General features: G+C 44.8%; 213 protein-coding genes, 2 tRNA genes and 1 pseudogene (1 of these 216 cut by a window edge). 71 read left to right on the top strand and 145 right to left on the bottom strand.

Annotation, left to right across the window (positions count from 1 at the left end):
- From ACHZBG_RS02750 to ACHZBG_RS02735, 4 genes are all read left to right on the top strand, one after another.
- On the top strand, nt 1–174 hold part of the coding region annotated (locus ACHZBG_RS02750; protein ID WP_320127912.1) for a BMP family ABC transporter substrate-binding protein (this coding region is incomplete at its 5' end). 339 nt of the annotated region lie to the left of the window's left edge; 174 of 513 annotated nt are visible.
- A gap of 101 nt (nt 175–275) precedes the next feature.
- Nucleotides 276–1,817 (top strand): ABC transporter ATP-binding protein, encoded by a 1,542-nt coding sequence (locus tag ACHZBG_RS02745; protein WP_320127911.1) that lies wholly within the window; start codon nt 276–278, stop codon nt 1,815–1,817.
- Complete coding sequence (locus ACHZBG_RS02740) at nt 1,814–2,881, top strand: ABC transporter permease (RefSeq protein WP_320127910.1); 1,068 nt, start codon at nt 1,814–1,816, stop codon at nt 2,879–2,881. The genes ACHZBG_RS02745 and ACHZBG_RS02740 overlap by 4 nt, the downstream gene beginning before the upstream one ends.
- Nucleotides 2,878–3,849, top strand: a complete 972-nt coding sequence (locus ACHZBG_RS02735; RefSeq protein ID WP_320127909.1) for an ABC transporter permease — start codon at nt 2,878–2,880, stop codon at nt 3,847–3,849. Before ACHZBG_RS02740 ends, ACHZBG_RS02735 begins: the two co-directional genes overlap by 4 nt.
- Nucleotides 3,850–3,925: 76 nt before the next feature.
- On the opposite strand, the gene uxaC is transcribed toward ACHZBG_RS02735, so the two are convergent.
- The 10 genes from uxaC to ACHZBG_RS02685 form a co-directional block, all read right to left on the bottom strand.
- Complete coding sequence (gene uxaC, locus ACHZBG_RS02730; protein WP_320127908.1) at nt 3,926–5,338, bottom strand: glucuronate isomerase; 1,413 nt, start codon at nt 5,336–5,338, stop codon at nt 3,926–3,928.
- Between the two features lie 14 nt (nt 5,339–5,352).
- Nucleotides 5,353–6,123, bottom strand: a complete 771-nt coding sequence (locus ACHZBG_RS02725; protein WP_320127907.1) for an SDR family NAD(P)-dependent oxidoreductase — start codon at nt 6,121–6,123, stop codon at nt 5,353–5,355.
- A 33-nt stretch (nt 6,124–6,156) separates the two neighbouring features.
- Nucleotides 6,157–7,380, bottom strand: a complete 1,224-nt coding sequence (locus ACHZBG_RS02720; RefSeq protein WP_320127906.1) for a UxaA family hydrolase — start codon at nt 7,378–7,380, stop codon at nt 6,157–6,159.
- Nucleotides 7,373–7,708, bottom strand: coding sequence for a UxaA family hydrolase (locus tag ACHZBG_RS02715; protein WP_320127905.1), 336 nt, complete (start codon nt 7,706–7,708; stop codon nt 7,373–7,375). Before ACHZBG_RS02715 ends, ACHZBG_RS02720 begins: the two co-directional genes overlap by 8 nt.
- A 10-nt stretch (nt 7,709–7,718) precedes the next feature.
- Nucleotides 7,719–8,384 (bottom strand): RraA family protein, encoded by a 666-nt coding sequence (locus ACHZBG_RS02710; RefSeq protein ID WP_320127904.1) that lies wholly within the window; start codon nt 8,382–8,384, stop codon nt 7,719–7,721.
- Nucleotides 8,385–8,450: 66 nt separating this feature from the next.
- Nucleotides 8,451–9,233 carry an alpha/beta hydrolase gene (locus ACHZBG_RS02705; RefSeq protein ID WP_320127903.1) on the bottom strand — a complete coding sequence of 261 codons (783 nt, stop codon included), beginning with the start codon at nt 9,231–9,233 and terminating at the stop codon, nt 8,451–8,453.
- A gap of 16 nt (nt 9,234–9,249) precedes the next feature.
- Nucleotides 9,250–10,557 (bottom strand): TRAP transporter large permease, encoded by a 1,308-nt coding sequence (locus ACHZBG_RS02700; protein ID WP_320127902.1) that lies wholly within the window; start codon nt 10,555–10,557, stop codon nt 9,250–9,252.
- Entirely contained in the window at nt 10,558–11,145 is a 588-nt protein-coding gene (locus ACHZBG_RS02695) for a TRAP transporter small permease (RefSeq protein ID WP_320127901.1), read from the bottom strand.
- Nucleotides 11,146–11,219: 74 nt separating this feature from the next.
- Nucleotides 11,220–12,293 carry a TRAP transporter substrate-binding protein gene (locus ACHZBG_RS02690; protein WP_320127900.1) on the bottom strand — a complete coding sequence of 358 codons (1,074 nt, stop codon included), beginning with the start codon at nt 12,291–12,293 and terminating at the stop codon, nt 11,220–11,222.
- Between the two features lie 47 nt (nt 12,294–12,340).
- Complete coding sequence (locus ACHZBG_RS02685) at nt 12,341–13,408, bottom strand: LacI family DNA-binding transcriptional regulator (RefSeq protein WP_320127899.1); 1,068 nt, start codon at nt 13,406–13,408, stop codon at nt 12,341–12,343.
- A gap of 268 nt (nt 13,409–13,676) precedes the next feature.
- Here ACHZBG_RS02685 and ACHZBG_RS02680 point away from each other — a divergent pair, with 268 nt between their 5' ends.
- Nucleotides 13,677–14,201: a YcxB family protein gene (locus tag ACHZBG_RS02680; RefSeq protein WP_320127898.1), complete on the top strand. Its 525-nt coding sequence runs from the start codon at nt 13,677–13,679 to the stop codon at nt 14,199–14,201.
- A 9-nt stretch (nt 14,202–14,210) separates the two neighbouring features.
- Here ACHZBG_RS02680 and ACHZBG_RS02675 read toward each other — a convergent pair whose 3' ends face one another.
- Both ACHZBG_RS02675 and ACHZBG_RS02670 read right to left on the bottom strand, forming a co-directional pair.
- Nucleotides 14,211–15,329 carry an enolase C-terminal domain-like protein gene (locus ACHZBG_RS02675; RefSeq protein WP_320127897.1) on the bottom strand — a complete coding sequence of 373 codons (1,119 nt, stop codon included), beginning with the start codon at nt 15,327–15,329 and terminating at the stop codon, nt 14,211–14,213.
- Nucleotides 15,330–15,865: 536 nt separating this feature from the next.
- Nucleotides 15,866–16,564 (bottom strand): GntR family transcriptional regulator, encoded by a 699-nt coding sequence (locus ACHZBG_RS02670; RefSeq protein ID WP_320127896.1) that lies wholly within the window; start codon nt 16,562–16,564, stop codon nt 15,866–15,868.
- 143 nt (nt 16,565–16,707) lie between these two features.
- Between ACHZBG_RS02670 and ybaK the strand changes: the two genes are divergently transcribed.
- Both ybaK and ACHZBG_RS02660 read left to right on the top strand, forming a co-directional pair.
- A complete protein-coding gene (gene ybaK, locus ACHZBG_RS02665) occupies nt 16,708–17,187 on the top strand; it encodes a Cys-tRNA(Pro) deacylase (protein ID WP_320127895.1) in 480 nt (159 codons plus the stop codon).
- A 64-nt stretch (nt 17,188–17,251) separates the two neighbouring features.
- A complete protein-coding gene (locus tag ACHZBG_RS02660; protein WP_320127894.1) occupies nt 17,252–17,743 on the top strand; it encodes a hypothetical protein in 492 nt (163 codons plus the stop codon).
- Between the two features lie 50 nt (nt 17,744–17,793).
- On the opposite strand, the gene ACHZBG_RS02655 is transcribed toward ACHZBG_RS02660, so the two are convergent.
- From ACHZBG_RS02655 to ACHZBG_RS02640, 4 genes are read right to left on the bottom strand one after another with little or no spacing between them, the layout of a single operon-like run.
- Nucleotides 17,794–18,681 (bottom strand): RING finger protein, encoded by an 888-nt coding sequence (locus tag ACHZBG_RS02655; protein WP_320127893.1) that lies wholly within the window; start codon nt 18,679–18,681, stop codon nt 17,794–17,796.
- Between the two features lies 1 nt (nt 18,682).
- Nucleotides 18,683–19,990 carry a hypothetical protein gene (locus ACHZBG_RS02650; protein WP_320127892.1) on the bottom strand — a complete coding sequence of 436 codons (1,308 nt, stop codon included), beginning with the start codon at nt 19,988–19,990 and terminating at the stop codon, nt 18,683–18,685.
- A gap of 3 nt (nt 19,991–19,993) precedes the next feature.
- Nucleotides 19,994–21,112: a glycine cleavage system aminomethyltransferase GcvT gene (gcvT, locus tag ACHZBG_RS02645; RefSeq protein WP_320127891.1), complete on the bottom strand. Its 1,119-nt coding sequence runs from the start codon at nt 21,110–21,112 to the stop codon at nt 19,994–19,996.
- A gap of 29 nt (nt 21,113–21,141) precedes the next feature.
- Nucleotides 21,142–21,549: a RidA family protein gene (locus tag ACHZBG_RS02640; RefSeq protein ID WP_320127890.1), complete on the bottom strand. Its 408-nt coding sequence runs from the start codon at nt 21,547–21,549 to the stop codon at nt 21,142–21,144.
- 77 nt (nt 21,550–21,626) lie between these two features.
- Here ACHZBG_RS02640 and ACHZBG_RS02635 point away from each other — a divergent pair, with 77 nt between their 5' ends.
- Nucleotides 21,627–22,157 carry a flavodoxin family protein gene (locus ACHZBG_RS02635; protein ID WP_320127889.1) on the top strand — a complete coding sequence of 177 codons (531 nt, stop codon included), beginning with the start codon at nt 21,627–21,629 and terminating at the stop codon, nt 22,155–22,157.
- Here ACHZBG_RS02635 and ACHZBG_RS02630 read toward each other — a convergent pair.
- The 7 genes from ACHZBG_RS02630 to ACHZBG_RS02600 form a co-directional block, all read right to left on the bottom strand.
- Nucleotides 22,141–22,788: an HAD hydrolase-like protein gene (locus ACHZBG_RS02630; RefSeq protein ID WP_320127888.1), complete on the bottom strand. Its 648-nt coding sequence runs from the start codon at nt 22,786–22,788 to the stop codon at nt 22,141–22,143. The genes ACHZBG_RS02635 and ACHZBG_RS02630 overlap by 17 nt on opposite strands.
- Complete coding sequence (locus ACHZBG_RS02625) at nt 22,785–23,579, bottom strand: inositol monophosphatase family protein (protein WP_320127887.1); 795 nt, start codon at nt 23,577–23,579, stop codon at nt 22,785–22,787. Before ACHZBG_RS02625 ends, ACHZBG_RS02630 begins: the two co-directional genes overlap by 4 nt.
- Nucleotides 23,579–25,474 (bottom strand): hypothetical protein, encoded by a 1,896-nt coding sequence (locus ACHZBG_RS02620; RefSeq protein ID WP_320127886.1) that lies wholly within the window; start codon nt 25,472–25,474, stop codon nt 23,579–23,581. Before ACHZBG_RS02620 ends, ACHZBG_RS02625 begins: the two co-directional genes overlap by 1 nt.
- A complete protein-coding gene (locus tag ACHZBG_RS02615) occupies nt 25,443–26,819 on the bottom strand; it encodes a hypothetical protein (protein ID WP_320127885.1) in 1,377 nt (458 codons plus the stop codon). Before ACHZBG_RS02615 ends, ACHZBG_RS02620 begins: the two co-directional genes overlap by 32 nt.
- Before the next feature lie 27 nt (nt 26,820–26,846).
- Nucleotides 26,847–27,344, bottom strand: coding sequence for a pyridoxamine 5'-phosphate oxidase family protein (locus ACHZBG_RS02610; protein WP_394699309.1), 498 nt, complete (start codon nt 27,342–27,344; stop codon nt 26,847–26,849).
- 144 nt (nt 27,345–27,488) lie between these two features.
- Nucleotides 27,489–28,676 carry a radical SAM protein gene (locus ACHZBG_RS02605; protein WP_320127883.1) on the bottom strand — a complete coding sequence of 396 codons (1,188 nt, stop codon included), beginning with the start codon at nt 28,674–28,676 and terminating at the stop codon, nt 27,489–27,491.
- A 71-nt stretch (nt 28,677–28,747) separates the two neighbouring features.
- Nucleotides 28,748–29,656 carry a DMT family transporter gene (locus tag ACHZBG_RS02600; RefSeq protein WP_320127882.1) on the bottom strand — a complete coding sequence of 303 codons (909 nt, stop codon included), beginning with the start codon at nt 29,654–29,656 and terminating at the stop codon, nt 28,748–28,750.
- A gap of 77 nt (nt 29,657–29,733) precedes the next feature.
- On the opposite strand from ACHZBG_RS02600, the gene ACHZBG_RS02595 reads away from it, so the two are divergent.
- Nucleotides 29,734–30,153 (top strand): secondary thiamine-phosphate synthase enzyme YjbQ, encoded by a 420-nt coding sequence (locus ACHZBG_RS02595; protein WP_320127881.1) that lies wholly within the window; start codon nt 29,734–29,736, stop codon nt 30,151–30,153.
- Nucleotides 30,154–30,293: 140 nt separating this feature from the next.
- Nucleotides 30,294–31,226 (top strand): toll/interleukin-1 receptor domain-containing protein, encoded by a 933-nt coding sequence (locus tag ACHZBG_RS02590; RefSeq protein WP_320127880.1) that lies wholly within the window; start codon nt 30,294–30,296, stop codon nt 31,224–31,226.
- A 66-nt stretch (nt 31,227–31,292) separates the two neighbouring features.
- Here ACHZBG_RS02590 and ACHZBG_RS02585 read toward each other — a convergent pair whose 3' ends face one another.
- From ACHZBG_RS02585 to ACHZBG_RS02545, 9 genes are all read right to left on the bottom strand, one after another.
- Nucleotides 31,293–31,604 carry a BrnA antitoxin family protein gene (locus tag ACHZBG_RS02585; RefSeq protein ID WP_320127879.1) on the bottom strand — a complete coding sequence of 104 codons (312 nt, stop codon included), beginning with the start codon at nt 31,602–31,604 and terminating at the stop codon, nt 31,293–31,295.
- Nucleotides 31,579–31,773, bottom strand: a complete 195-nt coding sequence (locus ACHZBG_RS02580; protein ID WP_394699308.1) for a BrnT family toxin — start codon at nt 31,771–31,773, stop codon at nt 31,579–31,581. The genes ACHZBG_RS02585 and ACHZBG_RS02580 overlap by 26 nt, the downstream gene beginning before the upstream one ends.
- A gap of 162 nt (nt 31,774–31,935) precedes the next feature.
- Nucleotides 31,936–32,823, bottom strand: coding sequence for an agmatinase (gene speB / locus ACHZBG_RS02575; protein WP_320127877.1), 888 nt, complete (start codon nt 32,821–32,823; stop codon nt 31,936–31,938).
- An 11-nt stretch (nt 32,824–32,834) separates the two neighbouring features.
- Nucleotides 32,835–33,971 carry a carboxynorspermidine decarboxylase gene (gene nspC, locus ACHZBG_RS02570; protein WP_320127876.1) on the bottom strand — a complete coding sequence of 379 codons (1,137 nt, stop codon included), beginning with the start codon at nt 33,969–33,971 and terminating at the stop codon, nt 32,835–32,837.
- On the bottom strand, nt 33,964–35,184 hold the full coding sequence (locus tag ACHZBG_RS02565; protein WP_320127875.1) for a saccharopine dehydrogenase family protein: 1,221 nt from the start codon (nt 35,182–35,184) through the stop codon (nt 33,964–33,966). Before ACHZBG_RS02565 ends, nspC begins: the two co-directional genes overlap by 8 nt.
- A 6-nt stretch (nt 35,185–35,190) precedes the next feature.
- On the bottom strand, nt 35,191–37,122 hold the full coding sequence (gene speA, locus ACHZBG_RS02560) for a biosynthetic arginine decarboxylase (protein ID WP_320127874.1): 1,932 nt from the start codon (nt 37,120–37,122) through the stop codon (nt 35,191–35,193).
- A gap of 262 nt (nt 37,123–37,384) precedes the next feature.
- Nucleotides 37,385–39,193, bottom strand: coding sequence for an NADH-dependent [FeFe] hydrogenase, group A6 (locus ACHZBG_RS02555; RefSeq protein ID WP_320127873.1), 1,809 nt, complete (start codon nt 39,191–39,193; stop codon nt 37,385–37,387).
- On the bottom strand, nt 39,186–42,347 hold the full coding sequence (locus ACHZBG_RS02550; protein ID WP_320127872.1) for an FAD-dependent oxidoreductase: 3,162 nt from the start codon (nt 42,345–42,347) through the stop codon (nt 39,186–39,188). The genes ACHZBG_RS02555 and ACHZBG_RS02550 overlap by 8 nt, the downstream gene beginning before the upstream one ends.
- On the bottom strand, nt 42,344–42,841 hold the full coding sequence (locus ACHZBG_RS02545) for an NAD(P)H-dependent oxidoreductase subunit E (RefSeq protein ID WP_320127871.1): 498 nt from the start codon (nt 42,839–42,841) through the stop codon (nt 42,344–42,346). The genes ACHZBG_RS02550 and ACHZBG_RS02545 overlap by 4 nt, the downstream gene beginning before the upstream one ends.
- A 653-nt stretch (nt 42,842–43,494) precedes the next feature.
- Here ACHZBG_RS02545 and ACHZBG_RS02540 point away from each other — a divergent pair.
- On the top strand, nt 43,495–44,001 hold the full coding sequence (locus ACHZBG_RS02540; protein ID WP_320127870.1) for a hypothetical protein: 507 nt from the start codon (nt 43,495–43,497) through the stop codon (nt 43,999–44,001).
- A 184-nt stretch (nt 44,002–44,185) separates the two neighbouring features.
- On the opposite strand, the gene ACHZBG_RS02535 is transcribed toward ACHZBG_RS02540, so the two are convergent.
- The 10 genes from ACHZBG_RS02535 to ACHZBG_RS02490 form a co-directional block, all read right to left on the bottom strand.
- Complete coding sequence (locus tag ACHZBG_RS02535; RefSeq protein WP_320127869.1) at nt 44,186–44,842, bottom strand: hypothetical protein; 657 nt, start codon at nt 44,840–44,842, stop codon at nt 44,186–44,188.
- A 233-nt stretch (nt 44,843–45,075) separates the two neighbouring features.
- On the bottom strand, nt 45,076–46,284 hold the full coding sequence (locus ACHZBG_RS02530; RefSeq protein ID WP_320127868.1) for a pyridoxal phosphate-dependent aminotransferase: 1,209 nt from the start codon (nt 46,282–46,284) through the stop codon (nt 45,076–45,078).
- A gap of 107 nt (nt 46,285–46,391) precedes the next feature.
- Complete coding sequence (gene prs, locus ACHZBG_RS02525) at nt 46,392–47,684, bottom strand: ribose-phosphate diphosphokinase (RefSeq protein ID WP_320127867.1); 1,293 nt, start codon at nt 47,682–47,684, stop codon at nt 46,392–46,394.
- 243 nt (nt 47,685–47,927) lie between these two features.
- Nucleotides 47,928–49,226 (bottom strand): HAMP domain-containing sensor histidine kinase, encoded by a 1,299-nt coding sequence (locus ACHZBG_RS02520; protein WP_320127866.1) that lies wholly within the window; start codon nt 49,224–49,226, stop codon nt 47,928–47,930.
- Nucleotides 49,223–49,915 carry a response regulator transcription factor gene (locus tag ACHZBG_RS02515; protein ID WP_320127865.1) on the bottom strand — a complete coding sequence of 231 codons (693 nt, stop codon included), beginning with the start codon at nt 49,913–49,915 and terminating at the stop codon, nt 49,223–49,225. The genes ACHZBG_RS02520 and ACHZBG_RS02515 overlap by 4 nt, the downstream gene beginning before the upstream one ends.
- Nucleotide 49,916: 1 nt before the next feature.
- Nucleotides 49,917–51,113, bottom strand: coding sequence for a hypothetical protein (locus ACHZBG_RS02510; RefSeq protein ID WP_320127864.1), 1,197 nt, complete (start codon nt 51,111–51,113; stop codon nt 49,917–49,919).
- 9 nt (nt 51,114–51,122) lie between these two features.
- The gene (locus ACHZBG_RS02505) at nt 51,123–51,887 is read right to left on the bottom strand and encodes an outer membrane lipoprotein-sorting protein (RefSeq protein WP_320127863.1); all 765 of its coding nucleotides are present in this window, start codon (nt 51,885–51,887) and stop codon (nt 51,123–51,125) included.
- Between the two features lie 34 nt (nt 51,888–51,921).
- A complete protein-coding gene (locus tag ACHZBG_RS02500) occupies nt 51,922–53,244 on the bottom strand; it encodes an FtsX-like permease family protein (RefSeq protein WP_320127862.1) in 1,323 nt (440 codons plus the stop codon).
- A 6-nt stretch (nt 53,245–53,250) separates the two neighbouring features.
- Nucleotides 53,251–54,729: an FtsX-like permease family protein gene (locus tag ACHZBG_RS02495; protein ID WP_320127861.1), complete on the bottom strand. Its 1,479-nt coding sequence runs from the start codon at nt 54,727–54,729 to the stop codon at nt 53,251–53,253.
- On the bottom strand, nt 54,726–55,451 hold the full coding sequence (locus tag ACHZBG_RS02490; protein WP_320127860.1) for an ABC transporter ATP-binding protein: 726 nt from the start codon (nt 55,449–55,451) through the stop codon (nt 54,726–54,728). The genes ACHZBG_RS02495 and ACHZBG_RS02490 overlap by 4 nt, the downstream gene beginning before the upstream one ends.
- Nucleotides 55,452–55,855: 404 nt before the next feature.
- On the opposite strand from ACHZBG_RS02490, the gene ACHZBG_RS02485 reads away from it, so the two are divergent.
- Entirely contained in the window at nt 55,856–57,601 is a 1,746-nt protein-coding gene (locus ACHZBG_RS02485) for a Na/Pi cotransporter family protein (protein WP_320127859.1), read from the top strand.
- Nucleotides 57,602–57,680: 79 nt separating this feature from the next.
- On the opposite strand, the gene argH is transcribed toward ACHZBG_RS02485, so the two are convergent.
- Nucleotides 57,681–59,054 carry an argininosuccinate lyase gene (argH, locus tag ACHZBG_RS02480; RefSeq protein WP_320127858.1) on the bottom strand — a complete coding sequence of 458 codons (1,374 nt, stop codon included), beginning with the start codon at nt 59,052–59,054 and terminating at the stop codon, nt 57,681–57,683.
- A 92-nt stretch (nt 59,055–59,146) separates the two neighbouring features.
- Here argH and ACHZBG_RS02475 point away from each other — a divergent pair, with 92 nt between their 5' ends.
- Nucleotides 59,147–60,109 carry a hypothetical protein gene (locus tag ACHZBG_RS02475; protein ID WP_320127857.1) on the top strand — a complete coding sequence of 321 codons (963 nt, stop codon included), beginning with the start codon at nt 59,147–59,149 and terminating at the stop codon, nt 60,107–60,109.
- An 87-nt stretch (nt 60,110–60,196) separates the two neighbouring features.
- Here the strand turns inward: ACHZBG_RS02475 and trxA are convergent, their stop codons facing one another.
- The 14 genes from trxA to ACHZBG_RS02405 form a co-directional block, all read right to left on the bottom strand.
- A complete protein-coding gene (trxA, locus tag ACHZBG_RS02470) occupies nt 60,197–60,517 on the bottom strand; it encodes a thioredoxin (RefSeq protein ID WP_320127856.1) in 321 nt (106 codons plus the stop codon).
- A 205-nt stretch (nt 60,518–60,722) separates the two neighbouring features.
- Nucleotides 60,723–62,363 carry a hypothetical protein gene (locus tag ACHZBG_RS02465; protein ID WP_320127855.1) on the bottom strand — a complete coding sequence of 547 codons (1,641 nt, stop codon included), beginning with the start codon at nt 62,361–62,363 and terminating at the stop codon, nt 60,723–60,725.
- Nucleotides 62,364–62,702: 339 nt separating this feature from the next.
- Nucleotides 62,703–63,146: a single-stranded DNA-binding protein gene (locus tag ACHZBG_RS02460; RefSeq protein WP_320127854.1), complete on the bottom strand. Its 444-nt coding sequence runs from the start codon at nt 63,144–63,146 to the stop codon at nt 62,703–62,705.
- A 126-nt stretch (nt 63,147–63,272) separates the two neighbouring features.
- Entirely contained in the window at nt 63,273–63,983 is a 711-nt protein-coding gene (locus ACHZBG_RS02455) for a methyltransferase domain-containing protein (RefSeq protein ID WP_320127853.1), read from the bottom strand.
- A 124-nt stretch (nt 63,984–64,107) separates the two neighbouring features.
- Nucleotides 64,108–64,380 (bottom strand): CD3324 family protein, encoded by a 273-nt coding sequence (locus ACHZBG_RS02450; RefSeq protein WP_320127852.1) that lies wholly within the window; start codon nt 64,378–64,380, stop codon nt 64,108–64,110.
- Between the two features lie 254 nt (nt 64,381–64,634).
- Entirely contained in the window at nt 64,635–65,291 is a 657-nt protein-coding gene (locus tag ACHZBG_RS02445; protein WP_320127851.1) for an HD domain-containing phosphohydrolase, read from the bottom strand.
- A gap of 59 nt (nt 65,292–65,350) precedes the next feature.
- Nucleotides 65,351–65,743 carry a response regulator gene (locus ACHZBG_RS02440; RefSeq protein WP_320127850.1) on the bottom strand — a complete coding sequence of 131 codons (393 nt, stop codon included), beginning with the start codon at nt 65,741–65,743 and terminating at the stop codon, nt 65,351–65,353.
- Nucleotides 65,740–66,858: a two-component system response regulator gene (locus tag ACHZBG_RS02435; RefSeq protein ID WP_320127849.1), complete on the bottom strand. Its 1,119-nt coding sequence runs from the start codon at nt 66,856–66,858 to the stop codon at nt 65,740–65,742. The genes ACHZBG_RS02440 and ACHZBG_RS02435 overlap by 4 nt, the downstream gene beginning before the upstream one ends.
- 48 nt (nt 66,859–66,906) lie before the next feature.
- On the bottom strand, nt 66,907–68,226 hold the full coding sequence (locus ACHZBG_RS02430) for a response regulator (protein WP_320127916.1): 1,320 nt from the start codon (nt 68,224–68,226) through the stop codon (nt 66,907–66,909).
- 4 nt (nt 68,227–68,230) lie between these two features.
- Complete coding sequence (locus ACHZBG_RS02425; RefSeq protein WP_320127848.1) at nt 68,231–69,739, bottom strand: ATP-binding protein; 1,509 nt, start codon at nt 69,737–69,739, stop codon at nt 68,231–68,233.
- Nucleotides 69,732–69,986, bottom strand: a complete 255-nt coding sequence (locus ACHZBG_RS02420) for a hypothetical protein (protein ID WP_320127847.1) — start codon at nt 69,984–69,986, stop codon at nt 69,732–69,734. Before ACHZBG_RS02420 ends, ACHZBG_RS02425 begins: the two co-directional genes overlap by 8 nt.
- Before the next feature lie 64 nt (nt 69,987–70,050).
- A complete protein-coding gene (locus tag ACHZBG_RS02415) occupies nt 70,051–71,091 on the bottom strand; it encodes an extracellular solute-binding protein (protein WP_320127846.1) in 1,041 nt (346 codons plus the stop codon).
- Nucleotides 71,092–71,322: 231 nt separating this feature from the next.
- Nucleotides 71,323–71,655, bottom strand: a complete 333-nt coding sequence (locus tag ACHZBG_RS02410) for a helix-turn-helix transcriptional regulator (protein WP_320127845.1) — start codon at nt 71,653–71,655, stop codon at nt 71,323–71,325.
- A 241-nt stretch (nt 71,656–71,896) separates the two neighbouring features.
- Nucleotides 71,897–72,217, bottom strand: coding sequence for a hypothetical protein (locus ACHZBG_RS02405; protein ID WP_320127844.1), 321 nt, complete (start codon nt 72,215–72,217; stop codon nt 71,897–71,899).
- A 107-nt stretch (nt 72,218–72,324) separates the two neighbouring features.
- On the opposite strand from ACHZBG_RS02405, the gene ACHZBG_RS02400 reads away from it, so the two are divergent.
- The 5 genes from ACHZBG_RS02400 (at nt 72,325) to ACHZBG_RS02380 (ending at nt 79,676) form a co-directional block, all read left to right on the top strand.
- Nucleotides 72,325–73,674: a sugar ABC transporter substrate-binding protein gene (locus ACHZBG_RS02400; RefSeq protein ID WP_320127843.1), complete on the top strand. Its 1,350-nt coding sequence runs from the start codon at nt 72,325–72,327 to the stop codon at nt 73,672–73,674.
- 56 nt (nt 73,675–73,730) lie between these two features.
- Nucleotides 73,731–74,636 carry a sugar ABC transporter permease gene (locus ACHZBG_RS02395; RefSeq protein WP_320127842.1) on the top strand — a complete coding sequence of 302 codons (906 nt, stop codon included), beginning with the start codon at nt 73,731–73,733 and terminating at the stop codon, nt 74,634–74,636.
- Nucleotides 74,633–75,463: a carbohydrate ABC transporter permease gene (locus tag ACHZBG_RS02390; RefSeq protein WP_320127841.1), complete on the top strand. Its 831-nt coding sequence runs from the start codon at nt 74,633–74,635 to the stop codon at nt 75,461–75,463. The genes ACHZBG_RS02395 and ACHZBG_RS02390 overlap by 4 nt, the downstream gene beginning before the upstream one ends.
- Before the next feature lie 6 nt (nt 75,464–75,469).
- A complete protein-coding gene (locus tag ACHZBG_RS02385) occupies nt 75,470–77,404 on the top strand; it encodes a beta-L-arabinofuranosidase domain-containing protein (RefSeq protein ID WP_320127840.1) in 1,935 nt (644 codons plus the stop codon).
- Nucleotides 77,405–77,816: 412 nt separating this feature from the next.
- Nucleotides 77,817–79,676, top strand: coding sequence for an alpha/beta fold hydrolase (locus ACHZBG_RS02380; RefSeq protein WP_320127839.1), 1,860 nt, complete (start codon nt 77,817–77,819; stop codon nt 79,674–79,676).
- Nucleotides 79,677–79,940: 264 nt separating this feature from the next.
- Here ACHZBG_RS02380 and ACHZBG_RS02375 read toward each other — a convergent pair whose 3' ends face one another.
- Nucleotides 79,941–81,725: an EAL domain-containing protein gene (locus ACHZBG_RS02375; RefSeq protein ID WP_320127838.1), complete on the bottom strand. Its 1,785-nt coding sequence runs from the start codon at nt 81,723–81,725 to the stop codon at nt 79,941–79,943.
- A 793-nt stretch (nt 81,726–82,518) separates the two neighbouring features.
- A complete protein-coding gene (locus ACHZBG_RS02370; protein ID WP_320127837.1) occupies nt 82,519–84,891 on the bottom strand; it encodes an EAL domain-containing protein in 2,373 nt (790 codons plus the stop codon).
- Between the two features lie 243 nt (nt 84,892–85,134).
- Between ACHZBG_RS02370 and ACHZBG_RS02365 the strand changes: the two genes are divergently transcribed.
- On the top strand, nt 85,135–85,656 hold the full coding sequence (locus tag ACHZBG_RS02365; protein ID WP_320127836.1) for a GNAT family N-acetyltransferase: 522 nt from the start codon (nt 85,135–85,137) through the stop codon (nt 85,654–85,656).
- A 54-nt stretch (nt 85,657–85,710) separates the two neighbouring features.
- The gene (locus ACHZBG_RS02360) at nt 85,711–86,460 is read left to right on the top strand and encodes a hypothetical protein (RefSeq protein ID WP_320127835.1); all 750 of its coding nucleotides are present in this window, start codon (nt 85,711–85,713) and stop codon (nt 86,458–86,460) included.
- 497 nt (nt 86,461–86,957) lie between these two features.
- Here the strand turns inward: ACHZBG_RS02360 and ACHZBG_RS02355 are convergent, their stop codons facing one another.
- Nucleotides 86,958–87,398, bottom strand: coding sequence for a hypothetical protein (locus ACHZBG_RS02355; protein ID WP_320127834.1), 441 nt, complete (start codon nt 87,396–87,398; stop codon nt 86,958–86,960).
- 690 nt (nt 87,399–88,088) lie between these two features.
- On the opposite strand from ACHZBG_RS02355, the gene ACHZBG_RS02350 reads away from it, so the two are divergent.
- The 3 genes from ACHZBG_RS02350 (at nt 88,089) to pyrH (ending at nt 89,498) form a co-directional block, all read left to right on the top strand.
- A complete protein-coding gene (locus tag ACHZBG_RS02350) occupies nt 88,089–88,331 on the top strand; it encodes a type II toxin-antitoxin system prevent-host-death family antitoxin (protein ID WP_320127833.1) in 243 nt (80 codons plus the stop codon).
- An 87-nt stretch (nt 88,332–88,418) separates the two neighbouring features.
- Nucleotides 88,419–88,703: a type II toxin-antitoxin system death-on-curing family toxin gene (locus ACHZBG_RS02345; RefSeq protein ID WP_320127832.1), complete on the top strand. Its 285-nt coding sequence runs from the start codon at nt 88,419–88,421 to the stop codon at nt 88,701–88,703.
- A gap of 105 nt (nt 88,704–88,808) precedes the next feature.
- Nucleotides 88,809–89,498, top strand: coding sequence for a UMP kinase (gene pyrH, locus ACHZBG_RS02340; protein WP_320127831.1), 690 nt, complete (start codon nt 88,809–88,811; stop codon nt 89,496–89,498).
- A gap of 271 nt (nt 89,499–89,769) precedes the next feature.
- Here pyrH and ACHZBG_RS02335 read toward each other — a convergent pair whose 3' ends face one another.
- Nucleotides 89,770–90,750, bottom strand: a complete 981-nt coding sequence (locus ACHZBG_RS02335; protein ID WP_320127830.1) for a radical SAM protein — start codon at nt 90,748–90,750, stop codon at nt 89,770–89,772.
- Between the two features lie 263 nt (nt 90,751–91,013).
- Here ACHZBG_RS02335 and ACHZBG_RS02330 point away from each other — a divergent pair, with 263 nt between their 5' ends.
- Nucleotides 91,014–92,315 (top strand): patatin-like phospholipase family protein, encoded by a 1,302-nt coding sequence (locus ACHZBG_RS02330; protein ID WP_320127829.1) that lies wholly within the window; start codon nt 91,014–91,016, stop codon nt 92,313–92,315.
- Nucleotides 92,312–92,713 carry a hypothetical protein gene (locus ACHZBG_RS02325; protein WP_320127828.1) on the top strand — a complete coding sequence of 134 codons (402 nt, stop codon included), beginning with the start codon at nt 92,312–92,314 and terminating at the stop codon, nt 92,711–92,713. The genes ACHZBG_RS02330 and ACHZBG_RS02325 overlap by 4 nt, the downstream gene beginning before the upstream one ends.
- Here ACHZBG_RS02325 and ACHZBG_RS02320 read toward each other — a convergent pair.
- Complete coding sequence (locus tag ACHZBG_RS02320) at nt 92,696–93,343, bottom strand: 5'-methylthioadenosine/S-adenosylhomocysteine nucleosidase (protein WP_320127827.1); 648 nt, start codon at nt 93,341–93,343, stop codon at nt 92,696–92,698. The genes ACHZBG_RS02325 and ACHZBG_RS02320 overlap by 18 nt on opposite strands.
- Nucleotides 93,333–94,175, bottom strand: a complete 843-nt coding sequence (locus ACHZBG_RS02315; protein ID WP_320127826.1) for a pyridoxamine kinase — start codon at nt 94,173–94,175, stop codon at nt 93,333–93,335. Before ACHZBG_RS02315 ends, ACHZBG_RS02320 begins: the two co-directional genes overlap by 11 nt.
- A 66-nt stretch (nt 94,176–94,241) precedes the next feature.
- On the opposite strand from ACHZBG_RS02315, the gene ACHZBG_RS02310 reads away from it, so the two are divergent.
- Nucleotides 94,242–96,164, top strand: a complete 1,923-nt coding sequence (locus tag ACHZBG_RS02310) for a phosphoglucomutase (protein WP_320127825.1) — start codon at nt 94,242–94,244, stop codon at nt 96,162–96,164.
- Here the strand turns inward: ACHZBG_RS02310 and ACHZBG_RS02305 are convergent.
- The 9 genes from ACHZBG_RS02305 to murQ all read right to left on the bottom strand — a co-directional run bounded on the left by ACHZBG_RS02305 (nt 96,161) and on the right by murQ (nt 105,951).
- On the bottom strand, nt 96,161–96,574 hold the full coding sequence (locus tag ACHZBG_RS02305; RefSeq protein WP_320127824.1) for a very short patch repair endonuclease: 414 nt from the start codon (nt 96,572–96,574) through the stop codon (nt 96,161–96,163). The genes ACHZBG_RS02310 and ACHZBG_RS02305 overlap by 4 nt on opposite strands.
- A gap of 50 nt (nt 96,575–96,624) precedes the next feature.
- Nucleotides 96,625–97,182 (bottom strand): thioredoxin family protein, encoded by a 558-nt coding sequence (locus ACHZBG_RS02300; protein ID WP_320127823.1) that lies wholly within the window; start codon nt 97,180–97,182, stop codon nt 96,625–96,627.
- Nucleotides 97,183–97,283: 101 nt separating this feature from the next.
- Nucleotides 97,284–99,275, bottom strand: coding sequence for a beta-galactosidase trimerization domain-containing protein (locus ACHZBG_RS02295; RefSeq protein ID WP_320127822.1), 1,992 nt, complete (start codon nt 99,273–99,275; stop codon nt 97,284–97,286).
- A gap of 69 nt (nt 99,276–99,344) precedes the next feature.
- A complete protein-coding gene (locus ACHZBG_RS02290; protein ID WP_320127821.1) occupies nt 99,345–101,057 on the bottom strand; it encodes an ABC transporter substrate-binding protein in 1,713 nt (570 codons plus the stop codon).
- A gap of 37 nt (nt 101,058–101,094) precedes the next feature.
- On the bottom strand, nt 101,095–101,982 hold the full coding sequence (locus tag ACHZBG_RS02285; protein ID WP_320127820.1) for a carbohydrate ABC transporter permease: 888 nt from the start codon (nt 101,980–101,982) through the stop codon (nt 101,095–101,097).
- A complete protein-coding gene (locus ACHZBG_RS02280) occupies nt 101,976–102,893 on the bottom strand; it encodes an ABC transporter permease subunit (protein WP_320127819.1) in 918 nt (305 codons plus the stop codon). Before ACHZBG_RS02280 ends, ACHZBG_RS02285 begins: the two co-directional genes overlap by 7 nt.
- A gap of 41 nt (nt 102,894–102,934) precedes the next feature.
- A complete protein-coding gene (locus tag ACHZBG_RS02275; protein WP_320127818.1) occupies nt 102,935–103,924 on the bottom strand; it encodes a LacI family DNA-binding transcriptional regulator in 990 nt (329 codons plus the stop codon).
- 200 nt (nt 103,925–104,124) lie between these two features.
- Nucleotides 104,125–105,003: a MurR/RpiR family transcriptional regulator gene (locus tag ACHZBG_RS02270; protein WP_320127817.1), complete on the bottom strand. Its 879-nt coding sequence runs from the start codon at nt 105,001–105,003 to the stop codon at nt 104,125–104,127.
- A gap of 21 nt (nt 105,004–105,024) precedes the next feature.
- Nucleotides 105,025–105,951, bottom strand: a complete 927-nt coding sequence (gene murQ, locus ACHZBG_RS02265; protein WP_320127915.1) for an N-acetylmuramic acid 6-phosphate etherase — start codon at nt 105,949–105,951, stop codon at nt 105,025–105,027.
- A 188-nt stretch (nt 105,952–106,139) separates the two neighbouring features.
- Between murQ and ACHZBG_RS02260 the strand changes: the two genes are divergently transcribed.
- From ACHZBG_RS02260 to ACHZBG_RS02220, 9 genes are all read left to right on the top strand, one after another.
- Nucleotides 106,140–107,375: an anhydro-N-acetylmuramic acid kinase gene (locus tag ACHZBG_RS02260; RefSeq protein WP_320127816.1), complete on the top strand. Its 1,236-nt coding sequence runs from the start codon at nt 106,140–106,142 to the stop codon at nt 107,373–107,375.
- Between the two features lie 42 nt (nt 107,376–107,417).
- Complete coding sequence (locus ACHZBG_RS02255) at nt 107,418–108,965, top strand: ABC transporter substrate-binding protein (protein WP_320127815.1); 1,548 nt, start codon at nt 107,418–107,420, stop codon at nt 108,963–108,965.
- 195 nt (nt 108,966–109,160) lie between these two features.
- Nucleotides 109,161–110,123 carry an ABC transporter permease gene (locus ACHZBG_RS02250; RefSeq protein WP_320127814.1) on the top strand — a complete coding sequence of 321 codons (963 nt, stop codon included), beginning with the start codon at nt 109,161–109,163 and terminating at the stop codon, nt 110,121–110,123.
- Nucleotides 110,124–110,126: 3 nt separating this feature from the next.
- Nucleotides 110,127–110,963, top strand: a complete 837-nt coding sequence (locus ACHZBG_RS02245; RefSeq protein ID WP_320127813.1) for an ABC transporter permease — start codon at nt 110,127–110,129, stop codon at nt 110,961–110,963.
- Between the two features lie 10 nt (nt 110,964–110,973).
- Nucleotides 110,974–111,975, top strand: a complete 1,002-nt coding sequence (locus tag ACHZBG_RS02240; RefSeq protein WP_320127812.1) for an ABC transporter ATP-binding protein — start codon at nt 110,974–110,976, stop codon at nt 111,973–111,975.
- The gene (locus tag ACHZBG_RS02235; RefSeq protein WP_394699305.1) at nt 111,962–112,984 is read left to right on the top strand and encodes an ABC transporter ATP-binding protein; all 1,023 of its coding nucleotides are present in this window, start codon (nt 111,962–111,964) and stop codon (nt 112,982–112,984) included. The genes ACHZBG_RS02240 and ACHZBG_RS02235 overlap by 14 nt, the downstream gene beginning before the upstream one ends.
- Nucleotides 112,985–113,026: 42 nt before the next feature.
- A complete protein-coding gene (locus ACHZBG_RS02230) occupies nt 113,027–114,079 on the top strand; it encodes an enolase C-terminal domain-like protein (protein WP_320127810.1) in 1,053 nt (350 codons plus the stop codon).
- Nucleotides 114,076–114,576 carry a GNAT family N-acetyltransferase gene (locus ACHZBG_RS02225; RefSeq protein WP_320127809.1) on the top strand — a complete coding sequence of 167 codons (501 nt, stop codon included), beginning with the start codon at nt 114,076–114,078 and terminating at the stop codon, nt 114,574–114,576. The genes ACHZBG_RS02230 and ACHZBG_RS02225 overlap by 4 nt, the downstream gene beginning before the upstream one ends.
- Entirely contained in the window at nt 114,542–115,639 is a 1,098-nt protein-coding gene (locus ACHZBG_RS02220) for a serine hydrolase domain-containing protein (protein ID WP_320127808.1), read from the top strand. The genes ACHZBG_RS02225 and ACHZBG_RS02220 overlap by 35 nt, the downstream gene beginning before the upstream one ends.
- Before the next feature lie 13 nt (nt 115,640–115,652).
- Here ACHZBG_RS02220 and ACHZBG_RS02215 read toward each other — a convergent pair whose 3' ends face one another.
- Together ACHZBG_RS02215 and ACHZBG_RS02210 are read right to left on the bottom strand one after the other, a co-directional pair.
- Nucleotides 115,653–116,963: a hexokinase gene (locus tag ACHZBG_RS02215; protein ID WP_320127807.1), complete on the bottom strand. Its 1,311-nt coding sequence runs from the start codon at nt 116,961–116,963 to the stop codon at nt 115,653–115,655.
- A 59-nt stretch (nt 116,964–117,022) separates the two neighbouring features.
- Nucleotides 117,023–117,640, bottom strand: coding sequence for a hypothetical protein (locus ACHZBG_RS02210; RefSeq protein WP_320127806.1), 618 nt, complete (start codon nt 117,638–117,640; stop codon nt 117,023–117,025).
- A 95-nt stretch (nt 117,641–117,735) separates the two neighbouring features.
- On the opposite strand from ACHZBG_RS02210, the gene sbcB reads away from it, so the two are divergent.
- The gene (gene sbcB / locus ACHZBG_RS02205) at nt 117,736–119,151 is read left to right on the top strand and encodes an exodeoxyribonuclease I (RefSeq protein WP_320127805.1); all 1,416 of its coding nucleotides are present in this window, start codon (nt 117,736–117,738) and stop codon (nt 119,149–119,151) included.
- On the opposite strand, the gene ACHZBG_RS02200 is transcribed toward sbcB, so the two are convergent.
- Together ACHZBG_RS02200 and ACHZBG_RS02195 are read right to left on the bottom strand one after the other, a co-directional pair.
- Nucleotides 119,148–120,332, bottom strand: coding sequence for a glycine C-acetyltransferase (locus ACHZBG_RS02200; protein WP_320127804.1), 1,185 nt, complete (start codon nt 120,330–120,332; stop codon nt 119,148–119,150). The genes sbcB and ACHZBG_RS02200 overlap by 4 nt on opposite strands.
- Nucleotides 120,329–121,279 carry an NAD-dependent epimerase/dehydratase family protein gene (locus tag ACHZBG_RS02195; protein WP_320127803.1) on the bottom strand — a complete coding sequence of 317 codons (951 nt, stop codon included), beginning with the start codon at nt 121,277–121,279 and terminating at the stop codon, nt 120,329–120,331. Before ACHZBG_RS02195 ends, ACHZBG_RS02200 begins: the two co-directional genes overlap by 4 nt.
- 114 nt (nt 121,280–121,393) lie before the next feature.
- Here ACHZBG_RS02195 and ACHZBG_RS02190 point away from each other — a divergent pair, with 114 nt between their 5' ends.
- From ACHZBG_RS02190 to ACHZBG_RS02170, 5 genes are all read left to right on the top strand, one after another.
- Nucleotides 121,394–121,966: an XRE family transcriptional regulator gene (locus tag ACHZBG_RS02190; RefSeq protein WP_320127802.1), complete on the top strand. Its 573-nt coding sequence runs from the start codon at nt 121,394–121,396 to the stop codon at nt 121,964–121,966.
- A gap of 166 nt (nt 121,967–122,132) precedes the next feature.
- Nucleotides 122,133–123,503 carry an MFS transporter gene (locus tag ACHZBG_RS02185; protein ID WP_320127801.1) on the top strand — a complete coding sequence of 457 codons (1,371 nt, stop codon included), beginning with the start codon at nt 122,133–122,135 and terminating at the stop codon, nt 123,501–123,503.
- A 60-nt stretch (nt 123,504–123,563) separates the two neighbouring features.
- Nucleotides 123,564–124,628: a peptide chain release factor 1 gene (prfA, locus tag ACHZBG_RS02180; protein WP_320127800.1), complete on the top strand. Its 1,065-nt coding sequence runs from the start codon at nt 123,564–123,566 to the stop codon at nt 124,626–124,628.
- A complete protein-coding gene (gene prmC, locus ACHZBG_RS02175; protein ID WP_320127799.1) occupies nt 124,570–125,496 on the top strand; it encodes a peptide chain release factor N(5)-glutamine methyltransferase in 927 nt (308 codons plus the stop codon). Before prfA ends, prmC begins: the two co-directional genes overlap by 59 nt.
- Entirely contained in the window at nt 125,481–127,505 is a 2,025-nt protein-coding gene (locus tag ACHZBG_RS02170; RefSeq protein ID WP_320127798.1) for a RelA/SpoT family protein, read from the top strand. Before prmC ends, ACHZBG_RS02170 begins: the two co-directional genes overlap by 16 nt.
- On the opposite strand, the gene ACHZBG_RS02165 is transcribed toward ACHZBG_RS02170, so the two are convergent.
- The gene (locus ACHZBG_RS02165) at nt 127,506–129,140 is read right to left on the bottom strand and encodes a putative manganese-dependent inorganic diphosphatase (RefSeq protein WP_320127797.1); all 1,635 of its coding nucleotides are present in this window, start codon (nt 129,138–129,140) and stop codon (nt 127,506–127,508) included. It abuts the gene before it with no gap.
- Between the two features lie 282 nt (nt 129,141–129,422).
- Here ACHZBG_RS02165 and ACHZBG_RS02160 point away from each other — a divergent pair, with 282 nt between their 5' ends.
- Nucleotides 129,423–130,070 (top strand): GntR family transcriptional regulator, encoded by a 648-nt coding sequence (locus ACHZBG_RS02160; protein ID WP_320127796.1) that lies wholly within the window; start codon nt 129,423–129,425, stop codon nt 130,068–130,070.
- 61 nt (nt 130,071–130,131) lie between these two features.
- Here the strand turns inward: ACHZBG_RS02160 and ACHZBG_RS02155 are convergent, their stop codons facing one another.
- From ACHZBG_RS02155 to ACHZBG_RS02120, 8 genes are read right to left on the bottom strand one after another with little or no spacing between them, the layout of a single operon-like run.
- Complete coding sequence (locus tag ACHZBG_RS02155; RefSeq protein WP_320127795.1) at nt 130,132–130,779, bottom strand: GntR family transcriptional regulator; 648 nt, start codon at nt 130,777–130,779, stop codon at nt 130,132–130,134.
- Complete coding sequence (locus ACHZBG_RS02150) at nt 130,761–132,203, bottom strand: Sapep family Mn(2+)-dependent dipeptidase (protein ID WP_320127794.1); 1,443 nt, start codon at nt 132,201–132,203, stop codon at nt 130,761–130,763. Before ACHZBG_RS02150 ends, ACHZBG_RS02155 begins: the two co-directional genes overlap by 19 nt.
- The gene (locus tag ACHZBG_RS02145; RefSeq protein ID WP_320127793.1) at nt 132,193–133,194 is read right to left on the bottom strand and encodes a dipeptide ABC transporter ATP-binding protein; all 1,002 of its coding nucleotides are present in this window, start codon (nt 133,192–133,194) and stop codon (nt 132,193–132,195) included. Before ACHZBG_RS02145 ends, ACHZBG_RS02150 begins: the two co-directional genes overlap by 11 nt.
- Nucleotides 133,191–134,174: an ABC transporter ATP-binding protein gene (locus tag ACHZBG_RS02140; RefSeq protein WP_320127792.1), complete on the bottom strand. Its 984-nt coding sequence runs from the start codon at nt 134,172–134,174 to the stop codon at nt 133,191–133,193. Before ACHZBG_RS02140 ends, ACHZBG_RS02145 begins: the two co-directional genes overlap by 4 nt.
- Before the next feature lie 57 nt (nt 134,175–134,231).
- Nucleotides 134,232–135,887, bottom strand: a complete 1,656-nt coding sequence (locus tag ACHZBG_RS02135; protein WP_320127791.1) for a peptide ABC transporter substrate-binding protein — start codon at nt 135,885–135,887, stop codon at nt 134,232–134,234.
- A gap of 53 nt (nt 135,888–135,940) precedes the next feature.
- Nucleotides 135,941–136,807, bottom strand: coding sequence for an ABC transporter permease (locus ACHZBG_RS02130; RefSeq protein ID WP_320127790.1), 867 nt, complete (start codon nt 136,805–136,807; stop codon nt 135,941–135,943).
- A 10-nt stretch (nt 136,808–136,817) separates the two neighbouring features.
- Nucleotides 136,818–137,771, bottom strand: a complete 954-nt coding sequence (locus ACHZBG_RS02125) for an ABC transporter permease (protein WP_320127789.1) — start codon at nt 137,769–137,771, stop codon at nt 136,818–136,820.
- 25 nt (nt 137,772–137,796) lie between these two features.
- Nucleotides 137,797–138,759 carry a uroporphyrinogen decarboxylase family protein gene (locus ACHZBG_RS02120; RefSeq protein WP_320127788.1) on the bottom strand — a complete coding sequence of 321 codons (963 nt, stop codon included), beginning with the start codon at nt 138,757–138,759 and terminating at the stop codon, nt 137,797–137,799.
- Nucleotides 138,760–139,071: 312 nt separating this feature from the next.
- Here ACHZBG_RS02120 and rpiB point away from each other — a divergent pair, with 312 nt between their 5' ends.
- On the top strand, nt 139,072–139,518 hold the full coding sequence (gene rpiB, locus ACHZBG_RS02115) for a ribose 5-phosphate isomerase B (RefSeq protein ID WP_320127787.1): 447 nt from the start codon (nt 139,072–139,074) through the stop codon (nt 139,516–139,518).
- Nucleotides 139,519–139,520: 2 nt separating this feature from the next.
- Here rpiB and ACHZBG_RS02110 read toward each other — a convergent pair whose 3' ends face one another.
- The 9 genes from ACHZBG_RS02110 to ACHZBG_RS02070 form a co-directional block, all read right to left on the bottom strand.
- The gene (locus ACHZBG_RS02110) at nt 139,521–140,066 is read right to left on the bottom strand and encodes a hypothetical protein (protein ID WP_320127786.1); all 546 of its coding nucleotides are present in this window, start codon (nt 140,064–140,066) and stop codon (nt 139,521–139,523) included.
- A 6-nt stretch (nt 140,067–140,072) separates the two neighbouring features.
- Complete coding sequence (locus ACHZBG_RS02105; RefSeq protein ID WP_320127785.1) at nt 140,073–140,594, bottom strand: hypothetical protein; 522 nt, start codon at nt 140,592–140,594, stop codon at nt 140,073–140,075.
- 2 nt (nt 140,595–140,596) lie between these two features.
- On the bottom strand, nt 140,597–141,874 hold the full coding sequence (locus ACHZBG_RS02100; RefSeq protein ID WP_320127784.1) for a phosphatidylserine/phosphatidylglycerophosphate/cardiolipin synthase family protein: 1,278 nt from the start codon (nt 141,872–141,874) through the stop codon (nt 140,597–140,599).
- Nucleotides 141,874–143,046, bottom strand: a complete 1,173-nt coding sequence (gene cdd, locus ACHZBG_RS02095; protein WP_320127783.1) for a cytidine deaminase — start codon at nt 143,044–143,046, stop codon at nt 141,874–141,876. The genes ACHZBG_RS02100 and cdd overlap by 1 nt, the downstream gene beginning before the upstream one ends.
- Before the next feature lie 163 nt (nt 143,047–143,209).
- Entirely contained in the window at nt 143,210–144,610 is a 1,401-nt protein-coding gene (gene hydA, locus ACHZBG_RS02090; RefSeq protein WP_320127782.1) for a dihydropyrimidinase, read from the bottom strand.
- 53 nt (nt 144,611–144,663) lie between these two features.
- Nucleotides 144,664–146,115, bottom strand: coding sequence for an aminomethyl-transferring glycine dehydrogenase subunit GcvPB (gcvPB, locus tag ACHZBG_RS02085; RefSeq protein ID WP_320127781.1), 1,452 nt, complete (start codon nt 146,113–146,115; stop codon nt 144,664–144,666).
- On the bottom strand, nt 146,112–147,467 hold the full coding sequence (gene gcvPA / locus ACHZBG_RS02080) for an aminomethyl-transferring glycine dehydrogenase subunit GcvPA (RefSeq protein ID WP_320127780.1): 1,356 nt from the start codon (nt 147,465–147,467) through the stop codon (nt 146,112–146,114). The genes gcvPB and gcvPA overlap by 4 nt, the downstream gene beginning before the upstream one ends.
- Nucleotides 147,468–147,530: 63 nt before the next feature.
- Nucleotides 147,531–147,914, bottom strand: a complete 384-nt coding sequence (gene gcvH, locus ACHZBG_RS02075) for a glycine cleavage system protein GcvH (RefSeq protein ID WP_320127779.1) — start codon at nt 147,912–147,914, stop codon at nt 147,531–147,533.
- 57 nt (nt 147,915–147,971) lie between these two features.
- On the bottom strand, nt 147,972–149,495 hold the full coding sequence (locus tag ACHZBG_RS02070; RefSeq protein ID WP_320127778.1) for a glycine hydroxymethyltransferase: 1,524 nt from the start codon (nt 149,493–149,495) through the stop codon (nt 147,972–147,974).
- 176 nt (nt 149,496–149,671) lie between these two features.
- Here ACHZBG_RS02070 and ACHZBG_RS02065 point away from each other — a divergent pair, with 176 nt between their 5' ends.
- A complete protein-coding gene (locus tag ACHZBG_RS02065) occupies nt 149,672–151,048 on the top strand; it encodes a sodium-dependent transporter (protein ID WP_320127777.1) in 1,377 nt (458 codons plus the stop codon).
- 70 nt (nt 151,049–151,118) lie between these two features.
- Nucleotides 151,119–151,337 (top strand): translation initiation factor IF-1, encoded by a 219-nt coding sequence (gene infA, locus ACHZBG_RS02060; RefSeq protein WP_013607767.1) that lies wholly within the window; start codon nt 151,119–151,121, stop codon nt 151,335–151,337.
- Between the two features lie 57 nt (nt 151,338–151,394).
- On the opposite strand, the gene ACHZBG_RS02055 is transcribed toward infA, so the two are convergent.
- The 7 genes from ACHZBG_RS02055 to ACHZBG_RS02025 all read right to left on the bottom strand — a co-directional run bounded on the left by ACHZBG_RS02055 (nt 151,395) and on the right by ACHZBG_RS02025 (nt 157,731).
- On the bottom strand, nt 151,395–152,360 hold the full coding sequence (locus ACHZBG_RS02055) for a Smr/MutS family protein (RefSeq protein ID WP_320127776.1): 966 nt from the start codon (nt 152,358–152,360) through the stop codon (nt 151,395–151,397).
- Complete coding sequence (locus ACHZBG_RS02050; RefSeq protein ID WP_320127775.1) at nt 152,361–153,005, bottom strand: CBS and ACT domain-containing protein; 645 nt, start codon at nt 153,003–153,005, stop codon at nt 152,361–152,363.
- Nucleotides 153,006–153,065: 60 nt separating this feature from the next.
- On the bottom strand, nt 153,066–153,827 hold the full coding sequence (locus ACHZBG_RS02045; RefSeq protein ID WP_320127774.1) for an ABC transporter ATP-binding protein: 762 nt from the start codon (nt 153,825–153,827) through the stop codon (nt 153,066–153,068).
- Entirely contained in the window at nt 153,824–154,603 is a 780-nt protein-coding gene (locus ACHZBG_RS02040) for an ABC transporter ATP-binding protein (protein WP_320127773.1), read from the bottom strand. Before ACHZBG_RS02040 ends, ACHZBG_RS02045 begins: the two co-directional genes overlap by 4 nt.
- Nucleotides 154,600–155,514, bottom strand: coding sequence for a branched-chain amino acid ABC transporter permease (locus ACHZBG_RS02035; RefSeq protein WP_320127772.1), 915 nt, complete (start codon nt 155,512–155,514; stop codon nt 154,600–154,602). The genes ACHZBG_RS02040 and ACHZBG_RS02035 overlap by 4 nt, the downstream gene beginning before the upstream one ends.
- Before the next feature lies 1 nt (nt 155,515).
- The gene (locus ACHZBG_RS02030) at nt 155,516–156,433 is read right to left on the bottom strand and encodes a branched-chain amino acid ABC transporter permease (protein ID WP_320127771.1); all 918 of its coding nucleotides are present in this window, start codon (nt 156,431–156,433) and stop codon (nt 155,516–155,518) included.
- A 110-nt stretch (nt 156,434–156,543) separates the two neighbouring features.
- Nucleotides 156,544–157,731, bottom strand: a complete 1,188-nt coding sequence (locus ACHZBG_RS02025) for an ABC transporter substrate-binding protein (protein WP_320127770.1) — start codon at nt 157,729–157,731, stop codon at nt 156,544–156,546.
- Nucleotides 157,732–158,127: 396 nt separating this feature from the next.
- Between ACHZBG_RS02025 and mscL the strand changes: the two genes are divergently transcribed.
- Together mscL and ACHZBG_RS02015 are read left to right on the top strand one after the other, a co-directional pair.
- Complete coding sequence (mscL, locus tag ACHZBG_RS02020; RefSeq protein WP_320127769.1) at nt 158,128–158,562, top strand: large-conductance mechanosensitive channel protein MscL; 435 nt, start codon at nt 158,128–158,130, stop codon at nt 158,560–158,562.
- 1 nt (nt 158,563) lies between these two features.
- Nucleotides 158,564–159,397, top strand: coding sequence for an SDR family oxidoreductase (locus ACHZBG_RS02015; protein WP_320127768.1), 834 nt, complete (start codon nt 158,564–158,566; stop codon nt 159,395–159,397).
- Between the two features lie 240 nt (nt 159,398–159,637).
- Here the strand turns inward: ACHZBG_RS02015 and ACHZBG_RS02010 are convergent, their stop codons facing one another.
- Nucleotides 159,638–160,933 (bottom strand): DUF4236 domain-containing protein, encoded by a 1,296-nt coding sequence (locus tag ACHZBG_RS02010; protein ID WP_320127767.1) that lies wholly within the window; start codon nt 160,931–160,933, stop codon nt 159,638–159,640.
- Between the two features lie 156 nt (nt 160,934–161,089).
- Here ACHZBG_RS02010 and ACHZBG_RS02005 point away from each other — a divergent pair, with 156 nt between their 5' ends.
- Complete coding sequence (locus tag ACHZBG_RS02005; protein ID WP_320127766.1) at nt 161,090–161,896, top strand: ion transporter; 807 nt, start codon at nt 161,090–161,092, stop codon at nt 161,894–161,896.
- 114 nt (nt 161,897–162,010) lie between these two features.
- Here the strand turns inward: ACHZBG_RS02005 and ACHZBG_RS02000 are convergent, their stop codons facing one another.
- Nucleotides 162,011–163,093 carry a type I restriction endonuclease gene (locus ACHZBG_RS02000; protein WP_320127765.1) on the bottom strand — a complete coding sequence of 361 codons (1,083 nt, stop codon included), beginning with the start codon at nt 163,091–163,093 and terminating at the stop codon, nt 162,011–162,013.
- 161 nt (nt 163,094–163,254) lie between these two features.
- Nucleotides 163,255–163,404: a hypothetical protein gene (locus tag ACHZBG_RS01995; RefSeq protein WP_320127764.1), complete on the bottom strand. Its 150-nt coding sequence runs from the start codon at nt 163,402–163,404 to the stop codon at nt 163,255–163,257.
- Between the two features lie 458 nt (nt 163,405–163,862).
- Between ACHZBG_RS01995 and ACHZBG_RS01990 the strand changes: the two genes are divergently transcribed.
- Nucleotides 163,863–163,936: transfer RNA gene (locus ACHZBG_RS01990), tRNA-Arg, on the top strand.
- 226 nt (nt 163,937–164,162) lie between these two features.
- Here ACHZBG_RS01990 and ACHZBG_RS01985 read toward each other — a convergent pair.
- Both ACHZBG_RS01985 and ACHZBG_RS01980 read right to left on the bottom strand, forming a co-directional pair.
- Nucleotides 164,163–165,749 (bottom strand): Na+/H+ antiporter NhaC family protein, encoded by a 1,587-nt coding sequence (locus ACHZBG_RS01985; RefSeq protein WP_320127763.1) that lies wholly within the window; start codon nt 165,747–165,749, stop codon nt 164,163–164,165.
- A gap of 487 nt (nt 165,750–166,236) precedes the next feature.
- The gene (locus ACHZBG_RS01980; RefSeq protein WP_320127762.1) at nt 166,237–168,561 is read right to left on the bottom strand and encodes a GIY-YIG nuclease family protein; all 2,325 of its coding nucleotides are present in this window, start codon (nt 168,559–168,561) and stop codon (nt 166,237–166,239) included.
- A gap of 327 nt (nt 168,562–168,888) precedes the next feature.
- On the opposite strand from ACHZBG_RS01980, the gene ACHZBG_RS01975 reads away from it, so the two are divergent.
- Complete coding sequence (locus ACHZBG_RS01975) at nt 168,889–169,122, top strand: DUF2188 domain-containing protein (protein WP_320127761.1); 234 nt, start codon at nt 168,889–168,891, stop codon at nt 169,120–169,122.
- A 410-nt stretch (nt 169,123–169,532) separates the two neighbouring features.
- On the opposite strand, the gene ACHZBG_RS01970 is transcribed toward ACHZBG_RS01975, so the two are convergent.
- The 5 genes from ACHZBG_RS01970 to ACHZBG_RS01950 form a co-directional block, all read right to left on the bottom strand.
- Nucleotides 169,533–169,955: a hypothetical protein gene (locus ACHZBG_RS01970; RefSeq protein WP_320127760.1), complete on the bottom strand. Its 423-nt coding sequence runs from the start codon at nt 169,953–169,955 to the stop codon at nt 169,533–169,535.
- A 363-nt stretch (nt 169,956–170,318) separates the two neighbouring features.
- A complete protein-coding gene (locus ACHZBG_RS01965) occupies nt 170,319–170,738 on the bottom strand; it encodes a hypothetical protein (RefSeq protein ID WP_320127759.1) in 420 nt (139 codons plus the stop codon).
- Between the two features lie 106 nt (nt 170,739–170,844).
- Entirely contained in the window at nt 170,845–171,267 is a 423-nt protein-coding gene (locus tag ACHZBG_RS01960; RefSeq protein ID WP_320127758.1) for a hypothetical protein, read from the bottom strand.
- Between the two features lie 250 nt (nt 171,268–171,517).
- Entirely contained in the window at nt 171,518–171,931 is a 414-nt protein-coding gene (locus ACHZBG_RS01955) for a hypothetical protein (protein ID WP_320127757.1), read from the bottom strand.
- A gap of 98 nt (nt 171,932–172,029) precedes the next feature.
- Nucleotides 172,030–172,443 carry a hypothetical protein gene (locus ACHZBG_RS01950; RefSeq protein WP_320127756.1) on the bottom strand — a complete coding sequence of 138 codons (414 nt, stop codon included), beginning with the start codon at nt 172,441–172,443 and terminating at the stop codon, nt 172,030–172,032.
- A 372-nt stretch (nt 172,444–172,815) separates the two neighbouring features.
- Between ACHZBG_RS01950 and ACHZBG_RS01945 the strand changes: the two genes are divergently transcribed.
- From ACHZBG_RS01945 to ACHZBG_RS01930, 4 genes are all read left to right on the top strand, one after another.
- The gene (locus ACHZBG_RS01945; protein WP_320127755.1) at nt 172,816–173,460 is read left to right on the top strand and encodes a hypothetical protein; all 645 of its coding nucleotides are present in this window, start codon (nt 172,816–172,818) and stop codon (nt 173,458–173,460) included.
- A gap of 66 nt (nt 173,461–173,526) precedes the next feature.
- A complete protein-coding gene (locus ACHZBG_RS01940) occupies nt 173,527–174,099 on the top strand; it encodes an HD domain-containing protein (RefSeq protein ID WP_394699303.1) in 573 nt (190 codons plus the stop codon).
- A 120-nt stretch (nt 174,100–174,219) separates the two neighbouring features.
- Nucleotides 174,220–174,858, top strand: coding sequence for a LysE family translocator (locus ACHZBG_RS01935; protein WP_320127753.1), 639 nt, complete (start codon nt 174,220–174,222; stop codon nt 174,856–174,858).
- 98 nt (nt 174,859–174,956) lie between these two features.
- Nucleotides 174,957–176,345 carry an IS3 family transposase gene (locus tag ACHZBG_RS01930; protein WP_320127752.1) on the top strand — a complete coding sequence of 463 codons (1,389 nt, stop codon included), beginning with the start codon at nt 174,957–174,959 and terminating at the stop codon, nt 176,343–176,345.
- Nucleotides 176,346–176,485: 140 nt separating this feature from the next.
- On the opposite strand, the gene ACHZBG_RS01925 is transcribed toward ACHZBG_RS01930, so the two are convergent.
- A complete protein-coding gene (locus ACHZBG_RS01925; RefSeq protein WP_320127751.1) occupies nt 176,486–176,689 on the bottom strand; it encodes a DUF3185 family protein in 204 nt (67 codons plus the stop codon).
- Between the two features lie 518 nt (nt 176,690–177,207).
- Between ACHZBG_RS01925 and ACHZBG_RS01920 the strand changes: the two genes are divergently transcribed.
- Together ACHZBG_RS01920 and ACHZBG_RS01915 are read left to right on the top strand one after the other, a co-directional pair.
- Nucleotides 177,208–177,747, top strand: coding sequence for a dihydrofolate reductase family protein (locus ACHZBG_RS01920; RefSeq protein WP_320127750.1), 540 nt, complete (start codon nt 177,208–177,210; stop codon nt 177,745–177,747).
- A gap of 49 nt (nt 177,748–177,796) precedes the next feature.
- A complete protein-coding gene (locus ACHZBG_RS01915) occupies nt 177,797–178,885 on the top strand; it encodes a Coenzyme F420 hydrogenase/dehydrogenase, beta subunit C-terminal domain (protein ID WP_320127749.1) in 1,089 nt (362 codons plus the stop codon).
- 63 nt (nt 178,886–178,948) lie between these two features.
- Here ACHZBG_RS01915 and ACHZBG_RS01910 read toward each other — a convergent pair whose 3' ends face one another.
- From ACHZBG_RS01910 to ACHZBG_RS01850, 13 genes are all read right to left on the bottom strand, one after another.
- Entirely contained in the window at nt 178,949–180,172 is a 1,224-nt protein-coding gene (locus ACHZBG_RS01910) for a M24 family metallopeptidase (RefSeq protein ID WP_320127748.1), read from the bottom strand.
- A 9-nt stretch (nt 180,173–180,181) separates the two neighbouring features.
- The gene (locus ACHZBG_RS01905) at nt 180,182–180,583 is read right to left on the bottom strand and encodes an SCP2 sterol-binding domain-containing protein (protein ID WP_320127747.1); all 402 of its coding nucleotides are present in this window, start codon (nt 180,581–180,583) and stop codon (nt 180,182–180,184) included.
- A gap of 33 nt (nt 180,584–180,616) precedes the next feature.
- Complete coding sequence (locus tag ACHZBG_RS01900) at nt 180,617–181,222, bottom strand: TetR/AcrR family transcriptional regulator (RefSeq protein WP_320127746.1); 606 nt, start codon at nt 181,220–181,222, stop codon at nt 180,617–180,619.
- Between the two features lie 212 nt (nt 181,223–181,434).
- Complete coding sequence (locus ACHZBG_RS01895) at nt 181,435–182,052, bottom strand: ABC transporter permease (protein ID WP_320127914.1); 618 nt, start codon at nt 182,050–182,052, stop codon at nt 181,435–181,437.
- Nucleotides 181,961–182,437: a hypothetical protein gene (locus ACHZBG_RS01890; RefSeq protein WP_320127745.1), complete on the bottom strand. Its 477-nt coding sequence runs from the start codon at nt 182,435–182,437 to the stop codon at nt 181,961–181,963. The genes ACHZBG_RS01895 and ACHZBG_RS01890 overlap by 92 nt, the downstream gene beginning before the upstream one ends.
- Complete coding sequence (locus tag ACHZBG_RS01885) at nt 182,430–183,932, bottom strand: sugar ABC transporter ATP-binding protein (RefSeq protein WP_320127744.1); 1,503 nt, start codon at nt 183,930–183,932, stop codon at nt 182,430–182,432. Before ACHZBG_RS01885 ends, ACHZBG_RS01890 begins: the two co-directional genes overlap by 8 nt.
- A 155-nt stretch (nt 183,933–184,087) precedes the next feature.
- Nucleotides 184,088–184,957, bottom strand: coding sequence for a sugar ABC transporter substrate-binding protein (locus ACHZBG_RS01880; protein WP_320127743.1), 870 nt, complete (start codon nt 184,955–184,957; stop codon nt 184,088–184,090).
- 114 nt (nt 184,958–185,071) lie between these two features.
- Nucleotides 185,072–186,358 carry a sugar ABC transporter substrate-binding protein gene (locus ACHZBG_RS01875; protein ID WP_320127742.1) on the bottom strand — a complete coding sequence of 429 codons (1,287 nt, stop codon included), beginning with the start codon at nt 186,356–186,358 and terminating at the stop codon, nt 185,072–185,074.
- Nucleotides 186,355–187,026, bottom strand: a complete 672-nt coding sequence (locus ACHZBG_RS01870; RefSeq protein ID WP_320127741.1) for a response regulator transcription factor — start codon at nt 187,024–187,026, stop codon at nt 186,355–186,357. The genes ACHZBG_RS01875 and ACHZBG_RS01870 overlap by 4 nt, the downstream gene beginning before the upstream one ends.
- Nucleotides 187,004–188,410 (bottom strand): sensor histidine kinase, encoded by a 1,407-nt coding sequence (locus tag ACHZBG_RS01865; protein ID WP_394699302.1) that lies wholly within the window; start codon nt 188,408–188,410, stop codon nt 187,004–187,006. Before ACHZBG_RS01865 ends, ACHZBG_RS01870 begins: the two co-directional genes overlap by 23 nt.
- Nucleotides 188,411–188,558: 148 nt before the next feature.
- Nucleotides 188,559–189,668: a hypothetical protein gene (locus tag ACHZBG_RS01860; protein WP_320127739.1), complete on the bottom strand. Its 1,110-nt coding sequence runs from the start codon at nt 189,666–189,668 to the stop codon at nt 188,559–188,561.
- Nucleotides 189,669–189,671: 3 nt separating this feature from the next.
- Nucleotides 189,672–192,239 (bottom strand): type I DNA topoisomerase, encoded by a 2,568-nt coding sequence (gene topA, locus ACHZBG_RS01855; RefSeq protein ID WP_320127738.1) that lies wholly within the window; start codon nt 192,237–192,239, stop codon nt 189,672–189,674.
- 90 nt (nt 192,240–192,329) lie between these two features.
- Nucleotides 192,330–193,151: a hypothetical protein gene (locus ACHZBG_RS01850; RefSeq protein ID WP_320127737.1), complete on the bottom strand. Its 822-nt coding sequence runs from the start codon at nt 193,149–193,151 to the stop codon at nt 192,330–192,332.
- A gap of 73 nt (nt 193,152–193,224) precedes the next feature.
- Between ACHZBG_RS01850 and ACHZBG_RS01845 the strand changes: the two genes are divergently transcribed.
- Nucleotides 193,225–194,871, top strand: a complete 1,647-nt coding sequence (locus ACHZBG_RS01845) for a B12-binding domain-containing radical SAM protein (protein ID WP_320127736.1) — start codon at nt 193,225–193,227, stop codon at nt 194,869–194,871.
- A 69-nt stretch (nt 194,872–194,940) separates the two neighbouring features.
- Entirely contained in the window at nt 194,941–195,663 is a 723-nt protein-coding gene (locus tag ACHZBG_RS01840) for a hypothetical protein (protein ID WP_320127735.1), read from the top strand.
- Nucleotides 195,664–195,787: 124 nt separating this feature from the next.
- Here the strand turns inward: ACHZBG_RS01840 and ychF are convergent, their stop codons facing one another.
- Nucleotides 195,788–196,894, bottom strand: a complete 1,107-nt coding sequence (ychF, locus tag ACHZBG_RS01835; RefSeq protein WP_320127734.1) for a redox-regulated ATPase YchF — start codon at nt 196,892–196,894, stop codon at nt 195,788–195,790.
- A gap of 87 nt (nt 196,895–196,981) precedes the next feature.
- Between ychF and hflX the strand changes: the two genes are divergently transcribed.
- Together hflX and ACHZBG_RS01825 are read left to right on the top strand one after the other, a co-directional pair.
- Entirely contained in the window at nt 196,982–198,334 is a 1,353-nt protein-coding gene (gene hflX, locus ACHZBG_RS01830) for a GTPase HflX (protein WP_320127733.1), read from the top strand.
- A gap of 134 nt (nt 198,335–198,468) precedes the next feature.
- Nucleotides 198,469–199,551, top strand: coding sequence for a radical SAM protein (locus ACHZBG_RS01825; protein WP_320127732.1), 1,083 nt, complete (start codon nt 198,469–198,471; stop codon nt 199,549–199,551).
- Nucleotides 199,552–199,704: 153 nt separating this feature from the next.
- Here the strand turns inward: ACHZBG_RS01825 and ACHZBG_RS01820 are convergent, their stop codons facing one another.
- Complete coding sequence (locus ACHZBG_RS01820) at nt 199,705–200,208, bottom strand: hypothetical protein (RefSeq protein WP_320127731.1); 504 nt, start codon at nt 200,206–200,208, stop codon at nt 199,705–199,707.
- A gap of 171 nt (nt 200,209–200,379) precedes the next feature.
- On the opposite strand from ACHZBG_RS01820, the gene ACHZBG_RS01815 reads away from it, so the two are divergent.
- From ACHZBG_RS01815 to ACHZBG_RS01805, 3 genes are all read left to right on the top strand, one after another.
- Nucleotides 200,380–201,972 (top strand): OPT/YSL family transporter, encoded by a 1,593-nt coding sequence (locus ACHZBG_RS01815; protein ID WP_320127730.1) that lies wholly within the window; start codon nt 200,380–200,382, stop codon nt 201,970–201,972.
- Between the two features lie 15 nt (nt 201,973–201,987).
- A complete protein-coding gene (rlmN, locus tag ACHZBG_RS01810; protein WP_320127729.1) occupies nt 201,988–203,076 on the top strand; it encodes a 23S rRNA (adenine(2503)-C(2))-methyltransferase RlmN in 1,089 nt (362 codons plus the stop codon).
- A gap of 145 nt (nt 203,077–203,221) precedes the next feature.
- Nucleotides 203,222–204,121 (top strand): PhzF family isomerase, encoded by a 900-nt coding sequence (locus ACHZBG_RS01805; RefSeq protein WP_320127728.1) that lies wholly within the window; start codon nt 203,222–203,224, stop codon nt 204,119–204,121.
- A 77-nt stretch (nt 204,122–204,198) separates the two neighbouring features.
- On the opposite strand, the gene ACHZBG_RS01800 is transcribed toward ACHZBG_RS01805, so the two are convergent.
- The 4 genes from ACHZBG_RS01800 to ACHZBG_RS01785 all read right to left on the bottom strand — a co-directional run bounded on the left by ACHZBG_RS01800 (nt 204,199) and on the right by ACHZBG_RS01785 (nt 208,964).
- The gene (locus tag ACHZBG_RS01800; protein WP_320127727.1) at nt 204,199–204,393 is read right to left on the bottom strand and encodes a hypothetical protein; all 195 of its coding nucleotides are present in this window, start codon (nt 204,391–204,393) and stop codon (nt 204,199–204,201) included.
- Nucleotides 204,394–204,799: 406 nt separating this feature from the next.
- A complete protein-coding gene (locus tag ACHZBG_RS01795) occupies nt 204,800–205,966 on the bottom strand; it encodes an MFS transporter (RefSeq protein WP_320127726.1) in 1,167 nt (388 codons plus the stop codon).
- 192 nt (nt 205,967–206,158) lie between these two features.
- Entirely contained in the window at nt 206,159–207,955 is a 1,797-nt protein-coding gene (locus tag ACHZBG_RS01790; RefSeq protein ID WP_320127725.1) for an alanine--tRNA ligase, read from the bottom strand.
- A gap of 52 nt (nt 207,956–208,007) precedes the next feature.
- A complete protein-coding gene (locus ACHZBG_RS01785) occupies nt 208,008–208,964 on the bottom strand; it encodes a DNA-processing protein DprA (RefSeq protein ID WP_320127724.1) in 957 nt (318 codons plus the stop codon).
- Between the two features lie 93 nt (nt 208,965–209,057).
- On the opposite strand from ACHZBG_RS01785, the gene ACHZBG_RS01780 reads away from it, so the two are divergent.
- From ACHZBG_RS01780 to ACHZBG_RS01770, 3 genes are all read left to right on the top strand, one after another.
- Complete coding sequence (locus tag ACHZBG_RS01780; protein WP_320127723.1) at nt 209,058–209,615, top strand: hypothetical protein; 558 nt, start codon at nt 209,058–209,060, stop codon at nt 209,613–209,615.
- A 261-nt stretch (nt 209,616–209,876) separates the two neighbouring features.
- On the top strand, nt 209,877–210,278 hold the full coding sequence (locus ACHZBG_RS01775; RefSeq protein WP_320127722.1) for a hypothetical protein: 402 nt from the start codon (nt 209,877–209,879) through the stop codon (nt 210,276–210,278).
- Nucleotides 210,279–210,411: 133 nt separating this feature from the next.
- On the top strand, nt 210,412–210,957 hold the full coding sequence (locus tag ACHZBG_RS01770) for a CDP-alcohol phosphatidyltransferase family protein (RefSeq protein ID WP_320127721.1): 546 nt from the start codon (nt 210,412–210,414) through the stop codon (nt 210,955–210,957).
- A gap of 57 nt (nt 210,958–211,014) precedes the next feature.
- On the opposite strand, the gene ACHZBG_RS01765 is transcribed toward ACHZBG_RS01770, so the two are convergent.
- On the bottom strand, nt 211,015–212,391 hold the full coding sequence (locus tag ACHZBG_RS01765) for an ISL3 family transposase (RefSeq protein ID WP_320127720.1): 1,377 nt from the start codon (nt 212,389–212,391) through the stop codon (nt 211,015–211,017).
- On the opposite strand from ACHZBG_RS01765, the gene ACHZBG_RS01760 reads away from it, so the two are divergent.
- Complete coding sequence (locus tag ACHZBG_RS01760; protein WP_320127719.1) at nt 212,374–212,526, top strand: hypothetical protein; 153 nt, start codon at nt 212,374–212,376, stop codon at nt 212,524–212,526. The genes ACHZBG_RS01765 and ACHZBG_RS01760 overlap by 18 nt on opposite strands.
- Before the next feature lie 199 nt (nt 212,527–212,725).
- On the opposite strand, the gene ACHZBG_RS01755 is transcribed toward ACHZBG_RS01760, so the two are convergent.
- The 3 genes from ACHZBG_RS01755 to ACHZBG_RS01745 all read right to left on the bottom strand — a co-directional run bounded on the left by ACHZBG_RS01755 (nt 212,726) and on the right by ACHZBG_RS01745 (nt 215,369).
- Nucleotides 212,726–212,798 (bottom strand) — tRNA-Phe (locus ACHZBG_RS01755).
- A 398-nt stretch (nt 212,799–213,196) separates the two neighbouring features.
- The gene (locus ACHZBG_RS01750) at nt 213,197–214,276 is read right to left on the bottom strand and encodes a hypothetical protein (RefSeq protein ID WP_320127718.1); all 1,080 of its coding nucleotides are present in this window, start codon (nt 214,274–214,276) and stop codon (nt 213,197–213,199) included.
- Nucleotides 214,277–214,286: 10 nt separating this feature from the next.
- The gene (locus tag ACHZBG_RS01745; RefSeq protein ID WP_394699301.1) at nt 214,287–215,369 is read right to left on the bottom strand and encodes a hypothetical protein; all 1,083 of its coding nucleotides are present in this window, start codon (nt 215,367–215,369) and stop codon (nt 214,287–214,289) included.
- A 247-nt stretch (nt 215,370–215,616) separates the two neighbouring features.
- Here ACHZBG_RS01745 and ACHZBG_RS01740 point away from each other — a divergent pair, with 247 nt between their 5' ends.
- From ACHZBG_RS01740 to ACHZBG_RS01730, 3 genes are read left to right on the top strand one after another with little or no spacing between them, the layout of a single operon-like run.
- The gene (locus ACHZBG_RS01740) at nt 215,617–216,378 is read left to right on the top strand and encodes an ABC transporter ATP-binding protein (RefSeq protein ID WP_320127913.1); all 762 of its coding nucleotides are present in this window, start codon (nt 215,617–215,619) and stop codon (nt 216,376–216,378) included.
- Nucleotides 216,363–217,070, top strand: coding sequence for an energy-coupling factor transporter transmembrane component T (locus tag ACHZBG_RS01735; protein ID WP_320127716.1), 708 nt, complete (start codon nt 216,363–216,365; stop codon nt 217,068–217,070). Before ACHZBG_RS01740 ends, ACHZBG_RS01735 begins: the two co-directional genes overlap by 16 nt.
- A gap of 8 nt (nt 217,071–217,078) precedes the next feature.
- Nucleotides 217,079–217,633 (top strand): 5-formyltetrahydrofolate cyclo-ligase, encoded by a 555-nt coding sequence (locus tag ACHZBG_RS01730; RefSeq protein ID WP_320127715.1) that lies wholly within the window; start codon nt 217,079–217,081, stop codon nt 217,631–217,633.
- Here the strand turns inward: ACHZBG_RS01730 and ACHZBG_RS01725 are convergent.
- The 3 genes from ACHZBG_RS01725 to ACHZBG_RS01715 all read right to left on the bottom strand — a co-directional run bounded on the left by ACHZBG_RS01725 (nt 217,627) and on the right by ACHZBG_RS01715 (nt 220,548).
- Nucleotides 217,627–218,124 (bottom strand): PTS sugar transporter subunit IIA, encoded by a 498-nt coding sequence (locus ACHZBG_RS01725; protein WP_320127714.1) that lies wholly within the window; start codon nt 218,122–218,124, stop codon nt 217,627–217,629. The two genes, ACHZBG_RS01730 and ACHZBG_RS01725, sit on opposite strands and share 7 nt — an antisense overlap.
- Nucleotides 218,125–218,208: 84 nt before the next feature.
- Nucleotides 218,209–219,696: an NADPH-dependent glutamate synthase gene (gltA, locus tag ACHZBG_RS01720; protein WP_320127713.1), complete on the bottom strand. Its 1,488-nt coding sequence runs from the start codon at nt 219,694–219,696 to the stop codon at nt 218,209–218,211.
- Between the two features lie 3 nt (nt 219,697–219,699).
- Nucleotides 219,700–220,548 (bottom strand): sulfide/dihydroorotate dehydrogenase-like FAD/NAD-binding protein, encoded by an 849-nt coding sequence (locus tag ACHZBG_RS01715; protein ID WP_320127712.1) that lies wholly within the window; start codon nt 220,546–220,548, stop codon nt 219,700–219,702.
- A gap of 283 nt (nt 220,549–220,831) precedes the next feature.
- Between ACHZBG_RS01715 and ACHZBG_RS01710 the strand changes: the two genes are divergently transcribed.
- Nucleotides 220,832–221,176, top strand: coding sequence for a cupin domain-containing protein (locus ACHZBG_RS01710; RefSeq protein WP_320127711.1), 345 nt, complete (start codon nt 220,832–220,834; stop codon nt 221,174–221,176).
- Between the two features lie 80 nt (nt 221,177–221,256).
- Here ACHZBG_RS01710 and ACHZBG_RS01705 read toward each other — a convergent pair whose 3' ends face one another.
- The 7 genes and pseudogenes from ACHZBG_RS01705 to ACHZBG_RS01675 form a co-directional block, all read right to left on the bottom strand.
- Nucleotides 221,257–221,688, bottom strand: coding sequence for an Hsp20/alpha crystallin family protein (locus ACHZBG_RS01705; protein WP_320127710.1), 432 nt, complete (start codon nt 221,686–221,688; stop codon nt 221,257–221,259).
- 261 nt (nt 221,689–221,949) lie between these two features.
- Nucleotides 221,950–225,615 (bottom strand): phosphoribosylformylglycinamidine synthase, encoded by a 3,666-nt coding sequence (locus ACHZBG_RS01700; protein WP_320127709.1) that lies wholly within the window; start codon nt 225,613–225,615, stop codon nt 221,950–221,952.
- A gap of 9 nt (nt 225,616–225,624) precedes the next feature.
- Nucleotides 225,625–226,887: a phosphoribosylamine--glycine ligase gene (gene purD / locus ACHZBG_RS01695; protein WP_320127708.1), complete on the bottom strand. Its 1,263-nt coding sequence runs from the start codon at nt 226,885–226,887 to the stop codon at nt 225,625–225,627.
- A gap of 3 nt (nt 226,888–226,890) precedes the next feature.
- Nucleotides 226,891–228,069 (bottom strand): phosphoribosylaminoimidazolecarboxamide formyltransferase, encoded by a 1,179-nt coding sequence (locus tag ACHZBG_RS01690; RefSeq protein WP_320127707.1) that lies wholly within the window; start codon nt 228,067–228,069, stop codon nt 226,891–226,893.
- 3 nt (nt 228,070–228,072) lie between these two features.
- The gene (gene purN / locus ACHZBG_RS01685) at nt 228,073–229,371 is read right to left on the bottom strand and encodes a phosphoribosylglycinamide formyltransferase (protein ID WP_320127706.1); all 1,299 of its coding nucleotides are present in this window, start codon (nt 229,369–229,371) and stop codon (nt 228,073–228,075) included.
- Nucleotides 229,365–230,399: a phosphoribosylformylglycinamidine cyclo-ligase gene (gene purM, locus ACHZBG_RS01680; protein WP_320127705.1), complete on the bottom strand. Its 1,035-nt coding sequence runs from the start codon at nt 230,397–230,399 to the stop codon at nt 229,365–229,367. Before purM ends, purN begins: the two co-directional genes overlap by 7 nt.
- A pseudogene (locus ACHZBG_RS01675) lies at nt 230,396–230,686 on the bottom strand (amidophosphoribosyltransferase); the annotation flags it as partial. The pseudogene ACHZBG_RS01675 and the gene purM, both read right to left, overlap by 4 nt.

The following is a 230,686-nucleotide window of genomic DNA, read 5'->3' as shown; positions in this document are numbered from 1 at the left end:
AAAGCTGTCCTTGCCAAAGAGGCAGAGATCAAGGCTGATACCTTTGATGTATTCTGGGGTCAGTTGAAGGATCAGACAGGTACCGTCCGACAGAAGGCTGGAGAAAAGATGGCTGACCAGGACATGCTTACCATGGATTGGTTCGTTGAAGGCGTCATTGGATCTGTTAAATAGTTACTGGAAAACCTTAGATATAGGGGCGGGCCATTCGCCCGTCCCTAATTCTTTCTAATGTGCGCCTTCCTTCCAAGGGCACTGACAAGTGGAAAAATAATATGGACATGAACAACACCGGCGAAGAAGTCGTCGTGCGAATGATTGATATATCCAAACACTTCCCCGGGGTTCTTGCCAATGACAAAGTCAACCTGACCCTGCACAGAGGTGAAGTACTCGCCTTACTTGGTGAAAATGGGGCGGGAAAAAGCACCCTGATGAACATGCTTGTCGGACTCTATCGACCTGACAGCGGTCAGATTTACATCAACGGAAAGCTTGCCGAAATACATTCACCCCAGGATTCAATGGCACTTGGCGTTGGCATGATCCATCAGGAATTCATGTTGGTCGGCAATATGACAGTTGCCGAAAACATTATCCTTGGCATGAAAGATCTTCCTATAATCCCACCCATGCCTGAAATCAAGGCAAAGATCATTGAACTGAGCAAGCGATACGGTTTGCAAGTATATCCAGACAGGATTATCCAAAATCTCTCCGTAGGTGAACAACAACGCGTAGAAATTCTCAAGTTACTCTATCGCGGGGCACAAATACTCATTCTTGACGAGCCCACAGCCGTATTGACCCCGGGCGAAGCAAGGGATCTGAACGAGATAATCAAAAAGATGCTCTCCGAAGGTAAGAGTGCTATCTTTATTACCCATAAAATGGACGAAGTAATGGAATTTTCCCATACGGTCCAGGTACTCAGACGCGGAAAAAGCGTCAGCGTATGTGCAACAAATACAATCCAACGGGTACAAGACCTTGCCAATATGATGGTAGGAAGAGATATTCTCTTCTCGCTTGAACGAGGGCCCTATGAACCTGGGGAAATCAAGCTGGAAGCAAAAAATCTGGTAATGGAAGCCCTGGGAGGAGGAAGACCTGTCCTTGATGATATTTCCTTCCAGCTCAGGGGCGGGGAGATTCTGGGAATTGCCGGAGTTGCAGGAAATGGTCAGCAACAGCTGAGTGAAGCCCTCACAGGGCTGGCCCACCTTTCAAAAGGAAAAATACTTATCAATGGCAAGGATATGACCAATAGGACTCCCTTGCAGATAATTAAGAATGGAGTAAGCCACATCCCCGCTGACCGGGGAAGAATGGGAGTTGTCGGGGACATGAGTGTCGGAGACAACCTTTCAATGAAAAAATACCGCACCAAGGAATTGTCGAACCATTCCATCATAAAGAAAGGACTGGTCAGAATATTCGCCAAAAAATTGATCACTGCCTTTATGATCAAGACCCCTTCCCAGGAGACTTCGGTAAAATTTCTTAGTGGCGGAAATATCCAAAAAACAATTCTGGCACGAGAAATCGATTCTTGTGGAGGCATACTCATAGCCGTCTATCCTTCCAGGGGATTGGATGTAGGGGCAACAGAAGCTGTTCGCCAGAATCTCATCAAGCAAAGGGATATGGGAAATGCAGTCTTGCTCGTTTCTGAAGAACTTGAGGAACTTATGATGGTTGCCGATAAAATTGCAGTCATGTTTGAAGGAAAATTCATGGCGATACTTGACGTCAAAGAGGCAAAGACCGAAGAAATCGGATTGCTTATGGCTGGCGTACAGAGGAGGGATGTATGAGACTTGCCCTGGAGAAACGGGACAGCAAGTCCCGAAAAATGACCATCCTGGTCCCAATCTTTTCCTTGTTGATCTCTTTTGCCTTGGGAGCAATCGTCTTGTTGCTTTCACATGCAAATCCGATAAGGACATATTACGAGATGTTTCGCGGAGCTTTTGGAAGCCCTACAAAGCTTCAGTACACGATTACCAAAGCCATTCCCATACTCTTGTGTGGACTTGCAGTAGGAATTGCCTTTCGACTTAAATTCTGGAACATCGGAGCCGAGGGACAATATGTTTCCGGCGTAATTGGCATTACCTGGGTCATGCAATTCTGGACCTTTCTTCCTCATTGGATGGTTCTCCCCGTCGGAATGATCATCGGTGTATTGTTCGGGGCAATCTGGGGAGGAATACCCGGTGGGTTGAAAGCCCAATGGGGTGTTGATGAAACCCTTGTGACCTTGATGATGAACTATATTGCCATTGGGTTTGCCGAATACCTCTATATCAATGCCTGGAAAGCTCCCAGAGGAAATATGGGGACCGTAAAGTATCCTGAGTTTGCATGGCTTCCAAGGGTATGGGGTAAAATTCACAGTGGACTGTTCATTGCCTTGGCCTTGGTTCTGGTCCTTTGGTTTATCCTCTACAAGACACGTTGGGGGTTTGAACTCAATATGATCGGTAAAAATCCCCGGGCTGCCCAATGCCAGGGAGTCTCCATCAAGAAAAACATCATACTTGCCATGTTACTCTCCGGAGGAATTGCGGGATTGGCAGGTGTAATAGACTCAGCTGCAGTAACGCATTGCCTTACCAAGGGAGTTGACTCTGGTTATGGATTTACCGGTATCATCATAGCCTGGATGAGTGGTCTGAATCCCTTTGCCTCCATTATCTTCTCGATTATCATGGCGGCCCTCGATACTGGTGCCGATGCCTTACAGATCAGTCTGAAACTTCCTTCTGCCATGGGAGAGGTCCTGCAAGGACTCGTTCTCATTCCACTGCTGGCCGGGAGTATTTTTACCGAGTACAAGCTTATTGCTGTCGGAAAATCTATGGGAGGCAGTAAATGAACTTCATTGAATTTTTTACAAAACTACTGGCGGTAACACTGGCAATGGGAACTTCCCTCACCTATGCCACCCTAGGTGAAGTCTATACAGAAAAAACGGGCATACTGAACCTTGGAATGGAAGGAGTCATGCTGATGGGAGCTCTTTCCGGTTTTGCAACCACGTTTGCCACAGGCAATCTGTATCTGGCCCTTATGGTCTCCATGCTTGTCGGAGGATCCTTTTCCTTGCTTCATGCGTTTCTGTGTATCACCATGAGAGCCAATCAGGTTGTTTCCGGTTTGGCAATCACAATGCTTGGGACAGGGTTGGCAAATTTTCTGGGTCAAAGGCTGGGACCTGCCTCCAATGGTTTTAACCTTGCAGGAATGAACCTTCCTGCAAAATTTGAGAACATCTCCATTCCGGGACTGAGCAATATCCCTATCCTGGGAGCTCTTTTCAACGTAAGTATCCTTACCTATGCCTTGTATATCATTCTACCCTTGAGTTGGGTACTGATGTACAAGACAAAATTCGGCATGATCGTAAGGGCAGTGGGAGAAAATCCCCGTACCGCGGCAGCCATGGGCATTTCGGTATCCAGGACGCGATACATTTATACTACCATCGGTGGAATGCTTGCAGGATTGGGCGGAGCTTGCCTTTCCTTGAGCTTTACGCCCAGCTGGAACGAGGGTATGACAGGAGGCAAGGGATGGATCGTCATTGCCTTGGTCATCTTTGCTACTTGGAATCCTGGTAAAGTCGTTATAGGCACCTTGATCTTCGGAGGTATCACCAGCCTTCAATTCAGTTTGCAGGCAGCAGGAATCAAGATGGTCATTCCGACTCAGTTCCTCGCCTTCTCGCCCTACTTGATTACCTTGGTGGTATTGGCCGTCATGACAATTGTGAACCAAAAAAAGAAAGGTTCCTTTGCCTCGCCTGCGGCTTTGGGAACTTCCTTTGCCATCGATGACAAGTAACTGATCAAGAATCAATTTAAAAGGTCCCTGTTATAGCAAAAACTATATCAAGGACCTTTTTATCTTTCTAAAAACCTCAGAACGAAAAGAAAGCCTTTGCATTATAATAACAAACATCCCTGATGACAGTGGCAATGTCTGATTCCTTACCAAAGTACTCACCGTTTTCTACCAGACTACCAAGAAAATTACAGAGTACACGCCGATACAATTCATGCCTTGGATAGCTAAGGAAGCTCCTGCTATCGGTGAGCATTCCTACAGAAAGACTCAACGGATACAGATTGGCTACCGCCTCAAACTGTCTTTGTATCCCAAAGGATTGGTCATTGAACCACCAAGGAGCTCCCAGCTGTACTTTTGCACGGATTCCTCCTTCACAAAAACCAGCAGCAAGGACTGCATAGGCCTCTATCTTGGTTCCATCAAGTGGGTAAAGAATTGTCTTGGGCAATTCACCCAAGGTTGACAACTTATCCAAGAGAGTCCCTACACTTTTGATACGGGTACTATCATCAATGCAATCGAATCCCGTAGAGTGTCCGATTATGGCAACCTTACCTGTATTCGTATCAAGATACGTACCTATATGCAATTGCATTACAAAGCCATTACGCTTGTAAATTCTGGCAATTTCGAACAAGAAAGCTGAACGATAGCGATCAATTTCCAAGGAAGAAAGGATTTCTCCTCTGAGGGCTTTTTCAAAAACGGACGCTATCTCTTCATCAGTATAGTCCACCCATGTAAAATCCGGAATGCCATTGTCACTTACCGTCGAACCAATTTCCTTGAAAATCTGGAGTCGTTGCTCCAAGGCTTTGAACAAACCAGAAAACGAATCTATTGGCAGACAGGCAGCCTGAGATAATAATTGTATATAGGATGAAAAATCTTCCTTTTCACAAAACATGGCTCGATCTGGACGATAAGCTGACAATATGCGTGTTTTAGCGGAAGAATTTTCCCTCATCTTATAATGGTAGGATAGGGAATCAATGGGGTCTTCGGTAGTACAGACTACCTCTACCTTTGATTTCTCCATACACCAACGAGGCGTTATATGATTTTGGGCAATCAAGGTCTTTGTCATCGCGTATATCCTTGGTGCATTTTCTGCATCCAAGGGTTCCTCGATATCAAAATACCGCTTCAATTCCAAAGCACACCATATGTATATCGGGTTTCCCACAAGCTTCGGGAAAATGGTGGCAAAAGCTAGATATTTTTCATAGAAACTAGCAGAACCGGTAATGAACTTTTCTTCGATGCCAAAAGTACGCATTGCACGCCATTTATAATGATCATGAGCCAACCACATTTCCCCAAGGTCCTCAAATTCTTTGTTCTCAAAGATTTCCTGGGGAAGCAAATGACAATGATAATCAAGAATAGGCATCTCTTTTGCATACGTTTCATACAGATATTTCCCGGTAGTGTTCTTCAAGAACAAATCTTCGGAAAAGTGACCATTCATTCCTTCAAGCATATGAGGATCTCCTTTTAAAAGCCTATCAAGGCACCACCGTCTACGGGAAGACAGGTACCATTTATATAGGAAGCAGCATCACTGCACAGAAATACCACGGCCATTCCGATATCCATGGGGTCCCCGACTTTTTTCATAGGAATCCTACCGAGGATTTTTTCCAGACGTGGTTGATCGTTGTCAGTAGCCTTATGGAACATGGGAGTATCGATCCACCCCGGGGCAATGGCATTTACCCGTACATTCTCTGGACCGCATTCAGTTGCCAGGGTATGGACAAGCCCAAGATACCCTGCCTTTGCCGTAGCATAACCAGCTACCGCGGGTTGCCCAATATAACTCGTCATACTTGCCTGAAAAAGGATACTTCCTTTTTTGTTGGCTTTCATATGGGGCACGATTGCCTTGGTAAGTGCAAACGCCCCGACCAGATGAACGTTCAAGACACTGACAAAATCTTCAACTGTCATATCCTCGATAAGTTTCTTGCAATGGTTGCCTGCATTATTTACAAGAATACTTATGGGACCATTTTCTGCAATTATACGATCGACCATTTGCTGTACTCTTGCAGTATCTGTAATATCAAATTGATAGAAGATTGCTTTCCCTTCGAATTCAGCAAGAGCTGCCTTTCCTTCTTCAGCACTTTGCCTGCTAAGTACAGCAACCTTGGCTCCCGCGCCGACAAGACATTTGGTAATTGCAAAACCAAGACCTGTAGCGCCACCGGTAACGATGGCAGTCTGGCCTTCAAGAGAAAACAAGTTATTTATTGAAAACATTTCTTACTCCAAAGGATTTATATTTTTTCTGAACTAGCAATGGCATCTGGGCAATACTTCCTTATCTTGGTATTTATAGGGAATGCAGTATTCTTTATGTCCCAACTCTTCGCTCTTGGACCTATGCCCACTAGCCATGGACAATACCATTTTGCAAAGATCGAGTGTCATTTCCTCAAGGGAACAAAGCCCTGAAAGCACACCTCCCCCATCGAAATCCATATCGCCTTCCATACGCTTGTACGTATCACTGTTTCCCGTAATCTTGAGAACTGGAGCAACAGCACTACCAACCACATTTCCTCGGCCGGTAACCAAAAAGACCAGATGACATCCGCAAGAGATTAAATCCATCAAACCTTCATTGTCATTGGGATTCGTAATACCAAACTGCATCCAGTAGGGATCAGGAGTGGAATCAAGCAACCATAAGCCGCTATGAGGAGGTTTCCCACTTACCTTGAGCACACCTTCAATGAGTTTTGTCCCACTTTTCGCTACAGCCCCCATACTCTTTTCCTCAATGGTCGAAAGCCCTCCTGCGAAATTACCGGGACTAACCGAGTATTGCCTGACCGATTTGCAATAGGCAAGAGCTTTGTCATAGGTATATTGCAATTCTTTTTTGGCTTTCTCACTTGCGGCTCGTTTGGTCAACAATTCAACTAATCCAACTGTCTCGACAATCTCTTCAAATATTGCAGTTCCTCCTGCTTCGACAAGCTTATCAAAGAAACGGCCCACCACGACATTACCAGCCAATCCGCTGGTGTAATCGCTTCCTCCGCACTCCCCGCCGATAACAAGGTCCCCAAAACCCATATCAACACGTGGAGTATCCTCCAAGGCAATAAGCATCTCCCTTACCTTTTGAAGCCCGAGCTCAATGGAAGGTTTTGTACCGCCTTCCTCCTGAATAAACATCCAGGAAGTCTCTTTTCCCTCCTCCCTGGCAATATCGGAAAGCCATTGGGGTTGCACGTATTCACACCCCAGCCCTACGACAAGGACTGCCCCGATATTCGGATGCCTAATGAGGGAGATGAGCAACCTTACGGCATATTCATTGTCTGTACACCCACCAAAGCCGATACAGTCAACATCGGAGCTTCCAGACAGTCGGGTAATTTCCTTGGCAACAAAAGACGAACATTCCACGGTATAGATTACGAGTACCTTATTACGAATGCCTTTGCTACCGTTTTTCCGTGCATAGCCTTTCCACGTTTTTGTTCCTGAATAATATTCCCTATTCATACTTAGTGTCCTTGGGGGCTCCCGTTATACTATCCAGGTGACTTGAACGTTCATCGTACAGACTATGCATACAGTGGAGATGCACCCAGGCTCCCTTGGGTATAGCTATGCTGGCCCTTCCAATGACAATTCCATATTTAAGGATATCCTCACCTTCAACAATATCTTTAAGAGCAATTTTATGACCAATAGGTATGGACTCTATTGCTTCTATGGATTTCTCTTGGGCTTCGCCATATAACAAGACAGGCCCAGGGATAACCGGGCACAAGACGGTAGCAACCGAATCGTGCACCTGAATTTGGAATGCAGATTGTTTTTCTTCCATGAAGATACCTTTAGAGAATACCAAATTTGGCAAAAGCCTCAGTGGCGGTCATTCCATTTTCAATGGCATGGCGAACGACCTTCTCTCCTGCCGCTTTTTCCAAGGATTTTTCCAGGACTTCCGAGGCAATTTCCCTGGGTATGACCAACACCCCATCGTCATCACCGAACAACAGATCCCCATCGTTGATTGTTACCTGCCCGATCTCAATCCTACAACGAAAATCGACGACCTTGGTCCTTACACTCGAATCCTGGGCATAGCAACCACAACTGAATACAGGCCAATTTTGTGCAAGGACCTGTGGTGTATCACGATGCCAACCATCGAGAACCGCACCTACCGATCCACGAGTCCTTGCTGTTGCTGTCAGCAACTCTCCCCAATAGGCGCAACGCATTGTTCCACCAGTTGCGATATAGATTTCATTTTCCCTCAGTTGATCAAGAGCCTCGGTTAAATAACCGAAAGGTTTGTCTTGAGGACCATAGACATCAATCATGAGTACCGTCATGGCTTTTCCTGCCAATTTCATACCATACGCGAGAGGTCTTATGTTTTGGGGTAGAAATTGATGATAATATCCCATTCCATCTAGGATGTCCCCGACAACTGGGGTATAGAGTTTTTCTTTCATCAAAGCAAACATTTCATTTTCAGTATTCCAAATTTCCATATAACACACTCCTTGTGCTTCTTGAGAATCATGAGACTAAATGAGAAATAGTTTCCTGAGGTCTTTTTACCTATCAGGAAAAACAATGCGAAGCCAATCCATACACAGGGGAAACCAGGAAGCAACATGTCTATCGGCCATCCGACCCTTCATCAGATCCTCTACCTCTTCAGTTGCCAGCGAGAGTCCATGGGCCCCATACGGAAAAATGTGCATTTCCCAGGGAAGGTTGAAATTGGACAGGGAATTGGCAAATAGCAAGGAATTCTTTACCGAAACTTCAGGATCAGACGCAGTATGCCAAATAAAGGTAGGGGGAGTCTTTTCCCCCACAAACTGTTCCAACGAGAAAAACCTTGTATCCTCTTTTCCCACCAACCGTTCAATACTAGGTTTGTGACAGTATTCACCTGCAGTAATTACCGGATAGCCAAGGATCAAAGCATCAGGACGATGCATTGATCTTTCTTCTGACTGGGAAAATATCTGTTCGTCATCCCAATGCACTCCCAAGCTTGCCGCAATGTGCCCCCCTGCCGAAAAACCACAGATTACAACCGGTTGCCGTACACTGTTTAGAGTTGAATCAGCAAGACTCCTTATTGTCCTCACCGCCCAGGCAGCCTGCCTAAGAGGCAAAGTGCCAAGCACAGGATCATCTATCGAATAGGAGAGGATAAACGGTTGCCACCCTTGATCCAGAAAAGCTTGGCCAACTGGCCAGGCCTCCCGAGGAGATCTCCATAGATACCCTCCTCCAGGACAGACAATGACTGAGCCCTTCGGGTTGGCAATTGGTTCATACTCCATACTTGCCCCCAGCTCCTCGCTACAAATTGTCATTCTCATACTAAGCTCTTTTCATCTATACACCCAAGACAGGCATAAGAAGATTTGGAAGAAACATAACAATACCAGGGATATAGGTAATCAAGAGCAATACTACAATCATGACTATGAAAAAGGGAACCAAAGTCTTGATGAGTTTCTCGATGGGAACCCCAGAAACTGCTGAACCGACAAACAAAGTACCTCCAACAGGAGGGGTAATGAGCCCAATACCCAGGTTTAAAATCATGATGACGCCGAAATGCACTGGGTCAAGTCCACAAGTCATTGCAATAGGAAGGAGTATCGGGGTAGCGACAAGGATGATGGCAGACATATCCATGATGGTACCGAGAAGCAACATGGTAACATTGAGAATCAACATGATTGCATAACGGTTGTCCGTAAGCCCAAGAATCGCAGAGGCAACCATTTCAGGCATTTTCAGATAGGTAAGCAACCATCCAAAGACCTGGGAAGTAGAAATAAGAATCATGACAATTGCAAGAGTACCCAGGGATCGTTCGATTACATGCCACATTTTAACCGGAGTAAGTTCCTTATACACAATAAAGCTTACAAAAATTGCCCAGACTACCGCAATGGCCGCTGATTCGGTTGCCGTAAATATACCACTGACAACGCCAACTACAACGATGATGACGGTAATGAGTCCCCAAATTGAATCCGCAAGAGTAACCAGGACGTTTTTGATATTGAAGGGTTCACCCTTTGGATAATGCCGTTTAACGGCCAGGATATAGCTATAGATCATCAGTGCGATACCGAGCACGATGCCGGGAATGATACCACCAAGAAACAGACGCCCGACAGAGACGCTTCCTGCAACCATGGCATACATGACCATGTTATGGCTGGGTGGGATAAGAAGTCCTTGAACGGAACTGGCCATGGTAACATTGGTAGAAAACTCATCGTCATATCCCTGTTCATGCATCATGGGAATAAGTATGGTTCCCAATGAAGCGGTATCAGCAGTTGAAGAACCTGAAATACCCCCGAAGAACATGGAAGCAACTATGTTTACCATTGCCAAACCACCCCGCAGCCAACCTACCAAGGCATTGGACAAATTGATCAAACGTTTTGAGATTCCACCTGCACCCATCAGTTCGCCGGCGATGATAAAAAAAGGAACTGCCATCAAGGTAAATACATTGACTCCCTTGACCATGAGTTGGGCGATTTGCATCATCGGAAGCCCGAGATAATAAGTCGTAAAGATACTGGCAAGTCCAATTGCAAAGGCTATAGGAAACCTACAAATCAACATGACAAAAAAAGATCCCACCAAAATAAGGACAGCAGTGGTATTCGTATCCATTTATTTAGTCCCCCCAACTGAAAAGAATTCATTCTGTATATTCTGGTCTTCCGCATCTTTGACCAATTCCTTGGCCTCATCCGCGATGGATCTGTCACCAAGTCTCTCACCATGTTTGATCCGTACCCAAAAATTGATGAATCGTTCGATTTCCATAAGACAGAAAGCAATTCCTGCAACGGGACAGGAAAGATATAACCACATAGAGGTAATCCCCACCCCGGTAATGACATTCCGTTTTGCCAACATTGAGAACTTCCATCCGAATACAATGAGAAACACGCCAAAAAGGAAAATAAAAACTTGGGAGACAGCCCGCATGACACAGACAACATTCGGGGGAACAATCATATCAATGACCGCCATCCTTATATGGGTATCCTTTCGGATTGCCAAAGCGGCGCTGATAAGGGACATGTAGACCATAAACATCAATACGACGGGTTCACCCCAGACAAGACTTCCTTTGATGATATAACGGTTGAACACGACAAAAGCAGTGATACCAACCATTCCAATAAAGCAAAGCTTGCATATGGTCATAAACAACCAATATATCCAATCAAAAAACTTAGTTACTTTTTCCAAGGTGATTCCTCCGTTTCCTGAAAAGAGGAGACAACCATGATCGTTGTCTCCTCTTCAGAAGATACTGGTGCTATTTATTTTGCAAGAATGGCTTCGTAATAGTTCTCCAGACCTTTTGCATACTTGATTACTACGTCTTTAGTAGCATTGATATACGGGGTCTTGTCTTTGACTTCGACAACATTGGCACCAGCGTCTTTGATTTTCTGGAGCAACTCAGTGTCGAGCTTCTCAATGCTGGCACGGTTCCACTCAGCAGTCTCGGTAGCTGCTTCACGGATGATTGCCTGGTCATCGGCATCGAGTTTATTGAAAGCATTTTCACTCATGAGGATAATTGAAGGGCTATAGGTATGCCCAGTGAGAATGTAATTTGGGGCTACTTCATAGAACTTGTTCGAATAATAACCGGAATGGGGCTGTTCTGCACCATCTACGGTACCTGCCTGCAAGGCAGAATACAGCTCAGAAAAACTGATCGGTGTTGACTGGACACCAAGAGCTGATACAGTCTCGGTCATCAGGGCTGTAGTAGGAACACGAAGTTTCAAACCTTTGAAATCTGCAATGCTATTGATGGTTATATTCTTTTTCAAGAAAAAGTTACGACTTCCTTCATCTAGATAACTCAATCCTACCATTCCTGTACCGATTTCCTGTGGTTCATTCAGGAATTCTTTCCCGATTTCGCTGTTCAAGACACTCCAAAGGTGTGCCCTATCACGAAAAATAAAGGGAAGGCCAAAAAGGGTCAGTTTCTTTACCCCGAAATCTCCAAGAGAGTTGGTGTTACCACGGCAAATATCGATAGCGCCACCACCCATCTGCAAGGTCTGGTACATGGTTTTTTCATCACCGAGCTGCCCAGCGGGGAACACCTCAATGGTAATTCTTCCATTCGATTTCGCCGCTACAAGTTCGGCAAACTTATCACCGCAAAGGTCCATGATGTGACCATTGGGGTTGAGTTCTGCATACTTGAATGTATAACTTTTCTTGGCAACAGGGGCGGGGGCTGTATTTGCCGTAGTAGCTCCGACAGCAGGGGCAGAGGCCGTTACGGTCTTCTCCACTGCCTTCTTGCTACAGGAAACGAATGCTGTTGCAGCTATTGCGACAGCCAGAACGAGAACAAGTACTTTTTTCATGTGATTCCTCCTAAGAATTTTTCTCACTTTTCAATAACGGCCTATATCTAGATGATGAGCCGATAAGAATCATTTTCATACATGGGCAGACTGCTCTGAAACACAATCTCACTTCCCACATACAAGACCTCCATCGATGGTTGGGTTCCACGAATCAGGTACTCCAATAGAAATTTTGCCGCCATATAGGCTTGTCTATACGGGTTTTTAAGCAAAAGGTTCGTAAACACCCCACTACTAAGGAAATTGATATTCTCATCGAACAAATCACTTCCCACCGCAATTATATGACCGGCCTTTCCTGTTTCGACCAAGGCTTCACCAAGCAAAACGCTACTCCGTGCATTGACACAGCAACAGGCTTTCACATTCTCACGCTTGAGTTCTCGGACAATATGGTCGTATACCTCTTGCTTGATTTTATTTGCATGGACCTTATATACAGGATTATCCAAATGATGTTCATCAAGATAGGCATCAAAGCCCTGGACAATCTGGTTATGGGCTGGGATCAAGAGATCCCCCGCACACAACAAGATCCCGGAGCCCGCAGGAATCTGACGAAGAATCAACTCAGCAAGTGTACGCCCTACAATTTGATAATTTGGTTGTACACAGCATAGGCGCCCGGACTGTGGCAGATCATTGGCAATCAATACTACTGGGATATTCTTGTTCTTGAATTGCTGAAGGGAAATCTTTCCACCCATATCGGTATAACCAACAGTCAGAAGGCCATCAAATTCCCTATGGTTGATCAATTCCGACAATTCATCTGCATGGTTGTTCACACCCTTGTAATAAGGGACCTCGATTAGTTCAATGTTAAAATCGCTGACTTCCCTGATATATTCGCGAACGCCTTCCCAAACATAGGTAAAAAAGAACCTATTGTCTTCAGTAGGGCCTGGAAAGGCTGCGGCAATCCTGACAGTTTTACGTTTTAACGAAGCTGCAACCGAATTCGGGCGATATCCACATTCATTGGCAACTTTGATAATACGAAGACGAGTTTGTTCGCTAACCCCTGGTTTTCCAATCAGTGCACAATGAACACTCCCTATAGAAACCCCTGCCTTTTCGGCAATATCCTTGATTGTTGCTCGTTTTTCCAATTGTAAGCGCCCCTTGATAGATAACCATAACGTTTTAGTAATACCTATTTGATACTACGAGTCTTTTATTATTTTTGTCAAGAAAATTCTTTTTTTTGTATATTTCAGAATTTTTATAGCAAATATTACAATATAAGTACAACATTTTCTAATATTTTCTGTATTTTATGATTAATCAATGCTATCATGAAAAAAATACAGCACTATAACGTTTTTGTAGCAAACAGTACAAAAACATAGTTTTTCTGACTCTTGGGAGCTTTTTATCATGGACAATACAGTAGTACGCATTCAGTCAACGATCGATGCAAAAGTCTTTTCGGATTTTAGCACCTTCAACTTCTTTGTTTTGCACCACCGATGGACCTGGTTCGTATTATTCCCTATCCTGCTCGGGGGATTCGCCTATGCAAACCTCATAACTGGCAGCACGATCCTCTGTATTCTCTTTATAGTCATTGGTTGTCTGGTTCCCCTCGGCTCACTCCTGTCATTTAAAATTAGTTTAAAAAACCAAATCAAAGCCAATTCACTTGATAAAGTCAGTCTTGGCTATACCGTTATATTGGGCAACGAAGGTATTGAAGTCATCACGGAAAAAGAAAAACAGAATCTCGCCTGGAAACAGGTATACCGTCTATACCTAAACAAAGAGTATCTATACCTGTACGTATCCAAAACCAAGGCATTCATTCTCCCTTTTAGGGGAATCGAACAAGGATCCAAGGAAGAGTTGATACACTTGGTCTCAGGATCTCTCCCCCTTGGCAGATTCATCAAAGCCCGGTTTTGACTTGAAGCATTAAATACATTGTTTCTTGTAGGAATGACAATTTTCTGCAATCAAGGCCCAGTCGAGCTCCACACCAACCCCTATTTTATCTGAAACCGAAATATATCCATCAGAATCGATGGGAAGCTTTCCTTTCATTGGAAGCTGGTAATTTTCCTCCGGTACAAAATATTCGAAGTATTCACTATTTCTGATTGCACAACCAACATGGACATTGACCATATCCATGTAATTCATGGTAGTTGTATGGATTTCACAATTCATACCGAAACCTTCTGCCATATGGGCAATTTTCAGCGTCCCGGTTATCCCATCCTTCCAACTGACATCGGCACGGACTATGTCGGCTGCCCTCTGGGAAATAACCTGGGCAACACCCCAGTGACAGCCCCGGGTAGTCTCCGTCGCCGCTACGGGAATATCCAAAACCCTGCATAATTCGGAATATTTATAGAGTTCAAAATCCCTGAACGGCTCCTCAAACCAATGATAGTCAAGTTTCTCAAGCTGTCGTCCTACCTTGATTGCTTGATCAAGGGTATATTCGGCAACAGGATCGCTCATCAATACATAGTCCTTTCCAACAGCCGTACGTAACGCTTCATGAATCTTCAAATCCATCTCAACAGGTCCACAGGGATGGGCCTTGTACCCTTTTATCCCCAAGGCTTTATAATGAAGTGCTTCCTGGACATATTCATCGATTGTTGCGTGGAAATTACCACTGGCATAGACAGGAAGTCTATCCCTGTAGGCTCCAAGGTATTTATATAAGGGAAGAGAAGCTTCCTTTGCACAAAGATCCCAGAGCGCTACATCAATCGGACCTGGAAGAAAGACAGGGAAAAAGGTCAAATGACGGTCGATTGTCCAAAACTCATGCCAGATTTTCTCTCTGTCATGGGGATCCCTACCCAAAATTACAGGAGCAATGGTCTCATGGAGGTAAGCTTCGCTCACGGCACCACTGCGGGCAGCCAGACAAGTGGCAATTCCCTCAAGCCCATTATCACAGGTCAACTTCAACACAAGAACATCCCAATCCATAGCTGCAGCACCTTTGCGCTCTTGATCGAAAAGACAACGATTTCGTTTTACCCACCATGTCTCGAATTGTATGATTTTCAAGAATGCCTCCTCCAAATACTAATATATCTGGTATGTTGTTTTTATAATATAAATGATATTTTCAAACATTATAATCTATCTTTAGCGTATTTTACTACTTAATATATATCACATAACAATATCTTTGGTAATATTGCTAATAATACATAATTAAGTATTTTATAAAAACACTTTAATAGATATATTATCATAGGAACATAGATTTTAAAAGAAGTTTTTTTGCTATTTTTTTGCATGATTTTTTTGTATATATTGATATTTTTAATTATAAATATATCAGTTGAGTGTAAAACTGGAAAAAACAGCACAAGACCTCTATAAAAAGGAACAGAAAGATATTCCAAGAGAGGTCCCATGGATTGTCAGCTAATGGAGATTCTGTTATTTACGGCTAAATTCAAAAGAAACCTATGTAGGTAGTACAGAACAAGGCTACTTGCTGGCCTTTCACTACTCACCGAGGTAATTATGGTACAGGGTAGGATTATGCCATAGCCAAAAGAGCCCTTGCCTATGGTTTCCAGATAATTTCTGCTTCAAATAGGAGTTCCGAAGACCTCTTCATTCTCTTTATTCTCTTTTTTACGGAGGGTTTCCAGTGACGCTATAAGTGAATAGTTGATGTGACTGTATAAAGCATCACCTATTTGTCCATCATTTTCCTCTAGGATTGCATTTATGATCCGGTGATGCTGCTGGTATGTCGATTCCTTCGAATTCCTCTGGGAAAAGAGTGTGCTGTAGATACCAATCCTATACGTATCCTGCATAATGGCTCCAAAAATCTTGGTAAGGCGTTTGTTGTTGGAGCAATCTATGAGATATTGGTGGAACTCGATATCAAGGGAATAGAATCTTCTATCCATTTCTTTTCCCTTCTGGACTGAAAGATCTTTGAAAGCAAGGTCAAAATCATGCAACTTATCAAGGTCTATGTTTCCCTTGTTTCTTATGATCGAAGCTGGTTCGATTAATTTCCTGAGTGCAAACAATTCCATGAGATCTTCCTTGGAGATAACTTTCGCACACGTACCCTTCCTAGGGAAAATTTCGACAAGATTCTCGGATTGCAGTGTTATCAAGGCCTCTCGGATGGGAGTCCTTCCTGCTCCGATGGAGTCGGTAATCTGCTTCTCAAACAAAATTTCCCCCGGCAGATATTCGCAATTAAGAATTCTTTCCTTGATATAGACATATGCCGATTCCTTGAGATTGTTACCTGAAGACATTTCCATGTGTACCCCCATTTCCCTATTCATCCAACTATAGTCTTAAGTGAGGGGAATAGACAAGGTTCAACTCTGCAACTTGGGAAAAAAGAAAACCAGAAAGGCATTTTTCCTTGCATACACTTTTTAAAATGCTTACCATACCGTTTATGAGCATCACTACAAAGAAAACCAATGCAATGAGGATCCTGGAATCCTTGGCAATCGAATATGAGGTCGTGACCTATGAATGGGATGAAGAGCATCTCGATGCCGTCCACGCCAGCCAGGCTGCAGGAATAAACCCCCAACAAGTATTCAAGACCATCGTCATGCAAAATAGCGACAACGAAGTATTTGTCTTTTGTCTTCCAGCTGACTTCTCGATAAGTATGAAAAAAGCAAGGGAGCTTACCCATAGCAAAGATATTGATCTGATAAAAATGGACAGATTGCAAAACACCACAGGGTATATAAGAGGGGGCTGTTCTCCTTTGGGTATGAAAAAACATTTTCCTACCTTCCTTGAAGAACTTGCCCAACTGGAAGAATACATCTATGTCAGTGGAGGTCAGAGAGGCCTTCAGTTGAAAATCAAGCCAGACGACCTGCTCAAGGCCTCAGAAGCGGTCTTTGCCGACTTTACCTAATTGTTCTGTAGTCTCATCTTGGAAGAGGCTACCAGGCACCAGAATAGATTTGGAGGCATTCTCAATGGATCAATTATACGAAGCCCTGATAAGCATGAAAAAAAATCCATCCATTCCTGATGAAGATGATTGGTTTCAAAACCTTCTGGGTGATTGGAACCTGAACTATTCAGAGCCAAGTGGACGAAAAGTCCAAGGCGAATGGTTATTCAGAAGAGCACTTGATGGAATGGCAATAGAAGATTTGTTCATCTGCCCTTCCCGAGCCGAAAGAATCTCAAATCCTCAACCAGATGCAGAATACGGAGTTACCATCAGGATGTATGACAGAAAAAACAGATGGTACGACATGACGTATATCTGTGCAAATTATACAACCCGCTTAAAGTGTACAAAAGAAGATGACAGGATCATCTGTTCGGTTTTGGATTCCGACACAAAGTGGATATTCTCCGCTATCACCGGTGACTCATTTCGTTGGCAGAATACGAATCTCGACAAGAATGGAAATATTCGTATCAGCTGTGAAGTTCATGCGACAAGGAAACCCCTTTGAATATGAGATTCCCTCAAGGCACCTATTCTGTTTAATGGCATCACAGAAGATCAGACATGCTTGTTCTGGCTGGTAAAATAACGTCTTATGCGTCTGCTCATTGTCACTGCAGTGAGGAAAATCACAAGTAGTATCGCCGCCACCAACAGACTTACAGACCAACGCAAACCCCAGATTCCCAAGAGATAATGAGTAGAAAACAAATCAAGGGCGCTCATTGTCAAGGAAATGACGGCCAGTATAAAAAAAACCAGATCTGCAAGAGGTAATCGAGTTGTATTCTTGCGGAAAAAACGCACATACATAAGACCAAGACCTAAAAGAAGAACCAAAGAAGCCGGGATTGCCACAGGGAAAAACCAAGTCAAGGCACCAGAACCAAAGATATTGATAAAAGCTACATAAACCAGGGAAGCAACCAGCGAAATGCATCCAAGCAATACGGGATGCTTGGCCAATTTTGGCATTGTAGGCAATACGAGGATGATCCAAGTAAGAAAGATTGCGCCTACGGTAACCAAGGACCAGGATAAAGACCAATCGGAACCGTCCAAGCCAAGAAGCAAGACCGATACGGCCAGGGAATGGAAGGAAACTTGTATGGCAAACGTATGTTTTGCCGAAAACGCAATAATAATGATGACAGCCGCCATGAACAGGCAAAACAAGGGAATAAAACTATATGCGATATTGCCTGAGAACCACATGGAAAAAAAGACTGTCAATTCGCTGATAAATAATAGGGCAAGGGTCAGTTCCACTACCCCTTTGGAAGTTTTCTTCAATCCGCTTGAGCCTTTCGCAGGCATGGGTTCAGGAAACAGCGGATCTTTTTTTTGTTCAGTCATGGAAGTCGGCAATACCACTTCGGTATGGCAAAGCGGACACTTCTTGGCACCATCTTCCAATTTAACACCACATTGAATGCAATACGCCATGTTATAGCTCCTCGGAATCAGAACGGTTTGTCGAGATTTTCACAGGAATACCTGCCTCAACCAAGAAGGTACAGAACAACCGCTCAAGTTTAGTATCAGAATTATAGAAACTGGAGAAATTTAGGGTTATCGTATCTTTCCAACCTATCACGGCAAGTGCTACTTTGTTCATCTCGCCGGGTGAAAGATAAAAATCCATTCTATCAAGCGTTGGCTGCAATTCCTCTGGGACCTGCACATAACCAAGGTTGGACAGAACCGCAGAATAAAGATCATCACCCAACGAATCGGATAATAGCTTGAATAAAGGGTTCTTGATTACATTGGGGGCCATTCTCATAAGAATATTTCGCTCACCCCCTACGTTTCGTTTGATTTGGCTGAGAATCTTCTTGGTATCTTGCGAAGTCTCCATACCATGTCGCACATTTCTCAGGATTTCATCAAAAGTATATTCACCTAAAGCCGGTTCAATGCCAGGTGTCGCAAACAAGGTAAAGTTGCGCATGGTCTCATAGTTAAATATCTTTCGCAGGTTCATGGGAACAGATATCCTGATAGGTTTGCGCTTCTTCTGCATTGGAATTTCTTCCTTCTGCAAAGCTTGAAGCGACCACAACAAGATGGAACAAAGATACCCCGTAATGGAAACCCCATTCTTTTTGGAAATCGAATGAAGCAAGTCAGCATCGACGAGGCAACTGATGACCTTGACCCTATCATCATAGGATCCCTTGCCTATTCGATGAAAGGAGGAACCGGTAGAAGGGGAACCTGGAAGGTTCTTATCATACAAATGCTGGAAAGGGTCACTGAATTCCTGCCGGGAAGGTCGCACCTGAAAGTCCAAGGCACCCTTGAAGGTAAACTCCTTCAAGGAAGCCAAGGTATAATACTGCTGGACAATCATTTTCAGATAAATCAGTGCACCGGAACCATCGGTCAGTGCATGGAAACACTCCAAGGCAATCCTGTTTTTGCTGTAGAGCACCTTGAACAGGTACCCGTTGCCGTCCTTGAAAGAAAAACGTGTACAAGGATAGGCACCTTCCTCCTGCAAGAGGATAGGCCTGGGATTAGGTGACAGGAAATACCAAAAGAAGCCCTTGTGCAGACTTACCTTTGCATAGGAACAACGTTGCATTACATCGTTTACTGCAAGCTCAAGTATAGCAGGATCTACAGTAATTGTCAGATCAATCGATACCCTATAGGTATTTGCATTGAACCTTGCCTCCGTTGGAGGATAGATCAAAGCTGAGTTATCAAGTGCAATGAAACCTTCCGGTGCATAACTTTCTACTTTCATAATCTATATCTGGTCATTTGAAATACCATGCTTATAAAACGGGGTTTTGACAAGCAGGGCCTTCTTCCGTTGACCATGGATTTCAATTTCCAGTACATCTCCGAATTTAAGTCCGGTGGAACGATCAATCAAGACATAGGCACAGAATTTTTGCAAACTGGGACTTTTGGTGCCACTGGTGACAAATCCAATTTCCCTATCACCCAGAAAGACTTTGCATTGGGCACGAGGTACAGACTTCTCTATCATCTCAACACCTCTGAGGGTGCGAGGAATACCTTCTGTCTTTTGTTTTTCCAAGGCTGCCTTACCACAGAAATCAGTTTTTTCCAAATGGACAAAAACGCCGAGATTTGCTTCCAGCGGTGTAATTGTATCGCTGATCTCGTGGCCATAGAGAGGGAGTTTGGATTCCATTCGCAAGGTATCACGAGCACCCAAACCACAAGGGGCAATGTCAAATTCCTTGCCAGCTTCCAAGAGGATATTCCACAGGCGTGGACCATCCTCCACCTTGCAGTAAAGCTCAAAACCATCCTCTCCGGTATATCCTGTCCTGCTGACCAAGGCTTGCACGCCTCCTACCAAACAGGTATCGCGAAACGTAAAACTTTTGATAGTCTGGCAATCCGGTACCAATTTTTCCAAGGTCTTCACAGCCAAAGGACCTTGAAGGGCCAGTTGAACAGTTTCAGCTGAGCAATCGGTAATTTCGGGTTTTTCCTTTGTCCAGGGATTGCCCTCACGTATCCAGGCAAGATCCTTCTCGGTGTTTGAGGCATTGAGAACAACCAGATAATGGAGAGAATCCTTGCAATAGACAAGCAGGTCATCTACGACCGTTCCGTTTGGATAACACATCATAGTATATTGAATCTGGCCAGGAACCAAGGTGCTGATGGTATTCGTGCAAAGATAATCCAGATATTGTGTGGCGTTTTCGCCAATGACCATACATTCACCCATATGGGAAACATCGAATAACCCTACGCGTTTTCTGACAGCTTCATGTTCCGAAAGAATTCCACCGGCAAAATTGACGGGAAGTTCCCAACCACCAAAATCTATAAGTTTCACTTGCTCATAGGTAGAATAAACAGGATAAAGCGGAGTACGTTTCATTTTATATTATTTCCTCATCTGTAAAGCATTTATTTCAGAAGTGCAATCAGTTCGATTTCAACTGCCACATCCTTGGGCAGTCTGGCGACTTGGACAGCTGAACGAGCAGGAAGGATACCTCCCTCAAAATAACTGGCATAAACACCATTCATTTTGGCAAAATCATTCATATCCTTGAGAAATACGGTTGCCTTTACGACTTTTGAAAAATCACTACCCGCTTCTGATAAGACAGCCTTGAGGTTTTCGAATACTTGTCTTGCCTGAACTTCTACATCACCGACTACCAATTGGCCAGTAGCGGGATCGACAGGAATCTGACCGGAAGTAAACACAAACGGAGCGGCAATTACTGCCTGACTATAAGGCCCGATAGCGGCAGGGGCCATTTTTGTATTGACAAGTTTCTTCTCAACGGGAATAGTATTTTCAATCATTTTTTTTCTCCTACGCGATAGAATACCGCCAGAGAAACTATCTTGCAAGCGTTTACACTTAGTTGTATTTTGAATGTATGAAAATGTTGATAATACATGGAAGTGCCCGGAAAAACGGAAACTCTTCCACGCTGGCAAAAGAATTTGAAAAAGAAGCCTCAACTCGGTATACGGTGGAAAATCTGTACCTGGGAGAAAAAAAGATTTCTGATTGCACAGGTTGCAAGCACTGCAAGAGAACCGGCAGTTGCCGTTATACAGACGATATGCAACCAATATATACACAATTCAAGGAAGCCGATGCGGTATGCTTTGTTTCCCCTGTCTATTGGTGGGGGATATCTTCCCTGCTCAAGACCTGCATCGATCGTTTGTACGCACTGAACCTAAAGGATTTCCATAATAAGGATTTTTACCTTATCGTTACAGGATCAGATTCTGTGGAAGGAATTCAATATATGCTCATACAAGAACAATTCAAGGCAATCTGCGAGTATACAGGGATGGTTTTTGCCGGATATCTTCCCGTTTCCGCCGATGATTCCCATAAAGCAATGGATAATGAAGAAGCCTTGGACTTGGCCAGGCACCTTATACAAAATAACTAAGCAATTCTTTAGGGTGTTTGATTACTGCGAGCATCCCCTCTTCCCGCTTTTGGCCTAGAGGAAATCCGAACCCGTAATCTACTGCAATGAAACCTACACCAGCTCCTTTGGCACCTTCCAAATCATGGATGGTATCCCCGATGAGAATGGCTTCAGAATTCTGAATATGCAAATCCTCCAATACCTTTCTTACGATATCGGCCTTGGAAAGCTTGGATTCAGTATCGGCACCTCGAATGGAGGAAAAATACTTTTCCAACTTGAAGTAATGCATCATATTCGTAGCCAGTTCCTCATGTTTCAATGTTCCCACCGCCAACAGACACCCGCGATCTTGTAACTGGGAAAGAGTCTGTTCAAGTTGTGGATATATGACAGCATTATATTGACCACGCGCGAAGTATTCCTTTCTATAAGCTTCAACGGCCTTGCCAATAAGCGATTCATCAAGATTGTAGGTATTTCTGAAGCATTGATTTATCGGAGGTCCGATAAACTTGCTCAATTGCTTTATATCGTCTTCCGGCTGCAAGCCCAATTCCACCATTGCATGGTTGGCCGAGGCAAAGATACCAGGAGAAGTGTTCATCAAGGTTCCATCAAGATCAAAAATTGCGAGTTTATACTTCATGCCTGAACCATATGTAAAATCCAATCTTGAATCAACCCATTTGAAGCTACAAGATCGCAATGAGTATCAGAAAAAACCTTATCAGGATCAGCACTGGATATTTTTCCGCCAGCCTCTTCGACCAGGACCATTCCTGCGGCCATATCATAATACCCCAAGAAGAGCTCATAATAGCCATCAAGACGACCTGTTGCGATGTAAGCGAGTTCCAGAGCACAAGACCCGAAAGAACGAATATCGCTGATTTGTTCGAGAATACGCTGTTCCTTCTCAAAATATGAAGCAATCGCCTCATGATGCCGGTGAGGAGGGACGCAAACCATCAAGACAAGGGCAGGGTCCGCGATTGAGGAAACCTGAATTTTCTTGCCATTGAGGAAAGCTCCCTTTCCTTTGCTGGCCCAGAACATTTCATTCTGTCGTGGGTTGAAAACAACGCCGACCAAAGGTTTATAAGGCTCCAGTTCCCAGGCAATGCTGATAGTATAGTTTGGCAGAGAACGAAAATAATTGGTGGTACCATCTATGGGATCAATGATCCATCTTCCAGAGGATCCTGAACTGCAGTTCCCGGATTCCTCTCCAAAAATTGCATCATCGGGAAAGGCTTCCTTTATAAGAGAAATGATCAATTTCTCTGAAGCCTTGTCCATATCCGTTACAAAATCATTGGTTTGCTTGGCATGGACTTCAAAAGAACCTGTTTCCCCTGCTTTCAGAACCATTGCGCCCGCTTGTTCGGCTGCAAGCCTGGCAAGCGCCAGACGTTGTTCGATGCTATCGCCTTCCATTATTTATTTTTCCTCTTTTCCAATAATCTATCACCGAGACTAACGACAAATTTCCAATCATTCTGGGAGAAATCCTCAGTCCGAATATTTTTTTCCTCTACATGAAAAAGCTTTCCACCCTTGCTGAAAGCAAGATAGAGTGCAGTCCAAGAGGACTTGTTCTGGGTATACATTATTGCTGCAACATTATTTCGCCGGTCCCAATTGCAAAGCATGTCATTGCGACCGGTTATCAAGACTAGAGTCAACTCATGACCAGGAATAGTAAACATCTTATCCTTTCCATCGGCTAGCTGGGATTCCCGGGCTTGTTCTATCAAGGTATCGATCTTTTGCAACAAGGAACTATCCGCAGTCTTGCAGAAATTGAAAAATATGCTGTTTTCTTCACTCTCCATAGTCTTGAGAATTTCCTGCAAACGAGCAGGAATAACATCCTCCAAGGAGGAGACAATCTCATCAAATACAACAGGAGAATCAGCAACCTCACCTTCTTTCCCCTCACTCCTCTGTTTTGAGATTTCCTCAGCCAGAATAAATCTAGGGAGAGACGGAGTACTGGCAACACTGGAAGAATTTACGGGAACCATTTCAGGTGCACTGCTTTCAGTTGAAGGTAAAGAAGGCTCTTCCTGCTCCACAAGTTCTTCCTGCTCCACAAGTTCTTCCTGCTCTACAGGTTCTTCTTGTTCTACAGGTTCCTCCTGCTCTACAGGTTCTTCCTGCTCTACAGGTTCTTCTTGTTCTACAGGTTCTTCTTGTTCTACAGGTTCTTCTTGTTCTACAGGTTCTTCTTGTTCTACAGGTTCTTCCTGCTCCACAGGTTCTTCCTGCTCCACAGGTTCTTCCTGCTCCACAGGTTCTTCCTGCTCCACAGGTTCTTCCTGCTCTACAGGTTCCTCTAGTTCGACAGGTTCCTCTTGTTCTACAGGTTCCTCCTGCTCTGCAGGTTCCTCTAGTTCGACAGGTTCCTCTAGTTCGACAGGTTCCTCTAGTTCGACAGGTTCCTCTAGTTCGACAGGTTCCTCTAGTTCGACAGGTTCCTCCTGCTCGATAGGTTCCTCCTGCTCGATAGGTTCTTCCTGCTCGATAGGTTCTTCCTGCTCGATAGGTTCTTCCTGCTCGATAGGTTCTTCCTGCTCGACAGGTTCTTCCTGCTCGACAGGTTCTTCCTGCTCGACAGGTTCTTCCTGCTCGACAGGTTCTTCCTGCTCGACAGGTTCTTCCTGCTCGACAGGTTCTTCCTGCTCGATAGGTTCTTCCTGCTCGATAGGTTCCTCTTGCCGGGGAGCCGCTAGTATACTTTGTTCAGGATTCTTTCCCTTTGAAATCGATGACAAAATGGAAAAAAGCGATAAAGGTGCATGATTTTCTTCCATCTCTTCAATTGCTTCATCTTCATCATCAGACGACATGGGTATTGAATACGGATTTTCTTCATTTCCCGACTCTAAATCGTCATCAGCTTCCGATATGCCTTGTTTGTCAGTGAAATAATCCAAATCAACATCCGAGTCTTCCTCATACTCACTGAGCAAATCCTCGGCTTCCTGGTCATACTCATCCTTGTAATCATCACTGTCCTTGTCCAAAGCCCCAAGCAAAGTGCCGTGCTCATAAGGATTTTCCTCATCAAAATCAAACAAGGAGGGTTGCATATCTTCTTTTGCAAGATCATTTGCAGTTTCTTGTTCCTCATCATCGGAATTATCATCTTCCCTCTCTTCATCTTCAACGGAGGGAGCAGCTTCCAATTCAAACGGTTTGGGTATGGACAACCCCAACTTTTCCTTTAATTGCAATACTCCGTTCCAATCGGAAGCAAGATTGGAAAGTTGCAAGAAAGAAAGCCTCATTACATTTTCATGGAACTCCAAGGGGATAGATGCAATCATGCTTCATATCAAGGATAATGCAAGGGTCTGCAAGCTCTTTACCAAACAAGGAAAGCTCGCTCTCATGTTCCAATTCGAGGATAGTTTCCTGGGAAGAGAGGAAAGGATTGCCTGAAGAAGTCGGAAATTGTTCTGAGAGAACCAGAAGATTCAATTTTCGCTTATCATCTTCAAAGACAGCGTCAATGACACGATTGCCCATTTTGACGTTGCAGGTAAAATTCATTGTCCCCAGTAAAGTAGAAAAGAAGGAGACTGGCAACAAAGACTCCTTCTCTTTTTCAATACTCGACCATCGAGCCGAAAGCTCACTTGAAAAATTGCAAACAGATGATCGAATTATCCTATAGGTCTTATCCAGAAGGTACTCGGCATCAAAACAATAGAATTTTGATCCTATTTGCAAGAAGGGTTTACCGCCCAAACCAAAATCCTTGGTCAACCAACCTATCGAATCACCTGAAAGGAAGGTTTCATCTTCACCAGGTCTATTGGAAAGCAGTGCACAAACCTCAAAAGATAACGAAGTGACCTTTTGGACATCAAACAAATCAAAACCATCCCTACGACCAACAATATCGGCAATCCAAGGTTCCCATCCTTGTTGCTTGATAACTTTATCCATCATGGCCTTGACATCTTGCTCACCTTCCCCGTTGCTTTTGAGCAACTCGATTTGCAACATACTTGCCTGTTTGAATACCGTACTATCTTCTTTCAGCTTGTCAATTCCGTCAAAAGCATTTTCACCCAAGGCAACAAAGGCCTTGATCAGGGAGTCCAAACCACAGGGAAAGACTAAGGAGATCAATTCATTGAAAGGCTGTAATCGATAGGAAAGCGCAGCACTCTTCTTTTTATAGAGGGAAGCATCGACACAAGGGGGAATGCAAAAATCATCGGCAAATTGCTGGAAAGCAACCATCAATGATTCATCAGAGAAAAAATTCCCCATATTCAAGGACAGTACATGGTTATCGATATATCGTAAGGTTTTTGCACAGAAATCCTCGAAGAGTTGACCAAGGCGTTTCCAATCCTTTCCTTTAATTTCTCGGTTTTGGGAAAAGGTTCCATCGCTGGAACAAACCAGTTGCTGAAGATAGGAAACCAAACGACCGGCAACAAGATGACTCCATTCATCGTCAAGACGAACGTGATCGATTCTCCGTTGTTCCCAACAAGCCATTTTCAGTAACTCAAGTGGGTTATAGAGGGAAAAAAGCTTTTGGATATTCGTGACATCATTATCGAGAAAATGAGACAATTCCCTAAGGTTCCGTTGGATCTTATCCGGGGAAACGCCACTCATTGTAGGCAAGTCCCAATTCCTGCTATTTTTCACGAATGCACTCTCCCTGACTTGAGCATATCACACCTTTGCCGGCGATTCAAACTTCCTCTGTTTTCCGCTCATTTCCAAAGGCTCCAACCGCCAAACGGCTGTACTGTTACCTCTTGCGAAGACACATGTATCAATCCTCTCTTTCTGGCTTGGAGCAAATTTCTCGCAAATTGCAGCAAGAGCCTTTTGTTTTTCCTTGAGGTCGACAACCTCAAAGGCCAGGGCAAATACCAAAACACTGGTATAGGCAACTGAAAAAGCAGGTTCATCATTGTCGGCTTGACCTACGCAACTGACGCAGACTTTATTGTCATGAGTAAGATTCTCGATCTTATGTCCTTTGAAGGCACAATGGAAATACAGATTTCCATCGAGCAAGACAGGGGAAATCGGGACAGAATAAGGGGCACCTATGCCCAAAGGATAATCTTCACGATAATTTGTCATGGAAAGAACAGCATACTGACAGTCGTTGACGACTTCCAAAATGCTTTTCTCTTCCATCATCCTTTCTTTTCTACGCATCGGCACCATACATGACCTCCCTCTTGGACAACTTTAACAATAAGGCCATATATAAAAGCCACCCAAGGACAGAATCATTGTAATCATTCGCTTCCATAGGCTCAAGGAGTTTCTTTGTTGTATTACTATAAACTTTTGCTACTGTTAGATGTGCAAATATCCTTCCGCCTTCTGCAGACAATGGGAAGGAAGATGCAAATCTTCCAGATTCGACAGAACCGCATGTTTTCTTCCTGCAACAATTCTATCTGCAAAGGCAGGCCCAATTCCGGGAACCCTTAATAATTGCTCTTTGGTGCCTTGCTTCACCGAGATCGGAAAATAATCTTGATGGTGCTCTGCCCATACTAGCTTCGGATCTTTTTCCATGGAAAGATTACCGCTCTTTTCAAAGATCAGATCCTCATAGGAAAAAGAATACTTGCGTAGCAACCAATCAGCTTGATACAGGCGATGCTCCCGTATAAGCGACTCTTTGGCCACTTCATTGGTTACTTGCAATTCCTCTCCAAACAATGAGGGTTGGACCCAAGGCTGCTGAACCAGGGTCTCCCTTCTCTGTTCCCCTGGTATTGAAGGATCACCAAGACCACTTTGATATGCACTGAAGTAGAGCCTACCCATATTCAATTCTGAATACATCCGACTCCCGTAAAAGAGTATTTCCTTGTCGACTTCATCACTTGCCCCTACGATGAACTGACTGGAAGTATGGACTCGCTTGTACCTTCCATTCTTGCTCGTCTGCTTTCCTATATAGACCAAGGGGTCAATGATATCCTTCTGATAATCCTTTCGGTCAGTCAATTTGGAAAAGTGTTTTACCCCGGGCGCTTCTATATTCAACGATACTGCCGAAGCGTAACAAAGGGCTGCATCAATGCTTGCCCTGCTGGCCCCAGGAATAATCTTAAGATGAATATAACCCTTGTAGCGATAATGCTTCCTGAGGATTTCTGCCGTGGCTACCAACATATCCATTGTCTTGTCGGCATTTCCCATTACGGCACTTGAAAGAAAAATTCCGATAAGCGGTCTTTTGAGTTGGAATTCAAAAAAGAAAGAAGCCATTTCATAGGGTGAAAGAGCTACAGGATGAAAATCTTGTTGGGCACGGAGCGGGCAATACTTGCAATCATTGGCACATCGGTTTCCCAAAAGAGTCTTGAGAATTATGCCCGACCCTCCACTTGCAGTGGACATAGGATACAGCCATCCATCTCCCGTGGCATTACGTTTTCGATGTTCCAAGGGGTTCTTCGTACCACAGGCACAAGAAAGATCGTATTGGGCATCAGCACTGAGAATATCAAGTTTTTCCTGTGTATCCATAGTTACTCCTCTTATGTCTGCAATAGAGAGTAACATATGTATAGTACTTTTACAAGAAAGACTGTCGCTTCCTACTCTTTCTTGTTTTTATATTCCGAAACCAACAGACCACCCAAGGTAAGAACCACACCCACCGCTGCAAGCGGAGTAATGACTTCACTCAGAAAGATCACGGAAAAAATAATGGTAATGACAGGGCTCAGATACAAATAGAAGGAACTGACGACCGGACCAATTACTTTCAATCCATAGTTCCAGGTAAGAAAGCATATTGCCGAAGCCAATACCCCAAGAAACAGAAAATGTACAAGGTACCTTGCATCAAAAAGCTGTGAGACAACCCATTTATTCGGCGAAATGAATTCCAGTACAAGCATGCCTAGAAAGCCATAGAAAAACATAGTCCTGGTTGCAAGTATCGTGGAATACCCCTTCTTGACTATAATCCTGAAAAGGACTGTGTAAACAGCCCAGACTGCAATACCGACCACGGCAAGAAAATCACCCAGGGGATTTAGGTGCAGTTCTGTCTTACCACTGTAACTCATCAAAAAGATTCCGATAAAGGCCAGGATAAATCCCAGAAAATATTGTGTCCTTAATTTGTCTTCATGCAAGAACAGATGGGCAGCCATGAATATAAAGAAGGGAGCCACGGCAACGATTACCCCAACATTTGAAGAAGAGGTATAGGTAAGCGCCGTATTTTCCAGATAGTAATACAAGAAGGTTCCGCATAGTCCTGCGGCGACCATCAACAGACGGTCTCCTGGTTGCTTGTATTCCATCTTCTTTGCACTGAAGGCATATAGCACTAAAAGGCCAAGACCGGTACGAACCAGAAGGATCTGCATGGGTGAAAAACCTACCAATAGTTTCTTGGTTGAAATATATGTCGTCGCCCAGACGAGAACTGAAAAAAGTACAGCGAAATGTCCCAAAAGCTGGGTACGGGACAGGAGAACCCTAGTGTTTTGCATGATGGGCGGGAGTTTAGCTCAATTTTTTACCTGTTGCAAGAGGTTGTGATATACTGTTGGTATCAATGGAGGTATCTATGAATAGCTACCGAAAGGAATTATGGTTTCATATTAACAGCAGACGCGGACTCGTCAACATCACCGAGACTGTACAGGAAGCTGTGAACGAGAGCGGAATTCGGGAAGGCCTGGTATTGGTAAATGCCATGAACATTACCTCCAGTGTCTTCATCAATGCCATTGAAAGCGGCCTGCATGAAGATTTTGAGATCTGGCTGGAAAAGCTTGCCCCAGAGAATCCCCATGGCCAATACAAACACAACAAGGGTTTGGAACAAAATGCCGATGGACATCTGAAACGTACCATCATGGGCAGGGAGGCCGTAATAGCCATAACCCTCGGAAGACTGGACTTGGGCTCCTGGGAACAATTATTCTACTATGATTTTGATGGAATGAGAGACAAGCATGCACTTGTAAAGATCATAGGGGAATGAGGAGAAAACCTTCCTTGGTTGCTGGTCATCGGAGCCAATGACACTCCGTTTTCTCTATAATTGTATCTACAAATTACACTATGCCAGCTATTTGACTTATTCCCTCATGCCTATCATGATGGGTATCCAAGAGGTAGGTCGTGTTGCCAGAAAATATAGAAGAATATAAAGCACCGAAAGTATTCATATCATATTCACATGATAGTGAAGAACATGCAGGTTGGGTCCTCAAATTGTCAAACAGATTGAGACAAAACGGTATCGATGTAATACTGGATGCTTATACACCTCTGGGATCGGATTTAGCACTATTTATGGAACAGGGATTAAATGCTGCACATAGAGTAATCTGCATTTGTTCCGAACCGTATAATATAAAAGCGAATGCTGGAAAGGCAGGGGTAGGATATGAAAAGAGAATCATATCCCAAGAATTGATGCAGGATTCAACAATAGCTTGGGTGATCCCCGTGATTCGTAAGAATCCATCTGAAAAGAAAACGCCTACCTTTCTCAGTTCCATAAAATATATATCATTTGAAAATGATTTGGAGTTTCCCCAAAAGTATTATGAGTTACTACAAGATTTGCATCAACAGAAAAAAATTCCTCCCTTAGGCAACAATCCTTTTGCAAATATGGAAAATATTGTCAGCAAAATTTATACGATGAATCAAATCACAGCCTCATTAGCTTCTTCTGTAATTGATAGCGCTGTAGTTGAATTCAATTACCTGAGTAATTCGAATATATATACGTTCGGTACAGGAGACTTTGAATTCATCACACAATGGTCAAATGCCAGCCCCGACTGTATTCATGCTTATAAAGATAATGTATACGCAATCGCGCTTTCACCAGAGGATGTAATTACTGACAATTTCAATATTTACGATTATGATTTTAGTTCACGAACTAGGACTCCAAGAATTGGTGAATCTGTCATTTGGATCAATAGAAAAGGTAGAGTACTCATAACAAAGATTATAGATATCCATTATGAGAACACTCTGAAGCATTATCTGAAAGTAGAGTATCAGATTTTAAAACTATCAGAATCACTAGGTATTTAGCTTCAGGAAATAAGATACATGCAATTACAATGACTTGGTGGTCGAATAGACATCATCAGATAATAATCAGTCCTTTTTGTCCTCAGGAATGTCTTTTACCTTACCATACACTGGTGATGATTCGCGCAACATGTTTTGGCGAAGTACTTGATTGATCTTTGTCTGATATCCTCTTTTACCATCGGCTTTGTACCATTCGAGGATATCGGCATCAAGGTACATGCAGATTTTCTTCTTTACTGGACGATAATTCTCTGGATTACGTAAATGTGAGGGTTTTAGTTCCTTCAACTGTTCATCAGTCATCTCAGGAATATCAGAGATGTCTGTATCCTTGAAGGTCTGAATTTCTTCAAGTCGTTTTATTGATATACTCATAGTACTTCGCCTCTTCTTTAGCTGTTGCCTTTCTTGCTGATATGATTCTGATGATTCCATCCTTATCAGTAAGGACTACAAGAATAATCAAGAATCTCCCAAGACAACCAATACATTGATACCGGTCTTCAAATTCATTTGAATGTTCTTTGTCGAACCAATCAAGCAAGTTTGGGTCATCGAACGGAAAGCTGTGTTCCTTTCATCTTCCTGTTCTTGTTCTCGTCCCACGTAAACATTACCCTACTCCATATGTCTATATATAATTATATAGACATTGTAAGACCTGTCAAGTTCAATTCAGGGCGTGAGCAGTAACAGAGTCCTCAGGTTACCTTCTCCTTGCCGCAATGAGACCCATAAGATAATAGGCTAGTTTTGCTGCAGTATAGTCACAATGATGAAGCATCTCATTGGGAGCAAGTTCAACTACATCAGCACCTACGATGGTTCTTCCCTTGGTAAGGCCTTCCAATAAGGTAATGGCATCCCACCAAGAAAGACCACCGGGGTCAGGCGTTCCCGTGGCACTCATCAAGGAAGCATCAAAACCATCGACATCAAACGTTATATAGAGCTTTTCAGGGAAGGAAGAAGGAAGTTTTAGCGAGACAAGGCCCTCTGGGGAATGCGCAAGCCTGTAGAGTTGTGAGGCATCATAAAAACCAACCTTATAATTGTCTCGAGCCTCAATATCCTCACTGCTATAATTTCTTATCCCGACCTGGAACAAGGGAATCCCTGCCTCCACGGCACGGTGCATGACAGAAGCATGACTGAATTTTGAACCTTCATAGGAAAAGCGAAGATCCATATGGGCATCAAACTGCAAAATGCCGACACTCCCCTTCTCATACTTTGCAGTCAAGGCCATTACAGCAGCGTTGGTAACACTATGCTCGCCTCCCAAAAGTATAGGAAAGGAGTTCTGTTCAAATGCCTTTTCCATCTGGACAGCAGCCCGGGCAAACACCTCTTCAGGACTCTTGTCATACGAACAGGAGACTGCCTCATACGTGTGGATTCCCAATTTGCCTGGTTCGCCCATTCCCTCGACCAGTCTTTCCAATTGACCGGAAGCCGCTACTATTGCCTTTGGTCCATTTGCAGTCCCGCCCTTATAGGAGACAGTTGCTTCCAGAGGAACCTGGATTACATGGAACAAAGCATCCTCAATTCGGGTGTTGGGATATTCAGAGTCCAAAAAATAGGATTGCATAGATACCTTCTTTACGATAAACGGTTACGATAGTCAGAATACGAGAAATGTTTGATCACTTCATACTTTTCATTTCGATATATGGCGATATCAGGGAGGTTCAAGCCATTGAACATGGTAGTCTTTACCATCGTATAGTGCATCATGTCCTCAAACACAAGCCGATCACCAACCTTTAGGGTATCAGGGAGCAAATACTCCCCTACCCAATCGCCAGCCAGGCAACTTGCCCCGCCCAAACGCAAGCGTTGTTTTCCAGCAGGAATTTCACCACCACTATAGATAGAGGCCCCTCTGAGCCGAGGGGTATAGGGCATCTCCAAACAGTCGGGCATATGGGCGGCAAAGGAAGTATCGAGCATGGCCGTGGTGATACCATTATTGGTTACCATATCCAGAACCGTAGAGACCAACACCCCGGTTTCCCAGACATAGGCAGCTCCTGGTTCAAAAAACAGCTTGATATGAGGATACGTATGGTGAAAATCCAAAACTGTTTTCCTGAAGAGTGAAAGGTCATACCCCTTTCTTGTAACCAGATGCCCACCACCCAGATTCAACCAAGAAAGTTTCGAAAACAAGTGCCCATAGAGCTTTTCTATCTGTTTCAAGGTCTCGGACATTGCATCTGCACCACTTTCACACAGATTGTGGGCATGAAGCCCTGATATTCCTTCAGGAAGCGTCTGAAGAAGAGAAGAGGGAATACCCAACCGGGAACCAGGAGAACAGGGATTGTATAGTTCAGTTTCCACCAGTGAGTACTCAGGATTTATGCGCAAACCAGCCAAAGCACCTCCCAACTGATTTTCATATCGATGATACTCCTCCAAAGAGTTGAACGTTACATGCGAGGCTAGTTTTACAAAGGAGGAAAACTCACCACTCTGATAAACGGGTGCATAGGCATGCACCTCTTTAAAATACTCAGAAGCTAGCAAGGCTTCGTTAAGGGAGCTCGCTGTGGCTCCCTTGGCACAGTGTGCAAGCTCGGGAAATACCGCATGCATCCCAAACCCCTTGAGGGCCAGCAAGAAAGTGCAAGGCAATTCCTCCTGCAGCTTTGCAATTACTTCAAGATTATGCGCAAAGGCTTCATACTCCAGCACGAAGGCTGGAGTGTGCAACACCTTACCTACATCAAGCATGGGCAACTCCAGGTTTGGGAAAAGCCAACGTTCCGTCAACTACCAACTCCCAGGGAAGGCCAAGCTGAGGAAGCAGCTGCATAAAAGGATCAGGATCGAATTGCTCCATATTCCAAACCCCGCTCTTCTTCCAGATACCTTGGGCAAGCAACCGAGCCCCAATGGAAGCAGGCACTCCCGTCGTAAAGGATACACCTTGTGCCTTGACATCCTGATACGCCATCTGGTGACTGCAATTATTGAAAATAAAGAACGTATGCTCCTCTCCCTGCTTCAAGCCACGGATCTGACAACCAATGGAAGTCTGCCCTTGGTAATGTTCACCCAGAGAGGAAGGTTCAGGCAATACAGCCTTGAGAAATTGCAAGGGTTGGATTTCGATTCCCTTGAATTTGATGGGTTTGATGCTGGTCATCCCAACATTTTCCAGAACCTGTAGATAGGTAATGTATTGTTGAGAAAAAGTCATCCAAAACCTTGCTCTCTTGATGGTTGGGTAGTGCTTGACCAAGGATTCCAGTTCTTCATGGAAAAGCAAATAAGATTCTTTCGGCCCAACTCTGGGATACTCTACACTCTGGTGAATTTCCAGAGGCTCGGTAGATTTCCAAAGGCCATCCTCCCAATACTTCCCATGCTGGGTGATCTCACGGATATTTATCTCCGGATTGAAGTTAGTGGCAAAACTCTTTCCGTGTTCCCCTGCATTGCAATCGACTATATCAAGATACTGGATTTCATCCAGATAATGCTTGGCGATATAGGAAGTGAAAACATTGGTAACCCCTGGGTCAAAGCCACTTCCAAGGATTGCCGTAAGGCCGGCCTTCTTGAATTTTTCCTGGTAGGCCCATTGCCAGGAGTATTCAAACTCCGCCTTGTCCTTTGGTTCATAATTGGCAGTATCAACATAATGCACCCCAGTCTCAAGACAGGCCTCCATGATGGAAAGGTCCTGATAGGGCAACGCGACGTTGATGACCAGGTCAGCTTTGAAACTTGTCATGAGTTTACATAAGGCTTGCACATCATCGGCATCGACACTCGCCGTCTCAACAGGCACAGGAAAAGACTCCTTGGCAATGGCATCGCACTTGCTCTTTGTCCTGCTAGCCAGCAAGATGGCTTCATAGAGATCATCCATACGGGCGGATTTCCTTACAACTACATTTCCGACGCCACCAGCGCCGATTATCATCAATCGTTTTTTCATTGCAGATCAGTCCTCCTGGTCAGTTTCATAATAGGTATAGCCCCTCAACCCAGCAGTATAGGCAGAAATAATCTTTCTCCGCTGTTGAGTGGTTATCAGGCCTTCCTGTACGGCACGTTCCGCTTTCGTACGAATCAATGCCTCAAGATGTTTAGGGTCATACTCAACATAGCTCAGTACATCTGCTACGGTATCACCCTCAAGTTCATTATGAAGCAAGAATTTTCCTTCTTCATCACAGGTTACGCTCACCACATTGGTATCCCCAAGAAGGTTATGAAGATCTCCCAACGTTTCCTGGTAGGCTCCCACCAGAAACACTCCCAAAATATAATCATCATCCGCTGGGGGTGTATGCAGGGCCAAGGTTGTGTTGTGGTCGCTTCTTCCTATGAATTGGTCTATTTTTCCTTCACTATCGCAGGTAATATCGGAAAGAATTGCCTTTCTATCCGGTCTTTTGTCCAAGAGATGAATCGGCATTATGGGGAAAAGTTGGTCGATGGCCCAAACATCAGGCAAAGACTGGAATAGACTGAAATTACCATAGAAAATATCAGACAACTGATGCTCCAGTTCTTTGATTTGGGGCGAAACATACTTTTCTTTTGCTTCCATTTTGTAAATAGCTGCAACAATGGACCAATAGAGATGTTCGGCAACTGCCCTTTCACGCATATTGACCGTACCATAAAGAAACTTGTTACGAATTTCCTCCCTATAGTAGTTCAAGTCATTGAGGCACTCTTGCGTATTCTTTTCATTGAGCATTTCCCTGACATAGAGCAAATTGTCCAAGGCCGGAAACATTTCCTCCGGGATTTCCTCTTCCTTTTGGTTCTCATCCCAGAAAATGTTGGTGTCAAGAATGTTGAAAAGCAATACAGAGTAATAAGAGACCAAAGCCCGTCCCGATTCACTGATAATGGTGGGGTGAGGAATCTTGGTTTCCTTGCAAATGGACATTATTTCTTCCACGATGTCATCACAATACTCTTTGGTTGTGTAGTTTCGACTGTTGCTTGAGTTGCTTCTGCTCCCATCGTAGTCAATGGCAAGCCCTCCACCGATATCCAACAACCCCATGGGCGCACCCTCATGAATCAACCCGGCGTAGAATCTGGTAGCTTCGGTAGCGCCGACACGAATATCATGAATATTTGGTATTTGGGAACCAAGGTGATAGTGCAACATCTTTAGGCAATCAAGCATCCCTTCCCGTTTCAAGGTATCCACTACGGAAATGACCTGGGTGGTGTTCAATCCAAACACACTACGGTCTCCACCGGAGTCAGTCCAGTGACCGCCGGCAACCGTTGAAGGTTTCATGCGGATGCCAATATTCGGTTTGATCTTAAGGGAGCGGGCACGTTCAAGTATTATCTCGGTTTCACCTGGCATTTCAATGACCAAGACGGTATTGATTCCCAAGGAAATCCCTCGAAGAGCTAGATCGATATACTCCTCGTCCTTGTATCCGTTGCATATGATATATGCCTCAGGATCATCAATATAGGCCTGAGCAGCAATGAGTTCAGCCTTGCTTCCAGTCTCCAGCCCATGATGGTATTGCTTTCCGTATCTTGTTATCTCTTCTATTACCTGTTGTTGCTGGTTGACCTTGATAGGATAGACACCCCTATAGCAACCTTGATAACCTACATCCTTGATGGCCTGTGCAAAGCTTTCATTGATATGTTGAATCCTGTCATCCAGAATATTGCTGAACCTAAGCAAAACAGGAAGTTTCATTCCCCGTTCCTGCAAGCCTTTGGCTATTTTCAAAAGGCTCATTGAAGACTGGGGGGATTTGTCCTTTAACTGAACCTGTACTTCCCCGTCATTATTTATATGGAAATAACCATTTCCCCACTCTTCTATACGATAAAGTGCAGCGGCATCCTCTATACTCCAAGTTTCAGTAAGTGTGTGTTCCATGCTCACTCCTTGTGTCTTACAAGTATACTAAAAAAAAGCATGTGAGGACACCTTGAAAGCATCTTGGAAAAATCAATCGTTTCCTTTGGTACCCTTTCAGTTCAAAACGTGAGCAAAGCAAGACGGAAAACGAAAAAACCAAGGCTAAGTTCTATCACGAGGCAAAGCCTGATACCTATAAATTTTTAATGATTCTCAAAGACAGAAAAGAGCCAGAACTATTGCATTCTGGCCCTTTTCTTCTTTTTCAATCCAATTTACCTCAACCTGGTTTTGATCCGCTAGGCTCAAAGGAACCATACTCACCCCGCTTGGTATAGCTGGTATGCAACAGATGGTGGGAACGCTCTCCCAAGGGCTTGATGAGAAACTGCTCATACAAAGTCTGGACATCAGTATTCTCATGAGACTTGCGAACATCAAAATTGCGATCCTCACGGTAGATCGACTCCGCCCTCTTCTTGCGAATCCCAGAATTTGTGGGAATTGGTTGCCCTCCTCCACCTAGACATCCTCCAGGGCAAGCCATCACCTCAATGAAGGCATAGGGGGACTTTTTGCTTTGGATCTGCTCCATAAGTATCCGTGCATTGCCCAAGGTATGGGCAACAGCTACCCTCAAGGGCATATCATTTATCATGACAGTGGCCTCCTTGATGCCTTCCATCCCCCTGACCTGCTGGAATTCCACTGAGGGAAGAGTCTTCTTAGTAAGCACCTCATAGGCGGTACGCAGAGCTGCCTCCATGACACCTCCGGTGGCCCCGAAGATGACAGCGGCTCCAGTGGACATTCCCAAGGGATTATCGAATTTCTCATCAGGCAGCGCTGAAAACTGGATTCCGACACGTTTGAACATGGAAGCAAGTTCCCTGGTGGTCAGCGCATAGTCAACATCGGCAAATCGCTCACTTTCATCCAGCTTCATCTCTTCCTTCCAGAAATTGAAGGATCCATCCATCCCGTTCCTACCAGTTTCATACTTCTTTGCCGTACAAGGCATGATGGAAACTACTCGGATCTTCCTTGGATCGAGTCCTGCTATTTTGGCATAATAGGTCTTGGCAATCGCACCGAACATCTGCTGAGGAGACTTGCAGGTCGAAAGATTATCCAGTTGTTCAGGATAGAAATGCTCTATGAACTTGATCCACCCCGGAGAACAGGAAGTAATCATGGGAAGTGTCCCTCCCTCCTGGATTCTCTTGATAAGCTCATGGCCTTCCTCCATGATGGTGAGGTCAGCTGCAAACTGAGTGTCAAATACCTTGGAAAATCCCAAGCGCCTCAGGCCGGCTACCATCTGGCCTGTTACCAGAGCTCCCCAAGGCATACCCATAGCCTCCCCTATGCCTACCCGTATGGCAGGAGCAGTCTGGACAAGGGTGACAAGCTCTGGATTGGAGATGTCTGCAAAGACCTCTTCAATATGAGAACGCTCGATAATGGCTCCAGTCGGACAGACCAAGGCACACTGGCCACAGTTGGTGCAGACAGAACTGCCCAATCCCCTGTCCAGGAATGTAGCGACCTTGCTGCCAAGCCCTCTGCCTACAATATCAATTGCATGGACACTTTGAATCTGGGCACAGACTTCCACACAGCGGTTGCACAGGATACACTTGTTGGGATCCCTTATCAGTGAAGAAGATGACCAGTCCAATGGAAGCAGCTTCTTCTTGGTCCGTTGGAACCGACTCTCTCTTACCCCCAGTTGCTGGGCAAGGCTCTGCAGTTCGCAATTGAGGTTTCTTCCACAGGTGAGACATTCCAAGGGATGGTTTGCCAGGATAAGCTCAAGATTCAGCTTTCTGGACGCCCTGATCCGCTCACTGTTTGTCGTTACTTCCATTCCAGGAAGAGCCAATGCCTTGCACGATCGTACCAGACGCCTGGAATTCTTGACCTCCACTACACAGATACCACACGATCCATGGGAAGAGACTTCTTCCAGGTGACAGAGCGTGGGAACCTTGACTCCAATTTGAAGGCAAGCCTCCAAAATCGTTGTTCCTTTTTCAATACTCACTGTCTGTCCATCAATGGTCAGCGTTACCATCTGTTCAGCCATTTGAAACCTCCTTGGACTCAGCGTAGCAAATATCGCATCGCAAGCACCTTGAAGCTTCCTGTCGTGCCTGTTCGCCCATATACCCACGATTCACCTCTGCAAAGTTCCCTTGTCTCTCGGCAACCTTCAGATGTCTGGGAGGAATGCCCTTGCCTGCCGGAACTTCAACAGGAGGTTCATTGCTGTACGTGAAGGTCTCGAATAGAGAGGCGAACCTTTTCTTGCCTGTCAGTTCCTGGTCAATGACCTGGGCAGCATCTTTTGCATACCCCATCGCCTCCGCAGCGGTCGACGGTCCCGTTGTCAGGTCCCCTATGGCATAGACTCCCGCAAGGTTGGTTTTGTAGGAGTATCGTTCTATACAGGCATTTTTGCGAGAGTCAGTTGCAATTCCTTCCCTGATCAGCAGGCCACTGTCGACATGCTCCCCTATTGCTACAATGACCATATCACAGGGAATACGCATTACTTTTCCACTGTCCAGGGGCTTACGCCTACCGGAAAGGTCGTAGGAGCCTTGCTTCATCTCCATGAACTCGAAAGCCTCGACCTTCCCCTTTGCATTTCCGATGACCTGCACCGGTGCGCTCAGGAAGGAGAAGGCAATACCTTCCTTGATAGCCTCATCAATCTCGCTCTTGTTCGCAGGCATGTCTTCCTTTGCCCGACGATAGGCAACGGTAACCTCACAGCCTCTTCTCCAAAGCGTACGGGCAGCATCAATGGCCACGTTCCCACCACCGACAATTACAACTCTCTTGCCAATGGATACGGGTTGTTCCTTCTCCAGCTTTTCCAGAAGATCAGTACCTTGCAATACTCCTTCCAGTTCAATGCCAGGAATGTCCAACGCCATATGTCGGTAGGCACCGAGAGCCAGGATGACCGTAGGATAATTCTTCAACAGTTCTTCCAAGCTGAATTGTTTTCCCAGCTCCGCGTTGAATACGAAGTTGACCTTAAGAGCATCAAAGAGTTCAAGCTCCTTATCCAAAACCTCCTTGGGAAGGCGATAGGAGGGTATTCCATACCGCAAGACCCCTCCAGCCTTCTCATTGGAATCAAAGACGGTAACCTGGTGTCCCAGCCTGACTAGGTAAAATGCTGCTGCCAAGCCTGCTGGACCAGCACCTATTATGGCTATCTTCTTGCCAGTTACAGGAAGCTTGCCATCGATAAGTTTTTTATAGATGGCACTCTCCCGTCCCATCTTGTACATGGTGTCGGCAAGATACCTATGGATTTCCCCTTGGTGCACAGGTTCATCAATGTTGTCACGTCTGCAACGCATCTGACAATGGAAGTGACAGATTCTTCCAATGGTGCCCGGCAAGGGGTTATCCTGGAGGGTCGAGGCAAAAGCCTCCTCCAAGCGATTTTCCTTCAAAAGTTGTAGGTAGGCAGGAATGTTCATGTGCATCGGGCAGGAATTCGAACAGAGGGAACTGATGAGGTCCTCACAGGTCCCACTTGAACAGTGGTGTCGGTGAATATGTTCCTCATACTCATCCCTGAAGTATCTGAGGGTAGTCAGGACCGGGTTGGGCGCTGACTGTCCAAGGCCACAGACAGCTGTGTCGCAGATATTCAGGCCCAGCTCCTCCATCTTGGCAAGATCATCCTCCTCCCCCCTGCCTTGGACCAGACCATTGAGCAAGGCCAGTTCCTGGGAAAGCCCTTCCCTACAGGGAACACACTTGCCACAGGACTCCTTGTGGGTGAACTCAATGAAGTATCTTGCAAAATCGACCATACAGTTATCCTGATCCATGACGACCATACCACCAGATCCCATGATGGCCCCCAAACTTTGCAACGACTCATAGTCGATGGGGGTGTCAAACTTCGAGGCAGGGATACACCCTCCTGAAGGACCTCCTGACTGCACTGCCTTGATCTTCTTGTTAGGTGATGAGGAACCTCCACCTACCTCATAGATGAGGGTACAGAAGTTCTCCCCCAGGGGCAGTTCCACCAAACCTGTATTCTTCACCTTGCCGACCAAGGAGAACACCTTGGTTCCGGGACTATCGGAAGTACCTGTTTTTCTGAACCAGGAACTTCCCATTCCGATGATCACAGGAACATTGCACCAGGTCTCAAGATTGTTGATGGTAGTCGGATACCCCAAATACCCCTTCTGGGCGGGAAATGGAGGCTTCATGGTAGGCCTGCCAGCCTTCCCCTCGACTGATGCAATGAGAGCTGTCTCTTCTCCACACACAAAGGCCCCGGCACCTTCCACTATCTCAATGTCAAACTGGAAAAGGGTATTGGGTATCTTTTTACCCAACAAGCCGACCTCCCTGGCCTGCTGGACAGCAAGCTTCAGACGTTCGACTGCCAATGGGTACTCTGCCCTCACATAGACAATGCCTCTTGAGGTATGCATGGCATAGGCACCGATGAGCATTCCCTCTATGAGCATATGAGGATCACTCTCCATCTCGTTGCGGTTCATGTAGGCCCCGGGATCCCCTTCATCGGCGTTGCAGATAATGAATTTCTTCTCTGCTTCATTCTTGTTCATCAACTCCCACTTCAGCCCAGTGGGGAACCCTGCCCCTCCCCGACCACGAAGCTTGGAATCCTTTACTTCTTGGAGAACTTCATCCCTGCTCATCTCCCATACAGCCTTGAAGAAGGCAGAGTAGCCTCCGACGGCAAGATACTCTTCAAGGGAAGTGGGGTCGATAAGACCAGCATGACGCAGGACTATCTTCTTCTGGGAACGGAAGTAGGTTATCTCGTTCCATTCAGGAATTGAATCAAAGCCTTTCCCAAAGGCAGAGAAAGCTCCCAGATAGTCCCACTCTGATATTTTGCAGAGTACCCGGTCTTTGGGAAAGGAACGCTTCTCTATGGAGGAGAAAATCCAGGGAAGGTCCTCGATCTGGACTTTGTCCAGGATTAACAAGGGCAGGCCTGGTAGGTGAATGTTGACCAGCGGTTCATTGGCACAGAAACCAAAACACCCGACGCTTCGCACCTGTATGTCAAGTTTCCTGGAGGCGACCTCTTCGGATATGGCCTTCAAGAGCTCCCCGGCACCATTACCCAAGCCACAGGTTCCTACTCCCACTGCAATATCCACACGACCGGGATTCAGCAACAACTCACCTTTGGCTCTCAGTTCTTCTATCAATTGCTTCATGATTTCACCTTCTTTGCCATGAGTTGTTTCAGAAGCGTGACAAGTTTTCCATTGGTCATCCTGCTGTAAATAACCCCATCGATGGCAATGACAGGTGCAAGGGCACACTGGCCAAAACAGGCAACGGTACGTACCGTAAAGCGCATATCGTCAGTGGTAAAGGAGGTCTCCTCCTCACCACTTTCGCTCTCCTGCAAATTCAGCATTGCCATGACATCGTCAAGCAAGGGCTTCGACCCTCGGGTATGGCATGCGGTTCCCCTACATACGGTGATGGTATGCTCCCCTTGGGGTTTGAGATTGAAAAAGGAGTAGAACGTAACGACAGAATAGACCTGAGACAGAGGGATCTCCATATGTTCTGCTATGTACAGCAACGCTTGCTCATTGAGATAGGTGTGTTCTGTTTTGCGTTGCACTTCTTCCAAAACTGAGAGAAGTGCACCTGGCTTGCCTTTGTAGGTCGCTATGACAAAATCATAGAGCTCATTCACAAGAGACCTCCTTGAAAAAACGAATAGTCTAAAAATACAATCTATATTTAGCTGTTCATTGACAGGGATATTGTTCATCTCGCAAGGCTGGTCTACTACATACTAAGGGAGTTTGCATGATATTGCAAATATTTTCCATTTATCGTAGGTATAAAGAATAAAATGAATCATAATATGTGACTGAGAGTATATTAAAATAGAAAAATCAACTGGATGTGCTAGCAAAATGCAAGAGAATTTTCCCCTGGGGTTTGTTCAAAACCCAATCTTCTCCTTTCCCTTGCAAAAGAAACACCCACAAAAACCATTGAGAAGGATGTCTCTTTGACATCTCCAACAAAAAAAGTCTGACCAACAGGGAATTTATTTCTTGAAAGGATTTCAACTTCAGCTGAAGCGATGCACATCTATTATGATGTTTATCAAGAAAGGTGATTTGCTTGCTAAGAACTCATTTGCCCACTAATCTTTTGTGCTATATCTTATTAATGTTATACCGAGTACACTGTATCTGAGTTGCTTATCATGCTTCTCTTCTTGACTCCAATTATTTTGATATCAAAAGAATCCAAAAATCAAATGACAGTATGGACCTGCATCTAGGCACTCACCCAATACACTATGCATTGGGATGTTACAATTCGGAGGACTTAATGGCTAGTTTCAAAGACAATTTGCTGGTAAATCGGATCGTTGCACTACTCATTGGAGGATTGCTTGTATTTGCAATCATGAACATGACTGTTGTACAAACAGCTAAAAAAGAAAATGCAAAAATGGCTACCGCATTGGATGCATCCATCTATGACGCAGGAAGACTCCTTTCAGATGCACAAGCTCAACTTGAAAGCAAGGATTACACTGCCTCAAAGGCTACCCTAGAGGAACTCTTTATCAATCAGCCAGGTTCTACTGAAGCATCTGAGGGAAAGACTCTTCTTGCAAGCGTAAATGCAGCAGAAGCGGAAGCTACAGCTAAATGGGAAGCAGCGTTACCACAGATCAAGGCAGATTGGACAGAAGCCATGGCTACTGAATTACGCGCTGCATCAGATGAAGAACGTGCAGATATGGAAGCTAATCTAGATGCAACTATTGCCAAGGCTTGGGATAAGGCGAAACTGAAAGTTCGTACTCAATGGGAAGAAAGCGAAGCCTAATTTCCTGTAACTTGGTTAAAGAAGAAACTCCAAAAGACAATGTACCAATGTATTATCGGTACGCTGTCATTGGAGTTTCTTTTATTTTAATGGCATCTGCCTGGCCAATGTTCCCAAGCCCTGCAAAAAACAGCTTTCCTTTCACAGGGAGCTAGAAATATCCTATCTTGTTAGCGTCACTAGTCTATTTATAGGTACCTGTAAGAGTGAAGGTTCCATTGGGAAGGATCTGTATGGTTTCCATATTTTCATAATCAAAACCCATCCAGGCGAATGTACCGGTTACTTTGCCATTAGCCTTTACATCCACATCTTTCGATTTTTGGGAAACCCAGTTCATATTGATCTCGGCACCAAACAAGTCTCCTTTGAGATTTCCGTTGGCATCAAGACACAGGAGAACCTCACCATTTTCATCTACAATATTGATTACGCTATGGTTCGACCCCGATATCTCACCGGTTTCAGGATCCAAATTGTAGTTGGTAACATTTGTCATGACAACATTCTTGCCATTCAACAAATCCCAATCTGATACAACAGGCCCACCATACGGTCCATACTGATAACTATAGAGGGTCTCCTCGATTGTCTTATGGTGGTTGCTATTACCCATATCGAGCGTGACGACATTAAGGTAATCCTGATAAAGATTGACAGTCGCCGTAAACGTCTTTTGTGACGTAGATTTTGAAGTCGTTGTCAGTTGACTGCTTACTGAACGACCTGCCCCTTCAGAGCTTTGCAATGCAGCATCAGAAAGCTCACAACCGACAGAACCGGCGAGAATCACAAGAATCATTGTCCCTAGGAGCAACCTATTGCTTTTCTTACTACCCATACTTTTTCCCCATCCCTTTTTATTTATAAAGCATCAATTTACCTTAGTATTTTGCAGTTGTCAATTTTTATCTAACCTACAGGAAAAAGACTCTTTTCAAGAGAGAGGAAAATTCCTTTGCCAAGATGCTTCAAAATAATAAAAGCCTTCAACAACCCTATCGAAAGCGGTTTGCTTGAAGACTTTTACTTCTAGGTAAAAAAGCGGATACCAGTATCAAAAAGATATAATTCTCAGATAGTTTCCTTGAGAACATCCCTTCTATAAGCCTTTAGACCTGCATCCAGACATTTGACAGCATGATCCAGATCATGGGTATTCAAGACATAGGCAAGACGAATCTGTTTTCTGCCGATACCCTTGGTCACATAGAAATCCTCGCAGGGCGCCACCATGACAGTCTCCCCGTCAAGATTAAAATCCTTGAGCATGAAAACGGCAAAACGTTCGGCATCATCGACTGGCAACTCGGCTACCAAGTAGAAAGCTCCCTTGGGACAACTGCATTTGACACCGTCGATCTTTTGCAATCCCTCCACGATGAAATTCCTGCGTTTTTCGTACTCAGCTTGAACTTCAACTAGGTAGGAATCATCGGTATCCAAGGCAGCCAAGGCAGCTACTTGCTCGATATCGGGAGGACAGAGCCTGGCCTGGGCAAGTTTGAGAGCGCTTGCCAATACATCCTGGTTCTTGCAAATCAAAGCCCCTATCCGGGAACCACACATACTGTACCGTTTTGAAAAACTATCTACGCAAATGACTCTGTCTGCATATTCAGGGAAGGCCAGCACACTCGAGAAACTCTTCCCGTCGTAACAGAATTCCCTATAAACCTCATCGACGATCAAAAAGATGTCATACCGTTTGACCAACTCCAAAAGTTGAAGCAATTCCTCGGCAGTATAGATATGCCCGGTAGGATTGTTTGGGCTGCAAAGCAAGATGGCGCCGGTTTTTCGAGTGATTTTCTTTTCGAACTCGGCGATATCCGGCAAAACAAAGCCATCCTCGAACTTGCTTGTAACAGGAACCAGATTCACCATGGCAATATTTGCGAACGAAGAGACATTGGTATAGTACGGCTCAGGGATGATGACCTCGTCATACGGATCGCACAAAGTCATGAAAGCAAATTGCAGAGCCTCGCTACCACCGGTAGTGATCAAGATTTCATCCGGGGATACATCCAACCTAAATTTCTTGTAGTAAGCTGGCAACGCTTCGCGAAGCTCCTGGCGCCCTTCACTATTTCCATAGGCTATGATGGTTTCACCATAGGAATGGACAGCATCGATGACCTGTGACGGAGTCTTGATATCAGGTTGTCCGATATTCAATTGGTATACTTTTATTCCCCGTTTAGCCGCTTCGCGGGCATAGGGGGAAAGTCGTCTGATAGGTGAACATTGAAAGGAAGAGATACGATTAGACATGTGCATGGTGGCAACTCCCAAGCTTTGGTTTTGAGTCAATCCATGGGATCTTGCCTACGACAAGACCCAAGGAAAGTAGTGTAACCCGGTACCGCAAAAACCAATGATATTGGTTAGTCGCGGTCCGGGTCGGTAGCGCTGGCACCGGGAAGCGGCGCCTGAGGATTTGCCTGACTGTTATCGATAAGGATTTGGATGAACTTACGGTTATCCAACAAGGGACTGATGGAACGGCCATGGTGAAGCCTGCTGATTACCCGAGCGAAAAGTTCAGTGATATCAGCTTGGACATACCATTCTTTATCCAAGAGGTCATGACCATGAAAGACTGCATTGGTACCGATAATCCGGTAAAAAACGCCTTCCTTATAGGCAGCGTCGAAGGCTTCGACTGCATTGCCGTTGAACAAGGGAAGACTGATCATGCAAATAATTTTCTTGGCCCCGAGATTCATCAACTCTCGCATGGCGAGAATCATGGTACCCCCGGTGGCAATCATATCATCTGCCATCAAGACAGTCTTGCCCTGAACATTTCCAAGTAAATTTATACTTTTTATATTGGAATGCTTCGCATCCTTGCTTACGATGGAATAATCCCTCTCCTTGTACAGCATGGCCAAAGGCCTATGCAAGGACTGGGCATAGAATTTATTTCTGCTGATAGCTCCGGTATCGGGCGATACCACAACCAAGTCAGGATCGCTGAAATCAATGAGTTTATGCAAGGCAATGAGTGTCTGGTAGGAACCATGAAGGTTTTCCAGATGAAGATTGGCAAAACTGTTCTCTATCTCGCGACTATGGATATCCAAGGTTATGATTCTCTCAACACCAAGCATTTCACAAATATGGCCGAACATAGCGGCAGTGAGGGCTTCTCGTCCTGATTTCTTATGTTGACGAGCATACGGGTAGGTAGGAAGAACCAACGTGACACTCTCAGCCCCCGCCAGTTGAATGGCATTGATAGTGGTCAAGAGAAACATCAAGTGGTCATTTACCGACAAATGGATGGGCTCATCAGCCCCTGCGACACGTACCGGTTCCATATTGGAAAGATCATATACAATAAAAACCCTCAGACCCCTTACAGCATCAAGGACTTCGGCTTTCTCTTCGCCATTGGCAAATCGGGTATATTTTACTTTTACCGTAAAATCTGGGCATTGGAAAGAAGAGGGACACTTGCTTCTCGGAATCTTCTTGTTGTTCAGATCATCCAAAAAAGTGACGGCCTTCAAAACATCTTCTTCAGACATTCCATGGCGTTTGGCCATCGAGGCTGAGAGCTTTTCATACCTTTCGAGGTAAAGACGTCGTAAATGCTTAACTACCTTGCTGGTAAAATACTCAGAACCCGGACCTGCGATAACCCCGAGCTTGTGTGGCTTGATAATGCTCATGGGCAAACCATACAACAACGCCAATGAAAGTTCAATCCATTTTCATGCTCAAAGCTCTCTCAATCCTCAGGAATATCAGAAATTCTGCACTGCAAAATAGTGAAAGGAAAAATTACTGTTTGCCTTAAGAAATAACGACTTTTTAGACACATAGCTTAATTTTCAGTAATTATCTACATCAAAAGGTCTTAGAAAGAGGCCTATTTTTTTACAAGCAAAAGAATTGCAAAGATATCAAAAAAGTCAGAGTCCAAGGGGAATCAGAATTTCAAATACCGTAACCCCTGCATTCTCAAGTGAATACCCCCGAACTGACCAACCATGACTTTCCACAATGGATTTTACGGAAGCCAGCCCCAGGCCAAAACCCTCTCCCCTCCTTGATTGATCACCACGAAAAAAGGGTTCGAACATATGCTCGGCTACGAAGGGAGACAACATCTTGATATGATAATTCGAAAACCGCAGGGAAATCTGGTTCTCAAAATATTCGCAGGATAGCCTGATTGGTTTGGTATGGATACCGTATCGTACACAATTCTGAAGCAGATTTTCCATTGCCCTTGAAAACAATTCCGGATCAAACCGTACCAAGGTATTTTCCTCGACATCCAGGGAAGCCTTGAATTGATACCCTTGCAATAAAGCCTCTTCGCTTTGCGTTTCCACGAAAGCCTGCAGGAAGGGGACTAATTTCTGTTGTTGCAAGGCATGTCGGAACTGGATGGTATTCAGTTTCATATACCCGATAAGATGGGAAATCCGCTGCTCAAGAAGATTCCCTTTCGTATAGATGATACGCAAGTATTTTTCCTCAGTTTCCCTATCGGGGGCCAATCCATCGAGCAAAGCCTCCGAGTATCCGGTAATCGAGGCCAAGGGAGTTTTCAGATCATGGGAGACACCCATGAAAAATCGCATCTGTCGGTCCTGCTCTTCCTTGACCTTTAATCGCATGGTATCAAAGGACTCGGCAAGGGAAACAAAGGTATCATCTCCCTTGATGACAATGGGAGTATCAAGGTCTCCATCGGCGATACGCTTGGTCCCTTTTTTCAATTGCATGAGGGACGTATTGATCGAACGGATGGTAATCATGGAAAGAATCGAGAGGAACAGCAATACGGAGCCCAGGACAAGTCCTCCTGACAGAGGCATCGAAAGGAGCTCCCTATTTATCCCAGAAAGAACAAAATAGCGATTGCCGTCAGAAAGAAGCAACTCCCTGGAAAAAACTGTATGCTGGGATATATTTGTAGAAAAGAGCCCTTCCCCTGTTGCTGATTCTTTTTGGAAAACAGGCAGTCCTTGACTGTCAAAGACATAGAAAAACATCTGCTGGGGAAATTCTTCAGAAATTGCCTCAAGTTCCGTCAAGTTTTTTGCCCGGGAAAGAGATACTGATACTTGTCTGAAACCTGCCGGCCCCAACTTGAGCTGCAAGAAATCAGGGGCGAGGAATAGAAAAACCAAAGAAGATACCAAGGCTGGAATTACGAAAGAACCTACGATTATCAGGACAAACCTGTTCTTCAGCTTCATAGGATTTTTTCTCTGGGAAATAAATATCCCTTTCCATGGATGGTCTTGATATATTCAGGATTACGATAGTCCTTTTCGATTTTCTTGCGGATCCGCTGTACATATACAGAAACTGCAGAAATATCGCCATAATCCTGGCCCCAGACTTTGTCGTAGATATCCTGGGGAGAGAAAGCAATCCCCGAATTATCTACGAACAAACGGAGAATCTCAAACTCGCGACCGGAAAGAGCAACCAATTGGCCCTCTTTTTTGAGATTATATCCATCGTAGTCCAAAATATAAGCACCAAAACGATAGATTTTCCGTTCATCCTGGGAAAAGACCAGACTCCTGCGCAGAAATGCCCGTACTTTTGCCGAAAGTACCCTGGGACTGAAAGGTTTGGAGACAAAATCGTCTGCTCCGACAGCCAATCCCATGATGGTATCCTCATCGGACTCCCTTGCGGAGACAATGATAACCGGAATATTTGAGGTCTTCCTGAACTGTTGGAGAAATTCAAACCCATCTTTTCCGGGCAGATTGATATCGAGAAGAATAAGATCAACAGCGTTCTGCAAAAGAAAATCCATTCCCTTTTCTGCAGAATCAGCCAAAAAGGAATCAATTCCTTCCTTTTTAAGATACAGCTGAATCAGCTCAGCTATTTCCTGTTCATCCTCGATGATCAATACATGTGCCTTCATATCAAAAACTCGTACCTCCCAAGGTAACAGCCAACGAAGCAATCAGTGCCTGGCCAGCAAACGGTGTCGTAAATTGAGAACCCGTTCCTCCATACAAATAGGTCAGACCAAAAGTCATGGAGATATAATCGTCAGGCGCCCAGGTTAGGGTTGGTTTTACCATACCAGAGGAATCTGACAGATTCCCGTACCAGAACAATCCGATTGAAAGCGTATCGGTAAAGGTTACACCAACCGAAGAGGCTCCATACTGAGACATATCCGAACTGACTGCGCTCGGCTTGCCGTTGTAATAATACTGGCCGGAAAAAGAGACGGCAAAATCACTGTAATCGGAAGACCAGGAAAACTGGGCTCCGGCAGTTCCCTGGAAATACAAAGCAGAAGAACCGTATTTTGTCACTGCTTCGCCAAACAGGGAAATATCATGGATTCCTGAAGAGACCGTCAGCATGGCCGCAGGGTCCTCACCATCCTTGTAAAAACCTCCGAATCCAATTTCCGTCTGACCTATGACCTGTTCGTATTTTCCAGCCCAGGCAAGATCAGAAAGATCGGTTCCATCATCTGGCAGCACAATATAGCCATACAAGTTATTGACTCCCAGTGGTGCGTTTGCCTTGATGGCAATAGCTCCTTCACGGTCTGCAGTAGGATCCAACACATCAATTTGCTCGACATTCAACAAATCCGCAGGGCTGAAGTAATACCCCACCCCCCAGTTTATGACTTGCTTGCCGATACGAAAAAAGACCGCATCATTGATAGCAAAGTCACTGAATAATTCACGGAGCGTTATTGTCAGGGAATTGGTCGCATTTTTTTGATTATAGTATATATAGGCCTTTCCATATACCCGAATTGAGGTATCAGGCCTTGCATCAAAATACAAGGTGGTATTCATCTCGGTAGTCAAGGAATCCGTAGATACCCCCGAATCAAGATTCTTGGAAAAGCTAGGGGTAACGACAAGGGAATAGGAGCCTCCAAGAGTAATTCCCTCCTTGTTTGAAAGAAGCAAATCGTTGAGGGGTAAGGCTGTTTCCGTAGCGTCAGAAAACAAGGCATCGCCAGAATTGGTATCGGTAAATGAACCATCACCAAAAAGTGCGTCCTCTTCACTGGCAAACAAGGGAAAAAGCATAGCAATCGAGATAAGCAGAACAAATATTGCCCTACGTAGTCGTAATCCAGTCATCGTTCACTCCTAATTATTTACACGTTCTACATACGATTTTGTGAACACGGTATCGGGTATATCCTTAAAAGAAATCTCCCCTATGTTGATGGTGGTCTTCTTTCCAGGAATCAGTTCATCGACAAAAATCATCTTGGTAGGAATGAAATTCCCCTCGGATTTGGTATACGAAGGATAATAACTTGTCCGCATCAACCGTCCACTCGCACTATAATCTTCACTCTTGAGCAACAAGGTATTGCTTGCCGTGACCCAGAGTTTCTGCTTCGGATACGTGACTTCATTGTTCAAAGCCTCTATATCGAGAATATATACTGAATAATTTCCAAGTTTTCCCTCTTCAATGGAAGCAACCTTGTAATTCTCTGACAATGAAGAACTATTGAAATCGGAATTATTGGCGTCTGATTGGTTGAACTGGTCTTTCATGGAAGTATGGGAGAATTTCCTGCTCTCTGGATCATAGAACCAAAGGTTATCATCGACGAGAAGGTACCCCTGTCCTTTTTTTACGGCAGGCTCCTGAATGAGCAACAAAAACTTGTCATCATTATCACTACGGAATTGCAAGACCTTGGTCTTTTCCACCCCTGTATCAGGATCTTCGGAAATCATCGTCATCAGGGCAGAAAAATCCTTTTCCTTAAGATTTGATTGATCATCAAGAGTTTTCAGCATCGATTGCCCTTCTGTCAAGGTTGCCGCAGAAAGCCCTGTAATCGTTACAAATGTGCAAACAAACAATATAATCAGATAACGTCTCGTACTATTCATATCTTTCCTTATTCCTTATATACGTTCACTAATCCTAGGAACGCAGAGCTTCTGCCGGCTGGAGCTTGGCAGCCTTTCGAGCCGGCGATAAAACGGCAATCAATGTAATAAACAGGATGATGAGGGTAATCGTCAGAATGCTGGAAAAAACGAAGGGAACCGCGATATGTCCATGATTCAAGATGATTGCAAAACTGGATCCATCGGCAAACCGAATCATATGAAGGATCGTAGCGACCACCAATTCAGCAATCACTCCATAGAATATGCCTCGCAGGGCCAGAATTGCCCCTTCCAGAAGGAACAACTTGGAAACATCCTTTCGTTGCATACCTATTGCCCGCATAGTTCCTATTTCCCGGGTTCTTTCGATCATGATCATCCTGAACGTATTCATCAGGCCAACCATGGTAATGAGAAGCATTATCAAGAAAACTCCAAGGGCAACTCCATTCAGGATGGATACAATTTGCTGCACCATATCCATATAATCGTTCAGATTCCCCACATTGAACCGTGTACCTATCCAAGTTTCCTCTTTTTTGTCAGAGCCAAACATCGCACTGGCCATTCCGCCCTGGGACATCAGGGAGTCACTTTCGGATTCCACCGGTTTCAGATTAGCCCCTTGGTCGATCAAGGCTTGCTTGATCTTAGCCGATACAGGGTTTATCAGGGCAATGTCCTTGAGTGTCAGGTTGTACGACTGATATTCACAGGGAGCCAAGCCAACCAATTCATTGACATATCCGATATCGGCATAGGCAAAGGCAAATCCCAGTCCCATTGTATCCTTGGTTATTGCGACAACTGTAAATTCTCCCACATTGGCCTGCCCGGTTACGGTGGAAAAACTAATGAGAATTCCCTCATTGACCTCAACTCCAAGTTTATTTGCAACTTCCTGAGGAAGGACAATAGCTTCTTTTTCTCCAAGTCGGTCAAGGGAACCGGCAACGACTTCCATGGAATCAATCAAGGATTGTTCAGCATCCCAGTGAACTCCGTACAGGATGCTTGTTGTTGATTTTGAATGAAAAATAAAGTCCCCTGATATGGTCGAACGTTTCTGAAAGTCGGCGATATAATCGCTGAACTGAGGAATTACTGCATCCAGAATCTGAGGATCAGAAATTTGATTGGCAATCTTTCCACTGTCAAGCTTAACCTCCCCGGTGAGATAAATATGACCTCCAAGGGCAGATTCGAAATTCTTCTCTGTATTCTGCACCAAGCCCTGGGTAAGGCTATTTACCAGGATGATCATCATTACCCCGAAGGCAATGGCCAAGGCAAGAAGATTGCTCCTGCGCTTTTGTCTCGAGACATTCCTATAGGCAATTTTCAATAGATTCATATTTCATCAACCTTTATTCATAGCTTCAAGCGGTGAGATCTTCAAGGCTACCGAGACAGGGTAGAGACTTGCTATCAGACCGACAAGTGAAACTGTAACTAGCGAAAGGATAATGGCCCTTATCGAGACAACAGGCCTGAAGACATCTCCTCCTAGAAGGATTTGCATGAATTGGTTTGAAGCCTCTATACCGATTCCACGCATGATCAATACAATCAGTATGCCCAAAATTACCCCTACAAGGCCAAAGACCAGGGAGATCATCAAGGTCTCCAAGGAAATCATCTTCCTTACAAACCCCTTCTTCGCCCCGATGGCTCTCATTGTCCCTATTTCCCCATACCGTTCGGAAACAGAGATTACCAGGGTATTCATGATAATGATGATGGCAACTATTGCTATGACGAACAGCAGGATATTGAAGACAACACTTATGGTATCTGCAAGTTTTGCGCTCATGCCGGCACCATCAAGCCAGTTCCAAGCCCTTGCATCAATCGAGTTAGCAGTAAAATACTCATTCAACTGGGCAATTACCTTGGGTGCCTGATTCTGGTTGTCCAGTTTTATCAACATATAATTCCAGGCATCGGGATTTGTCTCATTCAAGTAGGCTCTCTGGGAAGTATCTCCCAGGACATTTGTCCAGTCATTGCCAACAATCGGACCATCGGCATCTACCGTATCAGTAACCAAGGAAGCCGAATCACTGCCAAAAAGACTGCTTTCATCAAAGGTTCCCAAAGAAGCAGCTTCCGTTCCACTCAGGTTCAGGGAATCAGCAGTATTGAGCACCATCCCGTTGAGAATACGAAGGGTTTCCTGGTCAATGAAACATACATAGGATAAATCAAAGGAAGCATCTCCGTAATCGTGGATGCCCTTGACGGTAACTTCCCTGATCTTCGTACCGGAAACATTGTTCATGGAGCTGAGAACAATGGTATCCCCCGGTTTGATTTCCTTTTTTGCACTCTTTTCAAACATTTCAGCTACTGTCTTTGACAAGACAATCCCCGGTTCTCCCTCGGTGAGAAAGGATCCACTGGTGAGCTTGATCCCCTGGGGAAAAAGATTCTGATAGGAGGTAGCGTCAACACCAAAAAGTAACATGAAGGCTTCCCCTACTTCATTCCATTTGCCCAAGGCCACCCCGTTTATCTGCCCGGTGGTACCTGTTACCTCGGGAAGGGACTCCACATGGTTTTGGATTGCCGAAAAGTCAGGTACGATCTTAGGGGTCGACTCTAACATCTCATTGGAGATGATCAAGGACGGTTTCTTGATGGAAGAGGAAGCAATAAAGACGTTGCCTGTGTAGTTGGCAATATAATTCTTGGCGATACCTTGCTTGATAGTGTCGGTAAAGCTGTTGCCAACCACCAAGATTGCGATTCCCAAGGTAATAAGAATCCCTATGATGAGCGTTTTTGTCTTGTGTTCCTTCAGGTTCCTGAAGGCAATCCTGATCAATACACCATTCATCGGATACTCCCACTCTTGTTCCGTTCATCGCTAACGATTTTCCCGTCCTTCAAGATGATTACATGGTCAGCAATATCCACGATTGTCTGGTCATGGGTGGAAAAGATGAACGTCGTACCTACATCCTTGTTCATTTTCTTCATGAGATCGATGATTGCCTCACCGTTGACTGAGTCCAAGTTTGCCGTAGGTTCATCGGCCAGGACAATAAGAGGTTTGGTAACCAGGGCCCTGGCTATTGCCACTCGTTGCCTTTGCCCGCCCGAAAGTTCATTGGGTCTATGGGTTTTCCAGTCGTCCAATCCTACCGTAGCAATGAGGTAGTCGATCCATTCCTTGCGTTCCGCCTTGGTTTGTTTGAAGGATTTGTCCAAAAGAAGGGGAAATTCAATATTCTCATAGATATTCAGGACAGGAATTAGATTGAAGCTCTGGAAAATAAAGCCCAGGGTTTGATGGCGAAGCAAGGTAATTTCATTGTCTTTCAAACCACTGGTTGCCTTTCCATTGATTTTCACGGTTCCCTGGGTAGGGGTATCTATGCATCCGATCATATTGAGAATAGTTGATTTTCCCGACCCGGAAGGTCCTGCTATGGAAATAAAATCACCTTTTACAATATCAAACGACACACCTTTGACAGCATGAACTTCAGTCTTGCCCAAAGGGTATACCTTGTAGACGTCTTCCAGTGAAACGATGGTTTCCTTTTCTTGCTCCATATAATCATCTCCTAAGGCATATATCTATTTTTTTGTATTCAATCTGCAATACATAGTCCAGACTATACTGAACTTTTTTGATCTCATGAATAGAAGTACCCTTAACAAAAATAACAAATTGTTATCGCATCGCCCATTACAATGAACTTTCTATTTCTTTTCATTAAAAAAAGGTAAAAAAATTCCTTTTTTCACTTTCCTTTTTCATCTGCTGGAATTATTAGATTACTAACACTTTATTTACATATATTTGATACATTTACAACATTTTTTACAATTCCAGGAAACCAAGAAAGACCACTTTTGGCTAAACTCTTATACCCCAAAAACCCCTTTGTTCTTCCTATAATAGAAAACCAAGCTCTTTACCAACATGCCGTAAAATTGCTACCTTTTCAGCTGATATGAAAGCAATAATGATTTTTTTCCAGATTATAGGTAGCTTGGGTTTGTTTCTTTTTGGAATCAAGCTCTTGAGCGAAGGACTCCAGAAATCTGCTGGAGACAAGATGAAGGCCATTCTTAGGCTTATGACGAAAAATCGGTTCATTTCAGTAATGACCGGTATTCTCATAACAATGCTCATTCAAAGCTCTTCCGCTACCACGGTCATGGTCGTAAGCTTTGTCAATGCAGGCCTTATGGATCTCATCCAGGCAATCGGAGTGATCCTGGGGGCCAATATCGGTACAACCTTCACAGGCTGGCTCGTCGCCATACTGGGGTTCAAGCTGGATATTTCCTCCCTTGCCTTGGTGGCGATTGCCTTTGCAGCACCGATGATGTTCTCCAAGAAGGCCAAGACCAGGGAAATTGCCGATATCCTGCTTGGTTTCGGTCTCTTGTTCCTTGGTTTGAGTTCAATGCAACATGCCATGCCAGATATTTCCGGTAATGTCGGGGTGCTCTCCTTCCTTGAAAAATTCAACGGCAACTCGATTTTCTTGGTATTGGCCTGCATTCTCATCGGAACGGCCATCACGGTCATCGTGCAATCATCCTCTGCTGCCATGGCAATGACCTTGACCATGGCCTTTAACGGTTGGCTTGGGGTTTCCGCCTCCGCCGCCTTGATCCTTGGGTCAAATATCGGTACCACCATTACCGCCTATTTGGCCTCAATCGGAACCAGCACAACGGCTAAAAGAGCTGCCTGGGCACATATCATGTTCAATGTAACTGGAAGTTTCTTGGCAATCCTTTTCTTCAAACCCTTGCTTCATATAGTCAATCTGCTCACCCCTGGGGATATCTTTTCCATGACTGGAACGGCCCTGGCCAAGAACTTGCCCCTGTTCCTGGCAATGTTCCATACCTTCTTCAATGTCATCAACACAGTTGTTTTCTTCCCCTTTGTTCGCCCTTATGCGAAGCTGATCGAGAAACTGGTACCTGCAAAAGTTGAATATGATGAAGGCACCTACCATTTTGCCTATATCGGAGGAACCTTTATGGACAGCCCCGAGTTGTATATGCTGACCATCCGAGATGAAATCAGGAAAATGGCGAATCTTGCCTGCAATATGCTTACCAGATACCGAAAGATGTCCAACAGCCAAGACGTGAACATCGAGACTGAGGTCCAGGCAATGAAACGGGACGAGGAATATGCTGACCAGATGCAGGAACAGCTATCCAATTTCTGCGTACACCTGCTACAGGACTCCCAGACACCTACCAATGCAACGACCTTGAACTGCTTGATCAGGGTAATGGATGAGCTTGAATCAGTAACTGACAGTTGCTTCAACCTGGCCATGCTTAGCCAGAGACGTTTCCAACATGGCTGGAAATTCGAGGAATCAACGGCAGAGGAACTTGGGCAATATGAATTGCTGGTACAAGAGTTCCTCGATTACGTCAGGGACAGGATGGACAGGACTCTCACCAAGGCCGAGATGCAAAAAGCCAATGAATTCGAGGAACAGATCAATACCTGGAGGAACCATTTAAGTGAAGTCGTCCAGGATCGTCTGACCAGTGGCAAGGCTGATGTCCGTGTCGAATTGCTGGTACTTGAAAAGATCAGGCACCTGGAACATATCGGGGACTATTGCACAAACATAGCAGAAACCTACCACCAAGCGGTAAAACATACCCCGGTCCTGCAGAAGCGTACAGCCAATCATCCGGGAGATCGACTCCTGTAAAAAGAACTTATTATCAGGCCATAGAAAAATCCTTGCAATTACTGCAAGGATTTTTCTGTATCTTTTCCCACAACTTTTTTCAGTACAGAACTGCCTGGACAGCTTCAAGTCCGCAAAGATTCTCATAGGTCTCTGCATAGGAGGCCAATATATCATCACAGCCATCAACCATAAGTCGAACGAACAATTCATCCTCGTCCAACCCAAGATTACCCGTGGTACCCAGACTGGTCCGACTCTTGATCGTCTCAAAAGGATCCATACCTTGGACGGAATCCAGATGAAGGCCGATATCCTTGTAGGAATCCCTGAAATTCCCGCCTGCAAGGACTTTCTGCAAAACCACGTCGGTAGCATATAACTCAGGCACACAGGCGGCAATCAATTTGTCTTGGTGAACTTCAAGTCCCTCAAGCATCCGTTGCATTATCTGAACCAATTGCCAGGTTGTCTTCGTACCGACCATAAGGGGTTCCTTGGTATCCTGGAAATCCCTGTTGTAGCCTGAGGGAAGACTCCTGATAATCGATTTGACACGGGTAGCACAGGAAGAGACCACCGAGGATCTGCTTCTAGCCAATTCCAGACCATCCGGGTTCTTTTTCTGGGGCATGATGGAGGAACCGGTGCACAATTGTACGGGAAGGGAAAAATAGCCAAACTCAGGAAGCGTAAAGAGAATAAGATCCTGGGCAAGCTTGCTGGCTGTCAATGCAATGTAATCACAACAATCAAGCAACATGGCTTCAAACTTTCCCCTGCTGTTATTGGCATACAACACATTGTTCTGGACCCGGGTGAATCCCATCTGGTCCGCGGTAAAGGTCCTGTCCAAAGGAAGGGGAACTCCATAGGAAGCGGCGGAACCCAAGGGACTTTGGTCAAGGGTCCAGGATAGTTGCATAAGTCTCTGGGCCTCGTCATAGAACTCCTCGGCATACGAGGCAGCCCACAGACCAACAGAGGATGGCATTGCAATTTGCATGTGTGTCCTTCCTGGCATGGGAACAAACTCATATTTTTTGGAGAAATCAAGCAAAGCTTGGGCAAACACTCCGGTTTCACGGCAAAGACGAATGGAAAATTCCCTCATCCAAAGCCGCAAGGCAGTCTGCACCTGGTCATTTCGGCTTCGACCGGTATGGATTTTTTTTCCTGTTTCCCCGAGCTTTGCGGTCAGATACCCCTCTATAGCCGTGTGGCAATCTTCATCTTGACGAGTGATGGGAAAATTGTCTTCCTGCCTGAGTACAATGATTTCCGACAAGCCCTGCTCAAGCGAAGCTAATTCATCTTCATCAAGGATTCCTATATCCATCAAACCCCTCGCATGGGCGATAGAGGCAAGACAATCGGAAATTACCAGTTCTTGGTCGAGAATATAGTCATTGCTGACGGTAAATTCTTCCATTAAGGAATCGAGTGAATAATCTTTCTGCCACAATTTGGCCATACCAATACCCCTCCAACATGATTTGAAGTCTAGTTTTTTTCCTTGCGTTCTGTCAATTGAAGCAATTGCCCTTCTTATCATCCAGAAAATGTATGAAACACCAGAAAACTTTTACGTGGGCAAGCCTCTTCCTTCTGCTTTTGACAACCAGTTGCGGCTGCGACCAGGCTCTTCCGACAATAACGGATCTCTTTGCCAAGCAGGATTGTGCACCTCCGGTACTACTCAGTTCGGATACTGTCAATCCCACTACCTTCTACTTTCAATTCGATGAAATCTTGGCCCCGGACCGTTGCAAGATCTTGGTCAATCAAGTTCCCACCACAAATTTTCTCTGTACGGGCAAAAGCCTATCCTTGTACCTAGACTCCCCCTTGGCCCTGGCTACCTATTGTACCGTAGAGGCCAGAGTCGAGGACAAACAAGGAAACAGCACTCGATTCACAGCTCCCCTTTGGGCAAAGAACACTCATCCCGCTGGTCTTTTGATCAATGAGTTCACAACCAAGGGGACAGAGAACAATCCTGACAGGGTAGAATTGTTGGTTGTCAAAAGTGGAAATCTCGCGGGACTGACTATTTCTGATGGGACAGGGCTCACCTATAACGACCGTTGCATCCTTCCTGACAAGAAGGTATGGCAAGGGGATTATATTGTAATCAATTTCCAGGCAGGCAATCAAAAGGCTGCCTATGTCTCACAAAATCTCGGAGGGTTGGGTTCCAACAATGGTTGTCTTGTCGTAACAGAAACCCCGGAATACAACAGCACTGTTCTCGACGCCGTGCTATATGGCAATCTGACCACCACCAGTTATGAGGGATTCGGATCCCAGTCGCTTAAACAGAGTGCAGACTATCTTGTATCCTGTGGACAATGGAATAGTTCCTCGGCACTGAAAAGCATCAATTCAACGCATGGTACTTCTACCAGAAGTCTTTGCCGTTACAAAGCGCAGGATACAAACAGTTCTGAGGATTGGTATGTTGCCGATACCAAGAAGGCAACCTTCGGGACAAAGAACACGGAAGAGCATTATAGTTCCTCAAATTGACTGTAAGTAAAAAAACGAACCTTGATTGATAGATACGAAACAAGGGGGTTCTCACCCCCTTATCAAGATACATTCAAAAGGAAAGTCCTAGAGGTTCTGACTTACAAAGCCGTCAAGGACAGAGAGAGAAGCTGCACCCATGCGTTGGGCAACAACCTCACCCTTCTTGAAAATTACCAAGGTCGGGATACTGGAGATGTTGAACATACTCGCAACGGAGCTGGCTTCATCCACATTCACCTTGGCAACCTTGACCTTTCCCTCGTATTTCAGAGCAAGCTGAGCAACGGCAGGTGCAATCATTTTGCAGGGACCACACCATTCCGCCCAAAAATCGACGAGTACCGGTAACTCGGATTTCAGGACTTCGTCTTCAAAATTCTCAGCCGTAATTAATATCTCACTCATTCAAATTGCTCCTTGTCTGAGTGCATGATACCCTGAGAGCGGGAAAAAAGAAAGATACAAAACCATCAAGGAAAGCTCAAAATTCCAAATCCGGATCTTCAATTTCCTCTTCAGGTTCCTCTTTTATCGCCACAGAACCTTTTGTCTGGAAATCGGGTTTGAATTCAACATGCTCGGCAACCACGACAATTCAATCGCATTCTGCTCAATCCTCACCCAACATCTTTCTTGCATCAGAAACGACCTGCTTATCAAAACCCATGTATTCCAGTAGACGGATCGCATTCCGTGTCTTTGAGGGCCCTTCCTTCAGCAAATAGTCAAAGGCAACTTCATTTCCTTCAAAATGCTCACTGAAATGATAGTTCTCATATACTCCCTCCAATATTCTGGTCAGTTCTATATCGTGTGAGGCGACAAGGCACAGACTCTCTGTCTGATGCAACGCGCGCAACACTGCAGTCGATGCAGCAATACGTTCCGGCGTATTTGTTCCACGTAAAATCTCATCGATGAAGCAGACACACCTCTGTTTCTTGCATTCATCCATAATTCTTCTAAGGGATCGAACCTCTGCCATGAAATAGCTCTCACCACTTTCAATGTCATCTCGCAAGGCCATGGATGAAATTACATACGCCCGTCCAAGTGAATATGTCCTTGCGCAACATATGAACAATGACTGGGCAAGAATGTGATTTACTGCAATCATCTTGATGAACGTTGACTTCCCGGAAGCATTCGAACCTGTCACGATGCAGTCATTTTCCAATACAACGGTATTGGGAACCGGATCACCGATCAGCGGATGGTACCCGCTCTCGATTCTGAGGCTATTCTTTTCCTCGAAATGAGGATTGCAATACCAGGGGATACTCGCGCAAAACGATGCTGAACTCACAGCCACGTCAAGCTCGCCGACAATCTCATACAACCGTTGCAGTTCAAGATTATGGATTATCATCAAATCGACTGTGCGATTATAGAGAATCAAATCCATGAGAAACACAGCCTTGAGCACGAGGAACGGAACTTCCACTTCGGCTGCAAAACGATTCATGCTCCCCGGCAGGACTCCACCCCTGCGTCTATACGGGACAAGAGATATCTCAAGGTCATCCCCGAGGTTGACACCTGCTCCTATGTCATTCAACCGACTTTTGAATGTACGGTGAATCCTTTTCGCTCCATGTACCAAGGAAGAGAAGTAACGAAGAGCCTCGAGATCACTTTCCAACGTACTTGTTTTCGTTACCGATACGAGAATATTCAAACATACGACACATATCAGAAAAGCCAGGCCAATCGGTATTGATAATGGAAGTATCGCACAGGCCACCAAGGGTAGCATGGCCAATACGCCATACAGCCAATCATGTCTCAATCGCTTGGCTACAGGATCAAACACATAGGAACCAAGTCCGTTACCTGGTTGCTTGCCGATATTCACAAGAATCCTCTGAAGGCGCAGACGAGAAGCCTCATCAGAGGAAAGCCATTCCCTGAGTATGTTGCGGAGTTCCAAGGTGCTCTCCGGTGTAGCTACATCATGCAGGATATGATACAGATATTCATCACCGACAGAGCAATGACACGTGTTGACCCTCTGATACACGGCATCCATCGAGAGGTCACTCCAGGTAGTGGAATCCAGATAGGAGGCTTCCTCGTTTGCCTGTACAGCATGGACATGATACGAGACCACCCGGTCCATCTCCTGCTTTTCATCCGGGATACGGCCGTAAGCTTCTTTCAGTACCCGTTCTGAGGCAACACGTGCTCTTTGTATCAGATACCATGCAAGTGCCACGGCAAGAATAACCCCTGCGGGTATCAAAGCAATCATGATTCGTTCATCCTTTATATGTAATCAATTTGAAAGTAGTGATGTTTAAAAGATAGGTCAAGGAATGACAGATACCCAGTCAGCTCAGTTATCCAGAATCTTCAGATTCGTTTTCCCTGAAATTCTGCAACAGTCCAGGGCAACACGACGACATCGGACCCTCCAGGAGAAAGAAAGGATGGTTTTATCCAACTCTTACATGAACAGCATAATTTTTTACTTTAGTCTTGATGCTCTGTCCAGGCATAAAAATCTCCTACTGGATTGCTCCAATAGGAGGATGTTGGTTAAAGAGAGTCCACTCTCCTAAAGAGGGGCTACAAAAAAAGAGAGCAATCATCAGATGGAGATCTCCTCATCTTCATAGTCCATCTCTCCCTCTTCCTGGAGAATTTCAGGAGTTTTCCCAGTCTTTTCCGGTTTGAATTCAACATGCTCGGCAACCACGACAATTCGTTCATGGCTTCCCCCGTCCTTGTCATTCCATCGTTCCTGGCGAAGTCTTCCCACCACCCGAACTCCACGTCCTTTCTGTAAATAGGTTAGGCACCCTTGGGCAAGATTCCCCCATACCTGGATGGTGATGAACATCACTTCCTCAACTGGTTCCTTGTTTCCGTTCTTGTAATACCTGTTCACTGCCAACGAAAATCGAGCCATGGTACGACCAGTTTCACCGATTGTAATTTTCTCGGGATCCTTGACGAGATTCCCCTCAAGCAACACCGAATTGAGATTATTCATGCATTTCCCTGCCTCGTACCACCTGGTCGTTCTGTCCAAAGGGGGTCAAGTCCCCCTATCCTTGGGCTTCGCCAAGGCGGTAACAAAGACTTAAGGAGATGAAACACTTTTTTTGCTTCAGCAACTTGGGCAAACGGTGAAAACAATTTTACATCCAGGTTCCTGTTATATTTTTCTACCTACCATTTGAATGATATTGAAATATTTCCCGGCCCCGGCTTCCATCATTGCAATATCATGTTGAGCATAGGGATTGGAGGATTGCAACCAGTCGTCCCAAGCTTGTTTGCATGAGTTCATTTCACGCTGCACGGTAATTGCAATACCAGGTTCTTTTTCCCATAACGCCCGCCACCAGGAGCAGGAATAAAAATACCATTCAGGTGTCCAGAAGGGTTGCACTTCCATTGGTAATTGCCCCTCAGGGAAATCTTGTATGAATCCAGGTACGGCAATGGATACCAGGCCACCTTTTTTCACAAAGGGCAGAAGCTTTGGCAGCATGCCCTCGTTTGTGCCGAAGTACTGATAGGAGTCCACGCTTATGATCATATCAAAGTACTCGTGTGCAAACGGGATCTCCTTGGTTGCATCAACCAAGAAAGGAAAGATTCTTGAATCAAGTCCAAGGCTTGCGAAGCGTTTTGCATTTTCGCTGGGGGAAATCCATAAATCAGCTGCAAACACGGTCACATCATATTTTTTGGCAAGCAGGATGGAAGAAATTCCCGTTCCGCAACCGAGGTCAAGGATACGCATGCCCGGAGAAATAGGAAGGAAACTCGCCATTTCTTCTGTTATGCGCATGGCATTCGGTCCCATCATGGTATCCAGAAGAAAAGCTCTGTCATAGTTGTCAGTAAAAGAGGTATTCATAGTCATGTTCCTTATGTCTGAAATGCTTAATAAGGACATACTACTTTGTGCAGCTTCCAAATGCATCCCACTTCTTGTTTCAGAAAGGAAAAAGCGCCCCAAGCGAAGTCAGGGCGCTTTGATTTCAGCCATTCTTGCTGGCGTTGATAATTTTGTATATAGCTTTTTCGGACAAGAAATATTGTTCAGCCAAGTCACTGACAGAACACCCCGCCAGACGTTTGGTCAGGATTTCCCTGTTCCTTGCCCTGACAATTTCTTTTGTATCTGTATTTGCACCCCACTGTAATTTACTGTCTGCCTTACGTGGAATATACATATACTCGCCGTCTATATACTGTTGAACCGCACTCAATAGATTATGCGGCAATACATCGTTTGCTTTTTTATAGCTCATTATGCTCCCCCCTACGTTTGTGTCAGGATTGAGCAAGAGCCATTGCCTAAAAATTATTATATATGCAATAGCCCTTGCTATGCATAACAAACCGAATCCAATGTACTGAACATCCAATCTCCTCATTCAAAGTCAGTTCTTAATGAGGCATACACCTCATTGCTGAATGATAAGCTAGCTAAAGATTCCGGTCAATATGATATATACCCTGAAAGGATGACAGATACATACTCGACGACCAGCATAATCCATTTTTACCGTTCAGAGAGCTCTCCCTCATTGTCCTTGAAAGCCATCGCTATCTCATGGAATCGGTCGGCAATTCGCAAAAAAGTGCGGGCAATATCAGGATCAAAATGAGAACCCACTCCCTGGGTAATTATCGTTACGGCTTCTTCGTGGCTGAAAGCTTTTTTATATACCCGTTCACTAATAAGCGCATCATATACATCGGGAATGGCCATAAGTCTTCCTGCCAAGGGGATCTCATCGCCTGACAACCCGCGAGGATATCCTGAGCCGTCCCACTTTTCATGATGAGACCAAGCTAGATCGCACGCAACCGAAAGAAAGGTATTCTGCGAACCAAGCGCCTGTTCAGCCTTGAGTATGGCGTTATGGCCGATGGTTGTATGAGTTTTCATTAGTGTGAATTCTTCATCAGTGAGCTTTGATGGTTTATTCAGTATTCTGTCCGGTATCCCAACTTTACCGATGTCATGAAGCGGAGCGGATTTATAGAAGAGCTCAATCGTCTCGTCCGTCAGGAGCCCGGAAAAACGTGGATGATTGGTCAGATTTTGCGCAAGTACACGGATATAGTTCTGCGTACGCCGAATATGGTTGCCGGTCTCATTATCCCGGGTTTCCGCAAGGGATCCCAGAGCCATCATCATTACATCCTGTATCATTCCAATCTCTTGAGTTCGCCGGACAATCTCCATTTCAAGATATTCGTTCTTGTTTTTGATTAAATCCCTAAGCTTCTTGAGCCGAAGATGGGTATGTATCCGCGCGAGTACGATAGGCGGGCTTGGAGGCTTGGATATATAGTCTTCCGCACCCAGGTCAAGACCCAGTTTTTCGTTGAAAGGCCAGTTTTTGCTGTCAGGAAAATAACCGGGATCTCTGCGCTTTTCTGATGTTGGCTAAGTTGGCGAAGAGTCTCGTAACCGTCCATACCAGGCATCATGATATCGAGCAGAATCAAGTCAGGAGGGTTTTCCCCCTGGGCTATCTTCAGTGCCGCCTCACCGTTTGTGACAGCCTTGACTTGAAATTCTTTCTTGAGTATTTCGTCAAGTACAAGGATATCCTCGGGAACATCATCAACGATCAGTATAGTCTCCCGATTTCCGTTCATAGTAGGCTCCTTTTATCATCTTTGAAGAACTCTGCGATTTTAAAAAATTTGTCGGAAATTTCCAGAAAAGCATGCACGATGTCAGGGTCAAAAGATGTCCCTGATCCTTGCTTTATAATGTCGACCGTTTCCTCATGGGTGAAAGCCCGTTTATACACCCTTTCGCTCATAAGTGCATCATACACGTCAACAATGGCCATAAGCCTTCCTGATAGAGGAATCATTTCCCCACAAAGACCTTGAGGGTACCCAGAACCGTCCCACCTCTCATGATGAGACCAAGCGATGTCCCGGGCCAATGCAAGAAAGGAAGAATGAGCCGAAGAATCCAGATACTTCTCCGCGGAAAGGATTGCGTCCCGGCCAATTGTGGTATGAGTTTTCATCACATTGAATTCGTCAGTGTTCAGTTTCCCCGGTTTTTGCAGGATAAAATCAGGGATTCCTACCTTTCCGATATCGTGCAACGGTGCTGACTTGCATAGCCTATCAATCATATCCTCAGTCAGGAGTTCCTTGAAACGTGGATGGAAACGTAATCGTTCGGATAGAATCCTGATGTATTTTTGCGTACGCCTGAGGTGATTGCCCGTTTCGTTATCCCGCATTTCCGCCAGAGATCCCATCGCAATCATGGTTATGTCCTGAATGACTTTGATTTCCTGTGTCCGTCGTGTTATTTCCGCCTCAAGATATTCATTTTTGTCCTTGAGAAAATCCCGCACTTCTTTCAGTTTGAGATGAGTCTTTATCCGAGCTCTCAAAATTGCCGGATTGGGAGGCTTTATAATATAATCTTCAGCACCAAGTGCCAGACCTTTTTCTTCGTCGGCATCCCCCGTCTTCGCGGTCAAGAAAATAATCGGTATTTCTGCCGTTTTAGGATTGGACTTGAGCAGGCGACACGTTTCATAACCATCAAGGCCAGGCATCATGATATCGAGTAAAATCAAGTCGGGAACATCCTTACCCGATGCCACTTCAAGGGCCTTCTCTCCCGTTATAGCTATCTTTACGCGATACAAATTTTTTAGCAACGAGCTCAGCAAAACAATACTATCTGGCGAGTCGTCAACGAGGAGGATTGTGACTTTATTTTTATTATTGCTTTCCATATACTCTCCTTTGGCAATCTCATTTGGATTGACGCTCAGAAAGAATTTTCAAATCTCAAGGGCAGATGCAAAATCGAAGTTACGGAGCGCTATAACAAGTAGCTCTACTTGTTTTCTTTCGCATCCCGCGTATAAATCCGCAAGAACCGACCCCAGATAATCCAGAGCCTCACTGTCACTCTCATTTGCATAATAGGTAAGCGCTTCCAAAATTTCCGCAAGCGACCGGTTTGCGGTATTTTGTTTCGGGCTAACCGTATTGCCCTGTATTGTTGTCTCAATTCCAATCTCGATGTTTTGTATCGTTTCAGTGACAATGGATTCAAGTTCTTTTTGCTTTTCATCGATCTCTGCATCTGATACTCCGGCATTGATTGCATGTTCCAATTCCCCGGCAGCAGATTGAAGCTCTGATGCATCGATATTTCCGGCAACCCCTTTCAACGTATGCGCCAATCGCTCGGCAAGATGCCGGTCCTTGTTCATAAGCGCGGCATGAATTTTGAGGGGAGTTTCCCGTTGTCCTGTCATAAATCTTTTAAGCAGGTCCAGATAGAGATACTTGTTTCCCATGACCCGCTTAAGGCTTGCATCAACGTCAAGACCATGAATCTTCGGCAACGTGAGCGGTGAGGAAGATTCACCTGAGATAAATGAAGAGGAAATCACATTCATACCGGCTGTATAATATTTGCCAATTACGGCAAAGAGCGTCTTGGGATCAATCGGCTTTGTAATATAATCATTCATGCCCGCCTCAAGGCAGTGAGCCCTATCCTCTTTCATGGCATTGGCTGTCATGGCTATTATTGGAAGGTTTGCATAAGGGGGAAGCTGGCGAATCTCCCGGGTTGCCGCCAAACCATCCATTACTGGCATCTGCACGTCCATCAGAATGATGTCAAATGCAGACTGTTGTACTTTCGCGATAGCTTCCTTGCCATCGGAAGCAACGCTTACCACGCACCCCGCTTCCCTGAGTATTTCCATGGCTACGAGTTGATTTTCTTCATTATCTTCTACAAGCAGGATACTCGCACCCCCAATTCCCAAGCTGGCTTCGCTAAGAGGCGACATTTGTCCTATTTCAGGGCTCGGTTCTTTCCCCTGTTTTCGAAGCAAATGCATCGCTGTATCAAAAAGGAGTGAAGCCCCCACCGGTTTGATAAGCACGTTCTCAATTCCCTCTTCCTCCGCCTCGCGTATGACTTCCTCCCGCCCATACGCCGTGATGATAACTAGGTGCGGTGCGGGATCGAGGCCCATTTCCTTGATGTGCCTTGCAGTTTCTATTCCGTCCATCACAGGCATTTGCCAATCAAGGAAAACAAGGTCAAAATACTCTTTTTTACGCTTCGCATTTGCAATTTCCTCAAGAGCTGCGGGCTCCGGAGGACACTGGAGTCACTCGAAACGTCATACTCTCCAGCATATCCGTTATGACTGCCCGAGCATGTTCATTGTCGTCTACGACCAGAACCCGCAGGCCCCGAAGATCAGGAACGGGTACATAACTTCTTTGTTTCTCGTTGCTTTTACCGAGCAAGGCAGTAAACCAGAATGTCGAGCCCTGACCAAAAACACTCTCGACACCAACATCGCCACCCATCATTTCCGACAATTTTTTAGAGATTGCCAACCCAAGTCCCGTTCCTCCGTACCGCCGGGTCACGGAATTGTCAGCCTGTTGAAAACTGTGAAAAAGTTGGCGTTTGTGATCTTCGGAAATTCCGACACCCGTGTCCCTGACTTCGAAATACAGCAGTACATCACTCTCCGTATTGTTCTTGACGTGTATATGAATGCTGATTTCCCCTTTCTCTGTGAACTTAACCGCATTGTTTGCATAATTGATAAGCACTTGTCCCAATCGTAGGGGATCACCGAGAAGATGATTCGGAACGTCAGAGTCCATGACGAATATCAGTTCAAGGCCCTTGGCACTGGCTTTCTCGGCTGTGAGGTTTGCGACATTATCCAACACCTTCTCCAGCTCGAAGGGGATGCATTCCAAGGACATTTTTCCGGCCTCAATTTTAGAGAAATCCAGTATATCGTTGATTATGCCCATAAGATGCTGGCTGGAAATCTGTATTCGCTTCAGATAGTCCCGCTGACTAGGTGTAAGGTTGGTCTTAAGCGCAAGATAGGTCAGACCGATTATCGCATTCATGGGAGTGCGAATCTCATGGCTCATGTTTGATAAAAACTCACTTTTGGCGTTGGAGTTCGCTATCGCGATTCCCCTTGTTTTTTCAAGCTGCTTCAGAATCTTTTTCTGATTCATCAACAGAATAAAGGTCAGTGTCGCGGCGCCCAGTGCAATAAGGGAAAAAAGGAGCATCGCATCCTTGAGTTTTTCGATTTCATTCTTTTGCTTTTCAAGTACCGTAAGCGTAGCATTATTTATCCGTAAGATATAATCCCGTAGCTCTGAATAAATATACTCAATCTCGTTTTTGACAAGAATCGCGTCAGTTGTGCCCAAGGATGTATTTTCTGAGATCATCCGGTCAAGATCTTCGCTTAAGAAGCTAATCTCATCCAATATAGTTGTGAGATTGTAGGGTGGTTTTCCGCTGAAGTCCAACTTAATGAGGCCAAGAGTGACTTTAATCTTGCTGTTCGTGAAACCAAGATTTCCCCAGTCAATTTTCTGATTGTTGGCAACGATCGCATCGAGATTCAGTGAAAGCTCGGAAATAAGAGGCATGATATTTGCAACGTTCCTTACCTGATCTACCGATTCGACCGGCAAATCGGTTCCAAGCTTTCCCAAATTGGAATACATATATATCCCAACGGAAAAGACAATGACCGATAGGGAAATTATCAGGATTGAGATAGTTGACAGTATCTTGAATTGCAGTCGTTCATTCAATTTTGCACGGCCTCCCCTCCACACGGTCAGGAAGCCAGCAGGATGCATTTTCCAGGGTAATGATTTTTTGCAATTCGATAGCGTTTGCGTTTAACACTGTCTGGATATCTTTCCCGTCCAGGACAATTTCCGAAAAGGTAAGCATATAATAATTATTGAAATCGCCTCCACTCTCGCCTAATCCAATCGGGAGAAGAGTAAGGACTGAATTTTGCGAATTGACTTGCTTCTCTATGGCCGTATTCAAGTCCCTGCAACTTTTTGGAATTCCATTGTCGGACAAGGAATTCAAGACAGGAAAAAAACCAGTTTCAGATAAAACCCGGTTTTTGAATCACCTCTTGGGTCAGGTAGTCTATGAGCAAGGAAGGATCCTGAATATCAGCTGTTTTTTTGGGAATTGCGAGCCCTGAGATTACGGGCATATACCCCCGTCCCTTAGGTCCGACAGGGGCAGGAAAAGCAACAAAATCATCTGGCATATTCTCGAATACCTTTACCAAACGTGCCGTATGATCCCAGGCAATCCAAACATCTCCCGCGAGGAGGGGATCGGCCATCGTCGAATACACCAGCGAGCTGGGCGCCACAACGCTCCAAAGATCCTTGAAATATTCCCACATCCTTTTCGCATCTTCCCCGCGGAATTTTACAAGCGTGCTTGCCGTAAAGGACGGATAGAGATACCCTTGGAAAAACCGATGCATCAAGCCTTTGGCACCAGATGGAAAGCCCAGCGCCTTCATCCCCGTCTTTTCAAAAATATTTTTCGACCAGAGTGCAAGCTGTTCGTAAGAAAGCTCATCAAGGTTAGCTCCCAAAGGAAGATAAGCGAGTGCTTTTTTATTCGCGACCATCACGAAAGACGCTTGCATCCAGGGAATATAAAACATATCTTTCCCGTTCATACGGGTCAATTTCAACAGGTTTTCGGAAAAGCTTCTTTCTACTAATTTCTCATATATTGAATCGACTGGCTGTAGCGCATCTTTTTCGGACAAGGTCAGGAGGTCTCCATGCAGCGCGCCTACAAGGATAGATGCCGAGGGGTCCTTTTCTAGAACTGAATCAATTTGCACTGAAAGGAAACTGCTGTCATTCGGCCTGAAATCGACAATGCCGGGAAAGTCCTTTAATATAACCTTTCGCATTTTCCCGGCTTCTTCAACAGGATTCATCTGTGTAGAAAGAAAGGTAATGGGAGAAGTGGTTTTTCCCTGAAACACAAAGGCTTTTTCCAGCTGGACTTCTTTTTCTTCCGAACCATTCACTTTCGCACAGGATGTAATAACGGTTAGCGCAATACATACTGACAATGATAAAAATACCCATACATATCTTTTTGTACACATATAAATACGCCTCCAATTATAAAGTCAGGAGGAAAACGAGAAGCAACAAGCATTACTGCGCTTCCATTCTTGCTATTTAGACTATAGCGCAGGTATGGTTGCAAATCAAAACAAATCCATAGTTTTATATGGTAAATAATTATTTAGTGCAATCCAATTTTTGGGATACACACTGATGAAGCTGAACTGCATCAGCAAAAAATCTGTATGCTTAATTACAGGTTCTTATAATTAATTATTTGTGATATGAATCATCCTATGGCAATTTCTGTATTCAGAGGGGGTGATATCTTTCCTGAGTTTGAATTGATGAATGAAATTCCGGTATGAGGAGAATCCAGAGCCTTCGGCAATATTGGAAATTGTCTCATCGCTGTCAATCAAGGCAACAAGGGAATGTTCGATTCTTTTGTCGATGATATATTCAATAAGGGATCGTTTCATCAATGACTTGAAATGCCTGTTCAAATAGTCTGGATTATAGCATAAGGTATCAGCCAAACTTTTCACCGAGAATTCAGGATCCGTACGATACTCATACACCAATTGAATGATTTTATTCACAAGACTCTTGTTAGCCTCATTCTTTTGGGAGTTGTTGATTTATATCGATTACCATCTCATTAAGTGAAATGAGCATGAGCTTCACCGTAGCTTGGTATTTCTCCTCTGTAAAAGATCTGTTTTCCTGTTCATAGAGAAGTTCATGGAATGTTTCACGGAATTACGTTGGTATTTAGCATATCCATGTATCGAGGCAGCCAATAAGGCATCATTCAATCGAGATCTTGCTATTTCCTTATTATTAATGATAATCAGCGCTTCTTTTTCTGATAAGAACTGAGGTTTTTCCTTTGTTTTGAAATGTATCCAATAATAACGGGCCTTTTCTTGGATCCGTTCGATTCCCCAATGGTCCCCTGCCTTCTGAAAGCAGGCAAAAGGATGATGGTTTGATAGTAAAAACTTCCGACTCTTCTTGAATTTCAACTTTTCCCTGATGTCCAAGAATGAATACGGAGGTATTGATATTGCGTCTTCTATGTATCCATCCTGGACTCAGGATGGCAATGCCACAATTCGCCGCTCGAAGTTCCGATAAATTTGGCAAAAAAACAAATTCCATTTTGAACTCCAAAAAGGTAGGATTATTGCATATAATAACACAATTATATCTCTTTCTGTTTATAATTTGTAGTGCTTAAATTAATTAGCATCCAAAAGGAGGATCATGTGAAAAACAAAGTTTTTGTATTCATCAGTATTTTTTTTCTTATAGGTACTGGATTTTGTTTTGCGAACGGACAGAAGGCCGATTCTGTCGACCAGGTCAAATTGACGTACATTTATTGGGGCAGTCCGGCTGAAGACGCTGCGGTCAAGCAAGCGTTGGCCGACTTCCAGGTAGCCAATCCAAACATCAAGGTGGAGCCCATGTATCTGCCCGGCGATTTGGATGGATCAACCTACAATGCAAAAATGAAAGCATTGGCAGCATCCAACACCCTACCTGACGTGGGTTATTTCCGAGCAGAGGAGTTTGGAAACTATGCTGAAAAAGGATTTTTCCTTAAACTGGACGATCTGATGGCCCGTGACGGCATGCAAGATTCATACTTACCCCAGACTTGGTTGAAGATCAAGGGCAATACGTATGGAGCCTATACTGCAGCTGAATGTCAGGTCATGTGGTACAATAAAAAAGTCTTGCAAGATGCAGGAGTTCCCGTCCCCCCAACTGATTATAAGAAGGCTTGGACCTGGGACCAATTTGTATCGTACCTGAAAATGATTACTGTTGACAGCAAGGGAAAACATCCTGGTGATTCAGGATTCAATGAAAAGGATGTCGCACGATATGGGGTTTATTATGACCTGTGGTCATCAATGTATTATCCAAGTGTGTGGAGTAATGGAGGGGATATAATTGATACTGATGGTAAAACCGTACATGTCGACAAGCCAGAGACTATTGAAGCCTTCCAGAACTTGGCGGATTTGATGAACGTACACCATGTAATGCCCCATATAACGGGAGGAACCAATATTTCCCCGTCTACGATGCTTGCCAATGGGCAATTGGGCTTTTACGTCACTGGTCAATGGACCTTATTGGAATTAGGGGCTATGAAGGATTTGGATTTTGGCGTCGCAGCCCTTCCAATAATGAAAAAACCAGCTCAGCTCTATGTCAGTGGTGTTAATGTTGTATTTAATTCTTCCAAGCATCCGGAAGAGGCCTGGACCTTGCAGAAATGGATGATGGATCCTGCAAAGACACTTGACCTGTATACTTCTGGTCTTTGGATGCCTACAAAACAATCCTATTACACCGATGAAAAAGATCTGGCCAAATGGTTGGACAATGATGTCCATCCAAAGGGTTTCAAAGAAGCAGTTGTTGATTCAATGGCAATTTCGGTCAATGACCCCATTAAAATCAAGAACATCAATCAAATATGGGGAGATTATCTGAATCCCGCCATTGAAAGTATTTGGATAGGTGATAAGACTGCAAAGCAAGCATTGACAGAAGCTGCTGGAAAAATCAGGAATTCCGGGTTGCTTCAAGGTAGTTATTAAGTATTGTGGTGCTGCCCCATAAAAGGAGCAGCACCAGTTTCAGATGGAGGTTTCTGATGTCTCTTTCCAAGAAAGGATTAAATGCAAAAAGACAAACCCTTTGGGGCTGGATACTTATATCACCCCTTTGTCTTGGACTGACCCTTTGGGTAGCTTTTCCAATGGGGCTTAGTTTTTTTACGAGTCTGACAAAATGGGATATGCTGAGCAAGGCTCAATTCGTAGGTTTTCATAATTACATTAAAATCTTCACAGAAGATGAATTATTTTTAAAATCCATTCGAAACACTTTGTATTTTACGTTTCTCAGTGTTCCCCTTCAAATGATTATTGCATTGGGAGGTGCTCTCTTACTGAATTCACAGGTAAAAGGAAAAGGTGTTTTCCGCACTATATTTTATTTGCCGTCTCTCATCCCCATTGTGGTGTCATCTGTAATGTGGCTTTGGTTGTTCAACTATCAATATGGATTGATTAATTATTTTTTAAATTTCCTGGGAGTTAGCCGGGTCAAATGGATTGACAGTACCCAAATGGTAATTCCGAGTCTAACCATCATGAATATATGGAACATTGGAAATGTGATTGTCATTTTTCTTGCAGGATTGCAAGGAATCCCCAATGACCTGATGGAAGCAGTGGATATTGATGGCGGACGATATTGGCATAAATTTCGCTATGTAATTCTACCGCTTCTCAGCCCGATCATTCTCTATAACATGATCATCAATATTATCAAGTGTCTGCAACTTTTTGTGGAACCCTATATCATGACCAATGGAGGACCTGTCAATTCCTCTTTAAGCTTCGTCTTGCACATATATAATAATGCATTTAAATACGGAAAAATGGGAACAGCGAATGCCATGTCCTGGGTCTTGTTCCTCCTGACTATGGTTATCTCCCTGATCATCTTCAAGACATCCAGCCTATGGACTTTCTATGAGGGAGACAAACAATGAGGACGAGAAGAGCTGGTGCAACTATTTGCATTTACGTATTGTTGGCCATGGGAGCAATCATTTGTCTCATTCCCTTGTTGTGGCTTATCCGAAGTTCCCTTATGTCAACCGAGGATATGTTCAAATTGCCGTTGATCCTCTTTCCCAAGAAACTCAGGCTACAGAATTATGCAGATGTATTTACTATGGTTCCCTTTGCCAGGTTCTATGCAAATACGATATTCGTGGTAGCTATCAATATTATCGGGGCATTGATTTCAAATCTCATGATTGCATATGGTCTTGCCAGAATAGAATTCAAGGGAAGGAAACTGATGTTCTCGCTGAGTATCGGAACTCTTATGCTTCCCGCCAATGTTCAGCTGATACCTTTATTTCTTGAATGGAATTGGTTTGGCCAGATCAATACGTTTCTTCCTCTCACCGTACCTGCCTTTTTTGGAAATGCCTTCTTTATATTTATGCTTTACCAGTTTCTCAGAACCATACCAAGAGATTTTGATGAAGCTGCCTTTATAGATGGTGCAAGTTATCCAGTCATCATTGCAAAAATCATTTTTCCTTTGATGAAATCCGCAATGGTAGTTGTAGCCATATTCCAATTTACGTTCACCTGGAATGATTTCATGAGCCCCTTGCTGTTCTTGAATGATATGAATAAGTATACCCTTGCAGTAGGTCTCAGGGCATTCATTTCAACCTTTTATACCCCCTGGGGTGTACTCATGGCGGCTGCAACGCTTACGATCTTACCTTTGATTGTGTTATTTTTTATTGCACAAAGATACTTTATATCCGGTTTAACAATCGGCGGAATAAAAGGATAATAGATAATGAATTATCATGCTAAGGAAATGAATCCTCAAAAAATAGGATTACTTGAAGGATTTTGGGGAAATAGGAATCAACTTCTATCTGAGGTAATAATTCCCTATCAATGGAATACGTTGAATAATCGTACCGAGGGTGTACCACTAAGCCATGCTGTCGAGAACTTTCAAATAGCTGCAAAAGAAATGGAAGGGAAACCGGAGGGAACAATTTTCCAGGACAGTGACGTTGCAAAGTGGATTGAAGCTGCCGCATATTCCCTAATGCATCATCCCAACAGCGACTTGGAGAAGAATATCGATGAATTGGTGCGATTGATTGGAAAGAGCCAGCACTCCAACGGATATGTGAATACCTTTTTTACAGCCAAAGGGATTGAACAAAGATGGTCTGATCTCGAAATGGGACATGAGATGTACTGTGCAGGGCATCTGATCGAAGCTTCCGTAGCATATTATCAAGCCACCGGAAAACGGCAACTGATGGATATCATGGTGCTTTATGCAAATCTGATAGCTGAGGAATTCGGACCGGAAGAGCAAAAACTTCATTCCTACGATGGGCATCCTGAAATTGAGTTGGCTCTCTACCGCTTATCAGAGGCTACCGGGAATACCCGATATATGGATCTTGCTGATTACTTCATGAATATCAGAGGATCGATCAAAAAGGATCCTACTGGAGTCACTGATAAAGAAGGAATGGTTCAAAAGTCCAGATGGTTGAAGTCTGATTACTTTTTAGATGACAAACCAATACGGGAAATGACTGAAGTAAGCGGACATGCTGTTCGTGCAATGTATTTGTATGCAGGCGTAGCAGACCAATATCGACGAACCGGTGACCAAAAACTTTGGAAAGCCCTTACCAATCTTTGGGATAACCTGGAGCAAAAACGTATATATATAACAGGGGGCATCGGTTCCCAAAGCCTTGGTGAACGATTTACAATCGATTATGATCTTCCCCCAGATCGAGGATATACTGAAACTTGTGCCTCGATAGGAGTAGTCTTTTGGGCTTGGAGGATGTCTCTCATTGATCCAGATAGCCGTTATGCAGATATGGTGGAGAAAGAGATATACAATGGGGCCTTGAGTGGCATTTCCCTGGACGGGAAGGCATATTTTTATGTAAATCCCCTGGAGGTCAATCCAAGGGTTGCAGCCTTCAGGCAGGACATGGAACATGTATTGACTCACAGAGTCGGTTGGTACGACTGCGCATGTTGTCCTACGAATATTGCCCGCCTTATGGGATCAATAGGAAAATATATCTATAGCAGTACTGATACTAGTGTATGTATCCACCAATACATTTCTTCTGAGACAGAAATATACCTGGAAGGAGAACCAATTTCCCTACACCAAGAAACCAAGTATCCTTGGAATGAGGAAATTCAAATTTCATTGAAAATGGAACACCAGAAACGCTTTGGACTCATGTTACGAAAACCCGTTTGGTGTGATGAGTGGACCTTGGAAATAAATGGTATTGCCTGTAACTCATATCGTCTGGAAAAAGGGTTTATCCATGTAGATCGGATATGGACTGATGGCGATACTGTCCAACTAAAGCTGGAAATGGCAGTAAAGCTTTTTCAAGCGGATAGTCGGGCGCAGGATTATTGCGGGAAAGCTGTCTTGATGAGAGGCCCACTTGTCTATTGTATGGAAGAATTTGACAATGGTCCGCAATTACAAGAGCTGCTCATCGATCCTGAAAGCAATTTTGAACTGGAAGAAGAAATAGTGCAATCAATACCATCCGTACATATTCTTCTTGATGGATATAGGCAAACAATCAGGACGAATAGCTTATATGGACCTATGAAGAAAACCGAGAGAACCAAGGTCAGGCTTAAGGCAATTCCCTATTTTCAATGGGGAAACAGGGCAAAAGATCAGGAAATGCGGGTTTGGATCAGAACAATATAAGGTGATGCTTTCCAATAACCAAATGGATTGACAGGTATGTTGAGGATAAAAAAGATGAGGCTATATTATGAGCCTCATCTTTTTGGTCCTATGCAGTTGCCCAGGTGTTCAGTTTTATACACTTTTCCAGACTAACAAAAGAGGCTGCTCTCCCACCCTTGTGTCATTCCATTGTCCCACGGCCTTTCTGTACATAAAGCAATCTTTTATAAATACAAGTTATGTAAAATACACATACAAATTCATACGATATAGGTATTATTTTTAATTAAACCATGTTTTTTAAGAGTAATAGCAATACAACTTTGGCAAATTTGTTCTTTTTTTGTTGACAATACCAATATATGGTTGATACTTGAACTATTGTGTTCAGATTTGGACTCATGTACTTTGATGGAGAGGTGTATACAGTATGAAGAAAAGCAAATGGGTACTAGGTATTTCTCTGATATTTCTTTTTTTATTCATGATGCTTGCGGGATATTACAATGCAGGCTGTGGTACCGTGACGGTAAAGAATATTTATTATCCGGATACGGAAGGAAACGTATTAAGAGGACAATTGTTTCTCCCAAAAGGAGTCTCTTCTGTGAATCCTGCACCGGGAATCATCAACATGCATGGGGGTGGGGATCATTTGGAATGTGTCGGCAATTTTAGTTTGGAATTGGCACGCCGAGGTTATGTTGTGCTCGCCGTTGATGCATATGGAAGCGGGTATTCCGATTACGCCACCGGAGCTGTTGCTACCAGTGCCGGAGGGTCAGGAACTCAAGCAAAATCATCAGCCCTAAAAATGGATGGAGGGGCAACAGTAAGCCTGGAGAAGATGCTTACCTATAGTTTCGTCGACCAAAATAATATTGGGCTGATCGGACATTCAATGGGCGGTACCTATATCGCAAATGCAGCTCTTGCTCACAAAAATAACATAAAGGCCATCATGCCTTGGGGGTCAGGGTCCTTTGTTGATATGTTGAAAAAGCATAGTCCAGAGGAATTCACGTTCAATGTTGGTTATATCAATGCAAAAAGTGATGAAATGGTCGTATTTGCCTCTCATCTGCGCGATACAACAAAACTTCTGGACGAGGATTTTCTCAAATCCTTCTTTGGTACTACGGAGACTATCGTTGCAGGTAAAGCCTATGGATCGTTTGCAGACAAGAATGCCCGGGTAATCTACACTCCACAGGCTAGCCACATCGGTAACATCATCAGTAAGGAATCCATAGGTGACTTGCTGGGTTATTTTGAATCGGCGATGCCCACCGGTACTGAGCTAACTCCCAAGAACCAGATTTGGCAGTGGAAACAATTGTTCAGCATTCTTGCTATCATTTCTCTTCTCTGTTTCACTATCAGCCTCGGATTTGTGCTACTTGATGGCAAAACGTTCAATTCCCTTGTCGTTACCGAAGAGAAAAAAACGATACCAATGGGAAAGGTCATGCGATGGGGAGGCATTGCCCTACTGGTAATCATTCCCATGTTGACTTTATATAAAATAGGTCTTCCCTTGACAACGATCAAGGCCAGCAGATTTTTCCCGATGAACTGGGGAAATTATTTTGCTTGGCTTTCAGCTGTCAACGGGGGAATCATCGGAGTATGTTTCTTGATCTGGCATTTTGCCTATGGGAAAAAACATGGTGGAAATCTGAAAAGTTATGGATTCCCATCAAAGGAAGTGTCACTAGGCCATAACGGCATGCAAGTGGGTAAGGTAATTGGGTTCGGGGTTACCATCATTTTTGCCATATATGTAATTGTCAATATATGCTATGCCATGTTCAACATTGATTTCAGGATTTGGATGGGAGCACTGAAGCCAATTACTCCACAACGTCTTACATATATTTGGGGTTATTTATTGATGTTCCTGATTTCTTTCGGTGTATTGAATATGGTAAGCATCAGCTTTGCAGATCTCTCGGCAGGTTCCCAAACCAAATGGGGAATTGTGAGACAGTACTTTATCGGATGGGTAATCGCAACTGGTGGCTTTGCGCTGATACTGATTATTTATTATGCTGGGTTGCGCATAAACCATTATCCACCGTTCTTCTACGGATATGGACCATTCCCTGCAGGGCATCCGAATTCTCTTGTTTTCAGCATGAAACAAGTCGTCAATGTGCCGTTGTTCACGTTTGCTTCTTTCGTAAACACTGCATTTTACCGACGGACAAAGAACATTTATGTCGGATGGCTTGTCGCTGCACTTTTCATAGCAATGACTACGATTACGGGAAATGCCTTTACCTTTTAATCTGTAACAACAGTATAAAGGAAAGGAATTCCAAGTCTGTCGTATAGCGAATATTTCATATTGAAGCCATCTTGCAGAAACCTTATCGTACTGTAGGATGGCAACTTATGAAAATAAGGCCCACACATAATAAAAAATTGTTGTGTGGAATGAAAAAGTCAACAATCGAGGAAAAAAAGGGTTAGGGAGCTCAAGAAAAAACGGAAAGCTTATCGGATACTCATGCATTCTGATCTGAGCTTTAGCCTCTTATCTGGCTATAAATTACGTGTTTGTCTTAGCCAACAAAGCTTCAAATTCTGCTATTGACATTGGTTTCCCAAAGTAGAAGCCTTGTGCTACATCGCAACCGATCTCACGTAGAAATTCAACCTGATCCATTGTCTCAACACCCTCTGCTACCGTTTCTATTCCCAGATCTTTTGCCATCGAAACAATGCTTAGGATTATTTTTTTACCACGGGCTGTATTTAACGATTCTGTGAAAAATTCACGATCAAGCTTAACTACATCCACAAAGATATCTTTCAACAGGTTCAAGGATGAGTATCCTGATCCAAAATCATCTATAGACAATCGAAAACCAATTTCATGAAGCCTTCTGGTAACATCAAATATAATATCTCGATCGCCGAAAAATGCACTTTCCGTTAACTCCAATTCCATCAATCCTGGATTTACATCATACTTTTCAATCAAGGCTTTCAGGCTGTCAATATATGCCAAGTTATACAAATGAAGTCTTGACTGATTTATAGATATTATCAAAGGTTTTCGACTCTCAGCTGTCCACTTTTGTTGCTTTTTGCAGATTTCCTCAAATACAAACATATCGATTTTAGTTACAAACCCATTTTTCTCGAACAGTGGAATAAATAAATTAGGTTGTATAATCCCTTTTATAGGATGAAACCATCGAACCAAGGCTTCCGCTCCTACTATATTTTCTACTTTAAAATCATATTTTGGCTGCAAATACACTTTAAAATCATTATTCTTTAGTGCCTGATGCATTTCACTTTCAACTTCATGTTCATGAATTACCTGGGTTCGAATATCATCATTGTAGAAACCATGGAGGCTAGTGTGAGTTCCCTTCATCTTACGGGCTGCGAGCCGTGCCCTATCACTCATGGTTTCAATTGAAATATTACTATTCTCGATTATGAAAACACCGGAAATAACAGCCATTTTGAAGTTTGGCTCAGATACAAACTTAAAAGTCAAAATATCTTCCGTAATTTTCTCCAACCTACGTCCAAGTGCTTCTTTGGAAACATATTCAGCGAGAATATAAAAGATATCGCCTGTTACATGAGCAAAAACTTCATGCAGACCCATCTGATGGGATAATACACCAGCTATATGCTTTAGAAGCAAATCGCCCTGGTCAAACCCAAACAAATCATTTATTAATTTAAAATTATCAATATCAAGCAATATAAAAGCATATTTGCTTGTCGTATCTTCAAGAAGAAGTTCAGCTTTTCTTTTAAAAGCGTTTATATTATAGCTATTTGTCAACTTATCAACCGATGTAAGCTCATTATAAATTGAATCGTTTTCTTTCTTCAAATTAAGCTCTTGCTCTTTTCTTGCAGTTATATCAAATACTATTCCAGATATAAGTTCTGGCTTACCATTGGCATCTCTTTGTGTGATTTTACCACGGTCATAAAACCATTTCCAACTTTTATCCTTTGCCTGAATTCGATACTCAGTCTCATAGACACTCGCTTTACCTTGCATATGCAAAAGCATTGCGTTCATCGTATTCTGGTAGTCATCCGGATGTAATTTATCCGTGAAAAACTGGTAATTCACTATTTGAGGCAAGTCCTCCATTGAATAGCCCAAAACACTCACCTTCAACTGATTAAAGACAACAGAATTCGTTATGACATTCCAATACCAATGACCTAGGTTGCCTGACCAAGCAAAGTCAAGCCTGGTTTCCTGCTCTTTTTCTGCTAATAATTCTTTATTAAGCGTTTCAAGCTCAGTGATTCTTTCAGCCAGCTGTTCAAGAGTATGTACTGCATAATCCATCCGTTTCATCCTTTTAAAATTTTATTGGCAACCAAAGCAACTGTAATAGATGTGCTGATTTCATCTCAGATATTTCATGTATTCATCAAGCAAATACAAGTGCCACAAATCGATATGCCATCACATGTGCCATTGTTTTCACTTTTATCCCTTAGCTCTCTTCAGTATACATGAACTTTACTTTAATGTTGGCTTTTCGCGACTTAATTCTTTACAAACTTAGGAATTTGTATATTTGTTTATATATGTAACTTTACATAAAGAATGATGGTAACTCACTTTTCGGTGCGCTAGGTCGGCAGACCTTTTTATCTTACTGTCCACCCCGTACTGCTTATACAAGATATATTGCTGGACAAAAAACTATATTTCAATAAGAATGACATTCCATTTTGGTATTGAAATCAAAGGAGGGAAACATGAAGACTATTATTGAAACATCAAGATTAGCCTTGAGAGAAATGCTACTAGAAAATTTCCCTTGGCAGTGGTCCCACTAACCTACTAAACAAATATCCTAACATGAAAAACAAACGATACAATTCTTTTTGAAGGTAAACAAGCTTGAATCATTCATAAAGAAACTTGATGATCAACAAGAAGTGAAGAGACTCTTTTGCAAGCTATTGTCAAATTACGAATTCAAGTGTTTAGGATCAGAACGGACGGTCTTGAAGAAACGGAATGGCCATCCAGTTTTTTTGCCTTTCCTTTTTGCCCAGTGTTCTAGACATTTATAAATCGCAGAAAAAATCTTTTTGAAGACATGAATCTACACGACTACCTTGAAGATCTATTCTGCTGAAGTACCAGCTTGTTTCTGCAGCAAGAGGGCAAACTCTTCCGGTACGACAGGCTTGCTGAAATAGAATCCCTGCATCTCATCACAAGCCTGACCCTTGAGGTAGTTCATTTGCTCTAGGGTTTCGACACCCTCGGCCACGACCGCAAACCCAAGCGTCTCCCCCATGGCAATGATGGCATGGGTTATCGCCTTGTCCTCACTGTTATCAGGGACGTTGCGGATAAACGAACGGTCAATCTTGAGCGTATCGATGGGGAAATGCTTGAGTTGGGCAAGAGAGGAATAGCCTGTCCCGAAATCGTCAATGGCCAGCCGCACCCCCATACTTTTGATCCTGACCAACACATCCCTCATCTTCTTGGGATTGCTCATTATCATGCTTTCGGTAATCTCCAGTTCCAGCAGATTCGGGGCCATGCCGGAATCTTTCAAGGCAGCTTCTATATCATCAATCAGCTCATTATCTGTAAGTTGTTTCAATGATAGATTCACTGCCATACAGACTGCAGGAAGTCCCTGTTTTTGCCAGGCAACGTTTTGGATGCAGGCAGTCCTCAACACCCACTTGCCAATTGACAGAATCATTCCTGTCTCTTCAGCGACTGGAATGAATTGCGTGGGGGTAACAGAACCAAGTTGCGGACTTTGCCAGCGAAGAAGGGCCTCCACGCCAGTAATGGCACTTGTCTTCAAGTTGACCTTTGCCTGATAGTGCAAGGAAAGTTCATTCCGTTCGAGCGCATAGCGCAAGTTCTGTTCAATATCCATACGTCCCGTTAGTTCTAACAGGATATTCTTGGAATAGAACTGAAAATTGTTTTTACCTTCTTCCTTGGCATAATACATGGCCATGTCCGCATGTTTCATCAATACCTGCGCGTCCTCGCCATCCTTGGGGTATACGCTTATGCCGATGCTGGCAGTTACCCGGCACTCATCGCCCTGCAGGATTACCGGTTTATACGTATTGGCAAGAAGATTCCTGGCTATCAGTCTCAAATCACTCGCCTTATGGACATCATCAATCAAGACGATGAACTCATCGCCCCCCTGACGGCTTACGACATCCGCCGCGCGCAATGTTTGCGTATAGCGCTTGGCAATCTCTTGCAGCAACTGGTCCCCGGCATCGTGCCCCTTCGTATCATTGATCATCTTGAAACGGTCAAGGTCAATGAAGAAAATCGCAAATTTCCGATTATACCGTTTAGCGACCTCGATCGTGTGGCCAAGGATCTGGAGAAGCATCAATCGGTTGGGCAAGCCTGTCAGGCTATCGTGGGTAGCTAGGTATTTAATCTCATCTTCGGCGTGTTTATATTTTGTAATATCCCTTGATAGTGCGACAAACCCCAAATAATCCCCGTCATTATTTTTACATACAGCGGCAGAGAAAAGAATAGGTATCCGAGTGTTATTCCTGGATATGAAAGAAATGTCTTTATTGCGAATGGGACCATACTCCAACGTCTTAATGACATGTATCATGCTTGATTTTATATCCGTCGGAAAAAGCATTTCAATCGGCTTTTCAAGCAGATCAGCTTTTTCATACCCCAATAGAAATAAGGTTTCAGCATTAACATAGGTAATCAGCCCTTGGGGATTCACTAATATTACCGAATCAATAATGGTTTGCAAAATACTTTCAGCGGCAATTGCAGGGGATAGTGTCATCAATCGATATTTTTTAATGGCATATAGAATTCCCAACTGCCAAATCATCAGACCTGTTACAGTAATATCTGGGATATCGACATTAATGATTATCTTAGTCAGCAAGACAATTCCCATGCTATATAAAAAAGAAACTACGGCTGATATTAAAATCGTCTTGATTTGTTTTCGCTCCGTTACTGACGTAACCTTTTTTTGCATGCAATAACATAAAGATATGTTTATCATCCCTGACGAGGCTATGCTACTGATGAAAAGCAAAAACCATACGGATCTGACATTGGTAATTGATATCCAGCCGAATTGATTCTGTATAAAATCACTCACGAACAAATCATGTTTTAGTGCTTGAAAGAAGAATATTGCTACAGGCAAATAAAGTATGAGGTAGATCCACCATTTTTTTAGCAATTTTTCTTTTTTTGTGTATATCAAGAAAAAATGGATAGAAGTGCTCGGAAAGGAGCAATAGCCGAAGGCTGTGATCGTACTCCAAAGCATGCAACTGGCTTTGTCAGGCGAGGCAGTTGAAAGAGCCAGAAAAAATGACCATATGAAAAGGCTGAGATTAAGTGCAAAAAACGCCCTGTTCAAGGCTGCCTTTCTGTTCTTGTGGAGCATGACAACACCACTAACAAAATAAACAATGCTACAGAAATACAATATATTTGAAAAAAAGTTCATCTAAGTTCTCCTCTTCGTTATATTTTCTTTAGGAGTAAGTGAATTTATACGTTACTTTCTTTGCAAACACAATGATGACATCGTCATTATTTACTAGACACCAAGCTTTTGATTCGCCAGTTCAACGGGCAATTAATCCTATTGTCCATCCATACTGCTTTGACAAGATATACTGCTGGACAAAAAACAATGTTTTAATAAGAATAATATTCCACTTTGGTATTGAAATCTAAGGGAGGAAACATGAAGACTATTATAACAACATCAAGATTAGTACTCAGGGAGATGACCCAAAAAGATTACCCTGCACTTTCACTAATACTGCAAGACACACAGACAATGTATGCATATGAAGGGGCATTCAACAATATTGAAACACAGGAATGGCTTGACAAGATGCTTGCCCGTTATAAGACCGATGGGTTTGGTTTATGGGCAGTCATACTGAAAAACACAAAAGAGATGATCGGACAAACCGGATTGACCTACCAATCTGTATATGATGATAAAGTCTTGGAAATCGGTTACTTGTTTAATCGTAAGTACTGGGGCAATGGGTACGCAACAGAGGCCGCTATTGCTTGCAAGGAGTACGCATTTGGTAAGCTCAACGCCAGTGAAGTCTACTCCATCATTCGCGACACTAATGTGGCGTCAATGAACGTGGCGATTCGTAATGGCATGCTCATACGAACCAGATTCATCAAGCATTACAGGAATATGGATATGCCGCATTTTGCTTTCTCAGTGAGAAACAAGCAATAGTTAGCCTCGCTCCTGATAGTAGGTAGTATGGTATAATCTTATTTTAAGGCGATCATGCATAACGAAATCCTGCAAGAGATGCTTTCTGAATATGAAAAGGAATCCCACGGTTGGGATTTTTCCTATTTAAACGACAAAACAGAAGAGTCCATGGAACCCTGGGCTTATCAACAAATTGTTGAAGAAAGCATGAAGGGAAAGGATGCCTTGCTTGACTTAGGAACTGGAGGTGGTGAATTCCTGTCTTCCTTGCAAAATCTCCCTCAGACGGTGTATGCCACAGAAGGATACGAGCCAAACTTTCCAATTGCACAACAGAGGCTCAAGGACATTGGGGCTATATTAAAGTTCATTGTCGATGATAAGATTCCTTATGATTCCGGGCAATTCAACTTAGCAATCAACAAACATGAATCCTACGATCCTACTGAAGTTCATAGAGTTCCAATACAGGATGGAATGTTCATTACCCAGCAAGTAGGTGGATTGAATGGTTGCAATCTCAACCTGGCATTCAAATCCAATCTGCCCAAGTATCTTGATTGGGAATTATTGGGGGCTGTCAAAGCTCTGGGACAACAGGGTTTTTCCATAGTGAAAAAGCAGGAATCGTTTGGATATACCCGGTTTTTCGATGCCAAAGCCTTGGTATATTACTTGAAATGCATTCCCTTGCAAATCGAAGGATTTTCTGTCGAGAAATACTTTGAACAACTGCTCTCGCTTCACTCATACATCCAGGAGAATGAATTCATGGATTTGATTAAACACAGATTCCTGATTGTCGCAAGGAAATCTGGCTGAACCTGTGGTATCTTCCTTTTATACCTGACCAAGGCTCAAGACAAAAAACGTTTTTGATCCTGATGCAAAGACTTGTCATACTATCATTCCTGCTTTGTCAATGTCCCCTCCTCGTTTCCAGTAATCCAATCATCATCTTCAAATGCTTTCCAGTTGCAAGCATATTCAACAACTCCACCATCAGTCGAAAAGGTCCAGGTCTCTTGGAAGTATCCCTCGGTTTCATACAAACCAGAGGAAACAGAGAGACTGTATTTCGTATCAGAAATGATATCTTCGGATAGACTATTCGCCCCTTAGGCTTCGACATAACTTACCTGTCCAGTGCCAGTAGAAATAACCATGTCATTTTGAGAAAAATCATATTGTGTCCCTGAAGTATCCTCCCAAAAACCGTAGAGCCATTCAGGGGGAGAAAGATAATAAGTTCCTATAAATGCACATCCACAAAGCACAATCATCAGAATTACACATGAAATAAAAAAGCCAGTTTTTTTTCATGTCCTTCCTCCCGCCGCAAAATAATAAAGGAATCCTATAGGACCCAGGACATAGTCATCATCAATGGGAGAAAAGGAGTCTTTATAGGAAATAATCTTGCTGTATACAAACCGGCTATAAGCAATTCGGGCGAAGCATTCAAAGCCACCAATCCACAAACTTGCACCTACATAAGGAAAATATGAGACCTCAGAGGCCTTCTTTCCATATAGTTTTTCTGAACTGAAAGTCTTGACAATTGCAGATCCTCCCAGACCTAAAGAAAAAGGACCAAGATGAAGAAAAGAGTATTCAAGACTGATGCCATTTTTTATATCAGTTACAGTTGCATCCTTTTCAACAGGAAGAGGGAATTCTAACTCAAGGCGACAAACAAAGTCCTTGATGTCCATGGCAATAAAGACGGTATTCAAAGCCGCATCACCACCATAAATCACATCACAGCCAATTCAAACTCCCGAACGCACTGAGATAGCACCTGCGGCTTTTCCTACCGAAGAACTGGCCCAAACGGATTCCATCAGGATCATGATAATCAACAAGAAAAGCATCCGTTTCTTCATTATTCCTCCTATCATATAGGGCAAGCCACATATTGAAATTGAGAGAAAAGAACTATCCGCTCAGGATAAACCATCGTCATCAAATTACTCATTCATAAGAGAATATTATACTTTATAGTCTCCTAGACTTCTTTATCTGTCCATATGTCATTTTCATGTAAATTATATATATCCGTTCGATGCAGTTTCTTTTCTGCTCTGAAATAAGAATTCAATGACAACTGATGAAAAACTAATCTCCCAGGAAAGCCATAAGCTTTATCAAGACATGTTGAATGAGCGGATATTTATTTTTCACTTTTCCCACATTGTTATTTCTCCCTTATGGTAATCCATATTTCACAAGTATAACCAGGATTATTCACATCAGCTGACATGTATGCTTTAAAATCTGTACCACTGCTGGACTGATATTCACTTCCCGGAAAATATTCCGGTAGAATATTGAGTCCTATTTTTCAGTAGACTTGGCCAGTTTTATTCACTTGTATCGGTAATATAATAGGTTGAATATATCCTATAATTCAACTACACTATTTATAGAACACCCAAGGAGGGATGAATATGCTTGTAGATATGAAAAATCTTGTATCCATAACCGAGGCAAATCGCAACTTCTCCAAGATTGCTCGGGCAGTCGATGAAAAAGGTTCTGTTGTCATTTTGAAAAACAATGCGCCCAAGTATGTAATTGTTTCCTATGAGCAGATGACTGCAGCTGAACATATGAACGATGATGAGCTACTTACTATTTCCAAAAGAACGTTCAAGAATCATGAGGTTGCTTATAAAGAACTTGCCAAATGATCAGGATAACAGTTCCTCAGGTACTGCTTTTGCATAAATATCTCATCGAGGTTTCCGGTGGAATGGATGGGGTAAGATTATGCCGCTTTGGAATCAGCTCTCAGCAATCCATTCCAGACTTTCTCGGGCGAAGACCTGTATCCGGGCAAGAAGAGAAAGGCAGCAGCACTCTGTTTTGGTCTTATTCAAAATCATCCTTTCATTGACGGCAACAAGCGGATAGGTGTCCATATCTTGGATGTCTTTCTCCAGATCAATGGAATCAAACTTGAGTATTCTGATGATAATCTAGTACAACTCGGACTGTCAGTAGCAGATGGTTCTTGTAAAATTATAGATATTCATGCTTGGATAACCAAGCATGAGGTCTGAGAAAGTAACAGGGAGACCCCAATTGATGCAATAGAAACTGAACATCCTTTGATCCAACGATTGAGCGCAAGCAGTATATTTGATACCATGCACAAGGAGGATTTTATGAACAAGTTGGCGGTTTTATCATTAGGGGGTTCGATCATTGCACCGGAGAAAGTCGATTACTCCTTTCTCAAGCAGTTGAACGAAAACCTGAGAAAATATCTAAAGGAAGACAGGAGTCGAAAAATCATTTTGGTTTGTGGTGGAGGAGCTCCTGCCAGAATCTACCAGGAAGCTTTGCGCAATATCATAGACGATCCAGACTGCAATGAACTTGATTGGTTGGGGATTCGTGCAACCCATCTCAATGGACAACTCATCAAGGCAATGCTCAGTGACTTGTGTACTGACAATGTCATCACCGACCCCACCGGACATATAAATTTTCAAGGACAGGTACTCGTGGCTGCTGGCTGGAAACCGGGATTTTCCTCGGATAACGATGCTGTCATCTTGGCCGAACGCTTTGAAGGAAAGTTGATAATCAACCTTTCCAACATTGCAAAAGTCTATACCGATGACCCAAAAAAAAATCCTGAGGCCACGCCCTTGGACACCATCAGTTGGGAAGAATTCAAGACTATGGTCGGAAGCACCTGGACCCCAGGAAAGAATACTCCCTTTGATCCGATTGCCTCAAAACGCGCAAGCGATTTGCACATGAAAGTTGTTTGTGCCGATGGGAGAAACATCGAAAATACGATGGCTATCCTTCGCGGGGAGACCTTTGTGGGAACTGTTATTGGTTGAATATTTTCTTGCTTTTCCTACTCCCGGAAGCCTTGGCCCCGGGAGTATTTTTTTGATTTCATCACCTTTTGCTGAATATCAAGGAAACTTGTACACTTTGTACTGTAGTTCTTTCCTATCCTTATTTCATTACTAAGAAAGCATTCCTAACAAACTAGTTAAGTATTACATTGTTTATAATTATATAATACCTTCATAGTTATTCTTTTACCGAAAATCCAACTTAGTAAGGATTCATTACAATATATAAAAACTGCAAAAATACAGTTTCTCAGTCTGGCTTTTGATGCTTCAATTCCAGAAAATACGGCAGGACCTCGGCAAATGATTCGGGGAAAGGAACGTCCTTGGTAAAGTCAGGAATCCACGGAATATTGTCTGCCAACTCTTGCACAAACCCATTGTCGATCATAAGATCTTCCAACAGGTCAATCAGGCTGTCATACTCTTCCTCTGTAATTTCTTCAAAGAGATTCTCCCCTTCTGGCGGGACAAATTGTACCATCAAAGACAACCAGGCATGCTTCTTGAGCTTCTTGGCAAAATACTTTAAAAATGTTTTCGTTGCGTCCAAAGTTCCGGGAAACAAGAGATGACGTACAAGCAAACCTTGCATGTTGCCCTGTTTGTCAAACCTCACCCGAGGATGTTTTTCCACCAGGAAATTCATGACAGGACCAATGATCGAACTATAGGAACCAAGGCCGCAATACTTGGCAGCAACCTCGGAATCGAGAGTCTTGACGTCAATGAGATACAAATCAACATAGGGATCGATAAGGGCCAATCCTTCCAAGGATTCATACCCTGAACTGTTCCATACCATTTGCAACGTCAAGCCGCCAAGCCTTGCTTCCTGTATGGCCAGAATGATCGAGGGAATGAAATGCGTACCGGTTACCAAATTGATATTTGTCGCTCCCTGAGCCTGAAGGGCAAGCATCAAGTTGGCCAATTCATGGATGGAAACGGAAATTCCGACAGAGCTTTCCCCTCTACCGACTCCTTTTGATATCTGATGATTCTGGCAATAGGCACAGTGCAAGGGACACCCACAGAAAAAGATCATCCCGGACCCCTTGGTCCCGGTGACAGGAGGTTCTTCTCCCCTATGAAGGCCCGACCAAGCTATACGAACCTGATCTGATTCTCCACACCTGCCATACTGGCCTTTTGTCCTGTCAACACCACAATAATTGGGGCATAACGAACAGTGGGTATAGGCTTGCATTGTCTCTTGTAGCTCACTCATCTTCTGGGATTCCTCCATCTCCAGTGTAGTCAAAGAAACTGTTCTCCTCCAGTACCCCAATGCTTCTTTTTTACCCTGCTGTATAAAAAAAAGCATAACAATTATCTCGTTATAATCATACTTTTTATCATTCCTTTTTCGGTATATTATTACTATATATTATAGATATTTCTTCTTTATAAGGTTAACGCCACAACCTATTTTTTGCAGACTCCCTGCAAGAGTGCTTGACCCTAAAGGGCAAATATACCACTGTTAATACTATGGCAATCAAGGATTTTTTTTCGAAAAAGAAACAAGGAAATACTGAGGAAGAAGAACGTTACATCCTCTCCATTGATGGAGGAGGGATGCGTGGCATCATCCCTGCCATCATCCTTGAGAAAATATCACAGCTCATGGAAGAAATGGGCGACAATCGTCCTTTCTATTCACATTTTGATCTGATAAGCGGCACCTCCACCGGAGGCCTGATTGCACTTTCCCTTTCAATTCCCATACAAAAATCAGCTCTGCCTGCCGATACACGGTATATTAGCTACATCTATGAAAAGCTTTCCAAGACCTTCATGCAGAAAATCAAGAAGGCCCCTGCCTCGGAGCAATTGAAGGGAACCTTGCCCTTGGGAGTAAAAACCAGCGACTTGGAATCGTTATATGCCGTACATGGCAAGGAGATTTTCCCCAAAAGTCAGGGAAGAATCTTTTCCCAGATATTTACCGACAAGTATGATGCGGAACCTCTTGAACGTTACCTGAAAAAAATTTTTCGGGATGTTCCCCTCAGTGAAGCCCAGGTTCCAGTCATGGTCATGACCTACGATGCCGCAAACGGACGCCCTTTCCCTATCTCCAGCAGGGATAGCCATGGCTTCCTCTTCTGGGAAGCGGGAAGAGCAACCAGCGCAGCCCCAACCTATTTCAAACCAGCTTTCCTCTTTGACAGGGAAGAACAAACCATGCAAACCTTGATCGACGGAGGAATGGTAGCGAACAACCCTTCCCTCTATGCCTATTGTGAAGCAAAGAAACTGTATCCAAATGCCAAGAAATTCCATATCCTTTCTCTTTCAACTGCATCCAGCGATTTCACTTTTACCATAAGTGGTTCAGGAACTGGCGTAATAGGTTGGATAGACCCGGCAAAAGGTGCACCCATCCAAAGGATCTATGCAAATGCCCAGGTCCAGACTACCGATGTCCTGGCTCAAGAAATCCCGGACCTCTCCTATACCAGGGTACATGGGCCCTTGGATGATGCCTTGAAACTCGATGCCATCTCTCCTTCTGCCATCAATCTGATGCGAGAAGGGGCTCTAACAATCTATAGGGAAAATGAAGAAAAGATTCGAGCCTTTGCCACCCTGCTGACCCAACGGACCACATTTGATCAACTGACCTTGGGACCAAAGGAAATCGAACCATTATTGGTTGCCCCTGAACCTGACAGTGAAGAGACACCAGAGGAGCCTGAGGAACTTTCGCCTTCCCTTTCCCCGTATTACACCTTTCTCAACCGATACGGTTTGACTGACAAGGACTCCAACGAAGGAGCCAGCGTGTGAGTACCCATCCCAGCCAGGAAGCCCTGGAAACAAATTTTCGTCTGCTTTGCGATGACCTCGATACATTTCTTGAGAATACTTTCGGCCATCGCTATACACGCCACCCAAACAGACTGGCACGGGGCAAGGCCGCAAGTGTTGCCTATGATGGTCTCTTTTCAACGGGAACCCAATTCACCCTTGGATATGGAAGCAACTATGGACGTGGGTATATCGTGGACATTGAAATACGGACCTTGGACAAAATTCCGGCAACAGAACGTCAGGAAATAGAGGAAGAGGCAATCAATCAATTGAAAACCTTCATACCGAGCAGATTTCCCGATAGAAAAATTTCTGTGGTCAAGGATGGAAACGTCTATAAATTAATCGGGGATTTCTCACTCGGTTCTGTCTAGCAAGAATCGAAAAACCCGAAGAAAGTCTGCATGGGCCTGAGCCTTGAAAGGCTTGAATCGCTTGGGTCTATGCCCCAACGCATCATCACTGATAACCCTGCATACGGTACACGGGCAGTCCATGGAAAAGCAAGCATAGGCAACCCCATAACTTTCCATATCGGCAAACCCCAGATGCAAATCTTCCATCAGCCAAGGATTCTCCTCACGGAAAGGACGAAGAAGGAACCTGTCCGCAGTTCCCCCGATACACGAAATGGTAGCTTCCATCGGAGGACAATCCAAAGAAAGGGAAGCAAGGGTTTCCCCTTTTTTTGCCGAGGGAACTTCACCTCTTTGCAAATGAAAAGCTCGTAGGTCAATATCATATTGAACCACCGAGGAAGCCAGTACACAAGTACCAATGGACAAACCAGGATCGACACCTCCTGCATATCCCACGCAAAGAACTGCCTTGGGGTGGTAGTCAAAAATGGAACGAACAGTATTTGCCGAAGCTTGGACCTTTCCGACTCCCACAGGAACAAGAACATAGGACTTTCCGTCCAGGAAATGAACCTCATTATACTTTGTAAGGAATCCTTCCAATTCATCCTCACTGGAAGCGACCACAAGAAGATCAACGGACATACAGCATCCTTTCTTTTACTATGTCTGGAATTATAAGCAAGGGGGCTACCCCGTGCCTTCGTTCATAACCTTCCTGTGCTGTACGTTGCAAAGCCAAGGAACAAAGATCAACTGCCCTGGATACGGCAGTTAGGAAGGGAACCTTATTAACCAATAATCCAGTCAAAAGGCTTGCAAACAAATCCCCGCTCCCTGGATAGGAGGCCTTGAGTTCCTTATAGGGAACCAAACCACAGGTACCCTCATCGCAGTAGGCAACAGCCAGGGAATCGACCAACCTGACGCTGGTGACAAGAACCCTCGAAGGGCCCAGCATAGCCAGTTCCCTGGCCCAGCGATATATCTCATCCTGTGTAAAAATAGATTGGTAAGGGCGGTTCAGCAACAAGGCTGCTTCGGTAGTATTGGGGGTAATCACATCGCTATGGGTTATGAGCATACGCATGTGCTCGACCAAGGAAACGTCCACCGGGCCATACATGGTTCCCTCATCCCCAAGGACGGGATCAACGACTACCAGGACCTGCCCTTTTTTCTTTTGACGGGCGATCAAATTCTCAATGATCTGGATTTGGTGACACGACCCCAAAAAGCCTGAATAGATTGAATCAAAAGAGAGATCCAGGGATTCCCAGACAGTCAATATCTTTTCAAGGGTTTCAGTTTTGTCCTCAAAATAATAGGAATCAAATCCATCGGTCTGGGAAGAAAGTAGTGAAGAAACAAGGGGACACACCTCCACGCCAAGGGCTTCCAAGGTAGGGATGACTACCGATAAGGAACTCTTGGAATAACTGCAAAGGTCATGAATCGCAACACAGGTAGGTACCATATTTTCTACACTACTGTACATCTTCAAACTACGCAATATGTGATATACTTACACTATGGAGGCACTATGCTCATTTATGATTATCTCAGCCACGTACCCATAGCCGATGACCAGCTCGATCCCTTGGATTTTGCCACTCCTTCACCAGAGGAGTTGAGTAAAGCTCTTGGTTCCATGATCCTTTCAGCTTCAGGCTGGAGAAAGATTTTTGCGGTCACCGGAAATGAAGAAGATACCACCCCATCAATCTCCAAGGCAGATTCCATCCTTGCTGCCTTTGTTGCCTTAGCGCTGGCCAGACATTTGGGAATTCCGGGAGCCCAGAAATCAGCAATAAATAGTACCTTGGCAACCCTCCCTTCTCCTGGAGAAACGCAACCTTCCATTCTCGTCGGGCTTGATGCCCGCCCCACCGGCCAAATCCTCGGGGATATTGTTTGCCGCATCCTTGCCGCCCTGGGAGCAAAGGTCAGATATCTCTTCATCAGTGCCGCCCCAGAGATAATGGCAGATTGCAATTTATTTCCCCAGGAAGCCGATGCTTTTCTCTATGTCTCTGCCAGTCACAACCCGGTAGGACACAACGGGATCAAATTCGGAAAGAACGGCGGAGTGTATGCCGGCAGTGAATCTGCGCAACTGGCCAGCATCTTTCGAGCCTTGGTTGCTGATCGGAAAGCCGCTTGCTACGTACAACGACTCTCAGCCCTTCTCGATACCAACGAATTGCACCAGATTTTTTCTTCGATCCGTTTCCAGAAGCAACAAGCTTTGGAACGATATGAAATTTTTGCCTTGGGAACAGCCTGCAAAAGCTTTGACAAGGAAAAGATCAGAGATCTATCCCGTTCAATTCTGGAATGGACCAAAGATAATCCTATTGGTATCGTAGCTGAATTGAACGGTAGTGCCCGTTCAGTCAGTATCGACTACACCCTGTTCAATTCCTTGGGAATAAAAGTCCTGTTCTTGAATAACCAACCAGGAAAAATCGTGCATGCAATTGTTCCCGAAGGGGAAAACCTCGAGCTTTGCAGAAAAACCCTGGAAGATCAATTTCATCGGGATCACTGCTTCAAACTCGGCTATGTCCCTGACAACGACGGAGACCGCGGTAATCTTGTCTACATCAAGGACAGCCTCGGCAAGGCGGTTATCATGGAAGCCCAGGAAGTATTTGCCTTGGTGACCTTGACTGAACTATGTCAGGCCAGGTTGCACTCTCCCCAGGCAAAAATTGCCATTGCAATCAATGGACCAACCTCAATGCGCATCGACAGGATATGCAAGAATCTTGATGTCAAAGTATTTCGTTCGGAAGTCGGGGAAGCAAATGTAGTAGGCCTTGCAGAGAGACTCCGCACAGAAGGCTTTCTGGTACCCATCTTGGGAGAAGGCTCAAATGGGGGTAACATTACCTATCCTGCAAAGGTTAGGGACCCCTTGAATACGATATTGAGCTTGATCAAGGTGCTCTCGGACAACAGCCTTTTCAGACTCTGGTGCAGAAGTATCGGAAAAGATATTCCCAAGATCTTGAATCTGGAATCAATCATGGATAGTCTCCCGATTTTTACCTCGACAGGAGCTTTCTCTTCGGAAGCCAAAATGCAGGTAACGACGTCCCAGGAAAAATTGAAAACAGCATATGAAAAAGTATTCCTCCGTCAATGGGAAGAAACACAAACAGAACGGGAAGCGTTGGGAATCACAAGCTATGTGTGTTACCAAATGGAAGGAATGGTTTGTAGGGAAGGACTGGGAAAAGCTTTCAGGACTCCTCCTTTTACGGGAGGGCTCAAAATTGCCTTCCGAAACCAAAACGAAACGGAAACAGATTTCATTTGGATGAGAGGAAGCGGTACGGAACCTGTTTTCAGGATTATGGCCGATTGCGAAGGCAAGGACCAGAAGCGACATGATTTCTTGTTGAATTGGCAACGGAAAATGATTTCTGAAGCTGACCAACTGGCACAGGAAAAGAACTAACAGCCCTCCCAGATCTCATTGGCAAGTCCCAAAAGCGTGGCTTCACGTTTTTCCTTGCCTTTGAGTTCACATTCCCAAACGACGAGTACCTTCCACCCTTGATCTTCCAAGGATTTTATGACCTTCTGGTCCCGTTTTACATTGGCAGCAAATTTCTTGTCCCAGAAAGCAGTATTGGTCTTGGGCCTGACAGAATCTGAACAACCTGCATGGACATGCCAAAAGCAACCATTTACAAAAACCACGGTACGGTATTTTGGCAAGACAATGTCAGGAGTACCCACCAAATGTCTATCATTGACCCGATAGCGAAACCCTTTTTTGAATAAATATCGGCGTACCAAAAGCTCCCCTTTGGTATTCTTGCTTTTTATTGAAGCCATGATCTTGCTTCGACAGACAGTATCCATGCCCTTTACAATAGCATACAAGAAAGATTTTTTTTATCCTTGATCCAGTATTACAGCTTTGGTTTTTCAAGCAAGCAATCACATTGCTGGATTGCCTCGTAATACCGAAGGGGACGGTCACGTGAATAATCATCCTTGGTCAACCCATTTGAGGAAGACAGCACCTTCCCATAGCGATCCAACAGGACAAAACCGGGAATCCAGAATTTTGGTACGTCAAATAGATGCATGATTCCCGTTTGTGATCGATAGGAAAACTTTACATAAGGGAAAGGATAATTCCCCTGTTTCATAAAAGAGACAAGATTCTCATTCGAGATATCACGTTCATGCCCGGCAAAAACAATTTCCACATTCCCATACTTCCGTTTCATTGAAGCATAGGTTTGCTTCAGTTGCTCACTATAGGCTTGGCAATAAGGACACCAGTCAGCTGCATAATAAATTAGATAATAATCAGATGACACGGTCACCTCATTGCCCTCAAGGTCAGAACAAGATCCTTTCAGTACAGTGGAAAAAAGCCGCTCCCCTTGTTGGGGAGCACGCATGATCGTGCAAGAACTCAATATAAACACCAAGGGAAGTAGATAAACAAATCGTTTCATCAGCAATACCCTCCTCTTGAGAACCTATAAAAAAACAATACTGGATCAGATGGGGAGAACAGAATCTCTATCCCCTTCCTTTCATGCCTAGGAGTCCTAGGCTAATTCCCGTATTCGAGAGAAACCATTTGATGACAAGTAAAAGGAGGAACAGTAAAGGCAACACCTCCGGCAATTGGTTCAAAAGGTAGTTCCGTTCCTTGGGGAACAAGAAAGACTTTCTGGATTGAACTGGGCAGTTGCAGTTTTACCGGCATAGCAGGAACTTCCATAAAATCCTCCACTACTTCCATATTCGCACCATGTTTTACAAGGGAACCATTGATAACGTGGAAAACAAATCTCTTTTCCTTCTCTTGGTGCATCAGTGAAAGCTCAACCTGTGCAGGATAGGCACTGACAACATACCGAGACGGCAGCAAGAGATCTATCAAGTGGAAAGCAACATATTTTGCTGCCAAGTTTGCTTTTTGGGCATATTCGGCAAACAAGCTCCAGGCACAATAGATGCCATTCTCATGTTTCACGATTCCTGCCGCTCCATCTTCAAGGGAACTGGCAGTATGATAATGGGAAGAAAAATGTTCCAGGCTTCTCTTGAAGAAAGGCTCTTGCACCGAGGCAAGCTTTATCGTATCGGAATTTGCAAGAATGGATTGGCACCCAAGATACATGACATAGGAATCACTCAGCAAGGGATCCAAGGAAAAGTCAGGATGAATATAGTTGGGAAGAAGTTGGTCTTGGCCCATCCAGATCACCCCTAAATCCAGTTTGGCTCCACCTTCAAAACCGATTGCACTGATACCTGTGGCCAAGACCTTGCCCCCCTGTGCAACGAAGGCTTGCAATTTCTTTTCCAGATCATGATTGCCTTTGATACGATCAGGAAGGATGATCAACGTATAATGGGTAAAATCTGCCTGGGATCCGATTACATCAAAAAGGTAATGCCCTTCCTCCAGTATCCTCACCGCCCCAATATCGGAACTTCCTTGCAACAAGGAATCACCGGCTCCCTTGATTACGTAATCGCCCGTCGATTCAGTGGAAAGTATACCTATCTCGGAGATTGGTTGCACCTCGACACACCAAGGTTGGGCAAGTTCAACTTCCCGGTACACTTGACCGATCATACGATAGAGTCCCAAATCGAGTTTCCCGAAAGGATGCATCTGGTCTCCTATGGAACACCCGGCGCCATTGGCCAGAAATCGTGCGGTTTCATACCGCAACCCATTAGGATGCTTGTATCCACCGAAATCGCCCCAACCATACTGAAAGCGGCCGGTCATACCCAAAAAGGGAATTCCCAGCGGTTGTACAAATCGGGAAGACAACAAGAAATGGTCGTATCCCCAACCTCCGGTTGGCAAGGACTCCAATTCCAAATGGGAATTGACCTTCATCAGATCGGATCTTCCCCTGTTCACATGTCCGCTATTATGAAATATCTCGATACCTGGCTGTACCCTATCGACGACTTCCTTGATCCTTCGTACATATTCTGTATAGGTCTTTTTCCAGATTATCCCCATTTGTTTCTTGTCACGTGGATCAAGACCCTGTGCATAGGCCTCCTGCATGCAATGCGAGCAATAGCATTCACGTTCCCCGACAATATCCAGGAAAAGACCATCCACCGTATAATTCGAGAGGACATCCGCAACCTGTTGGCATACTATATCCAGATAGGGCGTATTCAAGCAAAATTGGTGGTATCCGGGCGAAAGGAAATCAGAGGTCGTATCGAGACTCTGGTCAGCATTTCGCATCAAATAATCACTATGCAACAAGGCAATTTTCTCATCATACCCTACAGAGACATAGGCTTCGACGGTCAGCCCCATCTCCTTGGCAGCAGCTACCATATCCCCAAACAAATCGAACCTGAGGTGAGGATGCATCTCGAAAGCCATGGAAGGATAGTACATCCAACCATGATGGCATTTTGCACAGAGTGTTATTGAGTCGACACAACCATCTTCCAAGGCTTGTTGAAATTCTTGTTTCGAATAATCTTTTCCAATTCCATCAATCAAACCTGAAGTGTGGAAATCCAAATGAATGTGTCGGAAGGGTATTGTATACATTTTCTATTCCTATAAGCACAGGAAGAGGGGGCAGGCCCCCTCTTCTTGATTGCCTGAAGCGTACTTTAATTAGTTCTTGCCGTTCTGTCGATCGAAGGCTTTTTGGTTGATGGCAAGTATTCCATCCAAGTCCAATTTGCCTAATCCCTGGATATATTGATCCCAGTCAGAATCGACAGACCAGGAACCAGTTATGAACTTTACAAGGGATTGCCGTGCATAGTTTGCAAAAGCAACTTTCTTTGAGGCAAAAGCCGTCTCTTCGTCATCGAGGAACCTAAGGGTCGGAATTTCCAACTCAGGATGTACATAAGGAGTATATAATTCCTCGGACTTCTGATACAGCAAGGCCTCCAGCCCATCAGGACTATACAAATCGACATTGGGATCCACGGCCTGGCCATTACGAATCCTAGAGGTATTCTCACGAACACCAAGCATCACGAAACAATCATTCTGTGGATCCATATCGTTCCAAGGCTTGAGCAATTTGTATATGGCTTTCTTGCCATCCAAACCGACATCCCCGGATTTTGCCCAGTCCCAACCTTCGCCTTGAAATCCATAGTTGGACATCAAGGTCCCCTCATCGGAATAGAGGTAATCAACCAATCGGGCTACGACTTCCGGATATTTGCAGGTCTTGGAAATAACAACATTTCCGATCACCGGTTCCTGGGTGAAGTAACGTGCATATTGGGCTCCATTCGGTCCCTTGAGTGGGGCAAGCAAACGGAAATTCTTATAACGTTCACCACCAACTATTGAGAACATTCCACCATAACCACCAGCAACAACACCTACGATGGGATCTTTCGGTCCTTCGACAAGTTGCGTCAATTGATCTGAATTCTGGGTATAGGAAGCAGGATAGATCAAATTCTCTTTATACAATTTACTCATATAACGCAAGGAATCCCGATATTCCGGGGTATTTACCATTGTCTTGATGGTATCGCCATCACGATAGAATCCAACGGCACTTGAGGGACTTGCATCCAAGGAAGCAACCAAATTGGAATAGATGAAGGAATTGATCAAAAAGGTTTCGGGGTTGTTGTTCCAACCTGAAAGAGCTCCGGCATACGGAATCTCATCTTTCTTTCCATTACCATTGGGATCATCGTCCCTGAAAGCAACCAGCATCTTGTAAAATTCATCGGTAGTGGTAGGCATTTTCAACCCAAGCTTATCCAACCAAGGCTGGTAAACCCATACTTTCTGGGAAACAGTGCAATGATAGCACTCGTTGAAATCGGGAAGGCTGTAGATATTTCCGTCAGGAGATGTCAAGAACTGCTTGATACCAGGGCGTTCGTCAAGCAATTTGGAAAGATTAGGCATGTATTTGTCAATAAGATCGTTGAGGGGAAGGAACATACCTTCCTGTACCCCATACGTCATTTCCTGGGAAGCACCGATGCCTTGTTCCTGACGACCAAGACCGAAAAAGACATCAGGGTAATCACCGGAAGCAAGAATGATGTTGAGTTTTTCCTTGACAGCATCGCGGGGAATGGTTTCCCATTTGATATTCACCCCAGTCTTTTCATCCAAGTATTTCGCAAACCTGTTGGTCGAGAAATCCTCGATATACACCGGTTGCATTGTCAAAAAAGACAAGGATACTGGAGTATTCACTACAGGATACGTCCCTACGGGCGTAACGGTAACAGCAGTTTTTTTCGTTGCTGATTCCGAATTTCCTTGTGCCCATAGACTCAATGGTCCAAGAACCAGAAAACATGCAAGACAAACAACAACTTTTCTCAATCTGTTCATACAGTTCCTCCAAACTTGATTTCAAGGATAAACATCGTTACCCCTTGATAGACCCGAGCATCACTCCCTTTACAAAATACTTTTGGACAAAGGGATATATCATTAACAACGGAGCCGACGAGATGATGATAAGCGCATACTTCATTACATCGGCCATTCCTTGCCGCCTGGCCATGGCAACCAGATCACCACCCATGGAAAGATCCATCTGGTTACTGATCAATATGTTGCGAAGTATGATTTGCAAGGGAAACTTGCTACTTGTCTTTAAATAAATCAAGGCATCAAAATAGGAATTCCAGATGCCAATGGCATAGTAAAGTGCAATGACCGCGATTATTGCCTGGGAAAGAGGTAGTACCACTGACCAAAGAATGCGCATGTCACTTGCTCCTTCCAGCTCAGCTGCCTCAAACAACTCCTCGGACAAGGAAGTCTTGAAGAAGGTCAACGTAACCATCAGGTTCCAGACACTCAAGGCATTGGGAAGGACAATGGCCCAACGGGTATCGATCATATGCATGCTACGTACCACAAAGTAGGTAGGAATGAGACCACCGGAAAAGAGCATGGTGAAAACAAACATACCCGTGAAGAACTTTCTTCCAACAAGTATTTTCCGTGAAATAGGATAAGCAGCGGCAATAGTCAAAAAGACGCTGATTGCGGTTCCCCCGGCTGTATAGAGAATTGAATTCATATACCCTGAAAGTACTTGTTTATTACGAAAAACAGCAAAATAGGCTTGTAGGTTCGGCTCCACGGGGAATAACCAGACACGACCGGAAATAATGGCATTGGAGCTACTGAAAGAGCTGCTGATTATATACAGCACAGGGTAAATCACGATTATCGTACAAAGAAACATAAAGGTTTTATTGATGATATCGAACAACCTATCTGAAAAGGACACCTGCTTTACCATAAACTTGTCTCCCCTACTTTTTGTGCAATCTTGTTCACAGAGAGCATGAGCACAAGATTGATCACCGAATTGAAGAATCCCACTGCCGTAGAGAACCCAAAATCGCTGTTGATCAAACCAACACGATAGACATAGGTGGCAATGATCTCAGAGGTTTCCAAATTCATTGGGTTTTGCATGAGATACACTTTCTCAAACCCTACACTCATGATGTACCCCATATTGAGGATCAGCAGGATGATGATGGTTGGTCGTATTCCCGGAAGATCAATATGCCAGATCCTTTGCAATTTTGAGCAACCATCAACCTTGGCTGCATCGTACAGTTCAATATTGATTGCAGAGAGTGCGGCAAGATACATGATCGCGTTGTAACCCGTCTGTTGCCAGATTCCTGACCAGACATAGAGATGGCGAAATGCCGTAGGCGAACCGAAAACATTGGAACCGTCATACCCAAAGAGTTTCAAGAGTCTGGTAAGTATTCCGATGCGCGGATCGAACAGTTGCATCATCATCGATACAAGAACTACCGTGGAGATAAAATATGGTGCATAGGTAAAAAACTGCACAGTCTTGCGTGCATGACTACTGGATAATTCATTCATACCGATAGCCAGGAGGATAGCCAGTGGAAAAGAGGCGGCTATCGAGTAAATGCTGAGAATGATCGTATTGCCAATGATCATCCAAAAATTTGGCGATACAAAGAAGGTTTTGAAATGCTTCAAGCCAACCCAAGGGCTCCCCCACAGTCCCTTGCTTACCCGAAAGTCCTTCAACGCCATCTGGAGACCCAAGATCGGCAAGTATTTAAAGATGATCAAGTTCACCAAAGGAAAAAGCAACAAAAGGTACAATTGCCAATGCTGAATTATCAGTCGATTCTTTCTTCTTTGCAAATCAGTCACAGTATTCCTTCCTATATGTTGAAACGTTTCCACTTTTCTTATTAAACATTTTCCACTGAATCCGCAGTAAGCAAACGCGTTTTCAAAAGCATCTCCACAGGGTTTTCCCCTTTGTCCAGGGAATGCTCGATACGTTGGAGCAAGAGAAAAACTGCTTGTCGCCCTATCTGGACAATTGGTTGTTCAATGATAGTCAGGGGGGGACCAAGGACAGGAATGGCTCCGATGTTATCAAATCCCACGAAGGAGATATCCTTGGGGAATTCCAGATGGTGCTCTCGACAATATCGCAAGGCACCGATGGTCGTGTAGTAATTGGTGGTAAAAACCCCTGTTGGTTTGCAGGGCATATTCATGATCGCCTGCATTGCGTCATATCCATCAGCAATCTTGAAGTCCCCGTCAAACAGAAGCGAGCGATCATAACTCTGTCCAAAAGCAGAGAAGAATCCTTCGGCCCGCAATTGACCTGGACGATTGCACATCTGGGAAATGACAGCTATCCTTCGATGTCCGTGTTCATAAAAGTATTGTCCAGCTTGTTTTCCTGCATCGAAATCATCGCTTCTTATGGTATCGAAGGGTGAATTAGCAATGGAACTATTAATCATGACCAAAGGAATACCTACATGTCCGTAGGTCTCAGCTGTGGCCTTCTCGTTGACGGGAAATACAATCAGGCCATCGACATCCCGTCTGACCAGCAAACTGATCTTCTCTCGCTCCAGGTTATCGTCTCCCCGGGAATCACAAGTGATCGTGTTATAGCCATGCTCGTAGGCGAACTGTTCGATTGCCTGCACTAACATAGTAGAAAAAATATCAGTGAGATCAGGAATCAAAACTCCGAGGACATGGCTCTTGTTTGTCTTCAAACCCCTGGCCAGTTCGTTTCGTTCATATCCCAATTTTTTGATCGACTGAGCAATCTTTCGCTTGTTTTCCGCAGTTACAGGTTTATCGTTCAGGTAGCGGGAAATTGTTCCCACGCCTACTCCCGAATCCTTGGCTACATCCTTGATTGTTGGCAAAACAACCCTCCATAGTTGAAACGTTTCCAGTTCCTATTCAACTATCGTAGGGTACTTTTTTTCTACTGTCAATCAAAATTATAGCACTTGCTAAAACATTTTTGACCTGAAGTGCTCTCAAACCTTCTAGACTACAAGAAAAGATAAAAGACAAAAAAATTCCCCCTGTAACACCAGGGAGAAAAGAAAATTTTTTTCGATCAATGTCTGGTCGGGTTTCCCTTGTGGGTCACGGCCATTGTCTGGTCGATTGATTTAATGGAGTCTTCCAAATTCTTTGAGACCATGATTGAATAAAGAATATCAATGACAGCAAGCTGGTTTATGCGCGAAGTTGCTGCTCCCTGCCTATAAATACGCTCGGAGGCAGGCACCAGAAGTGCAATCTGGGCAAAGGACCTGATACTATTTATGGTATCCATGGTAAGGGTGATCACCGTTGCATTCCTGCTTCTGGCCAAACGGGCCACTTCAATCATGGTTTCATTTTCACCTGAATAGGAGACCACAAACGCAATATTGCCAGAATGCAAGGTTGAGGCGGCAGTAAGTTGCAAATCCGTATCGGAAGTATAGAAGACCGGCAGCCCCAGGCGAATGAGTTTTTGCATGAAATCATACGAGACGACTCCCGAGGCCCCTACCCCAAACAGAAAAGTGGAAGAGGCTTTGCCGATGAGATCGGCGGCAGCTTCCACAAAGGCAGGGTCCAAGGTGGTCTCCAAAGAGGCAAGGGAACGTTGGGTTCTGTCTATCACTCCATGAATGACCCTACCTGGTGAAGGCTCGGACTCCAATTCAAGGTCAGGGATATATCGTTCATCAGACTCCCTGAAAACATCCCGGGCCAGCCTGAGCTTGAAATTGTTGAAACTATCAAATCCATTACGCTTGCAAAACCGCACGACTGCTGCCTGGCTGGAATCACTTTGCTTCGCCAGTTCGCGAACATTGAAGTAAAGCGTTTTTTTGGGTTCCTTGAAAACATATTCTGCAACTTTACGCTCTGAATCCGACAATGTGCTTAAATGGGCATTTATCGCAACCAAAGCTCCATCGATAGGTATTGTATCGTCCATCTTTTTTCCTTACTGAGCATACTAAGTCCTTGAATGTAAATCCAGCTTTCCATTCTTATAGAACTGTACGATTTCTGCAATGGGGCTTTCCTTTTGTTTTTCAAGAAATTCAGCATCCTCACGACCAATATTGAGCAGGACCATAAGAATGGCAAGCTTTGGTTTCTGGCCTGAATCCTCAAAAGCCTTGGCAGCAATTTCAGGGGTACAGGAAGTGGCTTGTCTAATAAGTCTTTTCGAGCGTTCAACTAGTTTCTTGTTCACGGGAGTAAGATCAACCATTAGATTATGGTATACCTTACCCAACCGAATCATACTTGCAGTAGTTATCATATTCAAGACAAGTTTCTGGGCCGTACCTGCTTTCATCCGTGTCGAGCCAGTCAAGATCTCCGGGCCAACATCCAAATAAATCGCATGCTTGGCGCAGTCGAAAGTCTTTGAACCACTATTGCAACTGATGGCCGCCACAACAGATCCAAGTTGCTGGGCCTTGCGCATTGCGCCCAAAACATAGGGAGCCTGACCTGAAGCGGTGATACCAACCAGGACATCCTTGGAAGTAAACCCTATATTTTCAAGTGCAGCACAACCAGCCTCAGCATCATCCTCGGCATTCTCGATGGATCTGGTCAAGGCATCCAGCCCCCCGGCAATAAGTCCTTGGACCATCGTGGGTCGGACACCGAAGGTAGGGGGGCATTCCGAGGCATCGAGCACCCCGAGTCGGCCAGAGGTCCCAGCCCCGATATATATCAAACGTCCACCCTGCCTGAAAGCCTGGACAACATCCTCGACCAAGGCTGAGAGGGTATCGAGTTGTCGTTCCACGGCATAAGGAACAGTCTTGTCCTCATTGTTCATCAACCTGAGGATTTCATATATGGACATTTCATCTATATGCATTGAATTTTCATTGCATTGTTCTGTTGTAAACAGTTCCAACATATCTTGATTTATCGGTGTATCGATCATTCTTGATTCTCCATTCCATTCTTCGGCCCAGGGCCCTGCTGCAGAGAGGCATCGGGCTTTGGTTAATTCCATGGTATCATTGTGACCGGATAAAGTAAAGAAATAATATTTTAAGAATATAGTTGTTATTTGAAATATTGTGTCATATAATATTCATAATTATGCAGTCTACATACACTGAAAAAGATTTTATATTAGCCTATAGGGCAAAACAAAGTGATCATCGAGTCATAGGGCTCATGTCTGGCACTTCTTTAGATGGCGTGGATGCCGTATTGGTGAATATCAAGACAGATATACATGCCGAGATAGAGAATATTCAACTGGTAGAACATTATTATCTGCCTTACACAGATGCAATACGGGAAAAAGTTGCAAAGCTTTGCAGATTGGATAGTGCAAGGATTGATGATCTTGTCTATGTGCACTTTGGCCTTTCCGAATGGTACGCACAAGCTGTACTCTCTCTCATCAAGAAGGCAGGATGTTCCGCCGAAGAAATAGATGCAATCTGTATGCATGGGCAGACTGTTTGGCATGCTCCCATACCACAGGATTTTCCCGGCCCCTCAGGTCCAATTCCCGTCAAGGGAACACTGCAACTCGGGTCAAGCGCGGTAGTTCGGGAACGAACAGGAATTCCTGTTGTTTCCGATTTACGCTCGGCAGATATGGCAGCAGGGGGCGAAGGAGCCCCATTAGCCCCTTTTACTGATTTCCAGCTATTCGGGAGTCCAAACGAAGGGCGAATCATCCAAAACATCGGAGGGATCGGGAATGCCACGGTGCTTCCCATGAGAGTGGGAAAAGCCGGGGTATTTGCCTTTGACACTGGGCCAGGAAACATGGTCATGGATGCCGTGGTGGAAATCGGAACCAAGGGAATCCATCGATATGACCCTGAAGGAAGTATCGCTGAAAAGGGAACTGTAGCAGAAGAGTTGGTGACATTGCTCATGCAAGATGCATATTTTCAGAGGACACCGCCCAAGAGTACGGGACGAGAAGTATATGGCAAGAATTTTACCAAGGACTTTCTCACTCTTGCCAGTTCGAGGGGATTGTCCTTCGAAGACAGCGTGGCTACGGCGACTGCCTTCACCGCTGAATCCATAACGCGTTCCTATAAAGACTTCGTACTGCCTCATTTTTCCATTGCAAAAGTCCTGGTTTGTGGAGGGGGAGCCTTGAATCCTACCCTATTGCACATGATCCAGCAACGTTTACCTGAAGGCATCGAAGTGACCACGACAAATTCCTATGGAGTGCCTGACCAGGCTCGAGAAGCAATGGCCTTTGCCGTCATGGGGCATGAATCCCTGATGGGCAGGCCAGGCAATTTACCGGCTGTTACCGGGGCGAAGAGACCAGTTGTACTTGGTGTCGTAACCCTGTAGCGATTGATTTTACCTTTTCATCGAGATTCACAGGAGGAAAGAATGAAGAAAACCAGTATCTTGTTTCTAACAATTGTCATGCTGTTGCTCATGGCGATTCCGGGACTTTTTGCTGCTGGAAATGTTGAGACCGCTACAACCCAGCCAGCTGCCGAAAAAGTACTCACCATCGGGGTGGATCAAGAAGCTGTGGGATTGGATCCACACATTGTCACCGCTTTTTCTTCGCATCGCCGAATTGATTTATTGTACAATCGGTTGGTACGATTGGATGAAAATCTTGTAGTCGTACCGGATTTAGCCGAATCCTGGGAAATCCCCAACAATCTGACCTATATCTTCCATCTCAAAAAAGGTGTCAAGTTCCATAACGGTCGGGAAATGGTCGCAGATGACGTAAAGTATTCACTGGAACGCGTCATGGATTCCAAGACTGCTTCGCCTGGCAGATCCTATATTGCCTTGGTAACCTCAATTGAGGTTATTGATCCCTATACCGTCAAATTGACCCTTTCTGCCCCACTTGCCTCACTTCTGGATTCGTTGACTTCGAATAACCTTTCCATAGTGGCCAAGGAAGTGGTGGAGGCCAATGGCAATCTACAGAAAGTTGAAGCCGGCACGGGCCCCTTCATGTTGAAGGAATGGGTACCGGACAATTCCATGACCTTGGTAAAGAATCCTGATTATTTTGAACCTAATTCTCCTGCCGTTGACAAAGTGATCTTCCGGGTAATTCCAGAATCTGCATCACTTTTAGCTGGAATAAAGTCAGGGGACCTCGATATCGCCACCATCAATGATGGAGCTACGATTCGTCAGGCAATGGCAACCCCCCAGGTCACCGTCAAGAGCAAGCCCGGAATAAATGTGAGAACCTTTGGGTTCAATACTACCAGAAAGCCCTTTACCGATGAACGGGTACGCGAGGCAATGGCCCTTGCAATAGATCGCAAACAGATAGTCGCCATGGCTGAGTTTGGAATGGGAACCCCTACTGGCCCAATTCCCGTGGCGGCGACTGACTGGGCGCTTCCCCTGTCAGAACTTCCGTTCTCCTCACCAGATACTGCCAAGGCAAAGGCTTTGCTGACAGAAGCAGGCTATCCAAACGGGTTCTCCTTTAACATTGTCTGTTCGGCAACCTATGAAGGCGGACTGGCCGTGGCACAGGTCATCCAGAGCGAACTCAAGGAAATCGGCGTGACTGCCAATCTTGAAGTCGTGGAATGGGGCACCTATATCGATCGTTGGGTAAAACGTGATTTTGACTCAATGATTGAAATCAGGGGTGGTAGCGGTGAACCTGACCGATTCCTGTATCGTACGCTTTACAGCACGGGCGGAGTAAACAATTTCATGTTCAAGGATGCCGAAACCGACAGACTGCTTGACCTTGGAAGGTCCCAGACTGTCCCCGCAGAACGCAAGGCAACCTACAATGCGTTGCAGAAACTGCTTTGCGAGAAAGCTCCCTTGATCTTCCTTTATAGTCCGAATGAAAATCATGTAATCGGACCAAGAGTTGAAGGATTCAAGCAAGTCGGTAACGGAAGTCTCTATTACATTACGCATACGTCAGTAAAATAATGCATTGCTTCGATGTCTTCCCCTACGGGAAGACATCGATATTTTCCACGTTGGTTATATGTCCGGCAGATCCGGGCTCCTTCTGGGGTTTTGTTTTCGATTCTAATCGAGATGCATTTCCCTTGCAATCGTGAATTATCCAGTGACACCTAGTTTCCAAAATATACTTGTCGCTCAAAAATATAGAGGTGGATTGTGGGTAGATACGTTGTCAAACGACTTTTATCTCTTATTCCGGTATTGATCGGAGTTTCGCTCATTGTCTTTTTTCTGGTACGCATGATTCCCGGTACGGCATTGGAAATGTACATGGGGACGCAGGTCGAAGCGACGCCCCAGCAAATGGAAGAACTCAAACGTCTTTTCGGCGAGGATAAACCAGTACCGGTTCTGTATATTGAATGGATGGGCAATATCCTCAAGGGAGATTTTGGGTATTCTTTGAGAACGGGACGCCCTGTCATGCCCGATATCCTTTCCAGACTTCCCTTGAGCCTCGAATTGACACTATTTTCCTTGATCCTTGCCTTATTGATTGGCATACCGCTTGGCATTGCCTCTTCACTCCATCAAAATACCTTTGGGGATTTTCTAAGCAGGATTGCCGGATTGCTGGGACTATCCCTACCTCAGTTTTGGTTGGCAGCTTTGATGGTGATGGCCTTCTCGGGTTTTCGTGGTTGGATTCCCATGGGAAACTATGTAAGCTTTTTTGAATCCCCGATAAGAAACATCAAGATGCTGTTTCTTCCCTCCCTTGCCATCGGAATAGGATTTGCAGCCGTGGTCATGCGATATACCCGAAACAGCATGCTGGAAGTTCTCCAAATGGATTACATTCGAACTGCCAAAGCCAAGGGCCTCAAGAAGAAATCAGTCATTTATTATCATGCCCTCAAGAATGCAATCCTTCCCGTAATTACCGTAACGGGTTTCAATGCAGGATATCTATTGAGCGGAGCAATCGTAATAGAGGAAGTATTTGCCCTTCCCGGTATGGGGCGCCTCACTCTCTATGCCATCTATCAGCGGGATTATCCAATAATTCAGGCGGTGGTAATGCTCATTGCAACAATATTTGTGGTAGTCAATCTCATTACCGATATAGTGTATGCCCTGGCCGATCCTAGGATTCGCCTGGACAATGTTGCGAGGTAAACCATGACAACACCAAGATTATTTAAAAATGGCATAGCAGTGACAGGACTGGTTATCATTGTATTGTATGTTATTCTCATCATGATCTCTCTTTTTTGGCTGCCCTTTGATCCTTCCGAGATGAGCCCCGAGCACATGCTGGAAGCTCCTTCCTTTGCAACGGGACATCTTTTCGGAACCGACGAATTCGGGCGTGATGTATTGTCAAGAATAATGAAAGGTAGCTCCGTTTCCCTCATCATCAGCCTCTCGGCAACTGCCTTGGGAGCAGTAATAGGAATCTTCATGGGTATCTGGGCAGGTTTTTTGGGAGGACGTTGGGATAATGCCATCATGCGTTTTGCCGATATACTCTTTTCCTTCCCCTCGCTTCTTCTTGCAATCTTCATCATGGCCATACTGGGAGAAAATACTTTCAATGTGATAATCGCCATCGGGATAGTATATATTCCGCAATTCGCCAGAATCAGCAGGGGAGCTATCATTGCTCTCAAGTCAAATGAATTCATCAGGGCTGCACGCTCCAATGGCGCAGGGGATACCTATATCCTATTCAAACATCTGCTACCCAATAGCATCGCTCCCATAATAGTTCAGATATCACTTTCGTTATCGGTCGCAATTCTCTTGGAATCTGCCTTGAGTTTTCTGGGTCTGGGCGTACAACCTCCGGAACCTTCCTGGGGAAACATGCTCAGTAGTGCAAGAAAAGTCATGATGCTTGCACCTTGGACAGCAATTTATCCAGGGCTTGCAATAGTAATCCTGGTTCTGGGGTTCAACCTGCTTGGTGATGGACTTCGTGATATTCTGGACCCGCGTCTGCGGAATGTACGTTAGGAGAAGCACTATGAATAACGAAATTATACTCCAGGTACAAGGACTCATGACAGAATTCCATACCGAACGAGGTATAGTAAATGCAGTAAATGATGTCTCCTTTACCCTGCATAAGGGTGAAACCTTGGGCATCGTAGGGGAATCAGGGTGCGGAAAATCAGTAACGAATTTTTCAATCCTCAAGTTGGTGCAATATCCTCCCGGGAAAATCACGGCAGGCTCGGTACTGTATAAGGGAGAAAATCTCCTGGAGAAATCCGAAGAGGAAATCCGGACCGTCCGGGGTAAACATATCTCCATGATTTTTCAAGATCCCCTCACCTCCTTGAATCCGGTGATAAAAATATGGGTGCAAATCGCTGAAGCCCTCAGACTTCATCACGGCATGAACAAGCGGGAGGCCAAGGAAAAAGCCATTGAGCTGTTGAAACTTATTGGCATCCCCGATGCAGAGGAACGTGCCAACGACTACCCTCACCAATTCTCGGGGGGTATGCGCCAACGTGTCATGATAGCCATGGCCTTGTCCTGTGACCCCGATATCCTTATTGCCGATGAACCCACCACAGCCTTGGATGTCACCATCCAGGCGCAGATACTGGAACTGATCAAGGCCTTATCCAAGGAAAAGTCCACTTCAGTCATCATGATTACCCATGACCTGGGAGTGGTCGCCGATATGTGTGACGCAGTCTGTGTCATGTATGCCGGCCGAATTGTGGAAAGGGCAAGTATCGATGAACTGTTTTATGACCCTAAACACCCCTATACCATTGGCCTGCTGAACTCCATTCCCCGAATTGATCATACCCAGGGCCAAAGACTTCATACCATAGCGGGAGCTCCTCCCAATCTTATTGATATCCCCCAAGGATGTCCTTTCTCTCCAAGATGCGAGCAGGCCATGGATATTTGCACCAAGAAGAGTCCTCCAGAATGCATGGTAGGGGATAATGAGTTCAGGACCGTTGCTTGCTGGCTCCATGCAAAGGAACAAAATGATGGAAAATAACGATATACTCTTGGATGTCCGCAACTTGAAAGTTCATTTCCCCATAGAAAAAGGAATACTTTTCAAACGAAAAGTCGGAGCGATCCGAGCCGTCGATGATGTAAGCTTTACGGTTCGCAGAGGAGAAGCCCTAGGGGTTGTCGGAGAATCCGGGTGCGGAAAATCCACCACGGCCATGGCTATTGCCCAACTCCAACCGATAACCGCCGGCCAGATTTTTTTCGAAGGCAAGGACCTTGCTGCAATGACTCCTGAGGAATTGCGACGTGCTCGAATGAAATTCCAGATAGTCTTCCAGGACCCCTATTCTTCCTTGGATCCCAGGATGCGTGCAGGGGATTTGATTGCAGAACCCCTTCGTATCTATGCCCGTCGGGGTATCCTCAATCTAAGCAACCAGGAGATCAAGAAAAAAACCGCTATCCTGATGGATCGATGCGGCCTGTCCTCTTCCTTTGCTGACCGCTATCCGCACGAGTTTTCCGGCGGCCAACGCCAACGCATAGGTATTGCCCGGGCACTCTCCCTTGACCCCAAGCTCATACTGGCCGATGAACCTGTTTCAGCCCTTGATGTTTCCATCCAGTCCCAGATTCTAAATCTCCTGAAGGATTTGCAACAGGAATTTGATCTGACGTTTCTCTTCATCGCCCATGATCTGGCGGTAATCGAATACTTCTGTTCCAGGGTGGCTGTCATGTATCTGGGGCATATTGTTGAAACTGCTGATGCCTTGACCCTGTACAAGGAACCTTTACATCCCTATACCCGAGCATTGCTTTCCGCTGTGCCCTTGCCAGATCCACGCATTGCACGAAAAAAACAGAGAATCATTCTCAAAGGTGATGTTCCTTCCCCATCCCAGATACGACCGGGATGTCCTTTCATGGATCGTTGCCCACAAGTAATGGACCGGTGCAAAAGAGAAGCACCTCGTCTGTCCCTCACTGGTGAAGGCCATGAAGTAGCTTGTTTTCTCTATGATTCACCTAGCACCTCTGCTATGTGATAGTTCAGAATTTGATCATAAAAATGGAGAACATGATTCATAATGATAGAAATTAAGGTATTTTCACTTCACCTGGCACTCAAGACTCCTTTCAGAATTGCACATGGTACCTATACCTATAGAGAGAATGTCTTTATCCAATTGCGAAAAGATGATTGGTATGGATATGGTGAAGCCCCGATAGTACCCTATTACGGGTTGACTGCCGAAATGGTCATGGCCGATATCAAGAATACGATCCTGCAGGACAACTCTTTTTCCCTTGAGCCAGGAAAGGAAGGACAACCCCTGCATTTTGCATATCCCGTAAGTTGCTGTGCCTATCAAAGTGCATTGATCAACTTGCAAAGAGCACTTGCAGGACAACTGGGTGAAAACCAGTCAGGGCTGGAAATTCCCCAGACTTCCTTCACCCTTGCCTACGATGACAATATTGAAAACATGATCCAACTGGCAAAAACCTGCGGATTCCGTCGGTTGAAAATAAAAGCCGGTATCCCGGGAGACGTGGAAAGGATAGCCAGGATCAAGGAGGCCGTACCGGATTCCTTGTTGCGGATTGACGCCAATCAAGGCTGGTCGTTTGAACAGGCGCCTGCAAAGATTGCAGAGCTGGAACGAATCGGTGTGGAATTTATAGAAGAACCCATTGAAGGAACTCCCTCTGAAGTAAACTATCTGGCCCAAAACACATCCGTTCCGATAGTGCTGGATGAAAGCATAAAAGATATGGCCCATCTAAAGTCTTTTATCGCAGGAGCTCCCCAAGTATCAGGAATTGTCGTGAAGATTGCCAAATCTGGAGGACCAGAGCCAACGCTTGCCCTTATAGAAACAGCCAAGGCAGCCGGTTGGAATATAATGTTGAGTTGCATGGTAGAATCAAGCATTGGGATAATTTCGGCTTTGTCACTGGCGCCCTTGTGTACCTGGATCGATTTGGATGCTCCCTTGTTGTTGGCCGAGGAACCTTTTGGAGGCCTTGACTATCTTGATGAAAGACCCTGCTTCAGGCCAAGTGAATTCATTCCCTCTGACAAGGTAAAAGCCTATTTGGATACTATAGTCCCAATACTGAGGAGAGAAGAGAAATGAGCATTATCATTCAGGTCATGAAACCTTCACAAGCTGCTTTTTGTGCTTCCTTTGCCTGTTCTGCCCCTATAGGAATCCGCTATGGGCTCAATGAAACCAAACTGGCAAAACAACTGCAAGAGGCATTACAACAGAAAGATGACATTGTCCTTGTCGCTGAACAAGAAGGCATACCGGTAGGTTTTGCCTGGATAAAACCAAGGGGAGCTTTTTCCATTGCTCCGTATCTCAAGCTGATAGCAGTAACTGATACAAGCAGAAGCAACGGAATCGGAGCCAAGCTCCTGCAGGAATTCGAAGACCATACTTTTTCAGTGGGAAAGGATTATTGCCTCTTAGTCTCAGATTTCAATGAACAGGCAATCGCCTTTTATGAGCACCATGGCTATAAACAAGCTGGTTGTCTTCCAGATTTTGCCATCAAGGGCGTAGCGGAAATACTAATGGTAAAAAAACGCAAAGATGAAAAAGAGTCTGCCAAGAATTCTTTTCGATAAGGAACAAGCCTTGGAACAGTTTGACACAGTCACTCAAAATGCAATGCAGGACAACCTTTTCAGAGGTTCAGTCCTCAGGGTGGAGCGTTTTGGCAAGCTACAGTTTGAAAAAGCATGGGGAGATGCACTCTATGACGGTCAAGATCGCATTCCCATGAAAACGAATTACCTGTTTGACCTTGCTTCTCTGTCTAAATTATTTACGACAAATGCAATATTGCGCCTCATCACGCTCAAAAAATTGCAGGAGCATACCCTGATTCTTGACCTACTTCCCTATAAAGACCCTCGTCTCCTCAACGCTTTGAACAAGATTGATATCTCGTCCCTGTTGGACCATTCCTCTGGAATCCATTATTGGTATCCCTTCTATACCCGACAGGGCGAATCCTTTGAGTCCATCTTATCATCAGTGGTCGAAAAGCATCCACTCGAGAAACGAGTAATCTATTCAGATTTGAACTTCATGCTCCTGGGGCTTATCGTGGAACAGGTCACTGGCAAGCTTTTAGCCGAAGCCATGACCGATTTGGTATTCTCTCCGCTTGGCATGAAGAGCGCAACCTACCATCCAGATCCTTGCAGAACCGTTGCAACGGAATTTGGCAATCGCATCGAGAAACAAATGGTAACAAATCTCGGTCTTGAATTTGCATTCTGGAGAACGGAGACCGTTCCCTTCAGGGGAACAACCGATGATGGCAATTGCCATTATTTTTTCAAGGATGAAGCTGGGCACGCCGGAATATATGCCAATGCCAAAGAGGTCGCAAGCCTAGGCAAGGTATATAGCGGGCAAGAGACGGAATACCTTGATCCAGAGCTCAAGAAAATTGCCACGACCAATCGTGGCAATGACCGAGGGTATGGCTTCCAATTCGGAGAATTGTATCCTCAGGAAGGTTTTGGACATACAGGTTTTACCGGTACCTACCTCCATATCAATCCTGCTACAGGTTTAACCATAACCCTTTTAACCAATAGGTTGCATGTCGCCTGCCCTCAGAATATCAATCCCTTCCGACAGGAAATCTCGAAGCTTTGCCTTCAAACCTTTGCGTAAAGGCAACTACCTCTTACAGTCCCAAGGCTGCTATCGCCGCCCCAATGATAGGAGAGTCATCTATTCGAACAAAATTTACGTATCGCTTTCTTTCGAGTTGCAGATAGGTATGCAGGTAATATTGTGTGTATTCCTTGAGGTACTCAGTCTTGTAATACGTCGTACCATCGGCATTGATGCAGATTGGTTTGCGAGGATCATCGCCCTTTCCGCTTTTCAATACCGTGGAAGCAAGATTTGCCGCAGTCAGCTTTGCAGCACGGGCAATTATTGAATCAAGGATGAGCCAGAGAGCTCTTGCATCATCTTCATTTCCGTCAGTACAGGCAACCAAGGCATAGTCCTTATTGAAAGGCATTTCCAGATAATTGCTCATGACTGTCGTATTTATCGGTTCATATTTTGCAAAACGCTCTTTGAACGTTTGGCTGAGAATACCTTCCTCGATGGCCTTATGGATAACCAAATTGCTCATGGGCCCGATATAGGCTCCACTTATCATTTTTTCCAGATGGTATTGCCCTGGCTGTTTGGTAGAGGCAAAGAATTCCTCATCCAGTCGTCCCGGACAAAAATCAAAATTCCCTGATTCTATATTGATTACCTGGGACTCCCCGGAAATTGTGGGTACTGTCAGTATATTGGCATTGGACTCGACATACGCCGTATTGGTTCCTGTTCCCAGGATAAACCCAATATACCCGGAGTACGGAATGGCAAGGGGAGCTGCCTTGCCTGCCAACAGGGTGGCAACCGTATCATTGAGTACGGATACTCGTTTCTTCGACACATCATGGCCTCTATAGGCCAGTTCTGCAAGTAAGTTGGCACCGACAGCCTTTCCTATGACCTCAGGAGCCTTTATTTCCTTGGAAAATACCAAGGGAATGCCATCGTGGTCAGCAGTGATGGAGGCAGCATAGGAAAAACAAAATCCGATACGATCACTTTTATCTATCAGGCGTTCGACTTCATCGGCAAAGACATCGAAAAATTGTTTTGCAGAAACTTCTTCCTTTACTCCCGGCATTGAGATTTTCTTGAAATCCCCAATATGGGCTGTTCCTTGTTCATCAAAGGAGACCAGACAAGTACGTAGATTGGTACCCCCGGCATCGATTACAATTACCGTTTCACCTTTCTTTACTTCATCTTTGACTTGTACATAGGTAGGAATCATTTTCAGGGAACTGGAGCCTTCAGAGTGCAAACCAATTTCCATTTCCGTTCGGAACTTTTTTAGCAAGACCTCCATATCAATACTGTCAGGTTTCATGTCCCACTTCGAAAGAAACGCATCGGTCCTGGACTCGATTGTACTCATCACACCCTCCTGTTTTTCAAATGCACTTTGAATATCCTACCATGTTCGGGCAGAAAAAATCAAATATCCTTTTCAATACCATTGATTTTCAATTGGACAGGTTTGACTTCAAAATATCCCTCGGCATCGGTGTGAATGAGAAAAATCCCTTCCACTCGTACGGACTCAGATACCCTATTTCCCCGAACCGTCACATCGGTAGCCACAGCAACGGAGGGAATACCTCCCCCCATTATGACAGCAGACATCAGGGAATTCAATGTCGCTCCATCTCCAAAATAAGGAACCGCCACCCCGTCCAGCCGAGCCTGTTCTGGTTTCCAGTCATGGACAGTAAGGTATTGCATGGCAATATCATTGAGCGGACCATTGGCAGCAGATAACAAGGAATTCAACCAAGACTGTCCTGCTGGACTTTTCTTGGCCTGGAACAAGGGAAGATAGGTACCGATATCAGAATCAGCAAAAGACATGGCATACGGGAGAGTCTCCCCCTCGTGCAAGAAAAGATTGCACCCTGGCAACTGGATTTCCGGGTTGTTCAGGAATGCCGCAACAGCACAGATGGATGAGTCGGTTATTGCCGCCAAAGCTACTGTTACATCATTGGCAGTAGGTTGGGAAAATACTGGAGTGCATAACAGGGCGACCAATAATAAAATGATAAGCTTCTTCATCTACATCTCTCCGGTTAGTCGTAAAACACGTATGAAAAGAGAACAACCCAAAAGCTAAAAAAGACACAAAGAAAGTTCTGTGGTACTATATTGGCATGAATTACCAAAACAAAAAAGCCACCATATTCTGGTATGACCTGGAAACCTTCGGGTTGGACAGTCATTACGATAGAATTGCCCAGTTCGCAGGGAGAAGGACGGACCTGGATCTCAATCCAATAGGGGAGCCGGTCGTCTATTATTGCCATTTGAGCGACGATTATCTGCCTGACCCACTCTCTTGCCTTATAACGGGCATCACACCACAGGAAGTAAACCAAAAAGGTATATGCGAAAGTGATTTGATCAACAGGATCAACGAGGAATTCTCCGTCCCCGAGACTACCGTTGCCGGTTTCAACAATATTCGTTTCGACGATGAATTCATCCGAAATGCATTGTACCGAAATTTTCTCGATCCCTATAAACGCGAATGGGAAAACAATTGCAGCAGATGGGATATCATTGACCTGGTAAGGGCTGCCTATGACCTGCGTCCAGAAGGCATTCAGTGGCCTGCAAGAAAAGCAGAGACAGGTAATCCTACCTTCAAGCTCACTGCCCTTACAGAAGCTAACGATATTGACCAGACGGGAGCGCATGATGCACTTGTCGATGTCAATGCAACCATTGCCATTGCCCGCTTGATCAAGGAAAAACAGCCCCGGCTCTATTCCTATTACTACAGCCTACGGAAAAAAGCCAAGGTCAAGGAGATCGTCCAGACGCCTTTCGGGGAACCCGTGCTCTATACCGCTTCCTTTTTCAGTACAAATACTGGATGTTCCCGGCTCATCGTCCCCCTCACTCCCTTGCCTGACAATGGAAATAGCATTCTCTGCTTTGATTTGAGCAAGGATGTGGCCCCACTCTTGCAGGCTAATGCCGAGAATCTCATGGAAGTAGATGGTGTCTTTACCCTTGCAGTAAATAAATGCCCCTTTGTCAGCAAGGGTGCGGTATTGACTGATAAACTTGCAGTCAAGCTTGGTATCGATAAAAAACTGGCCTTGTTGCGTTACGACCAAATATGCAACCAGACCAATCTTTTATTGCTCGGACGCGAGTACAAAGATACCTTTGAGCCAGTACAGGATGTCGATTTTCTGCTCTACGACGGCTTCTTTCCCGATAGTGACCATAAACGTTTTGAATTGATCCGTAAAGCCGAACCCAAGGATAAACTTACCATGAACCTGGCCTTTGACGATCCGAGAAGTGCGCAGTTGCTTTTCCGTCATGTTTGTCGAAACTGGGTGGAAATCCTGGATGAGGCTACCTTGAAAAAATGGAAGAGCTTTTGTGCCAACCGGATACTCAATCCACCAGGAACCATCAAGATAAACTGGGAGTTCTATCGCAGGAAAATAGATGAAAAATTGGCAAGTACCGATACTTCCCCTGAGGAAAAACTCGTACTTGCCAAATTAAAGAGCTATGGGACCGAACTGGAAAAAAGAATCTTCGGCTAGATCAAACCCATTGACTTCCCTACTTCCGTGAAGGCCTTGATAGCATTATCGAGGTCTTCCTTGGTATGGACTGCAGAGAGTTGCACACGAATCCTGGCCTTGCCCTTCGGGACAACCGGGTAACAGAACCCTATGACATAGACACCCTTTTTCAACAAGGCATCTGACATGGCCACAGCCTTGATTTCATCATAGATCATGACCGGTACAATGGCAGTATTACCCTGTACCAAATCAAATCCGGCCTTTTCCATCTTTTCCCTGAAATATCGCGCATTTTCCATGGTTTTCTCTCGATACGGATTTCCCTGTTCCAAGAGTTCCAGGACCTTGAGCGTTCCCCCACAAATTGCAGGAGCCAAGGTATTGGAGAATAAATACGGCCTTGCTCGTTGCCTATAGAGGGCTATGATCTCTTTTTTACCACTTATGCAACCACCACTGGCACCACCGCACGCTTTGCCGAAAGTCGTAGTGATGATATCAACCTTATCCTGGACATTATGATATTCAGGTGTGCCACGTCCTGTATTGCCGATATAACCGGTGGCATGGGAATCATCAACCATGACCAAGGCATTGTATTTCTCCGCCAGGGCACAAATTTTATCAAGCTTTGCGATATCACCATCCATGGAGAAGACTCCGTCGGTGGCAATGAGTATCCGATCAGCATTCTTTGCCTCGAGGAGACAATTTTCCAATTCATCCATATCACTGTGCTTATATCGATAACGCTGGGCTTTGCACAACCTGATTCCATCAATGATGGAGGCATGGTTCAGCTCGTCGCTGATAACTGCGCTGTCCGCTCCGAGAAGTGGTTCAAAAACTGCCGCATTGGCATCGAAGCAGGAAGAAAAAAGAATGGTGTCCTCGGTCTTGAGAAAAGAACTGACTTTCTTCTCGAGTTCCTTATGGATTTCCTGCGTTCCGCAAATGAACCTGACAGACGAAAGTCCGTATCCCCAGGTATCCATGGCATCTTTTGCCGCCTGGATGATCTCCTTGTTATCTGCAAGCCCTAGATAGTTATTGGCACAAAAATTAATGACTTGCTTGCCTTGAACGGTAATGGAAGAACGTTGTGGGCTGGAAAGAATTCTCTCTTTCTTGGAGAGCCCTTGCTTTTCCTGTTCGTCCAAAAATGCTTGCAATTCGTTACGGATGTATTCGTTCATTGCTCTCTCCTTTGGATTGTATCGATCATATCATTGGTCATCGAAAACAAATCATATTTCGGCTTCCAGTCCCATTCTACGCGGGCTGCATAGTCTTCCAGGCTATCAGGCCAGGAATCGGCGATGGCCTGCCTTACTGGGTCTACCTCATAGGAAATGGTGAACTCGGGAATACGGGTCCTTATATAGGCGGCCTGTTCCTCGGGACAAAAACTCATCGAGGCAATATTGAAGGCATTCCTATGCCGCAACCTAGCAGGATCCGTTTCCATGATCTGGATTGCAGCCTGAATGGCATCAGGCATGTAAATCATGTCCAGGTAGGTATCCCCGCGCAGAAAACAGCTATAGTGTTTTTTTCTCACGGCCTCATAATAGATATCCACGGCATAATCGGTAGTCCCGCCTCCCGGAGGAGTCATATTGCTGATTACCCCGGGGAACCGTACCCCTCGAGTATCTACATCGAACTTATGATAATAATAGTCACAAAGCAATTCACCTGCAACCTTGCTGACTCCATAAATGGAGGTAGGTCGCTGAATGGTATCCTGCGGAGTAAATTGCTTTGGAGTCGAAGGTCCGAAGGCCCCAATGGAAGAAGGAGTGAAGACAGCGCATTTATATTCTCGTGCAATCTCCAGGGTATTCATCAATCCTCCGACATTTATATTCCAGGCATTGAGCGGATTTTTTTCCGCAGTAGCCGACAAGAGCGCTGCCAAATGATAAATGGTATCGATATGATGTTTTTGCACAATCTCGGCTATGACTTTGGCATCCCGGCAGTCTACTTTATAAAAAGGACCCCCATTGACCAATTCAAGGTTGATATCGTCACGAATATCTGTCAAGACCACGTTTTGGGAACCATAGCGCCTGCGACATTCCATCGCTATTTCAGACCCTAGTTGCCCAAGTGAACCAATGATTAAAATGTGTTTCATACATACCTCCCAAAATACCATTCCTTGACAACCATTCGAAGGCGGCTTACAATGGATACGTTCATTATATTGAACTTTATTCACTATGTCAAACTTATTGCAAGGAGATTACCCATGGAAAACCCTCCGATGATAGGAAAAAATATCCAACGTATCCGCAATAGCAGGAAGCTGACCCTCAATGTTCTTTCAGAGCGTTCAGGGGTGTCAAAAGCAATGCTCAGCCAGATAGAATCGGACAAAGTCAATCCAACGGTGGCCACCGTATGGAAAATTGCCAGAGGCCTGAATGTAGATCTCAATGATCTTCTTGAGACCGGAGTGGAACCCAAACGGATATTTTCCGTAAATCCCGCCAATGATGATGCACCCAAGACCGAAACCTGTGAGCACGGCGTATCAATTCGTATTCTCTCTCCTTTGACTATGGTTGAGGAACTTGAGATGTATCTCTTGACTTTTGAGCCTCATACCTCACTTCCCAGCGATCCCCACTACCCGGGCACCCAGGAGTTCCTCACGGTTGTCAAAGGGGCTGTCAAAGTCCAGGCCGGAGATAATGTCGCTGAACTGAAAAAGGGTGATTTTTTGATCTATCATTGCGATGTAGACCACACCATCACCAATGAATCGGCCCAGCCTGCCGTAGTTCATATGGTAGTTCGCTATACTCCCGACAAGCGGTAGAAAACCTTTTTCAAGGAAAGAATAAGACAAGGTAACCCGAAAAATCTTTCGGAGCCTTGTTTTTTTATGCTCAAGCAGAAAATAAGCACTCCAAAAGAAAAAAAACTCTTTTAACAAAGCCTTCCATTCCGTATTATAAAAAAATGACACTGCAAGGAAGGTTATTATGTTTTCAAAGAGAATCATGGCATCCTATGGGTTTGGGAAATTCATCGCCGAGTTCTTTACCGGGGCCTTCGGGGCAATCGTATTCATGTTCTATGAGACTGAGGTGGGTTTGGCCGGAGGATACGCGGCGTTAGCAACAGTAATCTATTCCCTCTGGAATGCCTTCAACGATCCGGTAATTGGATATGCAACCAACAAATTTGCTCCCCTATCCAAGAAATATGGACGCCGTTTTCCGTGGATAATCATAGGACTGGTCTTGTGCAGTCTCTCTTTTCTGGCAATTTTTGCCATTCCTACGACCTGGAACGCCAAGGAACATCCGCTTCCGGTCTTTCTCTGGATGGTTTTGAGCATTTGTCTGTTTGATGGCCTCTACTCCCTTTGGGAAGTCAATTACCAGAGTGTCTATCCGGACAAGTTCCGTACCGACAAGGAGCGGACCATGACCGCGGCGATCAGTACGGGCATAGGTGTCCTGGGTATTGCCTCGGGATTCATCATCCCTCCCTTGTTCTTCGAATACGGAAACCGTGCCAGCTATGCTCTTTGTGGGCTGGTCATTGCGGGAATCGGAATTCTTTGCACTCTTTTGGTAATCCCTGGAGTCCATGAAACCAAGGAAATGATAGAACGCTTTTCAAGGCAACAAAAAGAAAATGCCATTGAAAGTCCCTCGTTCTTTACCCAGATGAAAAAAGGACTGAAAGACAAGAATCTTCTTGCCTTCGTACTATTCCTGTTTTTCTATCAAAGTGGATGCATGTGCATGACCAGCAGTATCAACTACGTGGTAAAATACATCCTTGCAGAGAGAAGTACACAATCGACTCCGATATTTGCCGGAATGCTCGTCGGAGCCTTGGTATCCATCCTCATTTGGACCCAGGTTGCCAAAAAGATGCAAAACAACCAGAAAATGCTGGTAGTATGTGCCCTCTTCATGTCTGCCTTTGCCCTTCCCTTGACGTTTGTGAGTACCCAGTTGGGTTTCATTATCTGCATGAGCCTCTGGGGCTTGGGCTTCGGAGGATTCTGGACCTTCATGGGACCGGCTATGGCTGATGTCATTGACGATCTCGTGGTAAGGCAAAAACGACGTGACGATGGAATAATCATGGGAATACGAGCCTTTTTCATGCGCTTCAGCTATGCAAGCCAAGCTGTAGTATTCTATCTTACCCATAAATTGACCGGTTTCAACCCTGACAACATAACCCCACTCGCCAAGAAAGGGATCAGTTTGCATATCGGGCTCATTCCCTCAATTTTCTTTCTGCTCGGAGTCATCGTTTTCCTCTCCATGAATACGCTCACTCCCCAAACTATTAAAAGCAACAGGCAATTGCTAAAACAACTTGATGTCTAGGGATGCTATGCAAAGCGGATTGAGTTTTGTATACTTTATCAATGACTACAGGAGAAAAGAATGCTTGAGAAACTGCCAGATTATGTGAAGCAGCTTGAAAATATAGATACTACACTCAGTAAACCAGAAACCATGAATGACATGACGCTATTCAAAAAACTCAACATGGAACGTTCGCATCTTGCCCCGATCGTAGAAGAGTTGCAAACCATGCAGAGCATGAAAGAGCAGATTGCCGACGCCGAGCAGTTGATGCACGACGAGACTGACTCAGAAATGCTTGAAATGACCAAGGAAGAACTTTCCAAGTTGAAGAAAGCCTATACAGTCAGTGAGCAAAAGACCAAAGTGTTGCTCATTCCCCCAGATCCTATGGAAGGCAAGGATATCATCATGGAAATCCGTGCCGGTACGGGTGGAGATGAAGCAGCTCTCTTTGCCGCTGACCTATTCAGGATGTACAGCCATTTTGCCGACGCCAAGGGTTGGAAAATAGAGGTTCTAGGTTCGAATGAAACGGGCATCGGGGGCTACAAGGAACTTGTCTTTTCCGTGAGCGGAAAGGATGTCTATGGGTCCCTTCGCTGGGAAAGCGGGGTTCATAGGGTACAGCGTGTACCGGAAACCGAGAACGGAGGAAGAATCCATACCTCGGCGGTTACCGTGGCAGTACTTCCAGAGGCAGAAGAAACTGATATTGAGATCAAGCAGGAAGATTTGAGAATTGATGTAATGCGTGCCGGCGGCCCCGGTGGCCAGTGCGTAAACACAACTGACAGCGCAGTACGATTGACTCACCTTCCTACCGGACTTGTTGTTATCTGTCAGGATGAAAAAAGCCAGATAAAGAACAAGGCAAAGGCCATGAGAGTCCTTCGTTCCCGGTTATTCGATCTCGAGGAAGCCAAGAAAAACAAGGAGCGGGCAGAAGCCAGGAAAAGTCAGGTAGGCTCAGGGGACAGGAGCGAACGCATTCGCACCTATAATTTCCCACAGAACCGGTTGACTGACCACAGGATCAACCTGACACTCTATAAGCTTGAATTGATCATGGCAGGCCAAATGGATGAGGTCGTCGAAGGGCTCAAGGTGGCAGCTGGCGAAGCCGCCATCAAGGAAGCTTGATTTGGAAGGCCTTTCCGTTGCCCAAGCAAAGGAAAAATGCAGGAAAGCCTTGATCGATGCGGGTCAGACAGACACGCCCGGGCTCGATGCCCGGTTGCTCCTCGAAAAGGCCACCTCCTTCGATCAGATTGCCCAGATACTCCATTTTGATACAATCCTCACCAAGGAACAGGCAGTCTCGCTTGAGACAGCTTTGCACTTGAGGCTTGCAAATGAACCCATGGCGTATATTCTTGGAAAGAAGGAATTCTACTCAAGAACCTTTAAGGTAGACAAACGCGTACTCATTCCACGCCCTGATACGGAAATACTGGTAGAGACTGCCCTTGTTTTTGCCCGATCACTTAAAAAGAAACCACATATCATCGACGTATGCACAGGAAGCGGTGCCATAGGGATAACCTTGGCAGCAGAACTCGAGGAATCTGAGGTAACCATAACAGACCTTTCTGCCGATGCCCTGGCGGTAGCCGAGGAGAATGCAAGGCTTTTGCTGGGACATCCGCTGAAACAAGTGGAAGGCAATCTTCTCTGCCAGGTAAGCGAAAAGTATGATATCATCATCAGCAACCCCCCTTACCTCACCGCCGGTTGGTGCGACGAGGTTTCCCAGGAGGTACGAAAAGAACCACGCCTGGCCTTGGAAGGTTTTGGTTTTGACGGACTGGACTGCATCAGGGATTTGATAGGGCAAAGCATCGGACACCTGACAAAAGGCGGAGCCTTGATGCTAGAATGCGATTATCGACAGACAGCGGTTGTCAGGGACCTGTTGGAAACCTCGGGGTTTTCTAAGATACAGATCATCAAAGACCTTTCCGCCAAGGAACGGGTTGTGTGGGGGATACTTACATGTACGAGCAACTGATCGAACGATTCATACAGAAAGCATTCAAATACCCGAAACCCGACCAAGAGAAAATTCTCGCGGCCGCAACGTTTTCTGCTTCAAAACATGAGAACCAGAAACGCGCAAGCGGGGAACCCTACATCATCCATCCTCTTGCCGTGGGAGAAATTCTCATCCAATTGAAAATGGATGCGGATACAATCTGCGCCGGCTTGCTTCACGACACGATAGAAGATACCAATACTACCTATGAAGAGATAACCCTCCTGTTTGGACAGGCTGTCGCGGACATGGTAGAGGGTGAGACAAAAATCGGAAGCATCAAGGCCATGAACAAAAGTGTCCAGGAAGCCGAAACAATTCGCAAGATGTTCTTTGCAATGAGCAAGGATATCCGGGTAATCATCATCAAGCTTGCCGACAAGCTCCATAATATGAGAACCTTGCAACACCTGAAACCAGAAAGGGCAAAGGAAATCGCAAGCGAATGTCTGGATATCTTCGCCCCACTTGCCGACAGACTTGGTATTTCCTGGCTCAAGGATGAATTGGAAGATCTTTCCCTAAAGATACTCAAACCTGACACCTACCAATATATCCAAGAGTACTTATTAAGCAAGAAAGGTGAACAAACCGCCTATCTCGGACGTATCGAGAAAAGTATATACCGGGCCTGCGGGGAAGAAAACCTCAGGGACGTAATTGTTACCAGCAGGGCAAAGCACACCTACTCCGTCTACATGAAAATGAAAAAACGCAAAAAGGAAATCGATGAAATCTTCGATATCCTGGGCGTCAGGATTTTGTGCAATTCCCTTACTGAATGCTATACCATCCTGGGAGTGATCCATCGGCTCTGGCCTCCCATTGAAGGCCGGTTCAAAGACTACATCGCAATGCCCAAGGCAAATAATTATCAAAGCCTCCATACCACGGTCATGGCCCTGGACGGTAAACTCCTGGAAATCCAGATTCGAACCAAGGAGATGCATTTCACCGCCGAATACGGAGTTGCAGCCCACTGGACCTATAAGGCTGAAACGGGAAGCGAAAGTGGTTCCTGGTCAAAATTGGACAATGAACAGTTCTCAAAGATCCTTTCCAAGCTGAAATCCTGGTCGAATGAGATTGAGACCAGTGAATCCTTCATGGATGATATCAAGGGCGAATTGCTCAAGGATACCATTTATGTATTCACCCCCCAGGGACATATCGTCGAACTTCCAACCAATGCCACAGCCCTGGACTTCGCCTATCAAATCCATACGGAAGTAGGAAACCATACCACCGGGGCAAAAGCCGATGGTTCCATCATTGCACTCAACGAACCACTGAGGAATACCCAGGTCATCGAGATACTCACCTCCCCGAATGCCCGACCACACCTGCAATGGTTGCGATATGCCCAAACGTCCAGTGCCAGGAAGAAAATCAAAGCCTGGCTGAACAAATTTGACGAGGACATCCTTATAGACAAGGATATCATTGCAAAACGAAAAGTCGTAGAACAGCAAACCAAAATAGACCAACCTCTCCCGCCCCCGGTCAATGACAATGACATCATCATGCAGGTGGTAGATCCTTCCAGAATGAAATTCAGGGTCGGAGATGAGAAAAACATGATGATCCACATTGCCCAATGCTGCAATCCAGTACGAGGTGATGAGATCGTAGGCTATATCAGCAGGGGACGCGGAGTCATCGTCCATAAGAAGAATTGCCCCAATCTCAAGAATATGAGCGAAATAGTGGATCGTTCGATTGAGGTTGAATGGGAAACAGAATCCCCAAGGCTTACCAAGCGGTTCAGCATTACCAGCAAAAGAACCAATGACTTGTTCGGTGAAATCGAAGGAGCCCTACGCAAATACAAGGGTCATCTGATCGAAGGTCGTTTGCATGACGATGAAGAAGGTCGCTTGATCGGGGCCTTTACCATGGAAGTCGAACACGAGGATGACTTCAAGAAGATAATCAAAAGTCTGAAAATCATTCCCTCAGTGAACACCATCAGCGAAATAAAGTAATTATTCCTCCAACACCCTAAGGACTTCAGGAAGCAACTGTTTCTTTCTGGACAATACGCCCTTAAGAAAGTACTTGCCATCACTTTCCTTCTCATAGGATAGCTTTCGGTCAAGCCCCGGTAACGGAGTCAACAACAAAATACTGTTCTCTTTCACCACATCGGTTATCAAAAACATGGCCCAATCAAGGTTATAGGCTTTCTTGACTTCTTCAAGCTGCAAAATATACCTATCCTTGTAATCATCGACATCACTGAGTGTTGTTACCTCACACTGGCCGATTCCAAAGGTAATTCCGAATTCGGAATATCTCTTGAAGTCAGCCTCGATCATCTTTTTCGGATTCTCATTGGACAGGGAAGCTCCACTGGAGAACATGGTCTGTCCGAAGGTCTTCATATCTTCAATCTTGCCCAACAGGCAAAGATCTTCCACTGCAGTAAAGTCTTCGAAAGTTGTCGTGGGACTCTTGAGCATGACCGTATCACTGACAATTCCCGACAGCAACACTTTTGCAATTTGTTCCGAGATTTCCACATGGTTGCGCATGAACAAATTGTAAATGATGGTACAGGTGGACCCCAAGGGTTCACAACAAATGTAGATGGGATTACGAGTCTTGGGTGCACCCAGGCGATGATGGTCAATAATTTCCATGACCTCAGCTTCATCAATGCCAGGAATACTCTGGTCGATTTCATTGTGGTCAACCATAATGACCTTGGTCTTGGGGCGTTCCAAAAAGCAACGTCTGGTTACAAAACCTTTCCATTGGGAACCATTGAATACGGGAAGTCCACGGAACTCACTGTCTGCCAGGATTCCCTTGGCATCCTCAAAGAAAACATCATCCTGAAGGATGGGGGGACACTTGCTCATCAACTGGGTTACCGGTATGGAAAGGCGCAGCAAACGCAAGGTCTCGGCGGTGTCCGCTTCGCTTACAAAAACAGTTCCCTCATATGTATCGAAATCAACATGAGAAGTAAGTTCTGTTTCCAGGCCAGTGAGAACGATAGCAGGAATCTGCAATTCTATCGCTTTTCTAATGTGGTCTTCCCTATCTCCGACCACTAAAAGTGGTTTTTGTCCATCAAGAATCTCAATATGCTTGCAAAACACAGAATACCGCATCGCCCCTACCACGATTGCCGAATCGAATTCCTTGACTTTTCCCATCTTGATAAAATATCCCTTCAGGACCTTGGGAAAATTCTCCACTACAAAATGATATACAGGTCTCTTGCCACTGTTTTCACGGAGTACAAAACTATTTACCTCGTCAACACTCAGCAAGCCTTTATAGACATCACCATCCAAAATGGGCACAACCGAGGGTTGTGAGGATTGTCCATATAGCGAAACCAGATTATATACAGGATCAGTCACCTGCAGGACATGTTTCGTAGTTTTCATGACACTGCTGACCCTGGTCCTGACATCCTTGATGAAGGAAGGGGGTATTACCCCTATCCGCTCGAATTGGGCCTTGGTGGAATCATTGAGATTCCCGCACCGCACGGGTATATAGGTATTTGCAGGGTCGATCTTATTTTTTAATTGTGCATAGCAATAGGCAGCACATACGCTATCCATATCCGGATTGCGATGTCCAGTAATATAAATATCAGGCACACATCTCTCCTCTGTCGTTCTTCAGTATTCTAACCGACTTCAATGACACTGACAACTGAGAAAGCAACCTAGATAGAAAAAGGCGAACTCTTCATATAGTTTAGCTTCCTATATTTCCAATCTTTATTTATAGCACTTCCCGTGATCATTGTTTTGTTATATACAACATTTTTTAGGAAGCAGTTTTTCGTGATATGGTTACTAGCTAAATTCTAATCATATATGGTACTCTTTACCAGGACGATTTCTTATGTTGCATATTGAGTGGAGGGGGAATTTAACTTGGCAAAGATTTCTTTAAAGGAAAATGTTTACAATAGTCTTGTCAAGGATATTATTTCGGGTATCTATGCTCCCAATGCAATCCTTACAGAAAACGAAATGATGCTAAAGTTCGAATGTAGCAAAGCTCCTATCAGGGAAGCTCTCATTGAATTATGCAAGGACAACTACCTTAAAAGCATACCACGTCTTGGCTATATTGTGGTGTCCTACACGTTGAAGGAAATCGTGGACATCCTGGATTTCAGGATTGATTTGGAAACCAGCAATCTCAAGAGACTGCTTCCCTCGGTTACGGACAAGCAATTGGAAGATTTCAAGTCTTCATATGAGAACTTCAAGAAAAATAAAATAAATCAAGGATCAGTGGCAGAAAATTGGTTCAACAACCAGCACTTCCACCTTGAATTATGCAAGTTAAGTGGCAATGAGTATGTTTACAACGTCCTGAAACACCTGTTGAGGCAAAACTCAGGTTTCTTTGCCCAGTATTACTCATATGCATGGCATAATGATACCGAGTCAAGGGGATATTTCCATGAACTCATACTTGAGGCCCTATTTGAAAGGGACCTTGAAAAGACCTGCACACTCCTTACAACAGACATAAACAGCGTGAAAATTCAGATACAGAAGGCGCTTCAATAACAAACTCAACATTGCCATAGAGGAAAACGCTCAAACAGCAACTGTCTTCCTGCTATTTGCTTCAAGAAAGAATTAACAAGATCTGGTCTTTGACTGATTTGATATCATCAGAGAGTAACTGACAAGCTTCATTCAAGTCCCTGCTTTCCAATGCATTGAGAATTTGAGCATGAAACCTACCTTTTGACTCAGTCTCATTGACCCATGCATTCGTATAATACTGGGGAAAGAACCGGGAACTCTGCATCAATAGTTTTTCCAGATTCTGCAAGGTAAAAGCGTTTTCACTCAAGGAACAAAGCGTCAAATGGAAGGATTTGTTTTTCTTCCAGTTCTGGAAAATACTTAAATTCGGTTGGTTCTCATACACCCATGAAGCCTCATTGATCCTGAAAATATCGAGTTTCTCCTTTGTTATTCTTGGAAAAGCCCTTTTCAGGTTTGCCACCTCCATATCAGTTCTGAAATCCAATATATTGATTACCTCCTTAAGAGATACCGGTACCACCTGATAACCAAGACGGGGTATGCTCTTCAAAAAGCTATCCTTGCAAAGCTCTATCAAAGCTTCCCTGACTGGAGCTTTGCTACAACCAAAGGGCTCCATAAGACGCCCTTCAGTCAAGATTTCATTTGCAGCGTATTTCCCAGAGGAAATATCAGAGACCAGACTATCGTAAATAGTTTTTTTTAATGTATTGCTTTCCATGTCTCTCCACTTTCCAAGCTACTATCTATTTCAGGAATAGCGCTGACATAGGCCATGAAACATTTTTCAAGGGTATCGAATGCAACATATTCATCAGGCTGATGACCATGTCCCCTATCGGCTCCAAACTTGACATTGCCACCAGGAATTCCTGGTCCGAACCCTACAGCATTCTTTAACTTGCGGGCATAGGTTCCTCCTCCCATAACATACGGAGAAAGATCCAATCCTGTCACTTCCTTGCTGATTTGAGTAAGTTTACCGATGAGGGACAAGTTTTCATCGACATACATGGGCGCACTGTCATGATAGGAAACAAGTCTGAAACCGGAATCAGACAATTTCTTTTCAATAGCACCTATCATTGTCTTGAAATCACTGGTAACGGTATATCGTATATTTATGTTCTGGGAAAATGCTTTGCCAGTCTTCCGGTCATACCTTGAATACCCTGCGACATGCGTAAGCTTGCCCGAAACATCGTCCTCATAGGGAACACCAATTCCACTACCATGATAATCAGAAAAACAGGCCACAATCGCCTTCATCAATTTGATATCGCTTTCTTTTAGAAATCCTGCCTCAAGTAAGGCTGAAGCCAACCGGGTCTGGGCATTCACGCTACCTTCCGGGAAAGCCGCATGAGTAGCGATTCCTGACGCCTTGATACAACAATATCCATCAGGAAGAGAACGTATCTCGATGTCCTTCATATTGCGGAAAAAAGATACCAAGCTGGCATAATCAACCCGAATCTCAGCTACGCAAAGAGCTGGTACAGCATTGGAAGCTACCCCTGATTCCCATTTTCTTATTGAAGAGTCCCTTGACATTGAAAATTCACAATCCAATTCAAGCACGCCTTTCTCTCCATGACAAACAGGAAAGGCAACATCAGGGACCAAGGAAAATACAGGCATCGGATAGTTTTTGACATAATACTGGATATCCTTCATGCCACACTCTTCATTAACACCAAAGAAATGGCTAATCGTATGCTTTGGTTTCCATCCAGTTTCCTTCAGATACATCAAGGCATACAATACGGCAATGGCAGGTCCCTTGTTATCTCCACTTCCTCTTCCAATAATGCAATCATCCATTGTGGTTGCAATGAAGGGATCATAAGACCATCCAGGTCCTACAGGAACAACATCAAGATGACTGAATATACCAATATCAGTTTGAATACTACCTTCATATTTTAAAATCATACATTGGTTATCGCAATTCTTGGCACTAAACCCATATCCAGCTCCGAGTTCACCAATAAAGTCCAGCACATCCAAACAGGCTTTGCCATAAGGAGTGTCTGGAGTTTCCTTATTCTCTTGGCTGATACTTGGAATCGCGATCAATGCTTTCAAATCTCCAAGCATTTGTGAGAAATGGTTATCCCACCATAGTTTTTCTTTATTCTGCATGTAAACCTCCCTCAGGACACAAATGACAAGCAACCAAATGATCTTTTTCCACTTCAATCAAGCCTGGATAATCCTTGGAACATTTTTCTGTCGCAAACATACAGCGAGTATGGAAATGGCAACCTGAAGGAGGATCGTAGGCACTTGGAACATCTCCCTCCAAGACAATGCGCTCTGTTTTTGATTCGGGATCAGGAACAGGTATTGAGGAAAGCAGGCATTTTGTGTAGGGATGCAAGGGGTTCTCATATAAATCATCCTTACAGGCAACTTCAACGATACGACCAAGATACATGACTGCTACCCGATCACATAGATACCGTACGACACTAAGATCATGGGAAATGAAGATATAGGTCAAATCCAGTTTTTTCTGCAAAGTCTTCATCAAATTCAAGACTTGGGCTCTTACAGAAACATCCAAGGCTGAAACGGGCTCATCGCAAAACACTACATCAGGATTAAGTATGAGAGCCCTGGCTATCATTATCCTTTGCCTCTGTCCACCCGAAAATTCATGGGGATACTTGTTGATAAATTCCTCATTCAACCCAACCAAGTGCATTATTTGAACCACTGTCTTCATCTTCTCTTCTTCTTTGTCAGTTGAGAAGATATCCAAGGGAGCCTTTATAAGTTCACGCACTGTCATCCTGGGATTGAGCGAGGCATACGGATCCTGAAAAATAATCTGCATTTTATTACGGAGTAAACGAATCTCTTCCTTGGAAAGTTCTGACAGGTTTGTCCCTTCCAAAAAAATCTCTCCAGAAGTGGGTTCAATTAAGTGCAACAGAGTCTTGCAGAGTGTGGATTTTCCACATCCAGATTCGCCGACAATTCCAAAGGTTTCTCCCTTACGGACAGAGAAAGAAACACCATCAACTGCTTTCACGCAGGCTCTTTCCCTGCTAAACAATCCTTTCCTCGAACCGTAAAAATATTTCTTGACATTCTCGACTTGCAGAATCACATTTCCACGATCTGTCATAAATACCTCCCTTGCGGATCATATTTCCAACAGCGAACCTGCCTATCCTCGAGATCAAACATTGGAGGTTTTTCTTCAAAACAACATTTTTTTGCTGCCTTGCACCGGGTGTTGAACCTACAGCCCGAAGGCATATTACTTAAAGTCGGGACATTTCCTTCTATTGAGGACAGGGCTTCCATATTTTTGTCCGGGCGAGGGATAGAAGAAAGCAATCCTTGCGTATACGGATGTTTCGGACTTTTGAAAATGGCATTGGTAGATCCTACCTCCATAATGTTCCCTGCATACATCACAAGAATCCGATCTGTCATTTCTGCTACCACCCCCATATCGTGGGTAATCAACATTATCGATATATCTTTCTTTGTTTTCTTCAAATCTTTCATCAGTTGCAGAATCTGCGCCTGAATCGTGACATCCAATGCTGTTGTAGGTTCATCTGCTATCAAGAGGGATGGAGACTGTATCAAGGCCATGGCAATCATCAAGCGTTGACGCATTCCACCACTCAACTGGTGCGGATACTCATGATATCGCTTCTCAGGAGAGGGGATTCCTACACTTTTGAGGATCTCAAGGACTTTCTCCCTAGCCTCTGCTTTTCCTAGCTTCCTGTGCAATAATAATGCTTCTTCAAGCTGCAAGCCATTTTTCATCACAGGGTTGAGACTGGTCATGGAGTCCTGGAATATCATGGCAATCTCCTCTCCCCTGAGATGAGTCATCTGTTTTCCAGTATATCCAACAATATCTTTATCCTTGAAAACAATGCTACCGCAATCAATGCGTGAGATATTTCGGGGAAGCAACTGAAGTATAGACATTGAAGTTACACTCTTGCCACAACCTGATTCGCCAACAATTCCCAAGGTCTCACCCTTCCCGATGAAAAAACTTACATCGTCAATAGCTGAAACCCATTCCTTACGAACCAGAAAACTGACAGATAATTTTTCAACTTCGAGCAAATGTTCCATATAACAACCTTTTTAGGCACTCCTGCTTAAAAAGCAGGAGTGATAAACATCTATCTGTTAATCAATAGTCCAATTCCAGACATCCCTGTTCATCTGGGAGTAATCCTGAACATCAACGATGTTGTGTACATTGGTGGTATTGGCAAAGAGATTATTCTGGAAATACAAGAAGGCGAAGGGAACATACTCTCGTAACAAGTTTTGGTACTCGTCATAGTATTGCTTTCGCTCTGTGTAATCAAAAGCATGTCCACCTTTTTCACCAGCATTGTAAATTGTCCAATCCGAAAGTTGCGAAAAGTTATTCATATGATCTGGATTGAAGTTGATCACACATTCGGAGGGATCCGGGGATCCACCTGAGCCGATGAAACCTAAGTCATAATCACCCTTTCGGACACGATTCAAGTGTGTGGGAAAATCCGCTGTTTCTATAACTGCCTTGATACCGATGCTGGCAAGATTTTGTTGAATAATTACCGCTGCCTGTTCCCTGATAGTATTACCGGTGGGAACACTCATAACCAACACGCGATTGGGATCCCAACCTGACGAAGCTAGCAAAGCTTTTGCCTTCTCTGGATTATAAGGCTCCTCAACATCCTTGTTATAATAAATATTATCAGGGGCTACAGGGCTAAAGGCAACAACACCTTCTCCACGCAACAGTCCATCAACTATCAATTTCCTGTCGATTGCCATATTGATAATCCTGTGGATTTCTGGCGTAAGATACGCTTTTGAGTAGTTGATCGCCATATACTGGTAGCCGAGGGAAGGTACAGAAGTACAAACAAGATTACTTTGTTGTTTTGCCATACTCCAGTCCGAAAGCTGCAAAGAAGCTACATTCCCGGCAAGGGCATCTATCTCGCCATTCATGAGACCGGCAAGAAGATTGCCTGTAGGAACAACCCTGACTACAAATTTATCCCACTGAGGTGTCTTGAGATAATAATTCTTGTTCGCTACGAACTCGACTCGTTCCCCACTAATTTGGCTTTTATATATACAGGAACCGGCACCGATAGGTGACTTCCAATAATCTGCACTCCTTATCTCAGCCACAGGCACCTGACCCAGGATATGCTCAGGCAAGATATAGAAATCCCTGAATTTATTGAACAATAAATAATCAGCATTGGTAGGTTCCTTAAGGTAGAACTCTACGGTGTAATCATCCACTGCTATCACTTTGAGCGTTCCATCCCCTTCCCCAAACCCTACAAAAGGAGCCAGATTATTTTTCCGCAATGCATTTAAAGAGGGAGAAGCATACAAATTGGCCGTAAATACAACATCCTTTGCTGTCAGGGGAACTCCATCAGTCCATTTTGCATTTTTATTCAGATAGAACGTCAGGATGGTGGAGTCAGAATTCATTTCATATCTTTCCGCCAATCTCGGAGTATAGGTGCCATTGGCTTTCAAAAAGAACATTTTCTCAAACATCAAGTCCAAAAGCACATCAGAATAAGCACTCGTTGTATCAAAGGGAATTATGCTATCCCAGCTGGATACCATTGCAAGAGTAATAATTTTCTCTTCTGTTTTTGGATCACTTTGCTTTTCAGCTACGGTTTCCGATGCAACAGTACCATTTGCATTTGTTTCGGCCTTTCCAGAGCAGCCCATCATCATCGAAATTGTCAGACATAAGCAGACAATACCGAAAGCACTTAGAAATGTCCTTGTTACATTTTTTTTATACATGTAACCTCCTTTATTCAATCAATGTTACCTAACAGGTATCATCTATAACCTTATCAAATGCTCATTTTCATATCCAAGGCATCCCGGATACCATCACCCAGAAAGTTGATGCATAAAACGGTAAGAATCAGAAGGATACCAGCAGGCAGCCACATCCACAATTTATTCGCCAATACACTGATGGATTGCGCATAGTACAGAATATTTCCCCAGGAAGCAGTAGGAGGTTGAACCCCAAGGCCCAAGAAACTGAGGGAAGATTCAGTGATAATTGCCTGCGCTGTCCTGAACGTAAAGGCAATAATCACTGGTGCAGATGCATTTGGAAGGATATAGCGGGACAAGATCGTTCCAGTTTTAGTCCCAATTGCAGTTGCTGATTGAACATACTCTTTTTCTCGTATCGAAAGGGTACTGGCATAAATCAATCTGGCAAATTCAGGCCACCCAAGAATTCCGATAACAATGGTTATTGTAGTCAGGGACTGACCTAAAACCGAAGCAAGAACCAGGATCAGGATCATTGAGGGAAATGACATGAAAACATCTGAACAACGCATGACGACAGTCTCTACAGGCCCTCTGAAATATCCTGCGGCCAGCCCCAAGGGGACACCTACCAACAAACTGATTATTGCAGAGCAAATACCTACGGTCAGGGAAACCCGTCCACCATAGACGAGCCTTGAAAACATATCCCTTCCGACATCATCGGTCCCAAGCATGTGCCCTGGCATAGGAGCCGCTCCGAAGGCCATGACATCCAACTGGTATGGATTCAAGTGCATAAGGGAAGGAAGCAGCAAAACCAGAAGTATTTCAATCAAGAGAAAAATCACTGCAAAAACCGCTAGTTTATGATGACTGAATCGCTGGCAGACATCATGAAGGTACGAACCTTTTAATTCTTTATGTTTCATTAATTCTTCCTTAATTATGACGAATCCGGGGATCAAGCCAACAATAAATGAGATCAATCAACAGATTCCCAATTAATACGGCAACAGAAATTATTACAGTTATTCCCATAATCACCGGATAGTCTCGGGAATTGATGGAAAGAACCATCAAGCTTCCCAAACCGGGCCAAGAGAATAATTGTTCAGTCACAACCGCACCGCCGACAAGGAAAGGAATCATGCTCCCGATTCTGGTAATGACTGGCGCCATTGAGTTCCTCAGTGCATGCCTGAACAGAACCCTTTTCTCAGTACAGCCTTTTGATCTTGCCGTGCGGATATAATCGTCCTGCAGAACTTCAAGCACACTTCCCCTAGTCTGTCGAATCAGGCTGCCAACTTGCTGAATAGATAATACAAGGACAGGAAGAATCATATGATGAAGCAAATCAGGAAACGTATGCAGTGAAGAACTGCCATACATTCCACTACTGGGAAATAATTTTATTTTCACTGAAAAAAGATAGACAAGGACAAGTCCTGCAAAGAAATTTGGAGTAGCGGCACCGACAAAGGACAATCCTGATGAAAAATAATCCCACCCCGAATAGGGTTTATAGGCAGACATCAAGCCCAAGGGTATAGCTATCAAAACAGAAAGGAACAAAGACGACAAGGTAATCAATAGGGTTGGCCCTACTCGTTCTGCAATACTTTCCCATACAGAAAGCCCTGTCCTATAGGATTTTCCAAAATTACCCTTGAACAATTCTTTCAGCCAACTAAAATATTGAAGGTATACTGGCTGATCCAATCCAAGACGAGCCTCCATATCGTGCATTACTTCTGCCGTTGCATTCGAATCATTGAAAAGCAATTCAAGAGGAGATCCAGGAGCAAGAGACGAAAGAAAATATACGAGAATCGTAATCCCCAGGAATGTAGGTATTGCAATTACCAACCTTTTAAAAACGTACTTGCCCATGGCTCAGCCCCCTTAAACTATCGCATTACATTACTCTGCTGGCTTCAATTGCTACTCTGAGCTTATGAAGATCCTGTTCAGTAGCCAAAGTACAGTCAGCACCCAGGATAAAGCCTTTCTTGCCAAATCCGGCAATTACTTTCTGTACTTCTTCCTTGATTTGTTCATCTGTTCCATCAACCAGAAGACCACTTCGGTTTTCCAGACCGCCCATTATTGTCTTGTTTGCAAAAAGACTCTTTCCTTCCGACAATGCAAACGGTGCTTCATAGACTCCCCAATTTGCAACATCACAGTATTTTGCATATCCTTCATAACGTTTCATATTCAGCCCATCCTTACAGGAATGGAGGAAACAATACCCACCGGCAGCTTTGATTGCGCTCATAATCTGTTTGTCATAGGGAGCAATCCACTTTGAAAACTCCTCATCCGTGAAGTATCTTCTCTCGGCTCCCAGAGCCGCATAATAGACCGAATCCACTCCCGCTTCGATATAACTTGTAGCCAATTCGCACATGCCATCTGCAATCCTTTGCATCGCATCAAGAACTGGCTGGGGGTTTGATCGGAGACACTCCAGATGAAAGACTCTGCTTTGATCGTAGGAAAATCCTGCTTTTTCCACAGGGTGTATCGCTGATGCGGTTACGCCATGCAAGGTTCCCATAGTAAAGGCCGATTTTTCACAGGCATCAAGAATTCTCTTGGTAAAGTCAATCTGATTGCTCATAAATGAATCTTTCATGGAAAAGGATTGAATTTTTGCATAATCTTCTGGACCCTTGAAAGTTCCCACATAGGGCAAAAGGTTCTCATTCATGATCTTCAAGATATCTGTATCTGTCTCATCAAAAAAGCCCAAATGGCTTTTCACTCCTGCAGACCCTGTTGCAACCTCAGTCGGAAAGTGCAGGGAAAAACCACAGGGAACATAATCTACTGCCTCTTTTTTGATAGCAGCTATAACTCTTTCTCGCTTAGTCATTGTATTCTCCTTAACCATAGCTCTAATATGATTACCAATATGATTTATGATATGACCATATGGTACGCTTCAAAAAATCAGTTGTCAAGAAAAAGTTAATTAAAGAATTAGAACCTCCCATCTGCCTCAATGGGAATTGTATTTATACAGGGATGACTGGCGATAAGAACCAAAGAGGTATTGAAGAAATGATCCATAATTACCATAACGATAAAAGACAGTAACCAACGCCGACTTCACTGCCACTGACAACTGAGAAAACAATCTAGATAGAAAAAGACAAATACGCTACCATCTGCTAAGGAGGCAGATATGGAAAAGATTGTCATAGCCAATGACCATGGAGCGGTGGAGTTATCAAAATCCCTTGCAAACCATCTGGAAGAATTAGGATTTGAGGTAAACCACCTCGGCGTATATACAGAGGAATCGGTCGATTATCCCGATATGGCACAATTGGCTTGTCGAGAATTCAAAAAAGGTGGATATGCATTTGGAATCGTCTGTTGCGGAACAGGCATAGGAATTTCCATCAGTGCAAATAAGATCCAGGGAATCAGGTGTGCCTTACCCCAGAACTCCTTTGCCGCTGAGATGGCAAAAAAGCATAACAATGCTAATTTTCTTGCTTTTGGTGGAAGAATCGAATACAGCGAAGATCCCCTAAAAATTCTCGATGCATTTGTACAGGCAACCTTCGAGGGGGGACGTCACCAACGCAGGGTCGATAAAATAATGGCCTTGGAAGGAACCTGCTAGGATTATTCCCAATCCCTATAACTTCCGATTGCATAATAATCGTATTTTATCAGATCAAACATCAAGCTCACTTGATTGGTATACATATTGTAGGCAAGCGTGAGGGAAAGAAGTCGCTCACGTTTGCCTGAATAGGGAGACCCTAGCGTATAGGGAGTACAGGAAACAAGCAGATGGGTAGGAAGCAAAATACCCGTTTGTTGATAATCAGTGAACATGACCCCTACCCCAAGAAGAGAATTGAGTCCGATTCCGGCAACTTTTTTTCCGGTATTCCTTTCCCCCTGAATGGTTCGTTGGACCAATACCGCAACATTGGTAGATCCGAAAAACTGCGGGACCAATTGGCTATTGGCCTGTATATCAAACTCCAATACATCAGTTATACCAAAGGTAGCTCCCCAGGCAAGTTTTACCATATCGTTGTCTTGGTTATTTTCATAGAAATGAGCATTGGTACCCAGGGTAATACCTAAATCAAAGGTTCCCGCAAACAGTGCGGGAATACAAAAAAGAAAGACAATGAAGGTTGTCAGATATTTTTTCATTCAGGCCTACCTAAAGAAGTATGTATAACGAATCAAATTGAATCCCCAGGTCCTGACCTCTTGATCGGACAGACTGACAGTAGCAAATGGACTCAGAAATTCAAACCAGAAGTCCTTTTGTGTCAATTTAAATGGGCTTGCTGACAAGACAAGCAAATGCTCGTCATTGTTGTTTTCCCATTGATAGCCAATTGCTACCGAAGGATCCCATGCTATAGGATTATGTGCGACAAATCCAAAGGGGTGGGAAAGAGTCCTGAAAAGATCCACTGATACAGCGACATTGACATACGGAACCAAAAATTCCTGGTCAAGATTTTTTCCAAAAGCGGTGCTCAATACCAAGGAGGGATTACAGAACTTCCAAAGATACGGTTCATAGGCAAAGGAAAGCTCGACACCTCCATTCGTAGCCTGTGGTGCATCTACAACTGTCTCTGCGTAATAGCCCAATCCATAGCCGAGACTCTGGGCTGAAAGAGGCAAAGCCAAACAAAACAATATTGCCAATACTGATATTTTTTTCATGCTCAGCCTCCGTAGAATCCCATTATATAGTCGGGCCAGTTATACCAGGTATGCCAGGCCTTGACTTCTTTCTTGGTAACAGGTGTTGTCTGGTCATAAATTCCTTGATAATGTTTCTCGAGTTGACTGGCAAAAGAAGGACTATCAATGATCAACGCGATATCATGGGCAAGATTCATGGTCCGATAATTAAAATTCATGGAGCCTACCATGACATACCTGCTATCGACAATCATGAGTTTCTCATGCAAGAATTGCTGAGAAACCTCACTGGAGATTTCATTCCTCAGGTCAACGCCTGAATCCAATAAATACTTAGCCATGTATTGACTTCCGACTCGATTGTTAACTCTTCGGTCAAAAGGAAGAATTATGGAGATGTCCACTCCCCTTGCCTCTGCTTTTTTCAGGACCTCAAGTACCGGTTTATCCACAAACGGAAGATAGGGAAGAATCTTGACAGAGTGACGGGATTCATCCAGCAAAGCCCCATAAGCCCCACTCATTTTTTTCTCTTTGGGATATTGATTGACAAACCAGGCATCAAGATGCTCTTCAGTTTCCCCAAAGGTTTCATCAATCGCGAAATCTTCTCGCTTCATCGTATCCCAGGTCTGGGAATTCCACCAAGGAACAAAAGAATCCAAAAATTCCTTGCAAAACGAAGGAGATGCAAATTCATACATACTATCTCGTTGTCTTTCATCGCCTTCTGCACCCATCGATATGAAATTGAAATTCATCCCACCTATCGCCAAGTCCCGTCCGTCCACAATAAGATATTTACGATGGTCCCTGAACATGAGATCAAGTCCACTGACCACACGAGCTGCGGACATGGGACTGAACTCCAATAAATGAACTCCACTATCACGCAAAAAATCCAAAGGAATCAAATGGAACCGCGATTCTGTCATATCATAGGAGGCAGTTCCATCCATGACAAAATAGATGCGAACGCCTTCCTTTGCCTTTCGTTCAATGGTTGCATAAAAATTGCTCAGTTCTTCTGAACTGGAAGCAAGAAACGAGGAAATGATCACATAATCCTTGGCATTCTCGATCAACTCAGTAGCACGTTCTCTCCAATCCAACCCATTGTAATATACAACGGGTTGGGTTATTGAGACCTTTGGAATATCGTAGGCAGTCATTTTCTGCTCAAAACTCAAAGAAGGATCCGCTGCTGGCCCCGAAAGCATGGTTGTTGTAGTCGTACAACCAAGCAAAACCCAGGTTAAAATAAAACAAACAAGTAAAAAAGGAAAAGAACGTTTCATCACTGCCTCTTGGAAGGGAAAATAAAGGGCTGCGGGAGCAAATCCTTAAAAGCGAATACCAAATGGGATCCCTCTCCCTTTTTCTCGACAAAGGAAGTATCCACAAGATGAATTTCTGTCTCAGGACGAGAGAACTCCGCCAACACCTGAAGACATTGAGCACAAGGAGGAGCCGGAGGCGAATCATCGCTTACCACCACCAAAACGGCAATACCCACAGTTCCTTCGCTGGCAATGGCTTGAAGGATTGCATTGCGTTCAGCGCAAATGGTAGCCCCATAGCTGGAATTCTCGACATTGCAACCACTATAGATTCTATCGGTGGCAGCACTGACAACAGAAGCTCCTACCTTGAAACCTGAATAGGGTGCATAGGAGTGTTTTCTCGTCTCATAGGCTTCCTGGATGGCAATATCCAACAGATGTTGCCGAGGTTGCACACTTATCGAAGGGATAACTCGTACGGCTCCGAAGGCAATGCCCTCATTCTGGGGAGAAGTCATGGAAACAACCAGATTATTGAATTCCTCAATCGTCGAGAAGTCGGCAAAACTATCCAAAGAAGTAATTACAAGATCAGCTCCTGCATCGAACAGTTGGTCAACCGTAAAGGTGTTACCCAAGGCACATACAGTGCAACCTGCACTTTTTCCTGCCTTGACGCCATTGATCGCGTCTTCCATGACGATGCAATCCTCTGCAGCCAAACTAAGGGAAAGCGCTGCCAATTGATAGATATCCGGCATCGGCTTGTTTCTTTTTATCATATCCCCGGTTACTACCAGGTCAAAATCCTTTTCACCAAAGCCAATGCACCCAAGATTGATCTGTACCTTCTCACGAGCGGCACTGGAGGCCACCGCAAGTTTCAGGCCAGCCTTCTTTGCGTTTCGTATAAAACGGACGACACCTTCCATTGGACCTTTTTTTGAGGCAAGTGTGCCATAAAGTGAAATAAGAGTATGTCTGGCTACTTCAAAATCCAGGTCAACATGGTACTGCTCTGCTACACCACAGAGGAATCTTCGATCCCCGGCACCAATGAATGGGGTAAAATCCCCGGCCTTTACCGTAACACCAAGAGAATCAAAATAGGCTATGGCAGCCTGAAGGATGAGCGGTTCCGAATCAATCAGAACACCATCCATATCAAATAAAATTCCGGTAATCATAAAGACTCCTTCTCTTTCAATAGTATAGACTTTAGTATCCAATGACAAGAAAATCGACAAAGAACTTCCAGAAAGAAAAGAATGGACCAAAGACGGTACGGGGATAACAACGAAATAACGGCAACATTTCTGCTGCCGTTATCATGTCCAACCAAGGGCAAGATCAATGCATGATGGTCTTGCCCTTGGCAGGAATTCCCTGTTTGACAAACTGACCATGCCCTTCTATGCCAAGATAGATTTCATCTCCCATGATCAGCCTTCCCCTCAGGTAGGTCATTTTTGGTTTTCCGACAACTTCAAATCCTTCATAAGGGGTATAACCACAAGCTGAATGAGTCGTCCTGCTACTGAGAGTCCAGGCTTCATCTGTATCGAACAATACAAAATCAGCATCGCTTCCAACCCTGATGGAACCTTTCTGGGGGTACAAACCAAAGGCCTTTGCAGGAGCGGTACTGAGCAGATTCACGATCTGTTGCAACCCAATCCTTCCGCTATTGACTGCAAACGTGTACAGCAAGGGAAGCAATTCTTCTGTCCCCGGGATACCCGGGAAAATGGTACGGCAATCGTGACTGGCCAGCTTCTGCTCACGCGTAAAGGAACAATGGTCTGTGGCAACTATCTGGATCTCACCATTGAGGACTGCCTCTTGCAGGGCTTTGTTGTCTTCTTCCGTGCGTAAGGGGGGAGTCATTACATACAGGGGACCATCCGCACCTTCAAGCAAGGAGCGATTGAGAAACAGGTAATGCGGAGTAGTTTCCACGATGATATGAATACCTCTGGCCCGAAGGGACCGGATCATCTCCAAACCGGCTGCACTGGAAAGATGCACGATGTACAAGGGCATGTCCAGCTCCCCGGCGATTTCTCCAACAGTCTGGATAGCCTTTGCCTCGGCTTCGCTCGGCCGAAGATCGGCATGGGCAGAAGGGGTAAAAGGACCTTTGTAATTCTGGTTGATCTTCTCGATCAACTCATCGTCCTCACAATGGACGCAAACCATCATATCCAATTTCTTGCATTCAGCAAAAATTGCCTTGAGCTGTTCCCTTTTTTCCACCAGATAGCCTTCCTTGCGATAGGTGGTGAACATCTTGATGACCTTGATTCCATTTCCCTTGAGTTCCTTCAACTCCGAGGCTATGGTATCCCGATACCCGTACACTCCTTGGTGCAAGGAAAAATCTATTGCCATCAAGGCTTCCATGGAAGCGATGCGCTCCTCACAGCAAAGGGCAAGATGTCCCTTTTTATCGTCATCGGCAAAATCAATTACCGTGGTGACTCCTCCAAAGGCGGCACAGCGACTTCCTTCGGGAAACGAATCGGCAGTGACCGTACCCCGACTGACTAAATGATAGTGCGTATGGGCATCAATAAGACCGGGGAGGATGCAGAGCCCATCTGCATGGACAATGTCGGTTCCCACAGGAACTTCATCTTCCCCAATCTTTGCTGCAATATGCACAATCTTGGAATCTTCCACCAATATATCTGCATGGCGGATCCACTCGGTATCAACAAGCAAGCCATTTTGAATAAGTATTGTACTCATGACCTTAGGATACCTCAGTTTTTTCATGTATGCAAAGCAAAAAAGCAAACCTCTCAGTAATGCAGGTCTGGTTCCTTTACTGCCCTTGCCTCATCCAAACGTCCAACAGGAGTGGTCCAAGGGCAACCGTGAATCCAATCAGGATCGTTTTTCGCTTGTTGGACGATATCGATAAGGGTATCGGCAAAGGCATCCAAGGTCTCGACGCTTTCACTCTCGGTGGGCTCGAACATCAAGGCTTCATGCACCAAGGAAGGGAAATACATCGTAGGAGGATGATAGCCCCTGTCAATAAGCCCCTTGGCCAAATCCTGGGCGCTGATACCATAGGTATCCTTCAACTCCTGGCAACTGACCACGAACTCATGCATGCACGTATTCCCATAAGGAATGGGAAAGGTTCCCTTGAGCTTGTTCAATACATAATTGGCATTCAGCACAGCATGGGCCGAAGCTGCTCGAAGCCCTTCTGTACCCATTCGCAGTATATAGACATAGGCTTTGACCATAACCAGGAAATTACCCCAGAACATACTGACTTTTCCGATGGAATCCAGGGAATCCCAGCCATAACTATAGCCACTTTCGGTAAGGATGATATCCGGTTTTGGCAAGAAAGGCCTGAGCAACTCCTTTACCATCACAGGACCGCTGCCCGGCCCTCCACCTCCATGAGGAGTCGCAAAGGTCTTGTGCAAATTCAGGTGAAGCACATCGAATCCCATATCGCCGGGTCTGGCATTCCCCATGATCGCATTGAGGTTGGCACCATCATAATAGAGCAAGCCCCCTGCTTCATGAACCATGGAGGAAATCGTAAGGATATCTTTTTCGAATAGCCCCAGGGTGTTTGGATTGGTAAGCATGAAGGCAGCGACAGAGTCATCAAGCTTCGATTTCAGGTCTTCCAGATCCACCAATCCCTCACGGTTGCTGGCAACGGTTACAATATCGAAGCCATTGAGTGCGGCACTCGCGGGATTTGTTCCATGGGCACTTACCGGAACCAGGACCTTGGTTCTTTGAATCTCCCCTTTCTTCAAGAAATAGGAACGAATCATTTTCAAACCGGTATATTCACCATGGGCGCCGGCACAGGGCTGAAGAGTTCCCCAGGACATCCCGGTAATCGAGGAAAGGTCCTCGAGCAGGTTATACATGACGGACAGGCAACCTTGCACGGTAGAAGCATCCTGCAAAGGATGAATCATGGTAAATTCGCTCATCTGCGCCAATTGCTCACTGATCTTCGGATTGTATTTCATGGTGCAGGATCCCAAAGGATAACAACCATTGTCAACACCGAAGGTCATGGAGGAGAGATGGGTGAAATGACGTACCACATCAAGTTCGGAAACTTCGGGAAGCCTGGCTTTCTTTTGCCTGAGCAAAGAAGATGGAAGCTCAGGAAGAGCTTCTTCAAATCCCCTGGGAAGGTCCAAGGCAGGAAAACAATAGGCCTTGCGCCCAGGTTTTGAAAGTTCTATCAACAATGGTTCACTCATTTCATGACCCTCCTGGCCGCAGCGAGATACAACTCAAGCTCTTCACGGCTTCGCTTCTCCGTTACGGCAATCAACAAGACCAATTCGTCCTTCACTTGCTTGGTCAAGACCACAAGCCTCACTCCCGCAAAAATGCCTTCGTTACGAAGTTCCTGGATAAACTTCCTCATTTTCTTGGAGTCAGAGAACACCAAGGGAAATTCACACCAGAAAGGAGACTCCCAAGGAATCGTTATTCCCGGTAATTGGACAAGATGATAGGCCAGATAATGAGCTTTTACATAGCTCTGGCTTGCCGCTTCCTCCATTCCTGCCCAACCCAAGGAAGAAAGATGCACGGTAGTCATCAAGGCCGACAAGGCCTGGTTGGAACAAATATTGCTCGTTGCATGTTCCCTCTTAATATGTTGCTCCCGGGCTTGCAAGGTCAGGGTATACCCTTTTCGGCCCTGGCCATCGACGGTCGCCCCTACAATCCTTCCGGGAATCTTTCTCATCAGGGCCTTGGTAACGGCCATATAACCGCAGGAAGGGCCACCAAAGGCAAGAGGAAGGCCCAGGGACTGGGTATCACCTACCGCAATGTCAGCTCCCCATTCGGCAGGACTCTTTTGTATGCCCAACGAAAGCAAGTCGCTGCTCATCACAAACAGGGAATTCTTCTGATGAACCAAATCCGCTACCCCAGAATAATCTTCCAAAAAGCCATATCGATTTGGGCTTTGCACGATAAGGGCCCCGGCTTCTTCACCTAAAGATTCCTCAAGATTACTGAAATCACAAAGACCATTCTTTTCAGAAAGTTGTTTGATCACCCGTCCTGTTCCCTTTGCCCAGGTATCGAGAACCATAAGGGAAAAAGGATGTATGGTAGGTGAAACCAAAATGGTTGTAGCACGGCGTTTGTTGGACAAGGAAGTCGAGGCTGCCTCGACAAGGGCATTTGCCCCGTCATACATTGAGGCATTGGAAACATCAAGTCCGGTAATTTCACATATCAGACTCTGGAATTCATATGTAGCCTCAAGAATCCCCTGACTCATTTCTGCTTGATACGGGGTATAGGCAGTAACAAACGAAGGTAAGCTGGTAATAGCCTGAACCGTTGCGGGAATAAGGTGGTCATAACAACCAGCTCCCAAGAAAGAGATGCCTTTCTTGTTTCGCTGGGCTATGGAGGTTATCATTCTGGTAACCTCATCTTCACTTCTCCCCTGACTGATAGGTACAGGTTCACTGAGTAACAATTCTTCGGAAAGATCCTGATAAAGGTCTTCCATTGAATCCACCCCAATAGAAGCGAGCATGTTTTTTCGATCCTCGTCGGTATGGGGAATATATGGATAAATCATTCCGGCCTCCTTATGGCAGGGCAAAACAAAGCCGCCCAGATCAGGCGGCAAACACAGTGTATTTTACAGGGATTTGATGTATGAAGCGTAATCCTTGCTATCCATCAGAGCATCATACTCGGTTTTATCAAAGGAACCGAGAGCAAAGAGGTAATGCTCATAACAATCTTCATTGACCAATTCAGGAGAAGCATCAAGCACTTCATTGATGGCCACCACATCTCCACCTATAGGGTTTATGATGGCTGAGGCCGCCTTGACACTCTCTACATTGGATATTTCTTCACCTTGGTCAAAATGTTCGTCAAGGGAAGGCAACTCTACGTACACAATCTCACCCAAGGCCTCTTGAGCATGGTCGGTAATACCCACAAAGGCTTTGTCGCCTTCAACACGAACCCATTCATGATCTTTACTATAGCGTAGATCTTGAGGAATCTTACTCATCAAACAGCCTCCAAATATCGTTTGCGTCATTGAACACAGAACAGCAATATCTTAATTTTATTCAGTCTCAAGCGGGAAAAATTCCTGCAAGAAGGATAAATCCAATTGCGGGTACAAAGGAAAGGCCTCAAGCAGGGCCAAGACCCTTTCTCCAGCCTCTTTTTTCACGGAAGCATCGGTTACGGTTTTTGCCTTGCTCAGTTGCCCGGCTTTTTCGCCTTTGCCAATTCGTGCCGGTCTGGTGTTTTTCAGAACCAAGGCAATGATGGAGGCAATTTCCTTCATCTGGGGCTCACCCATGTTCAAGGTGGTAACTGCAGGGGTTCCGATTCTCAGGCCGCTGGTATACCAAGGACCATTTGGATCAAAGGGCAAGGCATTTCTGTTTAGGGTTACGCCACAATCGCGCAAAGCCGACTCAGCTTGCCTGCCATTGAGACCGAACTTGGTCACATCGAGAAGCATCAAATGGTTGTCCGAGCCTCCGGTTGCCACAGGTATTCCTTCTTCCACACAAGCTTCAGCCAAAATCTTGGAATTATCGACAATCTTTTGGGCATACACCTTGAAGGAGTCATCCAGGGCCTCAATCAGGGCAACAGCTTTTGCTGCCATTACGTGGGGAAGAGGTCCACCGATTACCAACGGGCAGCCTTTGTCAACGCTCTCGGCGTATTCACTCTTGCACAGGATCATGCCGCCACGAGGGCCTCGAAGAGTCTTATGGGTAGTAGTCGTAACGACATCTGCCCAAGCTACCGGTTCAAACTCCCCGGTAAAGACCTTTCCGGCAACCAGTCCGGCAAAATGTGCCATATCAACCATGAAGACAGCTCCCACTTTATGGGCGATTTCTGCCATTCTCTTGAAATTTACTTTTCGTGGATAGGCGCTGTAACCAGCCAGGAGAATCAAGGGTTTAACTTCCTCTGCCTGTTTCTCGATGGCATCATAATCGAGAAGTCCTGTCTCTTTGTCCACTGAATAACTATAGGCATCAAACATCTGGGCCGAGACATTCTGGCGATATCCGTGGGTAAGATGTCCCCCACTGTAATAATCAAGACCGAGAATTCTTTGGTTGCCTAGTTTGGCACGCACGCTATCCCACTGGACGCGGCTCAATTCACTGGGATTGGTAATTCCGATCTCCTCAAGGGCAGGAATCTGTATTTTGGTATTGAGAATAGCCCAATAGGCACAAAGGTTTGCATCAGCACCACTGTGTGGTTGCACATAGGCATGGTCAGCTCCAAACAGTTCACAAGCCTTTTCACAGGCAAGAGCTTCAATGGAATCAACATTATCGCAACCGGCATAAAACCTATGGTAAGGATAGCCTTCGCTGTATTTATCGGTCAGGAGATTCCCCATTGCCAACTGGGTATTCAATGAAGAAAAGTTTTCGCTGGCGATCAACTTCAGATGGGTTCTCTGGTCAGCCAATTCATGAACGATACGGGCTGCAACCTGAGGGGCTACCTGTGATACTTCCTGGAGGGAAGCTACATATGCTACCATCCCGGCATCAATCTTTTTGGTTTGTTCCAAATACGATTCCAATGCAGATTTCTTGGCCATTATTCACCTCTTGCTAAATATCTCAATATGGTTATCTTGCCTTTCTGGAGCCCCTCTGTCAACGCCAATAACGAGTTGGCAGACAATTATTGGGTAATTAATGCAACTTTATTGTTGCATTTTCTTCCTGTGCCACTTAGACTGATTCGGCTTAAAGGAAAAAGGAAACTATCGGTATGGAAAATAAACGAGAAACGCTGAAAAGCAGACTCGGATTCATCCTATTGTCAGCAGGATGTGCGATTGGATTGGGAAACGTTTGGCGATTTCCCTATATAGCAGGGAAATACGGTGGTGCAGCTTTTGTGCTTATCTATCTATTGTTCCTCTTTATTCTCGGCTTGCCGATCATGATCATGGAATTTTCCATTGGAAGGGCCAGTAAACAGAATATCGGATTGGCCTTGAAAACCCTGGAACCCCCGAAAACAAAATGGCATCTCTATGGACCTGTTGCCATAATCGGAAACTATGTGCTGATGATGTTCTACACTACCATTTCAGGATGGCTTCTCGCATATTTCTTTCATACCCTCAAAGGAGATTTCCAAAATCTCGATACTGCAGGAGTTGCCAATAGCTTTACGCTCTTGCTCCAGAATCCCAAAGAAATGATATTCTGGATGGTGCTTTCCATCCTGCTAGGTTTTCTGCCTGTTGCAAAAGGGTTGCAAAACGGAGTCGAGAAAATCTCCAAATGGATTATGAGCGGATTGCTTGCCCTGATCCTTATCCTTGCCATCAACAGCCTGACGTTGAAAGGCGGTGCCTCAGGATTACGTTTTTACCTGTTGCCCGATTTTCATAGGATGCAACAGACAGGCCTTTTCGAAGCAGTCTATGCGGCAATGGGGCAAGCCTTCTTTACGTTGAGCATCGGAATAGGTTCCCTTTCGATCTTCGGATCCTATATTGGGAGGGACAAGACACTTACCGGGGAATCGGTCAGGGTAATTACCCTGGATACCTTTGTCGCCTTATGCAGCGGCCTTATAATTTTTCCCGCCTGTTCTGCCTTCGGGGTACAGCCCAATGCAGGACCCTCCTTGATTTTCGTAACACTTCCCAATATTTTCAATCAAATGGCAGGAGGAAGAATCTGGGGCTCCTTGTTCTTTGCCTTCATGAGTTTTGCTGCCCTGAGCACCTTGATCGCGGTTTTTGAGAATATCACCAGTTATTGGATTGATGCCCACCATACAAAACGAAAAAAGGCCTGCCTGTATAATGGACTGGCCATTGTACTGCTTTCACTCCCCTGCCTATTAGGCTTCAACCTCCTTTCCGCGATACAGCCATTGGGAGAAGGGACTACCATTCTCGATCTCGAGGATTTTTTGGTCAGCTCGACCTTGCTTCCCTTGGGTTCGTTGATATTCACTCTCTTTTGCTGCACGAAATATGGATGGGGTTGGAAAAACTTCACTGCCGAGGCCGATGCCGGAAGCGGGCTCAAAGTTCCCAAGGGTCTGAAGGTATATTTCCAATGGATTCTCCCTATCTTTATCCTTGTCTTGTTTGTTAAGGGATATTGGGATATATTCTTAGGATAGGTTCTTGTTGACAGAGATTCACTGAGTGCCTATAATTTCCTAGCTTTCAAGCATATATTTGGAGGGCTTTGTGGCCAAAGAAGAAGCAATAGAAGTGGAAGGTGTCGTTCGCGAAGCCCTTCCCAACACGATGTTCCGGGTGGAACTTCAGAATCAACATGTTATACTTGCCCATCTTTCGGGCAAAATGCGCAAGCACTACATCAGGATTGTTCCTGGCGATACTGTGCGCGTAGCGCTTTCCCCGTACGATCTTACCAAAGGACGTATTATTTACCGGGAACGGTAGGCGTTGCAAGGAAAAGGCCAACCCTTATGGATTGGCCTTTCTTGTGTCCTTATTCTATCATTTCGCTTTCAAGATAATCCAGATGGCCCCGCTTCCACCAAAACAAGCTTTCGGGCTGTAGGCCTCACGGACAACACCGCTGAGACGGATTTGCGACAACACGACCTCTTTCAATAAAGAAACCCCACTATCATTATGCAACCCCTTCCCGGGAATGATGCAAATCTTTTGCAACTTTTTCTCAGCCGAATCGTTGATAAACGTTGCACAGGCATTCTCTGCCTCGGTAACTATCATGCCATGCAAATCCAAGGTAGCCTGGGGTTCCATCGAACGCAATTTTGAGATTGCCTCCGATTCCTTCTGCATTCCCCGTTTCTCTTTTTTTGATTGTTCCAGGGCTTTTTGCTCATCAGAGACCTCGTTCCATTTCCGATAGGTATCGGCAAAGGACCAGGAAACATTACTGGGTTTTTCCAAGTCAGCTGCCTGTTTATCTTCAAGTGCCTGCCGAATATTCTCGGTACTTACGGCTACTTTGCTGGCCACTACGCTTTTCTTGACCGGTTCTTCCAGAATCTTTTTCTTCTTGGGTTTTATTCCATCGTACTGGTCCAGGATATCCGAAAAGGATTTTTGGGGAACATAGGATTTGCTTTTCTTCACAGGTTCCGTTTTCCTTTCGGAGGACTTCACTTTTACCCCTTCCCACTCGGCAAAGATATCGGCAAAGGATTTCTCCACCACGACTTTGCTTTCACTCTTCATGCGTTTTGTAACGCCGGAAAGTTCCCCTGTCGCTTCCCAATCGGAAAGGATATCCCCAAAATTGGCATGGGGGTCATACCCCACTACCTTGGGTTCCTTTCGTTCAGCAACGACTTTTTTAGGTGCAGGTTCCCTAAGCTTTTCAGGAACAACTCTATCAATATCCTTAAACGGCTGATATGCATCGTCATTGACAGGAAGACGGCTGTCACCAGCCGTCTTTTTAAGTGCAACCACTTTCTTTTTCTTGGCCATCTAGACCTCCCTGATATCCAAGAGCTGTGAAACGAAGGGTTTGACTATTTCGACAACCTTGCTCATCGGAGCTCCCTGGACCTTGATCGTACAAATTGCATTGGAAGGATCGGTGCCCATAAAGGTTCCGAACGTAATGATATCGATATTCTGCTCACTGAGAGCCTGGGAAATCTTGGCAATCGTGCCTGGTTTATCCTCTACCAGAAAGGAGAGACGCACGCCAAAATGACGAGCCCCGAATAATTCCAGCAAAATCTTGAACATATCGCTCTTACTGACGATTCCTACAAGAGTATCCCCTTCCATGACAGGAAGACATGAAAGATCCTGGTCTACCATCATGCGGGCAGCTTCCTCAACGGTAGTGTCCTTGGTGATGGTCACGACATTCTTGCTCATGAGTTTCTTTACCGTAAGCTTACTGAGCAGATAGGCCATTTCATGTATGGAAAGGCTACTCGCCGGTGAGGGTGAGGCATAGAGCAAATCCTTTTCACTGATTATTCCAACAAGCTTTTTATCCTTGTCGAGGACAGGAAGCCTATGGACTTTCTCTCTCTTCATCAAGGAGGAAGCCTCAGCTACAGACATATCGGGAGTGGCTGTAACAGGATTGCGAGTCATTCTTCTTTCGATAATCATTTGAATCTCCTAACTTCCAACAGCTATACTATACTGCAATGCAAGCCAATATTCCAGCAATTATTCACCGAGATAGGCAGCCCTGACCTTTTCGTTTGCAAGCAAGGCGGAAGATTTATCGTTGAGGACAATCTTTCCATTTTCCATTACATAGCCTTCAGTGGAAGCTTTCAAGGCCATACGGGCATTTTGCTCGACCAAGAAAACAGTTACGTTATCCTGTTTGTTGATCAAGTCAATCTTTCCGAAGATATCGGCGATTACCAATGGTGCCAGACCGAGTCCGGGCTCATCGAGCAAGATCATGCGAGGAGCACTCATCAAGGCCCGGGCAATTGCCATCATCTGCTGTTCACCACCGGAGAGGGAACGTGTCTTCTGTCTTCTTCTAGCTCCGAGGATCGGGAAAAAATCATACATGGATTCTTTTCTTTCGGCGATCAGTTTATCGTCGCGTACGAGAAAAGCTCCCATATCCAGATTTTCCTCTACGGTCATATCAGCAAACACCCTACGACCTTCGGGAACCAAGGCAATACCCCTGGAGACAATCACATCAGTGGTCATCAGTTTGTTTCTTTTCTTGCCTTTCCCTTCCAGAGTATTACGGGTCTTGCATATCTCTTCACCATCAAAGGTGATGGACCCATTTACCAAGGGTTCCTGTCCTACGATAGCTTTAAGGAGCGTACTCTTTCCACTGCCATTCGCCCCGATAAGACAGACAATATCCCCTTGGTTGACGTGCATGCTTACATTCTGCAGGGCCTTGATATTCCCGTACGAAACAGATATGTCATCTATACTCAGCAATTCACTCATTCTTCTTCCTTTCCGAGGTAGGCCTCGATGACACCGGGGTCATGCTTGATCTCTTGGGGAGTTCCCTGAGCAAGCTTCTGCCCGTAGTTAAGAACAGTAATGGTATCGCAGATGTTCATTACCAATTTCATATCGTGTTCTATCAATACCACCGTAATTCCCAGATCCCTGATCTTGCGAATCGTATTCATCAGATGATCGGTTTCCTGGGGGTTCATACCAGCAGCTGGTTCGTCAAGAAATAATAATTTTGGTTCAGTGGCCAAAGCCCGGGCAATTTCCAATTCCCTCTGATGCCCGTAGGGAAGATTCTTTGCCAATTCATTCTTCAAGGAGCCCATTTCAAAGAAATCCAGCCAGGAATCGGCTTTTTCGTAAATTTCTTCCTCTTCTTGCTTGAGATAGACATAGCTCTTTATTGCATTGAGGAACCGCCCATGGGTGGCATCCTTCCCTGTCTTGAAATGGCGACCTATCATGACATTCTCGACAACCGAGAGTTCCTTGAAAAGCCGGATATTCTGAAAGGTCCGGGCAATGCCCATCCTGCAGATCTTATGCGCAGGTGCCCCGGTGATATCCTTGTTATTGAAGTATACTTTTCCTGAGGTAGGAACATCCAGACCGGTCATGTTGTTGAACAGAGTTGTCTTTCCGGCACCGTTAGGACCAATGAGGCCCGTAATCAAACCAGATTCGACTTGAAAGTCCACTTTACTGACAGCAATGACACCGCCATAGGCCCTGGTAAGTGCTTCGGTTTCCAATATCGTCATTTGGAACCTCCCTTACTTTTTTTCCCTGCCCCATAGAAATGTTCTTCCCTTCCAAGAATTCCCTGTGGTCGCCAAATCATCATGACAACGAGGATCAGGCCAAACAGAATTTGCTTGAATTGAGGGGGAATGACACTGGTAAGTCCAGTAAGCTGGGGAAGATAACTGATCATCTGGATGATAAAAGCCCCTAAAATGGCTGCCTTGAAATTGCCCATGCCACCAAGAACCACCATACACAAGACTATGATGGAAACCATGAAGGTATAGGTTCCAGGAGTAACTGAGAGCGAGAAGGCAGCTTGCAAAGAGCCAGCGATACCTGCTACCGCAGCACCGAGTATAAAGGCATAGACCTTATATTTTGTTATATTGATTCCCATGGATTCAGCGGCGATCTCATCTTCACGCACAGCTGTCAGAGCCCTTCCCATCCGAGATCTTGCAAGGCGTTGGAACAAGAGATAGGCAATGACCACGAAGATGATGACCATGGCCAGAAAAGCCCATTTTCTATATGGGTTGATGGTAAATCCGAAAAGGTCGGGCATTGGAATTTTCTGGATACCCATAGGACCATTGGTCAAGGAATCCCAGTTATTGAGTATATTCCTGACGATTTCCCCGAATCCGAGGGTTGCAATGGCAAGATAGTCGCCTTTCAACCGCAAGGTCGGCAAGCCGATAACCAATCCAAAAAAAGCACTGAGGAGAGCGGCAACCGGCAAGGTAGCCCAGAAGGACCAACCTAAATGAGCCGAGAGGATTGCCGTGGCATAGCTTCCTATGGCAAAGAACCCAGCCTGACAAAGGGAGAGCATTCCACCATATCCGGTAATGACATTCTGCCCAATTGCCATGAGGGCATAGATTCCTGAGTAAATGAGGATAAGCAGGAAAAAGTTAAGCATATCAGACCTTCTCCTTTTCAGCTTTGCCGAACAAACCTTCTGGTTTGACCAGCAAAATAATGATAAGAACACCAAAGGCTATGGTATCTTTCAAGCCAGAGGGAATGCCAAAGACAGCCACTCCGAAAGTCTCCAAAAGACCAAGCAGGATACCACCGAACATAGCACCGGAAATATTACCGATACCACCGACTACGGCGGCGACAAAGGCTTTGAGTCCTGTCATGGTTCCCATGGTGGGATAAACTTTATAATCAAGGGCAATGAGAATACCGCCAGTGGCCGCCAAGGCGCTTCCAATGGCAAAGGTCAGACCGATTACCTGATCCACGTTGATTCCCATCAGCATAGCGGTATCCTGGTCCAGGCTGGTGGCTCGCATGGCTTTTCCCATCCTGGATTTATCGATGAACAGTTTCAAGGCAATCATCATGACCACCGAAACGACCAGGATCAGTATCTGGTGAGGGGTAATGACAACTCCATGGATATCTATGGGAGTATTATCAAACGGATAGTTGAACTTCCGGGATTGTGTCCCGAACATCCAGGCAGCACTATTGGAAAGGATGAATGATACACCGATTGCACTGAGCAAGGGAGCCAATCTTGTTGCCTTTCTCAAAGGTCTGTAGGCAATGCGTTCAATTGCCATACCAAGAAGGCCACAACTTGCCATACTGACGAGCATGGCTATGAAAAAAGCGATTACGGTCCATGTGCCTATGGGGGCACTTCCCCTGAGCCCATCAAAAACAAAGAGTCCTATATAGGCTCCAACCATGAGAATATCACCATGGGCGAAGTTAATGAATTTCAGAATGCCATACACCATTGTGTAGCCAAGCGCAATCAGTGCATAGATGCCACCAAGTGTCAGGCCATTCATCAAATGTTGGAAGAATTCAGCGATTCCCACGATGCGGCTCTCCTTACATGCAATACTGGATAGTACGATAACATAGAAAGACCGGTGTGAACAACACCGGTCCTTCCCCTTTTCTCCCTAACAAAAAGGAAATGAACAGGTTATTTGATTTCTACTAGTTTCCCGGAGACTACAGTGTAAGTCCCTTGATACTCAGGAGTTATCTTGTTTACTTTGTAGATTCCCTGGTAAGCGACCAAGTCACCGTTCGGGGCAAAATTGATGGTTCCGGTTACCCCTTGGTAGTCCTTGGTTGCAGCGACTGCATCACGAACTGCCTTGCGGTCGAACTTTCCGGTATCCTTGTAGACTTTGTCCAAAGCGGCAAGAACCAAGTTGGTGCCGTCAAAGGCATTGGTTGCAAAGGAATCAGGACCGATACCATACTTGGCAGTATAGTCGGCAACAAATTTTGCATAGGCAGCACTCTCGGCAACCTTGGCAGGTCCAACATAGATTACACCGTCAGTGAAGCCACCGGCGAGATTGTAGATCTCAGGATTGGAGAAACCATCACAAGACAAGAATGGGGTATCGATTCCGAGCTGGCGAGCCTGCTCAAGGATCTGTGCCATTTCAGCTGTGTAATCAGGAATATAGATTGCATCGGGCTTTGCAGCCTTGATGTTGGTCAACTGGGTCTTGAAATCCTTGTCACCGACCTGGCAAGCTTCGGCGAGGACGATTTTTCCACCGGCTGCCTCGAAATTGGCAGACATACCTTCATACAGGCCCTGGCTGTAATCATTCTTGGCATACAGGACGGCAAGATTTCGGTAACCGAGCTTCTCATAGAAATAATGACCGGCAACTTCGCCCTGCAGGCCATCGGAAACGACGGTTCTGAATACATAGTCACCAATCTTGGTGATGTCAGCGTGAGTGGCGGACGGGGTGATCATGAGAATCCCCTCATTCTGTACACGTTCACCGACAGCAAACGATACTCCGGTAAATACAGGCCCTACAAGGGCAGTGATTTTATCTGAGGAAGAGAGTTTTTCAATAGCGGAAAGACCCTTTTCAACACTTCCTTCAGTATCTTCGGTAATAAGGGTTACCGGGATTTTCCCTGCAACTCCACCCTTGGCATTGAATTGTTCAACAGCAAGTTTTACTGAATTATTGCAAAGGACACCATAGTTGGCGTAATCACCAGTCATTGGCCCCATGAAACCGATTTTCGGGCTGGAAACAGATTTCTCAGTTCCCCCTTGGGCAAACACCGGTGCGGCTACCAATGCAAACAGAGCAACTAAAGCCACAAATGCAAACAGGCGTTTCTTCATACTTCGGTACCTCCAAAATTGTACTAAAACACAGGAACGGATTTCCTGATTAAGTATAGGATTGTTTATACAATAACAAGTATATTTATGCAACATTTAGCCAATGCAAATCAAAACAAAATCGCTAAAAGCAGTTTTCTTACAAGATTTTCACCTTGTTGTCCCAAAATTCAAGGTAGCATCACTTTCTTCTCCGTTCCTATTTTACTTCATTGTTCCATATAGAACAGAAAGAATTCTCGGTCAGGAAAAATAAAAAGCATATCTCTTGCTTACTCAATTTACCAAAAATATCACAAGGTAAAAACTTCAGTTCCTTAATAATTTCAGAAAATACCTCTCAGAACATATAGTGCTTTTCACAAACTCAGTGATACAATTTGGCAGGAGAAATTTATGGCAGCAAAAAATACTATCATGCAAGAATTCAAGAAATTCATCACTCGGGGAAATGTAGTGGATCTGGCCGTCGGTATCATCATAGGCACGGCTTTTACTGCAATTGTCAATTCCTTGGTCAAGGATATTGTCATGCCATTTATCGGATGGATTCTCGGAGGTGTCAACTTTGCAGACCTGAAAGTGATCATTCACGCAGCTACTGCCGACACTGCTGAAGTTGCCCTGACCTATGGCAATTTCATCCAAAGGGTTGTCGATTTTTTGGTTATCGCCTTGGTAGTCTTCCTCTTTGTCCGAATCATTAATAAATTCAGGGAAAAAATGGACAGCAGGAAAAAGGTAGAGGAAGTAAAACAACCAGCTCCCGTAGTTCCCCAAGATATCATCTTGCTCAGTGAAATACGTGATTTATTGAAGAAGCAAAAATAACATGCAATATCCGTATGGAAAGAATGTCCTGGTTACCGGGGCAAGCTCAGGAATAGGGCTTGCTTCGTGCCAATTGCTCAGTAAGAATGGATTTACGGTCTGGGGTGTATCGCGTTCGGGAAAACCCAGGGAACAGATTATTGAATCGGAAACTATTCGGTTCTCTTCCATGGATGTTACCAACGAGGTTTCTGTACAGAACGCTGTGCAAACTATCTGGAAAGAGGCTGTCAGGGAGACGGGAAAAGGAATTTTCATCGTCTTGCATTGTGCTGGTATGGGAATCGGCGGACCGGCAGAGGATACCGAGCAGGAAAAAGCTGAGCAACAGGTAAATAGCAATTATTTTGGCGTCCTGCGGGTCAACAGGAATCTATTGCCCTTGATGAGAAGTCAAAAACACTCCTTGGTACTGGTGATAGGATCAATTGCGGGAAGAATCAGTATACCGTACCAAAGCCATTACAGTTCATCCAAGTTTGCCCTTGAAGCATATATTGAGGCCCTTCGGATGGAAGGAAGGCAATTCGGCATCCAGGCTACCATCATAGAGCCAGGAGATACCAAGACAAACTTCACGGCAAGCAGAAAGATGGCAGTCTCTCCTACTTCCCCCTACTTCGAACAAGCTAACAAGACAGTGGGCAAGATGGAAAGGGACGAAAACAATGGAGCCAGTCCCGATTCCGTTGCCAAGGTAGTATTGAAGCTGACAAGAAAGAAAAACCCACCCATACGAAAAGCCGTGGGCATTACCTATAAGCTCCTGCTCTTTCTCAAAAGAATCCTGCCTGACAAAGCAGTGGAGTTTATCTTGATGAAGATGTATCTGTAAAAAATGGAACAACGCCCTTACTGACACCAGAAAAAAGCAGGACCCAGAATGGGACGAGGAACAGATAAGATTAGGCTTATTACTGCTTTAGATGATATGATAACTGGGGATAACATACTGAAGGAAATCGTAGGATGGGTACATTGCCATCCATACGAGCTAAGACCCTTCGATAAAAATTGAAAAGCAAATTTTCCTTAAAAATCATTAATTCAATACTCACATAGTTAATGATCATTTCTAAAAAGGACTAATTGTTCTTAACTTAAAATCTTTCAAAATATCTATTCTATGGTCAAATTGTTGGATTGCTACCGAAGGATCAATATTTGCCAAATTCAGTTCTCGGAACTCAGCGATGGGGAAATCCACTGAATAGATATAATCATCTTCAATATTTCCCGTGGCTTTATTAATCCTCTGCGTAAATCCAGAAATGATTACTTTTTCAATTTTCGGAGAAGCTGAAAAAACTACCGAAGAAAAAAAGAAACTGAGACCCGTTACACTTTGTAAATAATCTTGGTTTCTTTCTTTCTCTGATTTTTCTTTGATTGAAATCTTCCCGTTGGTCAATTGCTTTGCCTTCTTGGTTGGAAAATCTTCAATTTCTGGCAAATCTATATCGAGCATTACAAGATTTCCATCATCTTTAACATTGAAAGATATGGAGAAATCTAAAGGAAGGCTGATCTGTGAAAACAATTCTGTAAGACGTGTTTCTATAAAGTCTTGTGAAGGTGCAAGAATTTCAATCATTCCTGATTTCCATCTGTTATAATCATTGAGAAGAGTTTTATTTTTTTCCTGTTCAATCCGATTCTGCTCCTTTTCATACTTGAGTCTCTCAGATTCCCATTCATTAATCTTTTTCTGATATCTATCTTCAAGTTTAGCGTCTACGTATGCATAGATTCTTTTCTTTTTAAAAAAAACTGCTTTTACTTTATTTACTGCTTCTTGGACGAGTTCACTTCTCATATCTTCTTTTTGTGGACAAGAAACTATAAACGGTACCTTTTGATAGGTTTGTGGTTTAGATGATAACAACTCAGCACGCATCAATTCCCAATTTGGCAATTCAATTGATTCTTTGGAAATTGAAGTCAAAACCTCTGATTTAAACTGAATTTCCTTGAGTAAATTCTCCCGTTCGTTCTGGAGACTATCTTTAAAGGTACCACTTTGTTTTATTTTCTTGATAATTGAATTATCTGTTATTTCGCGTCCAGCATGAGAAACAATAATTGATTCTTCTCCTGTTTCTTGATTTACTTCAATATGAACATTGTATTCAATTCCTGAGAAAGTATTTTGAAGTGTTTTGTTTGATAGCTTTGAAGAATTCCCCCAGTCGGCTATCTTCTGTCTTTGAGATAACCCAGTACCGGGAATTCCTAAATTTGAATAGACTCCTTTTGAATTAACAGATAGTTTTGCTCCCCGGGGTCCAACGGATAAGCCCAATCCAGATTTTGAGACATTGAGCCTTATCCCTTTTGCAATTTTAATCGACCTATGAAACCGATACCCCATTGTAAGACCTCCGTTGCAGCATTGATATTTATAAAACTCTCCCATAATGATATCATGAAAGGAATCCATGCGCAGTATTCATGTCCTGTTATAGTTTGAATTTTATTTTGTTGCAGAATTAATCGTAAGAAAATACTCAAGGAGCAGAAAATACCCATGAAATCAAGAATCTATGAAATAATGGAGAAAGCAAAATCAAGGGACATTCCAAGCCTGATTTTCGATTGGACACTGGTGACACTTATTTCCCTGAATGTGTTGTCAGTTATTCTGGAATCATTTTCAAGCCTTAAAAAACAATATGAACATTTCTTTAGCATTTTCGAACTAGTCTCTGTAGTGATATTTACAATTGAGTATTTTTTACGTATTTGGACTTCTAATCTGAAATATCCCCGAAAGACAAAAGTTCTCTCAGCTCTGGCCTTTATTTTCTCAGGTATGGCAATCATTGATTTGCTTTCTATTCTGCCATTTTACATTCCCCTGGCAACATCAATCGATCTAAGAGTACTCAGGGTACTCCGTCTTACCAGAATGCTTCGAATCCTCAAAATCGGCCGATATTCAGCTTCAATGGCCTTAATAGGACGGGTTTTGAAAAGAAGCAAATCAGATCTAATTGTTACCCTTTTTGTTACATTTCTATTGTTATTACTGGCATCCTCTCTCATGTATTATGTAGAAAATCCCGTGCAACCAGATAAGTTCCCCAATATCGTTGCTAGCGCATGGTGGACAATAGTTACATTGACCACTGTGGGGTACGGAGATGTATATCCAATAACTGTTCTCGGAAAAGTACTTGGGGGCATAATTGCTTTGTTGGGTATTGGACTGGTTGCTCTACCAACCGGTATTATCAGTTCAGGGTTTATGGAAGAAATCCGATTGAAAAATCAATCAACAACTACGAAAGATAAAGTATGCCCACACTGCGGGCTGCCTATTGGTGATAATTGAAATTCGTTGTTATCATAGCCATATATTTATCGAAAGCAAAAGAGTCTCTCTTTCCCCCAAAAATACCGAGGAAAAGAGCATACTGAGATAGGTGAAAATAAAATGTTACTTAGCCTAAAGATAATTCTTGATTGCAGTTAAAATCCCTTCTCGACTTTTATATATTTGGCTCACTTTCTCTATTTCAACTTTTGTCCCACTATTCACATCAAATACCATTAATGATAATTTTGTCTTTCTATAATACAGTCTTACAATTGGTTGCCGATTATTATCATCAAAAAGTATAGCACAATATGTTTTTGCATCTCGCATAACTATTCTATCTACATCAACAAGTTCCGCTGCAATTGCCTGAATAATCCTGAACGATTCTTTTTCCTCTTCAGTTGTTTCAATTCCATTTTCAGCTTCCTCAGCATTAATTACCTCTTGTAATGTTGAAACCTCTTCTGGAGAAACACCAGTTTTATTGCTTGCAAGAGCATTGTTTAATCTATCCTCAACTCTATCTGAGATATATTCATTAAGGGCCCTCTTAGTCTGTTCTTTAAACTTATCTAAGATTTGTTGGGTAAATCTGCCTTCATAGATGTTCTTTGAGAGAAGTTTTACCAACTCATCAGGAGTCTCCTCAAATACTCGTCCTATTTCAGCTTTTATTGCCCTACTATTCTTCAAGTTTGTTGCAGATCCTATGATTGTATCTAGATCAAACGTGGATTTTGCAAATTTTTTCAATTCTTCTACTTGCTTTGTTTGTTTATCCCCTGTATGTAAAAGCAGATTGAATTCAAAAAAGGGAATCTCATCCATAATATTTTGCTTTTTTATATCACTATAAAATAAATATCTGATACCATCAGTAAGTACGCCAAATCTTGCTGCAGTTGTTTGGAAATACCTAAATAATTGTGAAGCATATTTTATTTCTAATTCAGCCCCTATTGGTTTACATTCAATAAGAATGATTATTTTTTCATCTTTAAGAATTGCATAATCAACTTTCTCACCTTTCTTTCCAGGAGTATCAGAAATGAATTCAGGAACGACTTCTGAAGGATTGAAAACATCATAGCCTAAAGCTTGAATAAAAGGTAAAACACAAGCCGTCTTCGTTGCTTCTTCAGTATGAATCGAATCTCTCATTCTGTTTACTCGAATAGCTAGCTCCTCTAATTTGTCTTTCAAGTCCATAGCGCACTCCTTTATAAAAGATTTTATAATACCTTGAATTATACTTTTTTTATTATAGCATAAGTTATTAACTCATTAAGTTTTATTTTTTCTGTTCTCTATTAGGATCCAAAACAGACATCCCATAAAATAGTTTTTTCGGTTTTCTTCATTCCTTTACCTCAAAGGAAAAAGAGATACATCTCTTTCACTAGCATATCCAAGGGAGTCAGGATCTTCAGAGTTGTCCTATGGTAGGTATTCATCCAGTCTTTGACAGTATTGAAGCTGACAGGAAAGAGAAACCCACCCATACGAAAAGCCGTGGGCATTACCTATAAGCTCCTGCTCTTTCTTAAAAAGATTCTGCCAGATAAAGTAGAGGAGTTTATCTTGATGAAGATGTATCTGTAAAAAAGGCTCCCTCCTCTTGCATTCAGATTGGCTTTATTCGGGAATCCTAGATCCGATAACACAAGAGCAAAGACCTCTTCCCTCCTAAGGAAGCGATTGGTATTCTATTTTCATTAATGGCTGGATTTATTCATACAAGCAGAGTAGAATCAAATCTGCTAGATTGACTTTTAGCTTCTGGAATATGTAAATGGATGTATTTCTGAGCCACAGGACAAACGGGTGTTAAGTGAGTGACACCAGTGTTTTTACTGTTGTCAATTTGTAAATGGATATGCGAATAAGGCTTTACATTGAGGGTGTTTTAGTGTTAGACTTGTGGACGTCAAGAAACGTAGATGTATAGCATATAAGGATTTACGCTAAAAATCTTTAAGCTCCGATAGCTCAGCTGGATAGAGCACTTCCCTCCTAAGGAAGGGGTCGGGCGTTCGAATCGCCCTCGGGGCACTTATTAATCTCTTACAAGATAAAAACTTGTGAGAGATTTTTTTTAATTTGATACAATACAAACTATTTTTAGCAGAAGATTTGATGAAAAACCTTTGCTTATGGACAATCCCCAAACACCTGTAACATGTAACTTGTTTTCCATGCATAGAAAGGGAGCTGCCCCCTGTCTGGATTTCCATCCAGACATCAAGACAGCTCCTTGTTGTTGGCTTAATCAATAAATCTACTTTGCAAAATAAACAGGAGTAGCCTGTGGGAGATTATACTTTTTCGCGGAACGCTTTGAGAAGAAGACAACCGCAAAATAAAGAAGGACAACCCCTACAGGTAGAATGATGAACCAGGGAATGCTAATCATCATCAATAAATACCCAATGATCGAAATCCCAGCGGCTGTGAAAGCGTAGGGAATCTGTGTTGTTACGTGCGCCATATGATCAGAACCTGCGAATGTCGAAGATACAATCGTAGTATCGGAAATCGGCGAACAGTGGTCACCGAAAATGGAGCCGGAAAGGACAGCACCGATTGTTGCATAGACAAGCGAGTTAAGTTCCATATTGTTTACGTTGAGCACCAGAGGAAGCGCAATCGGTGAAATGATTGCCATGGTTCCCCAGGAGGTACCAAGACCAAAAGAAAGAAGCATACATACAAGAAAGACAACTACCGGCAGAATAGCTGGAGCGTTTTGAACAAGTGGCAACACAAGGTTGACTGTGTAATCCGCTGTTCCGACAGCATCACAAGCAGCCTTGAGAGCCCAGGCAAAAACCATAAGAAGGAAAGCAATGAACATTGTCTTTGCCCCCTGAATGAAGGTTTCCATCATTTCCTTGAAGGTCATAATTTTCCAGACCAGTCCGAAGGTGATACAGGCAATAGTCATTGCAAAGGCGCCCCAAAGCAAGGCAGCAGCCGTATCGGAGTTACCAAGGGCATCTGCGAAGCTACCGGCAGAAGTACCACCGCCTGTATACCACATGCCATACAGAGCGACTCCGACAAGAGCCACGACAGGAACGATGAAGGTCCAGATAGAGAGGTGTTTGCTACTCACTTCGCCTACTTCCGCTTCTATATTACCAGCAGGAATTGCATCGTCGGCAAGTACCTTACCTTCATTCCTAGCTCGACATTCCGCTTTTTTCATCGGACCGTAATCGAACTCTGTCAGGGCAATGATGAAGACCAAGGCGATTGCAAACCAGCAGTAGAACATGTAAGGAAGGGATCTGAGCCAGATTGTGTAAGCAGAAACCCCCAGGGAACCGAACGCTGCAAGAGCAACGGCAATAGTATTGGTTTGATAACCAGCCCAGTCGGAAATCGGGGCAAGACCGGAAACAGGTGAGGATGTCGAATCCAACAAGTAGGAAAACTTCTCACGCGAGATACGATTCTTGTCAGAAAGGCTCTTCGAAGCGGTTCCTACGATTGCAGTATTTGCATATTCATTGAAAAAGACAAGAATGCCAAGCAACCCGATGAGAACCTGGGACTTCTTGCTATTTTCGACCTTTTTCTCAAGTTTCTGGACAAGAGCCACACCACCACCAAGCTTGTACATGAGGCCGATTGCGCCACCGATGACAAACAAGAAAAGAAAATATTCCGCTTGCCACTTGTCAAGGAGTTGGTTCGATGACCAATCCCAAGAACTGGCGATTGCAGCGAAAATGTTGCCCTTTCCAACCAATAGTCCACCCACCAGGACACCGATGAAAAGGGAAGAGATGACTTCTTTTGTAAGGAAGCACAAAAGAAGGGCTACTACCGGGGGTAGAAGCGAGAGCACACCGTAACTCATACACACCTCCGAAGGGAGGGATGCGACGTTCAGTAGCCAACATTGCCGGCGCCGTATCTCTCATTTAATTTTCGGTAATTGTAAGACCTGTTTCTTTGAATTAGCAAGAGAAGGAGAAATCAAAATTGCATGATTTACTGGATATTTTTCAAGTTGCATCTGCGTCGAGCCTTTGTACCAGAAATTGTCGTTATCAGAGTAAAATAAGCAGAAAACGACCAATATAGGTTTTACGAATTTTCCCAAGGAAATAGTAGAATGAGGAGTACTACAATTCCTTCTGATGCATTCATCTCGACTAGATTCTTCACTGTCTCTATTTTCGGCCTGAGCCACTCTAAGAAAATCTGCCTCACTATTCCAAACAGAAAATAATTTCCCTGTCAGGGAACTACAAGGAGAATTACATTATTCGGGTGTAAAAATTTTATATATTTATTGAGAGTTGAGCCATAAAAATGAGATTTCTTTGCCTTTCAATCAATACCTATTCGCTATCAGTGTTTTCACTTTCCTCGTCATCACCCTCTTGTTCCTGAAGACTCTCATCCGACATAGGAATTTCGCTATCTCCTAAAGAAAGGGATTGGTTGTAATCTTCAGCAAGCATTGTCCTGTTGAATTCTGCCGTGGGATTTATTTCAAGAACCAATTGTTCCAATTCATCCAAGGAAACATCAAAGAATTCTTTCCTTAGATTAACTTTATTCAACCGTTTTGAATTCAATCTGACATGGATGGCATTTTCCAATCCAACGGCATCTTCCGAGAAAATAAAACTATGGACATCAAACTTGAAGGGGACACTTGCACTTCCCAGCTCGTCCACTCTATCTTGAGGTTCCAAGCGCCTTGTCATCCCAACCTTGAAGACATGGTCACCAAAAGATCCAAGATTACTGATTATATATACATTTCCAGCCTTACCGTTCTGGAGTTTTGTTATTTCTTCTTTCTGTTGTTCAACCTGGACAAGCTGATCATTCAATACTTCGATTCTCTCAGCAATTTCAGCTCTTCGCGGTGAATCTTCAGGTTCTTGATTTAGCAATTCCCTGACCTTTTCTATCTCAGATCGATACTTCGATTCTTCAATGGCAATCTGCTTTTCTTGTTCCTTCAATCGTTTTCGTTCTTCAGCTTCCTCACGCATCTGTTGTCTTAATGCCAGTTGCTCCTGCCGTACTTGCTCTCTCTTGATATAATATTCATATTCAATTTTGACCGCATTTTCAAACAGATGTTCTACCTCACCAATGAATTTGCGTATCGTACCGGCGATCTGTTGGTTACCTTCCGAGACGATCACCAAGTATTTAGCTATCAAGGACTGAACCTGGAACAAAGCCGTTTCGAGTTTTTCAAATTTCAGATTATAGAGAATATTCTGCAATTCAGAACGTAAGGAAATTACCATGAGTTTATAAATGGATTGATTTGCCTTGGTAGTATATCGTTTGGCATATTCTTCAAGCAACAAATCAATTTGTTTCTGATTCGCCCTGAACTCCTTTCGTAGGTCTTGGTAATTCATATAATTCAGATTCAACATCACAGAAGGAGCAATGGTATCAAGATCAGCCTTCTCGTCCTCAGATAGAGGCCTGAAATAGGTATCAGGAATGTCGGTAACATGAAAACGAACTACAGCATTTTCAACAGCAGCATACAATTCTTTAGTTCTGGAAAGTTTCCTCTTCTGATTCTCAACCTTGGTATCAAGTTTTTGGCATTCCTGTTGAAGACTTGACTCCTCACCTTTCAACTCAGTGCGAGATACTTTCAGTCCATAAATATCCTCTTCAATTAGTTTAACATCTTTTTGAAGATCTTTTAACAAGGCTTTTGCAGATTCTATATCTGTTATTCCAAGATCAGAAATCCGATGATTTGCTTCCTTAAGTTTCCTAAAAAAAACAAGAAGCAGGGTAAGTAATAAAAAGAACAGGAACAAGCTAATTATCATGGTAAGCATAGTAGAACTCCCTACTTCTTGATTGAGAGAAGATTCCATTGATTCATCCTGCATGGAAGGATTTAGCAAAAGTGAAGACTCAATATCTTGAATCGGTTCCCCTGATTCCTCGAGGTTTGTTTGTCCATCAATGGTTTGCAGGTCAACGGGATCCTCAGATTCCAGGACTGCTGGTTCTGGCTGGACAATATCATCAATCGCTGATATATCCTCAGCAATCTCCCTGGTATCCTGGAAATCCTCTACAATCGGCTCAACAGTTTTTATATTTCCACTACTCCCGGATTCTTGAACAATCACTTCAGAGTCCAACAACTCAGTATCAGACGAAAGATTTTTCTGAAGAGGAGGAGCCTCAACAATTGCTTGATCATTAATAAGAGAGCTTTCAAGCAAATCAGTATCAAATAGCTGACTTTTCTGAAGAACAGGAGCCTCAACAGTTACCTTGCTCTCTATAGGAGTGTTTTCAAAAGTATCAACTTCCAAATTAGTTTCAGATTCATCGTTTTCCTGCAAATCAACTGTTGAGGAACCACTTCCAGTTGCAGTCACAACACTAGCAACGTCCTGAATCGAAGCTTGTTGGAGAATATCCTTGGAAGAATCGTTCAGGAGAAGAGGATCTTCGCCATTGACTACTGAGTCATCAGTATTGGCTTTACGGGAATCAAGCTCCAAAGTTGTTTCTGCTTTTTGTTCCTCAGACAATACCACAGGATCAGATTGTACATTTTTTGGTATAGGATTAAGACCTCTGGCACTTGAACAGTTTAAAAGGAGTACCATAGTAAAAACAAATATAATATGTAGTTTTACGAGCTTATTTTTTTTCATTGGATTTAATCCTAGCATGAAATATCAGCTATGGGTTATATAATTAATAAAGAATCAGTGCCAATTTCAATTGTTTTATATCCATGGGAAATAGAAAACATTTGCCAATCAAAGCTTTATCCAACTCATTCCCAGTAGTATTCAACCAAAAAATGCAGGCTATCGGAGGAATTATCAAATTGATCCAGGCCATGCCAAATCTGATATATTCCGAAACAAGACAAAACTCTGGCATAGCCCTTATCCAGTAAATGGGGCTCTTTATATCATTCTTTCAGTGAACGCAATATACTAAAGTATTACTATTTATAGAAAGGATAAATAATTATGAAAAGACAAGAACATCATGTCGTTACAAATCCAAACGGTGGCTGGGATGTAAAAAGAAATGGAGCAGAGAAGGCAAGCGTTCATACCGACACAAAGCAAGAAGCAATGGATAAGGGAAGAACGATTAGCCAGAATCAAAACACAGAATTCATTACCCATGGTAAAAACGGAAAGATCCAACAATCTGACAGCCATGGAAAAGCTTCCACTTCACATAAAACCAAAAAATGAAGATTTGCATCAAAACAAAATCCTTGCTTTGCAGCTAATAATTGTTTCTATACATTTCCTGGCTACGTTGTATTGCAGATACGCTCGATACGATTTCAATACAGTAATTAGTATCATCCAGTTGCAATTTTGACTGGACATCCCATCAAACAGGTCAATCAAGGAAATTTTGTTTTATATTTCATAGGCCTGAGCTCTATTCCTGCAATCTTTCTTATTCCAGTTGTTATATTCGAGATATTTTTCCATGCCTTGAATTGTTCCAATAATTTGAATCTCATAGCACAGATTCAAGATTTACAAGCCCAAGAGATCAAATATTTTGATCAAGTTATAAAAAAAAGACCAAATCAAAGAAGCCTATTCAAGGCAACCCCGATTTGGTCTTATCGAATACATAGATATTTGATCTAGACTGGTGGTAATTCGGCAGCATTACTTCCAGTCACAGTAATTTCTGTTCCATCATAACTGGCAGTAATAGCCTCATTACGGCCATTGACCGCATAATCATAAGTGAATTCTATATCATCATAACCAGAGGCATCATCCCTGATGAACAGACCTACTCTATACTCCGAATAGGGAGCTAAATAGAAGGTCTTGCTCTTTCCTGCTGCAATGGTTTCTTCACCATCCAAGGCATTATTGCTAGAGGCTATTTTTGCCCCAGAAATATACTGATTAATCTCAACAAGATTAATTTCATTGTCACTGTCATTCACGATGACCAAGGCCTTGCTGCGCGGATTATCATTACAACTGGATAATACCGAGACCAAGAACAAACAAGAAATCAACACTAATAACACTCCGAGAACCTTTTTTTTCATACTCTCTCCTTGAGATTCTTTAGATTGAACAAACACAACATCAATAATATATACTATTGCAGAAATTCCAGAATTAGCAACTAAAAAACAAACGCCAACACCTTCCTTTCCTGAGAAAATTTTGCAAATTCAAGATGTACAGGCTTGAAAAACAAACGTTTCAGGTACGTTATACAAAAGACCAAATCCAGGAAGCCCCCTCAAGGCAACCCTTATTTGGTCTTTTTCTACATTTCCTAAGTTATTTATAAATCCTGTGGTATCTCAGTGCTACTTCCAGTTTTGATCCTAAAACATATTACCTACGGAAAACATAACAGACCACATTCAAACAAATCTTTTACTGATATTGATATCAGGTAATTATTTACTTTCCTGAGAATTGCTCCCGCTCAACGTTATGGACTCATTCCCATTATAGGTAGCTGTTATAGCCTCGTTCTTGCCATCGACGTGATAATCATAGGAAAACAAGATCTCACAGTTATCCACTGAATCTTTTTCTCCAAAATACAGGTATACCATACTTGCATAGGGAGCCAAATAAAAAGTCTTGCTCTCCCCGATCTCAAGGATATTTCCATCTGCCAAGACATTCTCATATTCAGAATCCTTCGATTCGGAAAGGCTCTGTACGAGCGAAATATAATTTACCTGATTGGTACTGCCATTCACCAAAATCAGGACCTTGCTTTCTGGTACGCTATTGCAACTGGACGCCAGCGAAACCAGAAATACACAAGAAACCAAAATACAAAACACCCTAAAAATTCTTTTTTTCATTTCTTCTCCCAAAGATTTGTTAAACTAAAAAATTGCATAAATCAAGAAAACCTAAACTTTTAGGGTCAACCCCAGATTGAGATTTTCCCTATATTTATAAAAATTCCTATCGATCCTTTGCTTCTGCAACATTCCTTCCACTCAAAACTATTGCAGTTCCCGAGAAGCTGGCGGTAATAGCCTCATTTTTTCCATTGACCATATACTCATAGGTAAAATAAGAACGATCAGCTTGGTCACCGGTATTATTGATGGATAGATTCACCTCATACGTCGAATAAGGAGCTAAATAGAATGACTCGCTCGCTCCTACTGCAATGGTTTCTCCATCAGCCAAGGCATTTCTATCAGAAGTAACCTTTGACCCAGAAACATACTGAGTAATCGAAACCAGATCGATTTCATAGCCACTCTCATTTACCACAACCAAAGTTTTACTGGACAGGGGGCTGTAACAACTGGACAACAGCGAGATGAATAATACACACAAGATTGACACTATCAACACTACACTTGACCATTTTTTCACAATTTCACCTTATTTTCTTCAAATTTTAGACACATATCTTGTTCAGTATACATACGATGCAAACTATTGATAGGGAAATCACTGATCTTCGTCCATAAAACAAACCCCAGGGAATTTCTTTCCTGAGGTGATTATGCAAATCCTGAATATATGAGATGGAAAAATCAAACATTATGATCAAACCATAAAAAAAGACCAAACCCAGGAAGCTTTACCTAGATTTGATCTTTTCTTGCAGGGCCAAAGTTTCTTATGAATCTTGTGCTACCCTAGCATTGCTTCCACTCACGGAAATTCCACTTCCTGAATAGCTGGCAGTAATTGTTTCGTTGTGACCATTGATCAGATAATCATAGAAAAAGTAAACGCTATCAGAACCAGTAGACTCATCAGAGATGTCCAATGAGATAGATGCCGAATACGGAGCCAAATTAAACGTCTTGCTCCCCCCTACCGGTATCGTTTCCCCAGCATCCAAGGCACTCCAGGAACTACCCTTTGCTTCAGAAACATATTGATTGATAACAACATAATCAATTGCACTGGTACTATCATTTTGGATAACCAGAACCTTGCTATCCAAAGGACTGCAGCTGGATGTCAACGAGACCAGCAACCCACAAGCAATAAAAATACAGAGCACTTTAGAAATGCTTTTTTTCATATTCTCTCCTCTAAATTTTCCGAATCAACAAAATTGAAGCCAAAAGCCAATCGGCAGGAACCTATCAACATAGGCTTCTCCACTCACTCCCAGTGGTTCTAGACAACCAAGGGTTCAGCATTACTTCCATCCACTGCAATTTCCATTTCATCAAACGTAGCAGTTATAGCTTCATTATGACCATTGACTTCATAATCATAGGTAAAAGAAATATTATGAGAGTCAGTTCCATTTGAAATATACAAGTGAATGGCGGACTTCGAATAAGGAGCCAAATAGAATATCTGGCTTCCCCCTACAGCAATGGTATCTCCATCAACCAAGGCATTCGGAGCAGAATCCTTTGAACCTGAAATATATTGGCCAATTGAAACAGTAATGATTGCACTGGCACTGTCGTTTTTAACAATCAAGACTTTGCTATTCACACGGTTATCACAACTGGATAACATTGAGACCAACAACACACTAGCGAAAACCACCCAAAGAGCCATATTCGGCTTTTTTTTCATACTCTCTCCTTGTACACTCCATTCTTGAACTACATATACATCAGCAGGCATATGATTTATATAAAGAATACACGAAGATATTCAAATTGTCTAAATTTTCATGAGAATTTTCGGGCAAAAACAAGAAAAAATTGCTCTGTTATCATCATTATTCATACCAAAAGACCTCTTGAAGGTTGTCCTGGCACATAAGTATTTTGGGAATACCGATATTGAAACAATGAAGCTGATTACCAAAATTCTTTGAATTATTTCATAACTTACTTGATCCTTTCTTCCAACGAATTAACCAAAATGCTGGAATTCCTTGGGAAAAAATAGTATACCGACCAAGCCAAAGGAAACCACTCAAAAATTTAGGAGATGCAGACCATGACCGACTTCATGCAGATTGCCCAAGCAAATTATCAAGCAGCGCTTACCATAATCGAAGACCTACGCATCGAAGAGACCTGGAAGGAATATAAAGCCCAGGCACACTTGGTTGGATCGATAAAGACTGGCTTGATAATGTGCCATCTGGATATCGATTTCCATATCTATTCCGATAATTTTTGTATCGACGACAGTTTTGCGGCAGTGGGAAAGTTGGCCCTCAATCCTCGAATTCTCAAAATTGCCTATATCAATAATTGCGAAGCAGAAGACAAATGTCTGGAATGGCATCTGGAATATAAAGCCTTGGATAATCGTATCTGGCAGATTGATTTGATTCATATCATGAAGGAATCACCCTATGTAGGAAAATTTGAACGGGTAGCCGACAAAATAAATACGGTGATGACTCTCCAGATGAAAAAAAACATCCTTCAAATAAAATGGGAATTATCCCAAAACGATAAAAAGGCCATGGGAATCCAAATCTATAAAGCTGTAATCGAAGACAACATCTCGACCTATGCTGAATTCTTGCAATGGCAAGAAACCCAGCAAGACCAACAAATCATACAATGGGAACCTACCCTACCAAATATTTCCAAGAACTCTTTCAGTGGAAAACCAGGCTCAAAGATATAGCATCTGCATCCAATATTTGGTTGAGAGACATCGATTTTATAGTTATACTCGATTTGGAGTAGAATGATGAACCAAGATATCATGCAAAGTAATCTGGAAAGGCTCGTAGAAACAGCCTGTGCCTCACCAAACAATCAGTTCGGGTACGGAATATGGACCCATCATATAAAACCGATGATATCCATTGCCCAGAATCTTGCAAAAAACTATGGTGCAGACATCCAGATCGTAACATTTGCAACCATGCTCCATGACCTTGCAGGCATTGAGGATGCGACAAAAAGTGAACAGCATCATATATTCGGGGCTCAAAGAGCCAAGGAAATCCTAAGCACCTATGGATATCCACAAGACAAGATAGCCCAGGTCATGTCCTGCATACTGAAACACAGGGGAAGCATTCCATTAGCCCCTACTTCGCCCGAAGAAATCTGCATTGCCGATGCCGACGCCATTGCCCACATGCAAGACCTCGGCTCCCTGTTCTTCGTTGCCTATGTGAAAAAGGGAATGGAACTTGAAGATGGCCTTTCCTGGGTTCAGCAAAAGCTGCAAAGGGATTGGGAAAAGCTCAGTCCAAGAGGGAAAGAGCTGTATAGGGAAACCTTCGAAACTGGATTGCAACTCATAGGAAAATAACGTTACTATCCCGTATAATTCTTACAAATTCCTACATCAGGATGCATAAGATGATAGCTGTATAGTCATCAAAGAAGACTTGCTTCTCTCAATATCCTCACAAAAACAGGTACCTGGAACATGGAACAACACTTTTGGCTCGGATTTCTCATCACCGCATTTTTCATGAACATTGCCCCAGGGCCCGACATGATCTATCTTGTCTCACAGACAATGGCCTACGGAAAAAAAGTGGGCTTTGCCTCGATTTTGGGCTTGGGAGCAGGAGCCTTTATCCATACCACCTTCGTGGCACTGGGTATCTCGGCAATCCTCACCACTTCGGTGGTCGTCTTCAAGACAATAAAACTTATAGGAGCTGGCTATTTACTCTATCTGGGCTTTCGCTCACTGTTTTTCGGGGGCAAGCCAATCTTCTCGAAAACCCAAAGTTCTTCAGAACCCAAGTCTTTTCGCAAAGCCTTCCTCAGTGCAGTTCTCATTGATGTAACAAATCCAAAGGTAGCTCTCTTCTTTATCGCAATACTTCCGCAATTCTATCGAGAAAACAGCATCCCCAAAACAGCTCAGTTTCTGGTCCTTGGCCTTGTTATCATTCTTGTAGGTTTTCTGGTTGAGGGAGTCACCGTATTGCTTGCAGATACGTTTACGACTGCATTGAGAACCAAACCCATCTACGCCCAAATTCTGGACAAGGCTTTCGGATGTGTACTCATAGCCCTTGGCGCAAAGCTCTTACTTAACAGGGATACCCAATAGCCCTCTTTTTAGGACTAGTATATAAAAAAGGCACCTCCAGGTTGAATTTTCTGAACTTTCCCCCGTGAATTGGAGAAATCCAAACATGGGGGATTGTTATGTCAAAGATCAGCAAAAAGACGAAACTCAAGGCCTTGAAGTTATTCAAGCAAGGATGCAAAGGCAAGGCCACCGCAAAGAGACTGGGTCTCAATCCGTCAAGCACCAGGCGGTGGTGCAAGCAATACGAAGGTGGAAACGAGAGCTGGGTGTACTGTACCTACGACCGTAGATACGAGGCCATGAACGAGCAAGTAAAGGAAGGGATTGTCCTCAAGTCGCTGTCCAAGGAAGAAACCAAATCTGGTCTTTGCCGCAAATACGCCTTGTCGATTAGTGTTCTGAATGTATGGATTCGGAACTATACTGAGTACGGGGTCTGCACGAGAAAGAAAGGCAGAAAGAGGAAAGGTGGACACAATGACGGAATTGGAACGGAAGAAGATGGAAGAGCTCGAGAAGCTCGTAAGGCAACAGCAGTCAGAGCTCAAGGGGATGCACGACGGGATTATCTTCTACAGGACGTACTTCCAAATCTGCGAGGCAGAGGAGACGGATCCGTCAAAAAAAAAGTTCTATCAGCAGTTGCTGAGGCACGGAAGCTCGGAGTCCCTGTGACCCGTTCGCTCAAGCTGGCAGGCATCTGCCCGAGCACCTACTATTACTGGGAACAACACAAGGATGATTCGGTCAACAATGATGTCTCCATAGCATCGCACATCAGGCAGATACAAGAAGAGACAAACTGGTCCTACGGGATTCCAAGGATGACGCAGGAACTGAAGGCGAGGTTCGGGTACGTGCAACTGAACCACAAGCGCGTCGAGCGGGTCATGAAGGAACATGCCCTGAACGCGAAGGTCCGCATCCGACGGTTTCCCAAGGGCTACTATCGGATACGGAAAGAAACTGCAAGGGAACTGCCACAAAACATACTGGCCAGGGACTTCTCGGCAGAGGGGCCCATGTGCAAGCTGGTGACCGACATCACGTACCTTCGTGTCGTGGGGGGCTGGTTGTTCCTGGCCGCGGTCAAGGATTTGTACGACAACGGGATCGTGAGTTATGTCATGGAGGAGCACCAGAGCCTCGCCATGGTCATCAAGGCCATCCAGCAACTGGTCGACAAGGGATTCGATCTCCATGGCGTCCTCATCCACTCGGACCGGGGATGGACCTACACGAACAGGGCCTATGTCGACTACCTTAGGGGTCTCGGTGTGGTGCAGAGCATGTCCCGCAGGGGAAACTGTTGGGACAACGCCTGCATCGAGAATTTCTTCGGCCTCATGAAGTGTGAGACCATCTACCAGAACAGAAAGAGACTGCTAACCAAGGAAGAGATGGAACAGCTGGTAAGGGAATACATCGCTTGGTACAATGACAAGCGAATACAAAAAAAACTAGGCTACCGGTCTCCGGTGCAATACCGTCAATCAGTAGCCTAGCTCTCAGAACTCTCCAACTCTATGGGGAAAGTTCATTCCGTTTAACCTTTCAGGTGCCCCTTTGCCTGTCATTTTCTTTGCTAACTTTCTTGCCTTAAATAGCAACATTGTAATTAAGTAAAAACTCGATTCCTCTTGAATTAACGACGAACGACCAAGACGAGAATACCGGCAACTACGGCCGCACCGCCTCCAATTAGATACCAGAGGGTTTCCTTGCTTAAATCGGCGCCAAAAAAGGTACGGATAGAATCGCCAGCAGATTGTGATGCGTAGTACCCTACTACCATAAGCGCAATACCACCAACTAACAATAAAATACCTAGAATCCGTGAAATACTCATGTTTTGTTATTCCTTGTAATTTGTATCCCGTTGGTTGCAGGCAACCTGCGCGGAAGTCAATACAGAATAATCTCGCCATGCATTGGTGGGTTTTGTATTGTTATGGAAGAGTTCACTTATCGGTTGTGCATCATCAAAAAACAATCAGTTTTTCTGATTACCGACCAGTATCCAAGCAACGACCAGAATCATCTATTGCTGTATCATGACTCATAAGTCATAACGACAGAGCATTCATCATACTGGTATAGCTGTTTGATATTTTCTATAAATCATTATATTCCATAGTTTTCTGTTTGTATATAGCAAGTACTCAGGCAGAGGCACCGAACGCTTCTAGCCAACATTGGAAACAATACAAAGATACAAGGAATAGTTTGCTGATAACAGAAGGGTATCACCATACCACCATGGATTTTGGTATCTTGTATTGAAGGTATAGAGCCCCACTTCTTCATCTGCTTCCCATAAAAAGGCAGTATACTGTAAACAGAAAAAACAACAGGAGATCAAATATAATGAATTATGTATATATTGCCACAAGCCTCGACGGATATATCGCTACCAACGAGGGAAGCTTGGATTGGCTTACCTCCCTTCCCACCCCAACAGATTCTGATTATGGTTATTCCGTCTTTTTGCAGAATATCGATGCCATAGTGATGGGAAAAAATACCTTTGAAACTGTCAGCAAATTCACTCCCTGGCCCTATGAAAAACCCGTTTTCGTCTTGAGTTCCGGCTTGCGTTCAATACCTGAAGCCCTCAAAAAGCATGTATCACTAGTATCGGGCAACATTCCGAACTTGCTTTCCCAATTGCACGAGAAAGGTTTCAAGACCTTGTATATTGACGGGGGCAAAACCATACAAAGCTTTCTTGAACTGGATCTCATCGATGAAATGACCATCACAAGAGTTCCGATACTCTTGGGAAAGGGAATCCCTTTGTTCAAGGAAAGTACCCGCATCAAACAATTTACGCATATAAAAACGGAGGTTTTTGACAACGGCCTGGTGATGAGTACCTATCGGAAACGGAAGTCCGATACCCTTTAACTTTCATAGGCAGGTTTAAAAAAACCGTTGCACACCCTATACTCTGACCATGGCTATTCAAATTACCGAAGAAAAAGACTGCATAGGTTGTACTGCATGCCAGGCTATATGCCCCATGAACTGCATTTCCCTTCACCCCGATGACAAAGGCTTTGTATATCCTCTGGTCGAGGCAACAGATTGCATCGAATGCGGCCTGTGCACATCCACCTGCCCCTTGTTGGCCCCTGTCCAGAAAAAAAGCAATAACCCTACAGTCTATGCAGCCAAAGCCAGAGACAGGGCAACCTTGCTTAAAAGCTCCTCTGGCGGCATGTTCATACCGCTCTCCGAGACCATATTGTCCAAGGGAGGCGTGGTCTATGGAGCAGCCTTTACAACTGATCTGGTAGTTGAGCATATCCGTTGCACCACAGCACAGCAAAGAGACCGATGTGTAGGTTCCAAATATGTACAGAGCAATATGGAAACAGTACTTCCCCAGGTAAAGAAAGATTTGGCTTCCAACCTTCAGGTCATGTTCACTGGAACTCCCTGTCAGGTAGCCGGTCTTCGTTCCTTTCTGAAAAATGCAAAAATCGATACTTCAAACCTTTTCTGTTGCGACCTGCTTTGCTATGGAGTCCCCAGTCCCAAGGTTTGGCAGGATTATCTTGCGACCTTGACCAAGGGAAAAGGAGAACAGGTCAGTGACGCTTTCTTTCGGGACAAGACCCAGGGTTGGAATGATTTTTCCTTGAGAATCGAAACAGAACATACGACCACCCTGGAGTCGAACAGCAAAAACCTGTTCCTGCAACTATATCTGGAACACCTGACAATAAGGCCTTCCTGTTTCGATTGCCATTTTACCAACTTGAATAGAGAGGGAGACCTTACCCTCGGGGATTATTGGGGTATCGAGCAAGCACTGCCTGAGTTTGCCGACCCAAAGGGAGTATCGGTGGTATTGGTCAACAGCCCAAAGGGGAAAGCCTGGCTGGAGGAAGTCCAGGACTCCCTTGAGCTCAGAGAAAGTTCTGCCAGAGCCTGCATGCAAAGCGTATTGTCCCATCCGTTGGAAAAACCCATTGGATATGAACTATTCTGGGATGAATATGGCAAAAAAGGATTTGAAGAGACAACCAGGCAATTCTGAGAACAAGAGCTTGGAGGAGTTACCTGCAAGCTCTTGTTGCTACACGGTTCGAGAACTTTGTTGTCAATCAATCTCTTCTATGGCAAGCGGGAACTTGGATAAGGTTTCACATCCATTCTCGCCGATGAGAATGGGGTTCTCATAACGGAAACCCACACCTTCATCAGGTGCTGCATACTGCATGGCACAGATCAGCAATTCCCCTTTCTCATAGACATGGTCAGGATCGGTCCAATACGGGAAAGGTCCGTCGGTTGCCTGGCCTATCCGCCATTCATCTCCAAACAATCCAATGCCATGTTCACACCCCGGCAATATATAATCAGCACAGCCCAAAACTTCAGCCCGGTCCATCATGATTGCCGAAAGGGACGAAGGAGTTGCCCCTGGTTTATAATTGGCAAGAACTGTTTCCACCAGATCGACGAAATTATCGGCATGTCTGCGCAACGAGGCACTTACCGGCTTTATCAGATAATTATGCGAATGGTCGCCCAAGGCAAGCATGAACATCGAATGAAAATCAAGCATCAAGGGTTCCCCTGCCTGAAACTTCCTATTGGTCGGAGGTGTGCAGGCACCAAGTCCCGTACGATAACCACTGGAAATCTCATTGAGCCCAGCAAAATTCCATTCCGAGACAGAACCAGCTCGACGCATCGCCAAGGCGGCAATACCGGCGATCTCTGTTTCGGTCATCCCTTTCCAACCACCATGCTCAATGGCTGCCCTGGCTACCTTTTGCCCCTCATCCACAATACGGGAAGCTTCCCTGAACCGGGCAATCGTCCCCGCATCCTTGATAAACGACAGTCCATCGACAAGAGAGTGTGCATTCACGAATTCCCAGGAAGGAAGGGCCTGTTGGAGCATTTCCCATTCGTAATGGGTAAGGTTACCTTCAGGAGTATAGGTTGAAATTCCATCCTCAACTCCCAGTCTTCCCTTCGCAAGCCCCAACTCCTCGGTAATCATCGAGGAAACTACGGTAATCTGGTCCTGTCCTCCCATGGGGGCATAGGCCCTGACATTATCGGTGGGAAGCCAAGTTTCATCGGCAACCCTGGTGGCATCCACCAGGAAGGTATACAAGACAGGATCACCCTGGGCGGGAATGATCAAAAAACTCCTCCAAGGGCAGAAAGCATCAAGAATGAAACTGAGAGTCCGGGGACGAGTTCCCAGATAGACATCCAGTCCCTTCTCTTTCATCAACTTCTGAATTGCCACAACCCTGGCACGATTATCGATCCAATACGGACTTGTCTGGTCAAATTTTCTTGGCATGATGTTCTCCTAATACCTTGTCGGGATAATCGAAAGTACCTTGTTCACGCGGTCTGCAAGGGGAGCAAGCCGTACTGCCTTGGCCATATTGCCACGAAGCCTCAATTTCCCGGTCATCAAAGCCCTTGTGGAACTCAATTCACCACGGGTAATGGCGGCAAAGGTCTCATACTTGCCCCTGATCGAAAACTCGGCCTCTGGACAAGGACCGGCGCCGGTCTCGAACCTGACTACCTTGCCCTCTTCACAGGTGAGGAACAGATACATCTCCCCGCCTTCGGGACAATCTTCATAGATATCGGCCATTGAAGTGGTGACTCCATTCATCTTTGCCGAATCCAATTCGTTTTTTAAAAGTTCAAAACCCTGATCTCGCCATTGCTGGCCAAGATATACCAATTTTTCCTCCATACTGAAAACCTCCTTGAGAATCGACCTGCTATTTCAAGAACGGGCAATCAACCCGTTAAGCACCAAATCAAGGCTCTGTTCGAAAACCAACTGCTCCTCCCCCGACTCCTCTACATACGCCTTCTCGATGGAAAGCTGATAGAGCGAAAACAAAATCCGGGCAGCCCTACGTGAATCAGGAACCGAGAAAACCTGTGCCTCGATACCCTCTTGTATCAAACCCTGCAACAGATCCACCGAGCGCCTATTGATTGCCTCGAAGGGATCCTTGGCATCTACCAAGGGAAAAAGAGCGGGATCTCCGGCCAGAATTTTTCTCAGGCGAGGTTCTTCCTGAAGATAGGAAAAGGCAGTACTGCAAAATAGGCGAAACCGTTGCAAGGGATCGGTGGAGGTTTCTGCTGCTGCAATGGCAGCACTTTGCCAACGAGAAAACCCATAGGCAACAGCCTTGCCATACAAATCCTGTTTATCATGGGCATAGCGGTACAAAGTTCCCACAGCCAAGCCCATTCTGCTGGAGATGTCTTCCATGCAGGTTTTCCTGTATCCATATTCAGCGAAAACTTCCAGGGCGGTCTCCAGCACAGAAACCTCGCGTTGTCTATATTTTTGTGAAATAGTGAATGATTCTTTCATATATTCATTTTTCGTACACAAATTTCAATCTGTCAACAAATTTCGTCCTATCTTCGGGAATTGATTAAAAGGTTTTTCCTAAGCTATATAAAAAAAGGTATCCCAGCTACCATCCAAAAGAAAAGTAGAGGAATACCCATGAATTGAATTCTTGACTGTGCTGGATATCGTTTCCCTTGCCCCGATTTACAGGAACAGGTCTCGATAATAATCTATTTTCCTGCCTTCTTCACCCTATTGTCACGACTGCGTTTGAGTACATCGATATAGACTGCCAGCAAGATCACCACACCCTTGAGTATCAACTGCCAGAAGGAATTGATATTGAGCAGGTTCAACCCGTTGTTCAGTATTCCGATTATCAGCATGCCCAAAAAGGTTCCTCCCAAGGTCCCAATGCCTCCGCTCATGGAAGTACCGCCAAGGACTACCGCCGCAATGGCATCCATCTCAAACCCGGTACCGATGGTAGGCTGTCCACTGTACATCCTTGAACAAAGGACTATTCCGGCGAAGGCACTGAATAACCCGATGAGTGTATGGATAATGATGATGACCCGTCCCGTGTTGATACCGCTATAGATTGCCGCATCCTTGTTCCCGCCCAAGGCATATACATGCCTTCCGAATTTTGTCCTGTTCAGGACTATCAACATGATGACGAAAATGATCAGCATGTAGATTACCGGTAGGGGAATTCCGAGAAAACTTCCGGTACCGATATTCACGAAAGCAGGGTCAGTAGTCCTGATCGGATTGCCATTTGAATAGACATAAGCCGCCCCTCGTGCAATTTGCATCGTGGCCAAGGTAACGATAAAAGGAGGTATTCCTGTAGAGGAGATGACATAGCCATTGAAAAAAACCAATGCCTGCGCCGATACCGCACCCAATCAGTACAGCAAGAGGAACAGGAACTCCTGACTTGGCTATCAAACCAGCCGCTACGGTACCTCCCAACGCCAAAACAGAACCAACTGAAAGGTCAATGCCCCCGATGATAATGGCCAAGGTCATGCCAAAGGCCAGCATTCCATTTGTCGAAACCTGACGCAAGACATTCAAGATGTTACTTGAACGGAGAAAGGCAGGACTGACAATTGCCATGGAAATGCACATTATGAACAAACCAGCCAAAATACCGAGATTCCTCTTCAAGTATCCGGTGACACCTTCCTTGAGAGAGCGTTGCAGTAGCCCATATATATTATTCATCGGATCCCCCCGTTGCGAAAAACATTATTTTTTCTTGTGTCGCTTCACTTTTTGACAAACTACCGGTGATACGGCCCTGGTGCATGACCAGGATCCTGTCACTCATATTCATGACCTCAGGCAGTTCACTGCTTACCATGATGATGGAGAGTCCTGTGCTTACCAGATCAGTCATGAGCCTATAGATCTCGGCTTTTGCCCCTACATCGATTCCCCTGGTGGGTTCGTCAAGAATAAGCACCCTGGGTCCAAGGGCAAGCCATTTGGCAATGACGACTTTTTGCTGGTTTCCCCCTGATAACTGCTTGGCCAGTTGCTTGGGGCCAAAAGCCTTGATATTCAAATTGGTTATCCCTTGCTTGATGATTTCCTGCTCCTTGGCCCTATTTACAAAGCAACCCCGAATGAAGGTATCCAAGACCTGGATCGTAATATTGTTGCCGATGCTCTCCATCAAATTCAGGCCATGTTCTTTTCTGCTCTCGGGAACCAGCCCGATCCTGGCCTTGATGGCATCTTGCGAAGTCTTTATGGAAAGTTGTTGTCCATCGAGGAGTATCTGGCCTTCGGTGTAGGACCTGATACCAAACAAAGTTTGCATCAACTCAGTTCGCCCTGCCCCGACTATTCCGGTAAACCCCAGAATCTCCCCTTCATGCAGGGTAAACGAGATATTGTCCAGTACCCTGGGCACCGTCAGGTTCTTGACCTCCAGAAGAGCTCTTCCCACTGCATGTTCCTTGCTTGCAAAAAAATCCTGCATCGATCTTCCCACCATGTTGTTCACCAAGGTCTTTCGGTCGGTGCTTGCGGTGATGAAGGTATCGATATACTCTCCATCCCTGTAGATGGAAATCCTGTCAGTTATTGCAAACAGCTCTTCAAGTCGGTGGGAAACATAAACAACCGAGATGTTTCGTTTCTTCAGTTGCCCGACATATTCAAATAATTGATCCACCTCTTTGCTGGTGAGAGCGGCAGTCGGTTCATCCATGATGATGAGTTTTGACTCCAGGCTCATGGCCTTGCAAATCTCGACCATTTGTTGCTGGGCCACCGATAGATTGGAAACCAAGTCAGTTGCACGGAGATTCAACCCAAAGGAATCCAGATGCCGTTGGGCTTCGCTGTTCATCTTCTGTTTATCGATATAATGAAAAGGTCCCTTGACGAGTTCCCTGCCCATAAAGATATTCTCGGCAATGGTCATATAGGGAACAAGCACCAGTTCCTGGTGAATTACACTTATCCCCAAGGCATGGCTTGTATGCACATCGGGTATCTCGACCTTTTCGCCCTCAATGAAAATTTCCCCTTCATCAGCCTTGTAGATACCCGCAAGAACCTTGATCAGAGTCGATTTACCTGCCCCGTTGGCTCCCAACAAGGCATGGCATTCACCCTTGAGAAGCTGCAAGTCAGCTTTCTGCAATGCCTGGACTCCCCCAAAGCGCTTACTGATACCTTTTGCTTCCAAAAGATATTGGTGTTCCATATGTGTTCCTTTTTCATGGTAAAGAGGGGGATGGTTACATGACCATCCCCATTGCGAGCAGCAGTACAATTGGAAATCCTATTGCCAGCCGTCCAGACCGTATTCCGCCACATTGGATTTGTCGATCAAGGTGATAGGGACAAGGATGAGGTGCTCTACCTTCTGTCCAGAAAGCAGACTGTAGGCGGCATTGGCAGCCTCACGGCCGATCCGATGGGACTCTGTGCGGCAGTGGCAGTCATTCTTCCTTCATTGACCATCTTCTTGGCGTCAGGAGAACCATCAACACCATAGATAAGTACATTAGCGGAACGCTTGGCAGCTTCCAAGGCAGCAAGGGCACCGATTGCCGTAGGATCGTTAAGACCCATGACGACATCAATCTTGTCCTGGGCCTGGATGATGTTTTCCATTACAGGCATGGCCTGCTCGATCTGTCCATTGGAACTCTGGCGGGCAATAATCTCATATTGGGGAAAGTTCTTGACGGTATCGACAAAGGACTGGGTACGGTCAATGGCACTCTTGGCAGTGGGATGTTCAAGCAAGACAATCTTTGCGGATTTCAGACGTTTCATTACATCCTGAGCTACCAGCACACCGGCATTGTAGTTATTGGAAGCAACGATGCAATCAACAAGGTCTTCATCGAATACAGGGGCATCAACATTGATGATGGGAATTCCTGCGGCCTTTGCTGCATCCAGGGCAGGACGCACACCCTGCCAGTCGACAGGATTCAAAAAGATTGCATCGACACCCTGGGCAATCATGTCCTCGATTTGTGCAATTTGCTTGGCCTGGTCCAAAGCCGGATCATAGGCAACCAACTTATCGCCCTTTGCTTCCACGATGCCCTTGATACCATCGTTCAGGTATACAAAGAACGGATTGTTCATGGTCATATACGTAGCCCCGAACAAATAATGACCATCATCGGCCTTTTTTTCAGCGCTGCCCTGTGCAAATGCCATACCAGCGCAAACCACGAGAATCATCAAAAACAGTACACTCTTTTTTCTCATTTTTTTCCTCCAAGTGTTTCGATGATTCAATCATCCAATGGTTTTTTCGGTTTGCGAAATGTGCACAATGTCAACATCCGTCCAGTAAATTGTCACTTGACAGCCTGACAAATGTCACTCTTCCAGATAGGCATTGAGCTCATTGTTGAGATGATAGAGGGAATTGCGAAGCTTATCCTCCGTACCGACAATATCGGGGAAATAGGTATTGATCAGTCGTACTGCCCCTTGGTATTTCCTGAACGACGGGTACACCACCGATTCGTTTATTGCCCGGGCAAGGGTTTGCGTCGAGATCTCATCGCCCTCAAGGGTGATGTCATTGAGCAGGATAGCTTGAATACTCTCGCTATCAAGATTCTTTTGTGATGCTGACAAACCTCGGCTTCTTTGCAAATGCATTCCCTGCAGGGTTTCGTCAGTAAGCAAGAATTCAATGAAAAGCTTAGCCTCTTGCTTATGCTTGCTCCGTTGGGAAATACCGAGGGCCAAGGTATCGAGTTCAGCAGCATTGCTCCCCTCGGGTCCCCGGGGCAACACCGTTGCCTTCCATTTGAATTTTCCGCTTTTCAAAATTGAATACGGGTAATACCCATAGGCACGATACCAACTGTATTTTGCAATGGAAAACAAGACGTTGCCATCCCAGAAATCAGGGATGCGCTCATCTTTTGTCAAATTCTGCAGTTGGAAAAGAAACTTGAAACTCTCATAGACCTCTTCAGAATCAAGAAGGGCCCGCGTCCCTGAATCGTTGAAAAGGTTTTGGCCATTCGTATACACAGCTTCGCTCCAGGAGAATCCCGAAATCCCGAAGGTATCGAGATGTCCATCGTTGTTGGAGTCTTTGGTTGCCTGTTTGCAAAGTGACAGCAAATCGTCCCAGGTCCAGTTTGCAGCAGGAAAAGATAGTCCCAGTTCATCCAGTAGGGTCGTGTTCACAAACATCAGGGAAGAATCACATTCCTCGGGAAGGGCATACAAGATGCCGTTGAACGTACTCGCCTGGAGAGTTGAATCAAAGAATTGCATATCCGTAAGGCGTTTGCTTTTTTCAAGGAAATCCCCCAGGGGTTCCAGGATGCCCATATCGGCAAATAAAGGGAAATCCTCGGGAAGAATGAAAAAACAATCAGGCTCTGAACCGGTAAGGACCTTTTGCGACAGCCATTCCGAATAATCGGATCTGAGTATTCCGCTTTTATAAACGACTTGTATCTGGGGGTATTGCTTCTCGAAACGACTGATCGCCTCATCCAGGATAAAATAGGTCTCAGGGTTCGGGACATTCCAGGCACTGCCGGCAAAGGTCCCGATATTCAGGACGACAGGATCTTGGGACTTGCAAGAGACCAAGGCAAAGGTTGCCAAGAAAATGAACAAGATCAGAGTTTTTCTCATTGTTCGTCACCTGTATCGACCAAGGCATTCTGTACGGCAAAAATTGCGATTTGGGTTCGGTCCCTGAGATTGAGTTTCGATAGGATTGCGCTGATATAATTTCTGACGGTTCCCTCCCCCAGACTCAATTCATAGGAAATCTCTTTATTTGAAAGCCCCCGTCCGATTCCCCTGATTATCTTCATTTCGTTGGGAACCAGGGAATCGGGGATAAACGTCGATTTCAACAAAGGTTTATTACCCTCGATGGCAAGCTCTGAAAACAGGGAAATGAATTTATTCATGATCTCCGAAGGCATCCAGCTTCCACCCTCATACACTTTTTTTATTGCAGCCTTCAACTCGCTTCTGGATACACTCTTCAGTAAATAACCATTGGCTTTGTACTTGAACGTTTCAAAGACATATTCATCATCATCAAAGGTGGTAAGCATGATTACCGGCAATGCAGGATACAAATTCCGTATTCGCTTAAGACAGGCAATTCCATCCATAAGGGGCATGCGGATATCCAACAAGACAACGTCAATGTTATTCTTGGAAATCTCATAGAGAGCTTCCTGGCCATCCTTGACCGTAGCTGCAACTTCAATCTCATTGTCAGAGATCATTATCTTGAGACTATCCCTGATCAATTCCTGATCATCAGCTATCAATACAGTTATCATCAAGCTCCCCTTCTGTCATCGGTAATTTAATTGCCAGGATAAAGCCCTTTCCTGGAGAGGTAGTGATTTCCAAACTTCCACAGAAAGCTTCTATCCGTTGCCTGATATTGCTCAGCCCAAAACCCTCCCGATAGGCAAGGACTCCCTTGCCATCATCGACGATGAGGATATCCAATATAGTCTGGACCTTTTCGATTTTTACGGTAATGGTGGAAGCTTTTCCATGCCCGATGGCATTGGTCATGCTTTCCTGAACGATGCGATAGATCAATTCTTCCTGTACTGCCGATAGAGTGGGTAGCTCGCCCACCAAGGCAAGACACGTCTGTGTGGAAGTACATCCATTCATCTGCTCAATCAAGGATTCAATGGCCGGAATCAATGTATATCGCTGCAAACTATCACAGCGCAAGGCCTTGAGCGAATAGCGTACGTCCTGTCCACCTTTTTCGGCAAGGCTCTGTACCTTGGAAATCTGTGACATCAATTCGTTGAATTGGTCCCTTTCAAAGCAAAGACAAGCCCGCAACCCGATCTCGATACCGGTCAAGGTATGTCCGATGGTATCATGAATCTCCCTTGCCAAACGGTTCCGTTCCTTGATCTTCGCAAGTTCCTCTATCTTGATTGCATATTCTGAAAGTTGCACGTTGGCAGCATTCAATCGCTGGAGACTTACCTGCAATTCCGCATTGAGTGCCTGCACACGTTTTCTTTCACTGATCTGCAATTGCAGGGAAAGAAACAAAAAAGCAATGAACAATACCTCGTTGAGGGAAAAAAGCAGGGTACGGATGACAATGAGAGAAATGGTTTCCTTTGCCGAATAATATTCAAAGAAGGCATCGGCCGAAACAAAACGCAGGCCAAGGATCAAGGACGCCAATTCCTGGTCAAGAAATAGATACAGGATGAGCAAAACTGACAAGAGCGTACCCTTGAGCCACTTTGTATTGCAGAAGATCAAGACATTCATGGCAGGAACCAGCAATATTCCCTTATTGCCCATATCCTGATAGAACATTATGGCCATGCAAATCGAGATCTCCACCAGCACCATGAATACTTGATAGAGGGAAGCATGCCTGAATCGCTGTCCCAAACGTTGGAAGAGATTGCAGGCAAGCAAAAACAGGAACAGAAAAAAGGAAAGGGCCCATACCTTGGTAGGACTGTTGGGAACATACCGCAACCTCTCAAGAAATATCCTTGCATCAAAGTTCGAGCAAATCATCTGGGTTGACCGGGAAATCAGTTGGGAGATAAAGAAAACAGTTATCCCGTTTACTCCATAGATAAGCAACTGAATCAGCCTTACTTCTTTGTTCTTTGTCCATTGAGCTGGTTGAATATCAACCATTTCAGGGAGGTATGTAGATTCCATTACCTGCAATTATGAGTCAAAAGAGGGACAAATGCAAAACTTTATTTTCTTATCCTGGCAAATTTGGCGATACGACATAGAAAGAAACGGGAATCCCCCACCTTGAAAAAAGGCAGGGGATTCCACTTGGAATGTTTGGTTTTGCAAATCAGAATACGTGCAATACCAATAAAATGACAAGGACTGCAACAATACCAAGTACAACTCCCACTAACAGATACTTCCGTTTCTTGCGGTCCAGTATCTGCTGGACAGTAACTTGTCGTTGTTCCTTCTGGGCGGCCTCTGCTTCCATTTGCAATTTTCTCTGCAGTTCTTCTTCTTTTTTTACTTCCAGTTCTTTTTGCAACAGCTGTTCAGCTTCGACCTTGGCATCCTTTTCCTTCAATTCCAGATAACAGCGCCCGCATAACACGGATCCTTCGCAATCAAAGAGGTCATCGTAATAACTTTCCTTGCACTCAGGACAAATATAGCACCGCTTCAGTTTTCCTTCCTCGATCAGCTTGCAAGCGACCATCTGATGGGACTTGGGAAGAGCATTCTTCTTTCCGCCAAACAATCGTTTGAGAAAGGAGGATTGCAAACCGGTCACCGACTCACTGCCCATGGTCTGGGAAAGATTGACGATACGTTCGCTCAATCCACGATCCTGGGTAATGAGCATAAGATTCTTCGTCTTCCCCTGGGCAGCAAAAAGCTTGACCAAATGGTCATCGGCAATACCCACGCTTCCGGTATCACCAATCCTGACCAAGCCTTTCCGAGCCAAGGTCCTGATCATCTCCGGCCGAATGGTCGAACGAATCCTCACTTCCTTGTCTTTTTCCTGGTTATCTTTCAAACCATGCAATTCCTCGAGGGTTTTCTCGAGGATTATCAATTTCTTCTTGCGCCTCTTGAGAATGGGTTCCGCATCGGATACAAAATGCAAGAACCAATCCTCTTGGATAATAGGCGCGGTATCAACGTAAATCTCATCGAATGAGCGCAGTTGTTCGTCCAACGAAGCCTCATAGGCCTCGTCCGTATTCTTGAAACGATGGGTATCACCCTTCTTGCAGGCGATGACTTCCCTGTACAGGTTCATCTCGCTTGCAGGATTCTTTCCATCAAGACTAATTCCTACGCTCCTGAGAATACCGAGGACCTTCTCCTTTGACATCCCGAATTCGGCTGAAAGAGCACCGGTAACGTCATCCGATGCAATCATTTCAACCTTCACGGGAGGAGTTCTCTTTCTCAAAAGTCTAGCCATATATTACTCTTCACTATCCTTCGCACGCTTGGTGCGGATTATTTCCACGGCTTCTTCCAAGCTGATAGCCTTTGCAAGGTCATCATCATGCTTGTACTTTGATGGTAGGGCAACATTGCCCTTGCCCACCTTTAGGTAATAGCCGAAGCGGCCGGTAGCCAAAGCCACCGGTTCTTTTTCAAATTCCCCAATCTGCTGGATTACACCTGAAGTTGATGAACCCTTTCCCCTGGTTTTTCCACCCTTTGCCCCTGCCTTGGGTTTTTCCTCGGCCAATAAAGCCTCGGCTTCCTCAAAAGTAATGGAAAACAACTGTGCATCATGGTCTGTCTTTCGTAAATTCCTGAATTGTCCATTGCATCCTACAAAAGGTCCGAACTTCCCCTTGGTTGCAAATACATCATTTCCCTCTGAATCCTTCCCCAAGACTCTGGGCAACGATAGATACCTGTGGGCAATTTCCAGGTCATGCTGTTTTTCGGCATCCTGCACCCATTTGGGAATGCTTGCCCGCTTTGCATCCTTTCCCTCGCCTTCCTGCCAATACGGTCCGAAGCGTCCGTTCATCAATTGTACGGGAAGCCCTGCCTGCTTTCCTGTTCCCAATACATCAGGTTCTGCCTTGACTTTTCCCTTTGAAATCAGCTCTTTTACCTCTGCATCGGTGATGGTACCTGGATTCCAGTCCTGGGGCAATGAGATGTATTGGGCTTTCCCCTCCACCTCAGGTCCTACTACATAGGCTCCGTAGGGACCGACCATAATCGGATTGTCCTCACTGATCTGGCTTAACTTGATAGTCTTGGAGACTACCTTGTTATCCTGGGCAAGCTGCAAGGTGTTCTGGTTTTCCAAGCCTTCGGATCCGAGATAGAACTTTTCCAGGAAGGTTTCCTTGTCAAGTTCACCGGAAGCAATCCTATCAAGCCCATCTTCCATGGTGGAGGTAAAATCGTAATCGACAAACTGGGGGAAGTTGTTTTCCAGAAACTGGCAAACACCAAACCCGACAAACGATGGGGCCAGGGCCGGACCTTCCTTGGAAACATATTTCCTGTCCAGCAAGGTCTTGATGATCGTAGCATAGGTTGACGGTCTACCGATACCTCGTTTCTCAAGTTCTTGCACAAGGGAAGCCTCGGTATACCTGGCAGGGGGCTTGGTCTGGTGCTCGACTTCACTAAGCGAAACCAAGGGGCAAACCTCCCCTACAGAGAGAGGAGGAAGCAACGATTCCTTGTCCTCAAGGGCAGAATCAGGATCGTCGGAACCTTCGACATACGCCCTCAGAAATCCAGGGAATACAATCTGGGTTCCCGAAGCAGTGAACAACGCCTCGTTTGCCCGGATGGAAACACTGGTCGTGGCCTTCTTCGCATCAGCCATCTGGGAGGCAAGGGTCCGTTTCCAGATCAACTCATACAAAGAAAGTTCCCTGCCGCTCAATCCTGTTTCCGCGGGAATACGGAAGGTATCCCCGGAAGGACGGATGGCTTCATGGGCCTCCTGGGCTCCCGCTGTCTTCGCAGCGAAATGCCGGGGAGAGGGAGAAAGGAAATCGGGTCCATAGAGTTGTTTTACCAACGAACGGGCAGCTTCAGTGCCCTCATTGCTCAAGGTAGGACTGTCAGTACGCATATACGTGATAAATCCATTCTCATACAATTTCTGGGCGATGCGCATGGTATCGGAAGCACTGAAATGCAATTTCTTGATGGCATCCTGTTGCAAGGTACTGGTGGTAAACGGAATATTGGGTTTGGTAACAAAGGGTTTTCGCTGGATATCGACAATTTCATAAGAAGCTCCCGAAAGATCCTCGACAATCCTATGTATCTGGTCCTTGTCCAAGAGAAGGACAGAATCCTTCCCCTTATATATTCCGGAAACTGAATCAAAATCCTTGCTTTGGGCTATGACCTTTCCACTATACGAGGATAGCTTTGCCTCAAAATTTTGCTTTTCCGAGGAAAGCAGGTCAACCTTCGCATCAAAATAGATACTCTTGGAAAAGGCAATTCTCTGCCTCTCCCGTTCAACGGTCAAACGCAAACCTACCGATTGGACCCTTCCGGCAGAAAGTCGTTTGTTGGCAAGTTTCTTCCAGAGGGTTGGAGAAAGGGTGTAGCCATACAACCTATCTACGATGCGTCGTCCTTCCTGGGCCTGGACCAGGTTGTCATCCACCTTACGTCCACTTTCCAAGGCCTTGAGTATGGCCCCTTTGGTTATTTCATGGAAAACCATTCTCTCATAGGGAATCTTGGGCTTGAGCACTTCCAGCAAATGCCAGGAAATACTCTCCCCTTCACGGTCCTCATCAGTTGCGAGCAACAATTTATCAACACCCTTGAGACTGCTTTTCAACTCACGTATCAAAGACTCTTTTCCCTCAACGATCTTATAGTCGCAGGCAAAACCATTACTGACATCAATAGCCATACGGTCTTCGGGAAGATCCCTTATATGTCCCTTGCTTGCAACGACTTTACAAGTCTTGGGGAGAAATTTCGTAATCGTTTTCGCCTTAGTCGGTGATTCTACGATGATGAGAACCTTGGTATCATCCATGCAATACGCTCCTAATTGCCAATTGACCTTAAGTTAACACTATATAATGTTGTCGAATAGTTTTGTCAACGTATACCTCTTACCAAAAAATCAGTCCAAAGGGTCTTCACAGGTAAAAACATAGTCTCCCCCGGAGCCTTTATCAGGACAGGCAAACAGTCCCCAGGAAGCAATTCCCTTCCCCCAAGTATGCAAGACAACTTGTTTTTTCCCCTCTTTGGAAACATAAAAAGAGAACGTAGTCTCAGTAAGAAAGCTCATCCCGGCAACAAAGGAAACAACTTTTGAGGAGACACCGGAAATGGTCACTTCCATAGCCTGGAGTTTCCAGGCCTCAGGCTCCATGGAAGTCGTGTTGAAAATTTCGGCATTCACTCTATACGCAACGGCCGCAGGACTGGAATCTTGGTAGAAAATTTTCGGATATTCCTGTGCAAAAGGTAACAGGGGAAAGAGTAAGAGCAATCCCTTGTCCTTAAAATCCCCATACACCCTCAAGTTCCCAGACTCATCGAAAACAACAAGCCCCAGCTCCTTGCACTTCCCGTGATTATCATACTTTGTACTGTTTTTCCACTGGTAGGAACCACTCCAACCAGTGGTGGAAAACGGTATCCAGACATACGAAAGAACTGCATCCTCCGCTCCCCGGGCAACCACGAGCACCTGATAGTCGCTACAAGAACGCAGGGGGGTTTCATTGGAACCGACCATCGTCGAAAACTCAGTAGGCCCAAGCCGCTTCAAGGGCTCTTTACCTAAATATATATCATAATGCTCGGCACCTTTTTCTTCATCCCAATTAATTTTCACCTGATTGGGAAATTTTTGGGAAACCTGTCCATTGAAGGCGAAAAGCAGTTCCCCACAGAAAAAGAACAAGGATGCAAAAAAAATATATTTTTTTGTCATGCTTTCTCCACTCGAAGCGTATCATCGGAGTTATACTCTTGCAACCCCATACACTTATGGGTACTATCCAATAATGAAAATCGATATCATTTCTTGCTGCCTCGAAGAAGGCAACCTCAGCTTTCCCTTGGGAGCACTGAGTATACAGACTTCTCTGCAGAACAAGCTTGCCTTGGATGACCAGGCTTGCATGCTCTATCCATATACTATTTCAGACGATCCTATTCTGGCAGCCAACATGGCATCAAACAGGAAAAGTGATTTCGTAGGCTGTTCCATCTACTTGTGGAATCGTACCTGGTTTGACACGTTCGTCGCGACACTGAAAGAAAAGAGCCCCTCCACCATTGTCTTTGCAGGTGGAACGGAAGTAACGGCCAATCCGATGAGTTTTGACCTCGACCTATTCCGTTTCCTTACCCTCGGGGAAGGAGAGGAATCCACAGCCCTGGCAATCGGACAACTGGCAAGGGGAGAAAATCCCTCGGGAACAGGCATCCTTACCAAGGGAGATCAGGTAACCTATGCCTATCCCCAGGACCTGAATACGATTCCTTCCATCTTTCTCTCGGGAAACGGAGACACCTTGATAGCCACCAGTCCTTCAATTCTCTGGGAAATGACCAGGGGTTGCCCGTTTGGCTGTTCATTTTGCTTCGAGTCCAAGGGACTCAGATCCGTCAGGTCCTATGATTATGAGCGAATCGAACAGGAACTCGACTATCTGGTAAAACATCAGGTAGAAGATGTATTCATCCTGGATCCCACCTTCAATCTGGATAAAAAACGAACGGTGAAATTACTTTCCCTACTTATAGCCAAGGCTCCTACCATGCATTTCACCTTTGAATTGCGGGCTGAATTGCTGGATGCAGAACTTGCCGATCTTTTTGCCCAGCTCAATTGTTCCTTGCAAATTGGCTTGCAAAGCTCAGATAAGTCCATTCTCAAGGCAATCAACAGACGCTTCGATCCCGATATTTTCACCTCCAAGATAGGCTTGTTGAATCAACGGGGTATTGTTTTCGGCCTCGATCTTATCATTGGACTGCCTTTGGACACCTTCCAGACCTTCACCGAAAGTCTGGATTATGCAATTGGCCTGAAACCAAGCAACATCGACATCTTTGCCCTTGCCCTCCTGCCAGGAACCAAACTTGCCGAGCAAGCAGACTCCCTGGGACTGATCCATGCACCGACAAGCCCATATATCATTGAGCGAAGTCCCTCCTACACCCCCGAGGACATTGCAAAGGCTCTCAGACTGAAAGAAGCCTGTGATCTTTTCTATACCAAGGGACAAGCCTGTATGTGGATACATACCCTCTGTGAGGCAACCGAGCTCAAGGCCAGCGCCATCTTGCTTCTCTTCAATACCTATTGTGATTTCCTGTCCAAAAAACAAGGAATAGACATCCAGGGCCTGGATATCTATGAGTTGCAGGAACAGTTTATCAAGGCACTCTTGAAAAAACTCAATAAAAATCAGTTCCTTCCCGCTCTCCGTTCGTTCATGGAATTGCATCAGGGAATTGCCTTTTTGCAAGAGACCGGAGAGAATCCTGTGGTTTCGCTCTCGTATGATCTTGATGAACTGGCCTTGCTTGATACGATGACAATCAGTAAATTTGTAAAGACGCATCCACGATTGAAAACCCAAGCGTACGGAATCTTTCTGGAAGAAGATGGATCAGTTAGCTTTGAGGAACAAAATGCATGACTGGCAAGTAACTTTACTTGCCAGAAGATTGAAAATTAAATACTGTTGAGTGCAAAGGAATTACAATTCGTGAACAAAAAAACAATACAGACCCTTATCCTGGTTTTGATTCTCGGTGCCCTGCTTTCCCTCTCCTCCTGTGTCGTTACCGAGGATCTGCAGGTAAAGGCAGACAACACGTACTCCTCCGCCTTCCAATTCAATGTAGAGGACTTCTTTATTGCGGTATTGAAGGACTTCAACGATTTCATGCCTACAGACAGTAACACCACTATCATGGATGGAGCAACCTCCGATTTCAAGACTGCCTTGGAAAAAGGAAACTCCATAAGCAAAGTGGCTATCAAGAAGCTGAACGACAATAGCTATAGCGGTACGTTTGATTTTACGGATATCGAGCATTTGTTTGCCGATCTTGGAGCTGGCAACAACCAGACCATACTCACCAGAAAAGGCAACTCCCTTACCTTCAAGCTTTCCATGGATAATTATGCCCAATTGGTTCCGGTCATTCCCTTCCTTTCGGACGAAAACTTTGAAGCCTTCGGGCCTACCTATAATCAGGGAATCAGTGAAGCGGATTACCTGGAGATGATCAGTTTCATGCTTGGAACCGAAGGGCCCGACGCCATCAAGAAATCGATGATAACCCTGAGAATAAATACGCCTACACAAATTTCATCCTTTACCAACGGAAAGAAAATCAGTGCCCAGGTGTATGAATTCAGTTTCCCACTCATTGATTTCCTGTTGCTTGCAAAGCCCATTACCTTTACGGTCAATTGGAAGTAATAAAAAGAGATTCCAGGTCTCTGGTCAATTTCAAATACAATAAGAATAAAAGAATAAAAATAAAAAACAGATGCGAAAGTCAATACGACCAAGCATCTGTTTCTTTTCCAAGCCCAAAATGAGTTTACAGGTTAAATCTGAAATGCATGATGTCCCCATCCTTGACCAGATAATCCTTTCCCTCTACACGAAGCTTGCCTGCTTCCTTGACCTTTTGTTCAGTGGTATATTGAAATAGATCTTCACAGTTATAGACTTCGGCCTTGATAAAACCTTTCTCAAAATCGGTATGGATTACCCCGGCTGCCTGCGGAGCCTTGTAGCCGGCACGGAATGTCCAGGCGCGGTCCTCATCGGAACCCGCGGTGAAGAAAGTTCTCATTCCCAGGATATGATAGGCATGACGAATAAGCTGGTTAAGCCCCGATTCTTCCAAACCAACAGCTTCAAGGAACTCTTTCTTATCTTCCTCAGTCTCCAAGGCAGCTATCTCCGATTCAATCTTGCCACAGATGACCACCACTTCGGAGCCTTCTTTCTGGGCAATGGAACGAACCAACCGGACATAGTCGTTTTCCTCGGTAATCCCATCCTCATCGACATTGCAAACATATATTACCGGCTTGAGGGTGATAAGATGCAAATCATAGACCACCGAGAGGGCATCCTCATCGAGTTGAAGACTTCTTGCCGGACTGCCATCCTCCAGACATTTCTTGACTTTTTCCAGGACAGGCAGCACCCTTTCATTCTCTTTCTGCGCTTCCTTGCTCAGCCTGTTGAGTTTTGCCTGTTTGTTATAACGATTGGTAACCGTATCAAGATCGGCTAGGGCAAGTTCGAGATTGATGGTCTCTATATCGCTTATGGGGTCTATCTTGTTATTTACATGGATGATATCACCATTGTCGAAACACCTTACTACATGGGCCAATACACCAACTTCTCGAATGGAAGCCAAAAAGCGGTTACCCAACCCCTCACCTTTGGAAGCCCCTGCAACCAAACCGGCGATATCGACAAATTCGAAGGTTGCCGGGACAATCTTTGCAGGGGGAATAAGGGAGACAATCTTATCTAGTCGGGGATCAGGCACACTGACCATCCCTACATTTGGATCAATCGTACAGAACGGATAATTTGCCACTTCGGCAGGCGCTGCTGTCAAAGCGGAAAATATTGTCGATTTACCGACATTGGGAAGACCAACGATACCACAATTCAAACCCATACTTACCTCATCTTGGCTCAGTAGAACCGGTTGTTGCAGTGTAGCACATATTGACTTCTCCGTTAACCAGCCCTATAGTCAACTGCAATGGAAACAGATCATTTCGAGCAACAGGAAGACACCTCTTCCAAGGGTAAACGTATCCACGAGATAGGAGAAGAGCGACAACGAGCACTTCTTTTGGTTATCATGGAAAACAATGAAGACAAGCCTCATGCCCAAATCAGGGGAGAAGAACTGGCATCCTTGGTGGAAACCATGGGTCCTCTCGTAATCTCGACCACCTATATACCGCTGAGAGAGAACACGAGCGCGACCTTGATCGGTAGCGGGAAAGTACAGCAAGTAAAGGCCATGGCCGATCAAGAAACCCCTGATCTCATCATTTTCGACCATTCGCTCAATCCACGAGTCCAGAGAAACCTTGAAAAAGAACTGGACTGCTGTGTCATTGACCGTGATGAAGTAATTCTCCAGATTTTTGCCGACAGGGCAGCTACCAAAGAGTCCGTACTCCAGGTGGAACTTGCCCGCCTCGAATATTCCCTCCCCCGCCTTTCCAGGCGTTGGGCAAACCTCTCCCAACAACGAGGAGGAGTAAAGGGATCCAAGGGTGAAGGCGAGACCCAGCTGGAACTCGACCACAGGCAAATCAAGGAAAAGATAGTACTGTTGAAGGACCAATTGAAAAAGGTCCAGCAACAACGCAGCATCCAACGAAACCAGAGAATGAATGGAAACATCCCTATGGGAGCAATCGTGGGGTATACGAACAGCGGGAAATCCTCGTTGCTCAATGCACTGTCGAATGCAGGGGTGTTGGTAGAGGACAAGCTATTCGCGACCCTCGACCCCACCACCAGAATGGTCAAGTTGCCGGGAGGCGAGGAAATACTCCTTTCCGATACGGTAGGGTTTGTAAGTGACTTGCCCCATAATCTGGTAGACTCTTTCAAAAGTACCCTGGAAGAGGCCAAGTTTGCGGATTTTTTGATTATTGTCTGCGATGCTTCCCATCCGGATATGATCAATTGCTATAAAACTACGGTAACCGTACTGGAAGAACTGGGGTGTACCGAAAAACCTGCAATTGTCATGATAAACAAAACCGATGCCATCTATGACCAATTTATGGTTGCACGGATGGAATCCCTCTACAGCCCAACCATCGAAACCTCAGTAAAACTGGGAACGGGACTGAATGAACTCCTTGCCCAGATAGGGGAAACGATTCATGCCTTATGCCCTACCACCCACTACCGCATCCCCGATAGCCGATATGACCTTATTGCCCATATACGAAGAAGTGGACAGATAGAAACCATCGACTACACCGATAACGGGATGGAAGTCGGCGCCAGGATACAGAAACGGTTCCAGGGACCTTTGGAAGAATTCAGGATGAAGCAAGAAAATCCCCAAATCGACAATCCTTTATAAGCTATGCAAGGCTTGTATCATCGATGGCACTATTAGATTCCATGATTTCACACGATTTGACAGGGACAGAAGCATCCGGTACTCTCAAAAACTGAGATATTTATGATAGGACAAAGGCTAGGGATACATCACCAATGAAACTTGCAGAGTACATGAACAATTCGGTTATCCATATTTTCAGGGATGCGATACGTTCTTCACAGTTCAATATGAAAGAAATTCTTTTCCTGAACCGTGCCGCGAAAGCTCAAAAAGCTGCGGCACAAAGAAGATTACAGTCCAATGCAGACGGAATTTCCGTTCCGCCTTTTCTTATTGCCAGTATCTCAACTAAGTGCAACCTGCATTGTGCAGGATGTTATGCAAGGGCGAACCATGCTTGTGCGGATGAATCATCCAAAAAGGAAATGGAGGCACACCGATGGGGTGAACTTTTCAAGGAAGCCCATACCCTGGGAATCTCCTTTGTCCTGTTATCTGGAGGAGAACCACTTGAAAGACCTGAGGTATTGCAAGAAGCGGTAAAGATTCCTGAGTTGATTTTTCCTGTTTTCACGAATGGAACGCTTTTCACTCCAATTATACTGGAATATTTCGACCAGAACAGGAATCTGATTCCAGTGATCAGCATGGAAGGCAATCGCCAACAGACAGACCATAGGCGGGGAGACGGTATTTTTGAAGCCACAGTGCAAACGATGAGGGAAATGACCCTCCTTGGCTTATTCTATGGAGTATCAATTACGGTAACGAAAGGAAATCTGGACACGGTGACAGATGATACGTTCGTCGCATCTTTAAAAGAAATTGGTTGTCATCTCATTTTTCTTGTGGAATATGTCCCTGCCGACGGTAATATTGAACCAGCTTTGGATGAAAAACAACGTTTGGTTCTTGAAACTCGCCAAAGCGAATTGAAAACCCATTTTTCAGATATGCTTATCCTTTCTTTCCCAGGAGATGAAAAACGACTGGGCGGCTGTCTGGCTGCAGGACGGGGATTTTTTCACATCAATGCCTCCGGCGATGCAGAACCCTGCCCGTTTTCTCCCTATTCAGACATCAATCTCAAAACCAATACCCTTCGAGACGCCCTGGATTCTACTTTATTTCATCAGATAAGGGAAAATCATTTTGAAGAACAGAATCACGAGGGTGGCTGTGTACTGTTTCCCAGACAAGCAGAAATAGAAAACCTCCTGACTATTGAAAAATAGTAGGGAAAAGCCAGGAATCCAACGCAAAAAGTTCTCTTGCAAAAATCCATCAGCATACAGGACTTGAAAATGGCTTGCATACAAACACCGTAAAAAAGAGATACCAAGCAAATACCTGATATCTCTTTTTCATATGTATGACTATATGGAAAATCAGTCAAATCTCCAAAGCGCTCCGAGATACCCACTGAAACCAAGGCCAAGATGAACAGAATTATTCTGGATGATGCGAAGACCAGGAGCCAGACGAAGGTAGATGTCAATAGGAGCTACATCCTTGTCAAAACTGTAAACCAGCCCGACTGGAACAAGAGCGGACAAATCAAACCCTACCCCTGATTCCAAAGGAATAGCCACAAGCCCTCCAAGCCCGACAGTTACAATGAAATCCGCATTCTCGATACTGAATTGGGACACTTTATAATTAGCGGCAACATCAAAAGAAAGCCTTGATATCCCAAAATACTCCAATCCAAGATTACCGATCAAGTCGAAATCCTTGTTTACTCTGTATTGGAATCCAATACCTGTGTTCGTTCCAATATTCAATCCAACTGCATAGGTGCTCTTGGCAGCACTGGATAGGTTGTAGGTCGCAGAAGTCGCGGGGACAAGCACGAGAGCAACAAGAATCATAAGGCACAGAACTTTCTTCATACTTAATTCTCCCTTGTAGGAAGTATAGGCTTCCTACCTTTACGTTAGGAATAATATATCATACGATTTAAATCAAAGATAGGTTTGCTTATGGACATATTCTTCTGTATGGCTTATTTTTAGGGCCATTGAAAAAAACCAAAATACTTGAACGACAATAGGATACCAAGAATGAATAGACAACTGACTGTCCGAGGATTGTTTGTAGGTTTACTTGGATTGCTGGTAATCACCGCCAGTTCCATGTATGTTGCCTTGCGTATGGGAGCTCTTCCCTGGCCCACGATATTTGTTACGGTAGTCAGCATGGCAGCCCTCAAAAAAGCAAAGGGGTCGACACTACAGGAAATCAATGTCACGCATACTATCATGAGTTCCGGGGCAATGGTAGCAGGAGGACTTGCGTTCACCTTACCGGGATTATGGATGCTCAACCCAGACGCCTCCTTTTCCACGCTCAGTCTTATTGTACTGACTGTAGTCGGAGCCATTCTGGGAACCCTGTTCTCAGCTCTGTTCAGAAGGCAATTCATTGAAGAAGAAAACCTTCCCTATCCCATGGGAATTGCTTCCTACAATACCCTTATGGCAGGAATGAAAGGAGGCAATGGATCAAAAACCTTGTTTGCCTCCATGGGCGGATCAGTGCTCTTTACCGTATTGCGGGATGGGTTTGGCAAGATTCCCGCCTTGCTTACGCTTTTCAAGGGAAGTGCCCTGCTTCCCGCTTTTTCCATCTGGGTTTCTCCCATGGCTATGGGAATAGGAGCAATCATAGGACCTTTGCTGGCTCTCATCTGGTTTGGCGGTGCCGTTTTTGGTTTCTACATACTTACTCCCGTGGGACTTGTCACCGGATTGTTTCATTCCATGGGTGATGCAGATGTGTTCAGGTCAAATCTGGGAATAGGATTGATGATCGGAACAGGACTGGGAGTCTTTGTGAAGGCGGTTTTTTCCAAGTTCAAGGGAAGAAAGGAACGTGCAACGGCAAGAGTTCTTCCCCTTCGTTCAAAGCTGATGATTTTTCTGGTTATGTTCTTTGCAGCAATTTTATTGGGCGTCGGTACGGAAATTACGTTCTTCGAGGCCCTTATCGTTGTTCTTGGCATCTATCTGACCACCTATCTATCGGGGATGTTGACCGGACAGACAGGAATAAACCCTATGGAAATCTTCGGAATACTGACTCTTTTGGTCGTCCAATTATTTGCAAAACCTTCCCTGGTTGCCTCTTTTAGCATCGCGGCGGTAACGGCAGTTGCCTGTGGGCTTACCGGGGATGTCATGAATGACCTCAAGAGCGGACATATGCTAGGTACCGACCCTAAACAACAATTGGCAGGAGAAGGCATAGGGGGCGTCATTGGGGCGGTGCTCTCCGTTTTTGTATTGCTTATCATGAAACAAGCCTTCGGGGGCTTCGGTACGGCAGAACTCCCGGCTCCCCAGGCCGCGGCAGTCTCGGCCATGGTCGGAGGCTTGGGAAATGTTCCGGCCTTTGCCATTGGATGCATCATTGGCCTGACACTTTTTCTGTGCAACGTTCCGGCGGCTACTCTGGGACTGGGCGTATATCTTCCTATTTATATCTCCTCGATAATGGGAATAGGTGCCTTGGTATCGGCAATTCTGAAGAAAGGATTCTCCAAGAAATACAAGGGTGACCAAGTTGCGGCGTCTACGGGACTGATAGCCAGTGGTTTATTGGGCGGAGAAGGTATTACAGGCGTGGCCATCGCTATTCTCTCAATGTTGAAATAGGTATAATGAGGCAATATGGAAAACAAGAAAAAACTTCCCCTCTCACTTTATGGCTTCTCAGCTGAGATGCTTTGCGTGATATTGGATCTTACCAAGCCGTTCTACGGCCGACAAATCTATCAATGGTTGATCAAGGGCATAACTTCCTTTGACCAGATGACAGATCTTCCGAAATTTGAACGTCAACGGCTATCTGAATTGATGCCGAATATCAGTTCCTCTTCGGTGGAAACAAGCGAAACAGACGAGACCGGAGCGGTCAAACTGGGAATCAAGCTCTATGATGGAAGCATCATTGAATGCGTTCTGCTCATTGACAGCAAGGGCAGGCACACTGCCTGTCTTTCCAGCCAGGTCGGTTGCGCCATGGGATGCACTTTCTGCAGAACAGGGACAATGGGGCTGAGCAGAAACCTTACGGCAGAGGAAATCATTGAGCAATATATCCACCTATGCAAGGTAAGTGAGGAACCTGTCACTCATATTGTATTTATGGGAATGGGAGAACCTTTGGCAAATATTGCTCCGGTTACCCGTGCGATCAGATACTTCCATGAAGAAAATGGATTCAATATCAGTCTCAGACGAATAACCATCAGCACCTGCGGGGTGGTACCCGGAATTCTCAAGCTTGCTGAACAGAAATTGCAGGTAAAGCTTGCAGTCTCCCTAGTCAGTGCCGACAATCCGACAAGAAGCAAAATCATGCCGGTAAATACAACCTGGGATCTCCCTGAGTTGAAAAAGGCCCTGCTTCACTATCAGAGAACCGGGGGAAAGCGTTTTACACTCGAATACTGTATGCTCCGCGACGTCAATACCAATGAGTTCGCAGCCAAGAAATTGGTAGCTTTTGCCAGGGAAATGGATGTAGTGGTAAACCTTATACCTTGGAATCCTGCCGAAGGACTCCCCTACGAAACCCCAAGCGCGCACGAGATCGATGCCTTTGCCCGTTATTTGGAAAGGATGAACATCAAGTACACCAGAAGATACCCCAGAGGCAGGGAAATCAATGGGGCTTGCGGACAACTCGCCGTACCATTGAACAAAGGCCTTGAGGTCGATTATTACGACGACGATGATGATGACGATGAGGAATAGAAGCCTCTGAAAACTACGGACTCCACTAGAATCCCTTCCAATCAAAAATGCTTGGAAGGGATTTCTTGTAACAAAACAAAATACCCCTTGGTCTTGTTGAAAGGAATGCTCCATACAGGTATCCTTTCGTACATAGGAGAACAGAATGCAATACGAACTCTACCAGGTCGATGCCTTTACCAATACCCTGTTCGAGGGAAACCCTGCAGGAGTGGTATTGAATGCAGAGGGATTGAGTGAAAGCCAGATGCTCCAGATAGCCAACGAACTTCATAACAGCGAGACGGCATTCATCTTTGACAAAAAGGGTTCCGGCTATGACCTTGAGGTTCGTTTCTTTACCCCTACCAGGGAAGTCCCCATCTGCGGTCATGCCACCATTTCAGCTCATTATGTATATGCAAAAATCCATGGAATAACCAGCGGGACAATACGGCAGAAAACCAAAGCCGGAATATTGCCAGTGGAAATCATAAAAGAGGAAGAGGATCTTCGAATCATCATGACCCAGGCAGCCATCGAATATGGTCCGGTATTCAATGCCAGAGAGAAACAGCTTCTGCTTGAGGCTTTGGACCTTGCCGATTCAGATCTGGAACAAACTCTTCCTATTCAAATTGTTTCCACGGGCCATTCCAAGGTCCTGGTTCCCCTCAAAAGCAAACAAGTACTCGATTCTCTCTCCCCCAAGAATGAGTTGCTCATCCAGCTCAGCAAGGAAATACATTGCAATGGATTCTATACCTTTACCTTCGACTCCGAAGAGCCTGGAGTTTTGGTAAGCGGAAGGATGTTTGCCCCTGCCATTGGCGTCCCGGAAGATCCGGTGACAGGAAATGCCAACGGTCCTTTGGGAGCCTATCTTACCCACTATGGCCGCCTCCCAAACAAGAAAGAGGGAAATACCTTTCTGATAAAACAGGGAGAAGCGATGGGAAGAAAAGGATATATGCAGGTACATGTATTCAGATCAGGTCTTGAACCTGAGCTGATAAAAATCAGCGGCAGGGCCCGGATAGTTTTCAAGACAACCATTGACCTATAACAGGAAACTTTCTGCCTTGAAGAGTTCTCAAATCAAAGCTCATCCGATCCCTGAAACCCAAATGAGTTCGGATATCTTCAATGCTTGTTCTTGAATTCCTCGTCTTTTTCTTTCGCCCAGACATTTACCCTGTCCCATAACTTGGTGTTGATAATGGCTAAGGTGAGAGCAAACAACAGAATGTAATAATACCATTCCATCATGTTTCCATGGAGGAATTGAAGAAACATGTATACAGCTGTAAAGAGTAGTGCATAAGCAAATTTTCTCATTTTTCTCCTGTCATGTACGTATCAAGTAAAGGGGAATCATAAACAAATGGTATCATCCCGTTTGAGGCATCCTGCACTATTCCGTCAAGAATAGACCTTGCCGCTCCAAGTACCTCAGAGTAATCAGTATTGGGACCCAACAACCTGATTGAAGAAAGTATACACCCCTTCCCTTTGGAGGTCACCCAATACTTCAGCTTGCATACCCAAAAAGAAATCCTGGGGAAAGGATAGCAGAAAAAATCGTTTTATACAGATTTGATATCCTTAAATACATTCAAAACATGTTTTTCCTATTGATTATATCCTTTCAAGACATCATAAGGGTGGATTTCAAGAAATCTTGATTGCAGCTCAGGTCTTGAACCTGAGCTGATAAAAATCAGCGGTAGGGCCCGGATAGTTTTCAAGACAACCATTGACCTATAACAGGAAATTTTCTGCCTTGAAGGATTCCAAACAAGCCGATCAAGACAATTCCTCCTGCAAGTAACAAGGAAAACGAGAGATTCGTATTTGCCAAAGTCCCCAATACCAGCGTCAGGAGCAACTCAATTCCCTCTGAAAACAAGGCATACACACTCAAGATAGTTGCACTTTGCTTTCCTTGGGCTTGCTTGGCTTCTATGGAAATAACCAAGGGATACAACGCCGCCGCACCGAAGCGAAGAGCAAACACACCTAGCAGGACTACAACGAGATTCTTTTGCCAGGCCAGCAACAAGACGCCAAGGAAAGATAGTGCAAAACAGAGAATGAAAGAGCCAATCTTGCCAAAGAATTCAGTGAGTCTTGTCGAGAGAACCGCCGCTAGAAACGAAAGGACAACCAGGATCAGAAACGGATACCCAAAGGAAGAAGCATCTAGTCCCGCGTTCCTGTAACAGACCTGGACCAAAAAGACCGTCACTACCTGGTTGACCGAGAACAGCAAGGAAACGCTTGCAATAAAGATAAGGAAAGGCCAGTCTTTCCAGACTTGTTCCAGACTTACCCGTAGGGGGACATGCTTCTTCTTTTTCTGGAGTACCTTATCAGGAACTTCCCGCGGCAAGAAAAGGATGAAGATAAAAGCCAAGCCATTGCTGAAGATCGTCAGAAGAGCACTGTCATGGTAGACCTTGCTGAAAAAAGGAAAAGCAAGGGCTACGACAACCAGTCCGGCAAATTGGAATCCCTGATAAACCCCGAAGGTCTTTTGCCTGGAATCAAAGCTGGCAAGATATGCAGTGTCTACGCCACTTGCCGCACTGTTTGCGATGGCCAGCAATACGCGCTCAACGACAAACAATGAGAAAGAGAAAGCAGAGAAAAAGACAATTTTCGAAATAAAAAGAAAAAAGAACGATATGACTAACGTCAAACGGTACCCTATCCTGTCTGCAAGATGCCCCCAGGGCAATTCCAAGGCAAGTGTCAGGGCAAGACTAATGGCTTCGATAAGGGCAATCTGGGCAAGATCAAGCCCTCTTGTTTGCCGATAGAGTGTAGCAACAGGGGCATAGAAAACCATACCCGAGCAAAAAGCACTGAGGTTCATCAGAACCAAAGCGCGTCTGGATGTATTGTTCATGGGAAAACTCCATACGAATGATGGACTTGCACGGAAGGCAAGTCTTGTGTTGTCATCATTTTGTATCTAGACCGGAGTATTCATGAGATGAGCATACCAAAGAGAACCAGATATGCCTAGTAGTCACCATAAAAAAGCACCTAAGGTCCCGAGAGAGGACAATAGGTGCTTTTGATCAATGCAAAAAAGTCTCTATTTTTCAAGTATTGCCTTGATTCTCCTGATGCCAGCCGAGGAGGACTGTTCCTTGAGAATCTTGAAATGGCCCATACTCGAGGTATTCTCAACATGAGGACCACCACAGACTTCCTTTGAGAAATCGCCGATGGAATAGACCTTGACCTGTTCACCATACTTGCTTTCAAAGAAGGCAATGGCACCCTGCTCCCGGGCTTCATCTAGGGTCATGGTCTCGCATTTCACCTCAAGATTCCTATCAATTTGCTCATTTACAATATCCTCGACCTCCTGGATTTCCTCTTTGGTCATCGGGACAGGATGGGTAAAATCGAAGCGGAGTCGTTCAACAGTGATATTGGAACCCTTCTGTCCTACATGGTCACCCAAAACTGTTCTCAGGGCCTTGTGGAGCATGTGCGTGGCTGTATGGAGGGCAGTTGTCTGTTCACTATGATCGGCCAAGCCACCCTTGAACTGCTGTTCCGCCCCACTCCTGCTGACTTCCTGATGTTTTGAGAAGGCATCAAGGAAACCTTGTTCATCAACAGTGAAGCCATGTTCATGGGCAAGCTCACGAGTCAACTCAATGGGATATCCATAGGTATCGTATAGCTTGAAGGCTGTCCGTCCGCTGATTTGCCGAGAAGTTCCCTTGAGAAGATTCGGAAGCATTTTTTCGAATTCCCTTTCGCCCTTTGTCAGGGTTTCGGAGAACTTGTTTTCTTCGGCAGCCAACTCATCCAGGATAAAGGTCTTATGCTCGATAAGCTCCGGATACGGCTTGCCATACAAATCCAGGACGATCTGGGCCAGTTCACCCATGAAGGCATGGTCGATACCAAGCTTGTTGGCATGACGGACTGCGCGGCGGATAAGTCTGCGGAGAATATAGCCCTGACCTACATTGGAGGGAGCCATTCCCTTGGGGTCACCCAGGATAAAGACACTGGTGCGGGTATGGTCAGCCAGGATTCTGATGGAGATGTCCACCTCTTCATCCTGTCCATATATCTTGCCACAGAGCCTTTCAATCCCTGCGATGATAGGAGTAAAGATTTCCGTCTCATAGACAGATTTCTTTCCCTGGAGGATTGCGATGGTTCGCTCGATACCCATTCCGGTATCGACGCATTTGCGATTCATCTCCACATAGGTGCCTTCAGCGGTTTTGCGATATCCCATGAAAACATCATTCCAGATTTCAAAATACTTTCCGCAGGAACATCCAGGGCGACAATCAGGACCACAAGCGGGCCGTCCGGTGTCTATGAACATCTCACTGTCAGGACCACAAGGACCGGTTTCCCCGGCAGGGCCCCACCAGTTGTCTTCGCGGGGGAGAAAATATATCCGTTCCCGGGGAATACCATATTTTTCCCAGGTGGAAGCAGCTTCCTCATCACGGGGAACCAGCTCATCACCGGCAAAAACAGTAACAGACAGTTTATCGGCATCGATGCCAAGCACACTTGTCAAAAATTCAAAACTGAAACCAATCGCTTCTTTCTTGAAGTAATCGCCCAACGACCAATTTCCCAGCATCTCAAAAAACGTGAGATGGTGAGGATCCCCGACTGACTCAATGTCACCGGTCCGTATGCATTTCTGGTAATCGGTCAAACGCTTTCCCGAAGGATGTTCTGCGCCAAGGATGTATGGTACAAGGGGATGCATACCGGCAGTCGTAAAAAGAACGGTCGGATCATTTTCAGGAATCAGGGAAGCCCCACTGATTTGCGTGTGCTGTTTTGAAACGAAGAAATCGATGTATTTCTGCCTCAACTCATTCGCAGTTAATTGGTTTTTCATAATGTAAGATAGTAGTCTTCCCAAGGTTTTCATGTCAAGGCAAAAGAGGTTCCTAGAGGGAGAAGAGGTCAAGTTGCAAGGGCTTTTCTTCCTTTTCGCAGGAGGTTTTTCCGACACTGGCTTTCATTTCCAGGGCCTTGGCCAAAAGACGGGGAATATCAGGGGCTTTCTTGACTATGAAGACTCTTGGTTTCCCTGCAAATTCCCTGGGCCAGAGAATTGCCTGGTTATCAAGCGAACCTTGATACAGGAACAGGTATTTCTTTTGCTCCAAGGCAAAGGAAGCCTGCCTGACTGCTCCTCCACCGTCTCTGTCCTCAATGACGACAGAAGCCAGGGAGAGAGCGCTCATAAGTCTGTTGCGAAGCAGGAAGAACCATTTCTGGGTATTTTCTGAAGGGGCAAAGCGGCTGACCACTGCTCCTTTTCTTGCAATTTCCTGTTGCAGTTCCTTATGTTCTGGAGGATAGCAACTACCTATGGGAGTTCCTATGACAGCCAGCGTGGGATAGCCCGAAGCCAAGGCTGTCTTATGGGCAACCCCATCTATGCCCCTTGCCAGACCACTTGTTATACCATACCCCTTGCTACCGATTGCCTGGGCTGTCAAGGCAGCTGAGGAAAGTCCTTCCAAGGAGGGGCTTCTGGTTCCGATGATAGATAGCGAGGGTTTCGCTAAAAGTGACAAATCGCCAAGTACGTAGAGAAATCTGGGACAATAGGCAAACCCCTTGGTTTGTTTCGGCCATAGGGGATCTTCCCAGGTCAGGACCTGGACTTGTTCATCCATCGATTCAAAAGCTGGTCGGAGGGTATAATAGATAGCGCTGAGATCCGGTTCAGCAACTCCAAGTAGGTGAGAATACTCACTGATATGCAAGACAAGTGGTTCAAAGGTATCAAGGAGAGGCAATAATTTGGCAAAGGCCTCCATGGCCTTCGTCTCTGAATTCTTGCTGGCTACGACCATTGACTGAAAATTCAAAGCTTGATGCCTTTTTTTGTCCATATATCCTCCGGCTTGCACTGTATCACCAGATGCCCTGCTCTGGCAACGAAGGAAAGACTAGGAAAAAAAAGTGCAGAAGAGTATGATGGAAGCATGAAACCCTCATACAAGATTATTATTCCCATTCTTTTTTTCCTTATGGTGATATCTTCTGCGGCCTTCGCAAAAGAAGTCCAACTTTCCAATGAATATGTACACTCTGCCTTATGGATCAATACAAACGACAATAATCGGTTCTATTCTGTCTCGCCGTCTTTTGAATTTCCACAGAACACTGTACGGACACAATACCTCTGGACTCCTTACCAAGGCGAAAATCCTCTTACCAAGGAAGAATTCTTTACCATCGCCGGAATGGAGGAAACCTCATTGCAATACCACCAGTCCAAACAAACTGCCAATACACTCAGAAAGACAAGTTTTGGTATGATTTTGACCGGAACTCTGTTATTACTCGGTTACGGGGCACTGAATCTCGACAACAATGCAATCATCTACTCTTCCTTGGGTTTGATACTCGGGGGAATCACCATAGGTGGAGTCTCCATCAAGTTGGTGATTAACAGTAACGCGACTTTTTCTGCAGAGAATGCGGCCAAGGCAGCAGCTAGTTATAACGAAACCTTGAAAAAAGAATTGGGAATCCTTTAAGAAAAAAGAGCATTTCCCTTGTCGTAAAACAATAAAAATGGATTACACTATTCTTATGAATATTTGTATGCTTATAAGCGTTATAAACTGTCTTATAGGCATTTTTTATTGACATAATCTGAGAAAGAGAAGAAAATAAAACAGCAAAAGGGATTTTGCTTCGACAAGTTTATTTCCCCTTTCCAATATATCTCAGAAATTTACACGGTATAGGAACATATTCAGTTTCGTTCTTACGGTTTCAATTTAAAGAGGATATATATGATTCAGAAAAAAAGTACATTTGGTTCCTGGCTGTTCTTCTTGGTTGCAAATGCTGCCATATGCGTTGCCGTTACAGCAAATTATCTTTATAAGGGGATAATGGAAGCAGAGAATCCTAGTGTTTTTTTATCGGGCTTCATCTGCATGATCATTGGCGCTTCGGTCGTTGCCTGGTATATTCTGCAAAAGAAATTACCGTATTCCGTGCTGGCAAATGTGCTCTATATTGTCATGCCATTTATCAATGTTTTTCGAGTATCCCTTTTCGATATAGAACTGCCTCTCAATATGATTGCCTTCTACATTCTCTTTGTATTCATCATCATCCCGATAACCAGAGAACTGAAGCAATCAAAAAAGTTGCCAATTGATACAAAAGATCAAGAAGTCCAACAATGAAATTCATACCCATCAGATTATAAACGATCTGCAAGAAGATTGGAAATTGTCCTATGTGGTATTCAGAACGCCAGGTTTACCGTATCCTGAACAGACTATAAAGCTTATCTTTTCTGGGAGGGACGGAAATACTTTGAAGTGGTTGCCAAACGCCTTGTCCTATTGCCGAATAGTCTTATCATTATCGTTGCTATTCGTAGAAAGAACGGAAGCAGGATTCCTGCTTCTTTATGTAGCATGTGGATTGACAGATTGGGCCGACGGATTCCTTGCCCGTAAGCTGAATTGTGCGACAGCGCTTGGCGCAAGGCTGGACAGTATTGCCGATATTGTCTTTTCCTTCGTCGTGCTTTACCTCATCTTTTCACAAGAATGGCTGAACCAAAATGCAAGCCTGGTGGTGTTTATCCTGCTCATCATAGGAATTCGGGTCCTGAATATGATGATAACAGTCTTAAAATTCAGGCAATGGAATGTAATCCATACTATCGGGAACAAGATGACCGGAATTGCCCTATTCCTATTTTTACCAATTCAATTCATTTTCAATCCAGTACCACCGTTTACTGTTATTATCCTCCTAGTGTTGGCTCTAGGCTCATCACTGGAGGAAACCTGCATTCTTCTATTTTCTGCTACGTATGATGTAAACCGAAAAAGCATACTGCATCGAATCTGAATGAGAAATTCTTGGTTCCACGCTCCCACAGACTTCACCTGAAGGCAAAAAAAAGGTTCATGAGATTTTCTTGTGGGATTTCTGTTCCTTCGCATTCAGCATCTTTCGTTTCTCAATGACCTGGTCGAGTGACCTGTGCTTGGGATTTCGCCTGCTCCTGTCCCAAAGCTTGAGGAAGAAATATTCGGTATCCCTATAGCCATAGGCCTGCCTCCGCACTGTCTTGATCATGTTATTGGTTCCCTCCAACGGACCGTTGGAGACAGGGAAGCGGACACGCGAGACGATGCCATCCATTCTGGATCGAATCATTTTGTTGAATGCCCCGAGCATCGGTATCTGCGCGACATAGCTTCCCGAGAGCCGCAACCATTGCTCGAGGCCGTCCCTCATGGATTGCCCGTCGGTGCTTTCGAGCCCGGCTTTCAGCTGGTCGCCCAAGAAGAATGCCAGGTTCAGGTCCTGGTCCTCCCCCAGTATCTCCTCGAGCCTCCTCTCGTTGCGTATCGACCACTTGTGCTCGCCCTCCGGCATGGGAAGCCCCTTTCCCTCATACTTGTCCGCCAGTTCCCTGTTGTGTTCCCGGGCTATCCCGTCCTTCTTCATCAGGGCCTTCCTGCTGCTGGTTATCACATACCGGCTACCCTTGAGCGAGGCATATTTCCTCCCTGCCTCCTGGATGGACAGTCTCAGTTCGGCGATTTCCGCCAGCAAGGCCTGCTTCCTTTCCGGCGGGGCACCGTTGCAGGCCTTCCTCAGCCTGGCGCAACGGGCCTTGCACTGGGCGATTCCCTCGCGCAAGCGGTTCTGCTCGAGCCTCCTCAGTTCCGTCAATATCCGTTCGTTGAAGTTCTTGACGATGTGGAATGCATCATAGACTATATGGATATGGGGATACAGGCTTTTCACGGCCTTGCAATACTGGGCGTTCATGTCCATTGATATCGATCGCACCCTCGCCATCCATGCATGGCCGACCTTGCCGAAGAAATGCAGCAGCTGCCTCTCTCCGTTGCCTTCCTCCAAGAACAATATCTCCCCTGTCTGCCAGTCAAGCACCACGGTGGCATACCGGTGCCCCTTGTGCAGGGAGAATTCGTCGACGCACAGATGGGCGCTGTAATGGGTGGGCAGCATCTGCCCGTACTTGCCTTGCAGCATGGACTTGTCGATCTCCCTGACCAGCTTGCGATTGGTATGGAGTGCGGTGGCAAGCCCCTTGACTGTCATGTCCGCATGGCTGAGGAATCCTTCCACCATGCTCTGGAAGCAAGTGGTGGCGAAGTGCCCGGGTTGCTTGAAGGGAATCGGTTGGCAGCAGGTCCTGTGGCATCCCGTGCACAGGTATTGCTCGTAGCCCACCTCCAGGATGATCTTCCTGTTTCCCAGGCTCAGGTGGTGCAGCAGGATGTCCAGATGCTGGTTGACGTGCATCTTTGCCTGGCAATGCGGGCAGCACGCGGGCAGGGGACTTGTCATTCTCCCGTGGATGGTTTCAACGATGACAAGACCGGACTCGGTCTCTTTTCCCTTGATAGTTGCAGGGCCTGTCACCAGGAAATCTGGTAAATGCAGGATGGAATTGGTATACTGGTCCACGGGCGTCCTTCCTTGTTAGCTTGATTTGTTGTTACTTCAATACTAACAGAAGGATTGCCCTCTTTCTATTTCTCAATGGTTAGTTGCTTTCTATTCTTTTCTCAATTCCCACAGATTTTTCCCATGAACCAAAAAAAACCTGCTACATTGCTGTAACAGGATTCTTTCATGCCGCCTCTCAGAATTGAACTGAGGACACAAGGATTTTCAGTCCTTTGCTCTACCAACTGAGCTAAAGCGGCATTAATTCGTTAGTGAGAATAGCAAATTAACAGCATCGTGTAAACCACTTGATTGAAAAAAGTTTATTGCCCTGTGTTGTTTTGAGAATTATCAAATGAAAGTAAATAGCTAAATTCTTATTTAAAAGGTGTTTAACAGTGTCCATTGTTCCAAGGATCTTCTATCATTTGCTACTGGATCATTGCTTTTTCACTACGAAAAAAGCAATGATTGGTATAGTCAGGATAGAGAAAAATGATTACAAATGCATTGAATGATTTGTGAAAATATAAAAAGTTGCTACCCCCTGATTGGCCTACCACAATGCTACCTAAGAAACTATCATCCCAATTACTAATCTCTTTAGCTAACTTCCAGTCATGATCTCTTTTTTTCCTTTGACCATGCCGATTTTTTCTCAGGGACTTACGGAAAAACCAATGCCAAGGTATTTTGTTCTCTGATAGAAGAAATTCAACAAGGGGAACCTTCCATCATGATAGGTACATATGATCCGGGCATGAGAAAAACCAACATTTTGGTCGAATTCGATGCCGGTACCAACTGTATATTCAAACTCCCAGGGATTATCAGGATCATATCCTCCGACTTCATGAAGGGTCTGTCCATCTTGGTTTGCAGTAACCTCGGCAGCCAAAAACAAGGAACCAAGATTATGCAAGGGATAATGCATTTCCACTCCGGTATTGATTATCCAAGCCTTGTAGGAATCTGCAAAATCAGCTTGTGCAACTTGTTCGTTCCAAGACTCAACTTCCGATAAGGATGCCCCTGAAGAAGGCTTGATTACCCAGGAAGGGATATGGATTGCCGGATGCATCCAGCTCTTGGTCAAAGGGAGACTGGCATCCATATACAACCTGACACTGGTTACAGGTTGTACAGAAACACCAAAAAGCAAATCATTATCCCTGGTATATTCAACAGGGTCCCCAGTCTGCGAAGAATCAATCTTCAAGAGCGTTTCATCTCCGTAATGCCCGCTATAATGCTGATAACCTACTCGAAAAGCTACTTTCTGGAATAGACGCATGTTTATGCCAAAGAAGAAAACGCCATCAAAGCCCAGGTTATCGGCTCCCCCGAATCCCTGGAATACAGAATTCAAGGCACCCTGGAAGCCCAATTCAGTCTCGAATACGTTCTTATAGGACAAACGGAAAAGACCAATATTCAAACCAGTTTTCAATTGAAGATAAAGCTTTTCATTGGCATATTTTCCATCAGGATAGATTGAGACATCATCATACTCACCGCTTCCGGTATCCGTATATTTCATGGACCGTGGCTGGCCTTCAGCTACCTGCAGGATGTTCAGAGTTGATGTCGAAGAGAATGGATTGACAATCGATTCAGGATATAAGGCATCATCAGGTAACCAAGAAAAAACAAGGGAATCCCCAAACATTTGATAGGATGCAAAACACGGTACCAACAAAGCACCTAAAAACAAGAATAAAATAAGAATACGTTTCATGACAAACCCCCTAGCCACTGATCGCGATGCCCATGATTACATACTTGCTTCGCTGGAAGAAGTAGTTCAAAAGGGGAAATCGTCCATCATGGTAATAGCATTCCAAACGCATCTTCCTTCCCAGGACAGTCTGATTGAATTCAAACCCTCCTCCTACCGTAATCTCAAATTCCCAAGGATTATCAGGACTATAACCACCAACCTGATGAAGCGTCTGCCCATCCTGATGAGCTTGAAAATCCCCGGCAAGGAACAAGGAGCCGATATCCAGAACTGGATATCGGAATTCCAAACCTGCCTGCAAGCGCCAGGCCTTGTAGGAACTATCGTAAGCTGTCAGGCCAGTCAAGCCTTCTTGCCCAGTGATATATTCAAATTGGCTGGTATCATCTGACCCTGGTTTAAGGGTACTGGAGGGAACATGGATTCCTGGCCTTATCCAAGCCCGTTCCATGGGCAATTCAGCAAAGAAATACATCCTTCCCCAAGTCACGGGTTCCAGCGAAACTCCTGCAAGCCAAGAATTGCCCCGCGTGTACTCCTCAAGATGGTAAATCGAGGAAGAACTATAGAGATCCAATCCAGGATTCTCTTCCATCAGGTCAGCAAGGATTTCATCTCCCCAATGACCGGAAAAATGATGAAAACCCGCCTGAATCGCAATAATATTGAATAATCTGACCGTGGCTCCAGCCCCATACATCCCATCGAACCCCAAGGAGTCGACCGAACCTGCTTTCTGGAAAACAGTATTCAAGCCTCCCTGAATATACCCTTCCGCCTGGACTGGCCCAATGGAAAATCTCAACAACCCAAAATTCACGGCGCTCTTCATTTGCCAGTAATTACGTTGGGAAGAATCATCATAGACAATTTGCTCATACTGGTTTGTCTCACTATTTGATACCAGCACACTGTCTGGAACACTGGCCTCATCAAGAACCCCAAGCGAACGAAAACTGGTCGAGCAGGCGTAAGGATCAGCCAAAGCTTCTCTGAACAAGGGATCAATCGGAGCCCACTGAAACGTAAAAGCCCAAATATTCGGGACTGACAAAAATAACACGACCAGAAAGGTAAACAACTTTTTCAAACCAAAAAAGTTCCTGCTCACTTCCCACACCTCATTTTAGTTTTTGACTATTTTATCAGATATCCTTACCTATGCAATATTCAATCTATCAAAAAATTAATAAATCTCTTTTTATCTAAGATTCTTTACCACTATCTCAAGATAATCTCCTCTATATCGTGCATAGAATTTTCGAGGGGGGGCTCCTTCCTCCCTCCTTTTGCTTATCTTGTCCAAAGGGAATACATCTGCTACAGTCAAATTGAACATGACCAAAAAAAATGATCCCCTATTACAAATACATAATCTTTGCTTTGGATTTGAAAAGAACAAACCAATTCTCGATAATGTTTCCTTTTCCGTGGAAAAAGGAGCCTTCGTGCTTCTTACTGGCCCAAATGGATCAGGCAAGAGCCTATTGCTCAAATGTATCAAAGGCTTGCTCAAGCCGACTAGTGGAACCATAGTGATCAACGGCGAGGACCTTACCAAGAGTTCAAGGAAACGATTGCAAGCAATCGGACTTATCTTTCAGGATGCCGATAGCCAAATCGTTGGACAAACCGTTGAGCGCGATATTTTATTCGGTCTGGAAAATTTGCAACTGCCCCTTGAGGAACAACAAAAACGACTTGAAGACGTTTCGACTCTTCTGGACCTGAAAACAAAGTTCAAGCAAAGACCGAGAACTCTCAGCGGAGGGGAAAAAAGACGCCTCTCCATCGCCGGGGTTTTGGTCATGGAACCGCAGGTATTGGTCCTGGACGAACCTTTTGCCAATCTGGACTATCCTTCCGTCCTTCAAGTCATTCGAACCTTGCTTAAACTCCACGAAACTGGGCACACGATTATCTTGGTGAGCCATGAAGCGGAAAAAATACTTGCCTACACCGACCAGACCATTCTCCTGGAACAAGGGAAAGTTGTTGCCGACGGAAAAGCCAAGGATCTGCTTCCGATGATGACTGCACATGGGGTATATGTTCCCTCCGGGGTGAAAATAGAGGAACTGACATGGCTGAAGCCCTGATCTTTCACTTCCGTGATAAAAAGAACTTTCTCAATGGCTGCAATCCCGTAACCAAGTTCATCTGTATCATAGCAATCTGCTTCCCCCTCGCAAAAGCCTCTCTCCTGTCTGTCTTGGTCTTGCTCCTCCCCCTGTTCATCGTGGCCTTTATCCAACATCTGCCTCTTCTTTCCTATGGAAAGGAGTTAAGGTTCTTTATCTTCATGAGTCTTCTTATCATAGTCACCTCCTATGCCTCGTCCCAAAATATCGCCCAGGCCCTGGCATCAAGCCTTCGCTTCCTTGCCATCATCCTTTCGGGGATGTTACTCGCCGACTCCACCGCTCCTGATGAACTGGCACGTTCCCTAGGCTCTCTTCTGGACAAAATTCCGTTTGTATCAGGGTGGGTCATTGCAAGCAGCATTGAACTTACTCTCTCGCTCGTTCCCATAATCTTTGACGTGGCCGAACAGGCAACAACGGCACGCAAGGCAAGGCAGGAAAGGAGAGTAAATCCGATACGAACTCTTTCAAGCCTAGCTGAAAGCATCTTCTCACTTTTGCTTGACCGGGCGGAAGATCTCTCTTCAGCCCTCGAGGCAAGGGCCTTTGACCCTGAAAGGAAAAGACAAACCCTGGGGTATGGAAAGCAGGACCTGAAGTTACTGCTCTTCACTGCTTTACTTGTAATTGTCGGATATATGGTATAATAGGATATATGGTAACAAAAAAAGAGTTACGCGACATACTGAAAAAAGAAGCCGCAGAGTGCAAGAACAAGGATTTCTCCCCAGAGGACAATGCCAGCATAGAGGCACTGCTTGCCAGTGAAGAGTATCTCAACGCCCATCTGGTCTTTGCCTTCGTTCCCCTATCCAGTGAAGTGGACATCAAAAGATTTTTGTATATCGTAGCCAAAGAAAAACAATTGGCCCTCCCCAAATGCCTGGGAGAAGGACTTATGGAATTCTGCCTTGTCGAAAAAGATTGGGAACAAAAACTGGAAGTATCCTCACAAAGAATTGCAGAACCAAAATGCGGAAAAACCATTGAGCCGGATGAGCATTCACTTATCCTGGTACCTGCAATGGCCTATTCAAAACAGAAAGAAAGATTGGGAAGGGGAATGGGGTATTATGACCGGTTCCTGAATAGGTTCCCCACGGTAATGACCATTGGTCTTTGTAGAAAATACCAATTGTTTGACAGCATTCCCATTGAGCGTTTTGATAAAAACGTCAACAAGGTTTTGTCAGCAGGAGTCTTTTACTGATTTTTCTGATTCTTGCAGAGCCAGATAAAATGCTGGGAAGCCATCATCTTGAAGAAATTGACACATCGTTCATCACACTCGAAATCATTCAAGGAGAGCAAATGTTCCCTGACTTGTTCAGTCCTGACACTTTGCAAGATTGCACTGAGGGCTCTCAAGTATTCAATCTGGATGGAAGGACTGGATGCGATGACAAACAAGAGATGAACGGGAAGACCATCCTTTGCCTCAAAATCAATTCCTTCGGGGCTCAACCCCAAAGCAATCTTTACAGATTTCAGACCAATGATCTTTCCATGGGCAATTGCTACCCCATGGCCTATTCCGGTAGTTTCTATACGCTCACGACGAAGCACACCTCTCTTGAAGCGTTCAACATCAGATAAACTATGAAATATAGAACAGGAATCTATCACTTCCAAGATAGCTTTTTTCTTTTCAGTTTCATGGAGGTGACAAATCACCGATTGGCAATCATCACGAATATTCACACTTGTAACTATACACAATGATCGAAGGTGTTTCAAGAGATGACACCGGTTGTTCAGAAACCGGTGCCATCGATATATAATTTGTTATTTTGTAGAAAGATATTCGTTCATCGCTTTCGCAGCTTTTCGTCCCTGCCCCATAGCTAGGATGACCGTAGCGGCTCCGAGCACGATATCACCACCTGCATATACGCCAGGCAAGGTAGTTTCACAGGTTTCCTCATTGACAATGAAGTTCCCGCGTTTGTTAACTTCTATGCCATCGGTAGTTGCCTTGATGAGAGGATTGCTGGTATTACCGATTGCAACGATGACCGTGTCAAAATCATACATTTTTTCACTTCCTGGAATCTCGACAGGTGAACGACGACCCGAAGCATCAGGTTCTCCCAGCTCACAGGTAATCATCTTGACCCCGTTTACCCTACCCTGGTCATCCGCTACAATCTCCAAGGGAGCATGGAGAAACATGAAGTCAATTCCTTCTTCCTTGGCATGTCCGACCTCTTCCTTTCTGGCAGGCATTTCAACCTCCGTTCGGCGATAGACAATCGAAACCTCACCAGCTCCGAGTCTCTTTGCCGTACGGGCAGCATCCATGGCAACGTTTCCGCCACCGAAGACTGCAACTTTTTGTGAATCAAAAAGTGGAGTGAGAGATTCTCCTACATCATAGGCTTTCATCAGGTTACTTCTGGTAAGATACTCATTGGCAGAGAAAACCCCAATGTAATTTTCACCAGGAATTCCCATAAACTTCGGAAGTCCCGCCCCGGAACCCACGAATACTGCATCAAAACCATCTTTTTCCATCAGATCGGAAATCTTCCGGGTCTTTCCAACTAAATAATTCCGCCTGATCTCCACACCCATCTGCTTCAGGTTATCCAGTTCATGCTGAACGATTTTCTTGGGAAGCCTGAATTCAGGAATACCATAGACAAGAACACCGCCAGCTTTATGCAAAGCCTCGAACATCACGACAGTATGACCGGCTCGACGCAAATCCGCCGCGGCAGAAATCCCGGCAGGGCCTGATCCGACTATGGCTACCTTCTTGTTGGTATCGGGGGCCACGGAAGGAATAGTCTCTGTTTCATTTTCCCTGGCAAAGTCAGCAACAAAACGCTCAATACGGCCAATCGATACTGACTGTTCTACATCCTTATGGATTTTTCCGACCGTACAGTATTTCTGGCATTGGCTTTCCTGCGGACATACCCGTCCACAGATTGAAGGCAACAAGCTGCTTTGCTTGATTACCTCTACTGCCTTGCCATACTCACCCTTGGCCGCTTCGGCGATGAAGGACGGGATATCAATGGCAACAGGGCACCCCTGGATACAGGGCTTGTTCTTGCATTGCAAGCAACGCAAGGCCTCTGCCCTGACCTGGTTGTCAGTATACCCCAGGGCGACTTCTTGCATATTGGTAATACGTACCTGAGGATCCTGGGTTGGCATTTCCTGCATAGGAATCTGTCCCCGATCCTTTGGGGTAAGTGCTACATTTTCAAATTTACTCAATACTTCTTTTGCCTGGGCATCCAGGGCTTCAATCGAAACATGCATGGTTTAGGCCTCTCCTTCAGCAAGATGCAATCCAATGTGACAGCGATGGTGAGCTTCCTTTTCCTTGGGTTTGTAGGTTCCCAAGCGCAAGAGCATATTGTCCCAGTCGACCAAATGGCCATCAAACTCAGGACCATCGACACAGACAAACTTGGTCTTTCCTCCGATGTTTACTCGGCAACCACCGCACATTCCCGTTCCGTCAATCATGATTGTATTAAGTGATACAATGGTATGGATACCAAAAGGCTTGGTTGTCAAAGCCGCGAATTTCATCATGATGGGAGGCCCGATGATAACGACGCAATCGGGTTTCCAAGTCTCGCAAAGTTCTTTCAAGGGAACAGTCACCAGGGCTTTTCTTCCATAGGAACCATCATCAGTTACAATAATCAGTTCATCGGCCAAGGCTCGCATCTCATCTTCCATGATCAAAAGATCCTTGTTCCTCGCCCCCATGATTACCTTGACCTCGTTTCCAGCTTCCTTCATTCCCTGCACGATGGGATGCAATGGGGCTACCCCTATTCCACCTCCCACACAGACAACCTTGCCATACTTCTTGATGTCAGTCGGTTTACCCAAGGGCCCGAGCAGATTTTCTATTTCATCCCCTACTTCCAAAAGGGCAAGTTTATGGGTACTCTCGCCAACAGCCTGGAATATCAGGGTAATGGTACCTTCCTGGGCATTTGCATCCGCGATGGTCAAGGGAATCCTTTCATTGAAGTCCCCACCCATTTGAAGTATGATAAATTGACCGGGGCTTCTCGCTTCTGCTATTTCAGGGGCCTGAATAACCATTCTGAAAACCTCTGCGGAAAGTCTCTTTTTTTCTAGAATCTTGTTCATATACGCTCCTCGATGTTCACCGAATTGTCTTGCAAGTCTGCTCCATATCATACAAGATAATTTGAAGAGTGAAAACCTTTCTTTCCATCCATAAAGACAATATCTCAACAAATCTATAGCTCTAGTTATCAGATATAATCAACTTATTTTACCATTTTATAGAGTTATTATTCCTACTAGTGTGTTTTTTATCTTTATAGCACACATTAAAGTTACTACAAGGAAATAGAATGGGGCTTGCCAAACTAAAATAGAGAAGGCAAACTACCCTCAGGAGGATACGATGATAAAGAAAAAAAATGAGATGAAAACAGCCAGCACTGAAAAATTGCGTGGAGGAACTGGTTCCGTCCTTGCAACTTCGTTCATGGACAATGGAACCATGGCCCATTGCAGGTTGTTCTCACAAATGAAATTGGAAAAGGGATGTTCCATCGGAAAACATGACCATGTAAACGAAACCGAATACTACTGGATTACCGGTGGAGAGGGAATAGTAACAGAAGCCGAGGGAGAGACTGTCGTATCCAAGGGCGACCTTGTCGTCACCGGCGGTGGAGCCAGCCATGCAATCCGAAATGAAAAAGAAGAACCTCTGACCTTTGTTGCTCTGATCATCCTTGACTGATTATAGCAAAAGGCCTGCAGAATCACTGCAGGCCCAAGGGAGGTTTATATGCTCAATACCCAAATCAGGGTAATAGTTTTTTACTGATTTTCACGAATCTTTACTTCGATTTTCTTGGGAAGTGCAAGTTCTTTCTTGGGCAGTGTCACTGACAATACACCATCAGTGAATTCACCTTCGATTTTCTCTTCCTCCACATCCTCAGGAAGACTGAAGGCACGCTCGAATTCCTTATAGTATCGCTCACGTACCAAGGCCTTCTTGCCGTCTGCGGTCTTCTCGCTCTTCTTGGTGGAACTGAGTCTCAATACATGCTTATCGACATTTACCTGAACCTCATCCTTCTTGTAACCGGCGAGTTCAGCTTCAAGGACATAGGCCGCGTCTGTCTCATAAATATCCACAGGAGGAATCTTTGAGGAACTGACACCCCAATCGGACCAAATATCGTTAAACAGGGATTCAAAGTTTGAAGCGGGATTCTGATGATTGTATGTTACGTAATATTTCATTGTAAGACCTCCATAGGTTCTTTAGGTTTTATTCTGTTTGCCTTTCTGGCTACGCAAATATATATGCAAACTACGTGCCAACTTTTTTAACAAAATATTCAAACACTTATATAATATATAGTTATTTATTTTTTAATTCTCTGACTACTATAACTAAAAGAGAAATCATCTTTCTGGTGACCAAAAAGAAACCCTCACTGTGTCACAATGACACAATGAGGGAAAATACGTTGGTTTACTGGGCCAAATCAGGACAATCCATTACAAGAAGTAGTCTATAGCGCCCCTAAATATGCCATATTCAGCGACATAGGGAGTATTCTTATAAAGATTCTCCCCCTGCCTCTCACTGTGGGCCATTCTTCCGAACACCCTACCATCAGGTGAACAAAGGCCTTCTACGGCATACGCAGATCCATTCGGATTATAAGGCATGTCCATCGTTGCCCTTCCACTCATATCTACATATTGCGTTGCAATCTGTCCCTTTTCTGCCAAAGTCCCAAGCATCTCCTTGCTACAGACGAATCGACCTTCCCCATGGGAAATAGGCAGCAAGGCAATATCGCCGACCTGGTAGGCAGATAACCAAGGAGACAGAGTCGAGGCAACCCTGGTGCGAACCAGCATCGACTGGAGCCGGGAAATGGTGTTGAACGTAAGTGTGGGAGACGAGGCATCGAGTGTCCGTATGGAACCATAGGGTAATAATCCCAATTTTACCAAGGCCTGAAAACCGTTGCAAATGCCACCGACCAGACCATCCCTGACTGCAAGCAACCGGGTTATCTCCTCACTAATCAAAGGATTCCGCAAAAAGGAAGCAATGAACTTTCCTGAGCCATCAGGCTCATCACCACCGGAGAAACCTCCAGGGATGAATAATATCTGACTATTTTCCAAGGACTTATGGAAGAGCCTGACACTCTCGTTTACCTTCTGGGCATCAAGGTTGTTTATGACGAATATCTCGCACTCGGCTCCTTGCCGCTCCAAGGCCCGCTTCAAATCAAATTCACAGTTTGTCCCAGGGAACACAGGAATGAGAACCCGAGGCCTGGGCGTATGGAAGAAGGACCTCTGAGAAGTGGCTGAAACCTTTGAAAGCGTAGGAATATCTTCTTTCGATTCCTGGATTCCCTTGCGAGGATATACACTCTCCAAGGTATTGTCATACAGATTCTCAAGCAATTGCAAATCAAGGTCAAAACCATTGCCAGTGACAGTATAGGACTTACAAGTGTGGCCAATGGAAATCCCTATATCCTCAGGCTGGGCCAATTCCAAGACAAAAGAACCGTACGATTTGGTAAACAAGTCCTTGTAGCTCTCTACAACGAAACCAATCTTATTGCCAAAGCTCATTTTCACCAAAGCCTCTGCAATGCCACCCGCTCCCACTGCATAGCAAGCAAGGACCTTTCCTTCCTTGATAAGGGTGGATACTGTCTTGAAGAGACGAGGAATATCGTCTTCATCGTTGGGAGCAAGCAATACAATCCTGTTTTCTGTTTTCTTGAACTCGGGACTGATGATTGCCTCTGCCTTGCTGCAGCTGACGGCAAAAGAGACCAAGGTAGGAGGAACATCGAGATCTTCAAAGGAGCCACTCATTGAATCCTTTCCCCCAATGGCACCCTTGCCAAGCAAAAGCTGTGCCTTGAGAGCTCCCAATAAAGACGCAAAGGGAAGCCCCCAACGCAAAGGATCATTTCCCACTTTCCCGAAATATTCCTGGAAGGAAAGATATACCTGGCTAAGATCTGCTCCACTGGCAGCCAGTTTGGCAACCGAATGGATGACCGATTCAAACGCTCCGGCAAAAGGATCCTCTTCCATTCGATAGGGGTCATACCCCCAACTCATCACCGAACAGGTCTGGGTAGTCCCCTCAAGTACAGGAATCTTGGCAGCCATTACCTGAACCGGAGTCTTTTGATATTTGCCGCCAAAAGGCATCAGGACCGAACCAGCCCCGATGGTGGAGTCGAATCGCTCAGACAATCCCTGCTTGGAACAGATATTGAGATCAGCCATCAAAACCTTGAGCTGTTCATTCTTGTCGATCGGACTTACTTGTTTCTTTTTCTTCGGATTCCGTATCCAGACGGAAGCATGTTTTTCTGCTCCATGGCTATCAAGAAAGGATCTGTCAATGTCGACGATATACTTACCTTGATAGAACATTACCAGTTTCTTCCGTTCCGTAACCGTGGAGATTACCGTAGCTTCCAGGTTTTCCGAAGCAGCCAGGGAAATGAAAGCTTCAACATCCTTTGCTTCAAGTACGACAGCCATTCGTTCCTGGGATTCACTTATGGCAAGGGAGGTTCCATCCATACCCTCATACTTGCAAGGAATTGCATCCAAATAGATTTCCAGGCCATCGGCCAGCTCCCCTACTGCGACACACACTCCACCTGCACCGAAATCGTTGCAACGTTTTATCAAACGGGAAGCTTGGGGGAGGCGCATCAGCCGCTGCAGTTTTCTTTCCTCCGGGGCATTGCCTTTCTGGACCTCTGCAGAACAGGAAACAAGGGAACTCAGGTCGTGACTCTTGGAAGAACCCGTAGCTCCGCCACAACCATCCATACCGGTCTTTCCACCGACCAGGACAATCTTATCCCCAGCTGCAGGCTCTTCCCTTCTGACTTGGTTTGAAGGTACTGCGCCGACGACAGCACCCAATTCCATATGCTTCGCGACATACCCGGGATGATAGATTTCATCGACAAGGCCAGTGGCCAACCCAATTTGGTTTCCGTAGGAACTATTCCCATTCGCTGAAGTAATGGCAATCTTGCGCTGGGCAAGCTTTCCTTTCAAAGTATCCTTAACTGGGGCAAGGGGGTTTCCTGAACCACTGAGTCGCATCGCCTGGTACACATACGCCCGCCCGGAAAGAGGATCTCGGATGGCTCCACCTATACAGGTAGCCGAACCACCGAAGGGTTCAATTTCGGTTGGATGGTTATGAGTCTCATTCTTGAACAGGAGCAACCAAGGCTCCTTGATACCATCGTGATCAACTGTTATCTTGACCGAACAAGCGTTTATTTCCTCGGACTCATCCAGTTGGGCCAACTTTCCTGCCTTCTTCAAGGTCTTTACGCCAATGGTCGCGAGATCCATGAGAGTTATTGGCTTCTTGATCCCGAGATCCTTGCGAAGGACAAGATATTCCTGGTAAGCCTTTTGTATCCGTTCATCCTCGATTGCTATCGAGTCCAGGGATGTAAGGAACGTCGTATGCCGGCAATGATCCGACCAATAGGTATCGATTACCTTCAGTTCCGTGACCGTAGGATCCCTATGCAAGGATTGAAAATAACCACGCACCAACTTCAAATCCTCAAAATCCATGGCAAGCCCCTGGGAATCAACCAACGTGACAAGCTGGTCATCCCCCAGATTTATGAAGCCATCAAAGGTCGCGACAGGTTCTATCTGCATGACCACTGGCTTGAGCTCAGAAACTTTCTCAAGGGATACCTCCCGGCTTTCGACCGGATTGATGAGATAATCCTTGATGCGTTGCAGCTCGGACTCGGTGATAACTCCCTCCAATACAAAAAGGCGGGCACTGCGCACCAGTGGACGTTCCCCACCGGAAATAAGCTGGATGCATTGGGAGCAGGAATCGGAACGCTGATCGAATTGACCAGGCAGATATTCAACGCCAAAGACCAAAGAATCATCGGATACGGGAAGGACTTCACTTACAGAATCGACTTGAACCTCGGAAAACACTGTTTGCTTGCAAGTCTGCAACAACGCTTGGTCAATTCCCTGTACATCATAACGATTTATAAGGCGAAGAGCCTGCAATCCCGAAATACCCAAAAAGGTTCTGATATCCTCAGCCAGGACAGTTTCCTGAATCCTGAAATTCTCTTTTTTCTCAACATATAGACGGTAGACCATGATTCTCCCTTACGCCTGGAGGGCGCTTTGTCCAATATCCCTACGAAAATGCATAGCCTCAAACGTTACCGAGTCCACACCCCTATAGGCCTTGTCTACAGCTTGTCGCAAGGTCGGTGCGGTAGCTACTACATTCAATACCCTTCCCCCTGAGGTCAAAAGTCTTGACCCATCCTTTTTTGTTCCGGCATGGTATAATGATACACCGTCTTTAAGGGGATTCAAGGAAATTTCCTTTCCTGTCTGATACGAAACAGGATAGCCTCCGCTGGCAAGCACGACGCAACAGGCAGCATCGGTGGAAAACTTCACTTGTTTGGAATCAAGGGATTCATTTGCGACAGCCATACAGATTGAAAGCAGATCACTTTCCAGCAAGGGCAACACCACCTGGGCCTCAGGATCTCCGAAACGACAGTTATATTCTATGACCTTCGGACCAACAGGCGTGAGCATCAAACCAAAATACAAACATCCCTTGAAAGGACGCCCCTCTGATCTCATCGCTTCCATGGTCGGAATGAAAATCTCTTGCATGCAACGTTCTTGTATTGCCACTGTAAAATAGGGATTGGGGGCTATGGTTCCCATTCCCCCTGTATTCGGTCCCCTGTCCAGGTCATAGGCCCTCTTATGATCCATGGAAGAGACCATGGGAACCAGGGTCTTTCCATCGGTAAAGGCCAGTACAGAGACCTCCGGACCTATCAAGAATTCTTCGATGACCACAGAATTCCCGCTACTGCCAAATTTCTTTTCCACCATCATGGATTCAATGGCCTGGCAAAGCTCCTCCCTATTGGTGGCAATGACCACACCCTTGCCAAGGGCAAGGCCATCAGCTTTCACCACAGAGGGAAGAGGACAAGAATTTGCATATTCCAAGGCTGCCTCAACCTCGGTAAAAACCTGGTAGGAAGCAGAAGGAATATGATACTTTTTCATCAGGTTCTTGGAAAACACCTTACTGCCCTCAATGATAGCTGCCCGTTTATTTGGTCCGAAACAAGGAATTTTTTGTTCCTCGAGTAAATCGACCAGGCCGAGCACCAAGGGATCATCAGGGGCCACCACGACAAAATCAACCTGCTTCTCTTTGGCAAAAAGCACAATCTTGTCCAGTTCCTTCGTCCCTATGGGAACACAGGTGGCAATATCTGAGATTCCCCCGTTGCCGGGAAGGGCATATATGGTATGGACATCCTTGTTTTTCCTGAAGGCCGCAACAAGGGCATGTTCACGACCGCCCCCGCCTATTACCAGTATATCCATGGTTTAATGGTGGAAGAGACGGATGCCATTGGAAACCATGACCATTCCGTACTCATTGCAGGCTTCGATGACGACATCGTCCCTTACCGAGCCACCTGGCTGCACGATGTATTCCACTCCGCTGCGTTTGGCTCTGTCTATATTATCCCTGAACGGGAAAAAGGCATCGCTTGCCAAGGATACTCCCTTGATGGTCTGCAAACAAGCTTTCTTTTGCTCGGGGGTAAACACCTGGGGACATTGAGAGAAGTACTGTTTCCACTGTTCTCCCTCATATAAGGAAGTCTCGGGATCATCGGCAAGATACTGTTCAATCGCATTATCCTTTGCATTTCGGCTCAAGGAAGGAAGGAACGGCAGGCCAAGGACTTGTTCACTCTGCCTGAGATGCCAAAGGTCGGCCTTGCTTCCTGCTAACCGGGTACAGTGAATTCGTGACTGCTGTCCGGCACCTACCCCGATGGTCTGCCCGTTTTTCACATAGCAAACTGAATTCGACTGGGTATATTTAAGGGCAATCAGGGCAATAAGTAGATCAATCTTTGCAGAATTCGGCAAATTGGTATTGGCGGTTACGATAGGTTGCAGGATTTTCTGGTTCAGCACTATATCATTTCTTCCCTGCTCGAAAGTAATGCCAAATACGCTTCTTTGTTCTATGGGAGAGGGAATATAATTTGGGTCAATGGAAAGCACCGTATAGGAACCATTTCTTTTCTGTTTCAACAAAGCCAGGGCTTCCTCTGTATAACCAGGGGCAATGACTCCATCGGAGACTTCCCGGTTGATGCATTTGGCGGTACTCAAGTCACAAACCTCACTGAGACTTACAAAATCCCCGAAGGAAGACATCCTGTCCGCTCCCCGGGCCCGGGTATAGGCACAGGCAAGAGGGGAAAGCTCACTATGTTCACCCACGAAATACATCTGCCTTTCCTGTTCGTTGAGGGGAAGGCCCACGGCAGCTCCCGCAGGACTTACATGCTTGAAGGAAGCTGCCGAAGGAAGTCCTACGGCCTTTTCCATCTGGCTGACCATTTGCCAGCCATTGAGTGCATCGAGCAGATTAATGTAGCCAGGCTTTCCGTTGAGCACCTTCAAGGGAAGAGATCCTTGTGCCATGAAGATCCTTGCAGGTTTCTGATTGGGGTTGCACCCGTATTTCAATTCCAAACTATCCATGCCCTACCTCTTGTTTTTATTGATGATTCTCTGTTCGCTCGTTCCGTCTTCCAGGTTCGTATAGCATACAAACAAGGAGATCCTGTTATCCTTATCCAAACTGGTCCAGAGCTTTTTGCTGAAGTCATCAAGGGATCCTGTAATCGAAATCTCCCGGGGAGGACCACAAAAAGAAGGAAGCGGGGAACCATTCTCCTGATAGGTATGAATCATATGACCCGTTCCCGCCTCGGGATTTTCAAAGGGATAGAACAAGCGCTCGCAGTCTTCCCCTTTTTTCTTGAGGATGGAGAGCGTATAGCAAAAAGGGTTTTCCAAATGCAGGATTGAACTGATACGTGGGGTAAAATTCGGGGCATCAGGTTCCTGGCAACGAATCTGCAAGGCCTCTTCAAAGGACTTGCCAGCAGAAATAAAATCATACACGGTATCACTCTGGTCCCCATTGGTGACAATCAGGGACGAGCCAAACCTTCGAACAGGGTTGTAGATGATCAGGGAAGGATCCTCGACCAGGGAGGCTTCGAAAGGCTCAGTTTTCAGTTCATTCCCCACCTCGACAAATACTCGATTCCGGCTGTTTTGACTACGCCCCATGATAAAATATGCCACTACAGCCTGATTATCCTCTGACATTCCGACGATGATTCCCCTTCCGGGATAGGCATTTCCTGCCAACAATTGTTCAGGTCCCATGAATTCTCCTTTCTTGGCTATCGAGGCACTCAAGGCCTCGGCGCATTGGGGAAGCAACACCCATTCAGCTTGTTCCATAACCCGCTGTTGCAGACTTTCAGGGGTATCGGAAGGCAATACCTCAACGGCTTTCTGCGCAAGGATTGCGCCACCATCAGGTATTTCATTTACATAATGAACCGTAGCACCGGTAACCTTTACTCCGTAAGCAAGGGCGGCACGATGCACGGCAAGTCCATAATACCCTTTCCCACAAAAACTTGGTATAAGGGAAGGATGGATATTGATGATCCTGTCAGGATACTTTTTCACAAACGAGGGAGAAAGGATGCATAAAAAACCTGCAAGGATGATCAAATCGATGGAATAATCCTGCAAGGCTTTTTCAAGGGCCTGTTCGAAGTGAACCTCTCCTCCCTTTTTCCGTTCCAGTACCAACGTGGGAATATCCAACAACCTCGCACGTTCAAGGGCAAAGGCATCCTTGCGGTTCGAGACCACCAGGGAAACAGTTCCGCTTTTGAGAATTCCGTTGTGCTGGGCATCGAGCAGGGCCTGAAGATTCGTTCCGCCCCCGCTACAAAGAACTGCAAGGCGAGCTAGCATAGCTCAACCCCACACTCCCCGTTTTCGATGGATCCCAGTAAATACGAACCAGGTATCTGTTCAAGGGCAATCTTCGCTTCTTCCTTTCCCAGGACCAGACACATTCCCACGCCCATATTGAACGTATTGAACATATCCCTCATCGGGATTTTCCCTGTTTTCTGAATCAAATCGAAAAGAGGAAGGATACGGACATCAGATATCTTGATAATCGCCCGCTTTCCTACTGGGAGACAACGAGGGATGTTCTCATAGAAACCACCACCAGTAATATGGGCAGCTGCCTTGATAGTAACCTTCTTGGCCAGGGAAAGAACCGGTTTCACATAGATAGCGGTCGGTTCGAGCAAAGCTTCACCCAAGGTCTTTTCCAAGGAAGGAAAAAAGACATCCAGGATTGCCGGTCCCGTTTCCAGGTTGAAAACCTTTCGCACAAGGGAAAAGCCATTGGAATGAACGCCAGTGGAAGGAAGGGCAACCAAAATATCCCCTTCCTCTATCGTTTCCTTGTCAAAGACCTTGGACTTATCCACAACCCCGACCGTAAACCCGGCCAAGTCATACTCATCGGCGCTATAAAAGCCGGGCATCTCGGCAGTCTCACCACCGATAAGGGCACAACCAGCCTGGACACATCCTTCGGCTACACCCTTTACAATTGCCTCCACCTTGGTGGGGACAGTCTTTCCCAAGGCAATGTAATCAAGGAACACCACGGGTTTTGCCCCGCAGCAAATGACATCGTTGACGCACATCGCGACACAGTCGATACCGACCGTATCATGCTTATCAAGAAGAAAAGCAAGCTTCAACTTGGTTCCGACTCCATCGGTACCGCTTACCAACAAGGGATGGGGAGTCTCGGTAACATCAAGTTCAAAAAGGCCCCCGAATCCACCAATATCTGAACGAACACCAGGAATGAGGGTTCGCGCAACATGGCTTTTCATCAACTCAACGGCTTTGTAACCGGCAGTAATATCCACTCCGCTAAGACGATAGCTTTCACTTTGGCTTTCGTTGTTCATTCCTCTTCGCTCCTTGGTAATTTCACCGAGTATTTGTTTTTTCCTTTGCACAAGGGCTCAGGACAAGGGTAATTTCCGGTAAAACAGGCAGTGCAGAACCCCGTACAGGGATGATCCGCCAATTTGGTAACATTCTCGCTGCTGAGGAATCCCAAAGAATCGACATCAAGCAACTTTTTCATCTGATCATCCGTATACTTGTAGGCAAACAAGTCCTCGGAAGAATCGATATCGGTGCCGAAGTAACAGGGATAGAGGAACTTTGGAGCCGAGGACCTGAAATGAAT

It is taken from the genome of uncultured Sphaerochaeta sp. (assembly GCF_963676625.2).
Lineage (GTDB): Bacteria > Spirochaetota > Spirochaetia > Sphaerochaetales > Sphaerochaetaceae > Sphaerochaeta.
This window is presented reverse-complemented; position numbering and strand designations above follow the sequence as displayed.

What these genes read in the sequence shown, in the direction of transcription:
- ACHZBG_RS02745 (WP_320127911.1), top strand. Translation starts at nt 276, where the DNA reads ATGGACATGAACAACACCGGCGAAGAAGTCGTCGTGCGAATGATTGAT.
- ACHZBG_RS02740 (WP_320127910.1), top strand. Translation starts at nt 1,814, where the DNA reads ATGAGACTTGCCCTGGAGAAACGGGACAGCAAGTCCCGAAAAATGACC.
- ACHZBG_RS02735 (WP_320127909.1), top strand. Translation starts at nt 2,878, where the DNA reads ATGAACTTCATTGAATTTTTTACAAAACTACTGGCGGTAACACTGGCA.
- uxaC (WP_320127908.1), bottom strand. Translation starts at nt 5,338, where the DNA reads ATGCTTGAAGGAATGAATGGTCACTTTTCCGAAGATTTGTTCTTGAAG.
- ACHZBG_RS02725 (WP_320127907.1), bottom strand. Translation starts at nt 6,123, where the DNA reads ATGTTTTCAATAAATAACTTGTTTTCTCTTGAAGGCCAGACTGCCATC.
- ACHZBG_RS02720 (WP_320127906.1), bottom strand. Translation starts at nt 7,380, where the DNA reads ATGAATAGGGAATATTATTCAGGAACAAAAACGTGGAAAGGCTATGCA.
- ACHZBG_RS02715 (WP_320127905.1), bottom strand. Translation starts at nt 7,708, where the DNA reads ATGGAAGAAAAACAATCTGCATTCCAAATTCAGGTGCACGATTCGGTT.
- ACHZBG_RS02710 (WP_320127904.1), bottom strand. Translation starts at nt 8,384, where the DNA reads ATGGAAATTTGGAATACTGAAAATGAAATGTTTGCTTTGATGAAAGAA.
- ACHZBG_RS02705 (WP_320127903.1), bottom strand. Translation starts at nt 9,233, where the DNA reads ATGAGAATGACAATTTGTAGCGAGGAGCTGGGGGCAAGTATGGAGTAT.
- ACHZBG_RS02700 (WP_320127902.1), bottom strand. Translation starts at nt 10,557, where the DNA reads ATGGATACGAATACCACTGCTGTCCTTATTTTGGTGGGATCTTTTTTT.
- ACHZBG_RS02690 (WP_320127900.1), bottom strand. Translation starts at nt 12,293, where the DNA reads ATGAAAAAAGTACTTGTTCTCGTTCTGGCTGTCGCAATAGCTGCAACA.
- ACHZBG_RS02680 (WP_320127898.1), top strand. Translation starts at nt 13,677, where the DNA reads ATGGACAATACAGTAGTACGCATTCAGTCAACGATCGATGCAAAAGTC.
- ACHZBG_RS02670 (WP_320127896.1), bottom strand. Translation starts at nt 16,564, where the DNA reads ATGGAAATGTCTTCAGGTAACAATCTCAAGGAATCGGCATATGTCTAT.
- ybaK (WP_320127895.1), top strand. Translation starts at nt 16,708, where the DNA reads ATGAGCATCACTACAAAGAAAACCAATGCAATGAGGATCCTGGAATCC.
- ACHZBG_RS02660 (WP_320127894.1), top strand. Translation starts at nt 17,252, where the DNA reads ATGGATCAATTATACGAAGCCCTGATAAGCATGAAAAAAAATCCATCC.
- ACHZBG_RS02655 (WP_320127893.1), bottom strand. Translation starts at nt 18,681, where the DNA reads ATGGCGTATTGCATTCAATGTGGTGTTAAATTGGAAGATGGTGCCAAG.
- ACHZBG_RS02650 (WP_320127892.1), bottom strand. Translation starts at nt 19,990, where the DNA reads ATGAAAGTAGAAAGTTATGCACCGGAAGGTTTCATTGCACTTGATAAC.
- gcvT (WP_320127891.1), bottom strand. Translation starts at nt 21,112, where the DNA reads ATGAAACGTACTCCGCTTTATCCTGTTTATTCTACCTATGAGCAAGTG.
- ACHZBG_RS02640 (WP_320127890.1), bottom strand. Translation starts at nt 21,549, where the DNA reads ATGATTGAAAATACTATTCCCGTTGAGAAGAAACTTGTCAATACAAAA.
- ACHZBG_RS02635 (WP_320127889.1), top strand. Translation starts at nt 21,627, where the DNA reads ATGAAAATGTTGATAATACATGGAAGTGCCCGGAAAAACGGAAACTCT.
- ACHZBG_RS02630 (WP_320127888.1), bottom strand. Translation starts at nt 22,788, where the DNA reads ATGAAGTATAAACTCGCAATTTTTGATCTTGATGGAACCTTGATGAAC.
- ACHZBG_RS02625 (WP_320127887.1), bottom strand. Translation starts at nt 23,579, where the DNA reads ATGGAAGGCGATAGCATCGAACAACGTCTGGCGCTTGCCAGGCTTGCA.
- ACHZBG_RS02620 (WP_320127886.1), bottom strand. Translation starts at nt 25,474, where the DNA reads ATGATTGCATCTATCCCCTTGGAGTTCCATGAAAATGTAATGAGGCTT.
- ACHZBG_RS02610 (WP_394699309.1), bottom strand. Translation starts at nt 27,344, where the DNA reads ATGCGTAGAAAAGAAAGGATGATGGAAGAGAAAAGCATTTTGGAAGTC.
- ACHZBG_RS02605 (WP_320127883.1), bottom strand. Translation starts at nt 28,676, where the DNA reads ATGGATACACAGGAAAAACTTGATATTCTCAGTGCTGATGCCCAATAC.
- ACHZBG_RS02600 (WP_320127882.1), bottom strand. Translation starts at nt 29,656, where the DNA reads ATGCAAAACACTAGGGTTCTCCTGTCCCGTACCCAGCTTTTGGGACAT.
- ACHZBG_RS02595 (WP_320127881.1), top strand. Translation starts at nt 29,734, where the DNA reads ATGAATAGCTACCGAAAGGAATTATGGTTTCATATTAACAGCAGACGC.
- ACHZBG_RS02585 (WP_320127879.1), bottom strand. Translation starts at nt 31,604, where the DNA reads ATGAGTATATCAATAAAACGACTTGAAGAAATTCAGACCTTCAAGGAT.
- speB (WP_320127877.1), bottom strand. Translation starts at nt 32,823, where the DNA reads ATGCAATCCTATTTTTTGGACTCTGAATATCCCAACACCCGAATTGAG.
- nspC (WP_320127876.1), bottom strand. Translation starts at nt 33,971, where the DNA reads ATGCTTGATGTAGGTAAGGTGTTGCACACTCCAGCCTTCGTGCTGGAG.
- ACHZBG_RS02565 (WP_320127875.1), bottom strand. Translation starts at nt 35,184, where the DNA reads ATGAAAAAACGATTGATGATAATCGGCGCTGGTGGCGTCGGAAATGTA.
- speA (WP_320127874.1), bottom strand. Translation starts at nt 37,122, where the DNA reads ATGGAACACACACTTACTGAAACTTGGAGTATAGAGGATGCCGCTGCA.
- ACHZBG_RS02555 (WP_320127873.1), bottom strand. Translation starts at nt 39,193, where the DNA reads ATGGCTGAACAGATGGTAACGCTGACCATTGATGGACAGACAGTGAGT.
- ACHZBG_RS02550 (WP_320127872.1), bottom strand. Translation starts at nt 42,347, where the DNA reads ATGAAGCAATTGATAGAAGAACTGAGAGCCAAAGGTGAGTTGTTGCTG.
- ACHZBG_RS02540 (WP_320127870.1), top strand. Translation starts at nt 43,495, where the DNA reads ATGGCTAGTTTCAAAGACAATTTGCTGGTAAATCGGATCGTTGCACTA.
- ACHZBG_RS02535 (WP_320127869.1), bottom strand. Translation starts at nt 44,842, where the DNA reads ATGGGTAGTAAGAAAAGCAATAGGTTGCTCCTAGGGACAATGATTCTT.
- ACHZBG_RS02530 (WP_320127868.1), bottom strand. Translation starts at nt 46,284, where the DNA reads ATGCACATGTCTAATCGTATCTCTTCCTTTCAATGTTCACCTATCAGA.
- prs (WP_320127867.1), bottom strand. Translation starts at nt 47,684, where the DNA reads ATGAGCATTATCAAGCCACACAAGCTCGGGGTTATCGCAGGTCCGGGT.
- ACHZBG_RS02520 (WP_320127866.1), bottom strand. Translation starts at nt 49,226, where the DNA reads ATGAAGCTGAAGAACAGGTTTGTCCTGATAATCGTAGGTTCTTTCGTA.
- ACHZBG_RS02515 (WP_320127865.1), bottom strand. Translation starts at nt 49,915, where the DNA reads ATGAAGGCACATGTATTGATCATCGAGGATGAACAGGAAATAGCTGAG.
- ACHZBG_RS02510 (WP_320127864.1), bottom strand. Translation starts at nt 51,113, where the DNA reads ATGACTGGATTACGACTACGTAGGGCAATATTTGTTCTGCTTATCTCG.
- ACHZBG_RS02505 (WP_320127863.1), bottom strand. Translation starts at nt 51,887, where the DNA reads ATGAATAGTACGAGACGTTATCTGATTATATTGTTTGTTTGCACATTT.
- ACHZBG_RS02500 (WP_320127862.1), bottom strand. Translation starts at nt 53,244, where the DNA reads ATGAATCTATTGAAAATTGCCTATAGGAATGTCTCGAGACAAAAGCGC.
- ACHZBG_RS02495 (WP_320127861.1), bottom strand. Translation starts at nt 54,729, where the DNA reads ATGAATGGTGTATTGATCAGGATTGCCTTCAGGAACCTGAAGGAACAC.
- ACHZBG_RS02490 (WP_320127860.1), bottom strand. Translation starts at nt 55,451, where the DNA reads ATGGAGCAAGAAAAGGAAACCATCGTTTCACTGGAAGACGTCTACAAG.
- ACHZBG_RS02485 (WP_320127859.1), top strand. Translation starts at nt 55,856, where the DNA reads ATGAAAGCAATAATGATTTTTTTCCAGATTATAGGTAGCTTGGGTTTG.
- argH (WP_320127858.1), bottom strand. Translation starts at nt 59,054, where the DNA reads ATGGCCAAATTGTGGCAGAAAGATTATTCACTCGATTCCTTAATGGAA.
- ACHZBG_RS02475 (WP_320127857.1), top strand. Translation starts at nt 59,147, where the DNA reads ATGAAACACCAGAAAACTTTTACGTGGGCAAGCCTCTTCCTTCTGCTT.
- trxA (WP_320127856.1), bottom strand. Translation starts at nt 60,517, where the DNA reads ATGAGTGAGATATTAATTACGGCTGAGAATTTTGAAGACGAAGTCCTG.
- ACHZBG_RS02465 (WP_320127855.1), bottom strand. Translation starts at nt 62,363, where the DNA reads ATGATTGCTTTGATACCCGCAGGGGTTATTCTTGCCGTGGCACTTGCA.
- ACHZBG_RS02455 (WP_320127853.1), bottom strand. Translation starts at nt 63,983, where the DNA reads ATGAATACCTCTTTTACTGACAACTATGACAGAGCTTTTCTTCTGGAT.
- ACHZBG_RS02450 (WP_320127852.1), bottom strand. Translation starts at nt 64,380, where the DNA reads ATGAGCTATAAAAAAGCAAACGATGTATTGCCGCATAATCTATTGAGT.
- ACHZBG_RS02445 (WP_320127851.1), bottom strand. Translation starts at nt 65,291, where the DNA reads ATGATACAGGATGTAATGATGATGGCTCTGGGATCCCTTGCGGAAACC.
- ACHZBG_RS02440 (WP_320127850.1), bottom strand. Translation starts at nt 65,743, where the DNA reads ATGAACGGAAATCGGGAGACTATACTGATCGTTGATGATGTTCCCGAG.
- ACHZBG_RS02435 (WP_320127849.1), bottom strand. Translation starts at nt 66,858, where the DNA reads ATGGAAAGCAATAATAAAAATAAAGTCACAATCCTCCTCGTTGACGAC.
- ACHZBG_RS02415 (WP_320127846.1), bottom strand. Translation starts at nt 71,091, where the DNA reads ATGTGTACAAAAAGATATGTATGGGTATTTTTATCATTGTCAGTATGT.
- ACHZBG_RS02405 (WP_320127844.1), bottom strand. Translation starts at nt 72,217, where the DNA reads ATGGAATTTGTTTTTTTGCCAAATTTATCGGAACTTCGAGCGGCGAAT.
- ACHZBG_RS02395 (WP_320127842.1), top strand. Translation starts at nt 73,731, where the DNA reads ATGTCTCTTTCCAAGAAAGGATTAAATGCAAAAAGACAAACCCTTTGG.
- ACHZBG_RS02390 (WP_320127841.1), top strand. Translation starts at nt 74,633, where the DNA reads ATGAGGACGAGAAGAGCTGGTGCAACTATTTGCATTTACGTATTGTTG.
- ACHZBG_RS02385 (WP_320127840.1), top strand. Translation starts at nt 75,470, where the DNA reads ATGAATTATCATGCTAAGGAAATGAATCCTCAAAAAATAGGATTACTT.
- ACHZBG_RS02380 (WP_320127839.1), top strand. Translation starts at nt 77,817, where the DNA reads ATGAAGAAAAGCAAATGGGTACTAGGTATTTCTCTGATATTTCTTTTT.
- ACHZBG_RS02375 (WP_320127838.1), bottom strand. Translation starts at nt 81,725, where the DNA reads ATGGATTATGCAGTACATACTCTTGAACAGCTGGCTGAAAGAATCACT.
- ACHZBG_RS02370 (WP_320127837.1), bottom strand. Translation starts at nt 84,891, where the DNA reads ATGAACTTTTTTTCAAATATATTGTATTTCTGTAGCATTGTTTATTTT.
- ACHZBG_RS02365 (WP_320127836.1), top strand. Translation starts at nt 85,135, where the DNA reads ATGAAGACTATTATAACAACATCAAGATTAGTACTCAGGGAGATGACC.
- ACHZBG_RS02360 (WP_320127835.1), top strand. Translation starts at nt 85,711, where the DNA reads ATGCATAACGAAATCCTGCAAGAGATGCTTTCTGAATATGAAAAGGAA.
- ACHZBG_RS02350 (WP_320127833.1), top strand. Translation starts at nt 88,089, where the DNA reads ATGCTTGTAGATATGAAAAATCTTGTATCCATAACCGAGGCAAATCGC.
- pyrH (WP_320127831.1), top strand. Translation starts at nt 88,809, where the DNA reads ATGAACAAGTTGGCGGTTTTATCATTAGGGGGTTCGATCATTGCACCG.
- ACHZBG_RS02335 (WP_320127830.1), bottom strand. Translation starts at nt 90,750, where the DNA reads ATGAGTGAGCTACAAGAGACAATGCAAGCCTATACCCACTGTTCGTTA.
- ACHZBG_RS02330 (WP_320127829.1), top strand. Translation starts at nt 91,014, where the DNA reads ATGGCAATCAAGGATTTTTTTTCGAAAAAGAAACAAGGAAATACTGAG.
- ACHZBG_RS02320 (WP_320127827.1), bottom strand. Translation starts at nt 93,343, where the DNA reads ATGTCCGTTGATCTTCTTGTGGTCGCTTCCAGTGAGGATGAATTGGAA.
- ACHZBG_RS02315 (WP_320127826.1), bottom strand. Translation starts at nt 94,175, where the DNA reads ATGGTACCTACCTGTGTTGCGATTCATGACCTTTGCAGTTATTCCAAG.
- ACHZBG_RS02310 (WP_320127825.1), top strand. Translation starts at nt 94,242, where the DNA reads ATGCTCATTTATGATTATCTCAGCCACGTACCCATAGCCGATGACCAG.
- ACHZBG_RS02305 (WP_320127824.1), bottom strand. Translation starts at nt 96,574, where the DNA reads ATGGATACTGTCTGTCGAAGCAAGATCATGGCTTCAATAAAAAGCAAG.
- ACHZBG_RS02300 (WP_320127823.1), bottom strand. Translation starts at nt 97,182, where the DNA reads ATGAAACGATTTGTTTATCTACTTCCCTTGGTGTTTATATTGAGTTCT.
- ACHZBG_RS02295 (WP_320127822.1), bottom strand. Translation starts at nt 99,275, where the DNA reads ATGTATACAATACCCTTCCGACACATTCATTTGGATTTCCACACTTCA.
- ACHZBG_RS02290 (WP_320127821.1), bottom strand. Translation starts at nt 101,057, where the DNA reads ATGAACAGATTGAGAAAAGTTGTTGTTTGTCTTGCATGTTTTCTGGTT.
- ACHZBG_RS02285 (WP_320127820.1), bottom strand. Translation starts at nt 101,982, where the DNA reads ATGGTAAAGCAGGTGTCCTTTTCAGATAGGTTGTTCGATATCATCAAT.
- ACHZBG_RS02270 (WP_320127817.1), bottom strand. Translation starts at nt 105,003, where the DNA reads ATGGACGATACAATACCTATCGATGGAGCTTTGGTTGCGATAAATGCC.
- murQ (WP_320127915.1), bottom strand. Translation starts at nt 105,951, where the DNA reads ATGTTGGAACTGTTTACAACAGAACAATGCAATGAAAATTCAATGCAT.
- ACHZBG_RS02260 (WP_320127816.1), top strand. Translation starts at nt 106,140, where the DNA reads ATGCAGTCTACATACACTGAAAAAGATTTTATATTAGCCTATAGGGCA.
- ACHZBG_RS02255 (WP_320127815.1), top strand. Translation starts at nt 107,418, where the DNA reads ATGAAGAAAACCAGTATCTTGTTTCTAACAATTGTCATGCTGTTGCTC.
- ACHZBG_RS02245 (WP_320127813.1), top strand. Translation starts at nt 110,127, where the DNA reads ATGACAACACCAAGATTATTTAAAAATGGCATAGCAGTGACAGGACTG.
- ACHZBG_RS02240 (WP_320127812.1), top strand. Translation starts at nt 110,974, where the DNA reads ATGAATAACGAAATTATACTCCAGGTACAAGGACTCATGACAGAATTC.
- ACHZBG_RS02235 (WP_394699305.1), top strand. Translation starts at nt 111,962, where the DNA reads ATGATGGAAAATAACGATATACTCTTGGATGTCCGCAACTTGAAAGTT.
- ACHZBG_RS02230 (WP_320127810.1), top strand. Translation starts at nt 113,027, where the DNA reads ATGATAGAAATTAAGGTATTTTCACTTCACCTGGCACTCAAGACTCCT.
- ACHZBG_RS02225 (WP_320127809.1), top strand. Translation starts at nt 114,076, where the DNA reads ATGAGCATTATCATTCAGGTCATGAAACCTTCACAAGCTGCTTTTTGT.
- ACHZBG_RS02220 (WP_320127808.1), top strand. Translation starts at nt 114,542, where the DNA reads ATGAAAAAGAGTCTGCCAAGAATTCTTTTCGATAAGGAACAAGCCTTG.
- ACHZBG_RS02215 (WP_320127807.1), bottom strand. Translation starts at nt 116,963, where the DNA reads ATGAGTACAATCGAGTCCAGGACCGATGCGTTTCTTTCGAAGTGGGAC.
- ACHZBG_RS02210 (WP_320127806.1), bottom strand. Translation starts at nt 117,640, where the DNA reads ATGAAGAAGCTTATCATTTTATTATTGGTCGCCCTGTTATGCACTCCA.
- sbcB (WP_320127805.1), top strand. Translation starts at nt 117,736, where the DNA reads ATGAATTACCAAAACAAAAAAGCCACCATATTCTGGTATGACCTGGAA.
- ACHZBG_RS02200 (WP_320127804.1), bottom strand. Translation starts at nt 120,332, where the DNA reads ATGAACGAATACATCCGTAACGAATTGCAAGCATTTTTGGACGAACAG.
- ACHZBG_RS02195 (WP_320127803.1), bottom strand. Translation starts at nt 121,279, where the DNA reads ATGAAACACATTTTAATCATTGGTTCACTTGGGCAACTAGGGTCTGAA.
- ACHZBG_RS02190 (WP_320127802.1), top strand. Translation starts at nt 121,394, where the DNA reads ATGGAAAACCCTCCGATGATAGGAAAAAATATCCAACGTATCCGCAAT.
- ACHZBG_RS02185 (WP_320127801.1), top strand. Translation starts at nt 122,133, where the DNA reads ATGTTTTCAAAGAGAATCATGGCATCCTATGGGTTTGGGAAATTCATC.
- prfA (WP_320127800.1), top strand. Translation starts at nt 123,564, where the DNA reads ATGCTTGAGAAACTGCCAGATTATGTGAAGCAGCTTGAAAATATAGAT.
- prmC (WP_320127799.1), top strand. Translation starts at nt 124,570, where the DNA reads ATGAGGTCGTCGAAGGGCTCAAGGTGGCAGCTGGCGAAGCCGCCATCA.
- ACHZBG_RS02170 (WP_320127798.1), top strand. Translation starts at nt 125,481, where the DNA reads ATGTACGAGCAACTGATCGAACGATTCATACAGAAAGCATTCAAATAC.
- ACHZBG_RS02155 (WP_320127795.1), bottom strand. Translation starts at nt 130,779, where the DNA reads ATGGAAAGCAATACATTAAAAAAAACTATTTACGATAGTCTGGTCTCT.
- ACHZBG_RS02150 (WP_320127794.1), bottom strand. Translation starts at nt 132,203, where the DNA reads ATGCAGAATAAAGAAAAACTATGGTGGGATAACCATTTCTCACAAATG.
- ACHZBG_RS02145 (WP_320127793.1), bottom strand. Translation starts at nt 133,194, where the DNA reads ATGACAGATCGTGGAAATGTGATTCTGCAAGTCGAGAATGTCAAGAAA.
- ACHZBG_RS02140 (WP_320127792.1), bottom strand. Translation starts at nt 134,174, where the DNA reads ATGGAACATTTGCTCGAAGTTGAAAAATTATCTGTCAGTTTTCTGGTT.
- ACHZBG_RS02135 (WP_320127791.1), bottom strand. Translation starts at nt 135,887, where the DNA reads ATGTATAAAAAAAATGTAACAAGGACATTTCTAAGTGCTTTCGGTATT.
- ACHZBG_RS02130 (WP_320127790.1), bottom strand. Translation starts at nt 136,807, where the DNA reads ATGAAACATAAAGAATTAAAAGGTTCGTACCTTCATGATGTCTGCCAG.
- ACHZBG_RS02125 (WP_320127789.1), bottom strand. Translation starts at nt 137,771, where the DNA reads ATGGGCAAGTACGTTTTTAAAAGGTTGGTAATTGCAATACCTACATTC.
- ACHZBG_RS02120 (WP_320127788.1), bottom strand. Translation starts at nt 138,759, where the DNA reads ATGACTAAGCGAGAAAGAGTTATAGCTGCTATCAAAAAAGAGGCAGTA.
- rpiB (WP_320127787.1), top strand. Translation starts at nt 139,072, where the DNA reads ATGGAAAAGATTGTCATAGCCAATGACCATGGAGCGGTGGAGTTATCA.
- ACHZBG_RS02110 (WP_320127786.1), bottom strand. Translation starts at nt 140,066, where the DNA reads ATGAAAAAATATCTGACAACCTTCATTGTCTTTCTTTTTTGTATTCCC.
- ACHZBG_RS02105 (WP_320127785.1), bottom strand. Translation starts at nt 140,594, where the DNA reads ATGAAAAAAATATCAGTATTGGCAATATTGTTTTGTTTGGCTTTGCCT.
- ACHZBG_RS02100 (WP_320127784.1), bottom strand. Translation starts at nt 141,874, where the DNA reads ATGAAACGTTCTTTTCCTTTTTTACTTGTTTGTTTTATTTTAACCTGG.
- cdd (WP_320127783.1), bottom strand. Translation starts at nt 143,046, where the DNA reads ATGATTACCGGAATTTTATTTGATATGGATGGTGTTCTGATTGATTCG.
- hydA (WP_320127782.1), bottom strand. Translation starts at nt 144,610, where the DNA reads ATGAGTACAATACTTATTCAAAATGGCTTGCTTGTTGATACCGAGTGG.
- gcvPB (WP_320127781.1), bottom strand. Translation starts at nt 146,115, where the DNA reads ATGAGTGAACCATTGTTGATAGAACTTTCAAAACCTGGGCGCAAGGCC.
- gcvPA (WP_320127780.1), bottom strand. Translation starts at nt 147,467, where the DNA reads ATGATTTATCCATATATTCCCCATACCGACGAGGATCGAAAAAACATG.
- gcvH (WP_320127779.1), bottom strand. Translation starts at nt 147,914, where the DNA reads ATGAGTAAGATTCCTCAAGATCTACGCTATAGTAAAGATCATGAATGG.
- ACHZBG_RS02070 (WP_320127778.1), bottom strand. Translation starts at nt 149,495, where the DNA reads ATGGCCAAGAAATCTGCATTGGAATCGTATTTGGAACAAACCAAAAAG.
- ACHZBG_RS02065 (WP_320127777.1), top strand. Translation starts at nt 149,672, where the DNA reads ATGGAAAATAAACGAGAAACGCTGAAAAGCAGACTCGGATTCATCCTA.
- ACHZBG_RS02055 (WP_320127776.1), bottom strand. Translation starts at nt 152,360, where the DNA reads ATGGCCAAGAAAAAGAAAGTGGTTGCACTTAAAAAGACGGCTGGTGAC.
- ACHZBG_RS02050 (WP_320127775.1), bottom strand. Translation starts at nt 153,005, where the DNA reads ATGATTATCGAAAGAAGAATGACTCGCAATCCTGTTACAGCCACTCCC.
- ACHZBG_RS02045 (WP_320127774.1), bottom strand. Translation starts at nt 153,827, where the DNA reads ATGAGTGAATTGCTGAGTATAGATGACATATCTGTTTCGTACGGGAAT.
- ACHZBG_RS02040 (WP_320127773.1), bottom strand. Translation starts at nt 154,603, where the DNA reads ATGACGATATTGGAAACCGAAGCACTTACCAGGGCCTATGGCGGTGTC.
- ACHZBG_RS02035 (WP_320127772.1), bottom strand. Translation starts at nt 155,514, where the DNA reads ATGCTTAACTTTTTCCTGCTTATCCTCATTTACTCAGGAATCTATGCC.
- ACHZBG_RS02025 (WP_320127770.1), bottom strand. Translation starts at nt 157,731, where the DNA reads ATGAAGAAACGCCTGTTTGCATTTGTGGCTTTAGTTGCTCTGTTTGCA.
- mscL (WP_320127769.1), top strand. Translation starts at nt 158,128, where the DNA reads ATGGCAGCAAAAAATACTATCATGCAAGAATTCAAGAAATTCATCACT.
- ACHZBG_RS02015 (WP_320127768.1), top strand. Translation starts at nt 158,564, where the DNA reads ATGCAATATCCGTATGGAAAGAATGTCCTGGTTACCGGGGCAAGCTCA.
- ACHZBG_RS02010 (WP_320127767.1), bottom strand. Translation starts at nt 160,933, where the DNA reads ATGGGGTATCGGTTTCATAGGTCGATTAAAATTGCAAAAGGGATAAGG.
- ACHZBG_RS02005 (WP_320127766.1), top strand. Translation starts at nt 161,090, where the DNA reads ATGAAATCAAGAATCTATGAAATAATGGAGAAAGCAAAATCAAGGGAC.
- ACHZBG_RS02000 (WP_320127765.1), bottom strand. Translation starts at nt 163,093, where the DNA reads ATGGACTTGAAAGACAAATTAGAGGAGCTAGCTATTCGAGTAAACAGA.
- ACHZBG_RS01995 (WP_320127764.1), bottom strand. Translation starts at nt 163,404, where the DNA reads ATGCCCACGGCTTTTCGTATGGGTGGGTTTCTCTTTCCTGTCAGCTTC.
- ACHZBG_RS01985 (WP_320127763.1), bottom strand. Translation starts at nt 165,749, where the DNA reads ATGAGTTACGGTGTGCTCTCGCTTCTACCCCCGGTAGTAGCCCTTCTT.
- ACHZBG_RS01980 (WP_320127762.1), bottom strand. Translation starts at nt 168,561, where the DNA reads ATGAAAAAAAATAAGCTCGTAAAACTACATATTATATTTGTTTTTACT.
- ACHZBG_RS01975 (WP_320127761.1), top strand. Translation starts at nt 168,889, where the DNA reads ATGAAAAGACAAGAACATCATGTCGTTACAAATCCAAACGGTGGCTGG.
- ACHZBG_RS01970 (WP_320127760.1), bottom strand. Translation starts at nt 169,955, where the DNA reads ATGAAAAAAAAGGTTCTCGGAGTGTTATTAGTGTTGATTTCTTGTTTG.
- ACHZBG_RS01965 (WP_320127759.1), bottom strand. Translation starts at nt 170,738, where the DNA reads ATGAAAAAAAGAATTTTTAGGGTGTTTTGTATTTTGGTTTCTTGTGTA.
- ACHZBG_RS01955 (WP_320127757.1), bottom strand. Translation starts at nt 171,931, where the DNA reads ATGAAAAAAAGCATTTCTAAAGTGCTCTGTATTTTTATTGCTTGTGGG.
- ACHZBG_RS01950 (WP_320127756.1), bottom strand. Translation starts at nt 172,443, where the DNA reads ATGAAAAAAAAGCCGAATATGGCTCTTTGGGTGGTTTTCGCTAGTGTG.
- ACHZBG_RS01945 (WP_320127755.1), top strand. Translation starts at nt 172,816, where the DNA reads ATGACCGACTTCATGCAGATTGCCCAAGCAAATTATCAAGCAGCGCTT.
- ACHZBG_RS01940 (WP_394699303.1), top strand. Translation starts at nt 173,527, where the DNA reads ATGAACCAAGATATCATGCAAAGTAATCTGGAAAGGCTCGTAGAAACA.
- ACHZBG_RS01935 (WP_320127753.1), top strand. Translation starts at nt 174,220, where the DNA reads ATGGAACAACACTTTTGGCTCGGATTTCTCATCACCGCATTTTTCATG.
- ACHZBG_RS01930 (WP_320127752.1), top strand. Translation starts at nt 174,957, where the DNA reads ATGTCAAAGATCAGCAAAAAGACGAAACTCAAGGCCTTGAAGTTATTC.
- ACHZBG_RS01925 (WP_320127751.1), bottom strand. Translation starts at nt 176,689, where the DNA reads ATGAGTATTTCACGGATTCTAGGTATTTTATTGTTAGTTGGTGGTATT.
- ACHZBG_RS01920 (WP_320127750.1), top strand. Translation starts at nt 177,208, where the DNA reads ATGAATTATGTATATATTGCCACAAGCCTCGACGGATATATCGCTACC.
- ACHZBG_RS01915 (WP_320127749.1), top strand. Translation starts at nt 177,797, where the DNA reads ATGGCTATTCAAATTACCGAAGAAAAAGACTGCATAGGTTGTACTGCA.
- ACHZBG_RS01910 (WP_320127748.1), bottom strand. Translation starts at nt 180,172, where the DNA reads ATGCCAAGAAAATTTGACCAGACAAGTCCGTATTGGATCGATAATCGT.
- ACHZBG_RS01905 (WP_320127747.1), bottom strand. Translation starts at nt 180,583, where the DNA reads ATGGAGGAAAAATTGGTATATCTTGGCCAGCAATGGCGAGATCAGGGT.
- ACHZBG_RS01900 (WP_320127746.1), bottom strand. Translation starts at nt 181,222, where the DNA reads ATGAAAGAATCATTCACTATTTCACAAAAATATAGACAACGCGAGGTT.
- ACHZBG_RS01890 (WP_320127745.1), bottom strand. Translation starts at nt 182,437, where the DNA reads ATGAATAATATATATGGGCTACTGCAACGCTCTCTCAAGGAAGGTGTC.
- ACHZBG_RS01885 (WP_320127744.1), bottom strand. Translation starts at nt 183,932, where the DNA reads ATGGAACACCAATATCTTTTGGAAGCAAAAGGTATCAGTAAGCGCTTT.
- ACHZBG_RS01880 (WP_320127743.1), bottom strand. Translation starts at nt 184,957, where the DNA reads ATGAGAAAAAAGAGTGTACTGTTTTTGATGATTCTCGTGGTTTGCGCT.
- ACHZBG_RS01875 (WP_320127742.1), bottom strand. Translation starts at nt 186,358, where the DNA reads ATGAGAAAAACTCTGATCTTGTTCATTTTCTTGGCAACCTTTGCCTTG.
- ACHZBG_RS01870 (WP_320127741.1), bottom strand. Translation starts at nt 187,026, where the DNA reads ATGATAACTGTATTGATAGCTGATGATCAGGAATTGATCAGGGATAGT.
- ACHZBG_RS01865 (WP_394699302.1), bottom strand. Translation starts at nt 188,410, where the DNA reads ATGGAATCTACATACCTCCCTGAAATGGTTGATATTCAACCAGCTCAA.
- ACHZBG_RS01860 (WP_320127739.1), bottom strand. Translation starts at nt 189,668, where the DNA reads ATGGCTAGACTTTTGAGAAAGAGAACTCCTCCCGTGAAGGTTGAAATG.
- topA (WP_320127738.1), bottom strand. Translation starts at nt 192,239, where the DNA reads ATGGATGATACCAAGGTTCTCATCATCGTAGAATCACCGACTAAGGCG.
- ACHZBG_RS01850 (WP_320127737.1), bottom strand. Translation starts at nt 193,151, where the DNA reads ATGACAAAAAAATATATTTTTTTTGCATCCTTGTTCTTTTTCTGTGGG.
- ACHZBG_RS01845 (WP_320127736.1), top strand. Translation starts at nt 193,225, where the DNA reads ATGAAAATCGATATCATTTCTTGCTGCCTCGAAGAAGGCAACCTCAGC.
- ychF (WP_320127734.1), bottom strand. Translation starts at nt 196,894, where the DNA reads ATGGGTTTGAATTGTGGTATCGTTGGTCTTCCCAATGTCGGTAAATCG.
- hflX (WP_320127733.1), top strand. Translation starts at nt 196,982, where the DNA reads ATGGAAACAGATCATTTCGAGCAACAGGAAGACACCTCTTCCAAGGGT.
- ACHZBG_RS01825 (WP_320127732.1), top strand. Translation starts at nt 198,469, where the DNA reads ATGAAACTTGCAGAGTACATGAACAATTCGGTTATCCATATTTTCAGG.
- ACHZBG_RS01820 (WP_320127731.1), bottom strand. Translation starts at nt 200,208, where the DNA reads ATGAAGAAAGTTCTGTGCCTTATGATTCTTGTTGCTCTCGTGCTTGTC.
- ACHZBG_RS01815 (WP_320127730.1), top strand. Translation starts at nt 200,380, where the DNA reads ATGAATAGACAACTGACTGTCCGAGGATTGTTTGTAGGTTTACTTGGA.
- rlmN (WP_320127729.1), top strand. Translation starts at nt 201,988, where the DNA reads ATGGAAAACAAGAAAAAACTTCCCCTCTCACTTTATGGCTTCTCAGCT.
- ACHZBG_RS01805 (WP_320127728.1), top strand. Translation starts at nt 203,222, where the DNA reads ATGCAATACGAACTCTACCAGGTCGATGCCTTTACCAATACCCTGTTC.
- ACHZBG_RS01800 (WP_320127727.1), bottom strand. Translation starts at nt 204,393, where the DNA reads ATGAGAAAATTTGCTTATGCACTACTCTTTACAGCTGTATACATGTTT.
- ACHZBG_RS01795 (WP_320127726.1), bottom strand. Translation starts at nt 205,966, where the DNA reads ATGAACAATACATCCAGACGCGCTTTGGTTCTGATGAACCTCAGTGCT.
- ACHZBG_RS01790 (WP_320127725.1), bottom strand. Translation starts at nt 207,955, where the DNA reads ATGAAAAACCAATTAACTGCGAATGAGTTGAGGCAGAAATACATCGAT.
- ACHZBG_RS01785 (WP_320127724.1), bottom strand. Translation starts at nt 208,964, where the DNA reads ATGGACAAAAAAAGGCATCAAGCTTTGAATTTTCAGTCAATGGTCGTA.
- ACHZBG_RS01780 (WP_320127723.1), top strand. Translation starts at nt 209,058, where the DNA reads ATGAAACCCTCATACAAGATTATTATTCCCATTCTTTTTTTCCTTATG.
- ACHZBG_RS01775 (WP_320127722.1), top strand. Translation starts at nt 209,877, where the DNA reads ATGATTCAGAAAAAAAGTACATTTGGTTCCTGGCTGTTCTTCTTGGTT.
- ACHZBG_RS01760 (WP_320127719.1), top strand. Translation starts at nt 212,374, where the DNA reads ATGCTGGTTGACGTGCATCTTTGCCTGGCAATGCGGGCAGCACGCGGG.
- ACHZBG_RS01765 (WP_320127720.1), bottom strand. Translation starts at nt 212,391, where the DNA reads ATGCACGTCAACCAGCATCTGGACATCCTGCTGCACCACCTGAGCCTG.
- ACHZBG_RS01750 (WP_320127718.1), bottom strand. Translation starts at nt 214,276, where the DNA reads ATGAAACGTATTCTTATTTTATTCTTGTTTTTAGGTGCTTTGTTGGTA.
- ACHZBG_RS01740 (WP_320127913.1), top strand. Translation starts at nt 215,617, where the DNA reads ATGACCAAAAAAAATGATCCCCTATTACAAATACATAATCTTTGCTTT.
- ACHZBG_RS01735 (WP_320127716.1), top strand. Translation starts at nt 216,363, where the DNA reads ATGGCTGAAGCCCTGATCTTTCACTTCCGTGATAAAAAGAACTTTCTC.
- ACHZBG_RS01730 (WP_320127715.1), top strand. Translation starts at nt 217,079, where the DNA reads ATGGTAACAAAAAAAGAGTTACGCGACATACTGAAAAAAGAAGCCGCA.
- gltA (WP_320127713.1), bottom strand. Translation starts at nt 219,696, where the DNA reads ATGCATGTTTCGATTGAAGCCCTGGATGCCCAGGCAAAAGAAGTATTG.
- ACHZBG_RS01715 (WP_320127712.1), bottom strand. Translation starts at nt 220,548, where the DNA reads ATGAACAAGATTCTAGAAAAAAAGAGACTTTCCGCAGAGGTTTTCAGA.
- ACHZBG_RS01710 (WP_320127711.1), top strand. Translation starts at nt 220,832, where the DNA reads ATGATAAAGAAAAAAAATGAGATGAAAACAGCCAGCACTGAAAAATTG.
- ACHZBG_RS01705 (WP_320127710.1), bottom strand. Translation starts at nt 221,688, where the DNA reads ATGAAATATTACGTAACATACAATCATCAGAATCCCGCTTCAAACTTT.
- ACHZBG_RS01700 (WP_320127709.1), bottom strand. Translation starts at nt 225,615, where the DNA reads ATGGTCTACCGTCTATATGTTGAGAAAAAAGAGAATTTCAGGATTCAG.
- purD (WP_320127708.1), bottom strand. Translation starts at nt 226,887, where the DNA reads ATGGATATACTGGTAATAGGCGGGGGCGGTCGTGAACATGCCCTTGTT.
- ACHZBG_RS01690 (WP_320127707.1), bottom strand. Translation starts at nt 228,069, where the DNA reads ATGGATAGTTTGGAATTGAAATACGGGTGCAACCCCAATCAGAAACCT.
- purN (WP_320127706.1), bottom strand. Translation starts at nt 229,371, where the DNA reads ATGCTAGCTCGCCTTGCAGTTCTTTGTAGCGGGGGCGGAACGAATCTT.
- purM (WP_320127705.1), bottom strand. Translation starts at nt 230,399, where the DNA reads ATGAACAACGAAAGCCAAAGTGAAAGCTATCGTCTTAGCGGAGTGGAT.